Source organism: Falsochrobactrum tianjinense (assembly GCF_019100495.1).
Classification (GTDB): domain Bacteria; phylum Pseudomonadota; class Alphaproteobacteria; order Rhizobiales; family Rhizobiaceae; genus Brucella; species Brucella tianjinense.
This window is the reverse complement of the sequence record NZ_JAHRVA010000003.1, coordinates 230,686-461,371: the sequence shown is the minus strand read 5'-3', so window position 1 is coordinate 461,371 and position 230,686 is coordinate 230,686. Positions and strand designations below refer to the sequence as shown.

Below are 230,686 nucleotides of genomic sequence, written 5' to 3'. Positions count from 1 at the left end.
TTTCCGACTTCGTCAACGCCATCGCCCTTCCCTTCAGACGATGTCAGAGTGGATGTAGACCTGTGTCGTCTCAATCGATTCATGGCCCAGCCAAAGGGCTATGATTGTTCGGCCCACACCGCTCTGGAGAAGCTGCATTGCAGCAGTGTAGCGCAAGACATGCGGTGTGGCGCGCTTCAATCTAAACGTCGAACTGTTCGAGGCCGCCGTGGCGCATGTTTCCGAACAATTTGTTCAACCGTATTTCGGCTTAGAGGCGTGCCACGGATTGTTGCGAACAGGGGATCGTTGGGGCCAGCTCCGATGCCCGCAAGCCTGTCTGCTGCATTGTGGGGAGCAGCATCCGATCGCACCGGCCGAACCAGCTCGACTGATCGAGTGCTTTCAGCAACGCCTCCATCTCGTCGCGGGGCAGGAACTGCCCGATGATGCCGGCGTCTACATGAGCCACATGCAACTCAGTCGGCAGTAGCCTGGTTTGCGTTTCCGGGTATTGCAACAGAAGCCGGAAAGTGTCGCGATAGCTGGCAATCGTGTTTGGGCTTCGCCGTGTGATCTGATCGTGTGTCATTTTCCATAAGTATTCCCTTCCGTTGGTTGAAGGGATTACTTATGACAGATCACGAAAGCGGACGCTCTTCGCGCGGCCTCGCAGGTTCACACTGCGGACTGAGCGGGCATTTGCAGCGCGAAGCCCGAAGATCTGTTTCGACCGGGCATGACTGACGGAATACCGCGGATATGTCGGTTCCGGTAAGTCCACTTGCTATACATACCGACTGTATGGTATATATTTCACATGCCCCGCCCCACCAAAATATCCCCCGAGCGCGGCGATGCCCGCACCCGCCTGCTGGACGCGGCCCTTGACGTGATCCGGCGCAAAGGGTTTGCGGCCACCACCGTGGAAGACCTCTGCCAGGAGGCGGGAGTGACGAAGGGGGCATTCTTTCATCACTTCCGGGGCAAGGACGCGCTCGGCGTGGCAGTGGCCGAACATTGGTCGGAAACGACAGACGCCCTCTTCGAGGGTGCCCCCTATCACACGGCGGATGATCCGCTGGATCGGGTACTTGCCTACCTCGCCTTCCGCCGGGCTATCGTGTCCGACGAAATCCCCGCCTTCACCTGCCTTGTCGGCACTCTGGCGCAGGAGGTCCACCAGACTGCGCCTGCGATCCGCGATGCCGCCGCTTCCAGCATCTTCGGCCATGCCGAGACACTGGAGGCCGACATCCAGGCCGCTATCGATGCGCACGGGATCGCACCAGACGGTTGGGGCGCGGCCTCGCTCGCCCGCCACTTCCAAGCCGTGCTGCAGGGCGGTTTCATCCTCGCCAAGGCGGGGAACGACCCCGACCTCGCGCGCGAGGCCATCGACCATCTCGACCGCTACGTGCGCCGGCTATTCGGCGCATCTCAACCACAAGAGGACTGACCATGACCGATCCCATCGCCATTGAAGCCCATGTACCCGCTGAACCCGAAGCTGCGTGGAGCGCCTATACCGACCCGGACGCGATCACGCAATGGAACTTCGCCACACCCGAATGGTGCTGCCCCCGCGCAGAGGTGGATCTGCGTCCCGGCGGGCGGCACATGGCCCGCATGGAGGCGCGAGACGGCTCTATAGGCTTCGATTTCGAGGGCACTTACGAGGAGGTGGACGCGCCCTGCACTCTTGTCCTCAAGCTCGATGACGGGCGGATGTCCCGCACCACCTTTGAGGCCGAAGGCGACGGCACCCGCGTGAGAACAGTGTTCGATCCGGAGGCAAGCAATCCCGCCGAGATGCAACGCAGCGGCTGGCAGGCGATCTTAGACAACTACGCGGGATACCTACGAGGGAAGGCGTCGGCATAGGATGCGCTCTCGGCTGAGCCTATGCCCAGATGAAATACCACGTTGTATCCGCAGCGCGGTCCGCCAAAGCCGCCGTTCCTGACCACTACAGCCTTATGCCGATAGAAGTTGCCGACATCCCAGCAAAGTATGTGCATTCAGATATGAGAGCGGCATAATCCGAAGCTCGGCATTATGCGTAATCCCAGCGGGCATTAGAAATAATGTAGAAACCGGCTAGCTCAGATTTTCGATCATATGGTGTTGACGTTCAGGCCAGATGCAACCTGCGGCAAAACCTTTGGCCAGTTCGTCTATGAATGCACCATAAGCCAGTGCATCTGCCACTTGTGTGGCATCTATTAACTTTACTTGAGTCATGACAGCATTTTTCATCGCGGGTTATTTATGAGCCGAGGTTTGCATATTGAACATTTGCTGAATGGTGCGCCCGTTGCGAATACCATCCATCCAGGCTTTTTCCTTGGTCAAATGGTCTTGAGCAGCCGCAAGAACTTCCTGCGCACGCTCCAAAGGCACAATCACGACGCCATCATCATTACCTAGAACGATGTCTCCGGGACGCACCACCGCACCGGCCATGGAAATCGTACCATCTATGATACCGCCAAAACCGTGATGAGGGCCGCGCGGGACCACAGATTTACAAAACATATTGAAACGCAGCTGACGCACCTCATCTACGTCGCGGATAGCACCGAACACCACGGCACCGCCAAGTTTTCTATATGCGGATTCGGCAGTCATGATGCCGCCCCATACGGCCGTGTCATCAACGCCACCGGCATCAACAACAATGACTTCGCCGGCTTCAGCAATGCCAATTAGTTCGCAAATACTGCCGCAATCACCGGCCATGGATGTGACTGTTCGCGCCTGCCCGCACAGTGTAAGGCCAATTGAAACCGGCTTGATTATTGCACTCATTGCCTGCGTGCGATTCAGACAGTCCGAGGCCACTGCAGGCGGGATTGCACGCCATACGTTCAGAGCTTCGTCAGACAGTTTAGTGAATGGGGCGTTTAATTTTTGAAATGCCATTGTGGCATACTCCTTGACACATGGGATTTCAGCGGCTGTGTTTTTCCCAGCCGGGATTTACATTATTGCGGACTTTGTCACGCAGGAGAAAATCAAGCATAATCTCCACTGAGAAGGTTCGCATATCGACATAGCCAGCTTCGGAATAAAACGCGGCGTGCGGTGAGACTATAAACCGGCCAGCGATCCACTCTTCCTCATTACGCCATGCCTCAATCAAGGAGGGGACTGATAAAGGCGGCTCGGCTGGCAAAACATCCAGTCCGGCAGCGGCCAGTTTTCCAGATTTCAACGCTCTGAAAAGCGCATCAATATCGACCAGACCGCCTCGTGCAATATTGATGAAGATGCTGTTATCCTGGAATTTCGACAGCAGATCGTCATTGATCATGGCGCGAGTTTCGTTGGAAAGCGGTACATGCAGGCTCACGACATCGGATGCCGCAAGCAGCTCTTCCAGTGAATGTTTGCGCTCGAAACCTATACCTAATTCATGGCCTTCAGATAGATAAGGATCATAATAGACAACATTCATATCAAATGCTGCGGCACGCCGCGCAACTGCGGTACCGATACGGCCAAGACCAATAGCCCCGAATGTCAACCCGCGCAGCCGCCGCACAACCGGCGCACCTTCCGCAACAAAGCCTTTGACCGGATCTGTCTTGAGACGCTTTTCGTAGGTGCCAAGGCCGCGCGCGAGATAAAGCAGCATTGCTAATGCGTGATCTGCGACCTCTGTGGTTCCGTAATTAGGTACGTTGGAAACCGCGATTCCTGCTTGACGGCAAGCATCAACATTCACATTATCAAAGCCGACACCAACACGGACGATCAGTTTGCAATTGTCGAGTATGGCGACTGTTTCTGGCGTAATACGCATGCGGTGCCAGACCAGAATGCCGTCGCACTCTCTCCAATGCTTCTCCGGGATGCCTGCTGGATCGGTCTCATCATAAATGAGATATTCAAACTGGTTTCCGGAAATCGCGCTTTCAACAGCAAGATCACGCAGGTGTGCATCCGGCACGAGTATTTTATAAGTTTGCATAAATCCCTCCCGTTAAGGAAATTCCAAATAAAATCAAAGAACCTTGGACAAGAACGATTTGAGACGCGGATCATTCGGTTCACCGAAGAACGACTCCGGTGCCGCATGTTCAACCATCACGCCGCCATCGGTGAAAAACACCTGATCCGCAACCTCCTGCGCAAAGCGCATTTCATGGGTCACGAGAACACAGGTCATGCCTTCACCGGCCAGATCGCGGATAACATTCAGCACTTCCTGCACCATTTCCGGATCAAGGGCGGCTGTCACCTCATCAAACAGGATGATTTCCGGCTGCATCGCCAGTGCGCGGGCAATCGCTACACGCTGCTGTTGTCCACCGGACAGTTCGCCCGGATAGGCGTTTTCCTTGCCTGATAGCTGTACTTTGGCGAGAAGTTTTACAGCGCGTTCACGCACATCTTCCTTGTTGTGCCGCAACACCTGTATCGGTGCCATCATGATATTTTGCAGCACGGTTTTATGAGGGAACAAGTTGTATTGCTGGAACACCATTGAAACTTTATGGCGCAGCGGAACGCGCTCTTTCTCCGAACGCAACCGCTCCACTTGAAAGTTTTCGACTCGAATTGTGCCGCGTTCAACTGACACAAGACCGTTCAAACAGCGCAGTAATGTCGATTTTCCGGAGCCGGAAGGTCCGATGATGCAGGCAACATCACCTTTCTTAATGTCCATTGAAATACCTTTCAGTACTGCAACAGAACCGAAATTCTTATAAATATCTGCAACTTCAATGATCGGTTTTTCGGGTATTGTGTTCATATCATTTGCCTTTAATCAGGCGGCGCTCAAGGGCACGCGTCCAGGTCGCCAGTGGGTAGGCGAAAAGAAAAAACAGCAGGAGGATGTAGAGATAGATTGCGGTCGCATATTCGTCGCCATCACTGGCAATAACTGTTTTGCCAATGGAGAGCACATCGGATGTCCCTGTAACCACCACAAGGCTTGTGCCAATAAACAGCATCGCATAGGTCGTCATCAGGTTTGGCAACATCATTGGCAATGCCTGAGGCAGGATAATCAGACGCAAAATCTGGCCGCGGCGATAGCCAAGTGCGCGGGCAGATTCCCACTGACCATCAGGCACGGCGCGGATGCCATTTCTGAAACCCTCCGCAATATAAGCAGTCACCGGAAAAGACAGACCAATAACGGCCTTAAGAAAGGGCGATATGAAGATACTGGTACCGAGGATTGTCATCCGGAATGGCAGCAAATACAGCATAGCATAGAGCACAACCAGCCAAGGCGAACTGCGCAACAGGTTCATGATTAGCACAGCGGCATTTCGGAGCAGGCTATTGGGTGAGACCATGGCACCGCCGAGAAAAAAACCGGCGATGAGAGAAATCACCATAGAGAATATGCTGATAATGACATTCGCAGAAAACCCGCCGCCAAAACTGGAAAAACCTGAACTGCCTGTAAGAAGCTGAGATGAGCGGCTGATAAGGACGTCGATAGCATTGCCGCTGGCTTGACCGTAGGTGATGAAGAGAATGGTGAACAAAGCTGCGATAACGCCAAAAAAGCCAAGTAAAGCTGAAGTGGTGTCTTTATTCATTTCATTGTTCCTGCACCAAATCCCGGGATAGTCAGAGCCTTCGCAATTTGCTTGGCGAGCAAAACCACTGCGGTGGTAATGACCAGATAAATCAGCCACAACACGATCATCACTTCGAGATTACGGAATGTCTCCAGAGTGATCTGCGTCGCGAAGAACATGATGTCAGTTACCGCGACAAGTGCAGCCTGTGCTGATGTTTTGATCAGGCTAACCACATTGCTGGTCATGTTCGGAATAGTCAGGCGCAAGGCAATCGGCAGCTCTATCCAGCGGAAAATCTGCAAGCGACTGTAACCCATACTCTGAGCACCTTCGACAGTCTGACGCGGCACAGAGTTGATACCTGAGCGGATAATCTCAATGGCTATCGAGCCATTATACAGGGCCAGCGATAACACCACACAGGCAAAACCTGACAGCAACGGAATGCGCTCTCCGGTCGTTGCATCCGTATAGGTCATGCCTAAATCAGACAGCATGAAATACAGGAAAAACAGCTGCACCAAAGGCGGTGTATTTCTGAATAGATCGATCATGATGATCGTAAACGGCTTGGCAACAGCTATGTTAAAATGGATAATCGCAGCACCGGCAATGCCAATAACCAGCATCAGTACTGTGCCCAGCGCAGCGATTGCCAGTGTCGTTCCAAGCCCATCCAGCAACCAGCGTTGATATAGCGGGTCTGACAGCCATTCAAAGTCAAGGCCGAATAACATCGTTTACTTACCGTATATTACGCACACTCTATGCATAGGCAGAAAGGCGTATCTGAGAGGGGCATTACCGATTGCCAGTGGGGCTGTTATGCGCGGGCACCACTAACAACCAGTGTTTTTCTATTTGCGGATCAGTGTCCCGCAGCTTTTGCTTCTGCTGCGCGCTTGGCGACATAGTCGCTCTCGCCCATATTGTAGGCTTTTTCTGCATTGATCAGCAGACCTGTGGCTTCGGCAGCAAGAATGGCCTTGTTCACTTCTTCCAGAAAGCGCGGCTCATCTTTACGCACGCCGCCTGCAATCGGAATATAGTTAAAAGTCTCAAGGGCGATTTTGTATTTTTCAGCCCATTCAGGGTCAGTCAGTTTCTGCTGAAGAATAGGGCCATCAAAGGCGACAGCAGCACAGCGGCCATTCTGGAAGGCTTTGAACATATCTGCGGTTCCGGTGAGCAGAACTGTTTGTGCGCCATAGGTTTCGGTCAATGTGCGGTTATAAAGATTACCCTGCATGCCACACAGTTTTTGGCCGCGGACTTCTTCCCATGTGGAAATGGCCATATCCTTTGGCGCGAGCAGCACAATGCCTGCCATATTGTAATATTCTTCGGTGAAATCGATGACTTTAGCGCGCTTTTTATTGACGCCGAGCGTTGCCAGGATCAGATCAATGCGTCCGGCATTCAGCAATTCGATACGGTTGGAAGCCACAACCGGCACCAGCTCGATTTCCGTTTCCGAGCCGACAATTTTGCTGGCAACAAATTTCGCGAGATCAATTTCAAAGCCTTTCAGCTCATCATCCTTGGACAGGAATCCAAAAGGCACATAATCATTTTTGATGCCGACGATTAGCTTGCCTCTGGCTTTCACATCATCCAGCAGGTCAGCCTGAGCCACCGCGCAAAGTGTCATGCTGGAAAAAACAGTTGCCAGCGAGAGTTTTACAAGTGAATGCGCGATCATACAATTTCCCCTTTTTGTTATAGGAGAAAACCTATAGACAAATTTCATATAATTAATAATACTATTTTCTTACAAAATTATAAGTTAACCTTATAAGCGGAATTCATAATGTACGTAAGACAGCTTGAAGCATTTAAGGCCGTTATGGCGATGGGAAGCGTCAGCCGGGCGGCGGAATTGTTGTGCGTTTCGCAGCCGGCTGTGAGCCAGTTGATTAATCAGTTGGAGCTTTACTGCGGCTTCTCACTCTTCGAGCGCAAGGGCAAGCGTTTACATCACACAAGAGAGGCTGAAGCTCTGCTTGTTGAGGTTGAGGCGATGTTTGCAGGCGTCAACCGGGTGGCTCGCGTGGCAACAGCCTTGAGGGAGCAAAAATGGGGGGCCCTAACAATCGGTGCATTTCCGGCGATCGCGCGGCGTTTACTCCCACAGATTGTTTCGCAATTCGCTGTTGAACGCCCCAATGTAGTGTTTCACTTGCAAAGCATGCGCTCCCGAAGCCTGATTGATGCTGTTGCTAGTCATCAATTGGATTTTGGAATCAGCTTCATTCCGGGCGACCGAGATGAAATTGAAAGCATTCCATTGCAGACTTTAAAAGCCGTTTGCATTCTTCCTGTCGGCCATCACTTGTCAGAAAAACAGATTATCACAGCGCAAGATCTTGCCAATGAAGCTTTCATTTCTCTGGGGCCGCAGGACCAATCCCGCATACTGATTGATAAGATTTTTGATGATCTTCAGGTGCCGCGCAAAATGCAGATTGAAACAGGGCAATCTGAAACGGCTTGCTCCTTCGTTGCACTGGATGCAGGAGTGTCTGTTGTCGATCCGATCAGCGCTGCCGGTTGCCATGAGGGGGATTTGGTTGTCAGAGCATTTGAGCCGGATATCACTTTCAGGATTTGGCTGATACGACCGCGAATGACTGTAAAGTCTGGCGTCGTTGATAGTTTCATTGAATTTATGCAAAGTGAACTATCCGTTCACTTATTTGAGCCGTAAGCATTGGACATCACCAAAGGACTGGACACCCGACCCGCCCAGAACCATAGGCCGCAAAATCCTTCAGCCGCCTCCCCCTAGAAACCCCACTGATCCTCGCTCTTGACGTTTCCCAAGTCACTTTTCTTCAATCTGTAAAAATTTGAAGATGGTCAGCCTCTCAGTTTAAGCTGGTTCTTTTCGGTCAATAAATGACTAGCCGATAAATCGAAAAGCGCGCATCACTTCAAAAAAATCCCTGTGCCGAAAGCCTATCCTACAATCAGACAGCAACTCGGCCCCGGGATACCAGCTGCACCGATATGCTTCTGTCGGATTGGCATATTCAATTTGCATGTCAATTTCATCCGGCAGACTAAATAAAAGCGCGCTTAAATCTCCGGTCAATGCCTCCTCAACACCCGTTCGTATTTGAGTGCGAGCGCGAACCGGAGACATCGATACGGATGCAGGGCCAATCCCTTGTGAAACGGCAACCGTTTTAATTCCGGGCACGGCCTGCGCCGCATCCCCGCAGATCCCCGCATCGCCTGAAATGAAGACGCACGGCACTTTATGATAGGCTGCAATATGCGAATTGTGCGTAAACTCGGATGACAATACACCGTTAAAGTAGAAGCGCGATATACGGTTATTAAAACTGTGTGCCAGTGGATTAGCGGAGCTGCCAGCCTTGGCGTGATATCCCGTAAAAACCACAGCATCAAAACTATCATCCAGGCCGCACATCATCGAATGTGGGTTACCTGGCCATCCATGAATAACCGTTACATATTCAGGCAAGCGACCTGAAATGATATTGCGTGCAGTCTCATGACCATCTTTGACGACAACTTCTTGCGCCCCGGCATTCCTGGCACCTTCACAGGCTGCGACTACTTCCGCAGTCATATATTCACGGAACTCTGCATAATCAGGCCCCGATTTTCGGGCTTCATCCCAACTGGCAATTCCCGCAGTTCCTTCGATATCAGCGCTAATGAAGACTTTCATGGCTCTCCCTTCCCATCATTTCCCCAGACGTCACTGTGCTTCACCCGCACGGAGCACAATTAATGGAATTGTGCTGTTTTCAAATTCAATGCTGAGCTGATCAATGTTTTGGTATAGTCATGCTGGGGCTGCCGAAAGACCATTTCGGTATCGCCTTGCTCGACGACCTGCCCTTGCTTCATGACCATCACATAATCCGCTAAAGCCCTGATGACGGTCAAATCGTGGCTGATAAAAATATACGACAAATTATGCTCGCACTGTATTCGCCGTAACAGATCGATCACCTGTCTTTGCACTGTGCGATCAAGCGCTGACGTTGGCTCATCCAGTATAACAACGCTTGGTTTTATGATGATGGCTCTGGCAATGGCGATGCGCTGTCGCTGCCCGCCTGAAAACTCGTGAGGGTAGCGATTAATCAGCGTTTCATCCATACCGACCTCACGCAGCGCCTCGCCAACACGCGCATAGCGGGCCGCCTTGGTTAATGCCGGGTCATGTATTTTCAAACCTTCACCGATAATCTCTCCAATTGTCAGGCGCGGTGAAAGTGAGCCATACGGATCTTGAAATACCATCTGCAAGTTTTTTCTCACCGGTAACATCGCGCATTTATTCAGTTGGGATATATCCTGGCCATTGAACAGGATTTCTCCTTCACTTCGTATCAAGCGTGCCAATGCGCGGGCGATTGTCGACTTCCCCGATCCTGACTCTCCGACAATGCCAATGGTTTGCCCTTGCCGCAATTGTATGGACACATCATCCACTGCACGAAATATTTTATTAAACCCGCCCAGAAAGCTTTTTTGACGGCTTCCGTAATCGACAAAAATATTACGGGCATCCACGATAACAGGTGAAGACAAAGGCTGCGGTTCTTTGTGACCACTGGGCTCAGAGTCCACAAGCATTTTCGTATAGGCAGTCTGCGGCCTGACAAAAACCTCCTCGGTCGCCCCCTCCTCTACAATCTTGCCGCTTTTCATAACCACAACCCGTTCAGCAAAATGGCGCACAACCGCTAAATCATGGGTTATCAAAATAATTGCCATCCCAAAGCGACGTTGCAGCGACAACAACAATTCTAGAATTGCGGCCTGTACGGTAACATCCAGTGCAGTTGTCGGTTCGTCCGCAATCAAAATGTCCGGGTTATTTGCCAGTGCCATGGCGATCATCACCCGCTGCCTCTGCCCGCCAGAAAGCTCGTGGGGATAGCTGTCAATACGGCGCTCCGGTTCAGGAATGCCAACCATCTCGAGTAAATCCAAGACCTGACGGTGTGTATTCTTGATTTTGCTGCCCTTATGATAGGCGATCACTTCTGCAATCTGATAGCCTATCCTATAAAGCGGATCCAAAGACGTCATTGGCTCCTGAAAGATCATTGATATCTTGGCGCCTCTTATTTTGTTGAGCTGAAGATCGCTTGCTCCGATCAATTCATCCCCTCTATATATCGCCGAGCCTGTGATGCGGCCATTACTGGCAAGCAGCCCCATAATTCCCATCATGGTCTGGCTTTTGCCGGAGCCGGATTCACCAACGATTGCCAGTGTTTCCCCCTGCTGAACGCTGATATTTATCCCCCTGACAGCCTGCACAACACCATCATGTGTTTGAAAATTAATATTGAGATCTTTGACATCCAATATCTTTTCCAGAACGTCCGCGGCCTGTGCAGCCGTTATCGTGTTGCGCATCGCCATGTCATTTCTCCTTCGGATCCAAAGCATCACGCAAACCGTCGCCAATGAAGTTCAAGGAATAGAGGGCCAGAACAAAAAAGATTGCAGGAAATAGCAGCAGCCATGGTGATGACTGCATTGCAGCAGCACCGTCAGCAATCAGCGCACCCCAGCTCGTCAGCGGCGCCTGAACCCCCAACCCCAAGAAAGATAGAAAACTTTCCAACAGTATGACTTTAGGGACAACGACTGTCAGGAAAATGATGACAGCGCTAAGGGTATTGGGGATGATATGCACCCGGATAATTTGCCAGTCCGTCAAACCGAGCGATTCAGCGGCGCTTATAAAGTCCCTGCGCTTCAAGGCAAGTGTCTGACCACGCACGATACGCGCCATATCGAGCCATTCAACCGCTCCGATCACCAAGAAGATCAAAATAAAACTGCGGCCAAAAAAGACAACCAGTACCACAACCAGAAAGACAAATGGCAAAGAATAGAGAACCTCGATAACTCGCATCATTATTTCATCTGTCCGCCCCCCCAGATAGCCGGCTGTCGCACCATAAAGCACACCAATCCCCAGCGAGACCAGACTGGCCAACAGTCCCACGGTCAGCGACACCTGCCCGCCTAACATGATCCGTGTCATGAGATCACGACCATTGGCATCGGTGCCAAAAAGGAAATAATATGACGGCACGCTGCCTGATAGGTTTACTGTTTTGCCATCGTCACTTCTACTGACGATCTTTGTGTCAATGAACTCACTGGCACGATCAAAGTAGCGCGTAATATTCTCTGATACCGGTTGGTCAGAGCTGAGCTGAGCATGAAAGCTTCTTCCCTCGGTCGTGAAGTCTGTAAGCTGGATGCGGGCACGCTTTGCTATTTTTTCTGCCACTTGCGGCAGTGACCCGACTTTGGGGTGAGCCTCCACACTTGGCGGCAAGCTCACAAATGATGTGTAAATCTGATCATATTTATGCTGCGTCAACAGCGGTCCAAAGAAAGAGAACAGCGTAATTGCCAGGAGAATAAAAGAGCCGACCATTGCAGTTTTATTCTTGCGAAACCGGAGAATAGCCAACTGAAACAAGCTACGACCGGTATACTCGCGTGGAGTGATTTTTATAAACTCAGTCATAACGCACTCTCGGGTCCAGAACGCCGTACAAAACATCAATCAACAGATTGAAAATGATGACCAATGTGGCGATCAGTATGACTGTCCCCATCACCAGTGTATAATCCCGGTTCAATGCGCCGATAACGAAATAACGACCAATACCCGGCACTGAATAAATCGTTTCCACCACGACGGACCCGGTTAATAATGCAGCCGCACTTGGCCCCATATAAGAGACAGCGGGTAACATCGCACCACGCAGCGCATGCACCACGACAATAATGAATTTGGGTAGCCCATAGGCTTTGAGCGTGCGGATATGATCTGAATGCAGCGCTTCAATCATTGCCCCGCGTACCAGCCGCGCATAAATTGCAATCTGCGGCAAAGCCAAAGTAATTATCGGTAGAAGAAGATTGGCTGCGCCACCTGACCCCCATCCGCCTGCCGGCAGCCAACCAAGGTAAATACTGAATAGTAATATTAATAACGGGCCAATAACAAAATTAGGTATAGTGATACCAATAGTTGACACGGTCATCGCCCCGTAATCCGGTAGCTTGTTATGGTTTAAGGCAGCAACTATTCCAATGGCAACGCCCGCCAAAACGCCTATGAGCAATGCCCATATGCCCAGTATAAAAGAATAGAACAGACCACTGGTGAGCAACTCGAAGACACTCTGCCCTTTATATACAAAGCTTGGACCAAAATCTCCCTTCAGTGCATTGCCGACATAATGGATATACTGATGCCATAGAGGCTGATCGAGATTATAGGTCTTCATAAGATTTGCCATGACCTCTGGAGGTAATGGACGTTCAAGAGAAAATGGCCCGCCAGGCGCAAAGCGCATTAAGAAAAAAGACGCTGTGACAACTACAAATAATGTCGGTGCCGCGCTTATCAATCGACGCAAAACAAAATACACCATACAATAACCCCTTGCAGTTATTACTTAATCTATACATATTTAACGGGCCATATAACCAACAGCTATTTAACACTCAAATATTTGCTGGGGTGTTCATTCAGTGCATTGCTATGAAAACCATCAACCTTAGGCGATACCAGCCAGATATGTGTAGTGTTCACGAGTGGCATGATAGTTTGGCTTTCCATCAGTATAGATTCCGCATCATGCAGCAACTTTGATCGGGCTTGGGGATTAAGCTCTTTGTAGGAGCGAGCCAATAAATCATCATATTCAGGACTATTGAAGCGCCCGTAATTATAAGTTTTCTGGGTGCTGAGATCGAGCGACAGCGTTGCAACTGCATCGGCATATTCAGGCGTTCTGGAAGCACGCGCCACCTGGAATTCTCCGCCCTGCTGCAAATAACCATAATGGGAAGCAAGATCGAGATTATGTAGCTTTACATTAATTCCGAACGCTTCCTTCCACATATTCGCGATGGCCGTTGCAACCTGTTCATTTGCAACATTGGTATTGTATCGTATGGTGATTTCTAATGGTTTTCCTTCAGGGCCATAACCGGCCTCTTTCATCAGAAGCTGAGCCTTATCTTCCCTGTCAATCATCGACAGATTTGCGAAATCCACATCCGAGGGCTTGCCATAGGATGGTATTCCCGGTGCCATCATTGAATAAGACGGTGTAGCGGCTCCTGAAAAAATCTCATCGGCGATGAAATCGCGGTCGACAACCATCGACAAGGCGCGCCGGAGATTTTTGTCATCAAAAGGCTTTTGCCGCGTATCGAAGACATAATATTCGACAGTAAGGCTGGGGAAAACATTGACCTGTTCCTTGAATATATCTTTCAGACGCTGCAACTCTGATGTTGGAACACCGCTGAGCATATCCAGCTCACCTGCCTCATAACGCCTGACAGAAGCCGCTTGATCAAGCGTGGGGATGAACTCAACCTTGTCTAGCTTGACATTGTTCGCATCCCAGTAATTTTCATTTTTTATCAGCGTGATATGATCATTAGGCACATGTTCCTGCAATATGAACGGGCCATTTGATACCATCACACCGGGACGGGCGAACTGATCCCCAAGAGCATCGATATTCGCTTTATTGACCGGCAACATTGTGCCATGCGCCGCCAGCTCAAGAAAATATGGCGCTGGCCCTTCGAGGGTCACTTCTAATGTCTGATCATCCAAAGCAGCAACACCGAGCTGATCAGGCTTCATCTCGCCCTTATTAATAGGCTTGGCGTTTTTAATTGGATACAGCAAACGTGGATCCATTGCCGCCGTTGCCGGATTGACTTCACGCTGCCATGAGTAAACAAAATCATGCGCGGTTACCGGCGTGCCGTCAGACCATTTTGCAGTGTCACGTAGCTTGAATGTATAGACAGTACCATCAGCATTAACCTCCCACGATTGTGCAACACCGGGCGCAATTTCTCCCTTGTCGTTATAAGTGACCAGACCTTCAAACATGTCCTTCATCAGATAGTATTCGTGCCAGAGCGATGCCTTGACCGGGTCGAATGCATTCGGCTCCCCGATGATACCTCTGCGTATTAAGGTTTCCGCGTAACTGGCAGAATTTGCAGATATTGCCAATGATGTACCAAGCATAAGCAAACCAAACAACGCAGGCTTTCTTAGTGATTTCATAAACATAGCTATCCCTCCTCATTTATTTTTATGTCACCGCGATCTGTTCGTTATTTTTATTCTTAGTATGTTGGTGTCAGAGAAAATCTGTCTATCTTGAAAGGCGTATTATTCATCACAGGCTCCCGTCCCCCTGCTAATGCACTAATGATCGCCCCACTGAGACCTGCCTGCGTCAAACCCAGATGGCTATGACCGAAAGCATAGAATACCCCTTTATGAACCGGGGATTCATCGATGACAGGCAACCCGTCAGGCACAGTTGAGCGCCAACCCGACCAGCGCGTGACTGTCTTGCCCACCAGTTCAGGATACAAATCCTGTGCGATTGAAATTAGTCTATCCTGATGCCGTTCATCCGGCTGTGTATCAATTGGCGCAAATTCACCACTTGAGATCACATGCAGGCCGGCCTCCATAGGCGCAATCACACATTTATTCTGCGCCAAGGTTACTGGCGTGTTCAGTCCGACGTCTGCATTCTCAAAGGTAACGCCATAGCCACGCTCAGCGCAATGCAGGACAGGACTGCCAAGTTCAGCAGCCAATTTGGCAGAATATGCCCCCGCAGCGATCACAACAACATCTACATGCACAATCTCACCACCCGCATGCACGTGGAATGTCCCGTCGTCCTGCGGCTCAATGTGATCAACAGATCGTTGTTTTAAAACTGCACCGTTGCGCAACGCCACATCACCAATTGCAGCGATAAACTTGTTCACGTTGGCAGTATGATATTCGCGCGGAAACAGGGTGGCGAATTTCAACTTTTCTGGCAAGGACGGCTCAATGGATTTAAGCTGTTTCTCATCGAGTTCCTCTACCGCAATGCCGTGCTGTTTACGCACGTCCCGGTCAGCTTTCCCAGCCTTAAAACTCGCCTCGCTTTCATAGGCAGATATCCATCCCCGCTCCTTCACATGCTCATCAAAAACATCCTTATCAAGAATTGCCCGTAAAGCAGGGATCGACAATCTTTGCGCTTCTTTCAGCGCCTCTCTGCCCAATGCAAATGACAGGGGGCCGGAAGTCGCGACAAATGACGCCATCCATGGAAGAAACTCTGACAAGAATTCCTTGTTAATCATCAGCGTATCCAGATCCGGATTTTGCGCGGCGGTCAGCATTGCCTTTACGCCTCCAGCAGAACTGGCCGGTGCGATGATATTTGTGGCAAATATCCCTACCGTTCCTTCTGAACACCCACGCCCGAAACCATCTGGATCTAGCACAACCACGTCATGACCGTCGCGTTGAAGATAAGCCGCACAACAAGCCCCGACTGCCCCAGCCCCAACAACAGCTGCCCGTTTTTTATCTATTTTTGAACCCGACATTCCCATTTTCTCCACCTGCTCAATTTAGATATTCGTTTTCAAACACCGAGAGGATAACAACCACTGTAAGCAGTGCTTATTTTGCCAATCGTCTTTCCACTAATCTTGAAAAAATACTTGCGCCGACTGGGATGATATCTTCGTCGAGTATGAAGCCCGAATTGTGCACCGGCGTGGTTCCGCCATGACCCAAATGGAGGTAAACACCCCGTTTGATCCTCAACATATCGGCAAAATCTTCACTGCCCATGACAGGCTCATCACGCATGGCAACATTCTCTCGCCCGACCACATCGGCAGCCGCCAGCGCGCACTCTTCGATTAAATCTGCATCATTGATTAAAACATCAAAAACATTACGCAAATCAACCGTGACTTCGACACCAAAACTCGCTTCAATACCGGCCGCTATAGCGGTCATGCGCTGCCGGATAGTCTGTGCAACATTACGGTCCAGATATCTGATTGTGCCAGATATTTTACAATCTTCAGGGATGATATTATAGGCTGTGCCTGCCTGTATCTGCGTGACAGAGAGAACCGCAGCTTTCATCGGATCAATGTTGCGACTAACGATCGAATGAAGCATTTGCACTATATTGGACGCAATCAGGATCGGATCCTTCGAAGCCTCGGGTTTGGCAGCATGGCTGCCCTGACCTTTAATATGAATATCAAAAAAATCCGCCCCGGCCATTGTGGGACCAGCTTTCAGCAACACCCGGTTGGGCATCCCGTTAGGCGAGTTATGCAGGCCATAAATTTCATCACAAGGAAATCGCGTAAACAATTCGTCCTTGATCATTGCCCGCGCACCACCCAGCCCTTCTTCAGCTGGCTGGAAGATAAAAACAGCTGTGCCGGCAAAATTACGTGTCTCAGCCAGATATCGCGCCGCACCCAATAAAATCGCCGTATGGCCATCATGACCGCAACCATGAAACTGACCTGGAATGGCCGAGGCATAAGGTAAATTTGTTTTCTCCTCCATAGGCAACGCATCCATATCTGCACGCAACCCGACCATTTTCTTTCCCGGGTAATTACCCTGTAGAACCCCCACAACACCGGTTTTTCCAATGCCGGTATGAACAGTGACACCCCAGCTGGTTAAACTATCGACGACCAGCTTAGATGTTCGTTTTTCTTCAAACCCAATTTCTGGATAGCGATGTATTTCCCTGCGAATAGATACAAGATCATCCTTAAACTCAAAAATTCGACACAATACATTCACCACGCACCTCCAATACAGCACGTTTGCATTCAACCAAAAACAAGGTGGATTATTTACTGAATAAACTCAGATTACCTGTAACTATGTACAGGTAATACTTATTGATTAGATGATCACACACCGTATAACCAACATCAATCGTTTTTATGTAACCGTACATTTATAATATGCTGCCATACTCACCAGCACGCCAAAACTGACGACTGCATCAATCGTAAAAGAATCAAATCAATTGATTTTCAGCGTCCTGAGTGCCGGAACGAACGTTCCGATATTGAGCTATATTCAAGCCAGTGCGATTGATGCCCGTCAGTAAGGCACCTGTGCAAATGATACACAGCGCACGACTTCGCATCACACGCGACCCATATGCCAAGTCGCGATTGCAGTTCGCCATAACGCCCGACATTCCAGCAAATCAGTGGAAACCAAAACAGCGGCAAACCGGCGGCTGTATAATATCAACCCCAACTTATTTATTGAGAAATAATACGTAGCATTCCAGGACAAAGCTTATAAGCTACAAGATCCATATCATGGAGAGCGGGGATGCACGTAAGCGGCGTGAATATTCACTCGGACGAACAATGTTCAGCAAAATGGTTGGCAGAACAATTAACAACGCGAACCAAAAGAGGGATCACGGTTGAGACAAGCACGCTCATTCGATCAGGCGTCTTGGAAATTGGCGTTCGTCTCCCCGCCATACGCGACTTAGCCTATATCCTTGGCGTCAGCCCAACAACAGTTGCAGACGCATGGCGAGAACTGCGCAAACAAAAACTCATTACCGGCCTTGGAAGAAATGGAAGCTGGGTCAGTGGCGATTATATAGCCACACAGCCCAAACGCCTGATCGGAATAGATGTCGTTGATAAAAGCAGTTTAAATTTATCAAAGGCAGTTCCCGATCCGCTTTTATTTCCACCTTTAAAACAGGCACTGATTTATGCTTCATCCACAGAAGGCCTGAATAGCTATGACCGCATCAATATTATACCCGAGTTAAAATCCGTCATTCAACAGACTTGGCCTTATGATGCAGAGGCGTTCATTGCAACAAATGGCGGTTATGATGCGATTTATTCTATACTTCAAGCATTTATAACGCCGGGCTCATATATTGCGATTGAAGACCCAACGTCGGTTCGCTTTATTGATATGTTTGAAACGTTAAATGTACAGCCATTACCGGTTTCTTGCGACCTCATGGGGCCCCTGCCAGATGCACTGTCCGAAGCTATAAAACTAAAACCTGCTATTTTTCTCTTCCAACCGCGCCTTCATGCCATTACGGGTCAAACAATTCCTCCAGGCCGACTGAAAGAGCTTGCAGGCGTCCTAGAAAATAGCCACACTCTGATTATTGAAGACGATGGGATGAATGACATCTCCTCATCCCCCTCCATGTCTTTGGGACAATATTTGCCTGATCGAGTTATGCACATTCGCTCGTTCTCAAAAACGATGGGTCCTGATTTGCGGACTGCCGTGCTTTCAGGCACAGCTAAAATGATTGAGCAGATACATTCTTCCCGCAGTTTCGGCTCGGGCTGGACAAGCCGCCTTTTACAATCAGCAACAGCGTGGTTGCTGAAACAGCCCGATACTGCAAATTATATTGAGAACGCTCGAAATATATATGAGGCAAGACGAAACAAGCTTTCTGACTACATGGCCGATTATGGCGTTCACTTACCGCAAGGCAATGGTCTATGCCTATGGATTCCAGTACAATGCGACGTAACAGCAACCAAGGTACTTGCATCAAATGGCATTACGGTTCAGCCTGGCTCAAAATTCAGCGTTCAAAATAAAAAACATATACGAGTAGCAACTAGCAACATCAAAAGTAACTATCAGTACATCGCCAAACACCTTAATCATGCTCTAAATTCAAGCCCTGATTAAACCTGATAGCACTGCCCCCATTCACTCGAATTTTTTTCAACTGGAGTTTTGATCTTTACGCCCCGGAATGCCCACCCAACCGTTACACTAATTAACTTCAAGCAATGGTCATTCCTGGTATGGTAGACTAAGAATAGCAGTCAACTTATGGAAGTTATGCGGATATGTGCATACGAACCAAACATCTTAAAATGTCGCCCCGTTAAATCGGACTATTCTCTGCTAAAATCTTCAATTTACGGCTCCTGGGATGCCTGGATTCCCAGCCAAGCCAAATTCCTCAATGATTTCAATAAATCATTTTTTCGCATTCGCCAAATGTGTCATAGGTTTGTGCTACAGTTAGCGCACGGCGTCAAGGGGCAGGCAGAGGCGAAAATTATTTCCGCTCGACACAAAAACGTGGCACCGCCCGTTGAGCGATGCCACCTTTGCCATAACTGTTCGATGCCGTAAGATTGACGGCTATTCCACCGTCACAGACTTCGCGAGATTACGTGGTTGATCAACGTCTGTACCCATAAGAATAGCGGTGTGATACGCGAACATCTGGATCGGCAATGCATAAACAAGCGGCGTGATGAATTCCGGCACGTCCGGCATCACAATGGTCGCCATCGTGTCGATGCTTGCAGACGCTGCGCCCTTTTCATCGGTAATCAGGATGATGCGTCCGCCGCGTGCCGCCACTTCCTGCATATTGGAAACAGTCTTTTCATAAAGACGGTCCGATGGTGCGATCACGATAACCGGCATGGCTTCATCGATCAGCGCAATCGGGCCATGCTTGAGTTCACCAGCCGCATAGCCTTCGGCATGGATGTAGGAGATTTCCTTGAGCTTGAGTGCCCCTTCCATCGCAAGCGGGAAAGACGTGCCGCGACCCAGATAAAGCACATGATTGACCTTCGCCAGTTCATGACAAACAGCCGCGATTTCCTCTTCCAGCTTGAGCACCTGATTGATGAAACGCGGTGCTTCGGAAAGCTCGCGCACCAGTTCCTGTTCACGCTTGTCGTCAATGACGCCACGCGCCTTGGCAGCAGCGATAGCAAGCGAAGCCAGCGCCGAAAGCTGGCAGGTGAAAGCCTTGGTCGATGCAACACCGATTTCAGGCCCCGCCAGTGTCGGGAAGACGGCATCGGATTCGCGCGCAATGGTCGAGCCGGTGACATTGACCACCGAGGCGATCTTCAGCCCTTGCGATTTGCAATAGCGCAATGAGGCCAGCGTATCGGCCGTTTCACCCGATTGCGAGATGAACATGGCCAGCGTATCTTTCGACAGCGGCATTTCGCGGTAGCGGAATTCGGAAGCAATGTCGCAATCGACGGGCAGGCGTGCGATCTGCTCAAACCAGTATTTACCGACCGAAGCCGCATAAAAAGCCGTGCCGCAGGAGGCAATCGTCAGGCGGTCGATTGTGCTGAAATCAATACTAACCGCTTCCTGACGCACCGTGCCTTTGGTGAAATCAAGATAATTGGCGAGCGTGTGGGAGATGACTTCCGGCTGCTCGAACATCTCTTTCTGCATGAAGTGGCGATGATTGCCCTTCGAGACCAGCATATTGGCGGCCTGCGACCTCTGCACCGGACGTTCGACTTGGCTGTTGGTCTCGTCATAAACGGTGACGCCCTTGCGCGTCAGCACCGCCCAGTCGCCATCTTCCAGATAGGCGATGGAATCGGTAAAGGGCNCGGTGACGCCCTTGCGCGTCAGCACCGCCCAGTCGCCATCTTCCAGATAGGCGATGGAATCGGTAAAGGGCGCCAGCGCAATCGCGTCGGAACCAAGATACATTTCGCCTTCGCCATAACCGACCGCGAGCGGTGGCCCCTGACGCGCGCCGATCAGCAGTTCTTCGTCGCCATCGAAGAGAAAGGCGAGCGCAAAAGCACCGCGCAATTGCGGCAGGCAATCGCGCACGGCTTCAATCGGCGACTTGCCCTTGTCGAGTTCGCGCGTCACCAGATGCGCAACGGCTTCCGTGTCGGTTTCGGTCTCGAATGTGTAACCATCGGCTTCCAGCGCAGAGCGCAATTCGGCAAAATTTTCGATAATGCCATTGTGAACAACCGCAAGGCGCTTGGTGAGATGCGGATGGGCGTTGCGCTCCACCGGCTTGCCGTGCGTCGCCCAGCGCGTATGACCAATGCCGATGGTGCCGGGCAACGGCTCTCCGCCAAGACGCTTCTCGAGGTTCACAAGCTTGCCTTCGGCGCGGCGGCGGTCCAGCCTGCCATTTTGCAGCGTGGCGATACCGGCGGAATCATAGCCGCGATATTCGAGCCTCTTCAGGGCATCCACCAGAAGCGGCGCTACTTCGTCTTTTCCGATGATGCCAATGATTCCACACATGGACTGCTCCGATAAATGCAACCGTTTTTAATTATTTGACTGGGTTTAGTTCCAATCACTCATAGTTGCAATTAGTTGTCGTGCGCATCATCGAATTCTTACGTTCAAAGCGCCTTTTTTGGGCATCAACATAATCCTAAAACGCAAGCAAAACTGACCATCTTCGCGTTAAGAAATTAGTCTAGCCAACACATCCCGTAATGACGTTTGCCAATGTGGTGCCGACCAGTTGAACATCTGTTGGAATTTGGCAGTCGACAGGCGCGAATTCGCAGGACGTGCAGCCTTGGTCGGATAATCGGCCGTCGCAATATCCGTGACAGTCACAGTTGGTCCACCAAGCTTGGCACTTTCACCGAATATGGCGCGTGCAAAGCCGCTCCAGTTTGTATCGCCCGTACCGACCAGATGATAAATACCATAAGCGGAGAAGTCTGGCGTTGCCGCTAAATGATCCGCCACCTGGATGACTGCATCAGCGATATCTAGCGCACTGGTCGGGTTGCCCCATTGGTCAGAAACGACAGAGAGTGCATCGCGCGTCTCTGCAAGCCTCAGCATCGTCTTGACGAAATTCTTGCCAAACGGGCTATAGACCCACGCCGTTCGCAAAATGATGTGTCGTGGATTGGCTAGCGCAACCAGACGCTCGCCTTCAAGCTTGGAACTCCCATAGATACTACGAGGTCCAGTGACATTCGTTTCATCATAGGGTTCATCAGCGTCGCCCGCAAAAACATAATCGGTCGACAAATGAATGACAGGAACGCCACAGATTTTCGCCGCTTCGGCAACTGCTTGCGCACCAGTGGCATTCACTGCAAAGGCAAGTTCCTGCTCATCCTCGGCCATATCCACCGCCGTGTAGGCGGCGGCGGAGACAACGAGGTCTGGCTTGACTGCCTCAATGGCACTGCGCACAGTGTCCGGCTTTTTCAAATCCAACTCCGGGCGACCCAGTGCAATCACCTCCAGGTCGGGGCGTTGATCTGCCTTCTCAAGAAGGCTCTGGACAACCTGCCCTTCCCGCCCGGTGACGAGGATTTTCATACCTTAACCTCTTTTGCTGACGCACTGCCCAGACGCTCACCGGCATAGGTTCCGCTGCGGATCGGTTCCCACCACCATGCGTTATCGAGATACCATTGAATGGTTTTTTCCAATCCCGTCTCGAAGGTTTCCTGCGGCTTCCAGCCCAATTCGCGCTCGATCTTCGAAGCGTCAATCGCATAGCGGCGGTCGTGGCCGGGACGATCTGTCACGAAAGTTATCAGATCGGCGTAGCTCTTGCCGTTTGCGCGAGGTCGCTTCTTGTCGAGAATGGAGCAGATCGTTTCTACGACATTCAGATTGGTGCGCTCTGCACGCCCGCCGATATTGTAGCTTTCGCCCAGCTTGCCCGTGGTCGCGACCAATGTCAGAGCGCGCGCATGATCCTCGACATAGAGCCAGTCTCGCACATTTGCCCCCGCCCCATAAACCGGCAGTGGTTTTTCATCGAGCGCATTGAGAATGACGAGCGGGATCAACTTCTCTGGGAAATGGAATGGTCCATAATTGTTCGAGCAATTGGACAGCACAACTGGCAGTCCATAGGTCTCATGCCAGGCACGCACCAGATGATCGGACGCTGCTTTCGAAGCCGAATATGGCGACGACGGTTTATAAGAAGTTTCTTCAGTGAAAATACCGCTATCGAACGGCAAATCGCCAAACACTTCATCCGTCGAAATATGATGGAAACGGAAGCTCGATTTGCGAGGCTCCGGTAGTTCCCGCCAGTAAGCCAGCGCCGCATTAAGCAAACGGAACGTTCCGACGATATTCGTTTCGATGAATGCACCCGGACCATCGATTGAACGGTCGACGTGGCTTTCCGCCGCCAAATGCATGATCACATCGATTTCGTGGGCACGTAAAGCATCCAGAACGCTGGTGTCGTTACAAATATCAGCTTGGAGAAAGCTGTAATTCTGACGGTTTTCAATCTGGCGCAGTGAGGCCAGATTCCCCGCATAGGTCAGCTTGTCGAGATTGATTACATTGACCTTGGGATCAGTAGCCAGATGGCGGCAGACAGCTGAACCAATGAACCCTGCTCCACCTGTAACAAGAATATTCATATCATTTCCTCAAGCAAAAACTTCTGCGTCAGCAAAAAGCGGGGCCTTCTGATCCTTATCCGAAAGCTGAACGCCTGAAGATGCCATTGGCCAATCAATACCAATGGTCGGATCGTCAAACCGGATCGAGCGGTCATGCTCAGGAGAATAATAATTCGTTACCTTGTAGATAACTTCAGTGTTCTCCACCAGCGTCATGAAGCCATGTGCGAAGCCCTTCGGCACCAGAATCTGGTTCCATTTTTCAGCGGAGACTTCCAACGCAACCCACTTCCCGAACGTAGGCGAGCTTTTGCGGATATCGACCGCAACATCCAGAATTGCCCCGCGCGTAACGCGCACCAGCTTATCCTGCGCAAATGGTGGTAACTGGTAATGAAGCCCGCGCACAACGCCCTTTGCGGCCGAAAAAGAATGATTGTCCTGAACGAAAGTCAGGTCGATACCGGCTTCAGTGAATGAGTTCGCATTATAGGTTTCGGAGAAAAAGCCACGGTCATCGCCGAATTTACGCGGGCTAATTTCAAAAACACCATCTAAACCTAACGGACGAACCTGCATCAATCTTTTCCTAATTCGGCAACACGGCGACGAAGATACGCAGCATATTCTGTTTTTCCAAGCTTGGCCGCGCGTTCGAGAACTGCTTCACTGCTCAGCCAACCTTTATCCAAGCCAATTTCTTCTGGGCAGGCAATCTTGATGCCCTGACGCTTTTCAATGGTTTGGACAAAAGAGGACGCTTCGTGAAGGCTGTCATGCGTTCCCGTATCGAGCCACGCGTATCCCCGCCCGAAACGCTGAACATTCAATTCACCACGCTCGAGATAGACATTATTGACTGTGGTAATTTCAAGCTCACCACGGGCCGACGGCTTGATCGAGCGTGCAATATCGACAACTTGGTTGTCGTAAAAATATAGGCCTGTGACAGCCCAATGCGACTTCGGCTTTTCCGGCTTCTCTTCAATGGAAATCGCCTGACCTGTCTCTGTATCAAACTCCACAACGCCATAGCGCTGCGGATCATCCACGCGATAGGCAAAAACAGTTCCGCCTTTCATCGGCTGCGAAGAGAGTTGCGACAGATTGGAAAGGCCGTCACCAAAATAGATGTTGTCACCGAGAATCATGGCCACACTATCGTTGCCGATGAACTCTCTGCCGATAATGAAAGCTTCGGCGAGACCATTGGGATGCGCTTGTTCAGCATATGAGAAATTCACTCCAAACTCGTGGCCATCACCAAGCAACTTCTGAAATAGAGGTAAGTCATGCGGAGTCGAAATGATTAGGACATCCTGAATACCTGCGAGCATGAGCACGCTCAAGGGATAATAGATCATTGGCTTATCATAGATTGGTAGAATCTGTTTTGAGACCGCGATTGTTAAAGGGTACAATCTCGTTCCACTGCCACCTGCAAGAATAATCCCCTTCATACGGTTTCACATCCTATCATCTTACTTCTTCCGTTTCGTTCATATATGCACGTAATATGGCTAAGTTGATGGCCTCGATTTGACAACGACCGGGCCTGCCTGAGAACCGAGAATTCAAAGAATGACCTATAGTGTTTCACTTGCCGATCCTCAAATCAATAAGCAGCTATTGCTAACGATTTCAATCGTTACATTTAATCCTGATTTTGATGAACTTAGAAAAACGTTGGACAGCCTGAAAAATGCGCTCAAGACATTTGGGCCCAGAACTTTCTTAATAACGATTGTAGACAACTCCTCTAGTAAAGAAGTTGCTTCTTTTTTGCTACGTTTCTATCCCAAATTGCCAATTAAGCTAATTAAAGGTCAAGGAAATATCGGCTTTGGCCGGGCACATAACCTCGCAATGCAGCAAATGGGAGAATTTCATCTCATTCTCAATCCAGACGTTCAATTACATTCTAACGCGCTCACAACAGCTATCGCTTTTATGGAAACCAATCCGGAATGCGGCCTAATTAGCCCCTATGCTGAATGGCCAAACGGCGAACGTCAGTACCTATGCAAAAGATACCCAGCACTCCTAGATCTTCTCTTAAGAGGCTTCGCCTCAGATACAATCCGTATGTGGTTCAAGGGGCGGTTGCAACGTTACGAAATGCGAGCAGAAACTCAACACAACGTTTGGTGGAACCCTCCGATTGTGAGTGGTTGCCTAATGTTCTTCAGAACCACAATTTTGTTAAAGGCGGGAGGCTTCTCCGAAGATTACTTTCTATATTTCGAAGATTTTGATCTATCACTAAGAGTAGCAAAGTTCTCTACCGTCGCATATGTGCCGACAGTTCGTATAATTCACTCCGGTGGACACACATCAAAGAAGGGGCTATGGCATATTCGCACCTTTATTCACTCTTCCATAATCTTCTATAGAAATCACGGTTTAAAAATCATGTAAACACACGCATTCAGGATGTCCGCTATGCTGCTTTCATCCTGAATGCTCGACGCTCTAAAAAAAGTTTATTATTATAATTCCTATAACAACCAGAAACATGCCAATAAAGAAAGATATGCTGAGAGATTCCCCTAAGACAAAATAGGATAGAATCGGTACAAAGGCTGCCCCTAGCAAGGCAAATGGATAAGCTTTGCTAAGTTCAGACTGAGACAGAACCCATATCCATAACAATGTTGTCAAGCTATATAAAAGAAGAGCTGATATGAGCCAAGGTGATACCAAAGCATGCAGCCAAGAAACGGAAAGGCGAAGCTTTATATCTTCTGCAGCGAACTTAAAGAAAAGCTGTCCAACTCCAAGCGATACGGCAAAAATCATGCTTGCGAATAGAACAAGCGGGTTCACTGGTTTTGTGTCCTGTTAGGCTTTTGTACATCCATGAGAGCAATTTTTCGCACCAACTCAGTATGTATTTCTTGTGCTTTACGCATTTTAAGATGTAAATTGAATATCCCCGCAAGTGAAATGAGAGATATAATATAAATAACTAAGTCAGCTCCTCGGCCGACGCCCACCATGTTTGCCGCTTTGGTACTTAAGTTCGGTGAAATAACAAAAATCATGCCAATTATGCAACAAAAGGATATAAAAGTAGCGACAATTCTGGATTTATTAAATTGAGAGAATGAATAAAAAAGCATTATTGATAATATAATTATGAGTATTGGCTTGATCATTTGTATAGCTTTCCAATAGACAGATCATAGACGATTTTAAATGCACCGGACAGGCGCTGGCCCTTAGCTTTAGAATAATCGGTATATGTAATAACGCACGGACACTCCGTATATTTAAGCTGCAGACTTCCGATCTGGTTTAATAATTCTGAAGCGTGTGCCATTCTGTTTTGCCTTATTTTTATTTTTCTAGCGGCTTTAGCTGAAAAACATCTCAGGCCATTGTGAGTATCTGTCACAGTCAAGCCAGAGGTAATACGAGTAAAATACGTTGCCGCAGCTAGAAGAATTCTTTTGCTTCGAGTCATGCCTATAGCCTTATTCCCAAGAAAACGAGAGCCTAAGACAACGTCAACATTCTCCCTATCCAGCACCTCAACCATTTCCAATGCGTCGCGTATGGAGTGCTGACCATCTGCATCGAAGGTAACGAGATGTGTCGCGCCTTTCGATAAGGAATAGGTAATACCCGTTTGAAGAGCGGCTCCTTGACCTAAGTTAATAGGGTGCCGACATACATGCGCTCCTGCTGCCTTGGCAATTCCGGCGCTTTCATCGGAAGAGCAATCGTCGACCACGATAATATTAGAAAAAACACTAAGTGCATCTATGACCGTGGAATGTATAACAGTGCCTTCGTTATAAGCCGGAATGATAATCCAAACGCTCCTGTTTGTCATCTATTTTACCTTAGAGAGAGTAGGAGTTTTCTTTTTGTTCAGTTTTTTCATTATTAGGTAAGAAAATTACAAGTAATAATGAAAGGACTGTTGTAGTGATCATCCAAATTGCATACCGATAATCCGCAGCGGGAGATAAGAAAAATAATGATATCGTCATCATTATGCCACTAGAAGACATTGTACAGGTGGCAAACCACTTGAAACTTCTAACGTCTCTTGCCAATTTAAACGCCGAATAAATTGCGAGAATGCAAGATAATGCAAGATATAGAATAGGTTTATATATAAATAAATGAGAAAGTGTGTCAAAAAACCACCGCCAGTCCCATGATTTTTCTTGCTCCAGATAGCTAAATTTTATTCCATATTCGTTTTGATCAATGCCTGGGTGGTAGGGGTAATAAGGATCAGGACCTCTAATCCACATCATTTTTGAGAAAACATAATACCGATGCTGCAAGTATGTTTGTAAATTATTCCTTATTGTATGAAGCCAATATACTGGCAGCGATTCACCGAAGTCGATATTACTCAAAACAGGTCCTACAGGAGAGTTTACTTCTGGCTTGAAGGCACCTTTTAAACGCTGAAAAAAATCAGTTCCTGAGCGAGATTCACTGTTTGGAAACATATCCGCATTTTTCGAAACAGAGATTGCGGCCAAATCGAAAAGAATTATTGAGTTGAGACCGCCATTACTTGAAGGGCCGTCAATCCATTTTGTTAAACCATATATTGAGAGTGTGAAGACGGGTGCTATTAAGCATAGTGCGATAACCTGTTTCTTAGCTGTGGGATATCTGCTTGCAAGTCTGTGTGCCCATAGAAGTGCCAAAAATGGCACTCCAATGATGGCATTGTGACGCACTGCCAAAGCATAAAAAATTGCTACTGCGGATACTACCATCCAGATCCAAGAAGGACGTCGATAGTCTGCCAACAGTGTCGCACCAGCCAATAAAACAGTGACAAACATGCCCACGTCTTTCCACAAATGAACAGAATTTACTAAAAGAGGTGGCCACAAACCCACTATAAAAAATATCCCCAGTCGTAAAATTGTATTTGATGCAAGTGACCAAGCTAAGATAGCTACCGCTGACCAATATATTGCCTGATGGAATAATAATAATGATCCAGGAGATGGTATAATTTCATAAAGTATCTTCCATAAATAAACCATTATTGGTGGGTGCGCACTGTTAACGGGTATTAAACCTAAAACCTGTGAATACTGATTAAAGGAATCATATGACATTAAACCAGGAAAAAATAATATCGTTATGGCTGAAGCCATAACAAGGGCAAGGGAGCCATACCATAACCCCGAGAATTTTTCTGAGCTCAACACACTCTCCACTATATTATGTAAACACGAAATAGCTGATCATTCAATGATGTGCAATGGTTGGTTAGTGGAGTGCTCCCCATTTCACCGGGCAAGTCCACTCTAATCCATTCTGGAGGAAATTCTCAGTGGCAGGTCAAGACAAACCAAGCCACTTCTCCCTGACGGACGACGACCTCGATGAACTCAGACAGATGCTGGCCGACGCACGTCAATCGTAACGGCCCGATTGTTACCGTGGGGAATATGTCTTGACACGTTCGACGACTTCTTGGTCATCGACAAAGCAGTCGAGGAATTCTTGCCATTTTGCGGCTGATTTGCGCGCGTCGGCGAGCATCTGTCTGAGCTCATCAATGCCGTCGTCCGTCAGGGCGCTTGTAGTCTGATCGTCGCCGGTTACGATGGTGATGATATTGCCATAGGTCAGGTTGTCGTCATTGTAGATGATCGCTTGAAGAAGATCGACATCCTCTTCGAGCATTTCGGCGACATATTCGAGCGTGTAGACAAACGTGACCGTGGCCATCAGGCTGCCTCAGCATGTTCTGCTGCGAGAAGCTTCCAGTTCCAAGGGAGCAACTCATCGAGCCGATTGATTTTGTGATCATGAATGCGGTCGAGCACATCGGCCAGATAGGCTTGCGGGTTGATGCCGTTCATCTTCGCCGTTTCAATGATCGTCATCGCGCGTGCCAGAGTTTCCGCGCCGGTGTCAGCGCCTGCGAATAACCAATTCCGGCGTCCTACTCCTATTGGCCTCAGGGCTCGCTCCGCAGCATTGTTGTCCATGGCCACACGCCCGTCCTCCAGGAACAGGCAGAGTGACGGCCATCTGCTCAGCCCATAGCGCAAAGCCTTCGCCAATTCGCTTTTACCCGGAATGCGAAGCAACTGCTTTTCTGCCCATGCGCGCAGTTCCTCGACCTTCGGCTTGCTGTGCTTTTGACGCGCGGCAAACCGCACATCGGCGGGGTGGCCTGCAATACCCCGTTCGATATCATACAGCGCACCGATCCGATCAAGCGCCTCGCGCGCAATCCCGGATTTGTTCGCGGTCCAGATGTCATGAAAGTCACGCCGCCAATGCGCCCAGCAGGAAGCCTCGCGGAAGCGGCAGTTCCCGTCCGATCCCGGCTCATATAACTTCGCGTAGCCTTTATAACCATCGGCCTGGAGGATGCCGCTCGCTTCTCGCAGATGATGGTGGACGTGCTCTTCCTTCCAGTCGGGAGCGAAGTAATAAACCGCACCCGGCGGTGCGCCGCCTGCCCATGGACGCTGATCGCGGACATATGTCCAGATCCTGCCCTTCTTCACACCTTTGCCCAGTCCCTTGTCGCGCAGCGACCGATCCAGCACCCGGATCGGCGTATCATCAGCATGGAGGAGATCGCTTTTCATGATCTCCTTCTCAATGCGCTCGATCAGCGGACGGAGCACCTGCATGGCACGACCGCACCAGTCCACCAGTGTGCTGTCAGGTATATCGGCCCCCATCCGCGCGAAGATCTCGTTGAGGCGATAGAGCGGCAGATGATCGTCGAACTTCGAGACCAGAATATAGGCCAGAAGACCGGCACCAGCCATACTGCCGGGTATTGGGCGGCTGGGCGCAGGAACCTGCACCATCTTCTCGCAACAACGGCACGACTTCTTTGGTCGGGCAATCTCGATGACCTTCATCGTCGCTGCGATCATGTCGAGGATTTCGCTGACATCCTCTCCGACAAGGCGCAATTCTCCGCCGCAGGCAGGACAACAATGACCGGGATCCAGTTCCCGGTGTTCGCGAACGGCATTTTCCGACACGCGCGGACGCCGACGCAGTGGCCGGGACTGTGAAGTTTCCTCCGAAACGCAAGCCGTCTCGTCTTCAAGCTCTTCGACGGGCGCGGTCTCGTGTTCGGCACTGGCAATCAACAGATCCTCCAGCGCCAGTTCCAGTTGCGCGATTTCCCGCTCGATCTTTTCAGAAGACTTGCCGAAGACCTGTTTCTTCAGCCGGGCAATGCGTAGCCTCAGACCCTGAATGAGGTGGTCATGCGCCTTCAACGCCGCCAACATCTTCGCATTCTCCGCCTGCAAGGCGGTGATCATCGCCTTCAGAAAGGCTGGATCATCAGAAAGAGTTGAGCGCGCATTCGACATGATCCTGACTAGCATAAGTCAGGACAGAACGCCATAAAAACAAGTAGTTTCAGTAGGATAAAATCAACCGACACGTGCCGGCGGAGCACCCCAGTCCGGACGTCTCCAGTCTATTCCTTCCCATAGCATCGCCAGTTGCGCTGCTGTCAGTCGAGCCGTCCCATCGGCCGCTGAAGGCCAGGGGAAACGACCTTTCTGCAGAATTTTATAGTAAAGGCAAAATCCCTGGCCATCAAAATACAGCAGCTTCACCCGATCGCCACGTCGCCCGCGAAAGGCGAAGACAGCTCCACCTGTCGGCTTCTGGCGCAAGACATCCTGCGCCAACATCGAAAGGCCCTCAATGCCCTTCCTCATATCTGTGACGCCGCAGGCAAGGTAAACCCGAACGCCGGTGCCCGGTCCAATCATGCCTGTTCCACCGCCCGGATGAGCCGCGTCAGCACTGCGCCTTCCACTCGGCTGCCAAAACAAAGACGGCGGCCGCAGCGCAAGTGCAATTCAATCATGGAGGGCGAAGCATCAAGGGTATCGTTCCCCGCGCCACCGATCTGCTCGCTACTCATCTCAATAGGAAGAAATACGGCTTCCTGTGAGGAGAGCAGAAGCCCCTTCTTCTTCAGTTCCCGTCGCCAGGAGTAAATCTGCTGGCGGGTCACATCGTACTTCTGCGCCACATCCGTCACTGTCGCGCCGTCGATCCCAATCGACATCACGATGTCCAGTTTCTTCTGATCTCCCCAGCGACGACGCCGTTCCGCGCCAAGAACTTCAACTCGCATCCAATCCTCGCATAAGACACGTCGCTAACGACGTCGTTAAACACGTGTCTTATGCCAAAATCACGAACTCAGGCAGGCGGTAGCAATCGGGCCGTTACCGTCAATCAGCCGAAAAATGCAAGAATTCCTCGAATGCCTTGTCGAAGACCAAGAAGCCGTCGAACAGGTCAAGCAATACTCCCTACGGTAACAATCGGGACGCTACGGTAAATATCATAGCAGCGGGCGACATCCCCAATATGCACTCCTAGCTGATCCGCTTCGGCCAATATCTCCAGCTTGACTGCTTTAGATCACCGCCGCCTTCGTTCAATGCCCGGTAGTATCTCCATGCGAGCCATGCCAACCTCTAAATTCTGATATTAATGCCAGCACTAATGCTGGTTCTAATGTCAGAATATCGTCAAAAGAGGCTCTATCTGCAAAATCCGTTCATTTATCAATTTGATATCTTAACTCATGAATGCGTTGTTCGCATACCAAATATTCTTCACTCTTTGATATCCTTGATTTTTCATCATCTCCTAATACAGCCAACGTATGCTCTCGATCAATCGCATGTATGTAATCACCTACATAATGATTTAACTTCAACCCCTCCCAATCCGCATTGTCCTTAGTGACTAATTGCAGCATAAGATAATAATCCTCCATATATTTATGATCATCAAAATACTTTGTATTTTCGACGTTCAAAAAACTTAAATCGAGTAAAAAACTATGAATTGGCGCATGATTATTGCTTACAAATTCCTCATAGGAATAACCATATTCATAAACCTTTGATCTATCGACCAAAATATTTTTCCCAGAAAAATAATGAGCTACAAAGGTACGACCAAATGATATTGCTGTATTGGTGACCTTTAAACGGCTGACAAGCCATTCATAAGCTGTCGGCAATAAAAGGTCATCGTAATCAAGAAACCCAGCATATCTGGTTTTAACGGCGCGAAGAGCCTCATTAAGCATCTTGGAGCGGATATCGTTTTTTCTATCAGACGATACAAAATGCATTATATGCGGTCGAAAATATTCGCTTGTTCCAAACTCAGCGAGTAGATGATCTAACTCAGACTTCTTTTTCTCGCTCAAATCCTGTGCTGCGATAAGCGGAACTATATTACAGCCAATCATTGCAAATAGTGAATAAAGGGCATTCCGCAGTTCGGTAAAATCAGCCGCATCATGAATTCGAATAACCGTGGTGATGAATGGGCGATCAGCAGGCTTAACAATACTGGGATTTGAAAGAAAACACCGTGCATCCGTACGCATTCGGACGTTAGCGAAACCATCCATTTTGGCTTCATGTGAAAAAACAATGACAGGACTTGTATATAAGGAACTTGCTTCCACAGATCCATTTTCCGTCACATTTAAAAATGACTTATCATGTCCGTAAAAATTTGGAATTACTGCCGCACCCGTTCTGGCGGCAGTCCGCACCATCTGCTCTAAGACCGTCGGCGTGAATACGCATGGAGAATGAAATTCAATTGTGAAATCCGTTGGTTCAGTATCCTGTGGCACGCTATCCGTTAGCCGTTCGGCCAAACGAGAGGATGAAACTGAAACCCGGGCTTTCTTGAATATCGTAGAATTTTTCAGGCACCAGACGAATTTTTCAGACAATACCGGGTCGCCCTTTAATCCATCTATAATAAAATCAGGCACCGATAGCAGAACTGTGGTTTCGGGAGCGATCTCCATTTCATCATTCAATGCGCATGCATATTCCTTGCCGGTTAATGCCCTCCCAATGGAGTTTAGATAAGCATAGCCATGCCGCGTATCAGGCTCCAGATGTGCACCTTCAGCCCATTCATTCCATGCGTTGACCACGATAAATCGTTCTGATTCAGATAGGTGCTTACGGCTATAATCTATTGAGTTTTCCAACCACTCTTGGAAGACTTGAGGCGTACCACCGTGAAGCATAATCCCGGCATCGTTATAGCGCGGGGTATTGTCCCACATCGGCACAACGGAGCGCAGATAAGTAAAGTCTTTCGGCTCCGTTTGTGAACCATAAAATTCAGCCACTTTTGGATAAGAGAGAACGCTCCCCTGCATAGGAACATATTGTTTCAATTCATCCTTCATCTCAGGGACAGCTCCAGCTGTCCAGTCATGAAGCACCCGTTCGACACCCGCATCCATATCGAATTCTTGCGGGTTAGCCGCACCACGTGTCAGAACCGCAACAATATAAGGCTCCTGTAACCCTTCTTCTTTACAAACCTCACGCCATACAGCGACATATTCACGGGCCGTCACAATGTGGGACGGCCGATATACAAACAATACCGGACGTCCATCAACTTTGATATATCGTTCATCCTTGAAGAAGGGGATCAGGTAGCGAATAAAGGCTTGTGCATCTTCGGCAGAGTATTTTTGGCCAAGAAGAACTTCACTTTCATTCCCGTCCCAGCGCTTTGTCCAGTTCTCATTGGCCCAGCAAAAGCAGAATGGCATAGGAATGTCTTTATTTGCCAGTAGCATTTGTGCTGGCTCTTCCAGAATTAGCCGCCCACCAAACCAGTAATGATAGAAAACCTGGCCATAAACACCAGATTTTTTCATCTGATCTGCCTGCAAACGCAGTACGTTTGGACTATCGAGCAAATAATATCCGGTATCACTATGTGGAATGTGTTGTTGATAGTGACCTTCAAAAAGCGGATTAGTCGCGCGTACTTTAGTCCACTCTGTAAACCCCTTGCCATGCCACTCGTCGTTCTCTGGAGTAGGATGAAATTGAGGCAAATAATAAGACAATATTTTTACATCGGAATTTTTCGTGTCTGACGAAAAATCCTCCTGATTTTCGTAATAACGATAATCCTTTATGGAATCGGTTATATACAGCCTAAATATCTCTCCCTCAGACCGGTCTGCGAACAAAAGGATAAGACGCTCCAAAGCGTGAGCTATTGTTCCATCGCTGGCAATTGGCTCCAACGGAAAATCATTAACTGTGAGTGGAAGCTTTAAGAACTCAGTTAGTGCATTTCCCCGCGCCCAAAACATAGAGCCTTCTGGAAAATCTACATCTATATCTTTATCAATCGAATACTTTGTATAGCGCTCAACAATTTCACGAGCCAATTCAAAATTTTCGCTCCAGCCTTTTGGATCTCTTATAATATGTGTCAATTCCTGTGGAACAATAACCTTAGCGCGATTTTGTAAAAGTTCAAAAATCTGATCTACGGTTTGTGTATCATCACCTTTTTTCCCTAAAAGTATGTCGAATATCTCAGAGGACCATTGAGAGAGTGATGCATTATGAGGGCTCTTCTTCGTGTGGAAGTGACCGAAGATATCGTACTTCGCCAATTTCGCACCGAATTGAACGATCATCGGTGCAATATCTCGGCCCCGATTTGGAACGTCTTGAACATAAACTTTGGAGACGCGTGAGAGCGCCTCCATACAGCGCTTGCGGATATCCGATTTGTTCGCATCCAAATTAACAGAAACGAACAGATCGAATTTCACCGGAATGTTCTTCAATCGTTCAAGAATACCATCAAGCATATCTTCATAATGTAAATGAAGATGAACTGCGACGCTAAAATCGCCCCTCAATATTGGCAGGTTTTTTTTAAAGGGATTAGGGTCCAAATAATGTGGGATTATACGTAACTTCGAACCGGTAGTAAGCAGCCTTTGCGATCCATTAGCCGCATTAAGAAAGGCTCTTCTTGCACGTAATCGCGCTGGCAATTGCCCAGTAAGCGTCCACCATGTTCCTTTTATCGCTACACGTCCCAACCGGGCAAGCTTAGGAAAACGCAACAATCCCTTGCGAACTGGGGCCGTTAGTATCCACGAAGTACTACCGGTCACCTCTGAAAGTGCGCGCTCGACATTTATACGAGCGTCGCTCTCGCGGGCGATGTGTTGTCTTAATTCTTCGATTTCCCTACGCTGAGACTCTATATTTTTATTTTGAAGATCAATCTTGTTTGCCTGCAACTGAGCATCACTTAGCAAACTGCTGTTATTTTTTGACAGTTCTTCGCTTGCATTCCTTAGCTCTATCAAACTCGAGTGAACTTCATGCAATTCATTTTTCAATGAACCAATATGGTCTTCCAATGCAGTCTTGGTCCTGAACAATACCAACTGGTTAACCAGAGCTGCGCCTCTGCTGGAAAAGAGCGTTCGTATTCTCGCCTTTTTGGCTGGATCTTTTGCTAGTTCAAAAAGTGCAGCAACCTCTGGCGGTTGATCTGCTCCGACAGCAATTACACCCAAGCCATGACTATGTTTGAAGCCGATGGAAGGGTATTGATCTCGCAACTCTTCCCATAGTTTCCATACTCCGAAATCGTCTCTACGCACCTCAATATCATGGAATAACACTATCCCACGATCGGACATCGCTGACTTCCAGGTTTCGAAGTCGTGCCGAACCGCCTCATATGTGTGCGTTCCGTCGATATGCAGCAAATCTATAGAACGATCTGAAAAGTAAGGGCGAGCCTGATCAAAAATCGCCCGCAACAATGTAGAAAAGGCGGAATATTTCGGATCGTGGTATGCGCTGACTTCTTCAAATAAGCCACCCTCGCGCTCCATGTGAACATCGCCCTGCCAAGTATCCACTGCCGTCCCGGTCGAGCCAAGTTGCAGGGTTGCCACCGCCTGGCACATCGCGCAGTAAGAATTTCCTCGATGGGTCCCCAACTCCACAAAACGTACAGGCTTGGAAACCTTCATCAACCAGAAAATGAACGGGATATGTCCAACCCAGTGCTCAAAAGGGACCAGCCGATCCGGCATCCAGAAAAATTCATCTCCAATATTCAGTTCGGAGATGATGTCCAGAAGAATTTTTGTGTCGTCATTTTGGCGCATAATTGGACCCGTCATGATATCGCGATTGGCATATGAAACTGTTCTAAAGTCTGGAATTTTCCGAAACCTCTTACGCACACATTCCATCAAGCGAAGCTTCTAAACTCACGTTTTAACCATAGCCTACTATGAGGCTATGATTCATCCTAGTAGTCGAATAACGGCAGCAGGATCGAATCCAGGAACTTCGACTGGTATATCTTCGATTTTATTTCTGATCGGTGTTATCCGACCGATCATTTCTTTCTCAGCACGATTGACCTCATCCTCCAGCGCCTGTGCAATTAACTCAGGCGTAGGCAAATCGATGCTTGTTATGAAACTGCTTCTGCGGGAAAGATCTTTATTCATATATTTGTTGGTTATTGTCCTGATGCCAGAATAGGCCATTTCCAGAGGAGGATAACTTGGATGAGGCGAGATCATAAGCGAGAGGCCAATAGAGGCCTGGCTTAACAGACGGGCATATTCATCAAGCGACATTTTACCAGTGACAGTGCAATTTGGTACTGATCGCGCAAGAGAGGAATCAAATTCTTCGCCAATGCAGTATACCTTCCATTTGTTAGCCAGAACAGGGTTCCTTCGTGCCCAAAGGGCTAAGCCGTCAACTCCCGATTCAAAACAATTCCGCAACGCAGCAGGCCTCGAATAGAACAGAATAATTCTTTCCCGCAGCAAGCGAATGAGCGTGGCATCAACCTTTGCATTCGGCGTATAGCTTATGAGCATCTTGGTAGGGTGATTATATTTCGTTTCAAAATAGTGCAGAAGTTCCTCCGTATTGATGAGCGCTATAGTATCATCGCCTCGCATATAGGTCGATTCCGCCAAGGCATAACGGGTTGACCAGCCATAAAAATCGGGTTCAAAGTCCTGTATCAGGTAGACAACTTTTGGCGCATTGCCAAACAAGCTTTTCTGAAGGTCGTGCAACCGAAATGCGTTCAATGCGGTCCACCAAGCCGTAGCGATAAAAACGTCATCGGGACGGATATCCAGATATTTCTGTCTTCTCTGCGTCGCATCAACAATAACCCGTTTTGCGGGAGCCTCATCGCCTATCTGCTGAACAATATAGTCTTTCAAATTATCTGGGACATCTCCCACACGAGCTTCTGTTACGATAACGCGGACATCTACATCTTCGCCAGCTGTAGCCACTATCTGATCAAATATTTTAAGCGCAGTATCGATCCCCCCGAAGATCGAAGCTGGATCAACGATGGGCAACATGAGATTTAATCGCCGCCTCTCAATCCGCTGGGGAGCAGCGAGTATGCGGAGTGTTTCTCCTATTTTCATAGAAGCCACTCCAACCGCACCCTGCTCCGAACCCAAGAGCGGTATGAATTTACGATTGACGCCAAGTCGGTTTTTCTTGGGTGCCTGCGTATTTATGCGCGCCCAACTATGCCCTGATCTCTCGACAAAAAGTAATAATGACCTCTCTATTGCGTGTGCGAGAGTGCCATCGATTTGAGCATTTTCTTCTGGAAAATCGTCAAAAGATAAATCGAGATCGAGAAGCTGTTTAATAGCCGCCGAACGCCCCCAGAACATCGATCCCGAAGGAAACTCAAGGATCGTATTCGAATCCAGAACGACGCCAATTCTTGCCAACAGCTCTTTGGCAATTGGGAAATCAAAACCCCAATTTATATGCTGTTTTACTGGCTTGGCATGCTCTGGGTAAACGACGCCAATATTTTCAGACGAAAGTATCTCTAAATTGGATCTAGCGATGTCTTTGCTACCTGCCAAATTGTCGAACAAATAGCTGCGCCAGACGTTTCCAAGCCCATCGGCGTGCAAGGATTTTTTTGAATGAACATGTAAAAATGCTTCATACCGCTCATAAACATCACGAAAAGCAATATATTTAGGTGCAATATCGCGACCCTTGTTTGGTGTCACACGAATTTCAATCTCAATCGCCTCGACATCTGCCCGGTCGATTGTTTCACGAATCCTGTTTTTCTTTTCTTCTGTATCTGTCGTAATAAAAAACCCGAAAGGCAGAGGAATATTTTTAATATAACCGATCATTTCCTCTGTTAATTCAGGATAAAAAATATGTGCGACGACAGCTACCCTGTCGAAGACAATTTCATTTTCCGATTGTTTAAAAGGAATATTTAAAGATGGGTTGACATCATCAGGCAATGTTCGTGCCGTGACAGCACCAATGTTATTCAACTTCCCACCTTGGAGTTTTTGGTCAGTAATGTAGGAGGAAATTTCGTACGTACCCAATTTAAAATTAATAAACTTCAAACTGTGCGCTACTAAGCCCTTTACGCCTCTCGTTTTTAAAACATGGCTAGCTCGACGTACGTAATACATATAAATGTTCCAAAAATTCACAAGTTGAGGCAGTTTCACATCGTTCGAGCGTTATACGGATATCAGGCACATCGGACGATTTTTCGATCTGGCAACCATATCCATTATTTTGCACTATCAATAAATAAGGGATAGCTGAAACAGAGCTGCAAAAACAGCCTTATAAGAGCAATTCTAGAAATAGGCGTTAACCATTTTTTATCTGCCAAGCGCGAGCCATCGCCTCAATTTTTTTCTCCGCTTTTGCGATCATCGGCGTATAACGGCTATTGTCAAAACCCCACAGAGTGGAAGTGACGTCTTCATTATATCCAACCACAAATGGGATACAAACAACCACCCGGAGTCCTTTCTGCCTTTCCAAATATCTATCCACCGTGTTCGTGACTGCATCCGTATCAAGCGGATTCCATTTTGATAATAATTCCAAAGCACTCCGATTATATATGTTGAATACCATACTGGTCATTTTATCGATTATGACGTAGGTGCGATTACCAACCGTCTCTACGGACAGCACTTCCGCTTCAGGATTAATATCAGCCATTAAACCCGAAAAAATATCCCAGTTATTTCTTCTGGTATCTAGATATTGGTTAACCTGTTGCAGAACTTCATCAAAATTTTGTGGAAGAAGGGCATCATCTTCCATAACTGTCAGTCTCTCAATCTTATTGGAGAGTGCATATCGTGACAGAGCATTGAAGCTGCTACCGCATCCAATCCAGCCGATCCTGTGGCGAATTCCATCGAACAATTGGCAAGTTTCAGGCCGCGTACGGGCTATTGTTTTTCGCCGTTCAATTGTCTCAGGCAACGAGAGAGCAAAAAAATTGCTACTATCGGCAATGCAGACAGAATTCTCGAGAATAGCATTCGCGGGAATTGCCCCTAAGACCACTAGGAAGCGATCCAACATAAATTCGAAACGTTTGGAACTCGTAGAAACGGCATGTTGAACAGCTTGTTTCAGGGAACTTATATCGTCAAGCATCTGGGCGGCGGCGCTCATCATGCCCTCTACTGACCCCTCGTCGAAAAAGCGTACGGCCCCTTCAATTTCTGGATATTCGCTCTGATCTTGCGCTCCCTCGGAAAGGACCGGTACGCCCAAAGAGATGCACTCACAAATACGCGGCGTTTCCAGCAAAGCGCCATCATAATAATGAATATTTATAACAACCCGTGCCTGACGAATGATCTTATACATTTCATCGCCGAATACATCGTTGCATATTTTAACTTTATATTTTTGCTGAAGACGCGATAGGAATTTTCGCCTGCGTTCAGAACTCAGATTATCCCCGTAGAAAACAAAATCGTATTTTTTGAGCACTTCATCATCAATACCGCCCTGAACAGCGCCAATTGGCAAATAATGTACCTTAGGATACCCAACCCCTTTCCGAGCAAGAAAATCTATATTGCTAAGAGAATAATCAAGGACGCCAAGTGAATCCTTGAGGATCTTTATATATTCAGGCGTAAACCAACGAGAACTCACCGACTGCTCTAATTGAAATACGACACGTTTGTCGGTAGGGGGAAGTTGCGCAAACATCTGGGGGCAGAGAACGATGTAAAACTCATGGCTGAAATCCTCCAGAGGACCTGTCAGAACTTCACTTGAGATACCATGTGTGGACAAACGACGGGATATTGCATTTGCTATAAAAAGAGTATGCTGCGTGCACATAATTCCCCATGCACGTGTATTCCCGCTCGTCAGTCGACGATGCAACTTCACTTGTGTCTGTTCATCCCGATACCATCTTAGCCGACGTGCCAGACCGGAAAAATCTCCGCGAGCCAGATAACGTAACCCATTAGTTAATTGGCGAAAACGGCTTCGCAACTGTTTCATGGTGGTAAGCCCTCACTATCGCGCCAAGTGGCTTATCCCAATATCTTGTAGCTTAAGCCTTGAAATTGGGCGCACAAGTTGGGATCCAAAACCACTACCAAGTTTATGTATCGATTGGATATTTCAAATCTAGCATTTAAACGTATATGGCGTGGCACATGATACAAATATCAGATTTTTTCCTCTGGAACATTTCCTGCATAAGCGCATAACAGCGTTATGCCGGACACAGCCACAAAATGAAGAGCTAAAGTTGCTCATCAACTTTGTTGAGTGGAACAATTCTTGCGTGTCAGGCTCCAAAATAAGCTGGCAGAATGTCCGCAGGATTACCGTCCATCTTCACACGCCCATGTTCAAGCCAGATTACTCTGTTGCAATTTTTTTCCATCAATTCTTTCGAATGGCTGGCAAGAACCAGAATTTTCGTAGAATCTACCAATTCACGCATACGAGTGTTGGCCCGATCCTTGAAATCTTCATCCCCGGTCGAAAGCCACTCATCCATAATCAATATTTCCGGCCGAACAGCCGTCGATGTGGCGAAAGCCAACCGCAACTGCATACCTGATGAATAGGTACGGAAGGGCACATCGAGAAACTCTCCAAGTCCCGAAAAATCGGCAATTTGATCGAATTTCTCTGCAATTTCTTCTGGCGGCATTCCCATCATCGCCGAACGAAGGCGAATATTCTCACGCCCCGTTGCATCCGGATCGATACCCAAGTTGATGTTAATCAACGAGACACAATGTCCATCAATAACAGCACTTCCATGCGTTGGCGTGTAAATACCCGATAGCACTCGTAATAAGGTGGTTTTACCGGAGCCATTATGCCCAATCAGCCCTACCCGATCCCCATCCCTAAAGGTCAGAGACACATTATCAAGACCACGCACAATCACAAGGCGGTCTGTACGTCTTTCAATCTTTCCGCCTGTTGCGATACTGAGAACACGATTTTTTAGCGAACGGCTCGATGAATTATAAATAGGAAATTCAACGCTTACATTTTGAAGCTTAATTGCACTCATTGCCTACAACCAATACGCTACACGCCAACGATACCGCCCGAAAAACACGATTGCGACAATCCAACCGACAATCGCAAGAGCAATTGTAAAGCTCCAGTCGAGCATTGTTGGAGCCGCCCCGAGCAGAGGAGCTCTGACAAGTTCTATCAAGTGAAAGAATGGATTCCATTCTATAAAGGCGCGCGAAACATGATCGGGAAGAATTTTCACCATCCACATGATAGGCGTCGCATAAAACATCACTTGCAACACGTTTGTCACGACCTGCGTCATATCGCGAAATCTGGCGCACAAAACCGCCAAGATCAGTGTCATCCACGCAAGATTGACACATATCACCAAAAACCCAGGAAGCGCCCACAGCACATTGAAACTCAGCATTCTGCCAAGGATGATGAACAAAATGGGAAAAATAACGATGTTATGAGCAAATATTACAACGTTACGCCAGATTGTACGCAATATATGCGTAAACAATGGCATACGGACTTGCAGAATTATACCTTCAGACGAGGTAAAAGTTGTGCAGCCCTCGCCAATAACCGTTGAGATAAATCCCCAAGTAATGATTCCTGCGCAGAGATACGGCAGAAACTCGCGCATTTCGCTTTGGAAAAGTGTGCCAAAAATCAAACCAAGCGCACCAATAAAAACCGCCATGTTGAGCGTGAGCCAAAAAGCCCCCACTCTAGAGCGACGATATCGTTGAGCGACATCCTGCCATCCGAAAATTAACGCTAAGCGATATTTCGATAAAGCCTCCGAAATGTCCCCTATGGCCACCTTAGCTCCTTTGGTTGGCTCTGCCATTCCAACCTCATGAGGCACTTCCGCTCTAGATATCTCGATACTCATGATTTTTCCGGGCCAATCTGCTATTTGTCACGACAGCCATCTTCTCGAATAAATTTACTCAGTCCGCCGTAGCGTAATTGAAGAAATGTAACTGTAAAGTCAACTCCGTCGTTGCTGGCGAATGCGGCACATTTAGGACTCTGAACTGCACCCATTTCGACGGGACAGTCGGCATAAGCAGAAAGGCTCAAGCACAGGTGTGAGTGAAACAATTTGTAGCGGTTTGCTGGACCGAAACATTATCGATTGAAATCTGTGCTAACAGAAAACCGCAACTGCATAAATTCATGCGGAATTTACAGCCGATTAGAAAATAGACAAGATTATTATGCGGCGATGCACAGCCCTTTTGAGGGAGCCTCATCTACAGACGAGGGCCTTGCGGAACTTCGAAGCCGTGGACTTCGCAACATTGGAATGGGAAGATTGGTTCAACAGCCGCCGCCTTCTGGAGCCCATCCGCAACATACTGCCAGCCGACGCAGAAGAACGATACTAAACCATGCTGACCGCGCCAGCCTTAACTGGCCAACTTGAACGTGTTAACGCTTGTCGCCTCGAAACCGGGCCGATTTACCGAGCCTGTAGAAGCGGCTGAATGTACGGGCATATCCTGCGTCCGGGTTTATGTACCAAAGTTCGGAGGTCATGCCGTTAGGAACGATACGCCCCAGACGCGGATGACCCAGGAATGTGCCGACAAGGCATACGGCGTCCCGACGATCAAAATCCCAGTTGTCGATCAATGGCGCATCCGCCAGCTCCTTGGGATCTGGATGCTCACCATTGAGCAGGCGTTCGAGATCATGAACAAGCGCTTTCAGGGTCTTGATTTCTGCTGCAAGTCTTTCCCGGTTGAATGCGCCATCGTTTGCGATAATTGCCATGAGATATTCCTTTCATTGAATATGCGGGATCGTTCGCGTTCGAGCAGACGAGCACGTTTTGGAATGAACCCGGATTGTTGGTTGAGTTGGGCGCCAGCCGGGGCGACCGCTCAGGTCGGGCCGGGTGTGTTCGTCTCCTGAGACCTGCTATCCACTGCGCTCACCGAAGCATGACTGCCTTGCTGATCCTGTCGCTGGACGGCATCGTTGAGAATAGCGGTGACGGTTTCACCCTCCAGAACGCCATGTTCGAGCAATGCCTCGGCAAGCGTTCTGTGTGCTGCCGCGTAACGGACAAGTCCGTGACGGGCGGCGTCATAGGCTTTTTGCAGCCGCTCATTGACACGGTTCGTTACAGGATGGTCCGCATGGAGCAGTTCCCCTCGTGCCACGCCGTCGCAAAACAGCAATGGCCGCTCTCTGGCAAAGCCGTATGTCGTTTCCATTGCCAGCGTCAGATCAGTTGCATTGGCGAGATCACTTCCCGGTCGCATCCCGGAGCCGACAGAGACATCTCCAAGAACAAGCTCTTCCGCCGCCCTTCCCGCCAGCATCACGGCAAGATTGTCTTCGCAATCCTTTTCCAGCGGAATAAGCTTGCGACGCTCCATTGCAAAACCGAACCCCACCTGTTCTTCAATGCTGAGCGTCAGCGGATGGCCGACTTGTAGCACATGACGGATGAGAGCATGGCCTGCCATGCGCCAGCGCTCTTCCGGCAGGATCGCCCGGCGATTGCCGGTAATGCCGTTTTCAATATCCTTCCATGTAAGCTGGCGCTTCTTTCGGCGTGCCTGCTGGCGGGCCTGACGCACAATCCGCTCAATATCGGCCCCGGTCATGCCCTGTGCCTTTAACGCCAGAGGGCGCAGATCGTGCAAACGCCTGAGACGTTCATCTGATTTGCAAGCCGTCATCGCTGTTGCTCCGCTTGTCGTGTTTCCAGCACAGCATCGAGATCAGCGCCCAGATGATGCGCGAGAATGCCGACCAATGCATCCGTGTCAGGTTTTGGTATCCGGACATGGGTTTCCAGCCGTCCTGACCGTAACAATGCTTCATCAATATCGTCAGGCCGGTTGGTCGCACCCACAATGACGATGCCTTCCTGTCTAACTGCGCCATCCATCAATTCCAGCAGTTGATTGACGACAGCGTTCCAGTAATCCGCATAATCGCGCGACGGATCCTGTCGCCGCCCGATGCTGTCGATCTCATCAATAAACAGAATGACCGGGGCATGAGACGCCGCTTCTTCAAAAGCACTCTTCATGCGTAGCAACACATCACCAAGATGGCTCATCCGAAGCCATGTTGCGATAGACGTTGCAAGGACAGGAATGCACAGGCTGTTACACAGCGCCCGTGCAAAAGTGGTCTTGCCGGTGCCAGGCGGGCCGGACAGAAGCAGCCGTGTGCTCATGTCAGACCAGACGAGCGATCCTGATGTCCACAATGCAAGGTCTTCCTTGAGCGCCAGCGCCCAATCCACCGCCTCGCCATAGCCTGACAGGTTTTCCACGCACAGAGTTGGTGTTCGACGCATGGCGCTCTCTGCGGAACCGACGTCACTGAAGCCATCATCGAGCAGTTCTGGTTCAATCAATCGGCTGTCGGAAACAATCTTTCTGCCATGCCGACCGCGTTCTCCTGTCGAGAACGGGTTTTTGTCATCGGTGTTATCCTTCTTTTTATCTGCCTCTTTCTGCTTTTGCTTCTCTACCGGGCATGCCTGCTTTCTTCCCTCCAGTTCCCATTGGGCCAGCAAATAGGCAAAAGTTTCCTGGCGTGTGTCTGCGTCCCGGAACGAGTGTCTCAACTCTCGTAATGAACCGAGCGTGAACTCCTCGGGAAAAACGGTGTCGGCATCGTGTGCAGTCACCGCATCGAGCAGCCGGTTGAGAAGAGCACCGTCAAGCACACCGGTATCAAGGACAATATCTGCTACCACCTTGAGTTTGGCTGGAATCTCGTATCGCATATCAACGATACCGAGAAGCCATTCGCCGCGTGACAGTGCATCTCCAATGCTGTCTTCATCGATCAGCGCCAGTTTCTCAAATCCATCAGCATCGATAGTATTGATAATGACATCAGCCGGACGGAGGCGGCCCCTTGTGCGCTTTAACTGCCGGATCGTTGTCGTTCCCCAATGTTCAAGGGGTCGCACCACAACGTGCCCGCGATAAAGCCGCTGTTCATTCAACATCCGGAGCAGGATATCTTCGAAGCCTTCGATATTGGTGCGTATAATGACAAGTCCGGATCGTCTGCGTGAAAGCTCCATCAAGCGGTTTTGCCCGAAACTCCCCTCCTCCAGAGCGCGTGCCAGCAGATGACACACTGCGATATCGCCAATATCCGGCTCGACATGAAAGCAGCGCAGGAATTTCAAAAGATATGTTCGCTCGACGGGAGCGTGGGGCATGTCGCTCAGGAACATTGGAAATGGCAGCGAAAGGGCAAACTGATCTTGCACGCTGGAAGCACTCAGATTGAAGCTGGCACCGAGATAAGCGTTCAAGGCGCGCAGGTCATGAACCGGATGACCGGTCAGAAGCATGGCCGGTCTATATTCGTCACCGGGGTCGGACGCCGGGTCCGGCATATCGAAGCGCATCGCGAAAAATCCGTCGATGTCGACTTCAGTGTGAGACAATAGATCGAGTTCACAAAACACCTGTCGCACGTCGCGATACAAAGCATGTTTCAGGCGGGCAAGCAGATGCCGCCCAAGCCGGCTTGCGCCGGGTGGTGAAATGGTCATGAAGCGACCTCATGGATAGAAGAGTGAATTCCTAAGCATATCCCGAAAAGCGGCAACCGGTTCTGGGATCGAGACATGCATACAGCAAGGAAACAGTGCGGCTTCAGCGACTCCGTTTTAGCCAGAACCGCTCCAGCGGCATCTCGTCAACGCGACGCGTGATCAGGCATCAGGATTTGAACTTGCGGTAAAGACGCACTATCGATGGCTTCGACCGCAATCTTCGCAATCTCTTTATTGATCAGCCGTGCTTGCTCTGCTTCCGTTTTTGCAAATGTGTCGCCAATCCAGATGATAAGCTCTTCCCTAAGCGCTTCCTGTACATTGAGGGCTTTCTTTGCGACCCCCGGTACGCCGATCAGCCGATCAAGATCAGCCAGTGCCCAGATCCCTTCCTCGGCCTGGCTTTCATTGAGCAACGGATCAATCAGCGCGAATTCATATTGTTCGATGTCGATGCCATAATATTGTGACGCCAGACGTCCCCACATGGATGGTGTGTTCGATGCTGCAGTGCGCCACTGACACAAGGTGTCTTTGTGCACACTGACGCCGTAAACCATGCTCAATACGCGGAGTTGTTTCTGTTTCGCATCATAATGCAGCAAATCAAAAGCATAGGGTCTTGCCGGAAGCGCTGAAGCGGCAATCTCGATGTCAGTTTTGGCCGGAGCTGATTTGGACGCAACAGACTCGATCACATGATTAAGCGTATCACGCGTAATCGGCATTGAGCGTGTCGGTGCCGTATCACCAGAAACCTTTGCCCGCGCTGATGCTTCTTCGATCAATCCCAGCAGCTTCTCGCCCTCGTTCCAGATCGCCCATCGTAGCAGTGTATCGCGAGCCGCAAGCTTCTGGCTTTGCCGGTCATCGGCACGGTCAATCCCATGAAAAAGCCAGGACAAGTATAGTGAGGCGTTTAATTCGCGTCTGAAGTTGCGAACAGGCATCTTGTGTTCGATAAGATCGATATAACCGACGACCGTTTCTGCAAACATAGTTTCTCCTTCCCCGAAGCGATGCAATCGCCGGAGCAAAATGGGTGTGAAAGGACGGCCGCGCTTGCCCATGCAAGCAGCGTCAGATTTTGAAGACAGCAAAGACCGTGACGTTGCGCGCGAACGCACACGACCAGAGCGCCAGAATGAAAGTTGGGAGTTCGGGCTTTAAAGAGCGCCGAACGCGTTAGGGGTGGAAATTATTTCCGCTGTCGAGCCGCCATGCCGACGAGGAATTCAGGCCATAGATCTTTTAATCCGGGACAAATGTCGATAATAACCAGCATAAGCTTGGCTCCTGTTCTTGGCAGGCTAAGTTAGTCTCCATTCTGGTGTTCCAGCACCGGAATGGAGGCGTCTGATCAATCAGACAAAGTGACTATTGCAGGATCTCAAACGCGCCGCAAGGATCCAAATGAAAAAAGATCCCAAGACAGCATTTTTACCTAAGTCCCGGATATCACCGGCTTTTTCGTTTTTGTGCCTACGGTTTAAAAAGCCAGTGGCTGCAAGGCTTTTGTGTCTGTCAACGACAAATCAGCACAATTAAATAAGGTGAAAGTTATCCACAGGCAGGGTCCAGAAGAGGTGGTTCGGGAAATCTGGACAGCGGAGATAAGTGGAATTTCTGCCTGACTTCGGCTTAGATGCCGAGAACAGGAGATACCATGACGAGACGACCACGCCGGAACCACAGCCCGGCTTTCAAGGCAAAGGTGGCGCTTGCCGCCATTCGAGGCGAGCAGACACTGGTGGAATTGTCCCAGCAGTTCGACGTGCATGCCAACCAGATTAAGCAGTGGAAAGACCAGCTCCTTGAGGGGGCGACCGGCGTTTTCGGTGATGAGAACAAGGCGGAACCGACAGGGCCAACCGTTGATGTCAAAACGCTTCATGCCAAAATCGGCGAACTGACGCTGGAGAACGATTTTTTGTCCGGTGCGCTCGGCAAGGCGGGATTGCTGGGCGGAAAAAAATGATTGACCGCGCGCACAAGCTGTCGGTTGCAAGGCAGGCCCGGCTTCTCGGCTTCAGCCGTAGCAGCGTCTACTATTCTCCACGATCAGTGTCGGACAGCGATCTGGCTTTGATGCGGCGGATCGACGAACTGCATCTCGACTACCCTTTTGCCGGAAGTCGGATGTTGCAAGGGCTTTTGAGAGGAGAAGGGCTGGAAACTGGGCGGCTTCATATCGCAACGCTGATGAAAAAGATGGGCATTGAGGCAATCTATCGCCGCCCGAACACCTCGAAGCCAGCGCCAGGTCACAAAATCTATCCCTATCTCCTGCGCAAGCTGGCGGTCACCCGGCCCAACCAGGTGTGGGCAATGGATCTGACCTATATCCCCATGGCGCGTGGTTTTGTCTATCTCTGCGCCGTCGTGGACTGGTTCAGCCGCAAGGTTTTATCGTGGCGACTGTCGATCACGATGGAAGCGGCCTTCTGCATCGAAGCGGTTGAGGAAGCGCTGGCCCGCTATGGCAAGCCGGATATCTTCAACACAGATAGTCAGAAGATGATAGCCAGTTCCCGGGCGGTTTGTCTCAAACACCGATCGATCGCTTGGTAGGCTGGCGCTGCAAGGCGTCCAGGTGTGGCTTGACCCACACTCCGATCGACCAGCGTGTCTTTCCCTGGACCTGTCAGCCGCCGGATCAGGTCTACTTCAACGCGCTGACACCAATGATGGTGGCGGCATAATCGCGGCGGAAATCCACTTAGCGAAACGCCCGAAACTGTTCAGACAAACCGAGCCACCTCTAACTAAAAATGCCGCCCCGTTTATGGCAGGGCGGCATGATTAAGTGCGAAGTTATCTCAAACTATTCATAGAGATCGCATATTTGGGCGCAATTTCTATATCAATTAGAACTTCACGTTAAACGAAGCATTGAAGCCATTCTGGGTGGTTCCATTGCCGAACTGACCAACATAGCTCACACCCAAGGTCGAAGCTTTGGTAATGGCAACATCAAAGCCTGCCTCCAGAAGGGCTGCATCCTTGGCGATTGGCGCGCCCTGCACGGTGAATGCACTGCCTCCAATAAAGGCTTGCGTGGATTCTGGCGTGATATCGCCGTATGCGTGCCTCCAGCCGATAGTGCCTTTTAGATTGGCAGTGGTTGCGCCGAGCTGGAGAGGCGTAGACGCACGCACACCCAGAGTCGTGAATGTCGTATTGGTCGTTTCGCTTTCAACCGTAAGTGCGGACGCCCCACCCTTTTCGGTATAGCCATCTGTGCGCAGTCTGATGTGCGACAGGTTCGCGAATGGTTCAAGTGAAGCGGGAGCGACATCGATTCGATAGCCGACTTCGCCAAATGCCTGAAGTGTCCGGGCATCATAATCCGCAGCCAGACTATCGCCATAGCCCACATAGGACGTCGAACGGGAAGAATCCACGCCATGCCATGTGTGAATAAGTCCAGCCCTCAGGCCGAGCGCCCCCCATTGGTTGCCGCCATAGACACCCAGATGCCAATTGTCGCTTGTAGCCGAAGCATAACGGCCCTTGGCATCAATATCCGTCTCACTGTAGCCTCCGACAAACCCGACGCGCCAGCCTGATGCAAACCCGACATCCAGACCAGATAGGAAGCCACCTGTCGAGGTCTTAAGACCACCTGCATTCGAGTTCCCGTCATGGTCGATCCACGAACCGAACCCAGTTGCCCAAAATGCGTAATTATAAGAAGGCTGGGCAATGCTAGCATCATCAATGGCAGCACCCGCACCCGTTTTCGCTGATTGAGCGAATGAAAGCACAGGCATTGCTTTCGCGCCAACACCTTCAAATGCCGACCGCAAGCGGTTGTTGACCGCATCCGCTGTAAGATGGGCAGTTTCAATCAGACCGGTCTTGACCGATGCGTTCGCATCGCCGGAAAGATGATGGAAGGCTTCACGTGCATCTTCAACCGAAGACAGTGCAATAGCCCCTGCAACGCCATGAGAAAGCGGCAGTTGGTCGATTGCATTGGCGACGGCCACCTGGTTGGCAGTCTGAGCAATCGAACTGAAACTGGTGCTGTTCCGTTCAACCGTAAGGGTAACGTCTGTTGCACTTTGAGCAAGACTGGTATCAAGGAATGCGCTTGGCTCGGCCAAACTTGCGGACTGGAACTGCCCGTCAATAGCGCCTGCGGTAAGGATCGTATAAGGCGAAGCCAGCTTGAAACCGTCCATCGGACTTACGGTAACAATACCATCGAGATAAGCGGTTCCAGCCACCGTTACCAGATCGGCGTCACCACTGAGATCGACGTCTACCTGATAGACTGACGAAGGCGTCAGATTAAGATCGCCACCTATATCGACGCGACCAATGGAATTGCCCGGCGCCAAGGTGCCGCCGTTATTAAGATCGCCGCCAACACGCCAGTTACCGCCAAGAATGGATGTATCATCTACATTCACATCGCCGCCGACGACGATACGATTGTCAATCGAACCACCCGTGGTCGATGAACCATCAGCGAGATTGACATTGCCGCCAATCGTACCGCCCTGGCTACTGAAAGAATAGCTGGTGCCAGTACCATTAAGATTACCAGCAACATTGGCCTCACCCTCAAAGTCGACGCTACCGCCCTGAAAGCCGAAGAAGTTGCGAACGCCATGCAGAAGACCTGCCCAGTTTGCACCTTCTTCCAGCGTCACATCCGTGCCACCGGTGGTTTTGGCGTCCTCATCGATAATATCGCCCTGGGATGTGGAGCCAGCTCCGAGAGTCAGCTGAACAACACCATCAGCACCATTCGTGCTTCTATTGACACGCAGGAGCGTACCATTGTTCTGCGTGGCAACGGTTCCTTGACCAAGCGTGATGCTCTGGGTTTGTCCTGCTTTATTCAAAGAGGCTACGAACGTTTCTTGGGCTGTAGCTATTGTCGTGTTGTCAAGCGTGACAACCGCATTGTCCGTCAACCCAATACCATGGCCTTTCTCCGAGGTGAGAATAGAATCTGTGGCGGAAAATACACTGCCATACTGGACCCAACCTATATGAGAATTTTCGCCAGAAACTGCGATTGAGCTATTAACCAAGCTGATCTCACCTGACGTATGCCCGTAGGTCGCCCCCTCATCGGCACCGGCCTGAAAACCGACGCTGTTATCACCGTAAGTGACGACAGTCAGATTTTCCGCATTAATGCGACCAGAAGCTAAACCAAAGTTTCCGCCGCCACCAACAGCAACCAGTCCGGTTGGCGCTTCATGTGGACTATTTTCATTCGCCCCACCGTGAACGCTGAATGTTCCACCCTTGATATTTAGCGTACCACCTTCTACGGCCCACGCAGCATTACCTACATCGCCATATGTGGTAATATTGACATTCTCGGCATTCAGTACCGATCCAGCACTCAACGCATAAACACCATAGGCCATGAAGCCTTCCGTGGTGATTGCCAGATCGTTCAATGAAACCGTACCGCCGTCAATTGCGTAAGCACCATAAGCTCGCTGTCCGACGGTATGGATTGTGGTTCCTGTTGCTGAAACACTTGCTCCTGCTCCCTCTGAAAGGATCGCATATCCCCGCGACCCGTCACCGTCCTGCGTGCCCTGTCCTTTGGCACTTGCAGTCGTAATGGAGCCACCAATAAGAGAAATATTAGCAGTTTCCGGTCCAGCGGCTTTGGCATAGACACCATATGCATGCTTATCGCTATGCGTGGTGATATTAACATCAGTAGCGATAACCGAGGTATTCGCTTGATCGGCAACGATGCCCCAAGCCCGATCTCCGGAAGTGCCGATGGTAGTTCCGGTCAGTATAATATTGGTATCTTGACCCGCAACAACACCATGCCCTTTCTCACCAATTGTCGTTATAGAACTGCCAACCAGTTCAAGAAAGCTGTTATTACCATAGGTGAAAACACCAAAACCGTTGACCCCACTAGTTGCAATCGTGACATCGTGGGCTGTCAGGCTGGAACCCTTCTGTGAATAAAGAGCGAAGGAATCGTTGCCCTGTGTGGAAATGAGGCCGCCCTGAATGCTGGCTGTCGCGTTAGTTTCGACATGCACACCGTGAGAGTTGTTGCCAGTTGTAGAAATATCGGTGCCAATAGTGGCGATATGCGCGCCGCTACTACCCAATATACCGCGTGTATATTGTGAACCAGTCGCGCTAACCGAACCACCCGTAAGATTTACGATTGAGTTTGCGCCAGCACGAATGCCTGCAGCGAGGCTGTGTCCTGCAGGACCAACACCATTTGACGAAATAGTGGCATTGGTGCCTGTCAGGCTACCGCCCGCTCCGACAGTAATCGCACTAACTCCCGATCCGCCACCAATATAGTTAACCACCTGACCATCCGGCAATTCTAGATTCCCGTTCGGCGCTACCGTTATAGGTGGAACAAGAGGATCGTCCGCAGCTATCCCGTGACTGATTGCAACAAACGACATCCCTGTTGCCAGCGATAGAGAAAGTGCCGTGGAACCCAAAACGCGAGCCAGATCTCTGGATATTATAGACATAGGCTATCCTTCAGTACTTGTCCGCGTTGCGGACACATATGATTGCATGATTACAGGTTGAGATAAGAGAAAGCCCTGTGCGTGCGTGGCACGGGACATCACAGCAGCGACAAGCTGCGGACTGGTTTCGACCCCTTCCACCACGACTATTGGAGCTGCGCATCTTGCGAGCCCAACCATATGATGGAGACTGGTCCCAGCCTCTTTGGATTCCTTGATGTTCTGAACAAACAGAGCATCAATTTTGACAATATCGACCTCTAGGCTCAGCAATTGTCCCGGCGTAATATGCCCCCGCCCGAAATCATCTATTGCAATTCGACAGCCAAGCTGGCGCGCTTGACGAAATGCCTTGTTTGCACTTGTCACATCACGCAGAGGGCGAGTTTCTGTGACCTCGAGAATTAACCGGTCGGCGAGATAAGAACGATTTTTGAGCTGAACTTCGATTGGAAGCCACGCGGCTTCATCCGCAACACTATCAGCGGAAATATTGCACCCCAGAACCGCTCGGGAATCTGCGGCAAGCTCATCCAAGACAAGCTTGACCATGTGGCGATCCAAGACAGGCGTACTACCGCGACTATCCAGTACAGGAATAAAATCGCCTGCATTATGGACACACCCATCACGCGCCAACAAGCGCGCGAGACATTCGCCATATAACATATGGTCAACATTTGTGACCGAATGAACGCCCTGAATAGCGACACAGATGCGATTATCACAAATCGCATCTATTACCGCTGATTCTAAGCAATCACAAAGTATTCCATGCTGATCAATCAATAACGCCCCCCTACAATGGGACGTTGAACAATAATGAATCCAGAGGAAGCGGCACCCGTGAAAAGGGAACCCTTATTCGGAGAGACTCCATCTATTAAATTGCGCATGCGAATGCCCCCATCGCCCCCAAATTCACCACATTTTGGTAGGTGAATCTGCCAAGAACAGCGCTCACAGATATTCAACTAACTCCTACAATAAGGGTTCCCTTTCTGTCAACCCAATAAAGAAAGCTCTAAGCCAAATAAAATAAATAAAAGCAAGGAATACCGATTAACTCCACGGACAGACGGCAGCTTTCTTGGCGTTACGCAAGAAGAGAACCAAGCCAGCGAGAGAATAAAAATAGGGTATGCTCGCGTGTCTACCGATGACCAGAAGATGGACATGCAAATTAATGCCCTGAAAAGAGCAGGATGTAGGCATATATATACCGATCAGGGGATTTCCGGCGCTACACCTGAAAGACCAGGCTTGCAGCAGGCACTAAAAAGTTTGACTGATGGTAACATGCTGGTCGTGTGGAGACTTGATCGACTCGGGCGGTCACTGATCCAGCTCGTTGAACTTGTAAACTCTTTGGGGAATCGCGGAGTTGAGTTTCGATCACTTTCTGAAAGTATCGATACCAGTTCGTCGGGCGGGAGACTTGTTTTTCACATAATGGCAGCTCTCGCAGAGTTTGAACGCACATTAATAAGCGAGCGCACGCGCGCTGGTATGGAGGCAGCCAGACTTAAAGGAATACATGTCGGTCGCCCACGCAAGATTAAACAAAAAGACAATAATATGATAATTGAACCCTGAAATGAGATTACAAATGGCGTCATCTAATCGAGAACTTCTTCTGCAAGCTCAAGGAGTTCAAGCGCATTGCCATGTGTGCCGACAAAACCGACCAGAGCTTCAACGCAATCATCCAGATTAGCTTGCGGTCTTCCTGTGATTTTGCTTAGTGCAAATACGATTGAGTGTGGAATATTGAATTCGTGGATACCGGAAAATGACAATTCTCGTGACAGGCGGAGCTGGCTATATCGGCTCGCATACTTGTGTTCAGCTGATTGAAGCTGGTTATAGCATCGTGATCGTTGATAATTTTGCCAATAGCCATCCGGAATCCTTGCATCGCATAGAAAAAATCACCGGACGCGCACCACGCCGCGAGACGGGCGATATTCGTGATCGCGCATTTCTGGAACAGGTTATACGACAGAATAAATGCACCGCAGTTATTCACTTTGCGGGTCTCAAGGCCGTCGGCGAGTCGACCGAGAAGCCATTGTTTTACTACGACTGTAATGTCGTGGGTACCTTACGCCTGTTGCAGGCCATGGAAGCCACTGGTGTCAAGACATTGGTGTTCAGTTCGTCGGCAACGGTATACGGCGATCCGCAAAGGTTACCGATTGTCGAAAACGAACCCCTTACTGCAACCAATCCGTATGGCCGAACCAAGCTGGTCATCGAAGACATGCTGCGCGATCTCTATAATAGCGACAATAGCTGGAAAATTGCCATTCTGCGCTATTTTAATCCGGTCGGTGCGCATGAAAGCGGCTTGATTGGCGAAGATCCCAAAGGTATTCCGAACAATCTCATGCCCATTATTGCGCAGGTTGCGACCGGACGCCGCGAAAAGCTCAGTGTATGGGGCAACGATTACGCGACGCCCGACGGTACCGGGATTCGCGACTATATTCATGTGGTCGATCTGGCGGCGGGCCATCTCAAGGCGCTTGAAAAACTTGATGAACCACAATGTTTTTCGGTCAATCTGGGTACCGGGCAAGGCCATAGTGTTCTGGAAGTCATTAAGGCGTTCGAACATGCCTCAAATCGTGAAATAAAATATGAGATAGCCCCTCGCCGTCCCGGTGACGTGGCTACATGCTATGCGGACCCAGGTTTCGCGCGCAATTTCTTGGGCTGGTCAGCTGAAAAGAACCTGCGCGAGATGTGTCAGGATATGTGGAACTGGCAATCAAAGAATCCGAACGGGTATGAGTGAGCCCCCTTTAAGATCGCATCCGTCGTCCCGGCTTCTCTTTTTCTTTTTTAAACCAGGGCGCAGGTTCTTTTGCCTCGACATACGGCAGCAAGCGTAAGGGCTGCGGTTGCAGATGGCCCGTAATGACCGGATACACGGAGATTGCTTTTTTCATCACCTGCAAGCTGGCAATATTCGTATAACGTGTCTCTCCCTCCGTTCGGCCCAGATGCCCGGTAATGTCTTCCATGATCGACATTTCTATCCCCTTCTGTTTCAGCGTGTTGCTGAAACCATGCCGCAACGCATGGATTGCGCTACCCCAAAGCTGATCACCAAGCCCCGTTTCCGCTTTCAGCAAAGGGACAAAGCTCTTGTAGAAACGATCACCGGTATCGTTTTTGCGTCTTGGAGCGACCAATTCCGGAAATAAATATCTGTGTCCGAGTTCCTTCAAACGCTTTGCGTAGTCGATAAAACCCAGTCGGATAAGCTCATCTGGTACGGGGAGATCGCGGACTGATTGGAGGTTCTTCAGTCCTCGGAGCTCATTTTCCTGAATTTTGATGGACCAGATACCTTCATCCTTTGCATAAACCACCTCATCGACCATGAGGCCCGTAAATTCGGCGCGTCTTGCGCCCAGATATGCGTAAAGCATTGGCACATAATAAAGGGACGAATGATATACGGCCTGCCCAAACTCCCGCATTTCCTGCGACATGGGCCCGGCACAACCGGCGAACACCGGAATCTGGAAGATCGGTTCAACCTGCTCAGGACCGGGTTTAGCAGTCAGCGCCCGAACGGATGCGAGGCTGCGTTTCTTCGGCTTGATTCCTTTGAACGTAAATGCCCGTAACATGAAACCTGAGGCGACAAGATGGTTCAGGAACTGTTCGAGATTACCGAGGTGGCGTCTGATGGTCCCGCTAGACAAGCCGACCTTGGGTGCTGGCAAATTAAGTTTTTGTGCGCGGATTACTTCCCGTTCTGTCGCCTCACGTAATTGCACGGTCGTCATTGCCACGTAACGCGAACTGCTTCCCCATCTCGCAAGGATGTTATTGAAATGCTGACGCAACGCCGCCAAGTGGGTCTGATTAATGGCACTGCTCGTGAGAACATTGTGCTCGCCCAGAATACCACAAAAAATGCGAACAACTGTCTTGACGTCCTTTGCCGTGCCTTCGTTCCAGTTCTCACGGTTGTTGGCGATCAGAAGATCGCACTGCTTCATGAATTGCTTCACTGGCAGGTCCTCCCCAGCAAGCCCCAGCATGTCAGATGCTGATACAGGAACAGGATTTTCCACGACCGGCTGTGGCTGTGGCTGTGGCTGTGGCTGTGGCTGTGGCTGTGGCTGTGGAATGAAATCCGGCACAGGTTCCACATTTACAACCGGAACAATTGGTGCTGGCCGGGCAGGTTCTGGTTCAGCCTGCTCGTCAGGATAATCAATGAGATAGCGATCATCGGTATCGAGAAGAACGTCTGCACGCGCTTTGAAATATTCAGCCTTGGCCTTTTCGAAATTAAGGATCGAATAAGACAGACCATGCTCTTGCATGAGCGCACGCATTTCGTCGACGAAGCGCGAAGATTCTGCGTCCTCGCGCTCGCCGCGATAGGTTGCGGCGATCCCCTGATACAGGCTCTGCGGGACCTTCGATTGCTCCAGAAAGCGCCAACCCTGGCAGCTTTCCTCTTCAAACAAGACACGACGGGTGCCAAATTTTTCCAGAAGCCTGTATGCCCACCCGACTTCCAGATCGGCGGCCAGATTATCGATCTGATGGAAACCTGTCGGGGTGCGCTGGCCTGCAAATTGCAGGTTCTCCATATGATCATTCATCCGCGCGATTTCGGACTGAAACAATCGTTCGAGGGCTTCTTTCGACATCAATGCACTTCGCGGATTTTCTGCTATTTCAAACAGCATCAGATTAAGCTTGCGGGCCATACGACCCGCCTGGCGATGATCTGATTGTTTAAGGCTGAATGCAAGATGACGCGCGCCGATATGCGCGCTCATCCGTGCTGGAAGACGCGGACGCCAGTAAAAAATATTTCCGCGCCGCTGAAGGTTTTGGACCTGATGTCTGACTGCCATAAGAAGCTCGCCGTTTGGAGCCACGAGACAAGCCGACCAAGGCGAATCGGCATGTGTCATAGCTCTGTGTCACAGTTTCGTGCACATTCGGCGAAATGGAGAAAAGCTTGAGGATTCCCAGCCGGGAAACATTAAGTAAAATCAATAAGTCATTGATTTTACGCATGATTCATGGCTGGGGCGCCTGGATTCGAACCAGGGAATGCCGGTACCAAAAACCGGTGCCTTACCGCTTGGCTACGCCCCAAGAATCAGTGGCTTATGAAGCAACCGCCTTATATCCACTTCACAAACAGAGCGCAATCGCCAAACTTAGTCGAAAATCGGGACCAATGACCACAATAACTTTGACTGCCCTCTCCGCGATCATTCAAAAAAGCAAGAGAGCCATCAATTATACCGTCAACTCAAATCGACCTCCCTAAACGGAAATTTTTTCTTTGTTCTCAACGGAATAATGTCAAAAAAATACCGCCACAAGTCCTCTTGCCCATGACGACATATCTGGTCTTCTGACGTGACAAGAGTCGCCATGCTGTCATTCCCACGGCTCATCGAGCAGGCTCGGGCAAGCGACACGAAAGCGCCGGAGAAAGGCCAAGAAGGTAGCCCGTCGCGCATCTTAGGATTTACGCGACATCTCATTGATATATCGACATCATGATGTCATAATGATTGATATGAACATCAATCATGACTATAGGCCCCTTTATGCAAAAATCGAAGCGGCGCTGGCTTCCGACATTTCGGACGGCATCCTCCTTCCCGGTAGCCAGCTTCCGCCGGAAGACCGCCTAATCGAGCGGTTTAGTGCCAGCCGCACAACAGTGCGCAAGGCGGTTGAGAATCTTGTATTGCGCGGACAGGTCGAAATCCGACGCGGCAAAGGCACCTTTGTCACGAAGCCCAGGATCAGTCAGGAACTGACCGAGTTGACCGGTTTCGTCGAGGACATGCAGGCACTCGGCCGCACTCCAACCGCCCGGCTATTGGACAAGCAAATTGTGCCCGCGGATACGAACGTTGCTCGGCAACTGGCAGTGCCACCAGGCAGCTTGGTGATGCGGATTCAGCGCGTCCGTCTTGCCGATGGCGTCGCCATATCGTTCGATGAAACCTATCTGCCTCGCAAGATCGGAGAAAAGATTGTCACGCACGATCTGGATGCGGAGCCGATCTTTTCGTTGCTCGAAGGCAAATACGATTTGCCGTTGACTGAAGCGGAATATCGACTTGAAGCCGTTACCGCCACTCCCAATGTAGCACAGGCTCTCGCCGTCGATTCCGGCAGCGCCGTCTTTCTGATCGAGCGCACGTCCTACACCGAAGGCCATCGGCCAATCGATTATGAAAAGCTTCACTATCGCGGCGATCTGATTAGCTTCGTCACTCGCTTGGCCCGTCGCTCACATGACCGTCCGTGACCCGGAGTCCAAGAAATGACCCCCCTATTGCTGTTCGTGGCCGCTTTCGGTGCAAGTGCTCTTGGCGGAGTGCTCGGCATGGCGAGTGGCATCTTCATCGTGCCGATCCTCACGCTGCTTTTTGGTGTGGACATCCATATCGCCATTGGAGCGAGCATCGTTTCGGTCATTGCCTGCTCATGCGGCAGCGCGGCCCCGTTCCTCAAAAGTCGCCTGACCAATGTGCGTCTTGCCATCGTCCTTGAGACAGCCACCACATTCGGCGCGCTAACAGGGGTGCTTCTCATTGGGATCATCTCCACGTCAGTTCTGTATGGCCTCTTTGCGGCCATCCTCGCAGTTTCGGCTAAACAGATGCTCGCACGGCGGCACGAGGTGATCGACGCGAGCACCCCGAACGTGAAGAGCTGGGCCACGATTCTACGCCTGCATTCCAGCTTTCCTGACCGCGTGTCTGAACAGGAAGTGTCCTATCAAGTCGGTCGTATTCCGCTCGGCATGGTGCTGATGTATGGAGCAGGCTTGATTTCCGCATTGCTGGGAATCGGCTCCGGCGTCCTGAAAATTCCAGCGATGGACACCGCCTTGCGGCTTCCCATCAAGGTCTCAACCGCCACGTCAAATTTCATGATCGGGGTGACGGCTACCGCCAGCGCGGGTGCCTACTTCGTGCGGGGCGATATAGACATTGGCATTGCGGGCCCAATCGCCCTCGGTTCGGTTGTCGGCGCGCTCGTCGGCGCACGCCTGCTGATGGGGCTACCTACCGACAAGCTGCGCGTCTTCTTCGTGATTATTCTGGCGCTGCTGGCGGTTCAGATGCTCATGAGCGCCTTTGGCATACAAATTTTCGGAGGGGTAGCATGAAACCTGGGGCAGACAATTTTGAACAGCGGAATCAGGTCATCGCTGGGCTACTCTGGTACGGAACATGGTTCGCGACCGCACTGATTGCCGCCGGTGTTCTCTTGTCCGCTGCCGAGCCATTCCTAGGCTCACTCGCGCTTCCGCTAAGCGGTTATGACGCTGTGAAGGCTGGCGTTGCAGTGTTTATTCTCTTGCCAGTAGCACGGGTCATGCTAATGCTGACCATCTTCTTACGAGAGCGTGACTACGCCTACACTGCGATTGCGGCGCTTGTACTGGCGATCGTCGCGACCAGCGTCCTCATTGAGCTGTGAACGGTTCTTGAGACGTGACGGCCTAGGACTTATGCGTGACCTTGCCCCGTTGAAATAATCCATGCTGAAGTAAGCTCTGGCCCATTGTGAGGACGAGTGAATGAAGCGCAACCGTTTACGGACCGAACAGATCATCGGCATTCTGAAAGAACACGAGACGGGCATTCGTGAGGCTTCCTCCACAATAGACGACGATAGGCTCCGGAGACGACGATAGGCTCCGGCAGTATTTTGTTTTTTCAGCAATTGATGTCGGGGTATGGTGTAAGGTCGGCGGCGTTCGGCGGCACCAAAATCATTCCCACTCGATTATCAACAAAAGAAATTAATCGTTTAAAAACAATTGATTATAATATCAACCTCGTACGATGCCATGAGAAATACCACATGCCACTCAATGACACGCAGGGAACCTCTTGCACCTCGTTAAGTCACGCATTGTCTCCCACTAGACCCTATAAGAAGTGCTGGAGCAGCTCAAAGCAACCGCGTTCCGATGCTTGCGCAAGCTTGAGACCGCCTGCATCTCGATGCGCTCCAGCCGGAGCCGGATATCATTCCGATCCCGCTTGATGGGGCAACGCGCCCAGCCTCAATTGGGCCTCGGTGATCTGCACCCGCACGGGAACTCCTAGAAGCCGCTCGGCTTCCTTCTGGTGTTCCATCACATCGCCTTCGACTGGCAGGCTGGTTAGAACCACCTCGCCGGTTCGTTCGTCCGCATGCGTACCCTGTAGGCCAGGAAAGAGGCCGGCCAGCTCAGCGGAGTTGTCTGTCAACGCCTGGCGCAGCTCGGCCTGGGTGTAGGGCACGCCGGTAATGAAGTTCACCACCAGGGTTTCTCCGCACACATCGTCGAAAACCTGCGATTCAACCGGGTCCACGCTGGTCAGCCGCACAACAATACGGTGTTCTGGGGTGTTGTCCCGATAGATGCCGGCGAGGTGCTCTCGGTGTGTGGTGCGCAGTTCCTCGATCAGGCCATCCGTGGCGAGCTGCACCCGGAGACGATCCCGCTCGGCCTCGGTGTCACCGTCCAGAAAATCGGCGCTGCAATCGAATGCCTGCCGGGCCTCGGCATGGGCCTCGATGGCCAGCGTTGAGAGAAGGGCGGTAAAAATAACGACGATTCTGCTTTTCATCATGTCTCCTCATCGGCAATGTATTGGCCAGAATTTTGACATCAAGGGCCCTTCTTTTGAGTGTTGTTGCCACATCCAGTTCGCCACGGCCAGGCTTCGGCCCGGTCCTCGTCGCTCTAGGGGCCATGCTGTGGGGCACGGTCGGCATCGCGTCCAAAACGCTCTACGGCATCGAGGACGTGCCACCGCTGGTGGTTGGGTTCTTCCGCCTGGCTCTGGCCGTGCCGCTGCTGGCCGCCTGGTGCTGGTGGCGGCTCGGGCCGGCCACCTTCCATTTTCCCGGCCGCGATCTGTTCCGCATCGCCACCCTGGGTGTGGCCATGGCGCTCTACCAGGTGTTCTATTTCCAGGCCGTCGCCCTGATTGGCGTGGCCTTGGCCACCCTCATCACCATTTGCTCGGCCCCGGTCTTGGTCGGCGCGGCCGCCGTGATCCTCCTGGACGAGCCGGTGACACGCCGGATCGTGACGGCGTTGCTGATCGGTCTGGTAGGGGCGGGCCTCTTGGTAGGCGTGCCGTCGGACGCCGGCGACCCGGTCGGCGTGCTGCTGGCCCTGGGGTCGGCGCTCTCCTATGCGGTGTTCGTGCTGTGCAGCCGGTCCCTGGCACACCATGACCCTGGCAAGATCATCGTCGTGGGGTTCGGGGCGGGGGCTTTGTTCCTAGCTCCGTTCGCTCTCACTACCGATGTCCCGTTCGGTACCTGGTCGGTGTCGGCATGGGCGGCGCTGCTGTATGTGGGCCTGGTGCCCACTGCCCTGGCGTACCTGCTGTATTTTCGAGGGATGCGGGACACGCCGGCAACGCCGGCCAGCATCCTGGCCCTGGCGGAACCGCTGACGGCCACCGTGCTGGCCTTCGTGCTGTTCGATGAACGTTTGAGCCTGCCGGCGATTATCGGGGCGGCGCTGCTCATGCTGACGATGGTTATCCTGCTGCGGGGATCTAGGCGGGGGAAGGGGACGCCAGAGGGGAATTGAAAAGGGCGGCTCTTGGCCGCCCTGGGTGTTACTGCTTTTCACGCTTCTCGCGCCTCCGGAGCCCTGCAAGGCGCTCTGCTTGAGATTGCCCCCACTTCCCGGCAGAAAAAAAATAGCGATCTCTGAAAGCGTCCAGACGCTCCCGCAGGCGTTCCATCTGAGGTCCGTAGCCTTTCGCGTCAAGCATTTGACCCAAGGCCCAGAACGCAAAAATTATGCAACACACCAAAGCCAGCACTAGCATCCATTCCGAGATGGTTTGCGGGGGAATGTTGAAGTCCATAACAACTCCTGGGTGATTAGTTTCGCAGTGCCCGCCGAATCTCGGCGCGGGCCTGTAGAAAATCCTCGCGGGTCGCGAGGCCCGTTTCGGCCTGGTAGAACAGGACCATGAACATGTTAGCCGTTGCCTCGGCCAGCGGCCCCAGCTCGCGGGCCGCGGCCTGGTCCAGCCAGTCGATGGTGTTCAGCCCCGCGGCCGCGTGCTGAATTGCTTGTGAAACATCAGTAGTATATTGCGTTGCCATGTCGATCACCTCTCGCACAGGTGGTCAATGGAAGTGCCGGCCGTGCACACCTGCCGCCGGCCGGCGCGTTTTCAGGTCCTAGAACCCTTCCTCACAAACTGAGCGACTTCGGATTTTGTATCGACGCTGGCGTCCGTGTTTTGCATCATGTCCATCGCCGCTTCTGCAAAGCCGGACTGTTCTTCCTGCATTCGCGTACCGCTGCCCACTCCTCCCGTAAGGCTATTGCCATCAAACCTGGGCGCGTCGTTGGCTCCCATAGCATTATCGACCTTCGCCGCCAGGCCTTCGGGACTTCCTGGTGTTGGAATTGGAGCCTGCTTTGTTTTGCCCGTTGCTAAGTTCGCCATGGTGTCAGCACCGAACCGAGTCATCTTAGCCGCTGCACCTGCAATGCCTCCCTGAACGCCGCCGAGAGGGCGAGCAAGCAGATCGCTGCCAGCGTTGATGTTCTGACCTGCCATAGAGGCGGCGGCCACGATCTTTCCGGCACCGGCCGTGGCAAGGCTTCCGACAGTCATTGCAGCAGCACCCGCCGTGGTGGCCGCACCGAACATGGCGCCGGCACCAAAGCTGCCCGCAGCACCCACACTGCCAACGGCGCTGCCCGTGACAATGCCGGCGAGCATTGGGGGAATCTTATTCACGAGGAACAGCAACATCACCCCAACCACTAGAATCACACTCAGATCGTGTTTCGACAAACCATCACTGATCTGCGCGTAATAGCCGTCGATAAAATCCTTGCCGATGGCGACGATAAGGACCATCCCCATTAACTGCGCCGCGATCCCGAGGATCGCGCGGTAGTAACCGATGGCCAGCTCGGAGGTCCAACGGCTGCCCCCCATACCCAAGAAGAACACTCCGCCATAGAGCAAAACCCAAGCGGACACCTGAACAATCAGCAGATTCACCGCGATAATGGCCATGATAATCAGCATCACGAGACCAAGAACTTGCATGATGAGCGAATCCGCCCAGCCACCCAATCCAATCCCCCTGACCGATTCGCGCGCCTTCTCATCCAGCTCGAAGCCCATATCCAGGATGGCGGAAGGGCCGAGTTTGGTGGACCCGAGACCTCCCGCCTCCCCGGCAAGCTGTTTCAACGAATCCACAATGGTGCCGGCGATGTTGTAGCCGGAAACCGCATTGGACAGGAAAAACCAAAAAATGCCGATGAACATGATAAAGCGGAAGAACTCGGCGAAGAACTCGCCAATATCGGCCTTCCGCAAAATCATGGTTCCGGCAGTCCAGACTAAAGAGATCGTCGCTAGGGACCAAAATAGCCGGGTTGCCGCACTGACGATGGTGCTGCTCCATTGCGAGGACGCACTTTCGAACCGGCTCAGTGCATCATCCATGACGTTGGCACCTTGAACGTCAGCAAGCGCCGGTTCGGCAACGAGCAGGATCACCGCGAGAGTCAATAACCCTTTCCAAACGTTGGATTTCATCAGTTCCACCACTTAGCGATTAATATTTGGATGGAGCGCTTGGCTTGAAACCAGGCCTGTTCAAAGCCTCGATCCTCTTGATCGTTTCGCACTCGTCGAGGAACGCGATCCGATCCGCTTCCCGGCTCATTTGGTCCAAAGCCTTCTGGATGTAATCGTCCGCGCAGGTGCTTGCTGTCGCCTCTACCTTGGAGTCGCCGCAGCCGGCCAAGCCGACCGCGATGACCAGTGCCGCGATGAAACGCATCGTTTTCATACGCCCTCCTCAATATTTTGACGGAGCACTGGGCTTGAACCCGGGCTCGTTTAGTGTCTCGATTATCGCGTCCGTCCTGGCTTTCTCGTTGGCCTCATCCTGCATTTTGGCGGTGACGGCCGCTTGTTGCGCTACGAGCGCCGTGCGCATCTGAAGGAGCTGATAGGCTTGTTGACCTGCGAGCTGATTGGCGTAGCCGATGGCTTCCATCTGACCGCGCGCGCCCTTCGCGGCGCCCTGAAGCCGTTTGAGCTGCCGGGCGTCATCCTTTAGGTCTTCGAGCTGACCGGCGGCAATTTCCGCGCTGGCTTTGTTGGCCTCGGTGCGCGCTTCTGATGCCACCGCCTTCGCCTCGTCCAGCTTGGCGCGTTCCGCTGCGGTACAGTTGCCGCCGTTGAAGCACGGACTGTTCCGGTAGAAATCCAGGTCCTGGAATTTCTCCAGGTAGCTATCCAGGCTGCCGAACTGGTTTTGCAGTTGGCTGAGCCGGTCGGTGGCGGCCACCAGGCCGTCGATGGTGCCCTGGGCCTGGTCCCAAATCTGCTGGGCCGGGGCGAGCGAGTTTTGCAGTTGGTTTTCATACTGCTGCAACTGCGTCTGGTACTGCTCGATCTGCTTGAGCGTCTGAGACGCGCTCTCGATCGCGGTCATGATGTTTTGCGTCAGGTTGGTGCCGTCCATTACAGGGATGCCGGCATGAGCTGGCGAAAACGGAATGGCGACCAAGCTCAGAACGGCGGCCGCACTGATGGCGATGATGGTTTTACGCATCGTCGGATTCCTCCGGTTTGATTGAATTTTTAGCGGCTAAATTGGCCGGGCCAGGAACGGGCTGGCTTAGCAGGTTGCCAGCCAGGAGATCAGCGACAGCCTCGGTCGGGTAATAGAATTTGCGCCCGACTTTAACGCGTCGTGCATGAAGAACTTTGGCCCACTCTTCCACACGAATTGATAACGCCGCCTTGACCGTGGCAGGGCGCCTGTTCAGAACTTCGCCTAATTCGTCCGAGTCAAGCGTGGGGCCATATTTCTCCAGAAGAAACTCAAGTGTTCGGCTCACAAAAAAGCACCTCGTAGAAATGAATCACAAGGTGCATATTGCCGAAACTTCGGCCATTATTTAGTGTATGTTTTGGGATTTTTTTCTACACCATATAGAACCAGGTATTATTTAGCTAAACACTTATGAAAAACCGCACTGAACTCGCACGGGAAATCACCCAATCAGTAGCCCTTTTGTATGAATTAGCACGGCGGGTAGCGATTCCAGAAAAGCCGGAAACGGCTTATAGCTGCTACCATTTTTCCAGCGTTTACGATGGCTATTCGCAGGAGGCCACGCAAACGAACACAACAAAAAAATGGCACCCGTTTTTCCGGGGTGATCGACCGCTAACAAAGCGGGCGTTGGATATGCTGGAATCGGTTCCAATGTGGGCGGATGCACGACAGGTCTACCACAGCGGCCCCGCTGGCCTCTGGCGGGCGCTGTGGGGCGATATGTGCGATCAAGTTGCCTGTGTTCGGACTCATCCGAACTGCACTCCTAAAACCTCCTTGCACGAAGCATGCCGTTTAGTTGAAATGTCAGTGCTGTGTGCCGGGAAAGGGGAGATCAGCCTCGTCGACCTTGTGCGGTCCGTGGCGCTCTACCGGTTGCGCTTGGAGATTGAACCAGCGGCTCGAATCGATGGCATCGGTTTGAACATGGCCGGTTGCGCATGGAGCCTGATACAAAGCTGTCTCGACGAAAGCGCCGTTTTGGGTGAGCTGGATGCACTCAGGGTCAAGGAACCGATCCACCGGGAGCTAGCCGCTCTTGAAACAACGCGGGCGGCCACCACCCCTCGATTAGCCCTTTGATTGAGGATGTCGTAGCTGGGGGTAAACAGAATCCATCGGAGTGTAGCTGGCAATCAATCAACAACATGCCACACCGTGGCCACGCTGAACGAGGTCGTTGATGAAGATGGCTTTTTCTCCACCTGATGAACGACAGGCACAGCATGACAATCATTCTCGTTGCGGGGAACGATACCAGTTGAGCGCCAGTCCATCTCGACAAGTAGGTGCTAGCAACCTAAGCACTGGTCAACCATTGGGCCTTGGCCGCTCCGCCACGCTGTGCGTAGTCCAATCCATAAACCATCAGGTCGGCGAGGTGCGCATCCACAGCCCCCTTCGATATACCCGGTTGCACACCAAAGATTTCAAACACCAGTCCCGTTGGCGGGGTGTTTTCAAGCGCCTGTTTCAGGATGTCGAGATTTCCTCGAATAAACTGCGACGGATTACGGTGACGACCTGGGTTGATCCGATGCTCAACGTGCTGAACAAGCACTGTAGCATCGCAATAGGCGATGGATTTCAACATTTGCCCCGACACTTCATAGACATCGCCTACGCGCCCACCTGAAGGTGCGCCACCCGCGCCTTTGCAGTGGTAAAGCCTGACCACGAGGGAGCCATCCGGATTTTGTACAACTGCTATATAGTCGGCCGCCTCTCCGCTACGGTGGTCATAAACTAGCACAATAAGGTCAGCCAGTTCACACAGATGCTTCTCCAACCACCCATGAACACTGAGCCTTCCATCTGGTTGGTTAGGCCCGAATTCCAGGTCAATCTTGCAGTTATCCCAGGCAAGAACTTCGGCATCGCCATCACGAAGCTGCGTGACGACATTGGCTGCTGCGGCAGTAAGATTGACACCTATGAATGACGACTTGTCCGCTGCGTAAAAGACCGGAGGATGGTAGGATAGCCATGATGCCAGGTCCGTCCATTCATCATATCCTGAGACGATCTCTATGTCGTTTGCCCCGACCTTTGTGAACAAAGCTCCGCCCCCAAGGTCGAAGCAAAAGCTACTGCTGAAAGTATCGGAGACGACATCGAAGGCCATGGCCGAACGCGCTGCGTTTACCTGGAAATTGGCGAGATCGAGGTCGGTGATAATCCCATAGGTCCAAGGAGCTTCAAGTCCGGCCCGCCACCGGACGCGTAGCGCCAGGCGATAAGCTTGCTTGTGCCAGCCGGCGGCGATGATATGTTCCGGAATTTGGCGCAAGGTGCGCGCGTGCTGAATGATGTCGAGTTGCGATGCCGAAATCCCGCCGCCACCACCAAGTCTTCCGTTCAGCACAGTAATCCACTCGATGTATTCGGCGACCGTAAGACGTTGGTTAGACCAGATGCGCGAACTGCTGCTGGCACCTATCGTCTCACGTACCTCATCACCACCCACGCCGCTTCCGAAAAAGTGGCCCTGCGAATAGGCGCGGGCATCTCCAGTTGTAATTGCGCGCTCCGCCGCCGGACCTGTCATAACACGGTAAGACTCAGCCTGGGAATTCACTGCCGTGTTCCTCAAGCCGACATTGTAGAACCTAAGGCTGTTAAGCCCACTCAAGGCACGGCGCGTGCGCTCGTAGCTGATCGGTCTATGCTGATCAGGCAGCGACGCCTGTATGAGATCCTGATAGATGCGAGCGGTACGACGGGTCGAGCCGATATAGCACAAGTGCGATGCTTGATTGTAAGCCAGTAGAAATGCATCATGCCGCACGTTCAACAGCACATCGGAAGTCGCCCAGTTGGGTGGCGATGTGTCTACGGTCAGAAGCAACGTCACCAGCCCGTCTTCTGATGTCCATTGCTTAGCCACCCTCAAGTTGCGGCCAATAATGGCTCCAAATTGTGAGAAATCCGGCTGAGCTTGGCACTCGAATATTTGAGCGTGCGCGTAGAGCTCCAGTAAGAGAGGAGTCACGGAATCGTAGTCAGAGTCGGCCTGCTTGCTTATTTTGAGGAAATCCAGGACCTCACGGTCAGCTTCCGCCTCCGCAATCTGTGCACGCGCAACCTCGTCTATCATCTCTGCGATGTCGACGCCTTCCTTGAACAGCTTGACCGAAGCGTCTTTAAGTCGTGAGAGCGGTGCAACGAGCGTTGCATCGCCAGTCGCGGCATCGTTCGTACGTGCGAAGCGGCCAATGAACTGCAAAGTAGGGACTAGGGAGCGGTGCGGAGCGTGCAGCGCCGCGATCTTCAGCTTGGGGAAGTCATAGCCCTCACCGAACATGTCGACGCAGACGACACCATCGATCTCACCCGCGAGCAGTTCAGCTTCAGCCTTGTCCTGGGTGCGCTTCGATGCATGACTGTTGATAGTTCTCACACGTGCCCCCGCCTCTTCGTAGAGCCCTACCAGCTGCCGCGCTGACGCTATCGTCGCGGCACGGGCAAAAATGCGATGATCATAGCCGTTTGCTTGGTCAGCGCGCAGCCGCGCGACTGCCGTTCGCGCAACTGACCGGTCAATTTCGTCATCATCGTTGGCATTCCGCACTGGTGCCGGCGTGAACGTGACGCGCCCGAAAGCAGATTCTTTCGCAGCTTTTGAAACCGGATACCAATAGGCCATTCTGCCTGGGATTACCTTTCTATCCCGACGGAAGGGTGTAGCGGTCAAGAATATAAACTTTGCTCTGGGGTAATGTGCGAGGAAAGCTACCCATGTTTCTGCAGGGGCATGATGTGCCTCATCGAAGATGATCAGGTCAAAAAGGTTCTTTGCAGCCTCTGGCGCAACAACCGGAGAGAAACTCTGCGGTGTCGAGATAACGACGTCTTGTTCTTCAATTTTTGTCCATGCCAAGGCGTCGGCGGGGGCACCCTTTTGACCGAGCACTGCGGGGTCAGGAGTAGTGGCGGCGATGACGCCGAGACGACGAAGGACAGAGAGCTCCTTAAAATGGCTAGTCGTTTGCTGCCGCAAAGCGTCAGATGGCTCTACGACCAGCATCCGACGAGCCCGCAACAAAAAGGGTAGGGCCATTAAGAGCGCCGTCTTCCCATAACCTGTCGGTAGGGACAGTATCGCTGGCTCATCATAAACCGAAAAATGCGCTAGCACGGAGTGCAATGCGCCCAATTGACCTGGACGAAAGCCCGTATTTGGCGCACCGATCAGATTTAATGCAAGATCATTGTCAGTAAAGTATGTCATATTGCCCCCCCTCCTTGATTGGACAAGATTCCGATACAATTCTCAAGTGCCGACGACTAGGTATCGTTTATGCTGTCGAGACAACCTTAGAGCAGCAAGGTTTTTCATTTAGGCTTGAGCTTGCTATCCAAGGAATTGATCGAAAATTTCAGCGACATCTTCCCGACGAAACGCCCACCATCGTGATCCAGACAGCCGAAATCAGCCGATCAACTCATGCCTCCACAGGAGAATCTCAGTGCAGCGATGGGTCGGTTTAAGCCATCTGGCCCGCTTCAGAACTTTACACTCTCTTCGGCTACCCTTGCAGAGCCCGGCTTTCTACAACACTGACCGCATCTAGGGACAACATGAGTTGCCGGCCGACCGCTCCTGTGTGCGCTTCGGCATCTCAAAAGATGCTTCGCTATTACTGGCACCACTCCGCAATTTTAGCCGCTAAAAAGGTTACTACTCAGCCCTCGGCCGAACCACGCCCGTCATCACCTCGCCAAGCTCGTCTTGCGTTTCTTCAATCTTCGAGAGGAGGGCGTAGATCGTCCCTTCACCAAACCGGGCAGCCCGGATGTCATCTGTGAGCCACAGCTTGAGCAAGCCGCCGAGCCGCCCAAGGTCGCCATTGATGCGGGCCATCTCGCGGACGTGCTCGTAGTCCACGATGTCGGTGATTTTGTATCCCATGCCGACTGTCAGCAGGAACGAAGACAGGCTCATTCCGGCCACAGCAGCATTCTGCTCAATCGCAACCCGCTCGTTGGGCAGACAGTAGACCTTGATAGGCGTGCTGCCTTTTCTCGTCGGCTTTTCGTCTTCCATCATCAGTTGTCCTCATCTGATATGCCGGCGGTAGCCGGCCAGCCTCGCAGAGCAGGATTCCCGTTGAGCACCCCCGGTGCGAATAAGGGAAAGTGAAGAAGGAACGCCCGCTTGCGGGTGGGCCTACTTCACCTATCCTGCCCGGCTTTAGCCGTTGAAAACTCCAAGGAAAGTCTATGCTAGAATCTCGGTAATTTCTTGCATCTCACTTGTAAAAACGGTGGCGCCTCAAGGGGCGCTAGGACCCGTGACAAATGCAGGTATTTCCCTGAGTTTTCATTGCCTAATACAGGCAAAAACAGAGAAATCCCAACTGGCAGATGATCGCCTTTCCTGGAGCGACTCCATGAAGTATTAGAGGCTGGAAGATGGTTTGCGGCCTATCCGGCCCTCATCTGTCACAACACGCCAAGATCGACACAAAAAAGCGAAACTCCGGAGCAGATCGGCGCATTTTCGCGGCTCATTTGACACTTGAAGGGCAGAATGGACGTTCTGATTGTTCTCTTTCTGGTTTTCGTGGCGGCGCCGTTCGCGCTGCTGATGTGGATGCCCGGCTGGAAGTCGTTCACGGTCGCGGCCGTGGTGATGCTCGGCCTGTGGATCAATTTTGCGCTCTCGCCGTCTCACACGATTGGGTTCGGGCAGGGCATGGCCAGGGCGTTTTCCGATCTGCTGACCTATGCCCTGGGGGCGTCGGTCCTGGGCGGGATTGGGATCAAGGCCGCCCTACTCTCTCGCCGGAAGCGCGGATGATGAATACGGCGGTCATGGTAGTGGGCTTATGGATGATGATCGGAATGATCGCCTTTCCTGCCATGGCAGAAACGACGTTGAATGATCCACGCCATCACTTTGAAATCCGCTTCCGCCACATGGTCGCAAGAGCGACACCAAGGTTGCAGGCTCAGTTTCCCGAGCTGACGCATGTCTCGCCGAACCTGTCCACCTTGGCCGAGGTCGGGCTGGTTATGAACACGACGGATTGGACGCCAGACAGGAAGCGAGAGGCGGTAGAAGCCGGCCAGGCTATCCTGGCAATGCCAGTGCGCATGTTTTTCCCCGACAGCAGCACTGTTTATGCTTCCGGCGGCAAAGGAGGCCGAACCATGTATTTCCCCAATCCCGATATTTTTGCGAAGGCCATCGGCAAACCGCATACATCCCGCGAAGGACAAATGCTCTTTGATGCTCTGGGGATCACTGAGGTGGATTTGGAGAAGCACCCCATGGGATTGGACGACCTACGCATATGGGACGATATGGACATGGGCCTTCAACTCGGGTTCGAAGATGCGGGCACCAGAGAGGAAATTAATAGCGACCCCAACCGGCAAGGCCCCTGGCTGGTCACTGAGGTGATCTTCTGGAATGTGCCAACCAGCGAGCGGCCCTATGCAGGGGCAAAGCCCTTCGGCCTTCAGTTCAGCATGACAAGGCAGGAAGTCCGGGAGCACGTGACTGCAAAGATGACGTTTGAAGATGCTTCGGCCGATGCCTGGGAACTGGAGGGCCTCGAACTGGTGGTCAACTACATTGAGGGCACGCAGGCTATACGGTGTGTCAGCTACAACACGCTACAAGAGATGGATTAGCGGCGGGGATCCCATGACGCTCAACATCGACAACGCCATCAAGCTGATCGGGCATTCATCGGACCAGCCGGACCTGGACACGCTACTGGACGACGCCGGCATCGTTCAGCGGCCGCACTACGATGGCCACGACGTGACCGCGACGCAGATCGAGGCGGACAACGGCGCGGTGGTGCTCCAGTTCACCGCTGTCTATCAGGACAGTTATGGCCTGCCCCGGAGTGAGGGGCCACTGATCCTGGAAGACGTGACGATTCAGAACCGGCGTTTTGAAGAGGGGATCGGCCCGTTTACCGGCACCCTCCCCCTAGGGCTTCGACTCGATATGACGCAACCCGAGATCATTGAGCGGTTGGGCGAGCCAACATCCAGCATGGAATTCCTGGGCGGGTTCTTCCTGACCTATGACGGGCTGTTTCCGGAGCTGACGGTGAATATCCGGTTGGACCTGGCAACCCGGATCATGCATTTCGTCCGCTTCATGCCGGTGGAACTACAGGAGGCTTGACGATGGCGGCCATCATCGGATTCGGAGCAGGGTATCTGGTTCCCCTTGGCGTTTTGATCTGGGCAATCGCGCGGACAGTATTGACCAGGCCGAGGGCACGCTATGCCTATTTAGTGGCGATCGTCGGGATGGTACTGCTCCTTCTGTTGCTGCTCGGGTTTGCCGGCGGCGGTGGATTGGTGGGATTGTTCGGCTTGGCCGCCACCATCATCGGCCTTGGCTTGGGTGGCTTGTGGGACCGGGCCGGCGCCCGGGTGGTAAGCTGGGGGTTTGTTCTATTGGTTGGAATGGTCGCTCTTGGCGGCATTGTCGCCTGAGTTGCCGGAGCGGTCCGGCCGCAATGCGGTCGCTCGCCGTTTGGCAAAATGAGTTTCTACTTGATCATGCGGAATGGCAGGGCGCGGATCGTCTAGCGCCTCCTGGACCTTGGAGCGAAACCAAGCGTCGTGTGTCAGTTTCTCAGCCATCGCCCTGCCCCAAGATTCGCAACTCAACACGCAGGCCGGCCGAGGCAGCCATGCTCACCAGCTCGTCGAGTTGAAAGCGGTCGATTTGATCGCGCAGCAGCTCGCGACCGCGAGGCAGTGTCACCCCGAATTGCCGGGCGGTTTCAGCCTCCGTCCAGCCCTTGCGGGCGGCATGGTCCTTTAGGGCCGCAACGAGCCGGCCGGCGTGCTGTTGCACTGCGGTGTCCATCACGAAGCGCCGCCCTCCCTGTTGAGCCTGTCCGCCAGTCGCGTCATGAGGTCCATGCGCTCATGCAGGATCGCCACGACCAACGCAGGTGCGCTCTCACGCGGCAGGCAAAAGACGTAATGATGTTCACAGCGCCCCATTCGCAGCGCCGGATAGAGTTCGCTCATATCCTTGAAAGAACCCCGGCCGGTCGCGAGGCTGGCAATTCCTTCCTCCAGCTTGGCGATATAGCGACGTACCTGCGCCGCGCCCCATTCCTTGCGCGTGTAACGGATGATGCCGCGCACATCGGCTTCTGCCTCCGCAGTGAGGACGAAAGCCGTCAAGCGCGGTCCCCGGCAAGTTCTTCATTCAGAATTTCGTTGATGCTCTTCGTGGACACCTTCCCCGCAAGCCCATCGTTGATGCGGTTTCCCAGCAGGGTTTTCAGTTCCTGCCATGCCTGGTCGGCATCAGCGTCGCCGGGGAACAAGCGTTCGAGGGCGTATTGCTTGATGGTCTTACCCTGCAAGGCGGCCAGCGCCTTCAGGCTTTGGTGCTGCTGGTCCGTTATATCGATTGTCAGGCGGCTCATTAGATAAGCTCCGTAGAATTACACAAACCCACATTAGCACATATGTAGGCGCTCGGTCACCTCCCTGCCGGCACCGTCGCAAAACTCCTACTTTGTGCAACATGGCTGGAAGCACCTGTTTCCTTAGCGTTCATACGTTGCAAAAGTTAGTCGCAATAGGTCTATAATCTGCGACGCAATTTGCAACATGATTGTGACGCCATGAGAGACAAACGCGACCCTGGCACGCTTGACCTAGAAACCAGCCGCTTGCTGATCGGCTATGCCAGGGTATCAACCGATGACCAGGATTTGAGAAATCAGCGCGACGAGCTGCAAGCGGCCGGCTGTTTGCGCATCTTTGCAGAGAAGATCACTGGCACCCATGCGAAGCGGCCGGAGTTGGCCCGGATGCTCGATCATCTGCGCGCGGGCGACGTGGTGATGGTCACACGCCTGGACAGGTTGGCCCGGAGCACCCGCGATTTGCTGGATATAGCCGAGCAGTTGCAGGCCAAGGGCGCGGGCCTTCGCAGCCTGGCCGAACCGTGGGCGGACACAACCAGCCCCGCCGGCCGCATGGTGTTGACCGTGTTTGCCGGCATTGCCGAGTTCGAGCGGAGCTTGATCGTTGACCGCACCCGGCGTGGCCGTGAGGCGGCGCGAAAGCGCGGTGTGCAATTCGGCCGCCGCCCTGCCCTCACGCCCGGCCAGGTTAAACATGCCCGTGAATTGCTGTCCAATGGCCGCACGGCGAACGAAACGGCCGAACTGCTAGGCGTGCACCGGGCAACGCTTTATCGCGCCCTGCGCAGCCAGGAGATGAGCCAGAGGGCCGCAACCAAACACGGTGCTTTCCACGAGGACACCTTGACCGAAAGCGCCGCCCTAGCGGCAGCAGGACAGGAGCACGACCAGTGACGGAGAGCAGCGAACCCCGCGTGCGCGAGCTGACGTCGGCCGAGATCGAAGCGCTACGCAAGGAGATGCATGAGGCTATCGAGTGGGCGCAGGCCGAACTGGCCCGCCAGAGGCGGCATATGGAAAACAAAGTAGTGAAAGCCTGACGCTTGTGTCAAAACAGAAAGTCAAATGCAGTGCGGCACACCACCTTTTGAAATATTGTTTTCAATTTAGTTTTGAAAATTTGAATTAATTCCATCTCGGCCTATTTCTAATGAGTGCAGCGGGGGGTCAAATGAAAAACTATTTCAACGATAGTCCAATCGAAAGCAGTGAAGACGACCAATACGGTGTTGCTCCGTTTGCCACTGCACTGGCAAAAAGCATCTTGAATATTGAAGAGCCGATCGGCACCACAATTGCCTTAAATGGACCGTGGGGCTCTGGGAAAAGTAGCGCGGTCAATCTGATACGATCAGCGCTGAACGATGCCAATGATCCTCGACTCGTTGTCGCCGAGTTCAAGTGTTGGTGGTACAGAGGCGAGGAGGCACTGGCCCTCGCATTCCTTCAAAACCTTAACGCCGTGTTGGGCTCAACGCTCAAAAACAAGGTCAAAGATCTAGTTCCGAGGCTGGGGCGTGGGATCTTGCAGGCAGGCCCCATAATCGGGCCAGCAATCGCTCTCACTCCAGCGGGACCGTTGGCCGGGTTGATCGGCGGCGCGTTCGATTTCGCAAAGCGTTTCTTTCCTGGGGGGGACACCTTAGAAACAACCTTTCAAAAGCTGGCCGAAGTGCTAGCTGAACAAGATCGGCGGTTTCTCGTCGTTATTGATGATTTGGATCGGTTGAGTCCGGACGAGGCCCTCGCAATTTTTCGACTGATCAAGTCGGTGGGTCGGTTACCCAACGTGATGTACCTTGTAGTGTTTGACAGGCAACTCGCCGAGAAGGCGGTTAGCGAGAGCTACCCGTCGGAAGGCCCTCACTTTCTCGAAAAGATCATACAAGCAGGATTTGAGCTTCCGGCCCCACTTCCTACGGACCTCAACAATGCCGTGCTGGCATCGATTTCCGAGATTTGTGGATCGCCCGACGAGGACCAGATCGTTCGCTTCATGAATGTCTTTTACGACGTCATTGCGCCGTTCGTCACTTCTCCTCGTCACGTAAGCCGCCTCCAAAATGCTATGAGCGTGACGTGGCCCGCAATTGCCGGCGATGTAAACTCGGCCGACTTTGTGGCTCTGGAAACTCTCAGACTTTATGAACCAGGTCTCTTCTCAGCTATAAAATCAAACAAGCAATTAGTATGCGGTACGCAAGGTCAGGGCGATGTAAACGGAAACGACCAAAGCCGATTTGATGTCTTCCTTAGGGTTGTGCCGGAAGATCGGCATGAGCTCGCAAGAACGGCTCTTCAGCGGCTTTTCCCTCGGCTAGAAAATATAGGCTACACCGGCGAATGGGTAAGCGAGTGGAGTTCAGAACGCCGAGTCTGCGTCGAAGCACATTTCGATACCTACTTTCGTCTTTCCCTCAGTGATGAGGTTTTGTCGGCGGCACAAATTGATGAAATCATCGATAAGGCTGAGGATCAGAACTTCATACAGTCAGCGTTTAGAGAGGCATCCAAAGTTGAACGCCGGACAGGGCAGTCAATGGTCCCAGTGTATCTCGACGAACTTACGACGAATGGGAGGCGGGTCGAAAAGGCAAAGGTTGAGCCCCTACTGAGTGCCCTGTTTGAAATCCATGACGAAATTGATCAGCAAAAGGATGACGAAAGAGGCTTCATGGCGATGGTGAACACGAGCCTTCGTTACCATTGGCTCATAAGGCGTCTTACGCGAGATCGTTTTACGATCCAAGAGCGAACGGAAGTCTACTTGGAGGCAACAAAAAATGCGGCACTGGGGTGGCTCGTGGATTTTGTCTCTTCTGCCAGAGGGGATTACCAGGAACGTGAAGGCCGGCAGCCCACAAGGGAGGAAGATTGCCTCACAACGGAAGCCGCCTTGCCCGAGCTTTCAGATCGTGCATTGAACGCAATTCGTTCTGCAGCCGGTGAAGGAACGCTCCTAGGTCATCCAGATTTGCTTTACATCCTTCATCGGTGGGTGGATTTTCTGGACAATGACCCATCTGAAGTTCGAGCTTGGACGGATGCTTTGCTAGCCGAGCCCAAGGGCCTAGTCACGCTCGCGCAAGCGATGACAGGGGAGTCGTGGTCCATGGGCATGGGTGGCTTCGGTTCACTCGGTGATCGTGTGTCGAAGCGTTCCGTTACCGCACAAATCAGGGATGACACGGACATTATTGACACCACGTCTTTTCATGAAGCGCTTGAAGCTGTTCGAGACAATGAGGCGCTTAACGATGAAGAGAGAGAAATTGTACGTGTTTTTCTTGAAGCATGGGATCGTCAAAGACGTGGAGGTGACGATTAATTTTCACCACGAACCACTTGCACGGAATAACTTCTCTGTCCGTCTAATGGAGACATTCATTCAAATCGCCGCAAAGTCCGCCCTCCAGTCTTTACAGACCTTCGCACATCGCGCAGCCAACGACTGCTTTCAGGAACGGCTTGAGAGCCAACGAACGTCCGAAATGGAGCCACGTTGCTAGCCAGAGTGCGGTCTTGGCCTGAATGTAGTGGTCAGCCGAAACCTGTCTGCCCTCTTTCCACCCCGACCAAGACCTTCCCACGGCCTACACTATACTTGTCTTCTGAGCGCTGCACTTCTCTGCTGAAATTGGCCGCTTGGCTCTGTAATTCTCAATAACGGATTCCATAGCGCCCGTTTTCCTCCAAACTTCGCCAGAGGATTTTAGCCGCTAAAATTTGGGCTTCAGCTTTCTGGCAATGACCACGGCCACGTCGAGGGCTGACACCATCTTCCTCCTGGCGTTCAACCATCGGCCTATGGCCGATCGATGAAGCCCGACAGGGCCTTATCGACCAATGTGCAAGCGCCCGCCTCAAGCGGGCGGTTACACCGCCTGGATATCCTAAAATATCCTGGACATCCTGCCAAAACCGCAAAAATTCGGGCCGCTGTGAGTTGTCGCCGGGCCGGTGTGAGATGCCATCGGGCCGCTGTGAGTCGCTACCGGGCCGCTGTGAGACGTTTCACCCGGTTTTCGGTATCTATCTCAATGCCCATCTCGCGCAAACGCTCGGCATCCTCCTTGAGCCTGTAGCGACAATTGCACATCATCTTGCTGCTGGCAGCAGCGCCGCATACAGCACGAATCAATGTATCCAGATACCATCCGCCGGCCGGATCATGTTTGTGTGTGAGCACATGCCGGGCGACCGCTTGGCTGATCCCATGCTGCAACCTGGCTATGGGTGCAGGCGGGTAGTACAGGGACAAGTCCCTTTCCAGCAGCATCACCAGGGCGACGCCCAGCCGGACGCGCCACAAATGACGCACGCCGCCAGTGAGCGGGTCGTGGCGTGTCATAGGTGATGGGATAACGTGGTCGATCAGGCCACCGATGATGCAGTCACCACTCCTCTCCAGTTCTGGCGTCACGATCTCTACTGTGGCGGCTCGCAGGTCGATCAGCAGCTTCTTGATGCGGCCGTGGCTGTACTGATGATCCGATAGCGTCCGGCGCAGATTTGCCGGGTCAACTAGCAGTTCGACGCCACCGTCTGAGATTTCGCGGCGCCGTTCGGCCACATACAGCATGGACTCCACGATATCGGCGTGACGCTGGCCAAGCCTGCCCGTTACTCGGCATCGACCAAATCCGGTTTCCATCCACTGTCCCATACGTTCTTGTGGACGCTGGCTAGGCTGATAGATCATCACTCGGGCCTGCAATGCCGTGCTGGTCGGGGCGACCTGGTTACCAGTTATCATTGCCGCCCCTCGCTACGGATTTCAGCTTGTTAGGCGACTGGCGTTTCTGCCGCTCAAGTACGGCCGGCTTGAGGACGCCGCCTTCGTGTCGCCTGAACCAACATTCCTGGAAAGGCGCACCGTAGTTTGCTTTGCTGACACCATAGCGAACGAAGTACCCACGCTGGCTTCCATCAACGCCCCACTCCTCGGCCTCGGCCTGCGTCATGCCGGACAGATACGATTGCCACCGGATATTGTCGACCAGTACAGATGACCCACGACTGGCCTGCTGTTGGTCGCCGCCTCCCATCATGCTCGCGCCCTTGTTGGCATGGTGCAAAAACACGATAGAGCAGCCAGTATCGGCAGCTATAGCCTCCATGCGGCCAACGACTTGCGCCATAGGCCCGCTGGCGTTCTCCTCCTCGATGTGGAAGCGGCGTAAGGTATCCAAGACCATCAGACGACGACCCTCAGCGACCCGCCTGAGAGCATCGAACCAGTCAAGGGCCATGAGGTTGGGGCATTTGCCAATCAGCGGTTCAATCAGCAGGCCATTAGCCACGGCTTGCCGCTGCTCAGCTGTGAGGTGTGCGCCAAGGGCATGCAATCGGTGATAGATAGCGATGGGAGGGTCTTCAGCAGGTAGGTAGACCACCGGGCCGGTGGGCAGCTCGCCGACTTCCAGCAGATCAGCGCCGCCCGCAATCTGTGCAGCCAATTGCAGGGCAAGCATGGATTTACCGGCCCCACCGGGCGATACAAGCGCGCCTACAGTGCCCACAACCATATTGGGTAAAACGTAATCAAGCGGCGGCGGCAATTCAGTGAAGGCCGCCATAAGGTCAAGGGCCATGCTAGCCCCTCACGTCGCCGGGTCGAGTAGCTTGGACACCCGACGACTTACGCGCCTCAATCCATTCCTCGACCTCTGACAAATCCCACGCGATGTTCCTACTGGTGAGAGCAATACGGCGAGGGAATTCCCCCCGCTGTTCCAAGTTATAAATCGTTCGCGCCGAGAGCGGGATCATCTTCAGGAGTTTCTTCCTGTTGATTAACGTCTTGCTTTGCGTTGCTTGCATGTCCTGGTCTCCAATTACTAACGAATGCCTTATGATGCCCAGTAATGCCTCTTGATTAAGCTTATTAATTGTATAAAATAGTTGACATGAAAAATGAGCCAACCATCGTTATCTGGGAAGGCTGTGACCCATCCGTCTCAAAAGCCATCCGGCAATTTGAGGAGCGCTGGCGGCCATACTCTGTGTCCTCGCGGCGCTACCCCATCATGCGATTGATACAGGAAGTGATTGATCCGGCCGTGGCCGCTTACATGGCGACCCTTCCAGAAAGCTATAGGGGCTATGTTCCTGGTGCTGGTCCAGGAGTGGGTTGCAGCGCTATCATTCGATTGGTGGGGCTTGAGGCGAGCGTTCGTATGCAGCGCCAGTTGCTACGCCAGTTCATCAAGACGGAGGACAGGCAGACCCCTAGAGACCAGAGTTTTGTCGCTACTCTGGAATCTTTAATCGGATTGGTTTGGGATTGCGCGTGCAAGCGCCCTAGAAGGTCAGCCCTCACAAAGGGTGTCAACCTAAACGCGCAACGAAAACATGGATTCTGCGAGCTATGCGGAGACCTGACGGAGTTCGCAGCCTTTATGGCGACGGTGACTGAAGAGCAGGTCAATAGTGTAGAGCTGGAAGATCATAAAAAACTCGAACTCAGTCACCAATACTGCACTCGGCATAGACCTAAACTGGCAAATGGCGAGTGGAACCCAGCATATAGGCAAGCAAAACGTTCCCTCGCGCAATTCGATCTCGAACTTGCCAGGCTCAGCCGTCAATGCGCGAAGCGATCTGCGCCGCAGGCAGCGTCCGGCGACTCGCTGATAGATAGCTATTTCTATCACTACTTGCTGGACCGAACCGTACAGCCGGCGGATAAAGCGGAGTTGCGCCATCAAGCGCGCTTGATGGTGGACTCGAAGCTGTCAGACCGTAAAAAGCAGATGCTGATGCTCCAGTGCTCTGGATTCAATCAGTCAGAGATTGCGCGGAGGCTAGGCATTCGACGCCAAGCCGTATCGAAGGCGCTAGCGTCAATCCCCGAAATATTCCATTTGAAGAAGCGAAAGCGCCAAGGATAATTTTAGCGGCTAAAAAAATCAGCGGGCGTTTCCCGCAGTCCATTCGTCAATCATGTCCGCCCAGTCCTGCAACATCGCCGCCCGCTGCTCACGGTACTCAGCCTTGTTATATACGGCCCTCACTCCCCTTTGCTCGTGCGCCAGGCACTTCTCAATCCAGTCGGTGTTATATCCAGCCTCATGCAGCAACGTGCTGGCTGTACGCCGCAAGTCGTGCGGCCCAAACTTGGCAAGTGACTTCCCATCTTTCTGCGCCGCTTTGTATGTCAGCGTTAGCACTTGGTTGATTGTGGCACTACTCATCGGCACGTCCGAGTCGTACCGCGAGGGCAGAATAAACTCAGAACCACCAGCAAAGGTTTTTAGCGCAATGAAAATATCTAGCGCCTGCCTGGACAGAAATACCAGGTGCGGATTGCGCCGCTTCATCCGCTCCTTCGGAATCGTCCAAAGCGCCTCACTGAAGTTGATCTCGCTCCAGGTCGCGTTGGTCAGTTCGCTTTTGCGTACCATCGTCAGAAGCAGCAGTTTGGCTGCCGCCCGATTTGTAGGGCTTGTACCAACCCTCTCCATGTACTGGTACATCAGCCCAATTTCTTCTGGCGTTAACGCTCGATCACGGGGCTCGAACCTCGCAATACTCGTTGGCCGCACCAGTTCCGCAGGATTCTCGACCTTCTGGCCACGCTCAGTTGCCCAGCGAAAAACCTGCAGCACGATTTCACGCACATGAACGGCGGTAGCCGGTGCGCCCCGTTCAACGATGGCATCAGTCAGTGCTCGCAAGTCCTCGTGGGTAATCTCTGTCAGCTTCCAAGTACCGAATTTTGGCTTCAGGTCGCGCTCGTAAACGGAACGGCGCATGTCGCGGGTTGAGTCCGCCATCTGATAGCCGCGCAACCATTTTTCAGCCCAAGCGCCAAAGGTCTCGGCGTCTTTGACCCGTGCCTTATCACGAGCCTTTTCCTTGGCGGGCGACTTGCCTGCCGCCACCATCTTCTTCGCTTCGTGAAGTCGCTCACGAGCTTCGGCCAGCGTGATACCACCAACGCCATAGCGGCCAAAGGTGATGGTCTCCTGCCGTCCGTTGATAGCGTAGTTGTAGCGGAATGAGATGGAACCGGCAGGTGTCACGGCCACATAGAGGCCATCTCGGTCATTCACCTTGTAGAGCTTGTCCCTGGGCTTGAGGTTGCGCAGCTTGGTATCGGTCAACACGAGTCTCGTCCTTCATCGGTCCTGATACCATACTGAAAATACAGGCGAAAATTGATAAATTAACCTTTGAAAACAATAGATTAATAAAATCTGATACCATGGACATCAACGGTAGCGTTGCATGGTATCGGGCACCTGACATGGCATCGCTGATTGATAGTACCAACATTGATGCCACGAAAAAACCTTGCTTGGAACCCCCAGCAGTTGCCAGACAGTGCCAGACAGAAATACAAAAAAGCCCGCACTTACGCGGGCTTAGGTGTTTCTTCGTGCCAATTGGTGCCTGCCTATGCCGGACGCGGGATCATTCCCACTCGATGGTGCCGGGCGGCTTCGAGGTCACGTCATAAACGACACGGTTGATGCCGCGCACTTCATTAATAATGCGAGTGGCGGCATTGCCGAGGAAGTTCATGTCATAGTGATAGAAATCCGCAGTCATGCCGTCAACAGACGTCACCGCGCGCAGCGCACAGACGAATTCATAGGTGCGGCCATCGCCCATTACGCCAACCGTCTGCACCGGCAGAAGCACCGCGAAAGCCTGCCAGATCGCGTCGTAAAGGCCCGCCTTGCGGATTTCATCAAGGTAGATCGCATCGGCCTCGCGCAGGATTTCCAGCTTCTCGCGCGTAATCCCGCCGGGACAGCGAATCGCAAGGCCCGGCCCTGGGAACGGATGACGGCCGATAAAGCTGTCAGGAAGCCCCAATTCCTTGCCCAGAACGCGAACCTCATCCTTGAAAAGTTCGCGCAGCGGCTCGACAAGCTGCATCTTCATGCGCTCCGGCAGGCCACCGACATTATGATGCGACTTGATCGTGGCGGAAGGCCCGCCGGTGAAGGAAACGCTTTCGATCACATCAGGATAAAGCGTACCCTGCACGAGGAAATCCGCGCCACCAAGTTTTTTTGCTTCTTCCTCGAACACTTCGATGAAGAGACGGCCAATCGTCTTGCGCTTCTTTTCGGGATCGCCCTCGCCTTCAAGCTGCGAGATAAAGCGGTCGGATGCATCAACGAGAATCAGCGGCAGATTATAATGTTCGCGGAACATTTCCACGACTTGGCTGGCCTCGTCCTTGCGCATCAGCCCATGGTCAACAAGAATGCAGGTAAGCTGATCGCCGATGGCTTCATGCGCCAGAAGAGCCGCGACCGAAGAATCGACGCCGCCCGAAAGCGCGCAGATGACCTTGCCCTTGCCGACCTGCTTGCGGATGGCTTCCACGGCTTGCTCGCGATAGGCGGACATGGTCCAGTCCGGCTTGATGCCCACAATATTATGAACAAAATTCTGCAACAGCTTCGCGCCATCCGGCGTATGCACTACTTCGGGGTGGAATTGCACCGCGAAATATTTGCGCTTCTCGTCCGAGATCGCAGCGAAAGGCGCATTGGGCGACGTGCCGATAACCTTGAAACCCTCCGGCAGAGCGGTAACGCGGTCGCCATGGCTCATCCAGACCTGATGGCGCGTACCCTTGGCCCAGACTCCGGCAAATAGTGCGCTCTCTTCCTCGACTTCAAGGAAAGCGCGCCCGAATTCGCGATCGTGACCGCTCTCGACCCTGCCACCAAGCTGCTCGCACATGGTCTGCTCGCCATAGCAGATGCCCAGCACCGGAATTTTGGCCTCGAAAATTGCCTGCGGTGCGCGCGGACTGCCAATATCGGTCGTCGAATGCGGACTGCCCGAAAGGATCACAGCCCTAGGATTGATGCGCTTGAAAGCATCTTCCGCAGACTGGAAAGGAACGATTTCAGAATAGACCCCAGCCTCGCGTACGCGGCGTGCAATCAGCTGCGTAACCTGGCTGCCAAAGTCGATGATAAGGATGGTGTCGGGATGTGCCGTGGTGCTCATGCGCAGCATCTAGATAAAAAGCACCGAAAAAGCAATGGAAGAAGTGTCGCGTTTCAACAATCGAACAGAAAATGCGATACCGGTTAAATCACCCCTGCAATCCCTCGCGGTCCTGAACCACCATCATGGTGCCGGTCATGGTGGCGATCAGGCGCACATTGGTATCGGTGACGGCAAAAGCCTGCCCGTCGCTGACCATGATGGTGCGCCCCGGTTTGGTGACTTCACCGCGAAACAGAAAGCGGTCGCCCTTGCCGGGCGCCAGCAGATTGACCTTGAATTCGATGGTCAACACGGCAGCTTCGGGCGGCATCAGGGTGAGCGCCGCATAACCGCAGGCGGAATCAAGCGCTGCGGAAATCATACCTGCATGAAGAATGCCATGTTGCTGGGTCAGCTCTTCGCGAAACGGCATTTCAATTTCGACAATGCCCGGTTCGCAGCGCGTCAGGTCCGCACCGATCAGCTTCATTGCAGCCTGTCGGCCAAAACTTTCCTCGACACGTTCCCTGAAGTCAGGCTCAGCTACTCTGTTTGCTGGCATAAATTTCCCCGGCTTAACTTTGCTTGCGCAAGATACTCACATAAAATCCGTCCGTCCCGGTGGACAGGGGCGACAATACGCTGCCATGGGACGGATAGACCGGCGCAAAAGGCCCGGCATCTGAAACCACGCCATTCCACAGTGTTTCCGGCGCGATTTCGGCGAAGTCCGCATTGTCCGCCAGAAAGCGCTTGATCTGCTGCGTATTTTCCTCGGCAAACAGCGAACAGGTCACATAGGCCAGCCTGCCGCCGGGCTTCACATAATGTCTGGCGGCTCGCAGCACCTCGTGCTGATCCTGCATACGGCGTTCAAGCTGCTGCTCATTGAGCCGCCATTTGGCGTCGGGCCTGCGCCGCCATGTGCCCGAGCCGGTGCATGGCGCATCGGTCAGCACAAGGTCCATCCGCCCGACAAGCGGTGCCAGTGCATCAAGATTTCCGTGTACCTGCGTATTGCGAACGCCTGCGCGCTGCAATCTTTCATGCATGGGAGAAAGCCGTGCACGCTCTGCATCATAGGCATGAATCTGGCCGCTATTGCCCATGGATGCGGCCAGCGCCAGGGTCTTGCCCCCCGCGCCCGCGCAATAATCGAGCACCTGTTCGCCCGGCTGTGCTGCCGCCATTCTTGCCGCAAGCTGCGACCCCAGATCCTGCACCTCGAACCCGCCATCAAGAAAAGCCTGATCGGTCTGGACATTGGGATGACGGCCAAGCGCCTCGATCGGCGCGATGCGCAAGGCCTGTTCGAGGAGCGCAACCCTGGCAGCTCCCGCCTTTTCAAGCGCAGCCAGAACGGCCTGCGGAGTGGATTTCAAGGCATTGACGCGCAGATCGACCGGCGGGCGCGTGGCGAGCGCTGCCGCCTCCTCTACCCAGCGCGTGCCGAACAAGGCCTCAAGCGAAGCCGCGCACCATTGCGGCACATCGGCCCGGATATGGGGCGGCGCCTGCTCAAGATCGCGGCCTTCCCACGCGGCGCGCCTTGGCTGCTCCAGCAAGGCGGGGGCAAAGCGGTCGCCGTCAAAAGCCGCATCGATTGCGGCAATGTCCATGCCGCCATCCGAGAGCAGCGCGCCATAGGCCAGCGCGCGCGCATCATCTGCATCCATGCGCCAGGCAATGGAGAGTTTGCGCCGCAAGGCATCATAGACGATATTGCCAATGACCGCGCGGTCGCCCGCTCCGGCAAAGCGGTGCGCAGCACCCCAATCCTTCAACGCATCGGAAGCCGGGCGCTTGCCCGTTTCAATATCGTCCAGAACTTCGATTGCCGCCTGTAGGCGTCCGCCAAGCCGCATTGTCACTCCTTTGCATCTGCTGTGTCGGGCATAGCCTTCCTTGCAGGGGAAAGGCAATCGCGAAAACGACAAAAGCCGGGGTGCGACACACGCACCCCGGCTTTGATCCGGTCAGAAATCGGGCTTATTCAGCCGCTTCTTCGCTCAGCGCCACCGTATCGGCTTCATAGCCATAGGCATCTTTGAGCGCCTTGCGCACACCGGCTTCATAGTCGGGATGGGCAAGCTTGAAATGGCCAAGCTGGCGCTCGATAATGAAGCCCGGCACACCCTTCATGGCAGCGGCGATATTGGCGAACAGGCGCTGCTTCTGCCCATCGTCGAACAGGTTGAACAAAGCGCGCGGCTGCACATAATCATCATTGCCGATGCGGTGATCATAACGGTCAGCATTGCCGCTGATGCGCAATGGCGGCTCCTTGGCCGAGGGCTGCTCAACCGGGCCGCCGAAGGAATTCGGCTCGTAATAGGCATCCGGATTACCGGTGGCGATGCCCCCATAGACATTCATCTGGCCATCGCGGTGATAGTGATGCACCGGGCATTTCGGGCGGTTGACCGGAATGCTTTCATAATGGGTGCCCAGGCGATGACGATGCGCGTCCGCATAGGAGAATATGCGCGCCTGCAACATCTTGTCGGGCGAAAAACCGATGCCCGGCACGATATTGGACGGCGAGAAAGCCGCATTTTCGATTTCCGCAAAGTAGTTTTCCGCGTTGCGGTTCAGCTCCATGATGCCGATATCGATCGGCGGATAATCCGCATGCGGCCAGACCTTGGTCAGGTCGAACGGATTATAAGGCGTCTTGTCCGCGTCCAGTTCAGGCATGATCTGCACCTGAACCTTCCACTTGGGGAATTCGCCCTTTTCAATGGCCGAGAACAGGTCTTCCTGCGTGGATTCGCGTGTCGCGCCAATCACCTTTTCAGCCTCTTCATTGGTCCAGTGGCGATGGCCCTGCATGGTCTTGAAATGGAACTTGACCCAATAGCGTTCGCCCGCATCGTTCCAGAGGGAGTAGGTGTGCGAGCCATAGCCATTGATATGGCGCACATCGGTCGGCAGGCCGCGATCCGACATCAGGATTGTCACCTGATGCAGGCTTTCGGGCGAAAGCGACCAGAAGTCCCACATGGCCGTGGCGGAGCGAAGGTTCGTCTTGGGATGACGCTTCTGCGTATGGATGAAATCGGGGAATTTAAGCGGATCGCGTACGAAAAAGACCGGCGTATTATTGCCGACCAGATCCCAATTGCCTTCTTCAGTGTAGAATTTGAGCGAAAAACCGCGCACGTCGCGTTCGGCATCGGCTGCGCCCAGTTCACCGGCAACGGTCGAAAAACGCGCCAGCATCGGGGTCGTCGCGCCGGGCTGCAAAGCCTTGGCCCTGGTATATCTGGAAATATCGCCGGTAATGGTCAGTGTGCCGTGAGCACCCCAGCCCTTGGCATGAACTGCGCGCTCGGGGATGCGCTCGCGGTTCTGATGGGTGAGCTTTTCGATCAACTGATAATCCTGCATCAGGATCGGACCGCGCTCGCCAGCGGTAATGGAATTCTGGTTATCCGAAATCGGCGCGCCTGCGCTCGTGGTCATGATCGGACGGTCTGTCATGAAATCTCCTTCCTGAAAAATGTCGAAACCCGCAGTTAACCGCTCCTGCAACGAGTTGCAGCGATGGGCATGGCAGGGCAATGGCCGCAGTTTAGACCGATTCTAATAATAATCTCCAATTGCTTTTATAATCATTATTGATAAGATAATCTTATCATGTTCACCACCCGCCAAATGCGTTATTTCGATGCGCTCGCCACCGCCCTTCATTTTCGCAAGGCTGCGGAAATGGTTCATATTTCACAGCCTGCGCTTTCCGCGCAGATCGCCGAGATGGAAACGCTTGCGGGCGGGCCGCTGTTTGAGCGCTCGCAGCGCCGGGTCATCATGACGGAGCTTGGGAAAAGCCTGCTTCCGGGCATCAAAACCATTCTGGATGAATTGCAGGCGCTGGAGGAGACAGCCGCGCAAAGCCGCGGTCTGTTGCAGTCGCAGCTTCGGCTGGGCATCATCCCCACCGTCGCACCCTATCTGGTGCCGGTGCTGCTGCCGCTACTGCGCGAGCGGCACCCTTCGCTGCATCTGCATTTACGCGAAAGCGTGACAGCAAAACTGATCGAGGAACTGCTGGAAGGCGATATAGACGCGGTGGTGGCCGCCATTCCCATCGAGGATAACCGGCTGGCTTCGCTCAAGCTTTTTGATGATCGCTTCCTCATCGCCACCTCCAGCAATGATCACACCGTGCTGGCATCCCCGATGACGCAGGATGATGTCGCGCTCGACCGTCTCCTGTTGCTCGAAGAAGGTCATTGCATGCGCGATCAGGCGCTGGAAATCTGCTCGCTGCCCTCAGAGCGCCAGCTTGTCAAATATGGCGCCACCAGCATGACCACTCTTTTGCAGATGGTCAGCCATGGGATGGGATTGACGCTGATCCCCGAAATCGCCGTGCGTGCCGAGGCCGGGCGCACCCAAATGCGCATCGTGCCGTTTGAAGGCAACCAGCCGCAGCGGGAGATCGGGCTGTTCTGGCGGCGGCAAAGCAGGCGCCGCAAGGATTTTCAGGCCCTTGCAGACTGCATTATCGAAAGTGCGGCAAGCTGGAAGCTCGATGGCCGCGAAATCGCAGCCCTTTCGACCGGTCAGACAGTGCCCGGATAATTCGGGCTTTCGCGGGTGATGGTCACGCCATGCGAATGGCTTTCGCGCAGGCCAGCATTGGAAATGCGCACGAAGGTCGCCTTCTGGCGGAATTCTTCGAGCGTTTTGGCACCGACATAGCCCATGGAGGCGCGCAGTCCGCCTGCAAGCTGATGCAGCACCGCCGCAATCGGTCCCTTGTAAGCCACCTGCCCTTCAATGCCTTCCGGCACAAGCTTGAGTTCGTCGCGTACCTCGGCCTGGAAATAACGATCCGCCGAGCCGCGCGCCATGGCGCCCACCGATCCCATGCCGCGATAGGATTTGAAAGAGCGTCCCTGATGCAGATAGACCTCGCCAGGGCTTTCTTCCGTCCCTGCCAGCAACGAGCCGACCATGGCGGCAACCGCACCGGCAGCTAGCGCCTTGGCGAAATCGCCGGAGAACTTGATGCCGCCATCGGCGATCACCGGAATATCGTTTTTATGCGCCGCTTCCACCGCCGCCATGATGGCCGAAAGCTGCGGCACGCCGACACCCGCAACAATGCGCGTAGTACAGATTGATCCGGGCCCGATACCGACCTTGACGGCATCTGCGCCCGAATCGATCAAGGCCTGCGTCCCGTCAGAGGTTGCCACATTGCCCGCGAGGATCGCCACATTGGGATAGGCTTTCTTGATGCGCGCAACCGCATCGAGCACGCGCTGCGAATGGCCATGCGCCGTATCGACGACCAGAAGATCAACGCCTGCATCGATCAGATGTTCGGCGCGCTCATAACCGTCATCACCGACACTGGTTGCCGCCGCTGCGCGCAAACTGCCCTGCGCATCCTTGGCGGCATTCGGGTTGAGCTGCGATTTTTCAATATCCTTGACAGTAATGAGGCCGACGCAGCGGCCCTTGTCGTCGGTCACCAGCAATTTTTCGATGCGATGGCGATGCAGAAGCAGCTTGGCTTCATCCTGATTGACATTCTCGCGCACCGTAATGAGGTTTTCGCGTGTCATCAGCTCATAAATGCGCTGCTTGGGATCGGATGCAAAGCGCACGTCACGATTGGTCAGGATGCCGACCAGACGCCCCGGTCCCTTGCCCGCATTCTCGACCACCGGAATGCCGGAAATGCCATGCACCTGCATGAGCGCCTGTGCATCGGCGAGCGTCGCATCCGGGCCGATCGTGACCGGATTGACCACCATGCCGGATTCAAATTTCTTCACCTGCCGCACTTCTTCGGCCTGACGCTCCGGCGTGAGATTGCGGTGAATGACGCCAATACCGCCCGCCTGTGCCATGGCGATGGCAACGCGCGATTCCGTCACCGTATCCATGGCGGCGGAGAGCAGGGGCAGATTGAGTTCAATATCTCTGGCAATACGGGTGCGCAGATCGACCTGGCCGGGCATCACCTCGGAATGGCCCGGCTGCAACAGCACATCGTCGAAAGTGAGAGCGAGAGCGCCGGTGGGAGATTCGACGATTTTAGCCATAGCCAATTCCTTTGAATGGGAAAAGCCGCTTCTCGGCACAGGATCCGGGAGCAGCGACTTGTCTTGGTTGCTTGGTTGAATTGGCACTGGCTGGTAACACGGTTATGACGGCTTGAAAAGCCTTTTACCGACAAGTTTCAGTTACCGGGCAGAGATTTACGTGATACACGCCGAAAACCAGCAGAGGATTATGAAATGCCTGAACTGATCGGCGGCAGCATAACCGATGTGCCGGGCATCAAGCTCGGTCATCACACGCTGACCAGGCGCCCCACCGGCTGTACGGTCCTGCTTTGCGAAGAAGGCGCGAGCGCTGGCGTCGATGTGCGCGGCTCCGCCCCCGGCACGCGAGAGACTGATCTTCTCGATCCCGTCAATCTGGTGGAAAAGGTACAGGCGGTCATGCTTTCGGGCGGCAGCGCCTATGGCCTTGCCGCCGCCACCGGTGTCATGCGCTATCTGGAAGAAAACCGGCTCGGCTTTGCGATCGGCAACGGGGTGGTGCCCATCGTGCCTGCTGCCGTTCTGATGGATCTGGGCGTTGGCGATTTCTCGATCCGCCCCGACGAGGAAGCGGGCTATCTCGCCTGCAAGGCGGCAACAACGCAGCCCTCAGCGCAAGGCAATATCGGCGCGGGCGCAGGCGCAAGTGTGGGCAAGATGTTCGGCATGGAATATGCGATGAAGGGCGGACTCGGCACGGCCAGCCACCGGATACCGGGAACGGAAATCGTGATCGGCGCAATCGTGGCCGTCAATGCGGTGGGCGATGTCTATGCTCCCGATTCGCGCCGGATTCTGGCGGGCGCTCGAACGCCCGACGGCAAGGGCTTGCGCAATAGCATGACCTCGCTCATGCAGGGCCATACGGTGGTCAAATCGGCCGGGGCCAACACCACGATTGGCGCAATCGCCACCAATGCAGACTTCAACAAGGTCCAGCTCAAAAAGATCGCGAGCATGGCGCATGATGGCTTTGCCCGCTCCATCAATCCGGTCCATACTATGTGGGACGGCGACACGATCTTCGCGCTTTCGACCGGCAAGGCCACAGGCGTTAGAGCCGATGTCACCGCCATCGGTGCAATCGCCGCCACCGTCATGGCGCATGCGGTCGCCCGCGCCGTGATCAAGGCGCAAAGCCTGCCCGATTTCGACCTGCCTGCACATTGCGATTATGCGGTTTCGGAAAGTTCTCGATAACCACGAGGGCAAGCAACGATTGAAACCAGCGTCGATATAGGCAATAGAGGATCCGCTTCTAATCCTTTTGTATTAGAGCATTTCGGCGCAAATCGTATAAAAATTCTGCGCCCGGATATGCATAGAACGAAAGAAACAGCACCGGCGGTTGCGGGAAACTGAAATCGCGCCAGCAAGAACATGATCTTCAGTCGGAAGATGACCAGAAGGCAGATTGGGACAAGGCATGGCAGGCAATTCCCTCAAATTCGGCACGAGTGGCCTGCGCGGGCTGGCGACCGAACTCAATGGACGACCAGCCTATGCCTATTCGCTGGCTTTCGTTCATATGCTGGCCCAAAAAGGCCAGATTGATGCAGGCGATCCGGTTTTTATCGGCCAGGACCTGCGCCCTTCCAGTCCCGATATCGCAGCGCTTGCCATGGCGGCAATAGAGGATGCGGGCTATGAGCCGGTCAATTGCGGCGTAGTGCCCACTCCGGCGCTGAGTTATTTCGCTATGGCACGGAACGCGCCTTGCATCATGGTCACTGGGAGCCACATCCCCGATGACCGCAACGGGCTGAAATTCTATCGAGGCACCGGCGAAATCGACAAGGCCGATGAAACCGCCATCAATATATCCTATGCGGCATTGCCCGGCGATCTCTCCGCGCGAAAGGCAGCCAGTCTGCCTGTAAACAGTGAAGCCGCCGACGCCTATGTCAACCGCTATACGAGCTTTCTGGGGGCAGACAGTCTTTCGGGACTGAAAGTCGGCGTCTATCAGCATTCCTCCGTGGCGCGCGACATTCTGATGAAGGTGCTTTCCGCTCTTGGCGCGCAAGTGACCGCCCTTGGCCGTTCCGATATATTCGTCCCCGTCGACACAGAGGCGCTGCGCGCGGAAGATATCCGTCTTCTTGCCGCATGGGCGAGGCAGGACAGGTTCGATGCTATCGTCTCCACCGATGGCGATGCCGATCGCCCGCTGATCGCGGACGAGCGAGGACAATTCGTGCGCGGCGATCTGGTGGGCGCCATTACGGCTGCATGGGCCGGGGCGGATACAGTCGTCACGCCGGTAACGTCGAATGCCGCGCTGGAAGAATGCGGAAAATTCGCACGCGTTCTGCGCACGCGGGTCGGTTCGCCCTACGTCATTGCCGGCATGGAACAGGCTTTGCGCGAGAACGCCAAGACCGTTGTCGGCTTCGAGGCCAATGGCGGCGTGCTGCTCGGCAGCGCGATCGAGAGAAATAGCCGCACGCTTTCTGCCCTGCCGACACGCGATGCGCTTTTGCCCATTCTCGCCTGCCTGGCCAGCGACAGGCAGATGGGCCGCCCGCTTTCGGCAATTGCGGACAGTTATGGTTTCCGGGTTGCATTGAGCGACCGACTACAAGATATTCCGCAGGATGCAAGCGCAGCCTTTCTCGCCGTGCTTGCGGATCGAGAGACGCAAGCGCAGTTTTTCCCGGCCAGCGATCCGGTTATGCGGATGGAGAACATCGACGGGGTCAAGCTGTTTTTTGCATCCGGCAATGCGTTGCATTACCGGGCATCGGGCAATGCGCCAGAGCTTCGCTGCTACGTGGAAGCAGCAACGCAAGAGCAGGCCCGCCAGTTTTTGACCATGGGCCTTGAAATTGCCCGCAACGCGACAGGGGACGCCGCGATAAAATGAGCTTCATTCCGGTTATCATCAGTGGCGGCTCCGGCTCCAGACTCTGGCCGCTTTCGCGCGACGCCCATCCCAAACCCTTCATCGAACTCCCCGATGGCGACACGCTGATCGGCAAGACCTATGCGCGCGCCTCGCGCCTTGAAGGGGCGGAACAGATACTCACGGTCACCAACCGCGATTTCCTGTTTCTCACGCTCGACGCCTATGCGGATGTGGATGCGCGCCCGATCGACAACACCTTTCTTCTCGAACCGCTGGGCCGCGACACCGCGCCCGCAATCGCCCTTGCCGCCCTGCAAGCGGCCTCGCTCTATGGCATGGAAGCCATACTGCTCATCATGCCCGCCGATCATCTGATCGAGAACGAAGCGGCTTTTGCACAAGCGGTCTCCCAGGCGCGCGCGCTCGCACAGACCGACCGCATCGTAACCTTTGGCATTCTGCCTGATCGCCCCGAAACCGGCTTCGGCTATATTGAGGTCGAGGGCAACGATGTTCTGCGTTTTGTGGAAAAACCTGATGCCGCAACGGCGCAGTCCTATATGCAAAGTGGGCATTATTATTGGAATTCGGGCATGTTCTGCTTCAAGGCAGGTACGATGATCGACGCGATGCAGACCCATGCGCCGAACGTTCTGGCAGGTGCGAAATCCGCGCTCGAACATTCACGGCGCGGCGTCAATGGCGAGACACGCACGCTTGAAATACCACGCGACCAGTTTGCGGCAACGCCTGCCATTTCCATCGACTATGCCGTCATGGAAAAGGCGCCGAACATTGCCTGCATCCCGGTTGCCTGCGGCTGGTCGGATATCGGTTCCTGGGCGGCTATGGCCGATCTGATCGAACCCGATGCCGATGGCAACCAGCTGCGCGGCGAAACCGTGATCGAGGACACCACCAACAGTTTCGTCCTGTCCGAAGACCGGCTGGTCAGCCTCGTCGGCGTGCACGATCTTCTGGTGGTGGATACGCCCGACGCGCTGCTCGTCGCCCATCGCGACAGGGCGCAGGATGTGCGCAAGGTCTTCAACCGGCTGCGCGATCAGGGGCATGAAGCGGCAAAGCTGCATCGAACCGCTCATCGCCCTTGGGGTACCTATACCGTGCTTGAGGAAGGCGACGGATTCAAGATCAAGCGTATCGAGGTCAAGCCCGGACGGCGGCTGAGCCTGCAAGCCCATCATCATCGTTCCGAACACTGGATCGTCGTTTCGGGTACCGCCAAGGTGACGAATGGCGAGCGCGAGATTTTGCTGACCAATAACCAGTCCACCTATATTCCCTGCGGCTTCAAGCATCGTCTGGAAAATCCCGGCATTCTGCCGCTTGTGCTCATCGAGGTACAGAGCGGGGAATATCTGGGCGAGGACGACATCGTGCGTTATGATGATATTTACGGGCGCGCCTGAAGCGGCAAATAGCCGGTTCTTTGCGTCCGCGAGTCCGCCTAAAACGCATCGCATTTAACGGCAATCATGCGATGCGCTTTAAATCTTTGTTTTCCGCATGTCTTTAACCCAAAACCGGTTCCCACTTTTGGGAGACATGCTTTATAGTCGCGCCATGACGATCCGGCACCTCAGCGAAACCATCATCAACCAGATTGCCGCCGGCGAGGTGATTGAACGCCCCGCCAGCGTGGTCAAGGAACTTGTCGAAAACGCCATCGATGCCGGGGCCACCCGCATTGAGGTGGTGACGGCAGGCGGCGGCAAGACGCTGTTGCGCGTCACCGATAATGGTTCGGGCATTCCCGCAGACGAATTGCCGCTGGCCGTTTCGCGCCATTGCACCTCCAAGCTTTCCGATGATGTGCATGATATCCGTGCGCTGGGCTTTCGCGGCGAGGCCCTGCCTTCCATCGGCTCGGTATCGAAGCTGACCCTCAAATCGCGGCCGCAGAATGCAGAATCGGGCTTCGAGGTTTCTGTCTCGGCGGGCCATATCGATGGCCCTCGTCCGGCAGCGCTCAATCGCGGCACCATCGTCGAGGTGCGCGATCTTTTCTATGCAACGCCCGCGCGGCTGAAATTCATGAAGACCGATCGCGCCGAAGCCACCGCCATTACCGATGTCGTCAAACGCATCGCCGTTGCTTTTCCGCATATCCGCTTTTCGCTGGCAGGCACCGATCGCACACCGCTCGAACTGCCCATAACCGGAACCGGCGCGGACGCCACGCTGGAGCGCATCGGGCAAATTCTGGGCCGTGAATTTTGCGATAATGCGCTGCATATTGATGCGGAACGCGACGGCGTGCGGCTGGCCGGTTTTGCCGGGATTCCCTCCTTCAATCGTGGCAACAGCCTGCATCAGTTCGCCTATGTGAATGGCCGGCCGGTGCGCGACAAGCAGATTTTCGGCGCGCTGCGCGGGGCATATTCCGATGTCATCGCCCGTGATCGCCATCCGGTGGCGGTGCTGTTTCTCACGCTCGACCCCGCCCTTGTCGATGTCAATGTGCACCCGGCCAAGGCCGATGTGCGCTTTCGCGATCCGGGTCTGGTGCGCGGCCTCATCGTGGGCGCGATCAAGCAGGCGCTGGCAGGCTCCGGCATCCGCCCCGCCACCAGCGGCGCGCAGGCCATGTTGCAGGCTTTCCGCGCGCAGGGGTTGCAACCGCGCCCTGCCCCGCGGAGCGAATGGTCGCCGCAGACCGCCCATCCTGCACATAGACCGCTTGATCTCGACAGCCTGCACGCCTTCCGCGAAGACGGACAGGCAACCATTGAAGCGGTCGCCGCTCCTGCGGCCGATGCGCGCGCAACCATTGCGCAAGCGCCTGCCGAACTGATGGAAAAGCCGCTGGGAGCCGCCCGCGCGCAAATCCACGAAAATTACATCGTCGCCCAGACCGATGACAGTCTGGTCATCGTCGACCAGCACGCCGCCCATGAACGTCTGGTCTATGAAGCACTTAAAAATGCGCTCCATTCGCGGCCCATAGCCGGGCAGATGCTGCTCATCCCCGAAATCGTCGACCTGCCGGAAGAAGACGCGCAGCGGCTGGCCGCGCATTCGCAGACGCTTGCACGCTTTGGCCTCGGCCTCGAACAATTCGGCCCCGGCGCCATCGCCGTGCGCGAAACGCCCGCCATGCTGGGCGAAATGAATGTGCAGCAGCTCATTCGCGACCTTGCCGACGAAGTGGCCGAACATGACACATCCGACGGCCTCAAGGCGATGCTCAACCATGTCGCCGCGACCATGGCCTGCCACGGGTCGGTGCGCTCCGGCCGCAGGCTCAAACCAGAAGAAATGAACGCCCTGCTGCGCGAAATGGAAGCCACGCCCGGCTCAGGCACATGCAATCACGGACGCCCGACCTATATTGAATTGAAACTTACCGATATTGAACGGCTGTTCGGAAGGCGTTAATTACCTATGTCGCGATGGACGGAACCGCTCCGACTTGATATGCTTTGAAATCAAGGATTTATACAATGAACAGATTTGAATCACCCCGCTCCTCCCAGGCCGTATTGCGCTATCTCGACGGCGATTTCGAGATCGTCAAGCATGGCTCCTATGTCGTCTGCGCGGTCAGCGCCGTACAGATACCGCTCGACGAACTCAAGTACTGGAGCGTGGCGCGGCAGGAACCCTATGCGACGGGCCTGATTTCTTTCGAGCGCGAGCTTGAGTCCAACCCGGAACTGCGCAGCCGCAAGAAAGGCTGATCCGGACTCAAACGACTTGCCCCGCGCACCAGCCTGACGACCAGGCCCACTGGAAATTATAGCCGCCGAGCCAGCCGGTCACATCAACGACCTCGCCGATGAAATAAAGTCCCGGCACGTTTCGGGCTTCCATGGTTTTTGAATCAAGATCACGTGTATCGATCCCGCCCAATGTTACCTCGGCAGTGCGATATCCCTCGGAACCGGCGGGTTTGACGTGCCATTCGTTGACTGAAACCGCCACGCGCCGCAATGCGGCATCGGAGAAATCGGCAAGGTTCTGTGCTGTGGAAATATCGGCGGCGATCAGTTGCGCGAGCTTTTTGGGCAGATGCAGCGAAAGTGCTGTTTGCAAGGCCTGCCGCCCGTTGCGGGCACGCTCCTCGCGCAGCGTCTCAAACAGGTCCGTTCCGGGCAGCATGGAAATGACAATTTCATCCCCCTCGCGCCAATAAGATGAAATCTGGAGAATCGACGGCCCGCTGATGCCGCGATGCGTGAACAGCATGGCTTCCGCAAAGCGAGTTTTGCGGCACGCCACAACCGCATCGACCGCCACGCCCGCGAGCGGCTTCAAACGCTCCAGAAGGTTCGGCTCAAAAGTCAACGGCACCAGTCCCGGACGGGTTTCCACCAGCCGCAGGCCAAACCGCACGGCAATATCATAACCAAAGCCGGTCGCGCCCATTTTGGGGATCGACTTGCCGCCGGTGGCGATCACCAGCGAGCGGCAGGAGACCGTGCCGCCCGAATGGCGCACCATGAAACCGTCGGCGTTTTTCTCGACGCTTTCGACCGTTGCCGATACATGCAATTGCGCGCCATGGCGCTGCATCAGCCCAAGCAGCATATCGATGATCTGCGTGGCGGAGCCGTCGCAAAACAATTGCCCCAGCGTCTTTTCGTGCCAAGCAATGCTGTGACGCTCGACCAGAGCGAGAAAATCGCGCTGCGTATAGCGGCTTAGTGCCGAGATGCAGAAATGCGGATTGCGCGAGAGGAAATTCTTCGGGCTGGCATGGGTATTGGTGAAGTTGCAGCGACCGCCGCCGGAGATGCGGATTTTGTCGCCCGGCCTTTTGGCATGATCGAGCACCAGCACCGAACGACCGCGTTTAGCTGCCTCGATCGCGCACATCATGCCAGCCGCGCCAGCCCCAATCACCAAAACATCGATGCTCTGCAAAGCGCGCTCCGATCAGATCGTATAACCGCCATCGACGGCAAGCGCGGTTCCCGTCACCATGGACGCCTGATCCGAAGCAAGCCAGAGGGCTGCCTCCGCTATATCCTCGGGTCGCGAGAAACGGCCCATCGGAATGGATGCCTTCAGTTCCTTGCGTGCCTGCGGCGTGTCTTCCTCCAGAAACAGGCCCATCCCCTCACCATCGCTTTCCGCCGGGCAAATGCAGTTCACGCGGATTTTCTTCTCGGCCAGTTCCAGCGCCATTGCCTTGGTGGCGCTCACCACCCAGCCCTTGGACGCGCAATACCATGTCAGGCCCTTGCGCGGGCGCATCGCCGTCGCAGAGGCCGTATTGATGATGATGCCCCCGCCCTGATGCTCCATGATCGGCACGACGATCAGTGTGGAGTGGTAGATCGCCTTCATGTTAACGGCGTTGATGAGATCGAAATTGTCCTCGTCAACTTCGGTCAGCGCCATGTTGCGATGAGTAAAGCCGGCATTGTTGACCATGATGTCGATACGGCCGAAAGCTTCGAAAGCCTGGCGCGCAAGATCTTCCATGTCGTCCTTGCGCGAAACATCGGCCTGAACGGCAATGGCATCGGCCCCGATATCGGCAAGCTCATCATCCACGCGCTTTATATTGACATCCGCCAGAACAACCTTCGCGCCTTCGGCCGCAAAACGGCGCGCTATCGCGGAGCCGAATCCCGATCCGGCGCCAGTGATGATTGCAACCTTGCCCTCCAGCCTCTTCATGCCATTCTCCTTTAATTTTATTCCGTTCAGCTTGTCCTGGGTGAAATCACCTGTATGACGCGGCGCGCGGAATCTGTCTGCTGTCGCAATATTGCGTTATGATGAACATGTCACGCATGGATATGCGGTTAACGAGACGCGAAGATGGCGCAGTTTGTGAGATTTATGAGAATGTTACCGGGCGATGGTTGAATTTAAATCGATTAGATTATAGACACTACTCGCGCAAAAAAGAAAATTGCCGTTAAACTGTGCCGCGGCAGACTGATTTGCGTCAAAATGGAAGAGAGCGATAGATGACCAGCCAGATAATACCGGTAGAGCCCTTCGATTACATTGTTTTCGGCGGCTCGGGTGATCTTGCGGAACGCAAACTGATCCCCGCGCTTTATCAGCGCCAGCGCGCCGGTCAGCTCACCGACCCCACACGTATCATCGGCGCTTCGCGCAGTGCCATGACTGACGCGGAATATCGCAAATTCGCATATGACGCCATTCATGAGCACGTCAAGCCGGAGGAAGTCGATGCGAAGGAAGTGGAGATATTCCTCGACCGGCTGAGCTATGTCGCCGTCGACGCCAAATCCGATACCGGCTGGGACACGCTCAAGGCCGTGATTGGCAAGAAGCCCGAAAAAATCCGTGCTTTCTATCTGGCGGTCAGCCCCAGCCTGTTCGGCGATATCGCCACCCGCCTCAAGAGTAACGGCCTGATTACGCGCGACACGCGCATTATCGTTGAAAAGCCCATCGGCCGCGACCTGGAATCGGCCATGGAACTCAATGACACGCTGGGCAGCGTTTTCCGCGAAGACCAGATTTTCCGCATCGATCATTATCTGGGCAAGGAAACCGTACAAAACCTGATGGCGCTGCGGTTCGCCAATGCACTTTACGAGCCGCTGTGGAATTCCGCCCATATCGACCATGTGCAAATCACGGTTGCCGAATCCGTCGGCCTCGAAGGCCGCGCGGGTTATTACGACACCGCAGGCGCGCTGCGCGACATGGTGCAAAACCACATTCTCCAGCTTCTCTGCCTTGTGGCCATGGAGCCGCCTTCCTCGCTGGAAGCCAATGCCGTGCATGACGAAAAAGTCAAGGTTCTGCGTTCGCTCCAGCCTATCACCACCGCCAATGTCGAGGAGCTCACCGTGCGCGGGCAGTATCGCGCGGGGGCTTCGGCGGGTGGTCCGGTCAAGGGCTATCTGGAAGATCTCGGCAACGATATCAGCAACACTGAAACCTTCGTGGCCCTCAAGGCCGAAATCGCCAATTGGCGCTGGGCGGGCGTGCCGTTTTATCTGCGTACCGGCAAACGCCTTGCCACCCGCGTTTCGGAAATCGTCGTCACTTTCAAGCCGATCCCGCATTCGATCTTCGGCGAGGGCACGGGCAAGGTCATGGCCAATACGCTCGTCATTCGCCTGCAACCCGATGAGGGCGTGAAGCAATGGCTGATGATCAAGGACCCTGGTCCGGGCGGCATGCGCCTGCGCCATGTTCCGCTCGATATGAGCTTTGCCGAATCCTTCAGCGAGCGCAATCCAGATGCCTATGAACGCCTCATCATGGATGTTGTTCGCGGCAACCAGACCCTGTTCATGCGCCGCGACGAAGTTGAGGCGGCATGGCGCTGGGTTGATCCCATCCTTCAGGGATGGGAGTTGAACAACCAGCAGGTTCAGGGCTACACATCGGGAACATGGGGGCCTTCGTCATCCATTGCGCTTATCGAACGCGATGGGCGAACATGGCACGAACCCCCTGTGACGGAACGAATTTGAAAGGTATGGCATGAACATCGAACGGCATGATTTCACCAGCGGAACGGAACTGGCGCAGGCGCTTTCGGCAGCGATCGCAAGCAAGCTGGCTGCGGCTATCGCTGAGCGGGGACAGGCCACGCTTGCAGTTTCCGGCGGCATGACGCCGCTCAGGCTATTCGAGGTTCTCTCGCGCCAGATGATCGACTGGACGGCGGTGACGATCACGCTCGTCGATGAGCGTTTTGTCCCCACCACCAGCGAGCGCTCAAACGAAAAAATGGTGCGCGATCATCTTTTACGCGATCATGCGGGCGTGGCCCGGTTTGTCGGTCTTTTCAACCCGACCACCACGGCTGAAACCGCAGCACTTGCTGCCGCCAACCGCATCGACGCGCTGCGCCGCCCATTCGATGTGGTGGTGCTGGGTATGGGCAATGACGGGCATACCGCCTCGTTCTTCCCCAATGCCGACCGGCTCGATCAGGCTATTGATCCGGCGACGCGCGCCGTCGTCCTGCCGATCCATGCGGAAGGGGTTGGCGAAAAGCGCCTCACCCTTACTCTGCCGCTCATTGTGGAGGCAGAGATGCTGGTTCTGCACATTGAAGGCGCTGCCAAGCAAGAAACGCTCGAAAAAGCACTTGCCGGCAATGACGAAAATGAAATGCCCGTACGCGCGGTCTTCCACAATGCCCGCACTCCGGTGCACATCTACTGGTCCAGCTAGAGCATAATCCGACCGGAGTGAAACGAGGATCGATAAGATTATGCTTCAAATAGAAGACTTTAGAGCGCTGATCTGATTCCATCAGATCGAAACGCGCTCTAATATCAGGCGCAGGTGATACCCATGCCCACGCAGACTGCACATAAACGCATACAGGAAATCACCGGGCGCATTCGCGAACGCTCCAGGCCAACCCGCGAAACCTATCTCGACCGCGTGCGCGAGGCTGCTTCCAGCAAGCCGAAACGCGCGGTTCTGGGGTGTGCCAATCTCGCGCACGGGTTTGCAGCCTGCGGGCCGAACGACAAGGCGGCGCTCGCCGGCGACGAAGTGCCGAACCTGGGTATCATCACCGCCTATAACGATATGCTGTCGGCGCATCAGCCGTTCGAAACCTTTCCGCAGCTCATCAAGCAGGCCGCGCGCGAGGCGGGCGGCGTGGCGCAGGTGGCAGGCGGCGTGCCCGCCATGTGCGATGGCGTCACGCAGGGTTTTGCAGGTATGGAGCTTTCGCTCTTCTCGCGTGAAGTGATCGCCATGGCCACCGCCGTCGGCCTTTCGCACGATATGTTCGATGCTGCCGTCTATCTCGGCGTCTGCGACAAGATCGTACCCGGCCTGATTACCGGCGCGCTGACCTTCGGACACCTGCCTGCCGTGTTCATTCCCGCCGGACCAATGACCAGCGGCCTGCCGAACGACGAAAAAGTCCGAACCCGCCAGCTTTATGCGGAAGGCAAGGTTGGGCGCGCCGAACTGCTGGAGTCGGAATCGAAGTCCTATCACGGTCCCGGCACCTGCACCTTTTACGGGACCGCCAATTCCAACCAGATGCTGATGGAAATCATGGGCCTGCATCTGCCGGGCGCATCATTCGTCAATCCGGGTACGCCGCTGCGCGATGCACTGACGCGCGAAGCCGCAAAGCGTGCGCTGGCGATCACCGCCTGCGGCAATGAATATACGCCGGTCGGCGAGATGCTGGACGAACGGTCTTTCGTCAATGGCGTCATCGGTCTTAACGCCACCGGCGGCTCGACCAATCATACCATTCATCTCATAGCCATGGCCGCTGCCGCCGGTATCAAATTGACATGGCACGATATTTCCGAGATTTCGGACGTCGTGCCCCTGCTTGCACGCGTCTATCCGAACGGCCTTGCCGATGTGAACCATTTCCATGCAGCAGGCGGCATGGGCTTTCTGATCCGCGAGCTTCTCGACGGCGGCATTCTGCATGAAGATGTCCGTACTGTCTGGGGCGAAGGCTTGCGGCCCTACGCCATCGAGCCGAAGCTCGGACCAGACGGCAATGTCGTGCGCGAGCCGGTGCCGGAGAAAAGCGGCGACGACAAGGTTCTGGCGAAGGTCCACGCGCCCTTCCAGCCGACCGGCGGCCTCAAGGTGCTGGCCGGCAATATCGGCAATGCCATCATCAAGGTTTCCGCCGTGAAGCCCGAGCGCCATGTGATCGAAGCGCCTGCGAAAACATTCAACGACCAGTCCGAATTGCAGGCGGCCTTCAAGGCAGGCGACCTGACCGGCGATTTTATCGCAGTGGTCCGCTATCAGGGGCCGAAAGCCAACGGCATGCCGGAACTGCACAAGCTGATGACCGTACTCGGCATTTTGCAGGATCGCGGCCAACGCGTTGCCCTTGTAACCGATGGTCGCCTCTCGGGCGCTTCAGGCAAGGTTCCGTCCGCAATCCACGTCACCCCGGAAGCCCTCGACGGCGGCATGATCGGTAAAATCCACGATGGCGACATCGTTCGTCTCGATGCAGTGAACGGAACTCTGGAAGTTCTCGTCAACGATGCGCTGCTGCACGAACGCGATGACGTCCGGCCTGACCTTTCCGGCAATGAACACGGCATGGGACGTGAACTTTTCCGCGCCTTCCGCCAGATCGCCGGACGGGCCGATGAAGGCGCTTCGGTTTTCTAGAAAACCACGAAAAAACAAGGGCAAAATAGCGCAATTTTTGCGGCTTTACCCTCGATTTTTTGAATTTTAAGCGCATTTTGCGCAAATCGCCGCGCTCAATTGCGGCGAAACCATGGCTTTACCAATCAGAAGACCGGCTTCTTAAAACCGGCGCTACGGCAAGCCGCCGTCAATGTATTTGCCATCAGCATGGCAATCGTCATCGGGCCGACGCCGCCGGGAACCGGCGTAATGGCACTTGCAACCTTTTCGGCTTCGGCAAAATCGACATCGCCAATCAGCCGTGTCTTGCCTTCACCGCGTTCCGGCGCGGGAATGCGATTGATGCCCACATCGATGACGGTTGCGCCAGGCTTGATCCAGTCGCCCTTGACTATTTGCGCACGACCGACAGCCGCGACCAGAATATCCGCATTGCGGGCGATGGCTGGCAAATCCTTGGTGCGGCTATGCGCCACCGTCACCGTTGCATTGGCCGCAAGCAGCAGATTGAACATCGGTTTGCCGACAATATTGGATCGCCCGATCACCACTGCATTGAGGCCGGAGAGATCACGTCCATGAACCCGGTCGATCATGATCATCGCGCCGGCTGGCGTGCACGGAACGAATGCGGTTTCGACCTCGCCGGTGCCCAGCTTGCCGACATTGATGAAATGAAAGCCATCGACATCCTTGTCGGGCGAAATGGTCTGGATCACGCGGCCCTCATCGATATGTCTGGGCAGCGGAAGCTGCACCAGAATACCATGGATCGCCGGATCGTTATTGAGGCTTTCGATCAAGTCCAGCAGTTCCTTCTCGGATGCGTTTTCCGGCAGGTCATGCTGGACGGAATGAAAACCGCATTCCTTGGCCTTCCTGCTTTTCGATGCGACATAGACCTGACTTGCCGGGTCTTCGCCCACGATCACCACGGCAATTCCGGGTATGGTGCCGGTGGCGGCTACAAGCTTTTCGGTTTGGGTCTTCACCGTGGAAACGACATCCTCGGCGAGCTTCTTGCCATCGATCAATTGGGCCATTGCGCATGCTCCGTTTTCAGTCAGCGACGTATCAGATACATCGTGCTTTTTCCGCATACATGCCCATAAGCGTCATAAAGCGATATGACAATCGCCGAAAATGCAAGATCCGGGTTTTTCTACGCTGTCATGTCAGCGTTGCAAAATGCCGCAAGGTGAAAACGACTTCATAAATCAATGCCAACGTAACGAAGAGCGCATGAAAGCGCCGGTTATCGGTAAACATCGCAATCAGGCTGACGATAATGAAAACGGCGACGCGGATGGGATATTCGTTTCCATAAAGATGATAGCGCTCCATGCCTTTGATGAGCGTATCGACCACATCGGCCATGTAAACCACCGCCAGAATCCCGAAAAACCATTTGCGCCGCGACATGAAATAATCGCGATAGCCGGTATAGCCATCAAGCTTGTCAGGAAACAGCAATGTGCAAAGCAGAAAATAAAGTCCCGCATAGAAGATGATGAACAGATAGATCTCGAAACTCCACAGCGATATGGCGCGGAGATTGAATTCAAACCACCAGAAATGAATGACCGACAGCAGGATGAAGGCCACCCAGCCCAGATGCACCGGGTAGAGAAGCTGCTTTTCGGGATGCTGGATAAAACGGGCGACCCCGGTCAAAAGCCGCGACACGCACAGGCCGAGAATAATACCGATAATAATGCGCACATGGGTGAACGCTTCAGCCGGAGGCACGCCTGTCGTCAAAACCGGATTCATTCGCTCCCCCATTTCAGCAACGTGCCTGTCCTGAGGCGCATAGTGGTTCAATTTGAATGAGTGATCAATAATATACCGGCAATTATCTGGAGGGGGTTGCGGACTTGTTCATGATCGCTACGCTTGCGAATACATCGTGGGCAAGGCTATATCCGAGATCAAACCCCTCACAGACATAAGGTGGAACAGTTACATGCAAGATACGGTTATTCTGGTCGGTTGCGGAAATATGGGCTTTGCGATGCTCAAGGGCTGGCTCGAAAGCGGCAGCTTGCAGGCTGTGAACGTGCATGTCGTCGAACCGACGGAACCCCTGCTGGAACGCGCGGCAGGCGCAGGCGTCAACGCCTATGCGACGGCGCAATCGCTGGCGCCCGATCTCAAGCCGCGCATGGTCGTGTTTGCCGTCAAGCCGCAGGTGATGGCCGATGTGCTGCCGACCTATCGGCGCTTTGCCTCTGATGCGGCCCCCGGCACAACATTTGTGAGCGTTGCAGCCGGAACGCCTGTTTCGCTGTTCGAGGAACATCTGGGCAAGGACGCTGCCATTATCCGCTGCATGCCCAACACCCCCGCAGCCATCGGCAAGGGCATGTTGGTAACCTACAAGAACGCCAATGTTTCGGAAGAGAACGCGGCTTTTGTCAACCGCCTGCTCAAAACATCGGGCAAGGTCGCAAGCGTAGACGATGAAGCACTCATGGATGCCGTGACCGCCGTTTCCGGCTCCGGCCCGGCCTATGTTTTCCACTTCATCGAAGCGCTGACCGATGCCGGTGTCAGCGCCGGTCTGCCACAGGAAACCGCAGCACTTCTGGCCATGCAAACCGTGATGGGTGCAGGCGCGCTGGCGGCGTCCAGCTCTGACAGCCCCTCTCAACTGCGCGAGCAAGTAACCAGCCCGAACGGCACAACAGCGGCAGCGCTCAATGTACTGATGGGCGAAAACCGCCTCAAGATTCTTGTGGCAGAAGCAGTCGAAGCTGCCCGCAATCGTTCGGTAGAACTGGGGAAAGCCTAAACAATAAGCCGCGGCACCGCATCGATCAGCGCCTTTGTGACGAGCGCTTGCGGTGCCGCGATTAATTCGCGCGTCGGACGGCATTCGACAATCCGCCCGCCTTCCATAACGGCGATGCGTCCAGCAAGCTGGCTTGCCACGGCGAGATCATGGGTGATGAACAGATAGGCCGTATTCTCGCGTTTCTGGATATCACGCAGCAGATCGAGAATGGCCGCGCGCACCGTCGCATCGAGCGATGACACCGCTTCATCGAGCACGATCAGAGATGGCCGCGTGGCCAATGCGCGCGCAATGGCCACGCGCTGACGCTGCCCGCCGGAAATCTCATGCACCCCGCGCGATGCCAGTACCGGATCAAGCCCGACTTTTTGCAGAAGCTCATGAACATCGCGCCTGCGGCGATGAATGCGCAGCGGCTCGTCAACAAGCTCGCCCACGCGGCTGCGCGGATTGAAAGCCGATAGCGGGTCCTGAAACACCGTCTGCATTTTTGCGCGGCGCTGTCGCAGCGCCTTCCCCGTAAGAGACAGCCAGTCATGGCCCTCAAAGCGGATCGTGCCGGATGCAAGCGGGTGAAGGCGTAAAAGCGCCCGCGCAAGAGTGGACTTGCCGCTGCCCGACGGCCCCACCAGCGCCAGTGTCTCGCCGGGCATGATGTCGAGGCTCACGCCATCAAGCGCCAGCGTGGATCCATAATGCGTAATGATGTTTTGCGCCTGCAAAAGCGGTTCAGCCACAGCTTTACCCATAGGTTCAGCCATGGGCCGTCTCCAGCCTTGGCACCGCTGCAATCAGCGCTCTCGTATAATCGCTTTCGGGGCGAGCGAGCACGGTTTCTGTGCGGCCTGTTTCCACCAGCCTACCCTGCCTGAACACCGCGATACGGTCTGCCAGACCAGAGGCCAGCGCAATATCATGGGTGATGAAAAGCAGCGTCATGCCGTCTTCGCGCACCAGCTTTTGCAGCAAGGCGGCAATCTGCTTTTGCACGATCGTATCGAGCGCGCTTGTCGGCTCGTCGGCAATCAGCAGGCGCGGCGCGGCGGCAATCGCCAGCGCTATGGCAATGCGCTGTTTCTGCCCGCCGGAAAACTGATGCGGATAGCGCGCAAAGCTTTGCTGCGGCTGGGGGATATGAACCCGCTCAAGCAGTGCTGTCGCACGCTTTCGGGCGAGATCACGGTCGATCTTTTCATGGGTTCGGATGGTTTCGACAAGCTGCGCGCCGATGCTCATCAACGGATCGAAGCTCGACGCAGGATCCTGGAACACAAATCCGATATCGCATCCCGGCTTTGGAAGGCGGTCAAATCCCGGCCAGTCGATATGACCGGAAATGCGCGCATTGGCGGGCAAAAGCCGCCCCATAGCCTGCGCCAGCGTGGTTTTGCCCGAGCCGCTTTCGCCGATTATGGCAAGGGTTTCACCCGTCATCAGGTCGAGATCGACATGATCAAGCGCAAATGCTGCGCTATAACGCACGGACAGGCCACGGATTTGCGCAAGCCGCTTCATAATTGCACCACGCGCGGATTGGCGGCGCTGGTTGCGCCTTCGCCGACGAGATAGGTTGCAACAACCGTGAGCGCCAGCGCCAGACCGGGCAGGATGGACAGGAACGGCGCGGAGCGCAACACCGTGCGCCCTTCGGCGATCATGCCGCCCCATGTGACGCGATTGGGATCGCCAAGGCCGAGAAAAGACAGGGCCGCTTCGATCAATATGGCGGAAGCGACGATCACCGGAGCCAGCGCCAGCACCGGCGGCAGCGCATTGGGCAAAATCTGGCGAAAAGCGATTTCGAGCGGATGCATCCCGATTGCGCGCGCCGAGGCCACATAATCACGCTCGCGGATGGAAAGCACCTGTGCACGTGTCAGGCGCGCGGCCTGTGTCCAGCTTGAAAGCGCGATTGCCGCAATCAGCACCGGCAGCGAAGCCCCGGCAATGCTGACCAGCGCCAGTGCCAGCAGAAAGCCCGGCACCGTCTGGAAAGCTTCGGTGACGCGCATGAGCGTCTCATCAATCACACCCCCGGCAAAGCCCGCCAATGTGCCGATGATGCTGCCTGCAAGCAGAGACGCCAGCGCCGCCGCAAGCCCGACCAGCAGCGAGGTTCGCGCACCGTAAAATATCCCGGCAAGAACGTCGCGGCCCAAACGGTCGGTGCCAAATGGCAGGCCCGCTTCCTGAAAGGGCGCAATGAGGGGGGCTGCAACAATGCGCTGCGGATCGCCGGGAAACAGCGCCGGCGCGAAAAATGCGGCCAGCACAAGCAGTGCAAGAAGGAGCGTGCCTGTTATACCTTCACCCGTTCTGAAATAACGTCGCATGTGGCTCATGCTTCCCTCCCCGTAGCGATACGCGGGTCGAGCCACAGATAGACCAGATCCACAAGGAAATTGACGAGAATGACCATGATAGCGCTGGTCAGGATCACGCCGAGCAGCAGCGGCGTATCACGCGCAGCGACCGCCTCCTGCGCCAGCCGTCCCAGCCCCGGCACGGCAAAGACGCTCTCGATAACCACGCTGCCGCCGAGCATAGACGCCGCCTGTAGCCCCAGCATGGTGACAAGCGGCAAAAGCGCATTGCGCGCTACATGGCGCAGCGCGATACGGGGCCGCGAAATGCCGCGCGCGCGCAGCGCGCGTACGAAATCCATATGCCATATCTCGGCCATGGAAGCGCGCATCACCCGCAGGTAAAGCGCCAGATAGATCAGCGATAATGACACCACCGGCAGGACAAGATGGGCGGCAATATCGGCTGCGCGTGCAAGGCCATGTCTGCCCGAGGCGATTGTTTCGATACCGCTTGAGGGCAACCAGCGCAGCTTGATCGAAAAGGCGATGACGAGCACCAGCGCCAGCCAGAAACCTGGAATGGCATAGAGAACCAGCGAGGTGACGGACAGGAAACGGTCGCGAAAACTGCCCGGCCTTGCGCCTGCGACAATGCCCATGAGCGAACCGGCGGCAAAGGACAGTGCCGTGGCTGCGCCCATCAACAGCAGCGTATTGGGCAGGCGCTCCAGCACCACGCCGAGAATGGGCCGCGAAAAGCTGACCGACCAGCCCAGACTGCCCTGCGCCAATGCCGCCAGATAGGCGAAAAGCCGGTGCCAGATGGATTGATCCAGCCCCCAGCGCGCACGCAATTCTGCGATCTGTCCCGCATCACCGCCAAAACTCACCGCATAGGCATCGACTGCATCGCCCGGTGCTGTTTCCAGCATCAGGAAACAGCCAATGATGACGATCAGCAGCACCAGCAGGCTGCCGGTCAATCTTTTGCGCAAAAGGGTCAGAATCTGTTTCACATCAGAACGATACAATCAAATGCGATGGTTCGTCACTGCTCTATCCAGGTATCGGCCCAGTTGGAAACCGCCCAGCGCGGATTGTTCGCGACATTTTTCACCCGCTCGCTTGCAACCGTGATGAAACCCCATTCCGCGACATTGATGAGCGGCAGGTCGGCTTCTACCTCTTGCTGGAACTGACGGTAAAGCGCGCTGCGCTCCTGCTCGTCGATTGTGTGCGCGGCCTTTGCGATCAGCGCGTCGAGTTGCGCATTCGCATAACCGCCCTGATTGGAAAAAGGCACGCCTGCCGGAATGCCGCTTTCGACAAGAATGGTGGTCGAAATCGCCGGGTCGCCGCGATAGACAGTCGGGGCGATGGCAAGGTCGAAATCATGATCCGTATAGACCGCCTTCTGATGCGCCGCCGCATCATTGTTGACGAGACGCGCATCGATGCCGATCGCCGCCAGCGCCTGACGCAGATAATCGCCAAACTGCTTCGTCTCGTTGAAATAGGGCGCAGGCAGCAGTTTTAGGGCAAAGCGCGTGCCGTCGCTGCCGCGCTTGTAACCGGCCTCGTCCAGCAGCGCATTGGCTTTTTCGACATCGAAAGGATAGGCGGGAACATCGCCGGTATAAAACTGGCTGTCATAGCGCGGCACCGGGCCGGTCGAGGTCTTGGCATAGCCAAGAAAGATCGTCTTCACCACGAAATCGCGGTCGATGGCGTGGGCTATCGCCTGCCGCACTTTCAGATCGGCCAGTTCCTTGCGGCGGTGGTTGATCTCGACCACGAGCTGATAGGTCAGTGCCTCATAGCCTTTGGAAATCACTTTCAGCCCCGGCACTTTGGAAATACGGTCGAGATCGGCCAGAGGCACAGCGGAAAATGCTGCAAGATCAACCTCTTCCGCCTCCAGCGCACCGGCTGCGGCAGCGCGATCAGGCAGCACGCGATAGATGATTTCATCCAGATAAGGCTCGCCCTCGCCCCAATAATCCGCGTTTTTCACCAGCCGATAATATTCGCCATTCTTATGTTCGGCATATTTGAACGGGCCGGTGCCGATGAGTGTTTCATTGGCCGGATTGGCGGCAATATCGCTGCCTGCAAAAACATGCTCCGGCAGAACGGCGGTCAGCGCTGGCAGCGCGTTACGAATTAGCTGGAACGGGGTCGGCTCCGAAAAATGGAAAATCGCCGTGTGATCGTCGGGCGTCTCGACCTTTGCAAGCGCCTTGAACACCACGCGGCCAAGATTTTGCAGCGGTTTCCACACTTCCATCGCCGAGAAGGCCACATCGGCCGAGGTGAACGGCGTGCCGTCATGCCATTTGACGCCCTCACGCAGGCGGAACGTCACGGCAAGGCCGTCGCTTGCGCCTTCCCACGCAATGGCAAGGCGCGGCGCAAGCCCGTTCTCACCCTCAAAGGATGCTTCGGCCAAAGGCTCGATCACCTTGCTGGCGACGAAAAAAACGCCGTTCGAGGCGACAATGGCCGGATTGAGATTGCGCGGCTCGGAATCGGCTGCCACGATGAGACGTCCACCCTTTGAAGGGGGCGTACCTTGCGCCTCTGCCCATCGAGGCAGCGTGAAGGCCACAAGGGTACTTGAACCAGCCAGAAATGCCCTGCGCGATATAAGAATCCCGGCCATGTTCCTCCCCCATTTCCGCTTTACGGGTGCAAACCGATTTTCAGAGCTTGCGGAAACGCACGCGCGCGCTGCGCTCGATCGCTGCCACCGTCAACTCGTCCAGCGTCCAGCGGTCGCGCATCATTTGCAGGAATTCAAGTTCCTCCTGCTCAACATGCAGATCGGCTGCGGCAACCTCGACCGCCAGCGCATAGGCCGTATTATAAAGTCGGTCGGGCAATGCCTCATGGGCAAGATCGAGGATTTTCTCCAGCCCGTCCTCATCCGCCAGAAGCGCATAACACTCGCTGGCAAGTTTTGGCAGACGCTCCCGGTCGAAGCCCTGAAATACCGGCAGGCGCGACACCACATTGCCTATAGAGGCCAGTTCCGCATCGGTCATGGTCGTATCGGCTGCGGATATCGTCACCATGATGTAGACGAGCGCGTCCTGCGGCGAAATCTGTTTCATCAAATGCTCCTGCGCATGTACCCGGAATCAGGGCGGACAGTCGGTTGGCACGAAAAGTAGGAAGCCTGTTGCGCCAGCGCAAGGGAATTCGGCACCCTTGCCCCATGCAGAGATTGACGCGCGCATCAGAGCGCGCCATAGAGCAGGGGTGCATAGAAAATGCTGTTTTACCGAAAAAATCTCCACAGGATATCAAAACCATGACTTCGCATCGTCTTCCCGAAATTACGCTGACCCCGGAACTGACCGCGGCGGCTGCGGAGGCGAAATCATGGCCCTTTGAAGAAGCGCGGAAAATCCTCAAGCGCTATGCGAAGACCGGCCTGCCCGATACAGTGATTTTCGAGACCGGCTATGGCCCTTCCGGTCTGCCGCATATCGGCACTTTCGGCGAAGTGGCGCGCACGACCATGGTGCGCCAGGCCTTTCGCGTGCTGACCGAAGACAAGGTGAAGACGCGCCTCATCTGCTTCTCGGACGATCTTGACGGTATGCGCAAGATCCCCGACAGCGTGCCGGACAGGGCAGCACTTGAGCCTTATCTGCACATGCCGCTCTCTTCCGTGCCCAACCCGTTCGAGGGCAGCTACAAAAGCTTTGCCGAGCACAATAATGCAATGCTCTGCCGCTTCCTCGACACTTTCGGCTTCGACTATGAATTCGCCAGTGCGACCGAATATTACCAGTCGGGCAAGTTCGATGCGGTGCTGCTGCGCGCTGCCGAGCGCTATGACGACATCATGAAAGTGATGCTGCCCACCCTTGGCGAAGAGCGTCAGGCGACCTACAGCCCCTTTTTGCCGATTTCGCCCAAGTCCGGTCGCGTGCTTTATGTGCCGATGAAAAAGGTGGACGCCAAGGCCGGCACCATTACTTTCGATGATGAGGACGGCGTTGAAATGACCCTGCCCGTCACCGGCGGACATGTGAAGCTGCAATGGAAGCCCGATTTCGGCATGCGCTGGGCCGCTCTTGGCGTCGATTTTGAAATGTTTGGCAAGGACCACCAGACCAATGCGGGCATTTATGACCGCATCTGCGAAATCCTCGGAGGCCGCGCGCCGGAACATTTCGTCTATGAACTGTTCCTTGATCAGTTGGGCCAGAAGATTTCCAAGTCGAAGGGCAATGGCATTTCCATCGATGAATGGCTGGCCTATGCGCCGACCGAAAGCCTTGCGCTCTATAATTTCCAGAAGCCCAAGACTGCAAAGAAGCTTTATTTCGATGTGATCCCCAAGGCGGTGGATGAATATTTCACCTATCTTTCCGCTTATGAACGTCAGGAATGGAAGGATCGACTCAACAATCCGGTCTGGCACATCCATTATGGCAACCCGCCAAAGGTCAATCTGCCGGTGCCGTTCGCGCTGCTGCTCAATCTGGTCAGCGCATCGAATGCGGAAAATCCCGCCGTTCTTTGGGGCTTTATCACCCGCCATGCGCCGGGTGTTACGCCGGAAAACAACCCCGAACTCGACGCGCTGGTGGGCTATGCGATCCGTTACTTCAACGATTTCGTCAAGCCGACCAAGACCTTCCGCGCGCCCGACGATATTGAACGTGCAGCCCTTGAGGGGCTGGATGCCAAGCTTGCCACCCTGCCCGAAGGCACGGATGGCAACGCGATCCAGAACGCGATTCTCGACGTTGCGCGCGCTATTGAGCGCTATCAGGACCATAACAAGAAAAGCCCGGAAGGCGGCCCCGGCGTGTCGGTCTCCTTCTTCCAGATGCTTTATCAGGTGCTGATCGGGCAGGAACGCGGACCACGTTTTGGCTCCTTCGTTGCCCTTTATGGCATCGACGAAACCCGCGCCCTCATCAGACAGGCGCTGGCAGGCGAATTGTCCTGAACAGAACCCGCCAGATCATCATCTGGCGGATTTCATCATTGTGCCGGTGAAGGCGCTGGCGGGAAATCGCCGTCTGACGGCGCGGCGTCCGGTATCGGCTCCGGCTCCGGCTCAAGTTCCGGCAAATCCGTGTCAGGCTTGTCGCCATAAATGCCAAGCCTTGCAGCTTCTGCCTTTTGCCCCGCTTCTTCATAGGGACCGCCGGGTGCAGCCTTTGCCCAGCCATTGGTGACAAGCCAGAGTGCTGCATCATCAGCGCCGACATTGCATTGCGTTGCAACCGCGCCGCCACTGTCATTCTGCGGCAGGCGGCACATGATCGCGCGCGAACGCAGCCACTGGCGGAAAGCGGTGCGCGCCTGCATGCCGCAAGGCCAGCTTTCGCCCGATGCGGACTGGCATTTTTCTTCGGGTGGCATGGTGTCTATGCCCTGCAATTCGACAATACGGCCCTGGCTTTCCAGCTTTCCGGCAGCAATGGCTATGGGACGCTGGAGCAATTGCATCGGTTCGCCCTCATCGACGGGCGCGGCAGGCGTTGCAGGCTCCGGTGCAGAGGCGAGGCCAGAATCGCTCAATGGTGGACGCGGCGGTTCGCGCTCCAATGCGTCCTCGCTGGACGAAAGCGCAGCACCCTGCCCGGTCGTCCCGCTATCGGCCTCAGGTTCGGGCTTGGGTTCGGTATAATCGAACTGCTCGACCACAATGCCATTGCCGGAATTCTGGCTCGATTCATTTTGCGCCGCACCGCCTTCGATCACCGTCACCGGACGATCGAGCGCACCATAAAAGGGCGCGATAAAAGCCACCAGCAATACAGCGCCCGTCAGCCCGGCGAGAACACCGAAAACCGGGCGCGCATGGCTTTTATTCCGGGGCTGGGCCATTACTGGCTCGCCCAGAGAATACGGGCGATCCACTCGACATCTTTGGACTCAAAGATACGGTTCGGATGGTCCGGATTGAGCGAATGCAGTTCGATTGTTCGCGGTGTCTGGCGATGGAGTATCTTTGCCATGACTTCTCCGTCCTTGGTGCGCACCACCACACGGTCGCCGCGACGCACAGGCGCGTTGGGCGCAACGACCAGCGTATCGCCGTCGCGGTAAAGTGGCAACATGGACTCACCGGAAACTTCCAGTGCATAGACCCCTTCTCCCGGACCTGCGGGAAATTCCACAATGTCCCAGCCCTGACCGGCCGGAAAACCGGCATCGTCGAAAAAGCCGCCCGCTCCTGCCTCGGCCAGGCCAAGCAGCGGAATGGAATGGGACTCCTGCGTATATTCGCCAAATTGCGGCAGGAGGTCTTCGCCGCGAATGAGGCGGGTAAATTCGTCAAAACTTGCACCCGTCGCCTCCATCACCTTGGCAAGCGATTCCGTCGACGGCCAGCGCGCGCGCCCGTCAGCCGCGTAACGCTTGGACTTGTTGAAAGTCGTGGGATCAAGGCCAGCGCGCCGCGCAAGGCCGGACGCACTCAAGGAGTTGCGTTCAGCCAGAGCATCGATTGCAGCCCAGACGCTATCATGAGAAAACATTGTAACGATCCGCCAAAGAGGATTTTAAACCTAATTTTATCCCATCTTTTGCCATAACTTAGCGAAAAGTGCGGTTCTGTGCAAGGTGCACGATATTACAGGGAAAATTTTCTTATATCAATTGGCGCCATACAGGAAGACGGGCGCGGCATAAGACATACCGCGCCTCTCAAATGGCGGCAGGCCGCTTAGGCTGCTTTCTTCGTTTCGCCCTTGTACGGGTTGAAACGCTGATAGAAGCTTTCGCCGTTCTCTGCCATATCGAGCAACAGTTTCGGCGCCTTGAACTGCTGGCCGTATTTCTTCTGCATGCCCTTGGCGAGCTTGACGAATTTGCTTGCCCCCATGCCGTCGATATAGGACAGCGTGCCGCCCGTATAAGGTGCAAAGCCAAAGGCAAGGATTGAGCCGACATCCGCCTCACGCGGATCGGTCACTATGCCCTCTTCCATTACCCGGGCGGCTTCCAGAGCGATGGTGACAAGGAAACGTTCTTTCAACTCACCAACGTCGATCTTGTCGGGATTCTGCTGCGGGTAGAGGTCTTTTAGGCCCGGCCACAGGTGCTTCTTGGCAGGCTTTGCCGGATAATCGTAGAAGCCCTTCCCGTTCTTGCGGCCCTTGCGGTCGAATTCGTTGACGAGCCTGTCCACCAGTTCCACATGACGCGGATCGACAGCCTTCTCACCCAGATCAGCCAGTGTGGCTTTGAGAATTTTCTGCGACAGGTCGATCGCCGTTTCGTCGTTGAGCGCGAGCGGGCCGACCGGCATACCGGCCATGCGGGCAGCGTTTTCGATCATCGCCGCCGGGACGCCCTCGATGAGCATATTATAGGCTTCCGACATATAGCGCAGCACGCAGCGATTGACGTAGAAGCCGCGTGTGTCGTTGACGACGATCGGCGTCTTCTTGATCGCCCGGACATAATCAAGGGCTACGGCCAGAGCCTTGTCGGAGGTCTTCTTGCCCAGAATCACTTCCACCAGCATCATCTTGTCGACGGGCGAGAAGAAATGAATGCCGATGAAGTTCTTCGGGCGTTTCGACACTTTCGCAAGTCCGGTGATCGGCAGGGTCGAGGTGTTGGAAGCGAAAATGGCAGAAGTCTTGAGCACTTCCTCAGCCTTTTCGGTCGCGACGCGCTTGACGTCGCGGTCCTCAAACACGGCTTCAATCACCAGATCAGCGCCCTCAAGCAAAGCGTAATCAGGCGTTGCGGTGATGAGTGACAGCAGCTTTTCCTTGTCAGCTTCGGTGGCGCGTCCCTTCTGGATTTCCCTGGTCACCAGATCGGCGGTATGCGCCTTGCCCTTGTCGGCAGATTCCTGATCGCGGTCGATCAGCACCACCGGAATGCCGGCCTTCGCCGTCACATAGGCAATGCCCGCACCCATGAAGCCTGCGCCGATGACGCCGATCTTCCTGAATTTGTTTGGTTTTTCTTCCGCCGGGCGGCGTGCACCCTTGTTGAGTTCCTGCAACGACACGAACAACGAACGGATCATCATAGCCGCTTCGGTGGTTTGCAGGATTTCGGTGAAATAGCGCTGCTCGATCTTCAGCGCCGTATCGAAGGGCACCAGCAGCCCCTCATAAACCGATTTGAGAATGGCAAGAGCTGCCGGATAATTGCCCGATGTTTCGCGGCGCAGGATCGCAGTCGCCGCAGGCCAGAGATTGGCGCCCGCAGCGGAATAGATCGCGCCGCCCGGAAGCTTGAAGCCCTTTTCATCCCATGGCTGCACCGGCTTGAGGCCACCCTTGATGAGCTTCTTCGCCGTTTCGACCAGTTTTTTGGCCGGAGCAATCTCAGTGACGAGGCCCATCGCCCTGGCGCGTTGCGCCGTCAGGCTGGAGCCGGTCGTCATCATCTGAAGCGCGTCCTGCTGGTTGGCAAGGCGCGGAACGCGCTGCGTGCCGCCAGCACCGGGGAACAGGCCGACCTTCACTTCCGGCAAGGCCATTTTCACGCCCGGCGCATCCGACGCCACACGGGCATGGCAAGCGAGCGACATTTCAAACGCGCCGCCCATGCAGGTGCCATTGATGGCCGAGACCCAGGGCTTGCCGCAGGTCTCAAGCTTGCGGAACAGACCGCTCATCTTGCCGACATTATCAAACAGTGCCTGAACCGCGCCCTGCGCATCCTTGGCCTTGCCTTTGTGAAACTCCTTCAACATACCTTCAAGCATGGTCAGGTCCGCGCCGCCGGAGAAGCTTTCCTTGCCGGATGTTATAACAATACCCTTGACCTTCTCATCGGCTGTCGTCGCATCGATGATCGCGTCGAGTTCCTGCATCGCCTCGACGGTGAAGACATTCATCGACCTGTCGGGCATATCCCATGTTACGAGCGCGATGCCATCATTATCGGTTTCAACTTTGAAATTCTTGTAAGCCATTGATAATGTCTCCTTACACGCGCTCGATGATCGTGGCCGTTCCCATGCCGGCGCCAATGCATAAAGTCACCAGCGCCACATTGAGATCGCGGCGCTCCAGTTCATCCAGCACCGTACCGAGGATCATCGCGCCCGTCGCACCCAACGGATGGCCCATCGCGATAGCGCCGCCATTGACATTGATTTTGTCGTGCGGAATGTCGAAGGCCTGCATGTAACGCAGAACTACTGCGGCGAAGGCTTCGTTCAACTCGAACAGATCGATGTCCGAAAGCTTCATCCTGGCCTGTTTCAGAAGCTTTTGCGTCACATCGACCGGGCCGGTCAGCATCAGCGCCGGTTCCGAGCCGATATTGGCAAAAGCGCGAATGCGCGCGCGCGGCTTGATGCCGAACGTCTTGCCCGCCTTTTTGGACCCCACCAGCACGCCAGCCGCGCCATCAACGATGCCCGACGAATTGCCTGCGTGATGAACGTGGTCGATGGCTTCCACTTCCGGATGGGCCTGAATGCCGACAGCATTGAAGCCGCCCATCTCGCCCGGCATGACAAAGGATGGATTCAATTGCCCCAGCGCCTGCATGTCGGTGCCGGGACGCATATGTTCGTCACGGTCGAGAATGGTGAGGCCGTTCTGATCCTTGACCGGAATGACCGAGTTCTTGAAATAGCCCTTTTCCCACGATTTGGCGGCACGCTTCTGGCTTTCGACCGCATAGGCATCCACATCATCGCGGGAAAAGCCGTATTTGGTGGCGATCAGATCGGCGGAAACGCCCTGCGGCATGAAATAGCCAGGAAAGCCGACCGACGGATCCATGTACCAGGCCCCGCCCGACATGCCCATGCCGACGCGTGACATGCTTTCCACACCGCCCGCGATCACCAGATCATCCGCGCCGAAAGCAACCTTGGCCGCGGCCAGATTGACAGCATCCAGACCGGAAGCGCAAAAGCGCGAAATCTGTATGCCCGGAGCCTTGAAATCGTAACCCGCTTCAAACGCAGCCGAGCGCGGAATCACGGCTCCCGCCTCGCCGACCGGATCGACGCAGCCGAAAATAATATCATCGACCTTTGCCGTGTCGATGCCATTGCGATCACGCAAGGATTCCAGCACCTTCGCGCCCAGACGAACGGCAGGCACTTCGTGCAGGCTCCCGTCTTTCTTGCCGCGTCCGCGCGGCGTGCGGACATGATCGTAAATATAGGCTTCGGCCATTTTTTCCTCCGTCAAAATCAGAATGCGTCTGCAGGCAGCGCCAGCATCGAATCCGCGCCCGACTGGATGCGTGCGAGATGTGCAGCGCTTTCCGGCATGATACGCTCGAAATAGTAACGCGCGGTGACAATTTTAGCTTCAAGGAAATCCTTGTTGCCCCTGCCCGCGGCCAGCTTTTCTTCCGCCGCTTTCACCATCCGCCCCCACATATAGCCCAGCGCCACCAGACCGAAGAGATGCATGTAGTCGTTGGACGCGGCACCGGCATTGTCGGGTTTTGCCATTGCATTCTCCATCAGCCACATGGTTGCAGCCTGAAGGTCGCTGAGGCCCTTTTTGAGATGTTTGGTGAAGAAGGAAAGCTTTTCATTCTCGCGATTTTCTTCGCAGAATTCGCCCACTTCATTGAAAAAAGCCGTAACCGCACGACCGCCATTGAGCGCCAGCTTGCGCCCCACCAGATCGAGCGCCTGAATGCCGTTGGCACCTTCATAGATCATGGCGATACGAGCATCGCGCACATATTGGCTCATGCCGCTTTCTTCGATATAGCCGTGACCGCCGAAGACCTGCTGCGCCATGACAGCATGTTCAAATCCCTTGTCGGTCAGAACACCCTTGAGCACCGGCGTCAGCAGACCGACCAGATCGTCCGCCGCCTGCCGTTCGACCTCATCGCTTGAACGATGCGCGATGTCGGAATGAAGCGCGACCCATAAAAGCAGCGCCCGGCCAGCCTCATTGAAAGCGCGGATATTCATCAGATTGCGGCGGATATCCGGATGCACAATGATCGGATCGGCCTTCCTGTCAGGAGCTGCGGCTCCGGAAAGCGCACGGCCCTGAATGCGTTCGCGCGCATAGATTGCGGCATTCTGGTAGGCAGTTTCCGCAATCGAAAGTCCCTGCAAGGCAACGCCCAGCCGTGCTTCATTCATCATGGTGAACATGGCGCGCAGGCCCTTATGCGCCTCACCGATCAGATAGCCTGTCGCATCGTCATAATTCATGACGCAGGTGGCGTTGCCGTGAATACCCATCTTTTCTTCAATGGAGCCGCAGGAAACGCCGTTGCGTTCGCCGGGATTTCCATCGGCATCAAGAATGAATTTCGGCACGATGAAAAGCGAAATGCCTTTCACGCCTTCCGGCGCGCCGTCGATACGGGCCAGCACCAGATGGATGATGTTTTCCGCCATGTCATGTTCGCCAGCCGAGATAAAAATCTTCTGGCCGGAAATCCTGTAGCTGCCATCTTCCTGCGGTGTGGCACTGGTGCGCAACAGCCCAAGATCGGTACCGCAATGCGGTTCGGTCAGGTTCATCGTCCCGGTCCAGACACCCTCGACCATCTTCGGCAGATAAGTATCTTTCTGCTCATCGGTGCCATGCGCAAGCAATGCGGCAATCGCGCCCTGCGTCAGCCCCGGATACATAATGAGCGCCATATTGGCCGACGACATATATTCACCGACAGCGGTGTGCAGCAGATAGGGAAGCCCCTGCCCGCCATACTGTTCCAGAACGGCGAGGCCGATCCAGCCGCTTTCGCAGTAAAGATCATAGGCTTCCTTGAAACCTTCCGGCGTTTTCACCGAGCCGTCGGGCGCACGGATGCAGCCTTGCCTGTCGCCTGTGTGATTGATCGGGAACAGAGTGCCTTCGGCAAGCTTTGCACCTTCCGCGAGGATCGCCTCGACGACATCGGGCGACGCGTCGGCAAAGCCCGGCAGATTGTTGTAACGCTGATAATTCAGAACGTCGTTGAGAACGAAATTCGTATCTTCAACTGGCGCGCGATAGCTCGGCATCGATATCCTCCAATTCATCACCTGAGTATTTCCGCGTAAAACGAAATGCTGCCCAACACATCCCAAGCAGGCTACCACACCCCTCTCGGTGAAAATCGCAACGGCCTGCACGCAGCAACACAAGGCCATTCTTGTGCGAAACCTGTCATTTTTGCTGCTGTTTAGCCAATCATTTCCCCGGCTTGGGCCGTGATTGCCAGACTTCGGTATCAAGCTAATACATTTTGACGTTTCCGTAAACGTCAAAACTACAGTGCTTTAGATGTGGCTGAAAAACGGAATAGTGTGATCGCCGCACCGGTTTTGCGCCAAGCGGGATCGAAGCTTTATAGGGGGAATCGCCCAATCCAGCCAGTTACGGTGCCATCCGGAAACAGTGCACCCATGCCCGTTCAAGAAATCTATGTGGAATTGCCGCCTCCACGGCGGCTGCGCCAAACTGTACGATGTGCTACAATTGCGGCGCCTCAACAGTCTTGCGATATAAATGCCACGTAGCATGACCAAGCACAGGTATCACAATTGCCAGCCCGACCAGGAATGTCGCAAATCCCACCGCCAGCAATGCAACGACGATCGCTGCCCACAACAAGCATTCTGCGGGGTTGCGGAAGAATACCTTGACCGACGTGCAGACCGCAGCAACGGCTCCCACATCCCGGTCGAGTAATAATGGGAAAGCGACAATCGTCGTGCAAAGCGTGAACAACGCAAAACCTAAGCCGATGGCATTGCCTATCCAGAACAGACTATGCCCCTGCGGTGTGTTCAGGACTTGATCCATCAACGCCAACAGTGAGGCTGGCGCGAACGGGCCAAACATCTCAACATAAAGGGCTTGCGCCACGATCAGCCAAGCAATGAAAACCGCAACCAGCAATGCGCCAATTGCCAGAATGGCAGGAACGGACGGTGAGCGCCACACTTCAAGCGCATGACGCCAAGATGCGTCTTCATTCAACTCACGTCGGCGACTGATTTCATATAGACCAATAGCGGCAAATGGGCCGAGCAGTGCAAAGCCGGACATAAGTGGAAACAGTAAAGGCAGCGCATTCGCGTTAGCGCTCCAATAGGTAATAAACAAGCCAGCCAGCGGATAGATCAGGCAGAGAAACACATAATGCGATGGCTTTGCCCAAAAATCCTGAAATCCCTTACTCAATGCGGAGAACACATCACGATAGTGAATTCTCCTTACATGCGGATATTCAACCGCCGGCTTACTTCCAGCGAATACATGAAATTGGCTCATGACAATCCTCTCCATTGCATCGCGGCTATCATCAGGCCTGACAATAAAGAGGCGGTCAGGGTGATGACCGGAAATTTATTAAACTATACGCCCATTGAGCCAAATTGACCAGATTTGAGCCTCCAGCGTTTCCGGGGACCCGTGGATCAAGGATAAAGTGCGGCTTGCGAATAGCACCAACGGGTTATCAATCGCAGGGAAGCCCATTCAGCGGCCGCCGCAGCTTCGCCACTGACGACCAATCGGGGACGCGCCGCAGATATCGATGTCTGCTTTCGGCCCCAGCTCTGCCGCTTGGCGGAACAAAGCGAATGGCAAGTTTCGGGCAGCGGCGGCAGCACTCCGAACGGCGGCAATTGAAGTCGCGAGCGAGCGTCCGACACTACTCACCTCGATGGAGTGAATCAGCCGATGATGAACATGATCATGCTCATAGAGGGGCTGGACCTGCGTCTTGTTGGCTAAGCGGAGAAAAGGTGCCGAGAAGACAATCCGGTCGTGATCTTGAACAAAGATAGATCGACTAGTTCCCGGCTGGTAGTTTTTGTCACCTAGCCGCTCACTGCACAGCAGTTCGTTCCAGTTCATTAACGCCCTCCCCGAGATGATCCGGCACGCTTATTATGGCAAAGGCGATAGATCAAGCTTGTGCATGCGCTTGGAGGGTAATCGACGGTATTTGGCGCGCCCAGCAGAATTCGAACTATCCGATGGCTGCGGGCCTATCAGAGTAACATTCGTCCGCTTTTGGGGAGCGTTGATTAGGGCAGGAATGACCGATTTGGGGCGCGTAGCTGCTTAAAACTTGCCAGTCCGTTTCCCACCCCTTCACGGACGTTGAAAGCATGATAAGCAAAACGACCGCTTTGGAAGCGCGTGAATGCTACGCTAATGTCTGGAATAAAGCAAAGCGGACATCTGATGCCTGCGCGGCAGCGCCGCCACCCCTTGCCTGTTTTGTCGGGATATAGTTCTCATCACCATCCCACATGTCCCGCCAAACTCCGCCGATTGCCGCACAAATATTGCTGATCTATCTTTTATTATCGATAGATAGATTTTTGCTGAGCAGTTGCGCTTTGGGCCGAGGTCCTCGCACGCCCTGCCATGCAGGATAGCCCTTCATTACAACCGCCGGTCATTCTCCACTCGGTCGCGAATGAGGGGGCCAGAGTTTCGGCGGTTTGTGAACCCCAACCCCGACCATAACCAGGAGCACACCGATGACGTCCACAGAGCTCGGTATCTGCCTCAGGATGATCACTCCAATGGTGGTCGCCATGGCTGGCAGCAGTGCCAGCAGGAAGGCGAAACTGGCGCGCGGCAGCCGTGACATGGCGAACTGGTCGCACACGTAAGGAACCACAGAGGAACAGATACCGACGCCGATGCCAGCGAGAACCAAGAGTGGTGCACCGAATGCATCCAGGGCTTGCAGGAATCCGATTGGCATGACGAACAGAAAGGCCGCCGCCATCGCCGCGCCGAGCCGTTCCACCCCGCCTGAGGCGCCGCCTTCCGAAATCTTGTGCCCAAGGATGATGTAGAGGACGAAAAGCCCTCCGTTGAGAACCGCCCAGAGGAGGCCCAGCAGGTCCGATGCCAGCTCCGGTCCGCCTGCCGCGAGGAGCGACGGCACATCGACCAGCAACGCCACGCCGAGACTGGCCAGAACGAAGGCGAGATAATTGCGGCCGGTTCGCAGACCACAAAGCGCGATGCCAATGGTGCCGACGAACTCGATGGCGGCCACAAGCGCAATTGGCAGCCGGTCGAGCGCGAGGTAGAACGAGCTGTTCATCACCGCGAGACATCCGCCAAGGGCAAGCAGCAGCATACGCTCGCGCGGAGAGGAATTGCGGAACGTGTGCCAGGGCTGGGTGATCGGCGCGAGAATAAGCGCGGCCGAGGCGATCCGAAACCATGCCACCCCCAGAACCCCGACCACAGGAAACAGCAGCACCGCGAAGGACGGGCCGAGATAGTGGAACACCGCCGAAACGCCGAACCAGGCGTGCGGCGGAACGCTTTCGGCGACGCTTGACATCGTACCGGATGAAGGCGGAGGCGAGACAGCCGGGGTTTGTTTTGTCATGCTATGATGATGCAAGATCCAGGACACCTTTCATATGGATGATAGATATGCCAAATATAAAATCTTATGAAACATCAAAGGCTGGGGAGCCCGTCGGCCTTCGATCAGAAAAAACAGGTCTCGACCGGATAGATACAGCGATCGTGAAAGAGCTCTGCGCGGATTCGCGCATTTCGCGCGCTGAACTGGCACGCCGCGTCGGGCTTTCAGCGCCGAGCGTCGCGGATCGGGTGAGGCGTTTGGAAGATGTGGGCATCATCACCGGCTACGGCGCACGAATCGATCCTTCGCGCCTCGGCTTCGGCCTGACGATCCTGATCCGGGCACGGCCTTTGCCGGGCGAGATGAAGAACATGATCGAGGCGATCCGCAACACACCTCAGATTGTGGCTTGCGACAGGGTCTCCGGTGACGATTGCTTCGTAGCGCGGGCTCATGTGCGCGACGTGGCTGAAATGGAAGCCCTTGTCGATCGGATCGTGCCGTTCGGCGCGACCAATTCTTCGGTCGTGCAATCGACACCCGTAACAGATCGGCTGGTGGAACTCTGAGAGACAGCGCTGCATCATCACCGTAATGCACGGTGGACATTCAGCCAGCGGCTGCTTTGTTCGCGAAACGACCATAGCGGCTTTCCCAGCGCGAAAGTCCTGAGCGACAGACGCCATTGTTCAATAATGTCGGGCAATGTGAGCGATAGAAAAGAGTACTATCGCTCATGCCCTGGAACCGGACGCAACGGGACTGGCCAAACTTCCGCCAAGACGCTTCCGCGCTTGCGGCGCTGGAGCAGCAGTTCCTGCTGTCTTCCGGCGAGGTGATTGGTGCGGTGCGCCATATCAACCCGGAACAGCGCGATCAGTTACGCATCGAACTGCTGAGCGATCAAGACGAGCGGATCGAAGGGGAAACACTGGACCGGTTGAGTGTGCAATCAGCGCAGGTACCGGGCGAAATGCACCGGTTCATATCGTGGTTCAACAGAAGCGCTCCGACCGGTAATAGGCGTCTCGGCCGTGCGCTGGCCGAAAAATCACTCGCCCAATCACTAGGACAACCCAGTCTGACCCTGCTGAGTTTTGCCATCGAACAGAGCCGCAAAACCTATTACGCGCAGCTGGAACAGCATCAGGGGGTCGGTTCCGGCTGGGGGCGAAATGACACTCTAAGGTAACATCCACACGCTGAGTTTGGACCAAACGTCCGTCGGCACTTGCGACGAATCATACTGCTCGCTAATCTCTGGTTTACAGGCTTGGCCCACGCCTCCCCCTCCTTTCGGGAAGTATCGCACATGCAGGGTGACATCATCATTATCGAACCATCCATTCGAGCGTCGCATAAGGAGGGATTGCGGTCTTGGCTCGGAGTGGAGGTCCTTTGATGAAACTTTCTGCACCCTTATTTCAGTTGAAACGCCGGGCTAAGCTGATGGCTCGGAATAATAATGTCGCTTTGCACGAAGCATTGGACCAAATTGCGCGTGAAGAAGGATTTGCGAGATGGAGTTTACTCTCGTCACACGTCGCAGCGGTATCACTGTCCGAAACAATACTATCCCGGCTAAACGACGGTGACCTGCTGTTGGTGGCCGGTCGCCCCGGGCGTGGCAAGACCACACTTGGACTTCAACTTTTACTTGACGCAATTCGAGAGGCTCTGTTGCAAAAATTTTTCTCATGCCTGAAGGAAGGTGAGTAGTTTTCAGCGAGACCTGTCATGAACGATTTCAAGTGGCGCCATTTTAAAGGTGAGATTATCGGTGGTATTGTCGCTATGGTGTCAGCTACCGTAATCTCGAGCAGATGATGAGCGAACGGGGCGTGGCAGTCGATCATTCCACGATTTATCGCTGAGTTCAAAGGTACGCGCCCGAAATCGAAAAGCGGCAGCGGTGGCACTGGCGTCGGCCACAATCCACGAGCTGGCGCGTCGATGAAACCTACGTGAAGGTGAGAGGGCAATGGTCCTATTTGTATAGGGCGGTCGACAAATTCGGTAATACGATCGACTTCTATTTGTCCCCGACGCGCAATGCCAAGGTGGCAAAGCCCTTTCTGGGCAAGGCTCCGACCTACGGTATTGCGATTGCCCAGCTCAAGGCCGAAGGCAAATGCCCGGGGACCTTGCACACCGGTAGATCAAGTATTTGAATAATGTCGTAGAAGCCGATCATGGCAAGTTGAAGCAGTTGATTAGGCCGGCACGAAGGTTCAAGACGCTGAAAACCGCCTACGCTACAATCAAAAGTTTTGAAGTTATGCGGGCGCTACGTAAAGGGCAGGCAGCAATTTTCAACATGACCGGCGACGTCCGTGGAGAGGCACGTATTGTCGAACGAGCCTTCGGCATTGGGCCGAGCGCACTGACGGAAGCGGTAGCCTTGCTCGCCAAGAATATCCAAGGTCAGACCGCTTGACGTCCGCGGAACCAGCCTCTTTCTAACCAACCCGATTTTTTGCAACAGAGCCGAGGAAGTCGCCGACGAACTGCATCACCGCGAGCAGTGCTGAGAAGAATCACCCGGGATAAAGACCAAGGCTCTCGACGAAACCTGTCTGTGCGAAGGGGGCGATAATCTCCGGCCAACCTTCGACCATCAGCAGCCCACCAATGACAACGCGGAACACCAGCCAGCCGAAAGGTTGGGCGACCTGATAATAGAAAGGTGCCATGAACGGCAGGATCAACCGTTCAGCCCGCGACAGGCGCTGTCACTGAGCTGCATGAACAGCGCTACGCTGCCTTCAAGGCTTTGCAATCGCTCTATCGCGACATACGCGCCTGCTGAACGGGGGTGCCTCGGCATCCGCTTACGTTTTACAATTGGCCTTCAGACAAGACGTGGCGCCGAAGCTGTCGCGCTTTGAGGCAATGCTTCAGATTCGCGCCTCGATGAGGAACGGCCCTTTCCTTGTCAGCGCTGTCCCGAACAAATCGATAAACTGCTCGATCGTGTCGGCACGGGCAGCTTCCACACCCATACCGCGCGCTATCAGGCACCAGTCGAGGTCGGGGGAGTCCAGATCGAGCATGCGCCGCGCGTTGCGTCCAAAAGTGTTGACGCCGACATTGCGCATTTCGCCCTGCAGAATGGCATAGGCGCGGTTCGACAGGATGACGGTCACCACATCGAGATTTTCGCGTGCCTGCGTCCACAGGCCCTGCACGGTGTACATGCCGCTGCCGTCAGCCTGCATAGCAACGACCTTGCGCTCGGGACAGGCAATGGCCGCGCCAACCGCCAGCGGAATGCCTTCGCCAATCGCACCGCCGGTCAGCGGCACATGATCATGCGGAACGAGCCCCGGCGACAGCGCCGTCAGTCGCCCGCCCGAGGTGATCGCCTCATCGATCAAGATTGCGTCTTCGGGCAGAGCGCGCGCCACCGCAATCGAAATGCTGTCTGCATCGAGCACGCCATTTGGTGAAGCGATCTCGCGCTGGGTAAAGCGGTCGGCCACGAATGGAGCATCGTCACGCACGCCGATTTCGGCGGCAAGCGCCTCAAGCGCACCGGCCAGATCGTGCTCATGCTCTGCAAGCTGAATGACCTCGCAGTCGGGCGACAGCATCGTACCGGGCTTGCCAGGATAGGCAAAGAACCCGACCGGGGCATGTCCGCCCAGACAGATCGCCACTTCGAACTCGCGCAGTGTCTGCACCGCCTGATCGACGTTGTAAGGCACCGGACGGGCGGCAACCCTGCCAGCGCCCCGGGCAGTGCGATCGGAGGTCTGCGAGAACAGCGCCGCACCGGTGGCAGCCGCTATGCGGCCGGCGGTTTCGAGGGCACCGGCGCGCAGGGCACGGCCGGCCAGGATGATGGCCACGCGCCTGCCGCTACGCAGCGCCGCTCCGGCAGCGGAAAGCACATCTGCGGAAACGGAGGGCGGTTGCGGCAGGCTTACGGGGCCGAGCGTTTCGGGCTGAACCTCGCCCCATGCCGCATCCGCCGGAAGGATGAGCGTAGAGACACCCCGGCGCATCTGCGCCTCGCGATAAGCTTCTTCCGTGCGGGTCCGAACCTCTCCGGAGCTTTCGATACGGCCAACCCAGTGCGACATCGGACGGGCAAGGCCTTCGATATCACTGGTCAGCGGAGCGTCATGCTGAAGATGATAGGTAGCATGATCGCCCACCACATTGACCATGGGTGTGCGGGCGCGGCGGGCATTGTGCAGATTGGCCAGACCGTTGGCGAGCCCCGGCCCTGTGTGTAGCAGGGTGGCGGCAGGCCTGTCGGCCATGCGCGCGTAACCGTCGGCGGCGCCCGTCACCACCCCCTCGGCAAGCCCCAGTACACAGCGCATCTGCGGCTTGCGATCAAGCGCAGCCACGAAGTGCATTTCCGAGGTTCCGGGATTAGCGAAGCAAACGTCGATGTCATTTACCAGAAGCACATCGCAAAGCATGTCGGCGCCGTTCATATCTTCCCTTTCATCATTCATTTCGTCGGACGGGATTTCAGCCGAAGCAGACCCTCGTCGTTCCGCTGCCTCTCAGCTGTGGCTGACCGCATCGGCAAGCGCGTTCTTCATGAACGCTTCCATATCGGCAAGGAACAGCTCCGTCGCAGCAACTGCGCCAGCCTCATCACCACGGCTGATCGCCTCGATCGCCACCGCATGAGCACGGCCGATGGGCACGTTCGTTGTCTTCAGATGGGAGAAATAGAACCGCCGCGCATTGGCATGGATTGGCGTGAGCGCGGCCGCCAGATATTTGTTGCGCACCACCCTCAGCGACAGGTCCTTGAACTCACGGTCCACCTTCATCAGGCCGACCTTGTCACCGGCTTCAGCCACCGCCCGCATGCTGCGGGCAATTTCCGCGAAAGCTTCCCGATCCTGCGGGGTGGCCATACGCGCGGCCCGGCGCGCGACCATGCATTCCAGCGGCCAGCGCACTTCCATGACCAGAAACTGATCCCGGAAATTGACCTCGGTAACGAACACGCCCGAGCGGGCACGGATTTCCATAAGATGGTTCTCACGCAGCTTCTGCAGAGCTTCCCGGATAGGGGTGCGCCCCAGCGATAAAGCCTGTGAAAGCATGTGCTCGGAAAGACGCGTGCGTGGCTCAAGCTGGCCGAGAATGATCATCTCCTCAAGCCGCTCATAGGCAATGCGCGCCATAGTGGTGCCAGCATTTCCAGCTGCCGCCCCCATGTCCGCGAATTCGGCCACCTCTGCGCCTTCCATTGCCCCGTGCTCCATCCAGCCCTCTGTTTCCGGACAATTTGCAAGCATGCTTGCAATGTCAGTAACTCCAACTAACATATCAGATAATATCGCTATAGCCAGCATAAAATCCCTGAAATCAGCGCTATCTATGAATCTGAATTGACATGAGAGCTATTTTCTGAGAGCGTTTTAATAACTGACATATTAGTTTTGACGATCACATATCGGCTTTTGCAAACATAGGGAGGAGATTCGCATGAACGGACACGGCTATCTGACAGACACATTGCTGGTTGCGATGGAGCGTGCCCGCACGGGCGCTCTGAACCGTCGCCAGATGCTGAAGCTGGGCGCGCTCATCGGCGCTGCCGGCTTGCTGCCGGGTGCCGTCACAGCGCAGGCCAGGGAGATCGTCTTCGCCATGTGGGGCGGAGATGCGGAAGAAGGCTACAGCAAGGTCTGGGGTGAACCCTTCACCGCCAGGACGGGCATTCCCGTCGTCATGGATGGCACCGGCCCCTCTCCGGGGCGCGTCCGGGCCATGGTGGATGCCGGCAATGTCACCTGGGACATCATCGACGGCGGCGTAGGAACTCAGGCGTCTCTCGGCGCGCTCGATGCCGTCGAGGAGACCGACTACGCTATTTTCGACCGCGAAAAGGTCCTGCCCGGCATGGATTACCGCTGGGGCTCCACCGTGTTCGTCTACGGCTCGGTGATGACCTATGACAGCGCCGCCTTCAAGGGCGAGGAGCCGCAGAACTGGGCCGATTTCTGGGACGTCAAGCGCTTCCCCGGAAAGCGCGTCTTCTACAAATACATGGCGGGAGCTCTGGAGGCCGCCCTGCTGGCCGACGGCGTTCCGCTCGATCAGCTTTATCCGCTGGATGTCGACCGGGCACTCGCCAAGATCGAAGAAATCAAGGATCACATCGTTCTGTGGGATACCGGTGCGAGCAGCCAGCAGCTGTTCCGCGACGGTGAGGTCACCATGGGCCAGCTGTGGCATACGCGCGCAAACCTGCTTGCCGATGAATCCGCTGGTCGGTTCAGATACACCTTCAATCAGGGCATGTTGCAACCGGGCGTCATGTCGGTGGCGAAGAACAATCCGGCCGGTAAGCAGCTGGCGATGGAGTTCCTGGCCTCGATGCAGGACCCGAAATCGCAGCTTGAACTGTTCGATCTGCTTGGCAACGGCCCGGCAAATCCAGAAGCGGTTGCAATGCTGAGCGCCGAGCGGAACAAGGGCAATCCGGGTTCTCCGGAAAACATGAAGTCGATGGTGCTTCAGAACGCTGACTGGTATGGCGAGAACATCGTCCCCGTCACCAAGCGTTTCCTCGACCTTCTGTCGTCGTAATGCGGTAGCCCATATCGACGGATGGCGTGCGCGGCGAAGCGCGCGCCCTCTCGCCCCGCGCCCTTTCGTATCGGGCGTTATCCGGCGAAACCTCGCAAACACCTACCTCAACAGGATGAAAGCCTCATGCCTCTGTTTGCCGATACCGTGATCCGCAATTCCAAAATAGCAACCATGGACGAGCAGATGCCGTTCTGCGAGGCGGTCGCTGTTCGCGAAGGCCACATTATCGCCACCGGAACGGCAGCCGACATGGAGCCGTTTACCGGGCCCTCCACCGAAATGCTGGATGCCGGTGGTCGCACCATGTTGCCGGGTTTCATCGATTCACACTGCCATGCCGACGTCTATGGCGCGCGGGTGCATAAATGGGCCGATTTCAGCTGGCCGAATGTCGGCTCGAAAGAGGAGGTTCTGGACCGCATTGCAAAAGCCACGGCGCATCTGAGCGAAGGCGAATGGTTCGTCGGCTTCCGTTATGACGACAACAAGCTGGGCGGTTATCCCACGCTGGAGGAGCTGGACCTTGCTGGCAACGGCCATCCGGTCTTCGTGTATCGGACCGACTGCCATCTGGGTATAGTCAACACCATAGCCCTTCAGCGCGCCGGCCTGTGGACGATGACCGAGGACCCTCCCTTCGGCCGCATCGAGCGCGATCCGGCAACCGGTCTTCCAACCGGTCTGCTGAAAGAGAACGCTGCCTATATCGTCGTCGATGAGATCAGCAAGGATTACACCGCCACCGACTTTGCCGAGGGTCTCAAGGCGGTATTCTCCGAGTTTCTCGGCTACGGCATCACTTCGATTCACAATTCGCTCACCACCTCAAACGGCATCCGCGCTTTTCAGGATCTGCACCGCGCCGGCGAACTTCCCATACGCGTCGGCATCATGGTCAGCGGCAAAGAAAACGGCCTTGTCGAATCCTGCATCCGTGCTGGCATACGTTCCGGTTTCGGGGACGAATGGGTGCGCATCATCGGCGTTGAATGGTGCCCCGATTGCAGTACGGCGGGACGCACCGCCGCCTATTACGAACCCTATATCGGTGAAAAGGTTCTGGGTGAACCGGACCACAATACGGGCATGGTGCTTTACAGCGCAGACGATTTTCGCGAGCGCGTGACGTCTGCCCTTTCAGCAGGCCTCACCGTATTCGCCGACGGCATCGGCGATCGCGGCATCGACTTTGTCCTCGATGCCTTTGAGGCAGCCCTGAAGGCCTGCCCGCAGGACGACCATCGCCTGCGTGTCGAGCACACCTGCTATGCCACTCCTGCGATCCGCGAGCGCATGAAAAGGCTGGGCGTGATCCCCTCTTCCGCCAGCGCTTTCCTCTACGAATTCGGCGACGCTTACATTCGTGTGCGGGGGCAGGATGCGATGGATCACATGATGCCGCACCGCAGCTGGATCGAAATGGGCATGGTCGCGCCCGGCCATTCCGATGCACCTATCTGTCATCCGAACCCACTGCGCGGCATTTATTCGCTGGTCACCCGCAAGTCAGACAGCGGCCAGTCCGTTGGTCTCAACCAAGCGATCAGTGTGTGGGAAGCCGTGAAGGCCTATACGCTGCACGGCGCCTATGTCGGACGTGAGGAAGCGATCAAGGGCTCCATAGCCGCCGGTAAACTGGCCGATTTCGTCATCCTTGAAGAAGACATCTTCACGGTCGATCCCGAGCGCATCCCGCATATCGAGGTCAACCGCACCATCGTCCATGGAAAGACGGTTTATCAGTCATGACTTTGCCAAGTCATCGCACGCGCGTCGCTCTTATCATGATCGCTCCGGCGGTCCTGCTGATCGCGTTTTTGTACCTTCTGCCGCTCATCCGTATTCTGGCGCTGAGCGTAACCGAACAGCCCGGCGCGCTGGCCAATTACGGACAGCTGGTGACGTCTGACGTGATCGGCCGGGTGATATGGACCACGGTGAGGATCTGCATTCTCACCACCGCGATCACTTTAGCCGTTTCCTATGTGATGGCGGCAGCCCTCACACTAGCCGCCCCGAGAACCCGCAACCTCATGTTCGTGCTGATCCTGCTGCCCCTGTGGCTGTCGGTGCTCATCCGCGCCTTCGCCTGGGTAACGGTGCTCAGAGGCAATGGCGTGCTTAACAGTGCTCTGATGTCGACCGGGCTAATCGACACGCCGTTCAGCCTCGTCCGAAATGAGATCGGCGTCGTCATCGGCATGGTGCACTACATGCTGCCTTTTGGCATTCTGCCGCTTTATGCCAGCATGCGCTCGATCGATGCGCGTATCCTCAACGCCGCGCGCAGCCTTGGCGCGCCCGCCTTCACCGTATTCAGGCGCGTGTTCCTGCCGCTGACCATGCCCGGGCTGTTCTCGTCCTTCATTCTGATCTTCGTGTTCTCGCTCGGCTTCTACGTCACCCCGGCAATCCTCGGTGGCGGACGAGTGATGATGGTTGCCGAATATATCAGCGTGCAGGTTCACGAGACGCTGGAATGGGGCACAGCGACCATGCTTGCTTCGGTTCTGCTTGCCTCGGTGTTCGCGGTGATCGCGGCCCTCGGGCGCTTCGCCGACTGGGAAAGTATTTTCGGCAAGGGAGGCGAATGATGGAAGTTGCTGCCACCTCACGCCTTTCGAGAACGCTGATCCTCGCCTGCGGCTGGATCGGGCTTCTTTTCTTGCTCGCCCCTCTTTTGGTCACCTTCCCGGTTTCCGTCACCACGCAGCGCTATCTGTCGATGCCGGATGACGGGATTTCCTTCCAGCACTATGTCAAGCTGCTGACGGATGTGCGCTGGTCGCAAAGCATCATCACCAGCCTCATCATCGCGGGGCTGACGACACTTTGCGCCACGGTTCTCGGAACCGTCTGCGCCATCGGCCTGTGGCGGCTGAACTCAAGGTTCACACATTATCTGCGCATCATGATCCTGGCACCGCTGATTGTGCCGCCGATCGTCAATGCGCTGGCTTTCTACCGAAGCTGGATCGACCTCAAGTGGCTCGATTCCATCGGCGGCGTCGTGGTTGCCCACACCATTGTGTGCCTGCCGCTGGTTCTGATCACCGTATCCACCTCGCTCAGCGGTTTCGACCGCCGCATCGAGCAGGCCGCGCGCAGCCTCGGCGCCTCGCCGCTGACGGTGCTGCGACGCATCGTTGTTCCAAACGCCTTGCCCGGCATTTTGTCCGGTGCCGCGTTTTCCTTCGTCACGTCATGGGATGAAGTGGTTGTCGTGCTGTTCATCACCAGCCGCAAGGTCACCACCCTTCCCGTCATTATCTGGAAGACCCTGACCGAGCGGGTCGATCCGGCGGTGGCCGCGATTTCCGTGGTGATGATCGTAGCGACACTGGCTGCCGTTCTGGTGCGCCTCGCTTCATCGAGAAGCTGAACAGGAAAGAGATCATGACCGCAAGCCAAACCTCCGCTCCTTTCCTCTCCATCGACCGGCTGTCGAGACACTATGGCGATCTCAAAGCCATAGACAACATCTCGCTCGACCTGCCGCGCGGCGAGTTCCTGACGCTGCTTGGTCCCTCCGGTTCCGGCAAGACGACGCTGTTGATGGCAATTGCCGGTTTCGTCACCCCCACTTCGGGAGAAATCCGGCTAGAGGGACGCAATCTCGTCTCGTTTCCCCCTGAAAAGCGCGACCTCGGTGTCGTCTTTCAGGGCTATGCGCTGTTCCCTCACATGACCGTGGCCGAAAATGTCGCCTTTCCGCTTGAGGTCCGCGGCATGAGCCGGGCCGAAATCGGCAAGCGTGTCGCCACCGCGCTCGAAACAGTGCAGCTGAGCGCGCTGGGAGAACGCAAGCCATCACAGCTTTCCGGCGGCCAGCAACAGCGCGTGGCGCTGGCGCGCGCACTGGTGTTCTCGCCGCCCGTGATCCTTCTCGATGAACCGCTGAGCGCGCTCGACCGCCAGCTGCGCGCCGATCTTCAGGAGGAACTTAAAACCCTGCATCGCAAACTGGGTTCAACCTTCATCAACGTCACGCACGATCAGGACGAGGCGCTGTCCATGTCGACGCTGATCGCGGTGATCAATAATGGTCGCGTGGCTCAGTGCGGAACACCTGCGCAGATTTACGAGAAGCCGGAATCGACTTTCGTCGCCCATTTCGTGGGGCGCAGCAATGTGATCGATGCACAGGTTTTGAGCAGGGAAAGTGACGGTCGCATCCGCTTCACTGCTGGCGGGCATGAGATTGTCGGCCACAGCGACCTCGGGGAGGGCGCAGAAACAGAGATTGCCCTTTCTATTCGCCCGGAAAAACTTGAGCTTTCAAAAACACAGCGCGATGGCGTAAATTCCATATCCGGAACCGTTTCCGGTTGCGGCTATCATGGCAACAACTTGCAGATTTCCGTCGAAACCACCGCCGGTGTCATCCGGGTCGAGGCTCAGGCCTGGCGACTGGGCTTCACGCCGGCTCCCGGTGATGCCATCTATGTAACCTTCCCGGACGATGTGCCGGTCATGCTCCGGCGCGACGACTGAACCGCAAAGGCCATCCACTTCCCTTTACGGCGACGGCAGCAATACTGGAACTTTCCTGTGCAGACTTTCTTCCATCCGGGCCAGCGCCTCCATGATCCGCAGTAATTCATGCGGGTCGGTGGATTGCTCGTCCGACGGATGTCCCGTCTCGTTGCGACAAGCTGCTGTCTATACTGGAAGCAAGGAATCTGACGCCAAAACCTCCCGCTGCCGCAGGCACCGCGGCAGCCCTCGCCGTGCATTGTCCGAGCTACATCGAATTTCTGTGGGCCTGCTACGAGAAATGGAGCGCGTTGCCCGATGCCGGGATTGGCCCATTGCTGGGCGCATGCTAAAGGAGGTCTTCGACCGAGACGGCTCCGAAATAGCCGCCGAAGGCTTGCGCCGGATTGCCGAATTCTATGCCGCCGAGGCTGACATACGCGGCATCCCACCCGGCCAGCGCCTGTCCGCACGCCAGACCCGCACCACGCCTTTGGTAGCCGCCTTCGGTGAATGGCTTCAGACACAGCGTTGCAAGGTATCCGCCAAATCCCGTCTGGGAGAAAAGCTCACCTATATCCATAATCAATGGGACGGCCTGCAAACCTTCCTGACGGATGGTCGCGTAGAGATCGACTCCAACAGGGTTGAAAATCTCATCCGGCCTATCGCTCACAATCGCAAGAATGCGCTCTTTGCAGGTCACGACGAAGGCGGCATCGCTTGGGGCGGATCGCTTCGCTGATCGAAACCTGCAAAATTAACGATGTCGAACCCTTCGCCTATCTCAAGGCAACACTCACTGCTATCGCACTTGGACATCCCCAAAGCCGCCTCGATGACCTGCTGCCATGGAACTTCAAGACATCAAGCTAGGAAACAGGTGCTCTCCAGCGAACGCTTACGCAAGTGCGCGGGACTGATCTTATGCTACCCTAGGAAATACGCCAGCCTGACGAGAAAAAAATGGTTCTTTTCGTGGAAGGACAACGACCGATCTTCGGCGACAAAATCCGGTTCTTTGAAAGGGAACCTTTCAAATCTGCCGAAGCTTTTTCAAAAAGAAATAAACCGGTTATTCCTGCCATAGATTATCCGAAACCAAGACCTATTCCAGTCTTAACAGAGCGCTACTAATATACAAAGTAGCTCTATTTCAAAGCGCGTATAAATAAGCTATTGGAGCGCCGATCCGATTTAACCACATCGGCGCTCGCCATGGATTGAAAATGCTGGCTACGAAAAACTCACAAGTGAAGATACGGTAATCTCCAGTTCGTCCTCATTCCGGATTGGATTGCGCGGAGAGAACCCCGCGAAGTAGCAGCACCTTTCCACCTTCCAGAATATCTTTACGAATTGCGCCGCGCGCCGCCGTGCCGTCTGCGTTTTTTATTGCCTCGACGACCGAATAATGATGCTCGATCATCGTGCGTCCGCCTTCCCTGTATCCAGAAGAGATCAAAGGCCCCATTTGCAGCCAGAGGTTCTCAAGCAATTCCCTTAGTATCGGCATATTGCCGATTTCACAGAGCGCGAAATGAAACCGTTGGTTCATACGCAGGCATTGCTGATAATCACTCGCTTCCAGAGCCTTTTCATTCTCCTGTAGCAGAGCTTCAAGGAAGGCAATATCTTCTGTCGTCGCGTATATGGCTGCTTGTTCGGCAGCCAACCCCTCAAGCTCCATCCGGATAGAGCGAATTTCAAGATAACGCGCACGCTCAAGAACAGGCACACGAATATCACGCGGACTTTGAAAAAGAAGCCCGCCATTATTGACCAGACGCAAAACCGCATCTCGCACCGGCGTTACGCTTACGCCCATCTGATCCGCAAGATCACGGATTTTCAGCCTGCTACCCGGAGACAAAGCTCCGGACATCAGTGAATTTGCAAGCTGATTATATACGTCGACGGCGAGCCCGATTTTATCTCTTCCTGATCCAGTCAACAAAGCTGCCTCCTTAATCAGTTGAGCTCTGTCCGCCCACTTGTAATTCTCTCAGGAAACCTTCCAGACAATCGCCGATCACCGATATCTGATAGCCGCCCTCCTGAATGACGACAACGGGAATATCAAGCGACGCGACTATCTTCCCGGCTGCGCCAAATGCCTCTGTCGTCACCGCAACGAGGCTCAAAGGGTCCTCAATATGCGTGTCGTAGCCAAGGGCCAGTACCAGAACCTCGGCGCCATGGGCCTTGACGGCCTCAATGCCACGCTCGACGCCAGCCAGGAACGCGTCATTGCCGCTATGCGGAGCAAGCGGGATGTTGAGGTTGAACCCCTCTCCTTCGCCATAGCCGGTCTCGTGCGGGCGACCCGTAAAGAACGGGTTATAGAAATCGGTATCGACATGAACTGAAACAGTCATGACGTCCTTGCGGCGATAGAAAATCTCCTGCGTCCCATCGCCGTGATGGGCATCGATGTCCAGAACCGCTACCTTGCCGAATTTGCTACGAAGGCGCTGCGCTGTAATCGCTGCGTTGTTCATGTAGCAAAAGCCGGTCGCCCGGTCCGCCCGGCAGTGATGCCCCGAAGGACGGCACAGCGCATAGGCGATCTTTTCACCGTCGATGACGGCATCAGCTGCCGCCGCAGCGGTGTGAGTCGAGCGCAGGGCCGACTGATAGGTAAATTCGCTGATCGGAACCGCAAGGTCACCCAGATAGTAGCCCGTTTGCGCCAGCAACTGATCCGTCGGACACGGCGGGCGCCTGTCTTTCGATGGATCTCCGTTCCAGTAAGGGAACGTATTGGGCAAGACTTCCGGGCCATGTTCCGGCAACTCAAGCCAGCGCTGGTAGGCCGTTTCCAGATAGTCGAGATAATAGGTCGGATGAATCGCTTCGGCTGGCGCCCGCCCGAAATCGGACGGAGTTTCCACATTCACGCCGAGGCGCTCCAGCGCGCCCAGAAGCTTCTCAGTACGAACCGGAATATCGGTCGGGTCCGCAAGACGTCCATAACGCATGAACTGCTGCGGCGAATGGAGAGCCTGATCCGGATGATAAAATGCGCGCATGGGCTAATCCTCAATTAAGTTTAATGTCACAATTATGCGTTTGCGGCCTGCGCGGCGGCAGTGATTTCGCTCAAACGGGTATCGGGCGTTATATATTCCACATCGTAGCGCAATTCGATCAAAGCTGGGCGCTGGTTCTCCTTGGCAAATTGACGTGCTCGCTGGAACGCGGCGGCGAATTCTTCCGTCTTTTCGACGATTTCGCCCGAAGCACCATAGCTGCGGGCCAGCGCTGCAAAATCGGGGTTTTCCAAGGTCAGTGCGAATGGCCGCGCTGGATAATCTCGTGCCTGATGCGCGCGAATCGTACCCCACGCCTGATTGTTACATACCAGAATGACGATGCCCAGCCTGTGCTGGACGGCTGTGCCGATTTCCTGGATCGTCATCTGGAAACAGCCGTCACCGGCAAAAGCGATGGCCTCACGTTCCGGGAAGGCCAGCTTTGCAGCAATCGCCGCTGGCAATCCATAGCCCATTGAGCCACAGATTGGCGATGCTTGCGTGCCCAGATGTGAAAACTGCATGAAGCGATGCGGAAACAGGGCAAAATTACCTGCACCCACTGAAACGAAGGCATCATCGGGCAACACATCTGCCATATGCAGGCACACGCGCGACATATCGAGTGCGGAATCTGAACCGGGCGCTATGCGCGAGCGCTGATAATCCTCATTGGCCGACTTGGCCAGACCGGACCAGTTGAGAGGAGCTGCGGGGCGCATTTCGGCCAGAGCGGCGGCTGCACCCACGGGATCTGCATTGACCGCAAGCGCGGGACGATAGACGCGTCCCAACTCATTGCCATCGGGGTGGATATGAACCAGCGTCTGGCGCGGCAGCGGGCTTTCCACCAGTGTATAGCCTTCGGTAGTGGGTTCATCCAGACGCGAGCAGACAGAAATCAGCAAATCCGCCTCAGCTATACGCGCCGCCAGAGCGCGATCGGTGCCATAGCCTACATGACCTGCAAAATTCGGATGCCGATTGTCGAAAACTTCCTGACGGCGCCATGAGACGCCAACCGGCAAATCGAAACGTTCGGCAAAAGCGGCCAGATCGGCACGCGCGGCGTTAGTCCAGCCGGTCCCGCCTGCGATCACGAAGGGGCGTTTGGCTTTACCGAGCAAATCCGCCAGCCGATCCAATTCGTCCACAGCCGGACGCGGATGAGCGCGCTCGAACGGATGCACATCCGCAACCGCCGCATTGCCCCACAACGTATCTTCCGGGAGCGCCAGAACAACAGGTCCCGGACGACCGCTGCGGCTTTCCGCGAAAGCGCGCGCCACGAATTCAGGAATACGGTCCGTGCGGTCAATCTGGGCCACCCATTTTGCAACAGGGCCGAACATCTGCCGGTAATCCACTTCCTGAAAGCAAGCCCGCTCGGTCGTATCGGAGCCGATCTGCCCTACGAAAAGGATCATGGGCGTGCCGTCCTGATGCGCCACATGCAAGCCAATGGATGCGTTGGTGGCGCCCGGCCCACGGGTGACGAAGCAAACACCCGGCTTGCCGGTCAGTTTGCCATAGGCTTCAGCCGCATAAGCCGCGCCGCCTTCCTGCCGGCAGGTGACGGTGCGCACGCGCTCCTGACGGATGCCAAGTGCATCGATGCACGGCAAGAAGCTTTCGCCGGGAACCATGAATACGGTATCCACGCCATGCAGTTCGAGCTGACGGACGAGAATTTCGCCGCCACCGGCTTCGGCGGGAGTGGCACTGGCGTTGACATTGGCTGTCGGCATTATCGTACTTCCTCGTAAAATCCCTTGATGACTGCCTGCGGATCCCAGTCCAGACCGGGAATAGCCGCTATGAGGCGCTGGGTGTATTCATGCTGTGGTGAATCGAAAATTTGCGCCGGCGGCCCCATCTCCACCACTTCGCCCCGACGCATGACTGCAACCGTGTCGCAGATTTGCGTCGCGACACGCAGATCATGGGTGATGAAGATCATTCCGATTTTCAACTGCTCCTGAATTTCCTTCAAAAGCCGCAGCACCTGCTCCTGCACCGAAACATCCAGCGCTGAAACGCTTTCATCTGCGATCAGGATTTCCGGGTCCAGCATCAGCGCACGCGCGATACCGACGCGCTGGCGCTGACCACCGGAAAATTCGTGCGGAAAGCGACGATAGGCGGACTTGTCCAGCCCTACCCGGTCCAGCAACTCCTCGGCGCGCCGCCGCGCGGTATCATGCGCCACACCGTTGGCCAGCGGCCCGTCGATGAGGATGCGACCGATGGTCTGGCGCGGATTGAGCGAGGCGAACGGGTCCTGGAATATCATCTGGATTTTTCGCCGCATCGGGCGAAATGCTGCGGGAGAGAGCGGCGCAATATCCTTGCCGCGATATAATATCTGGCCGCCGTCATTGGGTGTCAGCTTCATGATGACACGGCCAAGCGTCGATTTTCCAGAACCGGATTCACCAACCACACCCAGCGTTTCGCCCTGATGCAAGGTGAGACTGATATCCTGCACTGCCGGTACAACACGCTGCTTGCTGAAAAGTCCGCCCTTGCTGCGATAGGTCTTGTTGAGATTACGCACTTCCAGCAGAACCTCACCGGAGGTGTCTGCTTCCGTCGCAAGCTGGTCCTCGGCCTTGCGGTGAGGAACTGCTGCAATCAGCCTGCGCGTATAAGGATGTTTCGGCGCATTCAGCACTTCCTTCGCAGGACCCGCCTCGACCACCAGCCCTTTTTCCATCACGACGACACGATCGGCAATATCCGCGACGACGCCGAAATCATGCGTGACGAAAATCACACCCATGCCCTTGGCGCGCTGGATGCGCTTGATGAGTTCGAGGATCTGTGCCTGCGTCGTCACATCCAGAGCAGTTGTCGGCTCATCCGCGATGAGGATAGAGGGTTCGAGTGCGAGCGCCATGGCGATCACGACGCGCTGGCGCTGGCCGCCCGACAAACGGAAAGGATAGGAATCCTTCAATGTGGCAGGGTCCGGCAGACCCACATATTCCAGAAGTTCCAGAACGCGTTTCGCACGCGCGGCGGCGCTGGTTTCACCATGGACCAGCATTACCTCGTCGATCTGCTCGCCTACCGTCATTAACGGATTGAGGGCCGAGAGCGGTTCCTGAAAAATCATCGCAATCTCGCGACCACGTAAATTACGCAAGACTTCTTCCGGCTGCGTCAGGAGATCAAGGCCCTTATATTCTATGCTGCCATTCGTGGGAATGAGATAGGAGGGCAGCAGCCCCATGATCGCATTCGCGGTCATAGATTTGCCAGAGCCGGATTCGCCCACGACGCAAAGGATTTCATCTGGGTGCAATTCATAGGTAATATCCTGAATTGCGTATTCGCGGTCGAAACCGGAGGGCAACGCAACGGAAACACCCTTTACGTTCAGGAGCGGTACATTGATGGAGCTCATTGTTTTCTCCCGCGCAGATGCGGATTCATTAGATCGTTAATGCCTTCGCCAATCAGGTTGATCGCCAGCACGGAGAGCAGAATGGCAAGGCCAGGGAAAAAGCTCATCCACCAGGCCTCGCGCAGCATGGTTCGCGCAGCCCCGATCATAAAGCCCCAGCTCATCATATTGCGGTCGCCAAGACCAAGAAACGACAAGGCGCTTTCGGTCAGGATGGCGGTAGCGACCATCAGCGAGGCCGTAACGATGATTGGTGAAATGGCGTTCGGCAGAACCTGCGTCAGAATGATGCGCGGCGCGCTCTGTCCGATCACCACAGCGGCCTGAACAAATTCACGTTCCCGCAGGCTAAGAAACTCCGCCCGTACCAGACGAGCAACGCCGGGCCATGACACGACCGCGATGGCAAGGGTGATCGACACGATGTTTGGGCTAAAGATGGCGACCAGAACGACGGCCATGGCAAAAGCGGGAATGATCTGGAAGAATTCAGTGAAGCGCATCAGAAGATCATCAACCCGCCCGCCATAGAAGCCGGCCAACGCCCCGATACTTACACCGATCAGCACAGCGACCACTGTCGAAACCACGCCGATCAGCAGGGAGACCTTTGCGCCATGGGCGATACCGGCGGCGATATCGCGCCCCAGCATATCTGTACCCAGAAGATATTGAGGATTTTCCATCGGACGCAGCAGCGGCATGGCGACCGTCCGCCATGGGTTCTCGGGAAAGAAAATCGGCGCGGTCAAAGCCATGGCGATAATAAGGCCGAGAATAATCACGCCGAAAACGGCACCATAATTCTGGGAGAATTGTTTCAAAGTTTGCATGGTCACACCTCAGGCGATGCCGATACGCGGATCAACAACGCGGTAGAGCAGATCGGCGATGAAATTGACGACGACAACGACGATAGCCGTGACGAGGAACACGCCCAGCAGCACGGGATAGTCACGCTGCATCAATGCATCGAACATCAATCTTCCAATGCCTGGCCATGCAAAGACGGTCTCGGTAAGGATCGCGCCACCGACCAATTGCCCCGCCTGCATACTGGCAAAAGTGAAGACCGGCAGAATGGCGTTGCGCAACACATGGCGGCGGATGATGCGCTTGTGCGGTACGCCCTTGGCGCGCGCGGTCTTGACGAAATCCAGCCCGGTGACTTCGAGCATGGATGCACGAGTGAGGCGCGTATAGATCGCGGTATAGAACAGGCCCAGCGTGATAGCAGGCAAAATGAGGTGGTGGGCGATATCGGCCATGCGCCGCCAGCCGGTATAATCCGCGCCGATCGTTTCCATGTCGAATGGCGGCAGCCATCCCAGATTGATGGAGAACAGCAGCACCGACATCAGTGCGATCCAGAACAGCGGCGTCGCGTAGAAAAGAAGTGCCAGCGTAGTTATGACGCTATCGAGCAGCTTGCCGCGATGGGTCGCGGCCAGAACACCGAACAGGATGCCCGTCGCAAGCGAAAACAGGAATGCAGCGCCCGTCAGAAGAAGTGTAGCCGGAAGACGGTCGAGTATCAGGTCGAGAACCGGCACCTGATTACGGTAGGAATACCCCAGATCGCCGGTCGCGACACTGGAAAGGTAATTCCAAAGCTGCACAAGAAGTGGGCGGTCCAGCCCAAACTGCGCACGCAGGGTTTCAACATATTTCGGATCGCCGGAGCCAGCTTCACCGGCAAGGATGGCAGCAGGGTCGCCGGGAGCGAGTTTGATGAGCAGAAAATTGAGAATGATGACCCCTATGATCACCATCAGCGCCTTCCCGATCCGCTGCAAGGTAAAAGCTAGCATAAATTCCGGGCTCCGTTTTCACAGGGTATTTCAAGAGGGGTTCATCCCGGAAGGTTTGACCTGCCGGGATGAAAAAGGTTGATTACTTTGCAATCCAGACATCATCCATCGGCTCATTCAATCCGATGGCCGTGCGGACGAGGTTCTTCACCTTGTCGCGATAGACGGTCGTGTTCTGCATGTCGAATGTCCACAGAAGCGGAACATCGTCAGCGAGAATCTTCTGGACTTCCGAATAGGCCGCAGCGGCATCCTTCTGGTCAACGGCGTCCGCCGCCTTGTTAAACAGTTCATCGACCTTCGGATTTTCATAGGCTTCATTATTGCCCGCATGCGTACCCTTGACGATGTTGTCGCTGTAGTAGATGCGTGCAACGCCCTGAGCCGGATGGCCAAACTGGTAAAGGTAATTAAAGGCAAGATCGAAATCGAAATTGCCCATATTCTGCAACCAGCCGCCAGCGTCAACGGCCTGAATGCTGACCGTGAAGCCCAGTTCTTCAAGTTGCTGCCTCACATACTCCGCCAGGCGATCCCAAGTCGCACCATAGGGCAGGCCCATGAGACGGATGGGATGCTTGCTCAGATCAATACCGGATTCGGCAACGAGCTTCTTCGCAAGTTCCATATCGAAGCCATATTGCGGAAGCTCCGGGTCGTGGAAAAGCGTTGTTGCAGCGAACGGTCCGCGTGCGACCTTGCCTTCACCAAAGAAGATCGCATTGACGATGAAATCACGATCAAGCGCATGATACATGGCCTTGCGGATATTCTTGTCCTTAAAAACTTCAAGGCGCAGATTCGGCTGGATGAACATCTGCGGCGAGAAATATTCCCAGCCTGCCGTCGTCGTTTCCACACCAGGCAGTGCCGCCAGCGAGCGAATGCTGAAGCCTTCGACGTCGCCGCCACGCAACACATCAACAGTCCCCTGCTCGAAAGCTACGCTACGGGAAGCAGCATCTGGAATGACGCGAAAATAAAGATCGTCCAGATAGGGCTTTCCGTCCTTCCAGTAATCCTCGTTGCGCACGAGGTGAATGTAGCTTCCGCGCTGCCATTCCTTGAACTTGAAAGGACCCGTGCCGATCGGCGTGCTGTTGGCCGGATTGGTACGATAATCGGTGCCTTCATAAATATGCTTGGGCATAATTGGGAATGAGCTCAGTTCGAAGCCATAGAGAAAGGCCGAAAACGGCTTTTTCAGCTTGAAGACAACCGTCAGATCGTCAGGTGCGTTCACCTCTTCGACATAGGATTCGGCAATCAGGCGCCAGCGCGGATGAGCGTTGATCAGAAATTCATTGGCGGTGAAGACTACGTCAGCGGCGCTGAAGGGCTCGCCGTCATGCCATTTCACACCTTCCTGAAGCTTGAAAGTATAGGTCAAGCCGTCGGAAGACATTTCCCAGCTCTTTGCGAGCTGTGGCAACGGGTTGAGGTTTGTGTCATAGGTCAGCAGGCTCTGATAGATCTGACCCGCCACATAAAGCGTCGGGCCTTGCGTATTGAGGCCGACCACCAGCATGGGCGGTTCGGGCTGAACGATCATGTTCAACGTGCCGCCCTTCGTCACTTCAGCGTCGGAAGCGCTCTGGGCCATGGCCGCGCCGCTTACGCAGGCACAGCTCAGGAATGCGGCTGTCGCCAGCCGGACCAAGGATTTTAGCATATAGGACTTCCCCTTTTATTTCACACGATTCTGAGTTTTAAGATCAGTAATATCTGTTTTCTGACAGTATGATGCATCTTAATTTCCTGTCAACAGACTATCTATTTATTTTTTAACTATTTGATATTAATCACTTATTTTAAGTATATTGATTGCCATCCTATAAACATAAGCACAATTTTTATATTTGAATATGTTTTGATGTATCATTTTTTCATAGCACAAGCGCAGAGAGCAGGCATAAGATAAAATCAGCCTGCTCATCCTCACGGAGCGGATTGAATATTTTGCGGGTATAGCTTCCAAGAATGCCTTTGAGCGGCTCACAGTGCACGCTGGCACCTTGCGGCAGAAGGGTGATGCCCCTTATTATCTGCCGCAAGTTCCATTGCATCAGTAGCAGACGCTCAGGCTTCGCGGCTCCAGCCGGAAATCTGTTTGGAGTCCATGAACTCCTCCAGTCCCATCAGTCCACCTTCGCGCGCGCGACCAGATGCTTTCACGCCGCCGAACGCCGATCCCGCGCCGCGAGATTCGCCATTCATCTCAATCATCCCCGCACGTAGCTGGCGCGCAAGCCGGTTGCGACGTGCACCGTCCTGCGACTGCACATAGTTCGTCAGTCCGTAAATCGTATCATTTGCGATCCCGACGGCCTCTTCCTCGCTATCAAAAGGAATGATCGACAAGACAGGACCAAAAATTTCCTGCCGGGCAATCGACATTTCATTGTTCACGTCCGCGAAAACGGTCGGGCGAACGAAATATCCGCGATTGACGCCCTCGGGAAGCCCAGGACCGCCAGCGACCAGACGCGCACCTTCATCTATGCCCTGCTGGATCAGGTCCTGAATCTTGTCCCACTGCAATTTGCTTACGACTGGACCGATATGCTTGCCGGACTGATGACCCGACGCAACGGCCGTTTCCTTCGCCACACGCGCAGCCGTATCAACAGCCTGGTCATATATCGAACGCTCGACCAGCATACGGGTCGGGGCGTTACAGGACTGGCCGCTATTGTTGAAGCAATGGCGTGCACCACGCGCGACCGCATCGGGATCGGCGTCGGCGAAAACCAGATTGGCACCCTTCCCGCCCAGTTCCAGCGTGACTTTTTTCAGACTGTCAGCCGCAGCTTTGGTGATCGCAATGCCGGCGCGTGTCGATCCGGTGAAGCTGATCATGTCAACGTCCGGATGGGTGGAAAGCTGGGTGCCTACACCGGTTCCGTCGCCGTTCACCAGATTGAGCACGCCCTTGGGAACACCTGCTTCATGTACGATTTCCATGAACAGCATGGAGGAAAGCGGCGCAATTTCAGAAGGCTTGAGAACTGCCGTATTACCTCCGAGCAGAGCTGGAAGCACCTTGAGCGTGACCTGATTCATCGGCCAGTTCCAGGGCGTGATCAGGCCGACGACGCCAATCGGCTCCCAGGCCACCATCGTGGTCGGGGCATGATCGCCCAGGGGAGCGATAAACTTGAAATTGCGGAATGCATTGAGGAAGTTTTCAATGTGATAGCTGCCAGCGCCGGTCTGGTCAGACAGTGCCATATCCTGCGGTGCGCCCATCTCCAGAGTAATGGCTTCGGCCATTTCCTTCGCGCGGCGCTTGTAGATTTCAAGGATTTTCTCGGCATAGGCCAGACGTTCAGCAGGTGAGGTCTGCGACCAGCTGGCAAAAGCGGCTTTCGCAGCGGCTACCGCACGGTTTGTATCCGCTTCGCTGCCGATGGTTATGACAGCGACTGCTTCTTCAATCGAGGGATCGATCACTTCCAGATCGTTCGGCTTGGCGGGGTCCACCCAAGCACCGTCAATGTAAAACTTACGCTTATCCAATATTGCGGCCATAATGTCCTCCTTCTGGTCGCTGCAAGCACCCGTGCGGGCCGGTCGTCATCGACAACCGGCCCTGTACAAGCGCACATGTATCATACGTCTCTGCCAGGAATATGTGAAACCTCTGCGTTTCTTATGCCCTGTCAAATGGGATTCGTATAGGCCGTCTTCGATACGGTGTAGAATTCCCGCGCAGCGCGGCCCTGTTCACGCGGGCCGTAGCTGGAGCCTTTCCGCCCGCCAAACGGAACATGGTAGTCAACGCCGGCAGTCGGCAGATTAACGAATACCATGCCCGAATTCGACCGGGTTTTGAAATCCTCGGAATATTTGAGCGAAGTCGTACAGATGCCCGAGGAAAGTCCAAGATCAGAATCATTGGCGATGGAAAGGGCTTCCTCATAATCCGCCGCTTTCAGCACGCTGACCACCGGACCGAAAATCTCCTCACGGACATGCACCATGCTGTTGGTGCAATTGGCGTAAACGGCAGGCGACATGTAGAACCCGCGCTCCGGTCTCTCGAGCACTTCACCGCCGCAAAGCCGCTGCGCGCCTTCGCCATCGGCGATACCGATATAGCGCAGATTGGTGTCGAGCTGGCGCTGATCCACTACCGGTCCGATCTGGGTGGATGGATCAAGTGCGTTGCCGACAACCAGACTACGCGCCCGTTCGGCCATCCCCTCGGCCAGTGCATCGTAAATGCCCGGCGTAGCGATGATACGGGTATTCGACGTGCAGCGCTGTCCGGTCGAGATGACCGAGCCGCCAATCGCGCAATCGATTGCATTGGCGAGGTTGGCGTCGTCGAGCACCACCAGTGGGCTTTTACCGCCCATTTCCTGCTGGATCTTTCCGCCGCGTTCCGCAACGATGGTGCGAATGCCGCGTCCCGTCGCTTCGGAGCCCGTGAAGGAAACCGCGTTCACATCCGGCGAGCGCGTTATGATTTCGCCCACCACGCTGCCGCGCCCCATCACGAGATTGAACACCCCGGACGGAAGCCCCGCACGCGCGAGGATGTCGGCAAGCGCCCAGCCACAACCCGGCGTGAGGTCGGCAGGCTTGAAGACAATCGTATTGCCGAAAGCGAGCGCCGGGGCGGCCTTCCATGCGGGAATGGCGATGGGAAAATTCCATGGCGTAATCAATCCGACGACGCCTACCGGTTCATGCCGCACTTCGACCCGCACGCCGGGACGGATGGAAGCAATGGAAAGTCCTTCTACGCGCAGAGCTTCCTGTGCATAGAACTTGAACAACTGGCCTGCGCGCGTGACTTCACCGATACCTTCGGAGAGGATCTTGCCTTCCTCGCGTGACAAAAGCTTGCCGAGTTCTTCGCGGCGCGCCAGCAATTCGACGCCGACCCGTTCCAGAATTTCGGCCCTTACCTGCGGCGAGGTTGCGGCCCATGACGGCAGGGCGGCTTTTGCCGCCGCAATGGCGTCTTGCGTCTGCTGGGCGGATGCGCGTGCGTAAAGACCGACCAGATCATCGAGATCGGAAGGGTTACGGTTTTCGCTGAAGTCATCGCTGCCGACCCATTCGCCATTGATGAAATTCGCTTTTTCAAGCTTTGTCATACCGATATCCTCTTTCGTCACGCCACACCTGCTTCTGCTTCGACTTCGCGAAGCGATTTTGCCACGATTTCAAACATGTCATCTGCCTGCTCACGAGTGATAATCATCGGCGGGCAGAAAGCAACCGCATCCATCATATTGCGCGAAATGAGGCCGTGGCGCTGCATTGCCGCGTTCATCAGCGTGCCAAGCGCACCCGGCTTTTCGACGGATTTGGCTTCCTTGTCATTAACCAGTTCTATCGCCGCGATAAGTCCCACGCCGCGCACTTCGCCGACCAGCGGACTGGACTTCAGCCCTTCCAGGCGTCCAAGGAAGTGATTGCCCACATCACGCGCGTTTTCAACCAGATTGCGCTCCTTGATGATCGCAAGATTTTCAAGAGCGACAGCCGCGCCAAGCGGATGACCGCCTGCCGTGAACCCGTGGCCGAACGTACCGATCTTGTTGCTCTCGTCGGCAATCGGACCAAATACGCGCTCATTCACCATCAGGGCAGAGAACGGAACATAGCTCGACGTAATCTGCTTCGACATGACGATGATGTCAGGGCGGATATCATAGGTGATCGAGCCGAACATATTGCCGGTGCGGCCAAAACCGCAGATCACTTCGTCAGCCACGAACAAAATATCGTATTTGGCAAGCACCGCCTGGATCTTTTCAAAATAGGTGGCGGGCGGCGTTATCACGCCACCGGCACCCATTACCGGCTCTGCAAAGAAAGCGGCGATCGTATCCGGTCCCTCGCTCTGGATCAGCGCATCGAGTTCCTCAGCGCAACGGGTCGCGAAATCCTCTTCGCTTTCGCCGGGGCGAGCATCCTTCCAGTAATGAGGCGAAGATGTATGCAGAACGCGGTCGATAGGCAGATCAAAGGAGCGATGATTGTTGGGAAGTCCGGTCAGGCTTGCGGAGGCGATCGTCACACCATGATAGCCACGCTGGCGGGCGATAACCTTCTTCTTTTCCGGCTTGCCCATCGCGTTGGAGCGATACCAGATCATCTTGAGCACGGTGTCGTTCGCTTCCGAACCGGAATTCGTATAGAAAACCTTGCTCATCGGAACCGGTGCCAGAGCGATAAGCTGTTCTGCGAGATCGATGGCAGGGCCGTGGCTCTTGTGTCCGAAATTGTGATAGAATGGCAGCTTGCTCATCTGCCTGGTGACAGCATCGACCAGCCGCTGTTCATTGAAACCGACACCCACGCTCCAGAGTCCGGCAAGACCCTCAATGTAGCGGTTACCCTCATTGTCGAAAACATAGATGCCATCACCATTCTCGATGACCATCGGCCCTACTTCGGCATGACGCCGGGCGTTGGTATAGCCATGAAAATGAAATTCGATATCTCTCGCTTCCGGAGTGTTCGTGAAGTTTGGGATCGTATTCATGAAGAGCTTCCTTGAGTAAAGGCGGTCGCCCGCCGAGATGCCTTATCGTGGAAACAGCGCGGCTCCCCGCGCCGAAAATGGTTCAGACAGCGATTTTCTCCAGAATCTTCGAGCCTATTTCAGCTCCGATCGGGAATGCTGATGTTGCAGCAGGAGACGGAGCGTTGCAAACATGAATGGTTCGCGCTGTCTGCCGCAACAGGAAATCGTCGATCATCTTGCCGTCCCGATCGACCGCCTGCGCCCGGATTCCCGGTTCATACGGCTTGAGATCGGCAAGCGTGAGCGCCGGGCAATAGCGACGGCAGCGATCAAGATAGACCTGCCGCGACAGCGTACCCCGCAATTCGTGAATTCCGGGCTTGACGGAACGCGCCATCAGCTTCCAGAACCCCGGAAAGACAGCGCTGCGCAGGGCATCGGCCAGAACGAGACCATTGCCCTTGTAAGTTTCGCGACCCAGAGAGAAAACGGCATTCGGACCGACAGTCGTGTAGCCGCCGATCATTTTGGTCAGATGAACACCCAGAAACGGCAAGGACGGATCGGGAACCGGATAAATCAGGTGGCTGACCAGATTGCCGGCCTGTTCCGACAGACGAAAATACTCGCCGCGAAACGGGATAATGCGGAAATCGTCGGCCAGTCCAGACATTTCCGCCAGACGGTCGGCCTGAAGTCCGGCACAGGCGACAAGCATGGAAGCGGAAAAATCCCCCGTCGAGGTTTGTATCGCTACTTCATCCGCCGTTTCCCGCAGCCCGAGAACCTGTGTGCCAAAACGGAATTCAACCCCTTCCGCCATCAATCGGTCCCGCAGAACCCGGCAGATGCGGCCATAGTCCACAATGCCGCTGGCGGGACTTAGAATGGCGCGAACGCCGGTTATGTTCGGCTCGATTTCAGCCATTTCCGCCGCTTCGACAACACGAATACCAAGACCGTTGCTTTCAGCTCTCGTACGAAGATTTTCCAGTGCCGCAAGCTCACTCTCGTCGGTTGCGACGATCAGTTTGCCGCATTCGTCGAAAGGAACATTGTTTTCTTCGCAGAAAATTTTCGTCTGCTCGGCACCGGCCTTGCAAAGCCGCGCCTTAAGGCTACCGGGCGCATAATAGATGCCAGCATGAATGACTCCGGAATTATGCCCCGTCTGATGCAGGCCGGGAGCATCTTCCTTCTCGATCACCATGACGCTCAGGCCCGGACGCGAACGTCTCAGGTGATATGTAGTCGCAAGACCCACAATGCCTGCGCCTATCACAATGATGTCGTGTTTTGCCATGGAGTTATTCACATCAATCCGGATTCATTGCCTCTGCCTTCCTAACTAGAGGAATGTGAAGCAGAGTTCGATACAAGATTGCTTAACGTAAGTTTGAAGGTTAGATAACCAAACCATGCCGGAGACGATCGTGACAAAGCATTCAACGCCTTTTCGAGGCAATCTCTCAAATGCCGATATCGCCCGTTTGCGGGAATTCGTGGAAATCGTTTCCGCAGGCGGCATCACCGCCGCACAGGCCCGTCTTGGAAAAGGAAAATCCGCCATCAGCCTGGGCCTGACCCGTCTGGAAGAAAGGCTGGGACTGCATTTATGCGAACGCGGGCGTGGGGGCTTCCGCCTTACCCAGCAGGGATTGCTGGTGCATTCCGCCGCAGTGCAATTGCTCTTCGAGATTGGCCGCTTCAGCGATTTCATAGGTGCAACGACGCAGAAACTAGAAGACGAAATAACCCTGTTCGCCGATGACAGTTTCGTATTCGAGTTTGCCGAATCGCTCGCGCGCGCAGTCGCGAAGGTCAACGACCATTATCCGGATATCAAACTGAATATCCGCATGACCTCGCCCGATCATATCTATGCCTCGGTTCTGGAAGGCTCTGCCGATATCGGCTTTACAGCACTCATACGTCATGACCCCGCCCTTAACGCTACCCCCATTCGCACCGAAATGATGGGAATTTTTTGCGGAAAGGACCATCCGCTGTTCCATGCAGACGATACCAAGCTCACTTATGACGATCTGCGCCAGCATGGTTTCGTGGCGTCCGAAGTCATGCAGGAAGAGGGTTTTTCGGAGTTCTTTCGCGGCCTCACCGTAAAGGCGGTCGCCCCCACGATTCTGTCGCGGATGATCATGGTACTCTCCTCCCGCTATCTGGGCGTGGTCCCCATCGAATTTGCCCGCCATTGGGTCGAAAAAGGCGCAATAAGAGAATTGCAGATAGATCGGGGTCGGACGGCAAATATGTGTTATCTCATTCACCGCAGAGCCCGCCCGCTGGGCCTTGGCAGCGCAATCTTTCGTGACATGATCGTCAAGGAATTGCGTGTAAGCTGACGCCGAAACGGCTACGCGCCCAAATGGATGTTTTCATCGCCGCGCGTACGGATATGGACTGAAAAGCCGGACAATTTCCCAAGCGCGGTCTTTATTTCCGAAACATCCATGAGATTGAAAGCCGTGGCCCACGCGTCGGCTGTTGCGGCACTGGGCGCAATAACGCTTACGCGCCGATATAATGCACTCGAATAGCCGGTTTTGGGGTTCAGCAGGTGGTTGAAGCGGCCTTTTTCATCGAACTGAAAACCGGAAAAGCTCGAAGTTGCCAGCGCCTGATCCCTTATATCGAGAGTTTCCACCGGTCGCGGATCGGTTTCAAGATTGGCTATTCCGATGCGCCATGGCTTGCCGCCCGGTTGGGTTCCGATGACGCGATATTCGCCCATATCCACCAACCCGTGTCTGACGCCCCCCTTTTCAAGCACAGACACTATACGATCCGTTATATAGCCCTGCGCAATACCGTTGAGAGTCAATGCCATCGAAGGTTGCGTAAAGGCGATGCGCGTTTCATTGAACAGCACATGGCTGAACCCGACCTTCTCTAGCGCCGCATCCCATTGTGCGCGTGTCGGGCCGAAAGGATCAGGATCAGCCTGCGAAAAATGTTTGTACAGGCATTGCCAGAGCGGCTGTACGGTTGGATCGAACATGCCATCGCTCAATTCCCAACATTCACGGCAAATGGCGAGCAGTTCCATCAGTTCCGGCGAGGGCATCGCCAATGCACCCACGCGGTTGAGACGCATCAGTTCGGAATCCGCACGGTAAAGGCTGAAAATATTCTCAAGCCGCTCAGCTTCCCGCACCGCGTCGTGCAAAAGGCGCTGCGCTGTCCCCCTATCGCGATGGTGAAGCATGATCTTCGCGGGAGCGCCGAGCGCCTGCCCTTTCCAGATCAGCGGCTCTGTTTGCCCAGAGGCAGACGCGAAACGCGGTATCGCCAAAAATGCCATCGCGCAGGCGCTTCCGGCAAGAACCAAGCGACGGTTAATGTGCATGACTTTCCTCGATCGATGATCCATCCTGTGAGGCAGCTTGATCGCCCAATACATACTCTCGTGGCATTTCATCGAAACCGACGATCCGCCCGCCCTTGCCGGCGGCAAATTGTTCGGCTGCCTCGCGGGTGGAAAAAGGTACCGCCTCCTGCGCACCCATGCCGCCCACGGCGTCGCTTTCAATGACGAAATACGCTTTGCGCGCATCGACCCAGTTTTCCGCGCCTGGCTCTTCCCAGTTTGCTGCTTTGGCCATATCGGAAACATAGACGGCGGCGATGCCTTTTGGCTCTTCCGGCAGCATCGTGAAAGCAATTGCGTCGCGCGCCGAAGAGAACCAGACCGGCTCATTGGCGGGTTGAAGAATGATCTGTCCTTTCGGGCCCGGATGTTCGAGCACGTTCATGCCGCAATAGCGTCCCATCGCCGAATCCGTCAGCGCGAAAGGCACGACGATTTCCTGTTTTTGCTCCTGCGAACAGCCGGCAAGAGTAAGGACCAGAAAGGCAGAAGCGAAAAACAGAGACCCTTTCATAGTTCTTTCCTTGAAAAAATAAACATGGATAGCGTAAGCGGCAGAAGCGTCCAGATGCCAAGGGCAGTTGTGAGCGCCAGTGGCCCCAGCGTCGCATTACCGGCCATGCCGGTAAGCGCGCCCGCCTGTGCAGTACCGAAATTAAGCAGGCGATAGGAACCTGCCGGATTGAGCAGCAGGAAACTGTTGAGCGCATTGACGCCGATCATACGGCCCTGATCGAAAACCAGTAGCGCCAGCAGCGCCGCATCGTAAATCAGTACGAAGAACAGCCAGACTCCAATCGCGACACCCGCCGCCGTGCTGCGCTCGCGCACCAGCGTACTAGCCAGAAAGCCGATGGCGATAAAGACCGCGCCAAGCAGCACCGAAGAGCCCACCAGCGTTGCAAAGCCATGCCAGCTTCCGCTCCCGGCTTCACCAGCCAGAACCAGCGCGAGAGCGGCAATCCCATAGCCGGAGAATGTTGCAAAAGCGAGAATGGCCAGATGGCCGAGAAACTTGCCGAGTACAACCTGCGTACGGCTGAGCGGGTAGCTCAAAAGCAGCAGCATGGTGCCGCGTTCCATCTCACCCACGATTGCATCGTGAGAAATCAGTAGTGCGATCAACGGAATGAGAAAGATGGTGAGGCTGGAAAGGCTGACGATCACTATGTCGAGACGACTTGCGGCAACCGAGCTGCCCGTGGGCGCGCTGCCCAGAAAAGTCATGCTGAGCGCCAGTGCGGCCAGCAGCAGTGTGGTCGCCAGCACCCAGCGATTGCGCAGGCCTTCCTGAATTTCCTTGCGCGCAATGATAGCCATGTTTTTCATTCTGCCGCATCCTTTGCAACGGCATTTCCGACATTGAGAAAATGCGCATAGAGTTCATCGAGCGTCGGCGGGATGACATCAAGTTCGCAAAGGTTGTCATTGGAAGCGATGATGCGCCGAATAAGCTCCATCTTGCCTTCCACCGGGGCTTCGGTTTCAAAGATGTCCGCACCCAGCCGCTGCCAGTACAGGCTTTTCCGATCCGCCTCGGCGGGCAGTTGAGGGGTACCATCTATCTGTACGCGGATATGCAATGGCAAGCGCGAAATCCGGCGCAGGGCTTCGATGGAGCCATCGGCAATGATCCGGCCTTTATTTGCGATAATGACGCGCCCGACCTTGCTTTCAAGCTCTGTCAGCGCATGCGACGACATGAGAATGGTGGTTCCTTCCTGCCGCAAACGTTCCAGAATATCATAAAAGCTCTGGCGCAATGCGGGGTCCAGCCCGGTCGTCGGCTCATCGAGCAGCAGCACGGCGGGCTTGCCCAGAAGCGCCTGCGCAAGCCCCAGCCGCTGGCGCATGCCTTTGGAATAGGTGCCAACCCGGCGCTGCGCGGCATGAGACAAGCCGACGCGGCCGAGCAACTCGCCGGTCTGGTCCAGCGGCACATTTTTCAGGCGTGCGTAAAAGCCAAGCGTTTCAATTCCGGTCAGCGCCATATTGAAGGAGACGTGTTCGGGTAGGTAGCCGAGCCGCAGCCGCGCCGCAAAAGCACCTGCTGCCGGGTCTTCGCCTAACACACGGATATTGCCCTGTGTCGGGCGGATCAGGCCAAGCATGAGCTTAATCATCGTAGTCTTGCCAGCACCATTATGGCCGACCAGCGCGATGAATTCCCCGGCATTGAGCCGGAAACTGGCATCGCTGATTGCATGAAAGCCGTCATAGGATTTCGTAACCTGATCGAGAACCACAGTTTCAGTCATTGTTTTTAATCTCCGCTAGAGGCGGCTTCATGAGAGGATGGCTATCCACGACACCGCCGGGCAAAAGAGCGGGAAATTGCGTCTGCGCCCACCGGATCGTTTCAACAGCAGGACTGTTGATAAGAATTTTTGCCTGCGGTGCGGTCCATAAGACCTTGTCGATCAGATCATTGGGCCGGTAGGGATTATCCGCGATACCATCGCCATTGAGATCGAAAGCGGGGTTGTCGCTCCAATAATTGCCACGCCCGTCTACCGACCAGTCAAGGTCGCGCGTGCCGACATATTTGACCTGATTGCGGTTGTTGATGAAGGCATTGCCGCTCATGGCATTGCCTTCCGATCCGGCAGTGAAATGAATGCCGATACTGCAATTCTCAAAGCTGTTACCAGTGAATTTGTTCTTGTTGGCATTGTAGATGAAAACGCATTTTTCCGGCCCAAGACGCGTGGCTTCGCCTGCCGGAGCTGCTGCCTCGTCATCAGCGGGCAGGCCGTGCTCGCCCCTCTGCAAACCCGCATCGAGCCAGCGGTCGATAGACTGCATCCGCCCGATGACGCGATTGCCCGAAATAACGGAACTGTTGGCGTAGTTGAACAGCAATCCATGATCGCGATCGCCATCGGATAAGTTATTCATCACCTTGAGGCGATTGGTGTACATAATCGCGAAGCCAACCGAATTGTTGCGCGATACATTGTCGATCACTTCGCTATTGTTGGTGTACATATAATGGACGGCGAAACGCACATTCTCCATCAGATTGCCGCGAAAGACGTTCTTGCGGCTGGCATTGGTATAGATGCCATCGCGCCCGTAGCGGATGACGTTGCCGATGACCTTTGCACCCGGCGCATTCCAGATCGAAATGCCGCTGCCGGTCTGCGTCATGCGGACATTACGCCGTCCGATCACCTCATTACCGCTGGCAATGGAATCGGCAGCTCCATGCAGATAAATTCCGTAGAGATTATCGATGAGACGATTGTCTTCAACGCGCGCGCCGGTGGCCGTTCGGGAAACGAAAATACCGGCATTGAGTTCGGGCATGTTCTCGCCCGAACCCCGTACTTCAAGACCGCGAACGGTGGCGCTAGGCGAATTGATCGTAATGGCATTGCCCACGCCAAACCCATCGAGAACCGCTCCCGGTTCGCCTGTTAGTTCGATGGCCTGATCAATGACGACGGAGCCTTCGTGACGGCCTGCGGCCAGCCGGACGATATCGCCCGGCTCGGCCTTATCTATAGCCGCCTGCACGCTTTCGCCCTTGGCCACGTCAATCTGTTTTGCCTCTACCCCACCGCAAACGGCGATAGCGAGAACAGCACCCAGACAAAGGGAAAGCGGCAGGCGGAGGATCATCATGGCGTCAGGCTTTCTTCGGTTCCACGAGCATACGGCCCTTCATTTCCATGTGCATGGCGTGGCAGAACCACGAGCAGTAATACCACCACACACCCGGCTTGTTGGCCTTGAAGGTGACGGAGGCTGTCGCCTGCGGCGCGACTTCCATGTTGATGCCGTAATTGATAATCGAGAAGCCGTGGGTAAGATCTTCGATCTCATCGATATTGGTGACATAGACCGTCACTTCGTCGCCCTGCCGGACCGTGAATTCCTCAAGGCCGAAAGCGGGGGCTGCGGAGGTCATGTAGACGCGCACCTTGTTGCCGTCGCGGATGATCTCGTTAGCATCCATCAGATCTAATCCATCGGCCTTTGCCTGCTCGACGGCATCGGCGAAAAATGGATCCTCACGATCCCAGAAGTTGACGGGATTGATCTTGGAGCGATGAACGATCGTGGCGTCATGCGGTTCTGCAAAGCTCGGTCCGTCATGGACAATCTCCATTTTCTCGCCAGAAATATCGATAAGCTGGTCATTTTCGGGCTTGAGCGGCCCGACATTGAGATAGCGATCCTTCGAGAACTTATTGAGCGATATCAACCATTTGCCGTCTGCTTCCTTGGTCTGCCCCATGGAAGTGTGGTTGTGACCGGGCTGATAATGCACATCGAGCTTTTGGCGGATCGGATCTACCTTCTCACCCTGGAACGCGCGCTTTGCATCCTCGATGTTCCATTTGCAGATCTGGCTGTCGATGAACAGCGTCGTATAAGCGTTTCCTGCGCCGTCATAAGCCGTATGCAAAGGCCCAAGGCCAAGTTCCGGCTCGGCGACGACCGCATCGCGCGGCTTGATCTTGTCGTCGAACAAGTCATCGAACTTGCGCACGTCGAAGACTGTGACGGTGGGCGAGAGCTTGCCGTTGGCGACCACATGAATGCCATCAGGCGCGGTATTAATGCCGTGCGGGCTATTGGGAACCGGAATGTAGCGGGTGAAGGGAGAACCGCCACGTCCGTCAAGAACCGGCACGCCATTGATCTCCTTGAAATCACCCTTTGCAACCGCCTCCTCGATGCGCTTGAGATTGAAAACGACGATCCAGTCCTGCTCATTGCTCATCATTTCGGGAAGCGTCAAACCTTCTTCCGAATTATAGCAGGTGGCATAGGCATATTTGCCCTGATAGTCGCAGTCGACATTATCCAGATTGCCGTCGACCATGATCTGCCACGCGATTTTCATCGTTTCGCCATCGACGGCGGTGAAGATTGCGCGATACTGGTCAGTATCGTTCATATTGGTGCCGTTATTGGGGATCGGCACGCGGTCCTCGCCATTGCAGAAGACATAGCCGGTTTTTGGGTATTTCTGCACGCGCAGGCCATGGACCGTATGCTGGTTCGGCAACTGAATGATCTTGTCACATTTCATCACGTCAAGACGAATGCGGCAGACGCGCGTATTGGCCTTGTCGTTGGCATAGAGGTAACGGCCGTCATAGGTACCATCCGTGAAAGACAGATGCGGGTGGTGCAAGTCACCATTGTGGAATATTCCGCCGCGATCCTTCATGAATTCGCGGTCTTCCGGCAACATGCCCTCTGTCAGAATCTTCAGGCTTTCATTAGTCTGTCCCCAGCCTGTCGCACTGTCGCGGTTGAAGACGGGAACACGCATAAGTTCGCGCATGGAAGGCAGCCCCATGATGCGGACCTCGCCCGTCTGGCCGCTGGAAAAAAAGACGTAGTATTCGTCGAGCTCACCAGGCGCCACAACGGCATGCGCACCACCTTGCGAGCTACTGGCGGCCAAAGCCTGCGTGCTCGCCCCTGCAAACAGCGTACCACCGATGCCGCTTGCCCCGGCTGCTGCGACAACGGCGGAGGTCCCGAGTAATTGTCGCCTGCTGAACTGGGTTTTTCTGGTTTCTTCTGTCATGCTTCTCTCCTTTGGAAGGTTCAGGCGGCTGGACCGGAGCCTGTCTGTGCTCCGATCGGCTGGCCCTTGACTGAAATAACGGGTTTGGCAGGCCCGCCGCCGCGTTCGGCTGCTGCCGAAAGAGGCGCATTGCGGGCGGCAAATTTCTCGCGCTTGACGCGCACCTGGATCATGTGTGGACAGCGCTGGTCGTCGTGATAAAGTTCCTGGCAATGCATGCAGTAGATGCACTCATTGACGTTGATCTGGCCTTCAGGATGGATCGCTTCGACCGGGCATTCCTTGGCGCAACGCTGGCAGGGCGAACCGCACTCGGGCCAACGTTTGAGCCATTCGAACATACGAATGCGTCCGGGAATGGCGAGCGCAGCACCCAGCGGGCACATATAGCGGCAGTAGAAGCGTTCTATGAAAAGCCCCAAAGACAACAGCGTCAGCGCATAGATTACAAACGGCCATTCACGCGAGAATTTGAGAATGATCGACGTCTTGAACGGCTCGACTTCTGCAAAGACTTCCGCCAGCGCCACCGAATAGAGCGACAGGCCAAACAGACCGAGGAAGATCATGTATTTGATCGGCCACAAGCGTTCATGCAGGCCCCATGGCAGGATGACTTGCGGCACTTTGAGCCATTTGGCGAGATTGTTGCTTAGTTCCTGCAAGGCGCCGAAGGGGCAGAGCCAGCCGCAAAAGGGTCCACGTCCCCAGAACAGCAGACCCGCTGCAACCGAGGCCCACAGGATGAAGATCAATGGCGACGTGAGGAAGAATTCCCAGTTGAAGCCGGTAATCAGCGAATTGACGAAAGTGAGAACATTGACCACCGACAATTGCGCATTGTTGTAGAATCCCAGCCACAAGAGCACGAACAAAAGATAGCCGCGCCGAACCCAGACGAAGATGCGCGGGCGTTTCACGAGACTGTTCTGGAAGAAGAAGATGCCAACAAGGACGAGGATCGCGATGCTGGTAATGACCACATTGATGCGGTTCATCTCCCACATTTTCACCCAGAGCGGATTGTCCTCGCCGAATATATCCATTGCCATGCCTTCGCCGACAGGATGCGGCTGGCGAGGAGCGTCCGCAGCGGTAGCGGAAGCAGGCTGCGATGGCGCGGGCTCAGGTTTAGGCTGCGCGAGCAGATATTGCTCGGGCAGATTATAGCCCAGATCGTAGCTCACATTGGCCTTGTCGCGTGCACCGAAACCGCGCTGTACGAGAAGCTGCAATTCCCACGGCTGGGCTACATCGAAGTCAAAGCCTTGGGGAACACGAAACAGAGAAATCTCGCGTAAACGCGGTGCACCTTCCGCCATGATATCGCCGATACGAGTATGTCCCTTATCGCGAAAGCGTACGCCCTGACCGTTCTGCAACAGCTCGATACGGTCGAAAATACCGCCGCGCACGTAACCCGACCCCTTGAAGGAATACGCGCCGTCACCTGCCACCAAAATGGCCTGTTGGCCCGACTTGAGCTGCTTCTCCAGCCGTTTGTAACCATCTTTTCCAAGCAGGCTGATGCCAATCGAAGGCACAGAAACAGGGGCCACATAAAGCTCGATGAAATCATCTTCGGGATTGGCGGTTTCAGGATTGGCCGCAGCCTCTTCCTGCTTCGCATCGCGGAAGACTTGCGTGACTTCGCCCACCGTCAGCTTGAGGCTGCGCACTGATCCATCGCCGATAAGCGTCTGCCAATCCTGCACCTCACGTATATCCGGGTTGATCTCGCGCGCCTGCGCGGCTCCAGCCGCCTGTATCGGCGCATTGCCGAGTCTCCCGCTACGAATGAGGCCAACCGCCGAACGCACGATGCTATCACCCATCACGAGAACCGTAACGGTCGCACCACTGACGATCTCGACCTGCGGCGGACGCGCACTCCCTGCTGCAACAGCACTCAGATCGCTATTGACCAGCGAATTCAATGCGGCAACGACCTTGGCCTCCGGAATGCCGATCAGCACGATCGGTTCTTTATGGTCCACCAGCTTGATGCCGCGAATGATGCCTTTGGTGTCGATGCCAACGACGATGTGAATTGGTTTGCCGGAATAGCCGATCGAACTGGTGAAATCTGAATTGAGATAAAGGTAGCCTAGAAGCTTATCGCCCTTCATAACCGGTGCAATGGGCGGCTCGCCCTGCGGCGCGCCGACACTATCCGCACCTTCGAAAATCGACTGTACCTCCAGCTCGGGCAGGTATTTTGGCAGTTCTCCCGCCCCTGCTGGAAGAAGGCAGGCAATGGCGAGCAGCAGGGCGATCGCCAATGAAACTGCAAGTTCGCAGGTCTTCTTGATGAAGAACCGACCCAGTCCGGCAATGTACCGGCTAATGGCTGCCCCGACAGGGGGGTGGCGTGAGAAAAGGGGCAGATAGCCAGAGAGCTTGCTAGTCACTTTCAACCTACTATGCCTTGCCATGTGAGGCAGGCTTATCTTTCGGCTGGAAACCTAGCTGAATGGCGCAAGTGTTCTTTGCTTTGGAGCAAGCTAATGCACATTCATATTGCGAAGAGGGCCTGCACTTCCACAGTTGCCATTTCCGGCTTCCATTCAGGCTCATAGGTCAGTTCGACATTTGCCTGTCGCACACCAGCGACGCTCTCCGCGCAGGCCCGAACAGCCTGCGTCAAGAATCCTGCGGCGGGACATCCGCGCGTGGTCGTCGTCATCTTAATATCCGCCGCACCGTTCTCGCGCACCGCGACCGTATAGATCATGCCGAGATCGACGAGATTGACGCCCAGTTCCGGGTCCAGCACGATGCGCAACGCTTTCCTGATGGCATGTATAAGATCTTCCCGTTCATCCGATCGCATGATCTGTTCCTCACGCTTCGCCAACACGGATCATGATGCGATAGCTCTTTCCGGTCTCATCAAAGTTTCCGACCCATTGATGTCCGCGCATTTCGAGTTCGGGGAAAAGAAACAGCGGCTCGCGATGCAACAGTGCAAACAGCACTTCGCCCGGCGACATGTTTTCAATTTCGCCCAGAATGCAGACCATCGGCTCCGGCGGCTCCATTTCAGAACAATCGAGATATTGAGAAGGCTCGGGCCATATGTCGGGAGAACCGACATTGTCGGAAACCTGAATTTGCGGCACAGCCTTATTGATGGGCGAAAACAGCACCTGCCAATCGCCGTCGCCAATCGGTTCGGGTTTCGCGGCAAAACCCTTACGCTCCATCACTGCAAACAACGGCATTGGTTTGAAAGGCGCGACAAGCAGCAGGCTCTGCCCCGGAGCGAGATTTTCCACCGCGCTCATAATTGCCTGAAAAGGCTCTATGCCGTCCTTCAGCAATGGGCGAACATCAAGCTCATGAGGGATGAGCGGGTGGACTGATGATATCATTTGCTTCTCCTCGGTGCTGGCGTAGCAGCATAAATCAGATACGGGACGCTGACGGCATCCGGCAGGCGCGCACCGTCAGGTACATCCATCAATCGCCGTGCGCGAATAAACTGGACAATGAGAGCCATAATCGCGACCAGATTGACGGCGGAGGCCAGCCGGAAAGCCGCAGGATAATTGGCAAGAAGCGCCAATGTCGCAAATGTCACGCCACAATAATAGACGACAAACCAGCGGCGGGCGCGGACTTCATCGACAAAATCCTGTACGTGCGGCGTCTGCATCCGCCCCATGACCGGGCCATAGCATTCTAGCCATGTCAGAAAAGGCACGATTTTATAGAGTTGCGCTAGGCCAAGACCCGTAAGCCAGCCAAACGCGACCAGATAGACAAAAGCCGAAACCATAGCATCCGTCGCTCCCGTCCATGGCATCAGGATGGCCAGCAGCAAAGACAGAAAAAGAGCAGCGAAAGCCGGTATGCTCGCCTTGCTGTTGAGCTCAATTGCCTTGCGCTTTCGCTGTCGATAAATCCTGTGCACGTCATGGGTGTAAAGGCCGATGCTCGCCACTCCCGGCAGGAGTGCTATCAGCAGCCACAGTTCCATCTGCCCATGACCGAATGCAACAAAAACGAGAGCCACAACGAGCAAGAGGAACGCTGCCACCCCCGTCCACCATACTAGATGGGTGGTCGGCTTTTGGGTATCCGGCGAAAGCATGAACATAGTCAGTAGTCGATAGCTGACGCCCATCGCCGTAAAGCTCATCCAGCCGCCCAGTCCCAAAGCCGCATGAACCGAAACCCCGCTTGCGGCGATTTCAAGCCAGGCTGCTTCTTCCGCCATCCCCGAAAAACCCAATGTGAAAAGACCACCCAAAGCTGCCGCTCCGATTAGGCAGGCAAGGCCAATACTGACGAAACGGGCAGGCAGCGCCAGAGGTCTGGCGCTCCAGGTGGTCATGCCAAGCATCAGCGCAATGATTACAAATCCGGCAATTAGCAGGAAGGCGGATAACGGCAAGAGCCAGAGGGGCGCAGGCACAAGCCCGGCCAATCCGGCAAAGCCACAAAGCAGGCCCACCAAACCAGCCAGAAGAAGCAGAAGCGCAGGCAATGCCGCGCTGCTGCCCCGCAGGGGTTTGGTGATCAGCACAGGGACAAACTGCAACAGCGCGCCGCACATAAGCAATACAAGCCAACCGATGGCGACAACATGGACCACAATCAGCGTTTCGGCTGCTCTTATCTCAGCAAACGGATAACCAAAGCCCCACGCCATCAAACCCGTTCCCATCAACAGGAAAAGGAGAGAAGCCGCAAAATAGGACAAGGTCCAACGGGAAAGCGTAGCGCCGAACATTTCAGACCTTCAAACCGGATTGCTCAGCGTTTGCACGTCAACGGCCAAAGTTATTGAAACAGCTAGTCTTGATACCATACCATCCATAGCCGTTCGCTCCCATAAGCTGTTTATACCAGCCAATTCATTATGACCGCCATCCTATAATGGATTGTGCCGGAGACATTTGCTGCATCTCAAATAAAATGACAATAATAGATAACAAACCAGTATTCACCGCACCCGAAGCAGCGGCGGTGAAAATGAAGACCTTTGTTCTGGAGCGAACGTGATGCTTTTAGGTGTTATTGCAGATGATTTTACAGGTGCCAGCGACATCGCCAATACTTTGGCCAAAGGGCAAAGCGGTGAAGGCGGGCTGGTAACATCGCAATTCATGGGCATTCCCGATCAGGATGCCGCTCCGCAGGTCGAAGCAGGCGTCATTTCATTGAAATCCCGTTCAGTAGCCCCGGAAGCTGCAATCAACGATTCACTTGCAGCCCTTGCCTGGCTTCAAGCACAGGGGTGCCGGCAGTTTGTTTTCAAATACTGCTCCACATTCGATTCGACCGAACAAGGCAATATCGGCCCGGTCGGCGAAGCGCTGGCTGCAGCCCTTGGTGTAAAAGGCGTTGTCGCCTGCCCCGCTTTCCCCGCCATGGGACGAACGGTTTATCAAGGACATCTCTTCGTCAATGACAGATTGCTCAACCAGTCGGGGATGGAAAATCATCCCCTGACCCCGATGCGGGATGCCAACATCCGGCGCTGGCTCCGTTTGCAGAGCCAAACGGACGTTGGCCTCGTATCGACCCCGACGGTGCATATGGGAGCGGAGGCAATACAATCCGCATTAAAAGCCAATGCGGACGAAGGCAATACTCTCGTAATCGTGGACGCTGTCAGCAACAACGATCTGGTACTGATCGGCAAGGCCTGCGCCGAAGCTCCCCTTCTGACAGGTGGTTCGGGAATAGCCCTCGGATTGGCCAGCAATTTTATTGCAAAAGGGCTTGCAACCGGAAAGACTGGGGCTTTCAGTGGCAAGCAAGGCCCTGAAGCCATCCTCGCGGGAAGCTGTTCGGGTGCAACGCGCGAGCAGATCGACAACCATGCACGCGAGCATCCCGTACTCGCCATATCAGTAGACGACGTCATGGCTGGCCGGACGACTGCATCCGATGTCGTTGCTTTTATCTCGGCAAATCATGGGAAGGCACCGCTTGCCTATTCATCGGGAACCCCCGAGCAGGTAAATATTGCACAACAGCGCTATGGCCGCGACACGGTTTCGGAAAAACTCGACGGGTTATTCGCACAAACCGCAAAAGATCTGGTGAGCCATGGCGTCCAGCGGCTGGTCGTCGCTGGCGGAGAAACATCCGGGGCAGTTGCGCTCGCACTTGGCCTCGGTGAACTTGCGATCGGGCCTGAAGTGAGTCCCGGCGTCCCTGTTCTTTTCAGCCGGCAAAAAGAGATTACGCTCGCCCTGAAATCAGGCAATTTCGGTGGCCCAATGTTCTTCACGGATGCGCTTTCCGCCCTAGCTGGAGGAAACCACCCATGAATGAAGAACAGAACTTACGCGAAAAACTCGTCCGCATGGGAGCGCTTTTATATAATCGGCAATTGGCGCATGGCAGCGCGGGAAACCTTTCGGTACGCCTTAAAGACGGCTCGATTCTCATTACGCCAACGAATTCAAGCCTCGGTTTTCTGGAAGCCGAACGCATATCAAAGCTTACGCCCGGCGGCGAGCTGATCAGCGGTGATCCACCCTCCAAGGAATATTTTTTTCATCTGGCAGTTTATGATGAGCGCCCGACCGCAAAAGCGGTTGTCCACCTTCATTCAACATATTCGGTAGCTGTTTCCTGCTTATGTCACGAACAAACCCAGGATGTCTTGCCGCCTCTTACAGCCTATCATGTGATGCGCGTGGGGAAGCTCCCGCTTGTGCGCTACTACAGGCCCGGTGATCGTGCGCTCGCTGATGAGGTGCGCGCAGTGTCCCGAAAACATCGCTCGATGTTGCTCGCCAACCATGGCCCGATTGTTTCTGGCGCAACCATAGAAGAGGCAGTTTATGCTTATGAAGAACTGGAAGAAACAGCCAAGCTATTTTTCATAATCGGAGACCGCAAGGCTTCGCCATTGTGCGCAGAACAGATCGCAGACATCAATCGCGTATTTCCCAATTGAGCCATATAGTTAGCGCTGGAGGCGAATACCGCTTTTCTCCTCCAGCGCCCGCTGGTAAACGATTGCGGCAACAGCTAGGTCAGCCGAAGCTATTCCCTTGAAGAAAAAAGCTTTTTTTCCGGTGCTTTCTAGTGGGTGCTTTACAAGAGTCTCCAGATCCACCTGCGCTTTTGCTGCTCGCACCTCATTACCCTGATTGTCGTAAGGGTACATACTCTGATGCAGGCTATCCGTAGCAATGTGTTCGAAAGCCCTAAATCCTTCCGGGAGCCAACTGCGACCCAAATCCACCATAATTGCCAGCGCGTTGTCCTTCATCATCTCTGCATCGAGAAACGGTGCGAATCCGGGAGCGGAGGGAACCGTACTGATAACTATATCGCAGTTTTGCAGCAAATCTTCTGGAGTTGGAGTGATATGCGGTTTTAAAGAAAGTGCCAAAGCCGAATTCGCAAGTTTTTGTGCTGACCCTTGGCTGCGACTAAAACAAGCTACATTTTTCAATGAAGGATAAAGATCACAAAATGCCAGCAGATGTTCCGCAGCCTGCTGACCGCAGCCGATAAAGCCAATCGATATTGGCTCAATAGCAAGCATATGTTCTGCTGCAAGTGCGGAAAGCGCTGCCGTTCTAACCAGAGTTATGTAATTACCATCCATTATGGCCAATGGCCGTCCTGTACCCAGATCATTGACGCATATTATCGAATGTACATTGTCGATGCTGGACTGCGCCATGGCTGGCACTACCGAAACCCATTTAATGGTGGCGACCCCTTTGCCCTCTCGATCACTGACTAGTGCCGGCATTGACTGGAAACTATGGCCAGTTGCATAAGCCAGGGTGGATTTTGGCAGAAATTTCAGTTGCCCGGATGCAGTGTTTCGCACAGCTTCAGCCACAGCAACACGCAATGCGCTTCTGCTGGGAACAAGATGTTCAACTTCCATACGTGAAAGATAGAGAAGATCATTTATCATTAAAATCTCTTTGCAGAAAAAGCTCGGGCCAGTTCGTCACCCATAGGGTCCTGGTTCAGCAATTGCCCCACCAGTCTGGCAGTAGCCGGCGCCATGGAAACACCCGTGTGGCCGTGACCAAAAGCATAGACTACATCAGGCGAAGCGCTGGAGCGGCCTATTACTGGCAAACTGTCAGGCGTGGATGGACGATGTCCCATCCATAAATCGTGCTCGGCACGGTCAATTTTCTGCTGAAGATGGGGAAACGATCGCTTTGCATATTGCAGCAGAATGCGTGCTCGTTCCCACCGCGGCGGGGCGTCCAGGCTGGCTAATTCAACTTGCCCGGCAAATCTGAGCCCTGTCGATGTCATGACGATTGCCATCTTGCCCTCGGCATGCATCATTCCACGGTTTATCCGAAGGCCCGGATCACGAATTGTTATATGATAACCTCGCTCCGAGACGAGTGGCACATGATCGCCAAGTTTCCCTGCAAGCGTTTTCGACCACGCTCCTGCTGAAATGACAGCCTGAGTACAGCGTATCTCCCCTTTGCTTGACCGAATAGCGGTGAGTTTCTGACCATTGAAAATAAAACCGTTCGCCTCAGCCCGAACTATTTCACCACCGCGCGCGATGAGCAATTGTCCCAATGCCCGGCAGAATGCGGACGGATCGGCTACTGTTGCTGCTTCTTCGATGAGCATGCCATATTGATATATGGATGAAAGTTCCGGTTCACTTTTTCTCAGTTCATCCGCTTCAAGGCAGCGAACCTTAATGCCGTGCTTTTTTCGTAGCTCCCAGCTGCGACCATCGGCGTCCAATTCTTTGCGATCACGATAAACATACATTGTACCCGTCGGCAAAATAAGATGTTCAACACCAGCTTGCTTCGCGCACGCCTGATACCGGGCGACCGGATCATCCAGCAGAGGAAGGCGTTGCACGATCTGTTGTTCCACCTGCTTCCAGCTACGCCCCGCCCAGAGAAAGCGCAGCAGCCATTCTGCCAATGCAGGAAGGTGCCTCCATCGAATAGTAAAAGGTCCATTCGGGCTGAGCAGAAAGCCGGGCACTTGTCGCCAGAGGCCGGGAAGCGACATAGGCATAATAGCACCGGGGTTGATCCAGCAACCATTACCAAATGAAGCTCCTTGCCGCCCTCCAATCTCTTCCCGTTCGAGCAGAATGACTTGTTTACCCTGACCCTGAAGAGTAAGTGCTGTGAAAAGGCCAACCAGCCCTCCCCCAATCACGCATACTGCTTGCCCGCTTTTGGTTGCATCGTGCTGTGCCATACTCATCCATCTCCCGCTTAAAGATGTTGGGCCTTGGATTGAACATTATCGAATTCCAGATTCAGTTTATCGCTGGCCTTGATTTCAGATTTGAAGCGGCAAATGCTGTACGGCTCCATGGCTACATCGTTAGGACGCCCCAGGATCATGTTGCTGAGGCAAAACCCTACAGCCGGGCCGATTTGAAACCCTCCGCCGCTGCCGCCAAAAGCGTGAAACAAGCCGGGAGTGGTTTCCGATGCGCTAACGATAGGTAGCATATCCGGCAAATAACCCTCCACTCCAGACCAGACACGGATAACTTCGGCGTTCTTCAATGCGGGGATATACTGGCCGATCGCCTGCATGCCATTGCGTGTTTTGGCAGGAGGAACGAATGTATGCTTGCCATCCTCATTGGACATAGTGCGAGGATATCCGGCAAAGATAAAATTCCCGCGCGAAATCTGCCGGATGATCAAGTCTCCCTCGATGGTATAGACGGAAGGCTTCAGAACATAAGGGAGCGGCTCGGTAACAAATTGCGGCGGCCCGGCACGAAATAACGGAACCGTTTCACCGAATGCTTCGGCAATATTGCCGGCCCAGCCGCCAGCAGCATTGACTAGAACTGGGGCGGAAAATTTTTGCCCATCGGCGCTGCTCAGCTCAAAACTATTCCCATCTTTTCTGGCTTGCTCGATCCTACAGTTTTCAACGATAGTACCGCCCATCTTTTTAAACGAACGAGCGATTGCCGGGGTTGCCAGGCGGGGGTTGGCGACTGCACAGGCTGATGAATAAGATGCGATAATGCCCTCCCTGCTGAGCCAAGGCAGGTTCCTGCGCAACTCCCCACCTTCCCAAACCTTGATCGTCAGGCCGCATTGGCGCGAATTCTCTGCGTAATGCAGCAGCTTCTCCCGCCCTTTATCGCTATGTGCGATGTAAATCATGCCATTGCGCTCATACTCGCAAGGCGAACCAAACTCCTGCTCGAAATTTTCCCAGTAATCCTGCGCCAGCAACGAAAGCGGGTACTGTTCCAAAGCACGCCCCTGAAGCCGCAATCCGCCAAAATTTGCACCGCTTGAAGCTGCGCCAACGAAACCGCGCTCAATGAGCTGTACGCTCCAGCCTGCTTTTGCCAGAAAATAAGCAGTCGAGACGCCAAACAGTCCTCCGCCGATGATAATCGCATCTTGTTTCCTACACACAGTCTTGCTCCTGCCGGCCAAGAACATCATCTGCATGCCCTACTGGAATAGGGCGGAACGGTGCCTGAGCCCGCAACCGTCCTACTGCGCGCGGCTCCTTGCCCGAGGCAAAGATTGCAATCTCCTGCAAAGTCTGATTGCAAAAACGTCCCTGGCAACGTCCCATGCCGCAGCGTGTGATTGCCTTAATTCTGTTCACTTCAGTATGAGCGACATCGGAATAGACGGCTTGCCGGATCTCCCCCGCTGTGACGCGCTCACATCGGCAAACATAAGTTTCATCCGTGATTAACGGTGCATCACCATATGGCCAGCGGAAGGCATTTGTCATGGCCTGCTGGAAATTCCGCAGTTTTTTAATCTTGGCCCGGAGGCGCGCAATCTCATTGCGGTCCTGCGCTCTGCCTTGCTGCGCCAGCATGGCCAATGCCGCCAAACGACCCGACATTGCTGCTGCGTCCGCACCGCCTACAGCTACACTATCTCCCGCAAGCCAAAAGTCCGAGCCAGCCTGCCCATCATCATCGATCAACGGAAGCCATTGACGAAAATGTTCATTAAAACCAAGCTGGGCGCCAGCCAGTTCGGCAAGCTGTGTTTCAGGCTTTAGCCCAAATCCGAAAGCAACAGCATCACATTCAATCTTTTGATCTTTATTTCTGCGTTCTGAATAAACCACTGAACGAACGCGCTGATCGCCTTCAAAACGCACCAGACGAACTCCATTCTTAATTTTAACGCCGTAAGCGCGAAGTTCGCGGATGAGGCTTATGCCTTCAAAGAGTGTTTTCAGAGAATAGCGGGCCATGGCAATTGCTGCCCGATATTTTTCGGATTTGGGTGTCGTGTCGAGGATGGTGATATCCCGAAAACCCAAGCGGGCATATTGCGCGGCGGCCAGATAAAGTAGCGGGGATGAGCCGGCAAATATAATTTTGCGGCCAATGGCGCTCCCGTGGGTCTTGAGTGCCACTTGCGCGCCCCCCAGCGTATAAACACCGCTCAATTGCCACCCTTCGACGGCTAATATCCGATCGGTCGCACCAATTGCTATAAGCAGTTGCCCATAAGGAATTTCATCATAGCCATCATCCGATAAGGTGGAGATGACGTTGTTGTATATTGCCCACGCCAGCGTGTTGCGGCGATAATCACATTGAGCAAGAACTAGATCTTCCTGCCGTTCACGTTCCACAGATCGTTTATAGATCCTGTGGCCGAAAATTTTATTGCCGAGATTCTCGACCGCGGGGCTAAGCCGCCGTGTGCCTTGACCTCCGGGAGAATTTGTTTCTTCCAGGACGATAGGCCGAACGCCAGCCTCGACAAAGGCTCTGGCAGCAGCCAGCCCGGCGGGGCCCGCACCAATGATAACAGGACGCAAATCGCAACCAGTTTGGTTTTTCATATCTGGAACCCGTGCATTGGCGCTCGACTCACCAGGCGTTGATCATCTTCTACCAGTGCGCGACAGGCTCGCAGACGCTTGCCTTCTTCCGTCCACACGGAACAGTCCTGGCAAGCGCCCATAAGGCAAAAACCGGCACGCGGCGTGCCATCGAACTCGGAATATGACAGATGCTGCTGCTGCCGCAGCAAGGCCGAGATCACAGTTTCTCCACGAAACGCGCGAATAGGTGAGTTATCAAAGTAAATTAAAACGTCCGGCTCCCGACCGGGCCGTAAAGGGAGAAACTGATACTCACCCATAGATCCACTCCCCTTTTATTGCATTACAATAACATCTATGGGATAATGGTAAAAGCAAGATTTTGCTCTTGTCAATTGAAATGAACGCGATGGTATCGCTTTAGCTCACGGACATCGAATGTGCCGCAGCAATAACCAGATTGGCAAAGCGCGCAGGCACGTCTTCACGCTTGTAGCGCGCAAGAGTTACGGCGACGCTGACAGCACCTATGACATCGCCATTGGGCCTCATGACCGGAGCGGCGATTGATGCATCCGCATGATAAATTTCTTCGTAAGCGGTGGCAAAACCGGCAGCGCGCGCTTCCGCAATCATCGCCATGATCCGCTCTGGGTCGGTAGGAGTATCGCGTGTGAAGCTACGCAGCTCCGACGCTGCAAGTATTTCAGTAACTTGTTCTCTGGGCAATCGTGAAAGAATTGCCCGTCCGGGTGCGGTGCAAAATGCAGGCAATCGCGAACCAATAATAACGTCAGTATTAAGAAGATGCCGACTTAGAAAGCGCGTCACAAAAACAATTTCATGCCCATCCAGCACAGTAAGATTGACGGTTTCTTCGGTTTGCTTGCTAAGATGCTGCAAAATAGGCATCGCACGATCAACCAGCCGCGAGCTGCCAATAAAATGGTGCGCCAGATCCAGCGCCTTGATTGATAATTCATACTGGCGGTTAAGCGGGTTTTTATTCAGATAACCAAGCTGGTGCAATGTATGAGCGAAACGCTGCGCAGTGCTGATATCAATATTGGCTTTTTGTGCGAGTTGCGAAAGGGTCATAGACGGATTGTAACGATCAAACGAACACAGAATGTTGAAGGCCTTAGCAACAGACTGCACCATCAGAGGATCCGACTTTTTCTTGGTAGTACTCATTCCTGTCATCCTATCACCAACCATCCATCGTCAGGATTACACAAGCTAAATATCCAATTTGGGTTCCTGCTTGCTGCACAAAGCCAGCTTCTCAAAGCTGAGACGCGCCTGAGTCACATACACCATCACTATTGCCCGGCTAAGAACCAATTCTGCCCACCATGCATCTCATTCTATGTCGGAAAATCGGAGAGGCTTTAACTTTTCCTTGACGTCACCCACTTTCCTTGTTTCTATATAATAAGAATTATTACATTGCAATAATGGAGACGCAAGTGAGCACGTACATTCTCACCGAAACGATTGGGGCTGTCCGCCGAATTACCCTCAACCGTCCCGAAAAGCTCAACGCATGGAACAAAGCCATGCGCGATCAGCTCATTGACGCTCTCAAGGATGCGAATCGGGACGCCTCCATTCGCGCGATAATATTAACCGGCGCGGGCGATCGCGCCTTTGGCGCCGGTCAGGATCTAAGCGAAAGTAAATCCTTCGATGCTTCCAGCGCCGAAGGCTGGATGGGCGAATGGAAAGCTCTTTATTCGTTGTTTCGCGATTCCTCCAAGCCAATTGTTGCGGCATTAAATGGCGTTGCCGCTGGTTCGGCGTTCCAGATTGCTTTGCTTTGTGACCTGCGTATCGCTCATTCAGGTGTTACAATGGGCCAACCGGAAATCAATTCAGGCATTCCAACCGTCACTGGAAACTGGATCATGCGCGAGATCATCGGCCTTTCTCGTGCTATCGACTTGACCCTGACTGGTCGCATGCTGGATGCAGAGGAAGCTTATTCCTTTGGTCTGATTTCGCGACTGGTCGACAAAGAAAAGGTTCAGGAAGAAGCGCTCGCCCTGGCCAATCTTTTAGCATCCAAGCCTCCGGTTGCCATGCGCCTCAATCGCCAGCGGATTGCCGAAGTGACCCAGCAGTCTTTTGACGAGGCCATGCAAGCCGGCGTCCGCATACAGACCGAAGCCTACGCGACGGGTGAGCCGCAAGCTATGATGGAAAAATTCTTTGCGGAGCGCGCGGCCCGAAAAGTGGAAGCTTAGTTTCCACGACTTAAAGTGCTCGGATGGCATCTTCTACGAGGTAATCCGGGCAACTTCCGCTCTAACTATAAACAAGGGGATAAAATGAAACATTCTTCTTTTGAAATCAGTCGTCGTACCTTGCTGCTTGGTGGGGCAGCAGCAGTGGCACTGCCGATGATCAACCGCAAGGCATGGGCCGACCAAAGCCTGGTAGTTGCTGATCCGGGCGGCCCTTTCACGCAAGGCTACCGTGCAGCGTTCTATGATGATTTCACTGCCGAAACCGGCATTGAAATTCAGAGTGTGGCTCGCGATGCAGAGCCGACAGCGCAGTTCAAGTCGATTGTCGAAACAGGTTCCTACATCTGGGATGTCTGCACCGTCACTCTTTCTGCGCGCCTTATCCTAGAGAGAGATGGTCTGCTCGAACCATTGAACTTGCCAGCCGATGCCGTCACGGATGTAATGCCGGAGGCTGTTCACCCGAATATGCTTGGCACCGATGTGTACTCCACAGTCCTTGCATATAATAAGGAAACCTGCCCGAACGCACCCAAAAGCTGGGCGGACTTCTGGAATATCAAGGATTTCCCCGGTCGCCGTTCGCTACGCAAAAACCCGCTCGACACTCTGGAGATTGCCTTGATGGCTGACGGTGTCGAACCAAAGGATATCTATCCACTCGACCTCGACCGTGCATTCCGCAAGCTGGATGAAATCAAGAATCACATCGATGTCTGGTGGACAGGTGGCGCGCAATCCACCCAGTTGCTTGAAAGCGGTGAAGTGGACATGATTGCCGGCTGGAATGCTCGTTTTCAGGCTGCAATCGACAATGGCACACCAGCGGAGCTCGTCTGGAATCAGGGCCTTTACTCGATAGAAGGCTGGGGCGTTCCAAAAGGCAGTCCCAAGGCGGACCTTGCACGCAAGTTCGTCAGTTTCTGCGCGCAGGCAAAACAGCAGGCTAAGTTTACCGAATATCTCGCCTACGGGCCAACCAACCTGAAGGCTTATGATTTCATTGAGCAAGACCGTGCGGTTATTTTGCCGACTTCTCCTGACAACCTGAAGAAAATGTCACTGGCCTCCGATCCTTACTGGCTCGAACACCGCGCCGCAGCGACAGAACGTTTCAACGGCTGGCTGCTGCGATAATTCGTTCTTGAGATGGGAGGGCGACAATTTGCTCTCCCATTAAACACCACCAAAACAATGCTCGAACCACGTCGATGTTTCGAGAAGATATACTGTACTACGGAGTAGTAATGACTGAGGACGTCCGCTCTGAGAAACTATTGCTTGATGGCATCTCCAAGAAATATGGTGACTTCACCGCGCTGAAGCCGACACAGCTCGCCATTATGGATGGAGAGTTTCTCACATTACTTGGGCCATCGGGATCAGGAAAGACAACTCTCCTGCAAATGATTGCCGGCCTGGTTGAGCCAACCGCCGGCAAGATGTTTTTCGAAGGTGAGGACTGGACGAACCGCCCCGTCAATGCGCGCGGCATGGGTATGGTCTTTCAGCATTATGCCCTGTTCCCGCATATGACGGTTTCTGAAAACATCGCCTTTCCTTTGAAAATGCGCGGTATAACCCAGGCGGAAATCGGTCGCCAGGTGTCAGAGACGTTGGCGAAAGTACAATTGGGAGAATTCGGCCACCGCTTCCCCCGTGAACTCTCGGGCGGCCAGCAGCAGCGCGTGGCGTTGGCCCGCTGTTTTGTCTACCGCCCTAAAATCATTCTTATGGATGAGCCGCTCGGCGCTTTGGATAAATCGCTGCGTGAAAACATGCAGCTAGAAATAAGACGGCTGCATCAGGAGTTCGGAACAACGGTGATTTATGTCACCCACGACCAGGAAGAAGCCCTGGTCATGTCCGACCGTATCTGCGTGATGAATCATGCCCAGATCGAGCAGATCGCATCCCCTCGGGAAATCTATCTCAATCCTGAAACTGTATTCTCAGCATCCTTCATCGGGCAATCCAATATCATCAAGGGCAAACGCGTTTCTTCTGACGAAAACAGCGCTACGATTGAAACGCCCGTTGGACGCCTTATGGGTCAGCTTACTGCACGTGATAAACATGCACAGGAACTCGCATTGGTTATCCGACCGGAACAGATTTTCGTTGGCAACCCTGAATCTCCCGCACACGAGAGTGTAGAGGGATTGCTTGAGGACACCGTATATATTGGATCAGACGTGCGGCTTCTGGTCAGGCTCTCTGACGGCAGCCAGTTTAGCGTCCGCCATGACCCGCTATCGACTGACCTTCCATCGGCAGGCGATAGAATCCGGCTTTATTGGAACCGGTCTGTTGCGAGGATCGTATCATGACGAGCTTGTCAGTAAAAAACTGGAAGCCGGACCCGATATGGCTCGCTGTGCCGGCACTTCTGCTTCTTGCCGTATTCTTCCTTTTCCCAATGCTCCGCCTTTTGGGCCTCAGCTTTACAGATGAAGCCGTAGACAGTTTCACTCTCTCAAACTACCGGCGACTTGGCGACAGCTTTCTTTATTGGAAAATACTAGGCATCACGCTCGAAATTTCCGCGCTGACAGCATTTTTCTCGGTTTTGTTCGGTTACCCCATTGCCATGTGGCTTTCTGGGCTGGAGGATCGCCAGCGCAGCAATATGTTGATGCTCGTGCTTTTGCCATTCTGGACATCCTACCTTGTGAAGACCTTTGCCTGGATGATCCTTCTGGGCAAGAATGGGCTATTTAACAGTTTGCTGGTAGGGTCAGGACTGGCCGAGCGACCTGCCAACTTGATGTATAACGAGTTCGGTGTTCTGGTAGGCATGGTCCACGCCATGATCCCGTTGGCCGTTCTTTCAATGCTGCCCGTTATGTCCGGCATAGACAATCGACTAACGCTTGCAGCATCGACGATGGGTGCAAGCCGCTCAGACCGGTTCTGGCTTGTTTATTTTCCACTTTCCATGCCAGGTGTCGTCGCTGCCGGACTGCTGACCTTCATAACGTCGCTCGGCTTTTTTATTGTTCCGGCATTTCTTGGCGGACGCCAGCAAACCATGCTGGCCCAGACAATCATTACGCAGGTCCAGGAAATCGTAAACTGGCCTTTTGCGGCAGTATTGGCGACCATGCTTGTCGCAGCAGCACTACTGGTCATCGGGATTTACAACAAGCTATTCGGCCTTTCCTCCCTGTCAGCAGGCAATGGTGTCAAAAGCAAAAAGGCCTTGTCACCCGACAGTGCGTTGCGAAAGCTCGGCTACGGAATTCTGGCGCTGGTGGCAAAAATCTTTCGGCCGCTCGACCGCCTTTTCCCACCCAAGGAAAGTGGCAGCCCGGTTAGAACACTCTATGTCGTGTTGCTCATTGCATTCCTGATGCTACCCGGCCTGATCGTCATACCACTCAGCTTCACCTCCAGCCGAAACCTGGCTTTTCCACCGCCCGGTTTCTCCCTGCGCTGGTTTGAGCAGTACTTCAATTCAGCCATCTGGATGAGCGCGACCATGCGTTCTTTCGGGGTAGCATTTGCTACTGCATTTTTCGCTACCATTTTAGGCGGACTGGCAGCGCTTGCACTTTCCCGCAGCACCTCTCGTCTGAATGGCCTTATCTTTGGGCTTATTCTTGCCCCTATGATCGTTCCCAGAATCGTGATTGCGGTCGGTTTGTTCTACCTGATGGCGCAAATCGGCCTTGTCGCGACAAACACCGGGCTGGTGATCGGCCATACATTGCTGGCGCTACCTTATGCTTTCATCACCATCGGATCGGTTCTGAAAAATTACGACTGGCGCCTCAATCAGGCGGCAGAAACCATGGGAGCAAGCAAGCTCACTGTGCTGCGGCTGATCACCATTCCGCTGTTGCGTGGTGGCCTGCTCTCTGCTGCGCTATTTGCTTTCGTGACATCGCTGGACGAACTAACGATCGCGATTTTCGTATCAGGCGGGCTGAAAACAACGCTGCCAAAACAGATGTGGGACGACATGTTCCTGCAACTCAATCCCACGCTTGCGGCGGTGTCAGTCATCGTGCTGCTGATTGTGACAGTTCTCCTGCTAATGGCGCGCAAACTCGAAAGATAGCTCAAAGACAACCTCCCTCTTTGTTTTGAATACTAAGGATGCAAAATGCATATCCATGGACTGGTGCGGTCTTTTTTGAACCGCGCGCAAAACAATGCGCAAACTACTTACGCGACATTGAATGGCCAGTTGTGCAGTTTCGGGGACCTTTACAAGGCATCTGAGGCTCTCGGATGCCTCCTCGCAGAAGCTGGCACCCAACCAGGCGATCGCATCGTCGTAATGATGCCCAACAGCCCTTATTCTCTGGCTCTTGTCTTTGCTTTGTTGCGCCGCGGGCTGGTGTGGGTTCCAGTCAACCCCGCGCTAGTTGGCAGTGCGTTGGACAACGTGTTCCGCACGACGGAACCCAAACTTGCATTCTGTGAGGAAGATGTCGTTGGTAACGTTCAGGAAAGTGCTAAAACAACCGGCACGGCGATACATATCGTAACGGAAACCGCCTTTCCGGAATATAAGGGCGAAGCACCTGCGACCGATCTACCTCGACCTGAAGATCTCGCGGCCATCATGTTCACCTCTGGCACTACAGGGCCGGCAAAAGGTGTGATGGTTACTCATATGATGCTGGAACTCGCATGCCAGTCTGTAGCGCTTTGCACAGATATTAAGCCGGGCGACAGATTTTTCATGTGGGAGCCATTCTATCACATTGGTGGTGCGCAGGTGATCCTGCTGCCTCTATTCAAAGATATTACCCTGACAGTGGCCGAGCGGTTCAGCGCTTCGCAGTTCTGGAAAAAAGTAAGTGAAACGGGCTGCACTCATATCCACCATCTCGGCGGCATAGTTCAAATTTTGCTCAAGCAACCTGAGAGTCCCTACGACAGAAACCATAAAGTAAGAGTCGCATGGGGAGGCGGTTGCGCGCCTTCAGTCTGGCGCGCTTTCGAAGAGCGCTTCGGGGTCCAAATTCGCGAATGCTATGGCATGACCGAATGTTCCTCACTGACAACCTACAACGATGAAAATATCGTTGGTTCCGTCGGACGCCCATTGCCCTATTTCAATGTCCGGCTCGTGGATGAAAGCGGTAGGGTCCTCGGACCAGACGGAGGGAAGGGCGAAATCGTTGTTAGCACAACACTGCCCGGCGCAATCACAGCCGGATATTACCGGAACGAGCAGGCGACAGCAAAAGCTGTTCGCCCGGATGGCTTTTACACCGGCGATCTCGGTTCCTGGGATAAGGAAGGCCACCTCTTTTTTCATGGCCGCATTGGCGACTCCATTCGTTGTAAAGGCGAAAACGTCTCAGCTTACGAAGTGGAAAGCGTGGCCAACCGCCACCCCGACATCGAAGAAGCAGCTCTGGTCGGCGTGAAAGCTGAAATTGGCGAATATGATATCCATCTTTTTGTAGAGCCCCGTTCTGGCACAACGCCTGATCCGCACGAAATATGGAGCTGGCTCTCGGACCATTTAGCGCCTTATCAGCGGCCAAGATATATCTCGGTCGTAGATCGGTTTCCAAGGACGCCAAGTCAGAGAATTCAAAAGCATCTGCTAGAAATCAACCCTGAAACGCGGTGGGAGGCACCCCAATTGGTGAAAGGTAAAGCGTCATGAGCTGTGATATTCTGATTACAGGTACGGGGATGTTTGCAGGGCGGATAGCCCTGGACATTGCTTCGACTGCGAAAAGCCCGGTCAATATTGTCATTGCGGGCAGAAATAAAATGCGGCTGAACTGGCTGAAAACTGCTGGCAACGCGCGCGCAGCCATGTTTGCCACCCCTGCCCGTTTCTCTACTATCGAAGTAGACATGGTTGCTGATGGGGCCAGCGATAAGCTGTTGGAAGCGTGCGATCCCCGCATCGTAGTGCAGGCAGCATCCATTCAGACCTCAACCGTTATTTCAGACAAAGGCAATCGCTGGACCCAGCTGGTTGCAGACGGTGGCCTAAGTGCTACCGCAGTTTTTCAGTCCCTGATTTCCACACGCATGGCTGCGGCTATTTCCCGTCGTAAAAACCGGCCTTTACTGATCAATTGCCCATTTCCTGACGTGGTCAACGGCATCATCAAGGCAATGGGGCATGATGTGCTTTGCGGCACCGGTAATGTTGCAATTCTTTCCAACGTATTTGCCGGCGCATACAAAGGTGGAAAATCAGAGCCCTTGCGCGTGATTGCACACTATCAATGCTTGTCCGCTTGGCGCAAACCCCCAGAAGAACGCTCAGGTGCCATTGCGCCTCTGGTTTATGTTGGCGACCAGCAACTGGACAATGTTTTCACAACCTTCGAGCAATGCCAGCTGACGCCAGAACCAGCAATTGAAATCTCCGGGGCATCGGGCGTGACCCTCATACTCGCTTTAGCGGCGGGAACGAGCTGGAGCGGACACGCACCCGGGCCAGATGGTTTGCCCGGCGGTTATCCGGTACGCCTCGAAAACAATCGGCTTGTGCTGGATTTGCCAAACTCAATCAGTAAAGAAGAAGCTATCGCCTGGAACTCGCGCTTTGAACAAACCGGTGGTCTTGTTGTTGAGGATCAAGCGGTGCAATACAAAGGCAGGCTCAAAGATCTGCTCGAAGATGAAAAATTTCAGTATTCAGGCGGATTTGATGTCAAGGATCTGGAAACGGTATGCGCAGATATGATCAGACTGCGGGATCGTCTGATGAGAGAAAACACCTAAAGCGTGTGTCGCGTTTAGACATACTCATACGGGGCGGAAACAACCACTGGATTGATTTCTATTCCCGCACCGTCACGCCCGGAAATGCGTAAAAATGGATGGGGCGATTCCAATGGTTCAATTAAAATTGGAATCGCCTCAGATCAATATCCAAGTAATGCGCACTGATAACAAAACTTATTCTTATTAAACCATATCTCAGCGTACAGAATTGAACTATAAGTACAGGATTATTATTTTCTGCTTTATGGAATAAATCCCAGTAACCGCATGGTAGAAACTTCCTGACTCAATGAATACAGAATATGAAGCCAGATCATCGCAATGGAGCCTGTCCGTCGTTTACGCCATTATGGTGCTGGCACGAACTTCGGTTGTAGCAGTGATCCCTATACTCGCTCTCAAGTTTTTCGGGCAAGCCAGCCATGTGAGCACCTTATACCTTGCATCAAGCATAATTTGCCTTGTTTTTAGTATTTTCTTACCAAAAATTATTTCCAAGCTTGGGTTGTGGCATTCAATAATCCTGGCCGCTGCATTTGGTGTATTGTCATCTGCAACTTTTATTACACACGAACCTTACTTATTATTTCCAGGACTTCTTTTCCAATTCTTGATGTTTACGCTTTTTGAAAGTGCTATCAATATTTACACAACTCAGATCATACAAAGGCGAGATTTATCATTCTTCGAGTCACGGCGTATACTATTCGCCGGTTTCACGTATTTGCTGGGGCCTTTGATAGGAGGCTGGGCCATATATGTGGATGGCACCTGGATACCAATTGCACTCAGTGGAATCTGTGCCATTTCCGTTCCCATCGCCATGGCCTTGTTGATACCCTCGGCCAGGAAGATCACACCTTCGATCAAGCTGGCTTTACCAAGCTACAAGGATGTATTTTTATTTGCATCGCAACCTCGGCTGAGGCTGGCTTGGCTTCTAGCCGTGGTTCGCTCCTGGTGGTGGCAAGTTTATGTCGTATATACACCGATCTTTGCGGTAAAAGCCGGATATGGTTATTCAGCAGGAGGAGTTATTATTGCACTCGGCTCAGCGACATTAATATTAGCGCCGTTTTGGCAAATATTCTCGCGAAGATATGGACTCCGGCTTACTTTTTTCTATGGATATATGATATGTGGAATTTTGGCGGCCTTATCCAGCTTTCTGGATGAGGAACATGCCCTTTTATCGGTAGGGCTACTTATCGGAGCATCCTTGGCAATCAGTGCAGTCGACAGCGGCGGCAATGCAGCCTTCTTACGGGCTGTCCGCCCCCACCAAAGAATACGATTGGTGCCAATATATAATACGTATCGCGACTTGGCGCAGGTCGCACCGTCGGCATTATTCTCCATTACTCTGCTTTATTTCGATGTTTCTTCTGTTTTTACTATTACTGGCCTAATATTGATTATATGCTCATATTATTGTTTAAATTTGAACAAAAGGCTTTAGGTCGTATGGACAGCTATTTTTCGGACGCAGTGTGAAACATGATGCCATATTAAGCTTGAGCACGCAGTTTACTGCCGTGTGCGGTGTATCCATCCATTAATCACCAAGTACCTGTCGGTTATCGCCATCGCGGGAGCGCACAAGTTCTTGCTTTATTTGCCTTAGAATATGAACCGCGCGATTACGATCCGCATAGGCGACCATGTTTGCCAGAATATCGATAGTCGCCAGATAGGCGAAACGCGTGGAGGTAGGGCGGAAGATGTTCTTCCCTTCCTCCAGATCGATTGCAATCACGATATCGGAAGCCTGTGCTACCGGTGAATTGCTCTGGGTAATTGCAATGGTGGGGATTGCGCGTGCACGCAGAAGATTCATGCAGTGGACCAGATCGCGGTCACGCCCGGTAATCGATGAGCCTATCACGACAGTGCCAGGCTGGGCCGCCGCCGAGAGCATATGATTCATGCTATGATCGGTCGATGCATTGATGCGGCAACCCAGACGAAACAGCCGGTTATGCAACTCATTCGCGACCATGGCGGAATTGCCCGTCGCGCCGAACGCCTGAATGAATTCCGCGCCCCGCAGTAGTTGTGCAGCCTGCTCTAATGCTTTCAGGTCAAGCTGACGATGCAGTTGGAAAAGCGCATTCTGAGCTTTGGTAATTATGTCTTCTGCGACTTCCTCGACAGTATTGGTCTGGGTTTCCGGCATAAGATACCGCAAGCCCACATAAGTGATTTTTGCGAGTTGTACTTTAAAGTCAGAATAGCCTTGGCAACCCAGGCGTCTGCAAAAACGCGTAACCGTCGGAGGCGAAACGCCCGCTTGCTCAGCCAGTTCGCCAATCGAGGAATTGACGACAAAATCGACATTTTCGAGCACGAAGGCGGCAAGTTTTTTCTCCAGTCCAGAAAGTTTGACTTCCTTGTCTGATAAGGCGTGTATAACGTCCATCTGGGCTCCGGTTTTGAACAGAACAAAGCATGACAACCCTCCGCGCGTGAAAAAAAGTTTCACTTCTCTAAAGATTTCATGCATTTGAACGAATAGTAGCTTTAAAAAAACGCTGATCAAGGAATTAATAAACACATTGATCGGCTGTTGGGTTTTTATGCAGAAAGGCGTCCAAATGCAGTTTCCCTGGCCAGAAGTCGGCACACCGGTTGAAGATATTCCCACGCCAATGCCGGTAATAGACGAAAACCGGCTCGCTTCAAATATTGCTCGCGCACAAGCCTATTTCGATGAGCATGGCAAAGCCTTTCGCCCTCACATCAAGACACATAAAATTCCGCCTATCGCACATCAGCAGATAAAGGCAGGTGCCACGGGCATCAACTGTCAGAAAGTCACAGAAGCCGAGGTTTTCGCAGACGCCGGTTTCGAGGATATTCTGATTACCTATAATATCCTCGGCTCCGTCAAGCTGGCACGACTGAAAGCGCTGAACGACAGAATTGGCGGGCTGAAAGTCACTGTCGATAATGAAACGGTGATAGAAGGTCTTGGTCAGACCTTCGACGAGACGCGGCCATTGTCGATTCTCGTCGAGTGCGACACCGGCGGCAAGCGCTGCGGCGTTCAGACACCGGATGCGACTGTAAAACTGGCTGAACAGATTACATCGCAGCCAGGGCTGCGTTTTGCCGGGATATTGACTTATCCCGCTGCTGGAGGTGCTACCCAGGTCGAGAACTTCATCACTGATACGATGAGCAAGCTGGCCGCGAAAGAGATTAAATGTCCAATTCGATCCAATGGCGGCTCGCCGGATCTCTATCGAGCGCATCTGGTGCCTTCCGCAACGGAACACCGGGCGGGTACTTATGTCTATAATGATCGCAGCATGGTGCGTGCCGGGCATTGCACCATTAATGACGTCGCCATGCATATCCTCGCAACGGTAGTGTCCAAACCGGCCCCAAACCGGGCAGTACTGGACTGCGGTTCAAAAGCGCTCACCTCCGATTTGCTGGGTTTTGAGGATCACGGTCTTATTGAAGGGTATGAAGGCGCGCGCATCGTTTCGCTGTCGGAAGAGCATGCGGTGGTCGACCTTTCGCAATGCGAAGCGGAGTTTGCGCCCGTGGGCACGGTGGTCCGGGTCATTCCGAACCATACCTGTGTTGTGAGCAATCTGTTCGATCATATGGTTTTCCATCGCAACGGCAGGGTGACGCGCGTAGAAAAAGTCGCCGCACGCGGAACAGTATGGTGAACGTGCGCGGGATTTTCCCTCCCGCGTGTCGAAATGGTTTGTAAAAACCGTGAAAAAAAGAGCCCGATATTCGGGCTCTTTTTTCATTTGCACGGATGCCGCCTTCGGCAAGCATCCCACACCGCCACCGGGAAGCCTTTGCGTAGGCTCATGATTTTGCGCCTGCTCAGACAGAGTCTTCAGGCAGTTTATGAAAATCAATTTCATAAATTTTCATAAAAATACACTTGTTTCGCAAATTTCCCTGATAATAGTTGACAAAGCCGCTTTAGATCGCATTATTCGGAAAATAAATTACAATGAATAATGACAGGGCGAACATAGAAACAGACTGCTCCTTGCTTCTTTTATGATCCGCCGCATCAGATGATCGGAATATGCCGGCCATCTACCGACAATGCGGCATAGACCCCTGGAAATTGCGCAGCAATTTTCGCCCACTTTCGCGGACTTCCGGATTTGAACCATGCGCATTTTCACGGCTTCCCTGGCGACCGAAACCAACACTTTCTCCCCTGTTCCCACGGATATGGATTCGTTCAAGGCTGCTTTTTATGCCGGACCGGGACAGCATCCGGATACGCCGACACTATGCTCTTCCGTTGTGCCGATCCTGCGCCGGCGCGGTAAAACTGAAGGCTTCACGGTCATCGAAGGCATTTCCTGCTGGGCCGAGCCTGCGGGTCTCATTCAGCGCCAGGCATACGAGACATTGCGCGATACGATCCTTGACGATCTCAGAGCAGCCCTGCCGGTCGATGGTGTTGTGCTCGGCCTCCATGGTGCGATGGTTGCGCAGGGTTACGATGATCCCGAAGGGGATCTGCTTAGCCGGGTTCGTGAAATTGTCGGGCCGGACGTCCTCATCGCTGCCGAATTCGACCCGCATAGCCATCTGACGGCAAAGCGGCTAGCTAATCTGGATATCATGGCTTCGTTCCTCGAATTTCCGCATACGGACTTCGAGGAACGTGGCGAGCATGTGGTCGAACTGGCCTTGAGGACGCTGCGCGGGGAAATCAAGCCGGTAATATCGACCTTCGATTGTCGCATGATCACGATTTATCCGACCAACCGCGAACCAATGCGTTCTTTTGTCGACCGCCTTGCGGCCATGCAGGGCAAGAACGGCATTTTATCGATCTCTGTAATCCATGGTTTCATGGCCGGAGATGCACCGGAAATGGGCTCCCGGATCGTTGTCGTGAGCGATAACGACAAGGCCAAAGGGGATCGGCTCGCACAAGAACTGGGCCATGAACTTTATCGTATGCGCAAACTGACGGCCATGCCGATGTTCGATACGGAAACGGGGCTGGACCATGTTCTCGCCGTGCGAGAGAGCAACCCGTCGCGCCCGGTGGTCATTTCCGATATATGGGACAATCCAGGCGGCGGCGTCGCCGGTGACGCCACCTATATTTTGCGCCGTATGCTGGAGCGCGAAATGGATAACTTTGCCGTCGCCACCATCTGGGATCCGGTCGCCGTTTCCTTCTGTCACGCTGCTGGTGAAGGCGCGGAACTGGAAATCCGCATCGGCGGAAAATCTTCATGGCAGGGCGGCGAGCCGCTCGATATGCGGATAACCATCCACAAGGTGATGGATGCAGGCTGGCAAAGTTTTCGCAACAGCCGCGTCAACCTTGGCCGCGTAGCGGTCATACGCCCGATTGGCACGCAGATCGACATCATCCTTATCACGAGCCGGTCGCAGACCTACGAGCCGGATATTTTTTCCAATCTCGGCATTGATTTTACGAGCAAAGATGTCCTGCTTGTCAAATCAACCAATCATTTCCAGGCGGGTTTTCAACCGATCGCATCGGAGATCGTTTATATAGCCGCACCAACATCTTATCCGACAAATCCAGCGGTCACACCTTATCGAAAGGCTAGTCTTGAGCTTTGGCCGCGCGTTGCCGACCCACTGGGACTGGACTAACAACGCAGACCATTGGAGGGTCTGCTCAAAAAGGGGATTTGAAATGAAAAAAAGGTTCTTACTTGCAGCGACGGGAGCAGCACTGCTTTATTCGAGCGCATTGGCGATGGCTCAGGCTCCCGATGGCGTCCTGACCATTGCAACTATTGGCGAGCCGCCCTCGCTCGACGTGATGCAAACGCCGACCGATATTGTCCTGACCATTGATCAGCATATTTTCGAGACGCTTTACACCTATGATCAGCAATGGAAGTCAGTGCCGCTACTTGCGGCCGACATGCCAAAAATATCCGAAGACGGTCTAGAATACCGGATTCCCCTTCGCGAAGGAATAAAATTCCACGATGGCAGCGATTTTGATGCAAAGGATGTGGTTGCCTCACTCAAGCGCTGGATGGAGATCAACTCCAAAGGCAAGCAGGTCGCCGGGATCGTCGACAGCCTGAGCGAGGATGGCGACCATGCGGTGGTCATCAAGCTCAAATCGCGTTATGCGCCGCTTCTCGCTACGCTTTCGCAAGCCTCGGTCATCATTCCATCGGAAACGGTGGCCGATACACTAACCCAGTTTATCGGAACGGGCCCTTATGCGCTTAAAGAGCGCAAGCCAGATCAGTATACCCAGCTTGTGCGTTTCGATGATTATAAATCGCCGGAAGGCGAACCGAGCAATTATGCGGGCAAGCGTGAAGCCATTGCAAAAGAACTGCATTTCATTCCGGTGCCGGATGCCAATACCCGTGTGGAGGGCCTGATTTCCGGCCAGTTCGATTTTGCGGACTCGCTCCCTGTGAGCGCCTATGAGCGCATCGAAGAAAGCGGCAACGCAAAGCCCGTCATCTTCGAGAATTCGGGCTGGGCCTCGCTGAATATGAACATGAAGGAAGGCGTTCTGGTCAAAAAGGAGTTGCGTCAGGCAGTTCAGGCCGCGCTCAACGCCTCCGACATGATGCTCGCGGCATTCTCGGATGATCGCTTCTATAGTGTCGACGGATCGATCTTCCCGGAAGGCTCCTTCTGGCATACGGAAGCAGGAGTTGTGCGTTACGGCGATGGCGATCCGGAAACTGCGGCAAAGCTTCTTGAGGATGCCGGCTATGACGGCACCCCGATCCGTTTGCTGACCAGCCGCCAGTATGAGTTCCATTACAAGATTGGTGAAGTGGCGAAAGCCTATCTGGAAGCTGCTGGCTTCAAGGTGGATTTGCAGGTGGTGGATTGGGCCACACTCACAACACGCCGCGCGGATTCAAAGCAATGGGATATTTTCATTACCCACTCCAACTTCCCCGGCGATCCGACGACAATCAATACCATCACCGATTCCTATCCCGGCTGGTATGTCTCGGATCAGAAGGCCAAAGCTATTGCCGACTATATGGACGCGACGACTGACGAAGCCAAGCAGAAAGCATGGGACGGTATCCAGACCGCTATCTATGATGACGCGCCGCTTTATAAGGTTGGCAACTTCAATTCGCTGTCCGGACTTGCGAACACCATTTCGGACTATACGCCAACCTATTGGCCGCATTTCTGGAATGTAACCCCGGCAAAGTGAGGCACTGATTATGCTCAGGATCGCTCGGGCACTCTTACACCGTCTGATGGGTATGGTTGTCGTACTTGCCCTGGTCGTAACAGTCGTATTCGTCATTGTCCGGGTCACACCGGGCGATCCGGCAGCGGTGATGCTGGGGTCGGATGCGACCCCGCAGGACATCGCGGATCTGCGCGCGCGAATGGGATTGGACGCGCCGCTTCTTATGCAATATGGTCAGTTTGTTCTGGGCATATTTCAGGGTGATCTGGGTCAGTCCATATTTCTCAACCAGCCTGTAACGCAGGCACTGGCTTCCCGTGCAGAACCGACGTTTTTCCTGACACTTTTCTCCATCCTGATTGCAGTACTGATCGCTCTGCCGGTAGGGGTGCTGTCGGCAGTGAAACGCGGTACTTTCTTTGATCAGTCGGTTGTCACTCTGACAATGATTGCAGCAAGCGTTCCCAGCTTCTGGCTTGGACTGATCCTCATTCAGGTTTTTGCCGTCCAGTATGGCTGGCTGCCTGCTTCCGGTTATGGCGGTCCTGATACAGGCTTTCTAATCAGGCTTCAGCATCTCATATTGCCTGCCGTCGCGCTGGGCGTGGTCAACTCCGCCCTCATCACACGTTTTACGCGCGCTGCCATGCTGGATGTTCTGGGCGACGATTATGTACGGACCGCGCGCGCCAAAGGAGCCAGTGAGCGTCGTGTCATTCTAAAGCACGCTTTCAAGAATGCGCTCGTACCGATCATTACCGTTATCGGTCTTTCTATCGCCATGCTTGTTGCAGGTGCGGTGGTAACCGAGACCGTCTTTGGCCTACCGGGCATCGGCAATCTGGTAGTCTCTGCCGTGCTGCGCCGCGATTACCCCGTTATTCAGGGTACCTTGCTTGTCGTAGCCGCCATCTATGTGCTGATCAATTTTCTGGTCGACATGCTTTACATTCTTGTAGATCCGAGGGTACGCCTGTGACACTCGCTTCCCTGACCATGCCATTTGCGAGCGGCATGCGCCGCCTGGTTGGCAATCGTGCAATTCTTCTTGGCGCGCTCATCCTGCTGACGGTGGTGTTGGCCGCGCTGCTTGCGCCGTGGGTCGCGCCCTATGCACCCAACAAGCTTTCCATCGCCAACAAGCTACAGGAACCTTCCTGGTCGCACTTCTTCGGCACCGATGAATTCGGACGCGATATCTTTTCGCGGGCAATCTATGCAGGGCGCGTATCCTTGCTGGTCAGCCTCGGTGTCGTTGCCATCTCGACAGTCCTTGGTGTCATTCTCGGTGTTATGGCTGGATATTTCCGTAAACTCGATGCACCAATTTCACGGCTGCTTGATGCGATGATGTCCTTTCCCGATATTCTGCTGGCCATCGCACTGGTCGCTGCCCTTGGGCCGTCGGTCATGACCGTGATCATTGCGCTTGGGATAACCTATGCGCCGCGTCTGGCGCGTATCGTGCGCGGTTCGACACTGGTAATACGCGAAATGCCATATATCGAAGCGGCAATCGGGCTTGGCTTACCGACATGGCAGATATTGCTGCGCCATGTGCTTCTCAATCTGGCATCTCCCATTCTGGTGCAGGCGACATTCGTTTTCGCGTCCGCGATGCTGGCTGAGGCAAGTCTGTCATTCCTCGGTGTCGGTGTTTCTGTCGACATGCCGACCTGGGGTACGATGCTCGCATCGGGCCGCGAATATATGAACAATGCACCATGGCTGATGCTATTTCCGGGCTTGGCAATCGTCTTTTCCGTTCTCTCGCTGCAACTTGTCGGCGACGGCCTGCGCGATCTTGTCGATCCGCGACTTGCGAAAGAAAACTGATCATGACTGACACCAATAATGCCGCTCAGCCAGTATTGTCGGTTGAAAACCTTACAACCTCGTTCAAGATGGGAGATGGCTGGCGCTCCGTTATCCGTAATATCGGTTTCCACGTCGATGCAGGAGAGACGGTCGCTATTGTCGGCGAAAGCGGATCGGGTAAAAGCGTAACGGCCCTCTCCACCATGCGCCTTCTACCGAAGGAGAAGTCCAAATCCGAAGGGCGCATTCTGCTGAGTGGACGCGACCTTCTCCAGATTTCGGAAAAAGAAATGCGCTCCGTGCGCGGCGGCTCCATAGGCATGATCTTTCAAGAGCCGATGACTTCGCTTAATCCGGTTTTCACCGTCGGCAATCAGTTAGCGGAAGCTCTGGTTCTTCATCAGAAATTAAGCTGGAAACAGGCCGAATCCGAAGCCCTGCGCCTTATGGAGCGCGTGCGCATTCCTGCCGCCAGAACGCGGCTGAAAGAATATCCGCATAAATTTTCCGGCGGAATGCGCCAGCGGGTAATGATCGCCATGGCATTGGCCTGCCGGCCCAAGCTCCTGATTGCCGACGAGCCTACGACTGCGCTGGATGTGACCATTCAGGCCGAAATCCTGCATCTCATTCGGGATTTGCAGCGCGAAGAGAATATGGCGGTCCTGTTCATCACCCACGATATGGGTGTCGTTGCGGAGGTGGCTGACCGCACTGTCGTCATGTTCCGCGGTGACATGATTGAAACCGGGCGTACGGAAGAGATTTTTGCAGCGCCCAAAGCTGCCTATACAAAATCGCTTCTCGCCTCCATTCCCCGACTTGGGACGATGGGCGACGCGAGAGCGCCAAAGCGTTTTCCGCAAGTCGACCCTGATACAGGCCATGCTACCGATGGCACTGAAACAAAGCCCGTACCCGTGGAGCGCACACCCATACTACAGGCTTCCGATCTCGCTGTTCGGTTTGATCTGCCTCATGGCCGCATTCACGCCGTGGAAAATGTTTCCTTCAATCTCCGACCGGGTGAAACACTTGCACTGGTCGGGGAATCCGGATGCGGGAAGTCTACAACCGGTCGTGCGATCATGCGGCTGCTCCAGCCCACTTCCGGCAGCATCACTATCGACGGTCAGGATGTAACTAAACTGGGCGCATCCGGGTTGCGAACGATGCGCCGCAACGCGCAGATGATTTTTCAGGACCCTTTCGCCTCTCTCAATCCGCGAATAAGAATTGGCGCGGCGATTGCCGAACCTATCTTCTCCCACAAATTGATGGGCAAGGTGGAAGCAAAAGCCCGTGTGGCGGAGCTGCTTGAGCAGGTCGGTCTTTCGGCATCAATGGCAGACCGCTTCCCGCATGAGTTTTCGGGCGGACAGCGTCAGCGCATTTCCATTGCGCGCGCTCTGGCCCTCAATCCAAAACTGATCGTGGCGGACGAAGCCGTTTCAGCACTCGACGTCTCCGTCAAGGCGCAGGTTGCCAATCTTTTGCTGGATTTGCAGGAGCAACGAGATCTCGCCTATCTTTTCATCAGCCATGATATGGCAGTGGTGGAACGGATAAGCCACCGGGTGGCGGTCATGTATCTGGGCGAAATTGTTGAGATTGGTCCACGGGAGGCGGTCTTCAACAATCCACAGCATCCTTATACGCGACGTTTGATTTCTGCCGTTCCTATTCCTGATCCATCGACCCGCGATCTGGCACGGCCCAGATTAAGCGAGGAAATAAAGAGCCCGCTGCGTCCACTCGATTATGTACCGCCAAAACGCAACTATATCGAAGTTTCGCCGGGGCATCTCGTCCACGACCTTTCAGACAGAGACGAACGGCTTTCTGCAGCGTGAACGAAGATTCTATGCTATCGACGTCGCAGATTGAATTAAGGAGATACCCATGAGCAATGAAAAACTGGTTCGTTACGAAACCGCCGACAGTCAGGCAGGCGGTCAGCGCCGTCCGTTTGCAAAGGCAGTGCGCGCAGGCGATTTCGTCTATGTTTCCGGTCAGGTTCCGACAGTTGATGGCGAGGTCATAGCCGGAAATATTATCGCCCAAACTGAACAGGTTATTGCCAACATCAAGGATGTTCTGGCTCTGGCCGATTGCACGCTCGCCGATGTTGTGAAGGTCAATGCATGGCTTGACGATGCGCGGGATTTTTCCAGCTTCAATGCAGTGTTTCAAAAACACTTCATCGATCATCCGCCAGCGCGCTCCACAGTCCAGTCACCCTTGATGGTCGACGCGAAAGTAGAAATGGACGTCATTGCATATAAGCCTTTATCATGAATGCTGCCGCCCGGGCCGCGAACAAAACGCGCCGGCGCGGGAACTGACATCAGGCGACAACGATACTCAGAATGGAAGCCGTTTCTGAGGCGGAGGCATCGAATGGCGATAGAAAACCCGAAATTGTTACGCATCCTGCGCACGGTGGTCGAAACCATCAGGCCACAATTCACCGTAGAACTGTGGGATGGCACGCAAATCGGGGCATTCGACGGACCCGTTCTATTAATCAATGATCCGTCTGTGGTTCGGCAGTTGATGTTGAAGCCCAATTACGATTCGCTCATAGACATCTGGACCTCTGGGCGGATCGATATCAGGAATGGCACCATATTCGATCTGGTGGCCCAGAAGTTCGACGGGCACCTTAAAGAGCGGATCAAGGCTTTGCCCAAATGGCAGCTTTTGAAAGATATTCCTTCAATCCTCCTTTCGGGCAAACAGTCGGCCGATTTTCATGCCGCTGGCAAAACTCCCTTTGTGAGCGGGTCGAACAAGGAAGCCATTACGCATCACTACGATGTATCGAATGAATTCTATCAGCTCTTTCTCGACAAACGCATGGTTTACACCTGCGGTTACTTTACGGACTGGTCCAACAGCATCGACCAGGCCCAGGAGGACAAGCTCGAACTGATCTGCCGCAAGCTGCGTCTCCAGCCCGGCGACCGGCTTCTCGACATTGGCTGCGGCTGGGGCGCATTCCTCATCTATGCCGCCCAGAAATATGGGGTCACCGGCACCGGTGTTTCGCTGTCAGAAGCCCAGACCGAACTCGCCCGCCAGCGCATCAAGGCTGCGGGGCTGGAGGACAGGATCACGATCCACGTCAAATCCTATACGGAACTCGATGGTGAATTCGACAAGATTTCCTCCATCGGCATGTTCGAGCATGTAGGCATTGCCAATTACGATACATATTTCGATTCTGTCAGGCGGCTGATGCGACCGGGCGGGCTTTATCTGCATCATGCAATCACGCGCCGGATGAAGAAAAACAAAAAAGCATTCCGGCGAAAAAGCGCCGAGCATCTTGCACTTGTGAAATATATTTTCCCCGGCGGCGAACTTGATCACCTGGGCATGACCATCGGGAATCTCGAAGGGCACGGTTTCGAGGTCCATGATGTGGAAAATCTGCGGGAACATTACGGTCGGACCTGCCGCCTCTGGGCGGAGCAACTCAATGCGAATTTCGATCAGGCGGTCGCAGAAGTCGGCTACAGGAAAGCGCGCCTCTGGATACTTTATCTTTCCGGCTGTGCGCTGGCTTTTGAACGCGGCACCGTGCAGATCAATCAAACGCTGGCATCAAAACGCAAACGCGGCCTTTCCCCCGTCCCCCAAACACGCAATGATATTTACCGCACAGCGATTTGAGCGGCACAGGAAATTCGCCAAGGGACGCAAAGCTCTCTGGTGCAGAGTTACGGACCAGTTTCGGGTTGAAATTCATCACACTCGTGGATTGAATTTGACGTTTGAGCCCCGGCTGACACATGGTGTTTCAAACGTCAAATTCGAAAAATCCAGCAGATACATATAAATGCCAGCGGTCTTGTTGATGCCAACATTTGCTCAACGCTTGAACCGAGGGATGCAAATGTTGGTATCAGACCACTAGGGATATTGTGCGCCAGTTACCGTGAGATAAACCGCATAAAGTGATTTGGTCGCCGCAATGAACAGGCGATTGCGGCGTGCGCCTCCGAAGGTCAAATTAGCGACTGTTTGCGGCGTTCTGATCTTTCCGAGTAATGTGCCTTCCGGTGAAAAGCAGTGCACTCCGTCGGCCGCGCTGGTCCACAGATTACCGTCCGTATCGAAGCGGAAACCGTCAGGCAAGCCTTTGTCGATGGTGCAGAATATATCTCCACCGCTAACGCTTCTCCCGTCATCCACCACGTTAAAGACGCGAATATGGCGCGGCGCGGCTTCATCATGGCTATAGGCGCTGTCGGCAACAAACAGCCTTGTTTCATCAGGTGAGAAAGCAAGACCGTTTGGTTGCTGGAAATCAGTAATGATTGCTACCAGTTCACCCGTGCCCGGATCGAGGCGATAGACATTGCGTGTCGGCTGCTCCGGTTCGGCCTTGTAACCCTCATAGTCGGCTAGAATGCCGTAAGTCGGGTCAGTAAACCAGACCGAACCATCGGAACGCACAATGACATCATTGGGTGCGTTGAGCTTTTTGCCCCGATAACTATCCGCAAGCACGGTTATGCTGCCATCGACTTCGGTGCGAGTAACGCGCCGTCCGCCATGCTCGCAGGTGATAAGACGGCCTTCGCGATCACGGGTATTGCCATTGGCAAAATTCGAGGGATCACGAAAAACAGAGACCCCTCCTTCCGGCACCCAGCGCAGAATACGCTGGTTTGGAATATCGCTCCACAGGAGACAGTCCTGGTCGTTGAACCAGACGGGGCCTTCTGCCCAGCGGCAGCCGGTATAAAGTTCATCCAGGTCAGCACTTGGCACGATCATCTGCCGGAAACGCTCATGGTGAATTTCGTAGATCGAATTATTCTGGAACAAGGAATTAACTCCGGGAAGAAATGCCTAACGCTCACGCCTGCGACTACTGGCGAGTAAAATTACCGCGATGATGGTGAAGCCGGTCAGAACGAGGCGAACGCCAGCACCAAAACCATAGGTATTGAGCATTGAAACGATGAGGAACATGAAGAGAGCCGCACCCCATATGCCGGGGACATTGGAATCACCACCGGCCACGGCTGTGCCGCCAATGATAACCACAGCAATCGACATCAGCAGATATTCCGTACCCATATTGAGTGCTGCTCCCCCCGAGAAGCAGGCGAGCAAAAACCCGCAAAGCGAGGCCAGAACGGCACAGAGCAGATAGGTTACAAAGCGCGCGCCATCGACCGGAACACCTGCCATACGTGCTGCGAACGGGTTTTGGCCGACCGCGGAAATCCAGCGTCCGTAAATGCTCTTTTTAAGCAAAACCCAGCCAATGACCGACAGGAGCAGCGCTATGATAGCAACATTGGGCACGCCAAGCGTCGATGAGGTGGTGAATTGAGCAAGACTTTCCGGCGGTTTTACGCGCAGGCCGCGATTGCTCCAGATTGCCGTGGATTGCACGAGGAAGCTCAGTGACAGGGTGGCTATGATCGGAGGAATGCGCAGAAGCTTTATCAGCGCATAATTGCATATGCCCACAGCAAGACCGATCAGGATGGCGGCTGCCAGCCCTGCAAGGATCATGCTTTCCTGTGAGTCCATGAGCTTGAGCGCGATCGTTGCGGCAAGTGTCATGGTGGCAGGCACGGAAAGGTCGATATTGCCCGGCCCCAATGTGATCACGAACATCTGCCCGAGACCCACAATCACCGAGAAGGAAGCGAAGGTGAATGCCGCATGCGACAGGCCATGGACCCCAGCGCTACCGGTAAAAACAATCGTGATAACCCAGACGGCAATTGTCGCAACGAAAGACCATATCCACGGACGATGTGAGAGAAGGAAAAGAGCGTTCATCACTTTTTCTCCCGCTTTTCGAGGCGATTGAGGAAGAGACGCAATGCCAAGACTGCAATCAGGATCGCACCTTGCGCACCGATCTGCCAGTCGGGCGAAATACGCATGAATGAAAGGAACGAGCCGGCAAGCGTCAAGGTCAGTGCGCCGACGACGGCCCCGATGGGCGATATGCGCCCACCAACGAATTCACCGCCACCAAGAATAACGCCGGCAATGGAAAGCAGCGTGTAGCGAAGCGCGATATTGGCATCGGCAGATGTAGTCAGGCCGACAAGAGCGATACCGGCCAATATGGCAAAGAAAGCCGCGAGCGCATAGGTCGCAGCCCGTATGGCGACGATTGACCAACCGGCACGTTCGATGGAGCGCGCGTTACCGCCAGCCCCGCGTATCAGCACACCAAATGTAGTACGCATGATGATGAAATGAGTGACAAGTGCGATCAGAACGCTGGCAACAATGGCCATCGGAACGAAAGGTGGCTTGGTTGTCATTACCCAGCGCGCCCATTCAGGCGCGTGGCCCCCCGGAGACGGCAGCAAAAGGACCGCCAGACCGCCCCAGACAAAGCTCATGCCCAATGTCACGACGATGGAAGGCAAGTTACGCAGGTGGATAATGGCGCCAAGCGCCGCATAGGCGGCAATGGCGGCAACCAGAATGAGAACCCCGACCAAGGGGGTAGTATTCAGATAGGTCGCGGCCACACAGACCGCGAAACTCACGAAAGTTCCCATCGAAAGATCAAGATCGTTGACCGCCATGATGAGCATTTGCGCGATGGTCGCAAGCGCGATTGGAACGGCCAGATTGAACAGCAGGTTCAGCCCAGTATAGCTCATGGCGCGCGGCTGCATATAGAAAACAGCAGCCAGAAGCAAAGCCAGCGAGAAAATCGGAGTCAGCAGGCGAATGGAAGAAGAAGAGAAGCGCATTAATCGTGCCCTCCCTCAAAAGATGCAGCAAGCACGTTCTTTTCCGTGATTTCATCACCGATAAGTTCAGTCACAATCGCACCGTCACGGAAGACATAGACGCGATCGCAAAGCTCGATTTCGTCCATTTCGGTAGAATACCAAACAAAGGTTCGGCCATTTTCAGCCTCATTGCGCAGGATTTCATAGACTTCCTGCTTGGTTCCCACATCGACGCCGCGCATGGGATCATCCATCAGGATAGTATTGGCGCTTGTGGCAAGCGCTCGGGCAAACAGCACTTTCTGCTGATTGCCGCCAGAAAGCGAAAGGATACGATTGTTCATATCGGGTGTGCGAATGTGAATTTTGTCTTTCCATTGCGCACCAAGCTTATTTTCACGCGCCTGATCGGTAAGCTTCAGTGATGAAAGTCGATCAAGCGAGTTGATGGTTAGATTGTGCAGGATGCTCCAGAGCGGGAACGTGCCGTTGAGACTGCGATCACCTGCAACAAAAGCTATTTCGCAATTGCGAGCAGGTAGCCAGTTGGACCTGTGTGCATAGTAAAGGTCGAGAAGCATCCTGGTCTGGCCATGCCCTGCAAGTCCGGCAAGCCCGATAACTTCGCCTTTGAAGGCTTCAAATGACTTCAAATCTTCGTTGAGCGCGGAGCGAGCCAGAACAGGACTACCTTTGGCTTCAGTCGAAGCAGGGCGGCGTGCAGCTTTCTCGCGTTCGACGCTGCCCATAGCCTCAACAAGACTGCGGTTGGTGAATTCCTCTGCTGGCCGATTGGCAACGACCTTGCCATCCTTCATGACGACGATGCGGTCGGATGTGGAGAGAATTTCTCCAAGCATATGTGAAATCAGGATCACTGCCCCGCCGGTTGCCACGAACCGCCGGACATAAGCCATAAGCTGCGCTGCAATGCCTGCATCGAGCGAGGAAGTCGGCTCATCCAGAATGACTAGTTTGGGGGCGTTGCGCGGAGCAGTGAAGTTGATGGCGATCTCAACCATTTGCCGTTCCGCAATGGAAAGCTCGTCAATGGTAGCTCCGCAATCGATCTTGTGGTCGGGGAAAATTTCATCAAGCTTGCCGGAAATGAGGCTGAGCGCCTTGCTCCGCCAGTTCGAACCATCAAGATCGCGCTGCATGATGCGGACATTTTCAGCAATTGTCAGATTGGGAAACAGCGATAATTCCTGAAAAACACAGCGAATGCCATGTTTGTGCGCCGCCGTGACTCCGTGCTCCGCCTCTCCCTGATAGGAGATGCTACCCTCATGCGGTTTTAATCCGCCGTTGATCACATTGACGATAGTGGATTTGCCAGCGCCATTATGGCCCACAAGCCCGACGCACTCGCCTTCACGGATCACAAGTTCCGCGCCATCCAGTGCTTTTACGGCGCCAAACTGCACGCGGATATTGCGGGCTGCGACGACCTCTTGTTTCACGACTGGTTCTGACATGCTCGAACTATATCTGGAGATAAGGAGGGACGGGTAAATGAGCCCGCCCCTGTTTGATGGGCTGCGATTATTTCGCGCCGATGACCTTTTGCGCATCCTCGAGCGTGTACTCGACATTTGCCACGCTACCCTTCGGGGTGTTGGCGAGGTCGTCTTCGAGGGAATCCTGGCTTATGCTGAGAAATGGAACCACGAGTTCCTTCTCAACGTCCTTGCCGTCAAGAATCTGCTGGGCGACCCAGAAAGCAAGAGTGGAGACACCCGGCGCAATCGAAACCGACATGGTTTCATAGCCGTTTTCATCTTTCTGCTGCTTCCACCATTGCAGTTCGTCTTCACGATTGCCCATGATGATGATCGGCGTTTCACGTTTGGCGGCAGCAAAAGCCTGTGCGGCGCCATAGCCGTCGCCACCCTGCGTTACAACCGCATCGACTTTCGGCAGGCTCGGAAGGATTCCGGCCACAGCGCGTTGGGCAACATCAGCGGCCCAATCTCCATTGACCGACCCCACGATTTTGAAGTTCGGATGCTTGCTCACGCCCTCTTGGATACCTGCATGTATATTATCATCAACGGAAACACCGGCGAGACCGCGGATTTCCAGCAGGTTGCCGCCGTCCGGCAAGCGTTTGGCCAGATAGTCGATCTGACCTTCGCCCATGGCCTTGAAGTCAACCGCAATGCGCCACGCGCATGGCTCGGTCACTATCCCATCGAAGGAAACGACCGTGATACCCGCGTCGCAGGCTTCCTTGACCGCGCCATTAAGCGCCGTCGGAGAGGCGGCATTGATGACAATGGCGTCGTAGCCTTGAAGAATCATGTTCTGGATTTGCGCGGCCTGCTCGGTCGCCTGGTTTTCGGCGGTCGTAAAAGCATCGGCAGCGGACACGATGCCAGCGCTGACGGCTTCCTTCGTCACCTTGTCCCAGCTTTCCAGCATCGCCTGCCGCCATGAATTGCCAGCATAATTATTGGAGAACGCAATTTTCTTCGATGATGTATCGGCGAAAGCGCCGCCTGCGGCCATAACGCTGGCAAGCGCGACAGACGCGAACAGAGTTTTTCCAAGCTGCATTTAAACCTCCCAGTTGCAACATGCAGTTCCGATGCATCCTGGACGCCCCGGACCAATTGAATTTTGTGCGAAGCCTCCCGCACGACCGTTCCTCGACGGCCCCAGCATACTTTATCGTCTCGTTGACAATTCTCTGGTGACAAGAGAATGAAATAAATATGCTATCTATGGAAGACCGATCGAAGCAACCATGATGCGGCTTCCCGCAGCATAATTGCGGGAAGCCGCAAGACGTGTGGGAGGGAGAGCGGCCTAATATTATAGTATGAGAACAGTTCGCGTTTGGGAGGAAAGACGCTTGCTTGAACGCGCGCCAGAATACAGAACCAAACTGGCCGCCGAGCGGCTCCTTGAGCACTATCTCAATATTTCGAGATTGCTGGCTGGCCAGCTTGATTTTGATTCCATCATTCAGGCCGTTGCCGCTGAGATACACCATATCCTGCCTTATGACCATCTGGATGTGTGCATCAAGATGGTGGATGGCAAGTTTCATATTGCCTATGAAAGCGGGATTGAAACGGCATGGAGCAAACACCCGCCCGCACTTTTATCCGGCAGCCCCATCCGATCGGCCTTGTCCGGCGAAGTGGATTATCTGCTCACCGACGATGCCTGCTCCGATCCGCGTTTTCACTTTGAAGGCTCGTTTTCCACGCCCATTATCGCGCATGGACTCAAGGCCCGCCTGCACGTTCCCCTCAAAGCACAGGGCAATATTATCGGCGCATTGAGCTGTTCCAGCCTGAAACCCGCATGTTATACGATGCATGACGTGAGGAACGCGCAATCTATCGCTGATCTGTTAGCGCCTTATTTCTATGCCATACGCGCAACTGAACAGGCGAAGCAATCCGCAATAATCGAGGCCGAGGCCAGTGCGCGCGAAGAGGGCTTGCGTTTCGGGGCCTTGAAGCTGACTGAAGCCCTTGAAATGGAGCGGCATCGTATCGGCATGGATTTGCATGATCAAACATTAGCCGATCTGACGCGACTTGCCCGCCATGTCGAGCGCCTGGCCCGCATACCAGACCTTTCAGGCGAGCAGTTGGAACCACTGTTTCGTGGGTTGCAACATTGTATGCACGATCTGCGCCAGATTATCGAAGAGGCGAAGCCTTCTGTCCTGCAACTTTTTGGCTTTGCTCAAGCGACAGAGAACCATCTTGTCCGATCTGTCCAGGATAGCGGCTCAGTCGTTGAATGGATTCTGGAAGATTGGAGCGAGGGCATAGCCGACCTGCTTGAGGAAACAGTCGGGACTTCTCTTTTCCGCATCGTGCAGGAAGCGATCAACAATGCCATTCGTCACGCTCATGCCAACGTGGTTCGCGTCCAGTTACGCGACAATGACGGACGGTTGCTGGTCGAAGTCATGGATGACGGAATAGGCATGGACAACCAAATCGAGCAAAGAGGTCATGGCATCGATAATATGCGCACCCGCGCACGGCTTATTTCGGCGAATTTCGCAATCAGGAATAATGTCGAAGGCCAGGGCACATGTGTGACAATTCACCTGCCGCAGGCAATTCATAACAATTCTTCCGGAGGATAATGTGCAGGTTCTAATTGTTGAGGATGACCCGTTGCATCGCGCCTATCTTGGCGAGGCTGTGCAGGCTGCACTTCCAGAATGTAATGAAGTTGTGGAAGCTGAAAATGGGCTTGAAGGTGAAAAACTCGCCCGGCAGCACAGGGCCGCTCATATTGTAATGGATCTACAGATGAACGGGCGCAATGGTATTGAGGCTGCGCGCATTATCTGGAAAGAAAACCCGGAAACGCGTATATTGTTCTGGTCGAATTATGCCGACGAAGCTTATGTGCGCGGCGTCTCCCGGATCGTGCCGGAAGGTGCTGCCTATGGCTATATATTAAAATCAGCCTCTGACGACAAACTCAGATTGGCTCTGCGCAGCATATTCGTGGAAGCGCAATGCGTCATCGATCGTGAAGTGCGCGGGCTTCAACAACAAAGCTACGGGCATGTTCGCGGCTTCAGTGAAAGTGAATATGAAATTCTTGTCGATGTTGCACTTGGCCTGACGGATCGTGTTATTGCGCGCCGCCGTAATCTTTCCTTGCGGAGCGTACAAAACCGCTTGCAGCAACTCTATGACAAACTTGGCGTCTATCAGGAGAAGGGCGATCCTGAAGAAGGGTATTTCAACCTGCGTACCCGTGCCGTTACGATCGCGCTGCTACGTAAACTTCTTAATTATAACGCTCTGGAACGAGCGGACGCCGAACTGAAGGAGTGGTTAAACCGTTAACCGGCGCACTTGAAGAGATTCAAGAATGATGGCATCTTGCCGCGATGTTAGAGCCTTGGCGTCTTATCGGACGACATATCTCCCTTTCCGCGAGACTTCTGCTCAACTACGGCGCGCCATTGTCTGCTGTTTGGGCAGGCGGGATGCTGCTTAACCTGTTGCTGACGATGGCAGCGGTGGAAATCGGGCTGGTAAGCCGCATTTCCGGGCTGATCGCGTTGGTGCCGGTAATCCTGTTACAGTTGCTGATTTTCGTCGCAATGTTCCTGATCCTGCGGAACGGATTGCCAACTATTCGCCTGCATCGCCGCCGCAGGCTGATCCAGGAGGCTGCGGCAGAAGACACTCCGACAACGACCACAGAAGATGAAGGCAATAGCGGGCGGGTCTTTGCCGGAGCATTGCTGGCGGTGCTAATCCCTTTTTACGCTTATTATGCCGGGTGGGGCCTGCTGGGCGATACGCTGCGTAAATATTCACAAGCATTTCTGAATACGCAGATGCAACAAATCGATTTCTCAAATCCCGATTTAGGTCCGACAGCGCTTGAGGTTGGCAGCACTATTTGGGTCGTCGCCGCCGTCATTGTGATTTGGGCCATCCGCCGCATCGCCAAGGCCCTGCAAAAAAGTACCCAGTCAGCATTCTGGCCGCTTCTTGTCGTTGCCTGCGAGGCAAGCTGGGTTCTGTTGGTTCTTTATGTGATCCGTGGGTGGGAAGGACAATTGGCAGCCTGGCTGGCGGAGTTGCCGCCGCCAAATGAATGGCTAAACTGGATATTCACGCCCGCCTCCGCCCAGATCACCGAAGCTTCGATCAGGCCGGTCAACTGGGCGCCTGAATTTCAACTCTGGCCGTGGTTGAAATCGCTATTCTGGTATGCGGTCCTTCCACTGATCTGGTTCAATCTGGGTGCCATTGTTTATGGTCACGATCTTAACATGCTTAACGACCGCACACAGCATTTTGCCGGAACTGCACTGAACCGCTGGAAAACCCTGCCCAAGCCTTTGACCGATTTTATCGGCCATTTCTGGGCCGGACTGGTCAAGCGCTGGCATGCCGTGGCAAACGGTGTTCTTCTGGCTGCCTCGGCAGGGCTTGCGCTGTCGGTTTCCGTAATTGTTCTCTGGCGACTGGCCGATTGGCTGAGCCGTTGGACATGGGTTGGTGTCGCGCAACTGATCGGCCCGCAGGATCATCTGACATGGGGTATTCTGACTACCCCGCTAAACCTGTTGTTTGGTACACCGGGGCAGCCCCAGACGGGACTGATCGTCAGTGTGGTTCAGTTCTGCATCCTTGCCGCAGGCCTTGAACTGGCGGGTAGAGAAAAACCCGCTCAGGCAAGCTGAAACACTATGGCCAAAACCATTAGTTCAGCACCGTCAAGTCCGGCTCAATCCGAATAGCTAGTGCCCGTGGCCGAGTTCCATATCCCGAAACATGCAGCGTCAGTTGTCCTAACGTATCAACCGGCACCAAAAACACCTGATCCGACAAGATCGCACTGCCATCCCGAGGAGCATCATATGGCACCGGATTACATCTGCCGTTGTTCATGCGATCCGCTGCAACGGCTTTGATCGCACCATCGGTATTTTCAGTTTCCATCGGAAGCCACTTCCGGTTCTGATCATCATGCAGCGTCAGGCGGCAATCGACCCAGGCCTGACGAGCATCTTCGGCCCCTTGTAGCGACAGCCGTACGTGAACCAATGCTCGATCAGCCCTTTGGGGCGTTGCTACTGCTCGTGTCCTTTCAACCTGCACTGTTACCCTATCCAGTTCGGCACCTGCGGTATCGACTTCTTTGAGCTGCCATTCGCTCTCTTTGCGCAGATCAAGGATTGCCACTTCTGCCGAAATCAGCGAGCTTGCGACAAGAAACAAAATGCTCAGTACAATCCAGCCCAAATGTTTCAGCTGCTTCATGGATCGAGCCTCACAACGGCCACTGGTGGAGCAATCCTGGCTGTTTCCAGATGCAATGCGCTATCGAGAATCGTTACCCCACGGCGGGACAGGATCAGCTTGCCTCCCAGCACTTCATCTTCGGGTACTTCGAAGATGACAAAGCCCTTACTGGTGAGACCTGGCTGGAAAAAAAGAGATTGTAGTATCTTCGGCGCTTTCTCGAAACGGGCGGATGCTGCATAGTCGCGACCGCTGGCGCCTTTCCATTTGGCAGCAAGCTGGGTCGAGGCAGTCACACCGGACACTTCAAAATTCGCGATTAGAAAGATGCCCTCAGTATCACGGCTGACCTGCCGTCCATAATATTCAAAATCTATCCGGTGCGTCAGGCGCCCCCCTAGAAAACGCGCATCGAACATACGGCCATTGGCGATTTCACCGATTGAAGCGTGCGAAGGAAAGGCTTGAAAAACACTATTATAGTCGGGGGCGGTGATCATTATTGCACCGAGCAGGACTGCTCCGGTCAGCAAGACAGCACCATTGGCGACATAACGTATCATGGCACTTTATCCACCGACGCTACCAGCAGCGCGGTAGGTGCGAATGTCAGCCAGTTGGCTTGACCATAGAGATTGTCACGCAATTTGAAGTTTTGCTGAAAAAATGTCATCGATAATTGATCTGGCTCCCATTCCACCGGAACTTTCCAAATGACGGAGATTTCTTCAGGCATACGAGGCTGCAGCTGAACCAGTTGCTCTCCGTCACGGTTGAGGAGTATTTCTGGTGGTCCCAACTGGACCTCTCCAGACTGAATTTGCGGGGGCTTTGGCGGAAAGCCGAAGATCGCGCCTTGCGTTTCTCCGGTATGGTTTTCAGCCCGCGCCTTGAGGATGAGTTGGCGCTGGCCATCACTTCCCTCAGAAAACAACAGCGAAAGAGGCGTAAGCATAGTCCGGCCAAGATCAATATGATCACCAAAAGCCACGACCGGAAGTTCATGCTTCTCGCGGGCATTTTCCACGCGCATCCACCAGCTTACAGTCAATGCCGCCACTATTCCAAGAGTGGCGGCGATACGAAGCACAATGCGCCGGGCAAGGGATCGGGAGCTATCGATCTTCATAGGGAGAGTAGACCTTTTTCTTGGTCCCAGATCAAGGTTAAGTGAAGTGAAAGCAAACGGCGATTGACGCATGAAGAAGCTTGTTTCTATTGCTTTGGAAGCCTTTTCAAGAAAAGTGAGGCGGCGCATGGCCACAGCCACTACATTGATTTTCTTTAATGTTTGGCTGGTTTTCGTTCATTGGGCGTTCAGAGCCTGAAAGGTAGGGTCAGCTCCATCAGAAGGAGAACACAATGTTCAAGAAAGTCGTCCTGGCCGCCATCGCTATTTCCTTTATCGGCGCACCACTTGCACAAGCGCGTGACCATAATCCGCCGCGCAAGCCCGGTCATCATCGCGTCGAACCCGCGCGGCCAGCACCGGGCAAGGAATTCAAGCGCCATGATCGCCGCAACCAGATTCAGAAGAAGCGCTGGTCCAAAGGTCAGCGTTACAGCAACTGGCGCCGCCATCAGGAAGTACGTGACTATCGGCGTCATGGCCTTCGCAAGCCGGGCCGTGGCCAGCATTGGGTCAAGGTAGACAACCAGTATCTGCTGATAACAGCGGCAAGCGGTCTGATCGCGGGGATTCTCGCCGCACGCTAAACACCGCTTCAGAATATTAAAAAAGGCGGCCCATGGCCGCCTTTTTCAATGATGGATCAACCTGCCGTCAGGCAGAGGCCACATCGCGCACGCGTATCCACGCCTGCGTGAGATGACGGCCGATAACGTCTTTTAAACGCTGCGCGTCCCGCGCCTCCAGCGCCTCGATCATCTCGACATGCTCGCTAACCGCTGCGGCCCATTTTACCGGCCCTTCATGGCCGACGAAACGGATCCTCTTGAGCCGGGTCTGCAACACAGTGTGCACATCCGACAAGGCCGAATTATCGGCAAGCGCAACAATCGAAACATGGATCGTTTGATTGAGCTTGTAATAGGTCAGCCGGTCGCCCCGTTCATAAGCTGCAACCATTTCGTCATGCAAATTGCGGATATGGGCAATTCCGGCGTCAGAAGCTGTTTCACAGGCCTTTTCCGCCGCGATCTGCTCAAGCGACTTGATGACATCAAGCATGTCGCGGGTTTCCTTGGCCGTGAATTTCTTGACGACCGCGCCGCGCCGCGGGACAAGTTCAACCAGACCTTCGCTGGCGAGGAATTTGATGGCTTCCCGCAATGGCGTGCGGGAAACACCCAGCCGCGCGCAAATCTGCGCCTCATTGATCTTGCTGCCCGGCATCAACTCGCCGGTGATGATCAAATCACGCAGCCGGTTCAGGATAGCATCGTGAAGGGAATACCTTTCGATCTTATCAGCCGGCAGCGGTTCCTCTGTTTTTTCGAGACCTGTGGCTGTCAAGAGCGCACTCCTTTTCTCCCTCTTTTGGCTAAGCAGTTACAAAACATATGTCAATTCCAACAATATTATTTTGCATACAAAATTATTGATACAAAATTGCAAAAACGATAAGGTTTCTAATACAGGCTCGATTCGGGAGGAATATGAGTACGATGTGGGATGCGAAAAGCTGGCCGATCGCTGCTGCGATGATTCCTTTTCCCGCCATGCGTTCCGATGGTACACTGGTTCAGGAAGCAGCCCCGGAAATATGGGCCGAGAGCCTGCGTGAAGTGGCGCAGGCCGGATTTACCTCTGTCGATCCAACGGATTCCTGGCTGCGCATCGCTGATCTTGACGCCAGCCGCCGCGCGGATTTCATGGCATTGTGCAATGAACTGGGTCTTGCGGTCCCCGCCATTTCGACTTCCCGCCGCAGCGTGATTGATCCCGAACATGGCAACGAGTTTCTTGCCTATAACCACCGCGTCATCGACTGCGCTGCCGATATCGGCGCGAAATATGTCAGTTTCGGCCTGTTCGGACCGCTCACGCCCGAGCAACGCAAGGCGACCTGGTTCTGGACCCGGCCCGGCATTAAAAATCCCGATGATAAGGCCACCTATCGGCTGGCGCTTGAGCGTATTCGTGAGCTTGCCCGCCATGCGGATGAGCTGGGCATCCAGCTTTCGCTGGAAATGTATGAGGATACCTATATCGGCTCGGCGCGGGATGCCGTGCGGTTCGTAACCGATCTGGACATGCCGTCGGTCAAACTCAATCTCGATATAGGCAACCTGATCCGGCTGCACCGCCCGGTCGAGCCATGGCAGGAGATGATAGCGCTCTGCGCTCCATTTGCTGGTTACTGGCATGTGAAGAACTATTTCCGGATGGAAGACAGCACCACCGGCCAGATATTGACGCATCCCGCCCCGCTTCTGGGCGGCACGATCAATTGGCGCAGCGCCATCGCGACGGCTCTGGAGCACGGCTATGACAGCCCGTTCCTTCTCGAACATTACGGCGGCGACGGATTGGGCATCTGTGCCCAGAACCGCGAATATCTCCGCCAGATACTGACCAGTGAGTTGAGCAAAAAATAGTCCATATTTTTGATGCACTCGAAAAGGCATAAGGATAGATTGATATGCGGACTGCACTAGCGATTGGCGACGCCAGCGGCGTTGGCCCGGAACTGGCCGCCAAACTTCTGGCTCATCCGGATATGGCCGAGCGCGATTTTATCGTTGTTGGTGACGCACGCATCCTTGAGATGGGTAAAGCCCATGCCCGCGTTTCGCTCGATATTCCTGTCATCCGGCCCGATGATCTGTTGAATGGCATCCCTTCCGGGAAAGTCTTTATCGATCTGGCCAACTGTCCGGTGGATGGGCTGGTTCTGGGTCGGTCAGATGCCGGGCCGGGCAAAGCTTCACTGCAAAACTTCGCTGCTGTATTGCGGCTGGCCCATGCCGGTCTGGCGGATATTGCGATGTTTACCCCATTCAACAAACATTCAATGCGCCTCGCAAGACCGTCCTATATCGACGAAATCGGGTTTATCGATTCCGCAATACAGGCTCCGCGGAGCGGCCGCGAGTTCAACGTACTCGATGAAGTCTGGAATGCGCGTGTCACGTCACATATTCCCTTACGCGAAGTCGCCTCAAAATTGAGCATCGAGCGTATCCTCGACAGTTTGCGGCTGACGAATGAAGTTCTCACCGGCGCCGGAAAGCCAAACCCGCGCATTGGCGTTGCCGCTCTTAATCCCCATGCGGGCGACGGGCGCAACTTTGGCCATGAGGATGATGATATTATTGCGCCTGCCGTGGAACAGGCAGCGGCGGAAGGGATGAACGTCAAGGGGCCGATCCCCTCCGACACAGTCTTTGTGCGCGCCATCCGTGGTGAATTCGATGCTGTCATGACCATGTACCATGATCAGGGCCAGATCGCGATGAAGCTGATTGGTTTTGATCGCGGCGTAACGCTGATTGCGGGTTATGGGTTTCCCCTGGTGACCCCGGCACATGGCACAGCCTTCGATATTGCCGGTCAGGGAAAGGCCGACCTGGGTGCAACCCTTGCCGCCCAAAATCTTGGCATTTCGCTGGCAAAGCTTAATCCGGCGAGGGAAAAACGTGCTTTGCAAGCCGGTTGGGCATTGGAAACAGTGGCCTGAGCGACGGCATATGCTCGTAAAACTGGCATGTCATCCGTGACGTGCCGTTAATACCGTTCGTCAGGGAGAGGCGAACGTTTCACAGGAGGAGGAAACCATGTCCAAACTAAAGACAATTCTTTATGCAGCCACAGCGTCAATCCTGGCCGTTATGCCCGCAGCAGCGGCAGAATGGGCTCCAGAGAGGCCACTGGAATTCATTGTGGCTTCAGGCGCGGGCGGGGGAACTGATAATTTTACTCGCACCATCCAATCGAGTATTAGCCGTGAAAAATTGATCGATACGTCGGTCGTTGTTCTCAATAAGGGGGCAGGCTCGGGTGCGGAAGCATTTCTTTATGCCAAACAGCATTCTGGCGATCCACACAAGGTAATCTTCGGCACAAATAACGTCTATCTGCTGCCATATGTGGCCAAGCTGGCTTATAGTACTGAAGATCTTGAGCCCGTCGCAGCGCTGGCGCTTGACGAATTCATTGTCTGGGTCAAGGCAGATTCGCCCTATCAGACTATCAAGGATTTGATCGATGCGGGTAAAGCCGAACCCGGCACCCTGGTTTTCGGCGGCAGCCAATCCAAGGATACCGACGAAACACTCGTTGCGCTAATCGAACAGACCTCCGGTGCGGACTTCAAATATGTGCCATTTAATGGCGGTGCCGAAGTCGGCGTTCAACTGGCGGGCGGTCACATTGTCGCCAATGTGAACAATCCGAATGAAAACCTTGGCCAGTGGCAAGCCGGTGCGGTGCGCCCGCTTTGTGTCTTCTCACCGAAGCGCATGGACAAGAGCGAGCCGATCAATGACGGCAAGGGATGGCACGATATTCCAACCTGCATGGAAGAAGGTCTCGACATTGAGACGTACCAGATGCCGCGTACGGTCTGGCTTCCTGCCGGAACCGAGCCGGGTGTAAAGGCTTTCTATGAGACCGCGCTTAAAGGCGTCTCTGAAACGCCTGAATGGCAGGACTATCTGAAGAAAACTTCGCAGACTGCCACCTTCCTTACTGGAGATGAGCTGAAGTCCTTCATCAAGAAGAATGAAGACGCCACGGTCGGCGTGTTCAAAACCGAAGGTTGGACTGTCGAATGACTCTGGCAATGACGTTGAGGCTTTAAAACCTGAACGGGCGGAAGGCTTATTCCGGCCTTCCGCTTCTTCAGACAGAGGAGGAGGCCCATGGCCGTCAAACGTTTCCATGTCGAGATCGCAACTGCGATCGGAACAGGCATGCTCGGCATTGCAGGATTAATCGGCGCTACAGAGCTTGGGTTTAGCTGGGAGAAGTCAGGCCCTGAAGCTGGTTACTTTCCATTTTATATCAGTCTGATTTTGATCACAGCCAGCCTGTGGAATCTTGGTGCCGCTATTTTCAGGCTTAATGCTGGCAGGGAAGCTGCGCGAGAACTTGCCGAAACCTTTCTTGATAGGGAGCAATTCCGGCGCGTCGCGGTCTTTTTGTGCGAGATGGTCGCCTTCGTCACCCTGACCTTGCTTATGGGCCTTTATTTTAGCAGTGCTTTATATATCGGATGGACCGCTTGGCGACATGGGGGATATCGGCTGCTCACCGCGATCGGAATCAGCGTGAGTTTCACTGCTGCACAATACGTATTATTCGAGATCGCTTTTTTGGTGCCGCTCAAAAAAGGGCCGATTGAATCCTGGCTCGGAATCTACTGAGGGGGTGCGTGCAATGGAAAATGTTGATCTTTTAATGCACGGTTTTGGTGTCGCTTTGACACCCATGCATATTGGCCTGATGATCGCGGGCGTCCTGTTCGGGCTGGTCGTTGGGGTGCTGCCCGGACTGGGCGCGCCCAATGGCGTGTCCCTGCTCATTCCGCTCACCTTCACGCTGGACCCGACATCAGCGATCATTCTTTTGACGTCGATGTATTGGGGTGCGCTTTTTGGCGGATCGACCACATCGATCCTGTTTAATATTCCCGGCGAGCCAAGTTCGGTTGCCACGACATTCGATGGCTATCCAATGGCTCGAAAAGGCGAGTCCACCCGCGCACTGACGCTGGCCTTCCTGTCGGCTGGTTTTGGTGCGCTTCTTGGCGTCGTCGTCATCACGCTGCTGGCCAGTTGGGCCTCACGATTCGCGCTCCGCTTTGGTGCACCTGAATATTTTGCCGTCTATTTCCTCGCCTTTTCAGCATTTGTCGGTATGGGCAGCGCTCGTCCGGTCAAGACAGTGGTGGCTTTGACAACCGGACTTCTACTCTCATCTGTAGGCATGGATAATGTCACCGGCGAGGTACGCCTGACATTCGGCTATTCCGAATTGCTGGGTGGCATCAGTTTTCTCGTAGTCGTCATCGGCCTGTTCGGCATCGGCGAGTTGCTGTCCACAGTGCAGGAGGGTCTGCGTTTTCGCGGCGTCGCCTCGAAAATCAATTTGCGCGACGTGCTGAAGACAATAGTGGAAATGCCTCGCTACTGGGCCACTATGCTGCGCTCCGGTCTCGTTGGCATATGGATGGGAATCACCCCCGGCGGCCCGACGGCAGCTTCGTTCATGAGCTATGGCATCGCAAACCAAGCATCCAAGAAAGGCGAACCATTCGGCACCGGACGGCCTGAAGGTATCATTGCTCCGGAAACCGCCGATCATAGTGCCGGGTCCTGCGCGATGCTGCCAATGCTTGCTCTTGGCGTCCCCTCTTCCGCCACCGCAGCCGTTCTCATGGGCGGCCTGATGATATGGGGGCTGACCCCGGGACCAATGCTTTTTGCGACCAAGCCCGATTTCGTTTGGGGCCTGATCGCCTCGATGTATGTCTCAAACCTTATCGGCGTGATTTTGGTGCTCGCAACCGTGCCCATGTTCGCAGCCTTGCTACGCATCCCGTTCTCCATCATTGGGCCAATGATTGTCGTCATCTGCTTCGTCGGCGCCTATACGGTGTCGAATGCCAGCTTCGATCTCTGGGTCGTGGTGCTTTTCGGTATCGTCGGCTACCTCTTTACCAGACTCAACTATCCGCTTGCGCCTTTGGTTCTCGCAATGGTCCTGGGGGATAAGGCCGAGAACGCATTCTACCAATCCATGGTCATTGCCGATGGCTCGCTGTCGATATTTTTCTCCAACAGCTTGGTTGGAACCATTATGGCAATCGCTCTTGCGATGCTGATCCTGCCAAAGACCATCAGCTATGTCCGTCGCGCGATGCGCAGGAAGCTGACTGCTTAAAGGAGGCGGTATTGAATCATCTGCGTTATTTTTCTGGTCGCAACAGCCGAAACGTGGAATGCGCTATCGTAGGAAGTGGCGGTTTTGGCCGTAGCTTCCTGGCACAGGCCCGTCATGTCCTCGGCTTGAATTGCCGCGTTGCCTTCGACCGCGAAACAGGCATTGCCGCACAGGCGCTCGCATCGGTGGGGATTGATCCGGCGAGCATCGTCGAATGCCACGATGCCGACACCGTGCGCGCGGTATGGGCAGCAGGCAAGGCGCTTGCCTGTGCTGACCCGGAACTCATCCGTGCCCTTCCGGTCGAAGTCGTCCTTGAAGCAACCGGCAATCCAGAGGCCGGGGCGCGCCATGCGCGTATTGCCATCGAAGCCGACAAGCATGTCATCATGGTCACGAAAGAGACCGAAAGTGTCATAGGCCCGATTCTGGCCCGGTTGGCGGCGGCTCGCGGAAAGGTCGTCAGCCCCGTCGATGGCGACCAGCCAAGCCTCCTGATCGGTCTGGCAAGCTGGGCGCAGGTGATTGGACTTGAGATCATCGCCGCCGGAAAATCAAGCGAATATGACTTCGTTTTCAATCCGGCAAACGAGACCATTACCAGCAATGGAGTGACGATTACCGCACAGGGATTTGGCGAGTGGATCGACGCAGGCGACCGCGATTGGGCGGAAGTGGCGAAAATGCGCGCAACGCTTGCGTCCCATCTGCCGCAGCGGGCAGTTCCTGATCTTTGCGAAATGACAGTGGTCGCGAATAATCTCGGCCTGATTGCTGACCGAGCCGATTTTCATGCGCCGATTGCCCGGATTACGGAAATCGCCGATTTCATGACGCGCAAATCCGATGGCGGACTGCTGGCATCCAGCGGTATACTCGACGTGTTTCATTGCCTGCGCCTGCCCGGCGAGCCGAGCTTTGCTGGCGGCGTCTTCGTAACCGTATCATGCAAGGACGATGAAACCTGGGAAATGCTGCGCGAAAAAGGTCATGTCGTGGCCCGCAACAGGCGCGCCGCCATGCTGGGCCTGCCGCGCCATCTGCTCGGGCTGGAGGCAGCAACATCGGTGTTTGAAGCCGCCCTGCTCGGGGTTTCTTCGGGCATGGAACATCCGCGTCCGGTGATGGATCTCACGGCCTATGCCGATGCGAACTTGCCTGCCGGAAGCCTGCTGGTTGCTCAAGGCCATCATCATACCATTCGCGATGTTTCAGCCCGGCTGACGCCGGCATCAGTTCTAATGAACGATGCGCCAGTACCCTATTATCTATTGTCCGGGCGTAGACTAAAGCGGGATGTTAAAGCAGGAAAGACGATCCTGTGCGGAGATGTCGAATTAGACGAGAGTTCAGAACTGCTGAAACTTCGTCGCCAACAGGATGCTATACCGCCTGGCTCCTGGCAAGAATGAGCGAATTTCGTATTTAAAGGCCTCCTGTGCTGAGGACCTTTCGAAGCCCTGTCCAGATTTACTGGCCGCTGCGGCGCAATACTACGCCACGACAAGCTACTTGCCAGTTTCATGCGCTTCGTCAGGTTTTTGCGGCATCATGCTCGACGTGTCCACCAAGGAACAATTGCCCTACACGAGGATCGGCGAGAAGTTTAGAGGCTTCATCATGCATGCGCGTTTGGCCAAGTTCGAGAACAAGGCCATAGTCGGACACGGCAAGGGCTGCTTTTGCGTTCTGCTCCACCATGAGAATCGTCACACCCTGGTCCCGCAGGCGAGTGAGTGTCTGAAAAACTTCCTGCACGAGATTGGGGGACAAACCGATGGATGGTTCGTCGATCAAGATCAGCTTTGGATCAAGTAGTAGAGCGCGCGCCACTTCAAGCTGCTTCTGCTGTCCGCCGGATAGCTCAATAGCTTTGCGATCACGGAACTGACGCAGCATTGGAAACTGGTCCATCACCAGTTCGATACGCTCGCGCACTTTGGCCTGATCGGGCGAGGTGATGCCCCCGAGTTCAAGGTTGTGGTAGACTGAGAGCTGTGGAACGACATTACGCCCCTGCGGCACATAGGTTACGCCATTGGCAATCATATGGCGCGGTGCGCTGCGCGTGACATCCTGTCCGTTGAGCAAAATCTGCCCGGACTGAATGCTCAAGAGGCCGAAAATTGCTTTGAAAACTGTTGATTTACCTGCACCATTGGGACCGATAACAGTCGTGATTGAGGCTTTCGGAATGGAAAACGACACGCCATTGAGAATGGTGATCTTGCCATACCCGCCGTAAATATCTTTAAGCTCAAGCATATTTCACCCTCCCAGATAAGCGTCGATGACCATCTGGTTTGACCGGATTTCCTCAGGCGATCCTTCAGCAATGACGCGCCCTTCCGCCAATACGATGATGCGCGTACAAAGGCTCATGACAAATTCCATATTATGTTCGATCACGACGAAGGTCGTTCCGTGTTCGGCATTGTATGCAATGAGCCTGTCTTTGAGATTGCCCAGCATCGTCAGATTGACGCCGCCAGCTGGCTCATCGAGAAGAACGAGGCTGGGACCCGCCATGAACGCCATGGCAGCATCCACGAGCTTTTGCTGGCCATAGGAAAGCGAACCGGCCAGTTCATCACGCAGATGATCAAGACGAAAGAACGAAATCATCTGTTCTGCTTCATCAGTCAAGCCGGCATCGCCCTGCCCGAAGAGCCGCGATGCCATTGTGCCTTTATGCTCCTGTCCGGCAAGAATGATGTTCTCAATCACCGACATTTTCGGGAAAACTGAAAGCTGCTGGAAGGTGCGTCCGACACCAAGCTTGTTGAGATCGGATGCGCGCATTCCGGAAACATCCTTGCCGTTAACGCGCACTTCACCGCCATTCGGCTGAAGCTGACCGAGAATACAATTGAAAAGCGTCGATTTACCGGATCCGTTCGGCCCGATCAGGCCGAGTATTTCCCCTTGATTGACATCAAAGGATACATCCTGGACGGCGTGAATACCGCCGAAACGCTTGTAGATACTGCGCACGGAAAGTACTGGGCTATTCATTTCAGCCGCGCTCCTTCGCTCATATCACCGCGAACCTGATGCTTCGGCCAGAGTTTCTCACGAACCTTGCCCCATATTCCAATCAAACCGGAAGGGACAAAGACCAGCATGATGATAACCAACCCCGAATAGATAATCAGATAGTAGCCTTCGGTGAAACGCAACATTTCCGGCAGCAAGATCACAACTGCCGCACCAATAAACGGGCCGAAAAAGAAGCCGGCTCCGCCGACAACGACCATAAGCAGAATGCGCAACGAATGTGCGATATTGAATGATCCCGGCTCGATAAACTGGACAAGCGGCGTTATCAATGATCCGGCGAGACCGCCGTAAACCGAGCCGATAGCGAAGGCCAGCAAAGTAATACGGCGCGTATCGACACCGAGACTTTCCGCCCGTATCGGGTTTTCGCGCAAGGCCTTGAACGCACGCCCCCACGGCGAACGAACGATGCCCCAAAGGATCAGCGCCGCAATCACTGTTACTCCAAGAGTGAAGTAGTAAAACGGCAAACCCTTGGCGGTCGAGAACAGCCCAAGATCAGGACGCGGCATTCCAACCAGGCCGTAATTGCCGCCTGTCAGCCATTCTTCATTCCGCAGAACCAGAAAGACCAGTGTATTGAATGCCAGCGTGACAAAAGCCAGAAAGTGACCTTTGACGCGCAAGGCCGGATAACCAAGAATCAGACCTATTATGAAGCACAGGAAGAGGCCTACAGGCATGGCTAGAAGCCAATGCCATCCGGCAAGGGTCAGAAGGGCAGTGGCATAGGCGCCAATTGCCATAAAAGATGCCTGCGCGAGCGAAATCTGCCCTGCATAACCGAGCGTCAGATTGAGTCCCATCGCGGCTATCGAAAAGATCAGCCAGGATGTGAGGACATAAATAATATAATTGCCCTGCCCCAATGGGGCCAGACCCGCAAGAAACAGAAGAACGGCGATCGATATATTACGCTTCTGCGCGATCATCATACCGCCCTTCCTTCCGACGTTCCCATAATGCCTTGCGGACGGGCAAGAATAATCACGATCAGCAACACGAGAGGTACAGCCGCACGGTATTGCGCTGTAACATAGGCTGCCGTCAGATTGTCGAGAACACCAATCAGCAAACCACCGACAAGCGCCCCGCGTATCTGGTTGAAGCCGCCGACGATGGCCGCAATAAAGGCGATAAGGCCAAGCGTTTCGCCGTTGGAGAACTTTGCCAGATAGACCGGGCTGATCAAATAGGAGGCAACGGTCGCCAAGGCCGCATTAATCAGGAATGTATAGAGGATCATCCGTTTGACATTGACGCCGAGAATTTCTGCCACTGCCGGATTCTGCGCCGTTGCCTGCATACAGCGCCCCGTGCGCGTCCGATTGAGAAACAGCGTCAGCAAAATAACGATTGCGAGCGACAACCCGAGATTCAGCATGTCTCTCAGGGACAAAACAGCACCAAACAGGTCAATCGGATCATTTGGAAACATGGACGGGAAAGGCTGCGCTTCCGCTGAATAGAATTCTTTCACGCTTTCTTTCAGAAAGATACCCAGGGCCATGGTCGCAATAATCAGTGTGATGCCGCCGTGAGGAAGAATGGGTTCCACGATCAGCTTCTTGAACAGGAGGCCAAGAACGATCAGCGCAGCGACCAGCCCGATCAGCATAGCTGGCAAGAATGGCATCCCGAAGATGCCCATCGCTGCCAGCACAAAAAAGGCTGGCAGCATTACAAATTCGCCTTGCGCAAAGTTTACAGTCTGAGCAGCCTGCCAGACCAGCGTAAAACCTATCGCGGCAAGCGCATAGATAGAACCGGTAGCAAGACCGGACAACAAAACCTGTAAAAACTGGGACATTACGCTGCCTATCCGAGGCGGCGGCTAAGCCGCCGCGCTGCTGAAAGGATTAGTTAGTTAGCCGGAACAGTGCCGATAACAGTAGGCACACCGTCCTTCACCTGTACCATGAAGCTTGGACGTGACATTTCCCCATGATCATCCCAGCATGTGTCGAGGGCGATTTTAGGATAATCGTCCGTTTTCAGGCAAAGGCCGTGCATCTTTTCCGCAAATGCCTCGCCGTCAAGTTCGCCAACCATTTCCGTGACATATTTGGTTGTCCAAACACCCACATAGCCCTTGAGCGCGTCATGTGTCGGTTTGCGCTTGAAGGTTTCTTCAAATTTCTCAGCGAACTCGCCAATGGCTGGAATATCAGTTGCCGCAGCAGTAATACCAACATGTGCAATCGCACCGTCTGCGGCAGGTCCGGCAAGTTCAACCACTTTCGCCTCAGTCAAAGTCACTTCACCCACCAGCGGCATGCTTAGCCCCTGTTTTTTGGCTTCGATTAGAAAACGTGCTGATTCTTCCTGATTCATATAGACAAAAATTGCTTCTGGATCTGCCTGCTTCAACTTGGCAACGTCAGCAGCATAGTCAGTCTGGGCCTGTTCGGAGGCAACATCGATGATGACATCAATGCCCGCTTTTTTCATTTCCTCAACAAAAACGTCATGGCCGCCTTTGCCGAATTCATTGTTCAGCCAAGCGACGCCAACTTTCTTGGCCTTCAGCGTGTCCGTGAAATAAGAAGTCAGTGCGGGAATACCCTTTTGGGCACCGGTGGATGTGCGAAAAACAAACGGGTTTCCCTTCTCGACGATACTTGGAGCCTCCGATCCCACAAACTGCGGGATGCTGTTTTGCTGGGCGACCAACATATTCACCATTGTCGAACCGGAATAGATTGTGCCCAGAATAGCATAAGCGCCATCATCGATAGCTTTTTGGACCAATGCGCGGGATACAAGCGGATCAGTCTGAGTATCGTACTCACTCAGTTCCACTTTCTTACCTAGAATACCGCCATCGGCGTTAACTTCGTCAATGGCAATTTTAATACCATCACGCCAATTCGTGCCCGCTGGAGCACCTGGCCCCGAAAGCTCAACGACCATGCCGAGCTTGACCACGTCTTCCGCCTGCGCCTGAGTGACCGTCGCGAAAACCGCAGCAGACAAAGCCATAAGATATTTACGATACATTTCAGTTCCTCCCCTGAACACGTAGTAGATCAACAAGTCGAGGTCGTTACATTCTCGTCGGACGGGAGGTCATACAATGCATCGGTCTGTGTATCGATCATTCCATTTCCAATCATCGTTGGACATCCACGATTTTCTAGCTCCCTCGATTAATGGCGATACGTGCGGTTTTGTTATCATGCAAGCCGCAAACTGCTCTACACGCAACTTTGTTATGTTTACAGGTTTGTCAGCTATTCATCTTGCATCGAAGAGGAGGGCTTTTGCCGCACTAGAGATTTGTTATTGCGCATCAGCGCCTTCTTAAACCAACCAGAATATAACAGCGCTGCCACTCATGACGAGCAAGTATCTTCTTTGAGCTTTAATGCAATATCTCTAGCGCGCCGCGCGGTTTCTTCGTCGCAGAGGAGCACGCTGCCAATACCCGCTAAAAGCACCGCTGCTATGGCATTAGCCTTGTTTAACCCGCCTGATGTGAAAACAACACGGGGAACCTTTCTGAGTGCCTCAAATGAAGGAGCAATAGCGCGTTTGTTGAGGGGGTGTTTGATGGGCTTTCCATAACAGTCCATGAATTGCGCAACAACGTCGCCGCATGCACCAGCCGCCAGAAGCTCGTCTATTGTCACATCGGTGGGGAGGCCATAGCGCATCAAAAGCGAACGATCCGTCATATCTCCTATACTGAGGATTATGATATCATTCGCCCCGATGCGCCGAAATGCTTCCTCGAAGACGTCCTGTCTTATAATCGCGTCACGCGACTTTGGACTTCCAGCATAAATTGGGGCGGCAAGATATGCGCATTGAGCGCTCAGTTGGCGCGCCATATCGCTCGCTATATCGAATGTGTTGATTTCAATACCATGAGTAAGCCCGCCCATAACAGAATTAACGCATATGTCCGGCCGTTTTAATGCTGGCATGCACCGGACCGTTTCCCGAAGCGTCGCGCCCCAGCCAACGCCGATACCGGTAATTTTTGTCGTATTGATCTGCTGCACAAGATAATCGGCAGTTGCCTGTCCTAGAAGGGCAGGAATCAATTCTGGATTTTCCGGAGTGGGGATTATCGTTACATGGCTGAGAGAAAAATCAGCCATAAGCTGTTGTTCGAGCTCAACACACGATGTCAGTTTTGAATTCAGAGTTATCGTTACCAACCCTGATTTGCGAGCTTCGGCAATAATTTTGTTTACGCGCAGACGGTTTGTAGAAAGAGTATCTGCAATTTCTAATTGAGTACGCCCCTCCATATAATAAAGCCAAACCACCCGCACCTGCATTTGCTCATCAGAGGATGTAGCCATAATTTGAGGAACAACTCTGTCGTTTGTCATTCAGCCCTCACAAAGGATGCCGCGCTCTAATGAACCGCGAGAGCGGTTTTGTTCATTTTCCAGCGAGTATCACGAAATTCATTTTCGTGCATCTGCTCACCGTCACCCTTTCATGTGTAAATGGCTGTTTACATATGAAAGAGCCGTGGCTACTATACGGCAACAGTGAGGGAGGAGCCTCGAAATGTTTTTAAGACTCGCCAAGCGGGGATCAGGGATTTTGTTTGCCTATCATTGGCGAACTGGGTGCAGTACGCCACAGGAAACCAGCTATGCGTGATACGAACTTGGCTGATATATTGAATGCAGGCACCGGGAATATTGGCTTGCTGGACAATATCGATCTCGTGATTTTTGATTGCGACGGCGTTCTTATCAACAGCGAGCCGATTGCAAGCCGGACTCTGGCAGAAATGCTTCAGGAAGCGGGCGTTCCTATTTCCGCTGAAGAGGCGCATGTGAGATTTACCGGTAGCTCGGAATCAATCATACGCGCGGTATGTGAGAAGGAATACAATATTACTGATATCGCCGCACGGTTTGAAAATTGGCATGCGCGGCTTTTCGACGAATTTGCCCGCTCGCTAGAACCAATGCCCGGTATTATCGATGTCGTCACCAGTATCGACCGACCCAAATGTGTCGCATCGAACAGTACGCTGGAGAGATTACGTAAAAGCCTGGGTAGGTTAACGCTGTGGAATCAGTTCAACCCCGATATTTTCAGTGCCGAAATGGTGGCGAGACCCAAGCCCGCCCCCGACTTGCTTCAGCTATGTGCGGAAAAATTCGGTGCCCGCCCCGAACACTGCGTAATGATCGACGATAGCCCCCACGGCGTATCGGCGGCCGTGGCCGCCGGTATGGTCGCGGTGGGCTTTGTCGATCCATTCGACCCTCGCCCCGGTCGGGCATCCTTGTTGTCTGCCGACGGCGCCCTGCATGTTGTCGAGGGAGCAACCGAATTACCCGCCGCACTACAATCGATAAATGACTTGCTGGGTAAAGGATGACGTCATGTAGCCCGACCGCTAGCGCTTTGGTGAAAACAAGAAGGCCGAACTGTAAGGTCCGACATGGAATATAAACATCGAAATAACCTGCTGCATTTGCAAAGCCTAATAGACAAATGTAAATTAGCGTATGGCACAATAGCCGCCAGCGGGGTCGCAATCCTATGGTTCGCCTGATACAAATCACAGATACGCATCTGGGTCGCGGTAAAGCTCATTTTAACGAGAACTGGGAGCCCTTGGCTGCCTGGATTGCTGCTGAAACAGCTGATCTCATCATTCATTCGGGTGATATCAGCGTCGACGGTGCCGATGTGGAAGATGATTTCCTGTTTTGCCGTGAGCTTATGGGGGATATTGCGGCCCCTATGCTGGTGATCCCCGGCAATCACGACGTTGGCGAACCGAAAAATCCGCATCAGCCTGTCAATGCAGAGAGGCTGGCCCGATGGAACCGATATTTCGGCGCAGATCACTGGGTGAAGGACATTGAAGACTGGCGCTTGCTGGGCTTCGATTCAATGATCTTCAGCTCGGGCCTTCCGGAAGAAGAAGCGCAGTTTCGCTGGCTTGAAAAACAGATGGCCGAAGCCGCTGGCCGCCGCATCGCATGGTTTTCCCATCAACCCCTGTTTATCAATAGCTGGAATGATGCGGATAATGGCTACTGGTCGGTGAAGGTAGAACCTCGCGCCCGTTTACACGCGCTGGTCGAGCACTTCGACGTGGGCCTGATCGCCAGCGGCCATTTACATCTTTCACATGATTTCACATTGGATGACATACAGTTCGTCTGGTGCCCTTCAGCAGCCTTCGTCGTTGGCCCGGAAATGCAACCGCCACTTGGCGGGGAAAAACTACTTGGCGCAGTGAGTTATATGTTTTCTGGCCGGGACGTTACCTTCGAACGCATACATTTGCCTCAGCTCAAAGAGATGTGGATCGATGATGTCGTGGCCGAAGTATACCCGCCCCGGTAAATATAAGCCACGCTCAGAACCGTAAAGGTTGTAAGTGTGGATAAGGCAATTGGAGGAAAGCCTTTGTCCCAGGTTGATATTCATAATATCACCAAGTCGTTCGGCAACCAGCGGGTTCTCGAGGACATAAATATTTCTATTCGCGACGGCGAATTTCTGACCCTCGTAGGTCCTTCGGGCTGCGGTAAATCCACGCTGATCCGCATCATTGCCGGACTTGAACGCCAGACATCCGGAACCATAGCCGTAGAGGGTCGGACAGTAGACCATTTACGCCCGCACGAACGGCAGCTTTCGATGGTATTCCAGAGCTATGCCCTGTACCCGCATATGACGGTCTTCGACAATATTGCTGTCCCGCTGACCGTGCAGAAGCTCAGCCTGTTCGAGCGATTACCACTAATAAAACATCTGTCGCCACGCCGGCGAAGCGTAATGCGCGAAATCACGGACCAGGTGGTATCAGTTGCCGAGTTGCTGAAAATCGACTCTCTGCTGCATCGCAAGCCAGCCCAGCTCTCAGGCGGGCAGCGACAACGCGTTGCGCTTGGCCGTGCAATGGTGCGGGATCCTTACGCCTTCCTCATGGACGAGCCTTTGTCCAATCTGGATGCGAAATTGCGTGTCCATATGCGTACGGAACTAACTGATCTGCATCGGCGAATGGGCGCCACGTTCATTTATGTTACGCATGATCAGGTTGAGGCCATGACCATGTCGGATCGGGTGGCCATGATGGACGGCGGAAAAATACAACAGCTTGGCACCCCTTCCGAACTATATGAAACGCCCGCCAATCTGGAAGTCGCCCGTTTTATTGGCAGTCCCGTGATCAACACCATGCCCGCAAACATCGGCTCGAATGGCCGTGTTGAAATACAGGGACATGATGCAGGTATAGCGGTTGATTTACCCGAGGGTAGCCAGGTAACGATTGGTATACGACCAGAAAACTTGAGCATCCATCCCGCAACAAGGGGGCCAGAAATGGGAGCCGCACTCGATGCTCGCCTACGCCGGATCGAGAATCTTGGAGCGGAGCTGCTCTACCATTTTGATGTTATCGGCCTGGAAGAGACCGGGTTCGTGACGCGAGTGCAGGCTCGTTATGAGGGCCTGACTGAGGGAGACGCTGCAAGACTTACATTTGATCCAGTTTTTTGCCACATCTTCGGAACAGACGGCCAGCGGGTTCGGCAAAAAGGCTCGCTCAAGAAAGGCGCCATAGCCGGGAGAGCAAGCTATGGCTGAAACCACTGTCATGCCTCGTAAAAACGATGTGCCTTTTCGAGAATTCCTCGACAAGATAAGAGGATTCGGATTTGCCGCTCCGGCATTTCTACTCTTGTTGTTACTTCATATTATTCCTTTGCTCGTGCTGGCAGTGCTAAGCTTTACCGACTACCAGTTCGGTAATTTGTCTTTGCATTTTATCGGATTAAAGAATTTCTCCAACGCCTTACAGGACGACGCCTTCCGGCGATCTTTGGTAAACACTTTTATTTATGTAGCAATTGTCGTTCCAGGGTCCGTCGGGTTTGGGTTGCTTTTTGCCCTGCTCGTGCACGGACGCAAGCATAGCCGGTCAATTTATGAAGTGATATTCTTTCTGCCCGTCACCGCAACGTTGATTGCGATGGCCTCGGTGTGGAAGTTCCTTCTCCATCCTTCTTTGGGTCCCATCAATGCGATCATCGTCATGATGGGCTTCCAACCTGTCAACTTTCTGAGCGACCCGGCCTATGCGCTGCCCACTCTGGCGATCATCGGCATATGGCAGCTGGTCGGCTTTAACATGGTGCTGTTCCTTGCAGGGCTTTCCACTATCCCAAAGGATCTTTACGAGGCGGCAGAGATAGACGGCGTTGCGGGTCCGGTAGACCGTTTTCTCACCGTAACCTGGCCGATGCTGGGACCGACGACAATGTTCGTGCTGATCACCACTTCCATCACTGCTTTCAAGGTCTTCGATACGGTCGTTGCAATGACGCGCGGAGGCCCGCAAGGATCGACGGAAGTTATTCTCTACGCGATCTATCTCGAAGGCTTTCAATATTTCTCGACCGCCTATGCGGCGGCGCTGACATTGGTTTTTCTGATATTCGTCCTGATCTTCTCGGGAATGCAGACCTTCCTCATTGATAAGAAAGTGCATTACTGATGGTAGTTCAAGGAACATCTAGACGCGCTTACACCACACGCTCGAAAGGAGCGACCCTGCTGCGGAGCCTGTTATCGCTTCTTATCGTCCATAGCGTTTTGATCATCGGTGCGATTTTCGTAGTAGCGCCATTCGTCTGGATGCTGGTTACATCGATCAAACCACCCAATGAAATTTTCAGCGCGCAATTGCGGTTGTGGCCTGCGCAGTTCTATGGAGTTGAGAATTACAGTTTCGCGCTCAATAGCGCGCCCCTGATCCGTTTTGCCCTGAACGGCGTGATTGTATGCGCCGGTATCCTTCTGGTGCAATTGCTTGTGGCCATTCCCTGCGCCTATGCGCTCGCCAAGTTGAAATTTGCCGGTCGCAACCTTCTTTTCATATTGATTTTGCTGGCACTGGCAATTCCAATCCAGGTTCCCGCTCTGCCGCTTTATATTGCTCTTGCGTGGCTAGGGCAGTTGAACAGTTACTTCTCGCTAATGGTGCCTTTCTTCCTGTCCGCCTTCGCGATTTTTCTGTTTCGGCAGTTTTTCCGCAGTTTCCCCGACGACATCATCAATGCGGCGCGTCTGGACGGCATGGGCGAGTTCGAAATTATCTGGCGCATCGTGACACCCAGCGCGTTACCGGCTATCGCCGCCTTCGCGGTCTTTTCCGTTGTCGCCCACTGGAACGATCTGTATTGGCCGCTGATTGTTATTTCAGACAGCCAATTGGCAACCCCGCCATTGGGTATGCTGTTTTTCGCCGATGCCGAAACAGGATCGAATTATGGTGCCCTCACTGCCGCTGCTACCATTCTCACGGCACCACTGGTCGCTTGTTTCATGCTGGCCAGGCGGCGGTTCATTCAGGGCATCACTATGACAGGCGTTAAATAAAACAGGCGGATGAACCGCTTTTTCAAAGGAGGAACAGATGAAACATTTTGCAACCATGGTCGCTGCGGCTGCGATGACGATGCAGCTGGCGAGCGGCGCTTTGGCCGAGGACGTTACGCTCGATATTTTGTATGCCCAGCCGGGCTTCGCCAAATTTCATGATCCTATTGCACAGGCTTTCATGAAAGAGCATCCGGATATCAAGATACATTTCCGTGCACCGGCCAAGGATTACGACGAAGGCCATCTGCTGATGCAGCGGCTTGCCGTTACAAATCAGCTGCCGGATATGTATTTTCCCGGCTATCACCTATTGGGGGAGCTTGCCCGCACGCTCGCCAAGCGCGACCAGATCATAGACCTGAAGCCGCTGCTCGACGCTGAACCGGAAGAGTGGAAAAAGGAAAATTACTCGGAGTCGATGCTGCAACTGGGGATTGTCGATGGCGTCAAATATGGCATGGCCTTTAATGCCTCGTTGCCCATTCTCTACGTGAATGAAACTGCGGTGGAGAAGGCTGGCCTCGACCCCAAGGAAATCCCCGGAGATTGGAATGAACTGCTGGAGCGCGCCAGTAAAATTCATACAGCCGACCCAAAGGTCACGGGGATTGGTTACACGATCTATGATTGGCCCGACGACTGGCTCTGGCAGACTATTTTGCGCCAACAGGGTGCACAGCTCGTTGACCCGGACACCGGAAAAGCAGGCTTTGATAATGAAAAAGGCCTTGAAGCCCTTAAAATCCTGCGCCGCATCGTGACCGAGGGTGGCGAGACCTTGCTCGAATTTGAACAAGCGCGCCAGCAGTTCGCGGCCGGGCAGACGGCATATTTCATCGACACGCCCGCACGTCTGGCCCAGATCATAGATCTCGTAGGAGATCGGTTCGCGTTAAATACGGCCAAGGTCCCGCTTAACGATGAGGAAACGGGCGGTCTTCCGACCGGCGGCAGCGCTGGCATCATTCTGACGGCTGACGCGGCCAAGCAGAAAGCCGCATGGGAATATCTGAAGTTCGCGACCGGTCCGCAGGGTCAGACGATCGTGGTTGAAACCACAGGTTATCTGCCGACAAACAAGCTCGCGCAAGGTCCCGATTATTTGGCGCCCTTTTATGAAAAGGAACCACGTTTCGCGACAGTCGCGTCCCAAATGGACCTCGCGCGGCCTTGGGAAGGCTATCCCAAGGGATCTTCAGTCCGCATATGGCGTGCACAACGCGATATCATTAGCAAGGTGATGCGCGGAGATGTGACGCCAGAAGATGGCCTGGCTTCACTTGTGCAAACCACCAACGAAATGATTAAGTAGAGCCACTCAAACTAAATCACACTGCGTTGAAAAGGGTTCAGGCAATGTGATTTAGGAAGCCTTTGTGAAAAGCAGAAAAATAGAAGGCATCCAGATAACTGGATGCCTTCTATTCTATTTAAATAGCACCATTTCCCAAAGGATGAATGATTAGCAATCGCGGATTCTACGCATTGTCGCTTGCAACATCGTGAAGGCTTCAAACCGTCGCTCATGCCAATTGGCGCATTCTAGATTAGGCCTGATTACTTCCCCTAGTTCCGACATGGCTTCCATTGCCGCGCCAAGATCAGAAAAAGCATTGGCGGCAACTGCACCCAACATGGCCGAGCCAAGCAAAACCGGCTCCGGCGACGTTGAGGCCGCAACCGTCAAGCCGGTCGAATCCGCCAGAATCTGCCGGACCAGAGCAGAGCGCGCCGCACCGCCGCTGACGACAATCATTTCCGTCACAACGCCCTTGGCCTTTTGCGCCTCAACAATCTGCCGCGCGCCATAGCCCAGCCCGCACAGGCCAGCGAGATAAAGCCCGATCAGGCCGTCGATACCCGCATCAAGATCGAGCCCCGCAATGATTGCCCGCGCATCGGGATCCGCAAAAGGCGCGCGGTTGCCAAGAAACTCCGGAACGACATGGATGCTGCCGACTATAGCGGCGATACTCGCCGCGCCGCCGCGCGCCTGCGTTTCTGCCGCAAGACTATCCGCAAGCCCCGTTCCCTTTTCGGTGGCCTGTTTTTCGGCAACCGCTGAATAAGGATGCATATGGATCAGATGATCTATGGCCGCTCCGGCAGCGGATTGGCCCCCTTCATTGAGCCACAGGACCGGAACCATAGCCGAATGGTAAGGCCCCCATACACCATCGACAAATACCGGCTCTTTCGTCGTGGTCATCGTACAGGCTGATGTGCCAAAGACATAAGCCATGCGCGAGAGCACGTCACCGGCTGCGCCACGAGCGCCAACTGTACCGATCCCGCCCGCATGGGCGTCTATCAGCCCCGACGCAACCGCGATACCGGGGCGAAGCCCCAGATCAGAAGCCGCCATATCGCTCAGCCCGCCCAGATATTCGCCTGCGGGACGAATATCTGTCCCTATACGGTCAAAGCCTTCATCGGCCAGTTCACCCAGCCCGATTTCATGAAAATATCCCGCATCCCAGCGGTTTTCATGGCTGAGATAAGTCCATTTGCAGGTCACCGTGCAGGCGGAACGCGCCAGGCTCCCACATGACTTGAAGGTAAGAAAATCCGCCAGATCGAAAAACTGCCATGCCAGACCGAACGTATCGGGCTTGTTTTCCTTCAGCCACAAAAGTTTGGGGGTCTGCATTTCCGGCGAGATCGTTCCCCCCACATAGGTCAGAACCCCGGCTTGCGTGGCGTTGATACGATCGGCCTGCTCAACGGCACGGTGATCCATCCATACGATGATATTGCGCTCGGGATCACCGGAGGGGCCAACCGCTAGCGGCCTCCCCCCCTCCCCCAGCACCACCAGAGAGCATGTCGCGTCATAGCCGATACCAGCCACAGCTTCGGGCGGAATACCGGCCTTTGCGACTGCCTCACGCACACTCTCACAAACGGCTTGCCAGATATCATTGCTTGATTGCTCAACGATATTGTCAGCCTCGTGCCAGATTTTGATGTCGCGTTTGGCCGAGGACAGCATATCCCCTGCCGCATCGAACAGACCGGCCCTGGCGCTCCCGGTGCCAACGTCCACGCCGAGAAAATATTGTGTCATTGTTTCGACCGATCCGATGATGCGCGGTTTAAAGATCCAGGCTCTGCGGCAGAATCACAAGATCGCGGATTGTGATATTGCGGGGGCGCGAGAGCATGAACATCACGCATTCCGCAACTTCTTTTGCCTCCATCAGGCTACCGGCAGCCAGCGCTTCCTCAAGCTTTGCTTTTGGCCAGTCATCGATCAAGGCTGTGACCACAGGACCGGGCAAAACACCCCCCACCCGAATGCCATGCGAAGCCACCTGACGGCGTACCGTGTGGATAAACGCCTGCACGGCATGTTTTGAAGCGGTGTAGATCGGCTCCCAGATAACGGGAACAACACCAGCGACCGAACTGGTCATAAGGATGTCACCGGACTTGCGCTCCATCATATGCGGCAACACTGCATGGACCGTGCGGAAAGCCGCGTTGATATTGAGATTCAGCATTCGATCCCAAGCGTTGGGATCGCCTTCCCATACCGGCCCGCCAATGTATGAACCCGCATTGGCGTAAAAAATATCGAGATGCCCGGCCTGCTCCAGAATTTGCGGCATCATCGTGGCGACGGATTCAGGTTTCAGCAGGTTGACAACCAATGGCTTGGCATTGCCGCCCAGTTGGGCGCATTTTTCCTTAAGCGCCTTCTCGTCATAATCCACGAGAAAAACCGTCATGCCCGCTTCGATCATATGTTTTGCGCATTCGAAACCAATGCCGGACGCAGCACCTGTTACCGCTGCAACTTTTCCGCTGAGCTCTTGAGCCATTTCAATCAGTATCCTTTACTATTCATATCAGGCGCGGCCATGCGATTGGCGCGAGCGCCGGGCAAGCGAATCCACTATTACGGCGATGGCAAGCACAGCGCCGGTGATCATATAGCGAAGCGCCGATGACAAATCGAGCAGGGTCAGCCCACTTGCAATGGACTGTATGACGATAATCCCCAACAAGGCCGACCACGCGCTGCCGCGCCCTCCGAACAGGCTGGTTCCGCCGATAACGGCTGCGGCAATCGCATTAAGATTGACGTCACCCGTTCCTGCCTGCTGGCTGGAGGATGCCAGCCGCGCCGCGGCCAGAACCCCTCCGGTAGCAGCCAGCACCGAACAGGTCATGAAGGCCGAAATATAGATGAAATTGATATTGATACCGGCACGGCGCGCGGCCTCCCGGTTACCGCCAACCGCCTGCATTGCGCGCCCCCATCGGGTGCGGGTCAGGGCATAATTCATCCCGATGACGAGCGCCACGAACAGGCCAAACATCCAAGGCACGCCGCGCGACGTATTAAGATAATAGACCACCCCCAGCAGAAGGACGGTGATGACAATCGCCTTGAGCAGAAGGCCAGCCGTGGAAGAGGCAGACAGACCGGCCACGCGGCGGCGGTTCGCCGCACGAAAGCCCGTGAAGAACATAGCCGCGCCAGCCAGAACAACCAGACCGTAGGATATAGATTGCGGCATCACCTGAAGCTGGCCGAAGCTGACCAGCCAGGAACCGTAAGGCAGGTTGATCGAGCCTGTATTGCCCAGCAGATAGAGCTGAAGGCCGAGCGCAGCCAGAAGCCCGGCGAGCGTTGAAACGAAGCTTGGCATGCTGAAGCGATTATACAAAAACGCATAAAGCAGGCCGACCAACGCTCCGGTGCACAGCGCCGCCAGAATCGCAGCCGCAACTGGCCAGCCATTATTGACCCAAAGAACGCCGACAACCGCCGATGCCAGCCCGCTCACAGAACCGACAGAGAGATCGATTTCCCCCAGCATCAGCACGCAGACGACACCGAGCGAAATGACGCCGATCGTGGAGCAGTCGAAGAGCAGATTGACGAGATTATTGCTCGACAGGAAGACCGGATTGAGCGTCTGGAAAACCGTCCAGATAATCGCAAGACCGATGATAACGGGCAGCGAACCCAGATCGCCGGTGCGAACCCGATCAAAAAAGCCGCGCAACGCACCCGACGCCCCTTCATCATTGCGCATCCGGGCATCCTGCCGGTCTAATGGCGTGTTTCCGGTGGCGTTGCTCATTGCCCATCTCCCCGATGTAGATCGGTATCTTTTGTCTGCCGCCGCTCCGCACGACGGGAAACGGAATTGCTGGTGGCGCCGGTAATGGCCGCGACAAGTTCCTCGTTGGACGAATCCGGATAAAGGACGCCATTATTGCGGCCAAGGCGCAATACGACAATGCGATCCGCAACAGCGCGCACATCTTCCATATTGTGGCTGATCATGATCACGCCCAGGCCCCGGTCCCGGACGCGTTCTATCAGATCGAGAACCTCAGCCGTTTGCGCAACACCCAGTGCCGCAGTCGGTTCATCCAGCATGATGAGTTTCGGATCAAGCAGAAGCGAACGCGAAATCGCCACCGTCTGACGTTGTCCGCCCGAGAGCGACGCTACAGGCTCACGCACGCTGGGGATACGGGCGGAAAGTTCGTTTAAAAGCTTCCAGGCCTTGATCTCCATCGACACTTCATCGAGCCGGTAAGGAGCTAGTTCCCGCCCCAGAAAAATATTGGCCACGACATCGAGATTCTCGCACAGCGCCAGATCCTGAAAGACCGTCGCAATACCCAGATCAAGCGCCACGCCGGGCGAAGCGAGCGTAACAGGCTCGCCATTGAATTCGATTGTACCCGCAGTCGGCTCATGAACGCCGGCGAGTATTTTGACGAGTGTGGATTTTCCCGCACCATTATCGCCGACAAGCGCCACGACTTCGCCGGGATAAACTTCCAGCTCAATATCCGTCAGTGCGGAAACTGCACCAAAATTTTTCGATATACCGCTCAGACGCAGCACAGGCTTTTTATCGTCAGCCATCATATCTTTAACCTGAGACATAAGTTAAATATTTCCAAAGACTACAACATATAGCTTAGAGCGCGTTTCGATCTGACCAGATCAGACCGGCGCTCTAACTATTTGTTTTTACCGCGCATCTTGTCCGAAAACCGTTTCACACTTTTCGGGATGCGCTCTAAAAGAAAGCCCGGCCGTTTCCGACCGGGCTTTCCAAACATGCTAGTTCATGATTCCAAGCTTCTTGCAGCCTTCTACATAGCTGGCGACACAAAGCATTTCCGCTTTTGCTATGCCCTTGTCGATAATTTCTTCCTTGAGGTTTTCGGCGGTCACGACAACCGGAACGAAGAGCTTCGACGGGGTGTTATAAAGGGTGGTTTCCGCTTTGGGCGTCTCGCCGTTCAGCAGTTGCATGGCAACGCGCGCTGCCTCTGCGGCTACGATTTCCGACGGCTTGTTGATCGTATTATACTGATCGCCGGAAATGATGAGCTGCAATGCAGCGATGGTAGCGTCATTGCCCGTCACCGGTGGCTGCGGCTGCAATCCTGCCGCTTTCATAGCAGCGATGGCTCCGCCCGCAGTGCCATCATTGGCCGCGACGATGCCAACGATTTGGTCGTTGAAGCGCGTGATCTGGCCGCTGGTCCATTGCTGGGCCTTGCTTGGCACCCAATCGGGTGTGTCGTATTCAGCAAGGGTCTTGTAACCGCTATCTTTCAGCCCTGCATGAATGCCGTTCTTGATCAGTCCGGCAGCGGCATCGGTCGGCGATCCGTTGATCTGGAGAACCCCGCCCTTATCGGTCGGAACCTTGTTGGCCTTCAGATGTTCGACCAGCGATTCAGCAATCGACTTGCCAATGGCTTCATTGTCGAACGACACATAGAAATCGGATACCGCATCTGGAATAGGCCGGTCATAGGCGATGACCTTCACGTCCTGTCCCTGGGCCATTTTCACCAGAGATGCCGCAGCTGCGGTGTCGACCGCGTCAAGCACAACCACTTTTGCACCCTGCGCCAGAACAGAATTAAACTGCTGTTGCTGCTTCGTGGCATCGCCGTCTGCATTGAGGTAGATCACCTTGCAGCTTTCGCACAGCTTTTTCATTTCCGCAGCAAAACCCGGATAATCGTGTTCTTCATACCGGGTCGATCCCTGATCAGGCATCAGAAACGCAATCGTTGCGTCTTTTACTTCTGCCTGCGCCAGACCACCTGCCAGCATCGACAGCGCGACGGCTGCGATACTAACGGTTCCAAATTTACGAATTGTCATATCTCTCACTCCCCTGGGAAACGGTCTTCTAAAGTTCGACAGTCCAGCTCCACCGAATAGTCGGCGAAAATCCATATGGTTGATTTTCAGGTCATCGCCTCGATAAAAGCGATTCTCGACGTGCTTTCGATTTTTAGAATGCGCTACATCGCGCTCAGCCTCCTATGAGCACATGGTCCCGACACGCTCCTCCAGCACCATCGATTGCGCAACTATTTTGCCATGAATCCTACGGCTGTCAATAGCTATCAGATCAAACCATACTGCTTTGCTTTATTGCGCAGGAACGGCAGGCCGTTATTCATCACCTCCGCCTCATCGCGGGCGACGGGCCGCCAGACTGCAAGGCCATAAGCCACTTCCGGCGGCATATTGACGAAGCTTTCCATCGCCAGACCACCCTTGAATTCAATAGCGGCGAGCGCCGCGTAGATTTCGTCCCAGGGCACATTTCCTGCCCCCGGCACGCCACGGTCGCTTTCCGAAAGATGAATATATTTCAGGTGCTCACGGGCATCGATAATCCCGTTTGCCACACCTTTTTCCTCAATATTCATATGATAGGTATCGAGATGGACGAAGACATTCCCGGCTCCCACCCGCTCAATCATCTCAACGGCTTGTCTGGCGGTGTTGATCAGGTGATTTTCATAGCGGTTGATCGCTTCGACACCAAGTTCGACGCCGCGCTCTCTGGCGTATTTTGCTGCCGCCGTCAGCACCCGTGCAATATTGTCGTATTCTTTTTCCGTGGGAGGCACCCCGGTGCGCTCGCCAATCCCACCAAAAATAACACCCGAAAGCGCCAATGCGCCTATTTGCGCTGTTTTATCGATGGCGAGTTTGAGAAAATCGATCGCGGCATCCGGGCGGATTGATGCCCACGCCTCTTCCGGCAGGCCCAGCGAACACACGGCGGGCAGATTATGCTTTTCAAGCAATGCGCGGGAATGCGCAGCATCAACAGCCGATGGATTGAGCAACGCAATTTCAATGAAGTCCATCTTGTATGAAATCGCCGCCGCAATGGCTTTTTCTGCACCTTCCTCATCCCAGTTCATCGTCCACATGCTGGTATGAACACCAAAACCTTTCATGGTTTTCTCCTCTCAGGCTCATTCAAATCAGACAGTTCCAGCGCCCTGCTTACTGCCGCCAGCAAGCCGTGCGAAAGCAGACAGATGCGCGACCGCAAATTTGCCGGTTCAGTATCCCCCGCTTGCAAAATGACGGCCCATATCGAATGGATTGACTTCGAAACTTATCGCGACGATGATGGTTGCACCATCGATGGTGTCAGCATCCCGCAACGTCGCGTTGCCGTCAAGCAAAAAGGACGCTAACTAAACACAGATTGAATTTGGATGATCGTTACAGCCTCTCTGTCTCGTTAGCACGGCATTCGCAAGTCAGGTGACCTCCTTGATGAAGACCCCACGAAAAAAGACGATCTACGATATATCGGCACTTGCAGGAGTGTCGGCTTCAACTGTTGCGTCGGTCTTGAATGGCTCGTGGAAACGGCGGCGCATTACCGAAAAGACAGCCGAAAAAGTGCGCAAGCTGGCCGATGAGTTGGGCTATACCACCAATCTTCAAGCGCGAGGGTTGAGAATATCCAGTTCGGGACTGGTCGGTATGATTTTGCCCATGCTCGATAACCGCTATTTCAGTTCTCTGGCCGCTTCATTTGAAACCATCGCCCGCTCACGCAATCTGGTGCCCGCCGTGGTCAGCACTTTGCGCGAGCCCGAAGAAGAGCGTAATACGGTAGAGGCGCTGATTGCACACAATGTAGATGCCTTGTTTATTGCCGGGGCAACGGATCCAGACAGCGTAGCCAAGCTTTGCGAAGCGGCGCAGCTTAAATATATCAATGTCGATCTTCCGGGGAAACATGGCATTTCAGTAATCAGTGACAGTTATGAGGGCGCGCGGGGCATGACCGCTGAAATAATCCACCGCTCCCATACCCAGAATCGGGGTTATTATTTTATCGGCGGTGTCGAGACTGATTATAATACATCTGCGCGTATCGC

At 54.2% G+C, this 230,686-nt stretch carries 206 protein-coding genes, 1 tRNA gene and 7 pseudogenes (1 of these 214 cut by a window edge); 80 read left to right on the top strand and 134 right to left on the bottom strand.

Annotated elements, in window-relative coordinates; genetic code table 11:
- Positions 1–33: 33 nt before the first annotated feature.
- On the bottom strand, positions 34–180 hold the full coding sequence (locus KUG47_RS16870; protein ID WP_217677779.1) for a tyrosine-type recombinase/integrase: 147 nt from the start codon (positions 178–180) through the stop codon (positions 34–36).
- A gap of 70 nt (positions 181–250) precedes the next feature.
- Positions 251–571 (bottom strand): site-specific integrase, encoded by a 321-nt coding sequence (locus tag KUG47_RS09885; RefSeq protein WP_217677778.1) that lies wholly within the window; start codon positions 569–571, stop codon positions 251–253.
- Positions 572–799: 228 nt separating this feature from the next.
- On the opposite strand from KUG47_RS09885, the gene KUG47_RS09880 reads away from it, so the two are divergent.
- Both KUG47_RS09880 and KUG47_RS09875 read left to right on the top strand, forming a co-directional pair.
- Positions 800–1,438 (top strand): TetR/AcrR family transcriptional regulator, encoded by a 639-nt coding sequence (locus KUG47_RS09880; RefSeq protein ID WP_217677777.1) that lies wholly within the window; start codon positions 800–802, stop codon positions 1,436–1,438.
- A 2-nt stretch (positions 1,439–1,440) separates the two neighbouring features.
- The gene (locus KUG47_RS09875) at positions 1,441–1,863 is read left to right on the top strand and encodes an SRPBCC domain-containing protein (protein ID WP_217677776.1); all 423 of its coding nucleotides are present in this window, start codon (positions 1,441–1,443) and stop codon (positions 1,861–1,863) included.
- 216 nt (positions 1,864–2,079) lie between these two features.
- Here the strand turns inward: KUG47_RS09875 and KUG47_RS09870 are convergent, their stop codons facing one another.
- The 7 genes from KUG47_RS09870 to KUG47_RS09840 all read right to left on the bottom strand — a co-directional run bounded on the left by KUG47_RS09870 (position 2,080) and on the right by KUG47_RS09840 (position 7,230).
- A complete protein-coding gene (locus tag KUG47_RS09870; RefSeq protein ID WP_217677775.1) occupies positions 2,080–2,223 on the bottom strand; it encodes a hypothetical protein in 144 nt (47 codons plus the stop codon).
- A gap of 21 nt (positions 2,224–2,244) precedes the next feature.
- Positions 2,245–2,904, bottom strand: coding sequence for an RraA family protein (locus KUG47_RS09865; RefSeq protein WP_217677774.1), 660 nt, complete (start codon positions 2,902–2,904; stop codon positions 2,245–2,247).
- Between the two features lie 28 nt (positions 2,905–2,932).
- A complete protein-coding gene (locus KUG47_RS09860; RefSeq protein ID WP_217677773.1) occupies positions 2,933–3,955 on the bottom strand; it encodes a C-terminal binding protein in 1,023 nt (340 codons plus the stop codon).
- Positions 3,956–3,988: 33 nt separating this feature from the next.
- Complete coding sequence (locus KUG47_RS09855) at positions 3,989–4,741, bottom strand: amino acid ABC transporter ATP-binding protein (RefSeq protein WP_254799470.1); 753 nt, start codon at positions 4,739–4,741, stop codon at positions 3,989–3,991.
- 1 nt (position 4,742) lies between these two features.
- On the bottom strand, positions 4,743–5,543 hold the full coding sequence (locus tag KUG47_RS09850; protein WP_217677772.1) for an ABC transporter permease subunit: 801 nt from the start codon (positions 5,541–5,543) through the stop codon (positions 4,743–4,745).
- Complete coding sequence (locus tag KUG47_RS09845) at positions 5,540–6,265, bottom strand: amino acid ABC transporter permease (protein WP_217677771.1); 726 nt, start codon at positions 6,263–6,265, stop codon at positions 5,540–5,542. Before KUG47_RS09845 ends, KUG47_RS09850 begins: the two co-directional genes overlap by 4 nt.
- A gap of 131 nt (positions 6,266–6,396) precedes the next feature.
- Positions 6,397–7,230 carry a transporter substrate-binding domain-containing protein gene (locus KUG47_RS09840; RefSeq protein WP_217677770.1) on the bottom strand — a complete coding sequence of 278 codons (834 nt, stop codon included), beginning with the start codon at positions 7,228–7,230 and terminating at the stop codon, positions 6,397–6,399.
- A gap of 108 nt (positions 7,231–7,338) precedes the next feature.
- On the opposite strand from KUG47_RS09840, the gene KUG47_RS09835 reads away from it, so the two are divergent.
- Positions 7,339–8,235 carry a LysR substrate-binding domain-containing protein gene (locus KUG47_RS09835; protein ID WP_217677769.1) on the top strand — a complete coding sequence of 299 codons (897 nt, stop codon included), beginning with the start codon at positions 7,339–7,341 and terminating at the stop codon, positions 8,233–8,235.
- Between the two features lie 195 nt (positions 8,236–8,430).
- On the opposite strand, the gene KUG47_RS09830 is transcribed toward KUG47_RS09835, so the two are convergent.
- The 7 genes from KUG47_RS09830 to KUG47_RS09800 form a co-directional block, all read right to left on the bottom strand.
- Positions 8,431–9,228 carry a M55 family metallopeptidase gene (locus tag KUG47_RS09830; RefSeq protein WP_217677768.1) on the bottom strand — a complete coding sequence of 266 codons (798 nt, stop codon included), beginning with the start codon at positions 9,226–9,228 and terminating at the stop codon, positions 8,431–8,433.
- A 59-nt stretch (positions 9,229–9,287) separates the two neighbouring features.
- Positions 9,288–10,937 carry an ABC transporter ATP-binding protein gene (locus KUG47_RS09825; protein WP_217677817.1) on the bottom strand — a complete coding sequence of 550 codons (1,650 nt, stop codon included), beginning with the start codon at positions 10,935–10,937 and terminating at the stop codon, positions 9,288–9,290.
- A gap of 7 nt (positions 10,938–10,944) precedes the next feature.
- Positions 10,945–12,069 carry an ABC transporter permease gene (locus KUG47_RS09820; protein WP_217677767.1) on the bottom strand — a complete coding sequence of 375 codons (1,125 nt, stop codon included), beginning with the start codon at positions 12,067–12,069 and terminating at the stop codon, positions 10,945–10,947.
- Positions 12,062–12,985, bottom strand: coding sequence for an ABC transporter permease (locus KUG47_RS09815; RefSeq protein ID WP_217677766.1), 924 nt, complete (start codon positions 12,983–12,985; stop codon positions 12,062–12,064). The genes KUG47_RS09820 and KUG47_RS09815 overlap by 8 nt, the downstream gene beginning before the upstream one ends.
- Positions 12,986–13,047: 62 nt before the next feature.
- Positions 13,048–14,658 (bottom strand): peptide ABC transporter substrate-binding protein, encoded by a 1,611-nt coding sequence (locus KUG47_RS09810; RefSeq protein ID WP_217677765.1) that lies wholly within the window; start codon positions 14,656–14,658, stop codon positions 13,048–13,050.
- A 56-nt stretch (positions 14,659–14,714) separates the two neighbouring features.
- Positions 14,715–15,992: an NAD(P)/FAD-dependent oxidoreductase gene (locus KUG47_RS09805; protein WP_217677764.1), complete on the bottom strand. Its 1,278-nt coding sequence runs from the start codon at positions 15,990–15,992 to the stop codon at positions 14,715–14,717.
- Positions 15,993–16,068: 76 nt separating this feature from the next.
- Positions 16,069–17,229 (bottom strand): M20 aminoacylase family protein, encoded by a 1,161-nt coding sequence (locus tag KUG47_RS09800; protein ID WP_217677816.1) that lies wholly within the window; start codon positions 17,227–17,229, stop codon positions 16,069–16,071.
- Between the two features lie 549 nt (positions 17,230–17,778).
- Between KUG47_RS09800 and KUG47_RS09795 the strand changes: the two genes are divergently transcribed.
- Complete coding sequence (locus tag KUG47_RS09795; RefSeq protein ID WP_217677763.1) at positions 17,779–19,140, top strand: aminotransferase-like domain-containing protein; 1,362 nt, start codon at positions 17,779–17,781, stop codon at positions 19,138–19,140.
- A 465-nt stretch (positions 19,141–19,605) separates the two neighbouring features.
- Here KUG47_RS09795 and glmS read toward each other — a convergent pair whose 3' ends face one another.
- From glmS to rfbA, 5 genes are all read right to left on the bottom strand, one after another.
- Positions 19,606–21,501, bottom strand: a complete 1,896-nt coding sequence (gene glmS / locus KUG47_RS09790) for a glutamine--fructose-6-phosphate transaminase (isomerizing) (protein WP_217677762.1) — start codon at positions 21,499–21,501, stop codon at positions 19,606–19,608.
- 168 nt (positions 21,502–21,669) lie between these two features.
- Complete coding sequence (gene rfbD / locus KUG47_RS09785; RefSeq protein ID WP_217677761.1) at positions 21,670–22,551, bottom strand: dTDP-4-dehydrorhamnose reductase; 882 nt, start codon at positions 22,549–22,551, stop codon at positions 21,670–21,672.
- Positions 22,548–23,624 (bottom strand): dTDP-glucose 4,6-dehydratase, encoded by a 1,077-nt coding sequence (rfbB, locus tag KUG47_RS09780; RefSeq protein ID WP_217677760.1) that lies wholly within the window; start codon positions 23,622–23,624, stop codon positions 22,548–22,550. The genes rfbD and rfbB overlap by 4 nt, the downstream gene beginning before the upstream one ends.
- Positions 23,625–23,633: 9 nt before the next feature.
- On the bottom strand, positions 23,634–24,185 hold the full coding sequence (gene rfbC / locus KUG47_RS09775; RefSeq protein ID WP_217677759.1) for a dTDP-4-dehydrorhamnose 3,5-epimerase: 552 nt from the start codon (positions 24,183–24,185) through the stop codon (positions 23,634–23,636).
- Positions 24,185–25,066, bottom strand: coding sequence for a glucose-1-phosphate thymidylyltransferase RfbA (gene rfbA / locus KUG47_RS09770; RefSeq protein ID WP_217677758.1), 882 nt, complete (start codon positions 25,064–25,066; stop codon positions 24,185–24,187). The genes rfbC and rfbA overlap by 1 nt, the downstream gene beginning before the upstream one ends.
- A gap of 121 nt (positions 25,067–25,187) precedes the next feature.
- On the opposite strand from rfbA, the gene KUG47_RS09765 reads away from it, so the two are divergent.
- On the top strand, positions 25,188–26,024 hold the full coding sequence (locus KUG47_RS09765) for a glycosyltransferase family 2 protein (protein WP_217677757.1): 837 nt from the start codon (positions 25,188–25,190) through the stop codon (positions 26,022–26,024).
- Positions 26,025–26,078: 54 nt separating this feature from the next.
- Here the strand turns inward: KUG47_RS09765 and KUG47_RS09760 are convergent, their stop codons facing one another.
- The 13 genes from KUG47_RS09760 to KUG47_RS09700 all read right to left on the bottom strand — a co-directional run bounded on the left by KUG47_RS09760 (position 26,079) and on the right by KUG47_RS09700 (position 42,701).
- Complete coding sequence (locus tag KUG47_RS09760) at positions 26,079–26,432, bottom strand: EamA family transporter (protein WP_217677756.1); 354 nt, start codon at positions 26,430–26,432, stop codon at positions 26,079–26,081.
- Positions 26,429–26,764: a DUF2304 family protein gene (locus KUG47_RS16865; protein ID WP_217677755.1), complete on the bottom strand. Its 336-nt coding sequence runs from the start codon at positions 26,762–26,764 to the stop codon at positions 26,429–26,431. The genes KUG47_RS09760 and KUG47_RS16865 overlap by 4 nt, the downstream gene beginning before the upstream one ends.
- Positions 26,761–27,444: a glycosyltransferase family 2 protein gene (locus KUG47_RS09750; RefSeq protein ID WP_217677754.1), complete on the bottom strand. Its 684-nt coding sequence runs from the start codon at positions 27,442–27,444 to the stop codon at positions 26,761–26,763. The genes KUG47_RS16865 and KUG47_RS09750 overlap by 4 nt, the downstream gene beginning before the upstream one ends.
- A gap of 10 nt (positions 27,445–27,454) precedes the next feature.
- The gene (locus KUG47_RS09745) at positions 27,455–28,795 is read right to left on the bottom strand and encodes a hypothetical protein (RefSeq protein ID WP_217677753.1); all 1,341 of its coding nucleotides are present in this window, start codon (positions 28,793–28,795) and stop codon (positions 27,455–27,457) included.
- Positions 28,796–29,027: 232 nt separating this feature from the next.
- Positions 29,028–29,324 (bottom strand): hypothetical protein, encoded by a 297-nt coding sequence (locus tag KUG47_RS09740; RefSeq protein WP_217677752.1) that lies wholly within the window; start codon positions 29,322–29,324, stop codon positions 29,028–29,030.
- The gene (tnpC, locus tag KUG47_RS09735) at positions 29,324–30,946 is read right to left on the bottom strand and encodes an IS66 family transposase (protein ID WP_217677751.1); all 1,623 of its coding nucleotides are present in this window, start codon (positions 30,944–30,946) and stop codon (positions 29,324–29,326) included. The genes KUG47_RS09740 and tnpC overlap by 1 nt, the downstream gene beginning before the upstream one ends.
- Positions 30,947–31,009: 63 nt before the next feature.
- The gene (gene tnpB, locus KUG47_RS09730) at positions 31,010–31,357 is read right to left on the bottom strand and encodes an IS66 family insertion sequence element accessory protein TnpB (protein ID WP_011982990.1); all 348 of its coding nucleotides are present in this window, start codon (positions 31,355–31,357) and stop codon (positions 31,010–31,012) included.
- A complete protein-coding gene (tnpA, locus tag KUG47_RS09725; RefSeq protein WP_167522168.1) occupies positions 31,354–31,728 on the bottom strand; it encodes an IS66-like element accessory protein TnpA in 375 nt (124 codons plus the stop codon). The genes tnpB and tnpA overlap by 4 nt, the downstream gene beginning before the upstream one ends.
- 432 nt (positions 31,729–32,160) lie before the next feature.
- Positions 32,161–36,615, bottom strand: a complete 4,455-nt coding sequence (locus KUG47_RS09720) for a glycoside hydrolase family 99-like domain-containing protein (RefSeq protein ID WP_217677750.1) — start codon at positions 36,613–36,615, stop codon at positions 32,161–32,163.
- Positions 36,616–36,741: 126 nt separating this feature from the next.
- Positions 36,742–38,946 (bottom strand): rhamnan synthesis F family protein, encoded by a 2,205-nt coding sequence (locus KUG47_RS09715; protein ID WP_217677749.1) that lies wholly within the window; start codon positions 38,944–38,946, stop codon positions 36,742–36,744.
- A gap of 187 nt (positions 38,947–39,133) precedes the next feature.
- The gene (locus KUG47_RS09710; RefSeq protein ID WP_217677748.1) at positions 39,134–40,810 is read right to left on the bottom strand and encodes a glycosyltransferase family protein; all 1,677 of its coding nucleotides are present in this window, start codon (positions 40,808–40,810) and stop codon (positions 39,134–39,136) included.
- Between the two features lie 292 nt (positions 40,811–41,102).
- Positions 41,103–41,846 (bottom strand): ABC transporter ATP-binding protein, encoded by a 744-nt coding sequence (locus KUG47_RS09705; RefSeq protein WP_217677747.1) that lies wholly within the window; start codon positions 41,844–41,846, stop codon positions 41,103–41,105.
- A gap of 3 nt (positions 41,847–41,849) precedes the next feature.
- Complete coding sequence (locus tag KUG47_RS09700; protein ID WP_217677746.1) at positions 41,850–42,701, bottom strand: ABC transporter permease; 852 nt, start codon at positions 42,699–42,701, stop codon at positions 41,850–41,852.
- 359 nt (positions 42,702–43,060) lie between these two features.
- On the opposite strand from KUG47_RS09700, the pseudogene KUG47_RS16860 reads away from it, so the two are divergent.
- Positions 43,061–43,200, top strand: a pseudogene (locus KUG47_RS16860) (IS3 family transposase); the annotation flags it as partial.
- Positions 43,201–43,243: 43 nt separating this feature from the next.
- Here the strand turns inward: KUG47_RS16860 and KUG47_RS09695 are convergent.
- The 4 genes from KUG47_RS09695 to KUG47_RS09680 all read right to left on the bottom strand — a co-directional run bounded on the left by KUG47_RS09695 (position 43,244) and on the right by KUG47_RS09680 (position 47,428).
- Positions 43,244–43,588, bottom strand: a complete 345-nt coding sequence (locus KUG47_RS09695) for a DUF6634 family protein (protein ID WP_217677745.1) — start codon at positions 43,586–43,588, stop codon at positions 43,244–43,246.
- Positions 43,589–43,698: 110 nt separating this feature from the next.
- On the bottom strand, positions 43,699–44,505 hold the full coding sequence (locus tag KUG47_RS09690) for an ATP-dependent metallopeptidase FtsH/Yme1/Tma family protein (RefSeq protein ID WP_217677744.1): 807 nt from the start codon (positions 44,503–44,505) through the stop codon (positions 43,699–43,701).
- Entirely contained in the window at positions 44,502–46,355 is a 1,854-nt protein-coding gene (locus tag KUG47_RS09685) for an AAA family ATPase (RefSeq protein ID WP_217677743.1), read from the bottom strand. Before KUG47_RS09685 ends, KUG47_RS09690 begins: the two co-directional genes overlap by 4 nt.
- Positions 46,356–46,501: 146 nt before the next feature.
- Positions 46,502–47,428 (bottom strand): hypothetical protein, encoded by a 927-nt coding sequence (locus tag KUG47_RS09680; RefSeq protein WP_217677742.1) that lies wholly within the window; start codon positions 47,426–47,428, stop codon positions 46,502–46,504.
- 596 nt (positions 47,429–48,024) lie between these two features.
- Here KUG47_RS09680 and KUG47_RS09675 point away from each other — a divergent pair.
- Positions 48,025–48,866: pseudogene (locus tag KUG47_RS09675) on the top strand (IS3 family transposase); the annotation flags it as partial.
- Positions 48,867–49,225: 359 nt separating this feature from the next.
- Here the strand turns inward: KUG47_RS09675 and KUG47_RS09670 are convergent.
- Together KUG47_RS09670 and KUG47_RS09665 are read right to left on the bottom strand one after the other, a co-directional pair.
- Positions 49,226–52,681, bottom strand: coding sequence for an autotransporter domain-containing protein (locus KUG47_RS09670; protein ID WP_217677741.1), 3,456 nt, complete (start codon positions 52,679–52,681; stop codon positions 49,226–49,228).
- 177 nt (positions 52,682–52,858) lie between these two features.
- Positions 52,859–53,644, bottom strand: coding sequence for an EAL domain-containing protein (locus KUG47_RS09665; RefSeq protein ID WP_217677740.1), 786 nt, complete (start codon positions 53,642–53,644; stop codon positions 52,859–52,861).
- A 339-nt stretch (positions 53,645–53,983) separates the two neighbouring features.
- On the opposite strand from KUG47_RS09665, the pseudogene KUG47_RS09660 reads away from it, so the two are divergent.
- Positions 53,984–54,403, top strand: a pseudogene (locus KUG47_RS09660) (recombinase family protein); the annotation flags it as partial.
- 244 nt (positions 54,404–54,647) lie between these two features.
- Complete coding sequence (galE, locus tag KUG47_RS09655; RefSeq protein WP_217677739.1) at positions 54,648–55,655, top strand: UDP-glucose 4-epimerase GalE; 1,008 nt, start codon at positions 54,648–54,650, stop codon at positions 55,653–55,655.
- Between the two features lie 7 nt (positions 55,656–55,662).
- Here the strand turns inward: galE and KUG47_RS09650 are convergent, their stop codons facing one another.
- Positions 55,663–57,747 (bottom strand): DUF6538 domain-containing protein, encoded by a 2,085-nt coding sequence (locus KUG47_RS09650; protein WP_340162799.1) that lies wholly within the window; start codon positions 57,745–57,747, stop codon positions 55,663–55,665.
- A gap of 172 nt (positions 57,748–57,919) precedes the next feature.
- Positions 57,920–57,994, bottom strand: a tRNA-Gln gene (locus tag KUG47_RS09645).
- A 433-nt stretch (positions 57,995–58,427) separates the two neighbouring features.
- On the opposite strand from KUG47_RS09645, the gene KUG47_RS09640 reads away from it, so the two are divergent.
- From KUG47_RS09640 to KUG47_RS09630, 3 genes are read left to right on the top strand one after another with little or no spacing between them, the layout of a single operon-like run.
- Positions 58,428–59,171, top strand: coding sequence for a GntR family transcriptional regulator (locus tag KUG47_RS09640; protein ID WP_217677814.1), 744 nt, complete (start codon positions 58,428–58,430; stop codon positions 59,169–59,171).
- Between the two features lie 15 nt (positions 59,172–59,186).
- Positions 59,187–60,038, top strand: a complete 852-nt coding sequence (locus tag KUG47_RS09635; protein ID WP_217677737.1) for a sulfite exporter TauE/SafE family protein — start codon at positions 59,187–59,189, stop codon at positions 60,036–60,038.
- On the top strand, positions 60,035–60,352 hold the full coding sequence (locus tag KUG47_RS09630; protein ID WP_217677736.1) for a DUF1634 domain-containing protein: 318 nt from the start codon (positions 60,035–60,037) through the stop codon (positions 60,350–60,352). Before KUG47_RS09635 ends, KUG47_RS09630 begins: the two co-directional genes overlap by 4 nt.
- A gap of 554 nt (positions 60,353–60,906) precedes the next feature.
- Here KUG47_RS09630 and KUG47_RS09625 read toward each other — a convergent pair.
- Positions 60,907–61,497 (bottom strand): hypothetical protein, encoded by a 591-nt coding sequence (locus tag KUG47_RS09625; protein ID WP_217677735.1) that lies wholly within the window; start codon positions 61,495–61,497, stop codon positions 60,907–60,909.
- 20 nt (positions 61,498–61,517) lie between these two features.
- Here KUG47_RS09625 and KUG47_RS09620 point away from each other — a divergent pair, with 20 nt between their 5' ends.
- Positions 61,518–62,474, top strand: a complete 957-nt coding sequence (locus KUG47_RS09620) for a DMT family transporter (RefSeq protein ID WP_340162796.1) — start codon at positions 61,518–61,520, stop codon at positions 62,472–62,474.
- 28 nt (positions 62,475–62,502) lie between these two features.
- On the opposite strand, the gene KUG47_RS09615 is transcribed toward KUG47_RS09620, so the two are convergent.
- The 6 genes from KUG47_RS09615 to KUG47_RS09590 all read right to left on the bottom strand — a co-directional run bounded on the left by KUG47_RS09615 (position 62,503) and on the right by KUG47_RS09590 (position 65,780).
- Positions 62,503–62,757: a hypothetical protein gene (locus tag KUG47_RS09615; RefSeq protein WP_217677733.1), complete on the bottom strand. Its 255-nt coding sequence runs from the start codon at positions 62,755–62,757 to the stop codon at positions 62,503–62,505.
- Between the two features lie 16 nt (positions 62,758–62,773).
- Positions 62,774–63,001 (bottom strand): type I toxin-antitoxin system ptaRNA1 family toxin, encoded by a 228-nt coding sequence (locus KUG47_RS09610; protein ID WP_217677732.1) that lies wholly within the window; start codon positions 62,999–63,001, stop codon positions 62,774–62,776.
- A gap of 71 nt (positions 63,002–63,072) precedes the next feature.
- Positions 63,073–64,464 (bottom strand): P-type conjugative transfer protein TrbL, encoded by a 1,392-nt coding sequence (trbL, locus tag KUG47_RS09605; RefSeq protein ID WP_217677731.1) that lies wholly within the window; start codon positions 64,462–64,464, stop codon positions 63,073–63,075.
- A 19-nt stretch (positions 64,465–64,483) separates the two neighbouring features.
- The gene (trbK, locus tag KUG47_RS09600; RefSeq protein WP_217677730.1) at positions 64,484–64,720 is read right to left on the bottom strand and encodes an entry exclusion lipoprotein TrbK; all 237 of its coding nucleotides are present in this window, start codon (positions 64,718–64,720) and stop codon (positions 64,484–64,486) included.
- Between the two features lie 9 nt (positions 64,721–64,729).
- Positions 64,730–65,491, bottom strand: a complete 762-nt coding sequence (gene trbJ / locus KUG47_RS09595) for a P-type conjugative transfer protein TrbJ (protein WP_217677729.1) — start codon at positions 65,489–65,491, stop codon at positions 64,730–64,732.
- A complete protein-coding gene (locus tag KUG47_RS09590; RefSeq protein WP_217677728.1) occupies positions 65,484–65,780 on the bottom strand; it encodes a hypothetical protein in 297 nt (98 codons plus the stop codon). The genes trbJ and KUG47_RS09590 overlap by 8 nt, the downstream gene beginning before the upstream one ends.
- 125 nt (positions 65,781–65,905) lie before the next feature.
- Here KUG47_RS09590 and KUG47_RS09585 point away from each other — a divergent pair, with 125 nt between their 5' ends.
- Positions 65,906–66,583 carry a hypothetical protein gene (locus tag KUG47_RS09585; protein ID WP_217677727.1) on the top strand — a complete coding sequence of 226 codons (678 nt, stop codon included), beginning with the start codon at positions 65,906–65,908 and terminating at the stop codon, positions 66,581–66,583.
- A 217-nt stretch (positions 66,584–66,800) separates the two neighbouring features.
- On the opposite strand, the gene KUG47_RS09580 is transcribed toward KUG47_RS09585, so the two are convergent.
- Both KUG47_RS09580 and traJ read right to left on the bottom strand, forming a co-directional pair.
- The gene (locus tag KUG47_RS09580; RefSeq protein ID WP_217677726.1) at positions 66,801–69,731 is read right to left on the bottom strand and encodes a DEAD/DEAH box helicase; all 2,931 of its coding nucleotides are present in this window, start codon (positions 69,729–69,731) and stop codon (positions 66,801–66,803) included.
- Between the two features lie 450 nt (positions 69,732–70,181).
- Complete coding sequence (gene traJ, locus KUG47_RS09575) at positions 70,182–70,550, bottom strand: conjugal transfer transcriptional regulator TraJ (protein ID WP_217677725.1); 369 nt, start codon at positions 70,548–70,550, stop codon at positions 70,182–70,184.
- Between the two features lie 483 nt (positions 70,551–71,033).
- Between traJ and KUG47_RS09570 the strand changes: the two genes are divergently transcribed.
- The 4 genes from KUG47_RS09570 to KUG47_RS09555 are packed head-to-tail and all read left to right on the top strand — an operon-like array spanning position 71,034 to position 72,967.
- Entirely contained in the window at positions 71,034–71,303 is a 270-nt protein-coding gene (locus KUG47_RS09570) for a hypothetical protein (protein WP_217677724.1), read from the top strand.
- Positions 71,300–72,142 carry a hypothetical protein gene (locus KUG47_RS09565; protein WP_217677723.1) on the top strand — a complete coding sequence of 281 codons (843 nt, stop codon included), beginning with the start codon at positions 71,300–71,302 and terminating at the stop codon, positions 72,140–72,142. The genes KUG47_RS09570 and KUG47_RS09565 overlap by 4 nt, the downstream gene beginning before the upstream one ends.
- A gap of 13 nt (positions 72,143–72,155) precedes the next feature.
- Positions 72,156–72,650 carry a hypothetical protein gene (locus tag KUG47_RS09560; protein ID WP_217677722.1) on the top strand — a complete coding sequence of 165 codons (495 nt, stop codon included), beginning with the start codon at positions 72,156–72,158 and terminating at the stop codon, positions 72,648–72,650.
- A 2-nt stretch (positions 72,651–72,652) separates the two neighbouring features.
- A complete protein-coding gene (locus KUG47_RS09555) occupies positions 72,653–72,967 on the top strand; it encodes a hypothetical protein (RefSeq protein ID WP_217677721.1) in 315 nt (104 codons plus the stop codon).
- Here KUG47_RS09555 and relB read toward each other — a convergent pair.
- The 4 genes and pseudogenes from relB to KUG47_RS09540 all read right to left on the bottom strand — a co-directional run.
- A pseudogene (relB, locus tag KUG47_RS16835) lies at positions 72,926–73,099 on the bottom strand (type II toxin-antitoxin system RelB family antitoxin); the annotation flags it as partial. The gene KUG47_RS09555 and the pseudogene relB sit on opposite strands and share 42 nt — an antisense overlap.
- A gap of 10 nt (positions 73,100–73,109) precedes the next feature.
- Positions 73,110–73,346, bottom strand: coding sequence for an XRE family transcriptional regulator (locus KUG47_RS09550; protein ID WP_217677813.1), 237 nt, complete (start codon positions 73,344–73,346; stop codon positions 73,110–73,112).
- Positions 73,346–73,672: a type II toxin-antitoxin system RelE/ParE family toxin gene (locus KUG47_RS09545; RefSeq protein WP_217677720.1), complete on the bottom strand. Its 327-nt coding sequence runs from the start codon at positions 73,670–73,672 to the stop codon at positions 73,346–73,348. Before KUG47_RS09545 ends, KUG47_RS09550 begins: the two co-directional genes overlap by 1 nt.
- Positions 73,669–73,920 (bottom strand): antitoxin, encoded by a 252-nt coding sequence (locus tag KUG47_RS09540; RefSeq protein WP_217677719.1) that lies wholly within the window; start codon positions 73,918–73,920, stop codon positions 73,669–73,671. Before KUG47_RS09540 ends, KUG47_RS09545 begins: the two co-directional genes overlap by 4 nt.
- A 201-nt stretch (positions 73,921–74,121) precedes the next feature.
- Here KUG47_RS09540 and KUG47_RS09535 point away from each other — a divergent pair, with 201 nt between their 5' ends.
- The 3 genes from KUG47_RS09535 (at position 74,122) to KUG47_RS09525 (ending at position 77,254) form a co-directional block, all read left to right on the top strand.
- On the top strand, positions 74,122–74,820 hold the full coding sequence (locus KUG47_RS09535; protein ID WP_254799468.1) for a recombinase family protein: 699 nt from the start codon (positions 74,122–74,124) through the stop codon (positions 74,818–74,820).
- On the top strand, positions 74,817–74,966 hold the full coding sequence (locus KUG47_RS09530) for a hypothetical protein (RefSeq protein ID WP_217677718.1): 150 nt from the start codon (positions 74,817–74,819) through the stop codon (positions 74,964–74,966). The genes KUG47_RS09535 and KUG47_RS09530 overlap by 4 nt, the downstream gene beginning before the upstream one ends.
- A 131-nt stretch (positions 74,967–75,097) precedes the next feature.
- Positions 75,098–77,254, top strand: coding sequence for a KAP family P-loop NTPase fold protein (locus KUG47_RS09525; RefSeq protein WP_217677717.1), 2,157 nt, complete (start codon positions 75,098–75,100; stop codon positions 77,252–77,254).
- Between the two features lie 663 nt (positions 77,255–77,917).
- On the opposite strand, the gene KUG47_RS09520 is transcribed toward KUG47_RS09525, so the two are convergent.
- The 3 genes from KUG47_RS09520 to KUG47_RS09510 are packed head-to-tail and all read right to left on the bottom strand — an operon-like array spanning position 77,918 to position 79,749.
- A complete protein-coding gene (locus tag KUG47_RS09520) occupies positions 77,918–78,682 on the bottom strand; it encodes an ABC transporter ATPase (protein ID WP_217677716.1) in 765 nt (254 codons plus the stop codon).
- A complete protein-coding gene (locus tag KUG47_RS09515; RefSeq protein ID WP_217677715.1) occupies positions 78,669–79,520 on the bottom strand; it encodes a helicase RepA family protein in 852 nt (283 codons plus the stop codon). Before KUG47_RS09515 ends, KUG47_RS09520 begins: the two co-directional genes overlap by 14 nt.
- Before the next feature lies 1 nt (position 79,521).
- On the bottom strand, positions 79,522–79,749 hold the full coding sequence (locus KUG47_RS09510) for a helix-turn-helix transcriptional regulator (protein WP_217677714.1): 228 nt from the start codon (positions 79,747–79,749) through the stop codon (positions 79,522–79,524).
- Positions 79,750–79,835: 86 nt separating this feature from the next.
- Between KUG47_RS09510 and KUG47_RS09505 the strand changes: the two genes are divergently transcribed.
- Positions 79,836–80,819: a LuxR family transcriptional regulator gene (locus KUG47_RS09505; protein WP_254799467.1), complete on the top strand. Its 984-nt coding sequence runs from the start codon at positions 79,836–79,838 to the stop codon at positions 80,817–80,819.
- A gap of 18 nt (positions 80,820–80,837) precedes the next feature.
- Here KUG47_RS09505 and KUG47_RS09500 read toward each other — a convergent pair whose 3' ends face one another.
- The 5 genes from KUG47_RS09500 to katA all read right to left on the bottom strand — a co-directional run bounded on the left by KUG47_RS09500 (position 80,838) and on the right by katA (position 87,372).
- Positions 80,838–82,037, bottom strand: coding sequence for a tyrosine-type recombinase/integrase (locus KUG47_RS09500; protein WP_217677713.1), 1,200 nt, complete (start codon positions 82,035–82,037; stop codon positions 80,838–80,840).
- 307 nt (positions 82,038–82,344) lie between these two features.
- A complete protein-coding gene (gene guaA / locus KUG47_RS09495) occupies positions 82,345–83,907 on the bottom strand; it encodes a glutamine-hydrolyzing GMP synthase (RefSeq protein ID WP_217677712.1) in 1,563 nt (520 codons plus the stop codon).
- 88 nt (positions 83,908–83,995) lie between these two features.
- A complete protein-coding gene (locus tag KUG47_RS09490) occupies positions 83,996–84,451 on the bottom strand; it encodes a PaaI family thioesterase (protein ID WP_217677711.1) in 456 nt (151 codons plus the stop codon).
- A gap of 13 nt (positions 84,452–84,464) precedes the next feature.
- Positions 84,465–85,754, bottom strand: a complete 1,290-nt coding sequence (locus KUG47_RS09485) for an RsmB/NOP family class I SAM-dependent RNA methyltransferase (protein WP_217677710.1) — start codon at positions 85,752–85,754, stop codon at positions 84,465–84,467.
- A 124-nt stretch (positions 85,755–85,878) separates the two neighbouring features.
- Positions 85,879–87,372 carry a catalase KatA gene (katA, locus tag KUG47_RS09480; protein ID WP_217677709.1) on the bottom strand — a complete coding sequence of 498 codons (1,494 nt, stop codon included), beginning with the start codon at positions 87,370–87,372 and terminating at the stop codon, positions 85,879–85,881.
- Between the two features lie 156 nt (positions 87,373–87,528).
- Here katA and KUG47_RS09475 point away from each other — a divergent pair, with 156 nt between their 5' ends.
- A complete protein-coding gene (locus KUG47_RS09475) occupies positions 87,529–88,476 on the top strand; it encodes a hydrogen peroxide-inducible genes activator (protein ID WP_217677708.1) in 948 nt (315 codons plus the stop codon).
- On the opposite strand, the gene guaB is transcribed toward KUG47_RS09475, so the two are convergent.
- Entirely contained in the window at positions 88,458–89,951 is a 1,494-nt protein-coding gene (gene guaB / locus KUG47_RS09470) for an IMP dehydrogenase (protein WP_217677707.1), read from the bottom strand. The two genes, KUG47_RS09475 and guaB, sit on opposite strands and share 19 nt — an antisense overlap.
- A gap of 183 nt (positions 89,952–90,134) precedes the next feature.
- On the opposite strand from guaB, the pseudogene KUG47_RS09465 reads away from it, so the two are divergent.
- The 5 genes and pseudogenes from KUG47_RS09465 to KUG47_RS09445 all read left to right on the top strand — a co-directional run.
- Positions 90,135–91,154, top strand: a pseudogene (locus KUG47_RS09465) (P1 family peptidase); the annotation flags it as partial.
- A gap of 226 nt (positions 91,155–91,380) precedes the next feature.
- Positions 91,381–92,820 (top strand): phosphomannomutase, encoded by a 1,440-nt coding sequence (locus KUG47_RS09460; RefSeq protein WP_217677705.1) that lies wholly within the window; start codon positions 91,381–91,383, stop codon positions 92,818–92,820.
- On the top strand, positions 92,817–94,232 hold the full coding sequence (locus KUG47_RS09455; protein ID WP_217677704.1) for a mannose-1-phosphate guanylyltransferase/mannose-6-phosphate isomerase: 1,416 nt from the start codon (positions 92,817–92,819) through the stop codon (positions 94,230–94,232). Before KUG47_RS09460 ends, KUG47_RS09455 begins: the two co-directional genes overlap by 4 nt.
- A gap of 154 nt (positions 94,233–94,386) precedes the next feature.
- Positions 94,387–96,201 (top strand): DNA mismatch repair endonuclease MutL, encoded by a 1,815-nt coding sequence (mutL, locus tag KUG47_RS09450; RefSeq protein ID WP_217677810.1) that lies wholly within the window; start codon positions 94,387–94,389, stop codon positions 96,199–96,201.
- 65 nt (positions 96,202–96,266) lie between these two features.
- Entirely contained in the window at positions 96,267–96,503 is a 237-nt protein-coding gene (locus KUG47_RS09445) for a DUF2093 domain-containing protein (RefSeq protein ID WP_217677703.1), read from the top strand.
- A 7-nt stretch (positions 96,504–96,510) separates the two neighbouring features.
- Here the strand turns inward: KUG47_RS09445 and KUG47_RS09440 are convergent, their stop codons facing one another.
- Both KUG47_RS09440 and KUG47_RS09435 read right to left on the bottom strand, forming a co-directional pair.
- Positions 96,511–97,644, bottom strand: coding sequence for a BaiN/RdsA family NAD(P)/FAD-dependent oxidoreductase (locus KUG47_RS09440; protein WP_422718077.1), 1,134 nt, complete (start codon positions 97,642–97,644; stop codon positions 96,511–96,513).
- A gap of 57 nt (positions 97,645–97,701) precedes the next feature.
- The gene (locus tag KUG47_RS09435; RefSeq protein ID WP_217677701.1) at positions 97,702–98,451 is read right to left on the bottom strand and encodes an SDR family oxidoreductase; all 750 of its coding nucleotides are present in this window, start codon (positions 98,449–98,451) and stop codon (positions 97,702–97,704) included.
- Positions 98,452–98,747: 296 nt separating this feature from the next.
- Here KUG47_RS09435 and zwf point away from each other — a divergent pair, with 296 nt between their 5' ends.
- The 3 genes from zwf (at position 98,748) to edd (ending at position 102,894) form a co-directional block, all read left to right on the top strand.
- On the top strand, positions 98,748–100,238 hold the full coding sequence (gene zwf / locus KUG47_RS09430) for a glucose-6-phosphate dehydrogenase (protein WP_217677700.1): 1,491 nt from the start codon (positions 98,748–98,750) through the stop codon (positions 100,236–100,238).
- 10 nt (positions 100,239–100,248) lie between these two features.
- A complete protein-coding gene (pgl, locus tag KUG47_RS09425; RefSeq protein WP_217677699.1) occupies positions 100,249–100,947 on the top strand; it encodes a 6-phosphogluconolactonase in 699 nt (232 codons plus the stop codon).
- 123 nt (positions 100,948–101,070) lie between these two features.
- Positions 101,071–102,894: a phosphogluconate dehydratase gene (edd, locus tag KUG47_RS09420; RefSeq protein WP_217677698.1), complete on the top strand. Its 1,824-nt coding sequence runs from the start codon at positions 101,071–101,073 to the stop codon at positions 102,892–102,894.
- 125 nt (positions 102,895–103,019) lie between these two features.
- Here the strand turns inward: edd and folD are convergent, their stop codons facing one another.
- Together folD and KUG47_RS09410 are read right to left on the bottom strand one after the other, a co-directional pair.
- Positions 103,020–103,919: a bifunctional methylenetetrahydrofolate dehydrogenase/methenyltetrahydrofolate cyclohydrolase FolD gene (gene folD / locus KUG47_RS09415; RefSeq protein ID WP_217677697.1), complete on the bottom strand. Its 900-nt coding sequence runs from the start codon at positions 103,917–103,919 to the stop codon at positions 103,020–103,022.
- Positions 103,920–104,046: 127 nt separating this feature from the next.
- Entirely contained in the window at positions 104,047–104,649 is a 603-nt protein-coding gene (locus KUG47_RS09410; protein ID WP_217677696.1) for a hypothetical protein, read from the bottom strand.
- A 193-nt stretch (positions 104,650–104,842) separates the two neighbouring features.
- Here KUG47_RS09410 and proC point away from each other — a divergent pair, with 193 nt between their 5' ends.
- Positions 104,843–105,670 (top strand): pyrroline-5-carboxylate reductase, encoded by an 828-nt coding sequence (gene proC / locus KUG47_RS09405; protein ID WP_217677695.1) that lies wholly within the window; start codon positions 104,843–104,845, stop codon positions 105,668–105,670.
- Here proC and KUG47_RS09400 read toward each other — a convergent pair.
- The 6 genes from KUG47_RS09400 to KUG47_RS09375 are packed head-to-tail and all read right to left on the bottom strand — an operon-like array spanning position 105,667 to position 111,092.
- The gene (locus tag KUG47_RS09400; RefSeq protein WP_217677809.1) at positions 105,667–106,410 is read right to left on the bottom strand and encodes an ABC transporter ATP-binding protein; all 744 of its coding nucleotides are present in this window, start codon (positions 106,408–106,410) and stop codon (positions 105,667–105,669) included. The two genes, proC and KUG47_RS09400, sit on opposite strands and share 4 nt — an antisense overlap.
- A 16-nt stretch (positions 106,411–106,426) precedes the next feature.
- Positions 106,427–107,188, bottom strand: a complete 762-nt coding sequence (locus tag KUG47_RS09395; RefSeq protein ID WP_217677694.1) for an ABC transporter ATP-binding protein — start codon at positions 107,186–107,188, stop codon at positions 106,427–106,429.
- Entirely contained in the window at positions 107,185–108,015 is an 831-nt protein-coding gene (locus KUG47_RS09390) for an ABC transporter permease (RefSeq protein WP_217677693.1), read from the bottom strand. Before KUG47_RS09390 ends, KUG47_RS09395 begins: the two co-directional genes overlap by 4 nt.
- Complete coding sequence (locus tag KUG47_RS09385) at positions 108,012–109,010, bottom strand: ABC transporter permease (protein ID WP_217677692.1); 999 nt, start codon at positions 109,008–109,010, stop codon at positions 108,012–108,014. Before KUG47_RS09385 ends, KUG47_RS09390 begins: the two co-directional genes overlap by 4 nt.
- A gap of 17 nt (positions 109,011–109,027) precedes the next feature.
- Complete coding sequence (locus KUG47_RS09380) at positions 109,028–110,641, bottom strand: ABC transporter substrate-binding protein (RefSeq protein WP_217677691.1); 1,614 nt, start codon at positions 110,639–110,641, stop codon at positions 109,028–109,030.
- A gap of 40 nt (positions 110,642–110,681) precedes the next feature.
- Positions 110,682–111,092, bottom strand: a complete 411-nt coding sequence (locus KUG47_RS09375; protein WP_217677690.1) for a tellurite resistance TerB family protein — start codon at positions 111,090–111,092, stop codon at positions 110,682–110,684.
- Positions 111,093–111,292: 200 nt separating this feature from the next.
- Between KUG47_RS09375 and KUG47_RS09370 the strand changes: the two genes are divergently transcribed.
- Positions 111,293–112,948: a lysine--tRNA ligase gene (locus tag KUG47_RS09370; protein ID WP_217677689.1), complete on the top strand. Its 1,656-nt coding sequence runs from the start codon at positions 111,293–111,295 to the stop codon at positions 112,946–112,948.
- Positions 112,949–112,983: 35 nt separating this feature from the next.
- Here KUG47_RS09370 and KUG47_RS09365 read toward each other — a convergent pair whose 3' ends face one another.
- The 8 genes from KUG47_RS09365 to KUG47_RS09330 form a co-directional block, all read right to left on the bottom strand.
- Positions 112,984–113,835: a thermonuclease family protein gene (locus KUG47_RS09365; RefSeq protein WP_217677688.1), complete on the bottom strand. Its 852-nt coding sequence runs from the start codon at positions 113,833–113,835 to the stop codon at positions 112,984–112,986.
- Entirely contained in the window at positions 113,835–114,488 is a 654-nt protein-coding gene (locus KUG47_RS09360) for a S24 family peptidase (protein ID WP_217677687.1), read from the bottom strand. The genes KUG47_RS09365 and KUG47_RS09360 overlap by 1 nt, the downstream gene beginning before the upstream one ends.
- 188 nt (positions 114,489–114,676) lie before the next feature.
- Complete coding sequence (locus KUG47_RS09355; RefSeq protein ID WP_217677686.1) at positions 114,677–116,893, bottom strand: 3-hydroxyacyl-CoA dehydrogenase NAD-binding domain-containing protein; 2,217 nt, start codon at positions 116,891–116,893, stop codon at positions 114,677–114,679.
- A 13-nt stretch (positions 116,894–116,906) separates the two neighbouring features.
- Complete coding sequence (locus KUG47_RS09350; RefSeq protein WP_217677685.1) at positions 116,907–118,115, bottom strand: acetyl-CoA C-acetyltransferase; 1,209 nt, start codon at positions 118,113–118,115, stop codon at positions 116,907–116,909.
- A gap of 17 nt (positions 118,116–118,132) precedes the next feature.
- A complete protein-coding gene (locus KUG47_RS09345) occupies positions 118,133–119,926 on the bottom strand; it encodes an acyl-CoA dehydrogenase C-terminal domain-containing protein (RefSeq protein ID WP_217677684.1) in 1,794 nt (597 codons plus the stop codon).
- 451 nt (positions 119,927–120,377) lie between these two features.
- Entirely contained in the window at positions 120,378–121,181 is an 804-nt protein-coding gene (locus KUG47_RS09340) for a DUF2189 domain-containing protein (RefSeq protein ID WP_217677683.1), read from the bottom strand.
- A gap of 207 nt (positions 121,182–121,388) precedes the next feature.
- On the bottom strand, positions 121,389–121,769 hold the full coding sequence (locus KUG47_RS16755; protein ID WP_254799463.1) for a hypothetical protein: 381 nt from the start codon (positions 121,767–121,769) through the stop codon (positions 121,389–121,391).
- 550 nt (positions 121,770–122,319) lie between these two features.
- The gene (locus KUG47_RS09330; RefSeq protein ID WP_217677682.1) at positions 122,320–123,276 is read right to left on the bottom strand and encodes an EamA family transporter; all 957 of its coding nucleotides are present in this window, start codon (positions 123,274–123,276) and stop codon (positions 122,320–122,322) included.
- A 47-nt stretch (positions 123,277–123,323) separates the two neighbouring features.
- Between KUG47_RS09330 and KUG47_RS09325 the strand changes: the two genes are divergently transcribed.
- The 4 genes and pseudogenes from KUG47_RS09325 to KUG47_RS09310 all read left to right on the top strand — a co-directional run bounded on the left by KUG47_RS09325 (position 123,324) and on the right by KUG47_RS09310 (position 125,695).
- Positions 123,324–123,827 (top strand): Lrp/AsnC family transcriptional regulator, encoded by a 504-nt coding sequence (locus KUG47_RS09325; RefSeq protein WP_217677681.1) that lies wholly within the window; start codon positions 123,324–123,326, stop codon positions 123,825–123,827.
- A gap of 167 nt (positions 123,828–123,994) precedes the next feature.
- A pseudogene (locus KUG47_RS09320) lies at positions 123,995–124,408 on the top strand (DUF4172 domain-containing protein); the annotation flags it as partial.
- 251 nt (positions 124,409–124,659) lie between these two features.
- Complete coding sequence (locus tag KUG47_RS09315; RefSeq protein WP_254799462.1) at positions 124,660–124,977, top strand: P-loop NTPase family protein; 318 nt, start codon at positions 124,660–124,662, stop codon at positions 124,975–124,977.
- An 18-nt stretch (positions 124,978–124,995) separates the two neighbouring features.
- A pseudogene (locus KUG47_RS09310) lies at positions 124,996–125,695 on the top strand (IS6 family transposase).
- 100 nt (positions 125,696–125,795) lie between these two features.
- On the opposite strand, the gene KUG47_RS09305 reads toward KUG47_RS09310, so the two are convergent.
- The 3 genes from KUG47_RS09305 to KUG47_RS09295 all read right to left on the bottom strand — a co-directional run bounded on the left by KUG47_RS09305 (position 125,796) and on the right by KUG47_RS09295 (position 128,480).
- The gene (locus tag KUG47_RS09305) at positions 125,796–125,951 is read right to left on the bottom strand and encodes a hypothetical protein (RefSeq protein ID WP_217677679.1); all 156 of its coding nucleotides are present in this window, start codon (positions 125,949–125,951) and stop codon (positions 125,796–125,798) included.
- 204 nt (positions 125,952–126,155) lie between these two features.
- Positions 126,156–127,706, bottom strand: coding sequence for an acetolactate synthase large subunit (locus KUG47_RS09300; RefSeq protein WP_217677678.1), 1,551 nt, complete (start codon positions 127,704–127,706; stop codon positions 126,156–126,158).
- 72 nt (positions 127,707–127,778) lie between these two features.
- Positions 127,779–128,480: a GntR family transcriptional regulator gene (locus KUG47_RS09295; protein WP_217677677.1), complete on the bottom strand. Its 702-nt coding sequence runs from the start codon at positions 128,478–128,480 to the stop codon at positions 127,779–127,781.
- 238 nt (positions 128,481–128,718) lie between these two features.
- Here KUG47_RS09295 and KUG47_RS09290 point away from each other — a divergent pair, with 238 nt between their 5' ends.
- The 7 genes from KUG47_RS09290 (at position 128,719) to KUG47_RS09260 (ending at position 135,180) form a co-directional block, all read left to right on the top strand.
- Positions 128,719–129,825 (top strand): ABC transporter substrate-binding protein, encoded by a 1,107-nt coding sequence (locus KUG47_RS09290; RefSeq protein ID WP_217677676.1) that lies wholly within the window; start codon positions 128,719–128,721, stop codon positions 129,823–129,825.
- 126 nt (positions 129,826–129,951) lie between these two features.
- Positions 129,952–131,577 (top strand): amidohydrolase, encoded by a 1,626-nt coding sequence (locus tag KUG47_RS09285; RefSeq protein WP_217677675.1) that lies wholly within the window; start codon positions 129,952–129,954, stop codon positions 131,575–131,577.
- On the top strand, positions 131,574–132,422 hold the full coding sequence (locus KUG47_RS09280) for an ABC transporter permease (protein WP_217677674.1): 849 nt from the start codon (positions 131,574–131,576) through the stop codon (positions 132,420–132,422). The genes KUG47_RS09285 and KUG47_RS09280 overlap by 4 nt, the downstream gene beginning before the upstream one ends.
- Positions 132,419–133,210 carry an ABC transporter permease gene (locus tag KUG47_RS09275; RefSeq protein ID WP_217677673.1) on the top strand — a complete coding sequence of 264 codons (792 nt, stop codon included), beginning with the start codon at positions 132,419–132,421 and terminating at the stop codon, positions 133,208–133,210. Before KUG47_RS09280 ends, KUG47_RS09275 begins: the two co-directional genes overlap by 4 nt.
- A gap of 14 nt (positions 133,211–133,224) precedes the next feature.
- A complete protein-coding gene (locus tag KUG47_RS09270) occupies positions 133,225–134,322 on the top strand; it encodes an ABC transporter ATP-binding protein (protein ID WP_217677672.1) in 1,098 nt (365 codons plus the stop codon).
- A 328-nt stretch (positions 134,323–134,650) separates the two neighbouring features.
- Positions 134,651–135,049 carry an IS66 family transposase gene (locus KUG47_RS09265; protein WP_217677671.1) on the top strand — a complete coding sequence of 133 codons (399 nt, stop codon included), beginning with the start codon at positions 134,651–134,653 and terminating at the stop codon, positions 135,047–135,049.
- A complete protein-coding gene (locus tag KUG47_RS09260; protein ID WP_217677670.1) occupies positions 135,028–135,180 on the top strand; it encodes a transposase domain-containing protein in 153 nt (50 codons plus the stop codon). The genes KUG47_RS09265 and KUG47_RS09260 overlap by 22 nt, the downstream gene beginning before the upstream one ends.
- Positions 135,181–135,586: 406 nt before the next feature.
- Here KUG47_RS09260 and KUG47_RS09255 read toward each other — a convergent pair whose 3' ends face one another.
- The 11 genes from KUG47_RS09255 to lhgO all read right to left on the bottom strand — a co-directional run bounded on the left by KUG47_RS09255 (position 135,587) and on the right by lhgO (position 150,349).
- Positions 135,587–136,261, bottom strand: coding sequence for a GntR family transcriptional regulator (locus KUG47_RS09255; protein ID WP_422718073.1), 675 nt, complete (start codon positions 136,259–136,261; stop codon positions 135,587–135,589).
- Positions 136,262–136,271: 10 nt separating this feature from the next.
- On the bottom strand, positions 136,272–137,336 hold the full coding sequence (locus KUG47_RS09250; protein WP_217677668.1) for a histone deacetylase family protein: 1,065 nt from the start codon (positions 137,334–137,336) through the stop codon (positions 136,272–136,274).
- Between the two features lie 32 nt (positions 137,337–137,368).
- Positions 137,369–139,087, bottom strand: coding sequence for a thiamine pyrophosphate-binding protein (locus KUG47_RS09245; RefSeq protein WP_217677667.1), 1,719 nt, complete (start codon positions 139,085–139,087; stop codon positions 137,369–137,371).
- Complete coding sequence (locus KUG47_RS09240; protein ID WP_217677666.1) at positions 139,087–140,748, bottom strand: ABC transporter ATP-binding protein; 1,662 nt, start codon at positions 140,746–140,748, stop codon at positions 139,087–139,089. The genes KUG47_RS09245 and KUG47_RS09240 overlap by 1 nt, the downstream gene beginning before the upstream one ends.
- Positions 140,745–141,581, bottom strand: coding sequence for an ABC transporter permease (locus KUG47_RS09235; RefSeq protein ID WP_217677665.1), 837 nt, complete (start codon positions 141,579–141,581; stop codon positions 140,745–140,747). Before KUG47_RS09235 ends, KUG47_RS09240 begins: the two co-directional genes overlap by 4 nt.
- A gap of 9 nt (positions 141,582–141,590) precedes the next feature.
- Positions 141,591–142,559 carry an ABC transporter permease gene (locus KUG47_RS09230; RefSeq protein WP_217677664.1) on the bottom strand — a complete coding sequence of 323 codons (969 nt, stop codon included), beginning with the start codon at positions 142,557–142,559 and terminating at the stop codon, positions 141,591–141,593.
- A gap of 82 nt (positions 142,560–142,641) precedes the next feature.
- Positions 142,642–144,231 (bottom strand): ABC transporter substrate-binding protein, encoded by a 1,590-nt coding sequence (locus tag KUG47_RS09225; RefSeq protein WP_217677663.1) that lies wholly within the window; start codon positions 144,229–144,231, stop codon positions 142,642–142,644.
- Between the two features lie 407 nt (positions 144,232–144,638).
- Positions 144,639–146,081 (bottom strand): aldehyde dehydrogenase family protein, encoded by a 1,443-nt coding sequence (locus KUG47_RS09220; RefSeq protein WP_217677808.1) that lies wholly within the window; start codon positions 146,079–146,081, stop codon positions 144,639–144,641.
- 140 nt (positions 146,082–146,221) lie between these two features.
- Positions 146,222–147,667: an aldehyde dehydrogenase family protein gene (locus tag KUG47_RS09215; protein ID WP_217677662.1), complete on the bottom strand. Its 1,446-nt coding sequence runs from the start codon at positions 147,665–147,667 to the stop codon at positions 146,222–146,224.
- A gap of 17 nt (positions 147,668–147,684) precedes the next feature.
- The gene (locus KUG47_RS09210; RefSeq protein WP_217677661.1) at positions 147,685–149,064 is read right to left on the bottom strand and encodes an aspartate aminotransferase family protein; all 1,380 of its coding nucleotides are present in this window, start codon (positions 149,062–149,064) and stop codon (positions 147,685–147,687) included.
- An 82-nt stretch (positions 149,065–149,146) separates the two neighbouring features.
- The gene (lhgO, locus tag KUG47_RS09205) at positions 149,147–150,349 is read right to left on the bottom strand and encodes an L-2-hydroxyglutarate oxidase (protein WP_217677660.1); all 1,203 of its coding nucleotides are present in this window, start codon (positions 150,347–150,349) and stop codon (positions 149,147–149,149) included.
- Between the two features lie 130 nt (positions 150,350–150,479).
- Between lhgO and KUG47_RS09200 the strand changes: the two genes are divergently transcribed.
- A complete protein-coding gene (locus tag KUG47_RS09200) occupies positions 150,480–151,409 on the top strand; it encodes a LysR family transcriptional regulator (protein ID WP_217677659.1) in 930 nt (309 codons plus the stop codon).
- A gap of 11 nt (positions 151,410–151,420) precedes the next feature.
- Here the strand turns inward: KUG47_RS09200 and KUG47_RS09195 are convergent, their stop codons facing one another.
- From KUG47_RS09195 to KUG47_RS09150, 10 genes are all read right to left on the bottom strand, one after another.
- A complete protein-coding gene (locus KUG47_RS09195; RefSeq protein WP_217677658.1) occupies positions 151,421–152,413 on the bottom strand; it encodes an FAD:protein FMN transferase in 993 nt (330 codons plus the stop codon).
- Positions 152,403–152,948, bottom strand: coding sequence for a nitrous oxide reductase accessory protein NosL (locus tag KUG47_RS09190; RefSeq protein ID WP_217677657.1), 546 nt, complete (start codon positions 152,946–152,948; stop codon positions 152,403–152,405). The genes KUG47_RS09195 and KUG47_RS09190 overlap by 11 nt, the downstream gene beginning before the upstream one ends.
- Positions 152,945–153,763, bottom strand: coding sequence for an ABC transporter permease subunit (locus tag KUG47_RS09185; RefSeq protein WP_217677656.1), 819 nt, complete (start codon positions 153,761–153,763; stop codon positions 152,945–152,947). Before KUG47_RS09185 ends, KUG47_RS09190 begins: the two co-directional genes overlap by 4 nt.
- Complete coding sequence (locus tag KUG47_RS09180) at positions 153,760–154,692, bottom strand: ABC transporter ATP-binding protein (protein ID WP_217677655.1); 933 nt, start codon at positions 154,690–154,692, stop codon at positions 153,760–153,762. The genes KUG47_RS09185 and KUG47_RS09180 overlap by 4 nt, the downstream gene beginning before the upstream one ends.
- The gene (locus KUG47_RS09175; RefSeq protein WP_217677654.1) at positions 154,685–156,061 is read right to left on the bottom strand and encodes a nitrous oxide reductase family maturation protein NosD; all 1,377 of its coding nucleotides are present in this window, start codon (positions 156,059–156,061) and stop codon (positions 154,685–154,687) included. The genes KUG47_RS09180 and KUG47_RS09175 overlap by 8 nt, the downstream gene beginning before the upstream one ends.
- Before the next feature lie 4 nt (positions 156,062–156,065).
- On the bottom strand, positions 156,066–157,985 hold the full coding sequence (nosZ, locus tag KUG47_RS09170; protein ID WP_217677653.1) for a TAT-dependent nitrous-oxide reductase: 1,920 nt from the start codon (positions 157,983–157,985) through the stop codon (positions 156,066–156,068).
- Between the two features lie 20 nt (positions 157,986–158,005).
- On the bottom strand, positions 158,006–160,267 hold the full coding sequence (locus tag KUG47_RS09165) for a 4Fe-4S binding protein (protein ID WP_422718076.1): 2,262 nt from the start codon (positions 160,265–160,267) through the stop codon (positions 158,006–158,008).
- A gap of 233 nt (positions 160,268–160,500) precedes the next feature.
- Complete coding sequence (locus KUG47_RS09160) at positions 160,501–160,818, bottom strand: metal-sulfur cluster assembly factor (protein WP_217677651.1); 318 nt, start codon at positions 160,816–160,818, stop codon at positions 160,501–160,503.
- A gap of 10 nt (positions 160,819–160,828) precedes the next feature.
- A complete protein-coding gene (locus tag KUG47_RS09155) occupies positions 160,829–161,359 on the bottom strand; it encodes a DUF2249 domain-containing protein (protein WP_217677650.1) in 531 nt (176 codons plus the stop codon).
- On the bottom strand, positions 161,356–162,723 hold the full coding sequence (locus KUG47_RS09150) for a hypothetical protein (protein ID WP_217677649.1): 1,368 nt from the start codon (positions 162,721–162,723) through the stop codon (positions 161,356–161,358). Before KUG47_RS09150 ends, KUG47_RS09155 begins: the two co-directional genes overlap by 4 nt.
- 271 nt (positions 162,724–162,994) lie before the next feature.
- Here KUG47_RS09150 and otnK point away from each other — a divergent pair, with 271 nt between their 5' ends.
- Together otnK and otnC are read left to right on the top strand one after the other, a co-directional pair.
- Complete coding sequence (gene otnK / locus KUG47_RS09145; protein ID WP_217677648.1) at positions 162,995–164,272, top strand: 3-oxo-tetronate kinase; 1,278 nt, start codon at positions 162,995–162,997, stop codon at positions 164,270–164,272.
- On the top strand, positions 164,269–164,907 hold the full coding sequence (gene otnC / locus KUG47_RS09140; RefSeq protein ID WP_217677647.1) for a 3-oxo-tetronate 4-phosphate decarboxylase: 639 nt from the start codon (positions 164,269–164,271) through the stop codon (positions 164,905–164,907). The genes otnK and otnC overlap by 4 nt, the downstream gene beginning before the upstream one ends.
- 9 nt (positions 164,908–164,916) lie before the next feature.
- On the opposite strand, the gene KUG47_RS09135 is transcribed toward otnC, so the two are convergent.
- The 6 genes from KUG47_RS09135 to KUG47_RS09110 all read right to left on the bottom strand — a co-directional run bounded on the left by KUG47_RS09135 (position 164,917) and on the right by KUG47_RS09110 (position 170,954).
- On the bottom strand, positions 164,917–165,888 hold the full coding sequence (locus KUG47_RS09135; protein WP_217677646.1) for an ornithine cyclodeaminase family protein: 972 nt from the start codon (positions 165,886–165,888) through the stop codon (positions 164,917–164,919).
- Positions 165,888–167,174, bottom strand: coding sequence for an NAD(P)/FAD-dependent oxidoreductase (locus KUG47_RS09130; RefSeq protein WP_217677645.1), 1,287 nt, complete (start codon positions 167,172–167,174; stop codon positions 165,888–165,890). The genes KUG47_RS09135 and KUG47_RS09130 overlap by 1 nt, the downstream gene beginning before the upstream one ends.
- Before the next feature lie 17 nt (positions 167,175–167,191).
- On the bottom strand, positions 167,192–168,406 hold the full coding sequence (locus tag KUG47_RS09125) for an NAD(P)/FAD-dependent oxidoreductase (protein ID WP_254799459.1): 1,215 nt from the start codon (positions 168,404–168,406) through the stop codon (positions 167,192–167,194).
- Positions 168,363–169,778, bottom strand: a complete 1,416-nt coding sequence (locus tag KUG47_RS09120; RefSeq protein ID WP_217677644.1) for an FAD/NAD(P)-dependent oxidoreductase — start codon at positions 169,776–169,778, stop codon at positions 168,363–168,365. Before KUG47_RS09120 ends, KUG47_RS09125 begins: the two co-directional genes overlap by 44 nt.
- A complete protein-coding gene (locus tag KUG47_RS09115; RefSeq protein WP_217677643.1) occupies positions 169,775–170,080 on the bottom strand; it encodes a (2Fe-2S)-binding protein in 306 nt (101 codons plus the stop codon). The genes KUG47_RS09120 and KUG47_RS09115 overlap by 4 nt, the downstream gene beginning before the upstream one ends.
- A 100-nt stretch (positions 170,081–170,180) precedes the next feature.
- Positions 170,181–170,954: an IclR family transcriptional regulator gene (locus KUG47_RS09110; RefSeq protein ID WP_254799456.1), complete on the bottom strand. Its 774-nt coding sequence runs from the start codon at positions 170,952–170,954 to the stop codon at positions 170,181–170,183.
- Positions 170,955–171,229: 275 nt separating this feature from the next.
- Here KUG47_RS09110 and KUG47_RS09105 point away from each other — a divergent pair, with 275 nt between their 5' ends.
- The 7 genes from KUG47_RS09105 (at position 171,230) to KUG47_RS09075 (ending at position 180,182) form a co-directional block, all read left to right on the top strand.
- Complete coding sequence (locus KUG47_RS09105; RefSeq protein WP_217677642.1) at positions 171,230–172,006, top strand: enoyl-CoA hydratase/isomerase family protein; 777 nt, start codon at positions 171,230–171,232, stop codon at positions 172,004–172,006.
- Positions 172,007–172,090: 84 nt separating this feature from the next.
- Complete coding sequence (locus KUG47_RS09100) at positions 172,091–173,146, top strand: ABC transporter substrate-binding protein (protein ID WP_217677641.1); 1,056 nt, start codon at positions 172,091–172,093, stop codon at positions 173,144–173,146.
- 74 nt (positions 173,147–173,220) lie between these two features.
- Positions 173,221–174,339 carry an ABC transporter ATP-binding protein gene (locus KUG47_RS09095; protein ID WP_254799455.1) on the top strand — a complete coding sequence of 373 codons (1,119 nt, stop codon included), beginning with the start codon at positions 173,221–173,223 and terminating at the stop codon, positions 174,337–174,339.
- Positions 174,336–176,072, top strand: coding sequence for an ABC transporter permease subunit (locus KUG47_RS09090; RefSeq protein ID WP_217677640.1), 1,737 nt, complete (start codon positions 174,336–174,338; stop codon positions 176,070–176,072). The genes KUG47_RS09095 and KUG47_RS09090 overlap by 4 nt, the downstream gene beginning before the upstream one ends.
- Positions 176,073–176,117: 45 nt before the next feature.
- Positions 176,118–177,641 carry a class I adenylate-forming enzyme family protein gene (locus KUG47_RS09085; RefSeq protein ID WP_217677639.1) on the top strand — a complete coding sequence of 508 codons (1,524 nt, stop codon included), beginning with the start codon at positions 176,118–176,120 and terminating at the stop codon, positions 177,639–177,641.
- A complete protein-coding gene (locus KUG47_RS09080; protein ID WP_217677638.1) occupies positions 177,638–178,720 on the top strand; it encodes a hypothetical protein in 1,083 nt (360 codons plus the stop codon). The genes KUG47_RS09085 and KUG47_RS09080 overlap by 4 nt, the downstream gene beginning before the upstream one ends.
- Before the next feature lie 292 nt (positions 178,721–179,012).
- Positions 179,013–180,182: an MFS transporter gene (locus KUG47_RS09075; RefSeq protein WP_217677637.1), complete on the top strand. Its 1,170-nt coding sequence runs from the start codon at positions 179,013–179,015 to the stop codon at positions 180,180–180,182.
- Positions 180,183–180,278: 96 nt separating this feature from the next.
- Here the strand turns inward: KUG47_RS09075 and KUG47_RS09070 are convergent, their stop codons facing one another.
- Positions 180,279–181,142, bottom strand: coding sequence for a MurR/RpiR family transcriptional regulator (locus KUG47_RS09070; protein WP_217677804.1), 864 nt, complete (start codon positions 181,140–181,142; stop codon positions 180,279–180,281).
- 175 nt (positions 181,143–181,317) lie between these two features.
- Here KUG47_RS09070 and KUG47_RS09065 point away from each other — a divergent pair, with 175 nt between their 5' ends.
- The 8 genes from KUG47_RS09065 to KUG47_RS09030 all read left to right on the top strand — a co-directional run bounded on the left by KUG47_RS09065 (position 181,318) and on the right by KUG47_RS09030 (position 191,390).
- Positions 181,318–182,406 (top strand): D-TA family PLP-dependent enzyme, encoded by a 1,089-nt coding sequence (locus KUG47_RS09065; RefSeq protein WP_217677636.1) that lies wholly within the window; start codon positions 181,318–181,320, stop codon positions 182,404–182,406.
- Between the two features lie 466 nt (positions 182,407–182,872).
- A complete protein-coding gene (locus tag KUG47_RS09060; protein WP_217677635.1) occupies positions 182,873–184,351 on the top strand; it encodes a M81 family metallopeptidase in 1,479 nt (492 codons plus the stop codon).
- A gap of 43 nt (positions 184,352–184,394) precedes the next feature.
- Entirely contained in the window at positions 184,395–185,912 is a 1,518-nt protein-coding gene (locus KUG47_RS09055; RefSeq protein WP_217677634.1) for an ABC transporter substrate-binding protein, read from the top strand.
- Between the two features lie 10 nt (positions 185,913–185,922).
- A complete protein-coding gene (locus KUG47_RS09050; protein ID WP_254799454.1) occupies positions 185,923–186,873 on the top strand; it encodes an ABC transporter permease in 951 nt (316 codons plus the stop codon).
- A gap of 35 nt (positions 186,874–186,908) precedes the next feature.
- The gene (locus KUG47_RS09045; protein WP_422718075.1) at positions 186,909–187,730 is read left to right on the top strand and encodes an ABC transporter permease; all 822 of its coding nucleotides are present in this window, start codon (positions 186,909–186,911) and stop codon (positions 187,728–187,730) included.
- A gap of 2 nt (positions 187,731–187,732) precedes the next feature.
- Positions 187,733–189,565, top strand: a complete 1,833-nt coding sequence (locus KUG47_RS09040; RefSeq protein WP_217677633.1) for an ABC transporter ATP-binding protein — start codon at positions 187,733–187,735, stop codon at positions 189,563–189,565.
- A gap of 49 nt (positions 189,566–189,614) precedes the next feature.
- Positions 189,615–190,010, top strand: coding sequence for a RidA family protein (locus KUG47_RS09035; RefSeq protein WP_217677632.1), 396 nt, complete (start codon positions 189,615–189,617; stop codon positions 190,008–190,010).
- Positions 190,011–190,112: 102 nt separating this feature from the next.
- Positions 190,113–191,390, top strand: a complete 1,278-nt coding sequence (locus KUG47_RS09030) for an SAM-dependent methyltransferase (protein WP_217677631.1) — start codon at positions 190,113–190,115, stop codon at positions 191,388–191,390.
- Between the two features lie 240 nt (positions 191,391–191,630).
- Here KUG47_RS09030 and KUG47_RS09025 read toward each other — a convergent pair whose 3' ends face one another.
- The 5 genes from KUG47_RS09025 to KUG47_RS09005 form a co-directional block, all read right to left on the bottom strand.
- Positions 191,631–192,500, bottom strand: coding sequence for an SMP-30/gluconolactonase/LRE family protein (locus KUG47_RS09025; RefSeq protein ID WP_217677801.1), 870 nt, complete (start codon positions 192,498–192,500; stop codon positions 191,631–191,633).
- Positions 192,501–192,575: 75 nt separating this feature from the next.
- Entirely contained in the window at positions 192,576–193,523 is a 948-nt protein-coding gene (locus KUG47_RS09020; protein ID WP_217677630.1) for an ABC transporter permease, read from the bottom strand.
- Positions 193,523–194,461, bottom strand: coding sequence for an ABC transporter permease (locus tag KUG47_RS09015; protein ID WP_217677629.1), 939 nt, complete (start codon positions 194,459–194,461; stop codon positions 193,523–193,525). Before KUG47_RS09015 ends, KUG47_RS09020 begins: the two co-directional genes overlap by 1 nt.
- Entirely contained in the window at positions 194,461–195,921 is a 1,461-nt protein-coding gene (locus tag KUG47_RS09010; RefSeq protein WP_217677628.1) for a sugar ABC transporter ATP-binding protein, read from the bottom strand. The genes KUG47_RS09015 and KUG47_RS09010 overlap by 1 nt, the downstream gene beginning before the upstream one ends.
- A 67-nt stretch (positions 195,922–195,988) precedes the next feature.
- Positions 195,989–197,002: an ABC transporter substrate-binding protein gene (locus KUG47_RS09005; RefSeq protein WP_217677627.1), complete on the bottom strand. Its 1,014-nt coding sequence runs from the start codon at positions 197,000–197,002 to the stop codon at positions 195,989–195,991.
- A 298-nt stretch (positions 197,003–197,300) separates the two neighbouring features.
- On the opposite strand from KUG47_RS09005, the gene KUG47_RS09000 reads away from it, so the two are divergent.
- From KUG47_RS09000 to KUG47_RS08990, 3 genes are read left to right on the top strand one after another with little or no spacing between them, the layout of a single operon-like run.
- On the top strand, positions 197,301–198,560 hold the full coding sequence (locus KUG47_RS09000; RefSeq protein ID WP_254799445.1) for a GAF domain-containing sensor histidine kinase: 1,260 nt from the start codon (positions 197,301–197,303) through the stop codon (positions 198,558–198,560).
- A 1-nt stretch (position 198,561) separates the two neighbouring features.
- Positions 198,562–199,278 carry a response regulator gene (locus tag KUG47_RS08995; protein ID WP_217677625.1) on the top strand — a complete coding sequence of 239 codons (717 nt, stop codon included), beginning with the start codon at positions 198,562–198,564 and terminating at the stop codon, positions 199,276–199,278.
- A 44-nt stretch (positions 199,279–199,322) separates the two neighbouring features.
- Positions 199,323–200,633 (top strand): hypothetical protein, encoded by a 1,311-nt coding sequence (locus KUG47_RS08990; RefSeq protein WP_217677624.1) that lies wholly within the window; start codon positions 199,323–199,325, stop codon positions 200,631–200,633.
- Between the two features lie 19 nt (positions 200,634–200,652).
- Here KUG47_RS08990 and KUG47_RS08985 read toward each other — a convergent pair whose 3' ends face one another.
- Genes KUG47_RS08985 through KUG47_RS08975 form a run of 3 tightly spaced genes read right to left on the bottom strand, consistent with a single transcriptional unit; the run spans position 200,653 to position 202,453 of the window.
- Positions 200,653–201,213, bottom strand: a complete 561-nt coding sequence (locus KUG47_RS08985) for a hypothetical protein (RefSeq protein ID WP_217677623.1) — start codon at positions 201,211–201,213, stop codon at positions 200,653–200,655.
- Entirely contained in the window at positions 201,210–201,758 is a 549-nt protein-coding gene (locus KUG47_RS08980) for a hypothetical protein (RefSeq protein WP_217677622.1), read from the bottom strand. Before KUG47_RS08980 ends, KUG47_RS08985 begins: the two co-directional genes overlap by 4 nt.
- Positions 201,755–202,453, bottom strand: coding sequence for a hypothetical protein (locus KUG47_RS08975; protein ID WP_217677621.1), 699 nt, complete (start codon positions 202,451–202,453; stop codon positions 201,755–201,757). The genes KUG47_RS08980 and KUG47_RS08975 overlap by 4 nt, the downstream gene beginning before the upstream one ends.
- A 104-nt stretch (positions 202,454–202,557) precedes the next feature.
- Between KUG47_RS08975 and KUG47_RS08970 the strand changes: the two genes are divergently transcribed.
- Complete coding sequence (locus KUG47_RS08970) at positions 202,558–202,911, top strand: RcnB family protein (protein WP_217677620.1); 354 nt, start codon at positions 202,558–202,560, stop codon at positions 202,909–202,911.
- A gap of 67 nt (positions 202,912–202,978) precedes the next feature.
- Here the strand turns inward: KUG47_RS08970 and KUG47_RS08965 are convergent, their stop codons facing one another.
- On the bottom strand, positions 202,979–203,671 hold the full coding sequence (locus KUG47_RS08965) for a GntR family transcriptional regulator (protein ID WP_254799442.1): 693 nt from the start codon (positions 203,669–203,671) through the stop codon (positions 202,979–202,981).
- Between the two features lie 143 nt (positions 203,672–203,814).
- Here KUG47_RS08965 and KUG47_RS08960 point away from each other — a divergent pair, with 143 nt between their 5' ends.
- The 6 genes from KUG47_RS08960 (at position 203,815) to KUG47_RS08935 (ending at position 210,456) form a co-directional block, all read left to right on the top strand.
- Positions 203,815–204,756 (top strand): sugar phosphate isomerase/epimerase family protein, encoded by a 942-nt coding sequence (locus tag KUG47_RS08960; protein WP_217677619.1) that lies wholly within the window; start codon positions 203,815–203,817, stop codon positions 204,754–204,756.
- Positions 204,757–204,800: 44 nt separating this feature from the next.
- Complete coding sequence (locus KUG47_RS08955) at positions 204,801–205,838, top strand: 4-hydroxythreonine-4-phosphate dehydrogenase PdxA (protein ID WP_217677618.1); 1,038 nt, start codon at positions 204,801–204,803, stop codon at positions 205,836–205,838.
- A gap of 97 nt (positions 205,839–205,935) precedes the next feature.
- Positions 205,936–206,934, top strand: a complete 999-nt coding sequence (locus tag KUG47_RS08950; protein WP_217677617.1) for a tripartite tricarboxylate transporter substrate binding protein — start codon at positions 205,936–205,938, stop codon at positions 206,932–206,934.
- An 87-nt stretch (positions 206,935–207,021) separates the two neighbouring features.
- Positions 207,022–207,525 carry a tripartite tricarboxylate transporter TctB family protein gene (locus KUG47_RS08945; RefSeq protein WP_217677616.1) on the top strand — a complete coding sequence of 168 codons (504 nt, stop codon included), beginning with the start codon at positions 207,022–207,024 and terminating at the stop codon, positions 207,523–207,525.
- A 13-nt stretch (positions 207,526–207,538) separates the two neighbouring features.
- Positions 207,539–209,044: a tripartite tricarboxylate transporter permease gene (locus KUG47_RS08940; protein ID WP_217677615.1), complete on the top strand. Its 1,506-nt coding sequence runs from the start codon at positions 207,539–207,541 to the stop codon at positions 209,042–209,044.
- Positions 209,045–209,055: 11 nt separating this feature from the next.
- On the top strand, positions 209,056–210,456 hold the full coding sequence (locus tag KUG47_RS08935) for an NAD(P)H-dependent oxidoreductase (RefSeq protein WP_217677614.1): 1,401 nt from the start codon (positions 209,056–209,058) through the stop codon (positions 210,454–210,456).
- A gap of 121 nt (positions 210,457–210,577) precedes the next feature.
- On the opposite strand, the gene KUG47_RS08930 is transcribed toward KUG47_RS08935, so the two are convergent.
- The 6 genes from KUG47_RS08930 to KUG47_RS08905 all read right to left on the bottom strand — a co-directional run bounded on the left by KUG47_RS08930 (position 210,578) and on the right by KUG47_RS08905 (position 216,447).
- Positions 210,578–211,309: an ABC transporter ATP-binding protein gene (locus tag KUG47_RS08930; RefSeq protein WP_217677613.1), complete on the bottom strand. Its 732-nt coding sequence runs from the start codon at positions 211,307–211,309 to the stop codon at positions 210,578–210,580.
- Between the two features lie 3 nt (positions 211,310–211,312).
- On the bottom strand, positions 211,313–212,059 hold the full coding sequence (locus KUG47_RS08925; RefSeq protein WP_217677612.1) for an ABC transporter ATP-binding protein: 747 nt from the start codon (positions 212,057–212,059) through the stop codon (positions 211,313–211,315).
- A complete protein-coding gene (locus KUG47_RS08920) occupies positions 212,056–213,039 on the bottom strand; it encodes a branched-chain amino acid ABC transporter permease (RefSeq protein ID WP_422718072.1) in 984 nt (327 codons plus the stop codon). The genes KUG47_RS08925 and KUG47_RS08920 overlap by 4 nt, the downstream gene beginning before the upstream one ends.
- The gene (locus KUG47_RS08915; RefSeq protein ID WP_217677611.1) at positions 213,036–213,914 is read right to left on the bottom strand and encodes a branched-chain amino acid ABC transporter permease; all 879 of its coding nucleotides are present in this window, start codon (positions 213,912–213,914) and stop codon (positions 213,036–213,038) included. Before KUG47_RS08915 ends, KUG47_RS08920 begins: the two co-directional genes overlap by 4 nt.
- Positions 213,915–213,967: 53 nt before the next feature.
- Positions 213,968–215,104 (bottom strand): ABC transporter substrate-binding protein, encoded by a 1,137-nt coding sequence (locus KUG47_RS08910; protein ID WP_217677610.1) that lies wholly within the window; start codon positions 215,102–215,104, stop codon positions 213,968–213,970.
- Between the two features lie 335 nt (positions 215,105–215,439).
- On the bottom strand, positions 215,440–216,447 hold the full coding sequence (locus tag KUG47_RS08905) for a sugar-binding transcriptional regulator (RefSeq protein ID WP_217677609.1): 1,008 nt from the start codon (positions 216,445–216,447) through the stop codon (positions 215,440–215,442).
- A 272-nt stretch (positions 216,448–216,719) separates the two neighbouring features.
- Here KUG47_RS08905 and KUG47_RS08900 point away from each other — a divergent pair, with 272 nt between their 5' ends.
- The 6 genes from KUG47_RS08900 to KUG47_RS08875 all read left to right on the top strand — a co-directional run bounded on the left by KUG47_RS08900 (position 216,720) and on the right by KUG47_RS08875 (position 222,800).
- The gene (locus KUG47_RS08900; RefSeq protein ID WP_217677608.1) at positions 216,720–217,460 is read left to right on the top strand and encodes an HAD family hydrolase; all 741 of its coding nucleotides are present in this window, start codon (positions 216,720–216,722) and stop codon (positions 217,458–217,460) included.
- A gap of 164 nt (positions 217,461–217,624) precedes the next feature.
- Complete coding sequence (locus tag KUG47_RS08895) at positions 217,625–218,440, top strand: metallophosphoesterase family protein (protein ID WP_217677607.1); 816 nt, start codon at positions 217,625–217,627, stop codon at positions 218,438–218,440.
- A 63-nt stretch (positions 218,441–218,503) separates the two neighbouring features.
- On the top strand, positions 218,504–219,691 hold the full coding sequence (locus KUG47_RS08890) for an ABC transporter ATP-binding protein (RefSeq protein WP_217677606.1): 1,188 nt from the start codon (positions 218,504–218,506) through the stop codon (positions 219,689–219,691).
- 10 nt (positions 219,692–219,701) lie between these two features.
- Positions 219,702–220,601, top strand: a complete 900-nt coding sequence (locus tag KUG47_RS08885; protein ID WP_254799482.1) for a carbohydrate ABC transporter permease — start codon at positions 219,702–219,704, stop codon at positions 220,599–220,601.
- A complete protein-coding gene (locus KUG47_RS08880; RefSeq protein WP_217677604.1) occupies positions 220,601–221,485 on the top strand; it encodes a carbohydrate ABC transporter permease in 885 nt (294 codons plus the stop codon). The genes KUG47_RS08885 and KUG47_RS08880 overlap by 1 nt, the downstream gene beginning before the upstream one ends.
- Positions 221,486–221,522: 37 nt before the next feature.
- Positions 221,523–222,800 (top strand): ABC transporter substrate-binding protein, encoded by a 1,278-nt coding sequence (locus tag KUG47_RS08875; RefSeq protein WP_217677603.1) that lies wholly within the window; start codon positions 221,523–221,525, stop codon positions 222,798–222,800.
- A 150-nt stretch (positions 222,801–222,950) separates the two neighbouring features.
- Here the strand turns inward: KUG47_RS08875 and KUG47_RS08870 are convergent, their stop codons facing one another.
- The 6 genes from KUG47_RS08870 to KUG47_RS08845 all read right to left on the bottom strand — a co-directional run bounded on the left by KUG47_RS08870 (position 222,951) and on the right by KUG47_RS08845 (position 229,744).
- On the bottom strand, positions 222,951–224,555 hold the full coding sequence (locus KUG47_RS08870) for an FGGY-family carbohydrate kinase (protein WP_217677602.1): 1,605 nt from the start codon (positions 224,553–224,555) through the stop codon (positions 222,951–222,953).
- Between the two features lie 28 nt (positions 224,556–224,583).
- Positions 224,584–225,312 (bottom strand): SDR family oxidoreductase, encoded by a 729-nt coding sequence (locus tag KUG47_RS08865; RefSeq protein WP_217677601.1) that lies wholly within the window; start codon positions 225,310–225,312, stop codon positions 224,584–224,586.
- Between the two features lie 27 nt (positions 225,313–225,339).
- Positions 225,340–226,584: a sugar ABC transporter permease gene (locus KUG47_RS08860; protein ID WP_217677600.1), complete on the bottom strand. Its 1,245-nt coding sequence runs from the start codon at positions 226,582–226,584 to the stop codon at positions 225,340–225,342.
- The gene (locus KUG47_RS08855; protein WP_422718071.1) at positions 226,581–227,387 is read right to left on the bottom strand and encodes an ATP-binding cassette domain-containing protein; all 807 of its coding nucleotides are present in this window, start codon (positions 227,385–227,387) and stop codon (positions 226,581–226,583) included. Before KUG47_RS08855 ends, KUG47_RS08860 begins: the two co-directional genes overlap by 4 nt.
- Positions 227,388–227,585: 198 nt before the next feature.
- Positions 227,586–228,596: an ABC transporter substrate-binding protein gene (locus tag KUG47_RS08850; RefSeq protein WP_217677799.1), complete on the bottom strand. Its 1,011-nt coding sequence runs from the start codon at positions 228,594–228,596 to the stop codon at positions 227,586–227,588.
- 299 nt (positions 228,597–228,895) lie between these two features.
- The gene (locus KUG47_RS08845; protein ID WP_217677598.1) at positions 228,896–229,744 is read right to left on the bottom strand and encodes a sugar phosphate isomerase/epimerase family protein; all 849 of its coding nucleotides are present in this window, start codon (positions 229,742–229,744) and stop codon (positions 228,896–228,898) included.
- Here KUG47_RS08845 and KUG47_RS08840 point away from each other — a divergent pair.
- Together KUG47_RS08840 and KUG47_RS08835 are read left to right on the top strand one after the other, a co-directional pair.
- Positions 229,724–229,990 carry a hypothetical protein gene (locus tag KUG47_RS08840; protein WP_217677597.1) on the top strand — a complete coding sequence of 89 codons (267 nt, stop codon included), beginning with the start codon at positions 229,724–229,726 and terminating at the stop codon, positions 229,988–229,990. The two genes, KUG47_RS08845 and KUG47_RS08840, sit on opposite strands and share 21 nt — an antisense overlap.
- 82 nt (positions 229,991–230,072) lie before the next feature.
- A protein-coding gene (locus tag KUG47_RS08835; RefSeq protein WP_217677596.1) for a LacI family DNA-binding transcriptional regulator crosses the window boundary here: on the top strand, positions 230,073–230,686 show its 5' portion. It continues 400 nt past the right edge of the window; only the first 614 of its 1,014 coding nucleotides appear in the window; its start codon is at positions 230,073–230,075; the stop codon falls past the right edge of the window.

What these genes read in the sequence shown, in the direction of transcription:
- KUG47_RS08910 (WP_217677610.1), bottom strand. Translation starts at nt 215,104, where the DNA reads ATGTATCGTAAATATCTTATGGCTTTGTCTGCTGCGGTTTTCGCGACG.
- KUG47_RS09245 (WP_217677667.1), bottom strand. Translation starts at nt 139,087, where the DNA reads ATGCCGACAGCCAATGTCAACGCCAGTGCCACTCCCGCCGAAGCCGGT.
- KUG47_RS09120 (WP_217677644.1), bottom strand. Translation starts at nt 169,778, where the DNA reads ATGAAAAACCAAACTGGTTGCGATTTGCGTCCTGTTATCATTGGTGCG.
- KUG47_RS09045 (WP_422718075.1), top strand. Translation starts at nt 186,909, where the DNA reads ATGCGCCGCCTGGTTGGCAATCGTGCAATTCTTCTTGGCGCGCTCATC.
- folD (WP_217677697.1), bottom strand. Translation starts at nt 103,919, where the DNA reads ATGGCCCAATTGATCGATGGCAAGAAGCTCGCCGAGGATGTCGTTTCC.
- KUG47_RS09360 (WP_217677687.1), bottom strand. Translation starts at nt 114,488, where the DNA reads ATGTTTTCTCATGATAGCGTCTGGGCTGCAATCGATGCTCTGGCTGAA.
- KUG47_RS09835 (WP_217677769.1), top strand. Translation starts at nt 7,339, where the DNA reads ATGTACGTAAGACAGCTTGAAGCATTTAAGGCCGTTATGGCGATGGGA.
- KUG47_RS09160 (WP_217677651.1), bottom strand. Translation starts at nt 160,818, where the DNA reads ATGCGATCGGATGAACGGGAAGATCTTATACATGCCATCAGGAAAGCG.
- KUG47_RS09715 (WP_217677749.1), bottom strand. Translation starts at nt 38,946, where the DNA reads ATGTATTACGTACGTCGAGCTAGCCATGTTTTAAAAACGAGAGGCGTA.
- KUG47_RS09685 (WP_217677743.1), bottom strand. Translation starts at nt 46,355, where the DNA reads ATGACCATTTCACCACCCGGCGCAAGCCGGCTTGGGCGGCATCTGCTT.
- KUG47_RS09540 (WP_217677719.1), bottom strand. Translation starts at nt 73,920, where the DNA reads ATGAGCCGCCTGACAATCGATATAACGGACCAGCAGCACCAAAGCCTG.
- KUG47_RS08865 (WP_217677601.1), bottom strand. Translation starts at nt 225,312, where the DNA reads ATGGCTCAAGAGCTCAGCGGAAAAGTTGCAGCGGTAACAGGTGCTGCG.
- mutL (WP_217677810.1), top strand. Translation starts at nt 94,387, where the DNA reads ATGACGATCCGGCACCTCAGCGAAACCATCATCAACCAGATTGCCGCC.
- proC (WP_217677695.1), top strand. Translation starts at nt 104,843, where the DNA reads ATGCAAGATACGGTTATTCTGGTCGGTTGCGGAAATATGGGCTTTGCG.
- KUG47_RS09275 (WP_217677673.1), top strand. Translation starts at nt 132,419, where the DNA reads ATGATGGAAGTTGCTGCCACCTCACGCCTTTCGAGAACGCTGATCCTC.
- KUG47_RS08920 (WP_422718072.1), bottom strand. Translation starts at nt 213,039, where the DNA reads ATGATGATCGCGCAGAAGCGTAATATATCGATCGCCGTTCTTCTGTTT.
- KUG47_RS09015 (WP_217677629.1), bottom strand. Translation starts at nt 194,461, where the DNA reads ATGCGCTTCTCTTCTTCTTCCATTCGCCTGCTGACTCCGATTTTCTCG.
- trbJ (WP_217677729.1), bottom strand. Translation starts at nt 65,491, where the DNA reads ATGCGTAAAACCATCATCGCCATCAGTGCGGCCGCCGTTCTGAGCTTG.
- KUG47_RS09010 (WP_217677628.1), bottom strand. Translation starts at nt 195,921, where the DNA reads ATGTCAGAACCAGTCGTGAAACAAGAGGTCGTCGCAGCCCGCAATATC.
- KUG47_RS08880 (WP_217677604.1), top strand. Translation starts at nt 220,601, where the DNA reads ATGGTAGTTCAAGGAACATCTAGACGCGCTTACACCACACGCTCGAAA.
- KUG47_RS09090 (WP_217677640.1), top strand. Translation starts at nt 174,336, where the DNA reads ATGACGAGCTTGTCAGTAAAAAACTGGAAGCCGGACCCGATATGGCTC.
- rfbB (WP_217677760.1), bottom strand. Translation starts at nt 23,624, where the DNA reads ATGAATATTCTTGTTACAGGTGGAGCAGGGTTCATTGGTTCAGCTGTC.
- KUG47_RS08950 (WP_217677617.1), top strand. Translation starts at nt 205,936, where the DNA reads ATGTCCAAACTAAAGACAATTCTTTATGCAGCCACAGCGTCAATCCTG.
- KUG47_RS09555 (WP_217677721.1), top strand. Translation starts at nt 72,653, where the DNA reads ATGGCGGCCATCATCGGATTCGGAGCAGGGTATCTGGTTCCCCTTGGC.
- KUG47_RS09030 (WP_217677631.1), top strand. Translation starts at nt 190,113, where the DNA reads ATGGCGATAGAAAACCCGAAATTGTTACGCATCCTGCGCACGGTGGTC.
- KUG47_RS09860 (WP_217677773.1), bottom strand. Translation starts at nt 3,955, where the DNA reads ATGCAAACTTATAAAATACTCGTGCCGGATGCACACCTGCGTGATCTT.
- trbK (WP_217677730.1), bottom strand. Translation starts at nt 64,720, where the DNA reads ATGAAAACGATGCGTTTCATCGCGGCACTGGTCATCGCGGTCGGCTTG.
- KUG47_RS09410 (WP_217677696.1), bottom strand. Translation starts at nt 104,649, where the DNA reads ATGAATCCGGTTTTGACGACAGGCGTGCCTCCGGCTGAAGCGTTCACC.
- KUG47_RS09235 (WP_217677665.1), bottom strand. Translation starts at nt 141,581, where the DNA reads ATGCAAACTTTGAAACAATTCTCCCAGAATTATGGTGCCGTTTTCGGC.
- KUG47_RS09395 (WP_217677694.1), bottom strand. Translation starts at nt 107,188, where the DNA reads ATGAAGCGGCTTGCGCAAATCCGTGGCCTGTCCGTGCGTTATAGCGCA.
- KUG47_RS08875 (WP_217677603.1), top strand. Translation starts at nt 221,523, where the DNA reads ATGAAACATTTTGCAACCATGGTCGCTGCGGCTGCGATGACGATGCAG.
- KUG47_RS09300 (WP_217677678.1), bottom strand. Translation starts at nt 127,706, where the DNA reads ATGAACGGCGCCGACATGCTTTGCGATGTGCTTCTGGTAAATGACATC.
- edd (WP_217677698.1), top strand. Translation starts at nt 101,071, where the DNA reads ATGCCCACGCAGACTGCACATAAACGCATACAGGAAATCACCGGGCGC.
- KUG47_RS09070 (WP_217677804.1), bottom strand. Translation starts at nt 181,142, where the DNA reads ATGGACGTTATACACGCCTTATCAGACAAGGAAGTCAAACTTTCTGGA.
- KUG47_RS09850 (WP_217677772.1), bottom strand. Translation starts at nt 5,543, where the DNA reads ATGAATAAAGACACCACTTCAGCTTTACTTGGCTTTTTTGGCGTTATC.
- KUG47_RS09845 (WP_217677771.1), bottom strand. Translation starts at nt 6,265, where the DNA reads ATGTTATTCGGCCTTGACTTTGAATGGCTGTCAGACCCGCTATATCAA.
- KUG47_RS09375 (WP_217677690.1), bottom strand. Translation starts at nt 111,092, where the DNA reads ATGAAACAGATTTCGCCGCAGGACGCGCTCGTCTACATCATGGTGACG.
- KUG47_RS08940 (WP_217677615.1), top strand. Translation starts at nt 207,539, where the DNA reads ATGGAAAATGTTGATCTTTTAATGCACGGTTTTGGTGTCGCTTTGACA.
- KUG47_RS09185 (WP_217677656.1), bottom strand. Translation starts at nt 153,763, where the DNA reads ATGAAAAACATGGCTATCATTGCGCGCAAGGAAATTCAGGAAGGCCTG.
- zwf (WP_217677700.1), top strand. Translation starts at nt 98,748, where the DNA reads ATGACCAGCCAGATAATACCGGTAGAGCCCTTCGATTACATTGTTTTC.
- KUG47_RS09805 (WP_217677764.1), bottom strand. Translation starts at nt 15,992, where the DNA reads ATGTCGGGTTCAAAAATAGATAAAAAACGGGCAGCTGTTGTTGGGGCT.
- KUG47_RS09195 (WP_217677658.1), bottom strand. Translation starts at nt 152,413, where the DNA reads ATGCACATTAACCGTCGCTTGGTTCTTGCCGGAAGCGCCTGCGCGATG.
- rfbD (WP_217677761.1), bottom strand. Translation starts at nt 22,551, where the DNA reads ATGAAAATCCTCGTCACCGGGCGGGAAGGGCAGGTTGTCCAGAGCCTT.
- KUG47_RS09455 (WP_217677704.1), top strand. Translation starts at nt 92,817, where the DNA reads ATGAGCTTCATTCCGGTTATCATCAGTGGCGGCTCCGGCTCCAGACTC.
- KUG47_RS08895 (WP_217677607.1), top strand. Translation starts at nt 217,625, where the DNA reads ATGGTTCGCCTGATACAAATCACAGATACGCATCTGGGTCGCGGTAAA.
- KUG47_RS08850 (WP_217677799.1), bottom strand. Translation starts at nt 228,596, where the DNA reads ATGCTGGCAGGTGGTCTGGCGCAGGCAGAAGTAAAAGACGCAACGATT.
- KUG47_RS08840 (WP_217677597.1), top strand. Translation starts at nt 229,724, where the DNA reads ATGAACACCAAAACCTTTCATGGTTTTCTCCTCTCAGGCTCATTCAAA.
- KUG47_RS09270 (WP_217677672.1), top strand. Translation starts at nt 133,225, where the DNA reads ATGACCGCAAGCCAAACCTCCGCTCCTTTCCTCTCCATCGACCGGCTG.
- KUG47_RS08990 (WP_217677624.1), top strand. Translation starts at nt 199,323, where the DNA reads ATGTTAGAGCCTTGGCGTCTTATCGGACGACATATCTCCCTTTCCGCG.
- KUG47_RS09115 (WP_217677643.1), bottom strand. Translation starts at nt 170,080, where the DNA reads ATGGGTGAGTATCAGTTTCTCCCTTTACGGCCCGGTCGGGAGCCGGAC.
- KUG47_RS09485 (WP_217677710.1), bottom strand. Translation starts at nt 85,754, where the DNA reads ATGCGGCTTGGCGGACGCCTACAGGCGGCAATCGAAGTTCTGGACGAT.
- KUG47_RS09695 (WP_217677745.1), bottom strand. Translation starts at nt 43,588, where the DNA reads ATGGCAATTATCGCAAACGATGGCGCATTCAACCGGGAAAGACTTGCA.
- KUG47_RS09710 (WP_217677748.1), bottom strand. Translation starts at nt 40,810, where the DNA reads ATGAAACAGTTGCGAAGCCGTTTTCGCCAATTAACTAATGGGTTACGT.
- KUG47_RS09075 (WP_217677637.1), top strand. Translation starts at nt 179,013, where the DNA reads ATGAATACAGAATATGAAGCCAGATCATCGCAATGGAGCCTGTCCGTC.
- galE (WP_217677739.1), top strand. Translation starts at nt 54,648, where the DNA reads ATGACAATTCTCGTGACAGGCGGAGCTGGCTATATCGGCTCGCATACT.
- KUG47_RS08945 (WP_217677616.1), top strand. Translation starts at nt 207,022, where the DNA reads ATGGCCGTCAAACGTTTCCATGTCGAGATCGCAACTGCGATCGGAACA.
- rfbA (WP_217677758.1), bottom strand. Translation starts at nt 25,066, where the DNA reads ATGAAGGGGATTATTCTTGCAGGTGGCAGTGGAACGAGATTGTACCCT.
- KUG47_RS09640 (WP_217677814.1), top strand. Translation starts at nt 58,428, where the DNA reads ATGAACATCAATCATGACTATAGGCCCCTTTATGCAAAAATCGAAGCG.
- KUG47_RS16755 (WP_254799463.1), bottom strand. Translation starts at nt 121,769, where the DNA reads ATGAACTGGAACGAACTGCTGTGCAGTGAGCGGCTAGGTGACAAAAAC.
- KUG47_RS09515 (WP_217677715.1), bottom strand. Translation starts at nt 79,520, where the DNA reads ATGGCCCTTGACCTTATGGCGGCCTTCACTGAATTGCCGCCGCCGCTT.
- KUG47_RS09130 (WP_217677645.1), bottom strand. Translation starts at nt 167,174, where the DNA reads ATGGCACAGCACGATGCAACCAAAAGCGGGCAAGCAGTATGCGTGATT.
- KUG47_RS09880 (WP_217677777.1), top strand. Translation starts at nt 800, where the DNA reads ATGCCCCGCCCCACCAAAATATCCCCCGAGCGCGGCGATGCCCGCACC.
- KUG47_RS09100 (WP_217677641.1), top strand. Translation starts at nt 172,091, where the DNA reads ATGAAACATTCTTCTTTTGAAATCAGTCGTCGTACCTTGCTGCTTGGT.
- KUG47_RS09630 (WP_217677736.1), top strand. Translation starts at nt 60,035, where the DNA reads ATGAAACCTGGGGCAGACAATTTTGAACAGCGGAATCAGGTCATCGCT.
- KUG47_RS09810 (WP_217677765.1), bottom strand. Translation starts at nt 14,658, where the DNA reads ATGTTTATGAAATCACTAAGAAAGCCTGCGTTGTTTGGTTTGCTTATG.
- KUG47_RS09680 (WP_217677742.1), bottom strand. Translation starts at nt 47,428, where the DNA reads ATGGGCAAGCGCGGCCGTCCTTTCACACCCATTTTGCTCCGGCGATTG.
- KUG47_RS09535 (WP_254799468.1), top strand. Translation starts at nt 74,122, where the DNA reads ATGAGAGACAAACGCGACCCTGGCACGCTTGACCTAGAAACCAGCCGC.
- KUG47_RS09350 (WP_217677685.1), bottom strand. Translation starts at nt 118,115, where the DNA reads ATGGCCGAAGCCTATATTTACGATCATGTCCGCACGCCGCGCGGACGC.
- KUG47_RS09820 (WP_217677767.1), bottom strand. Translation starts at nt 12,069, where the DNA reads ATGACTGAGTTTATAAAAATCACTCCACGCGAGTATACCGGTCGTAGC.
- KUG47_RS08925 (WP_217677612.1), bottom strand. Translation starts at nt 212,059, where the DNA reads ATGAATAGCCCAGTACTTTCCGTGCGCAGTATCTACAAGCGTTTCGGC.
- KUG47_RS09570 (WP_217677724.1), top strand. Translation starts at nt 71,034, where the DNA reads ATGGACGTTCTGATTGTTCTCTTTCTGGTTTTCGTGGCGGCGCCGTTC.
- KUG47_RS09525 (WP_217677717.1), top strand. Translation starts at nt 75,098, where the DNA reads ATGAAAAACTATTTCAACGATAGTCCAATCGAAAGCAGTGAAGACGAC.
- KUG47_RS09700 (WP_217677746.1), bottom strand. Translation starts at nt 42,701, where the DNA reads ATGAGTATCGAGATATCTAGAGCGGAAGTGCCTCATGAGGTTGGAATG.
- KUG47_RS09285 (WP_217677675.1), top strand. Translation starts at nt 129,952, where the DNA reads ATGCCTCTGTTTGCCGATACCGTGATCCGCAATTCCAAAATAGCAACC.
- KUG47_RS09370 (WP_217677689.1), top strand. Translation starts at nt 111,293, where the DNA reads ATGACTTCGCATCGTCTTCCCGAAATTACGCTGACCCCGGAACTGACC.
- KUG47_RS09225 (WP_217677663.1), bottom strand. Translation starts at nt 144,231, where the DNA reads ATGCTAAAATCCTTGGTCCGGCTGGCGACAGCCGCATTCCTGAGCTGT.
- KUG47_RS09650 (WP_340162799.1), bottom strand. Translation starts at nt 57,747, where the DNA reads ATGGCAGTCAGACATCAGGTCCAAAACCTTCAGCGGCGCGGAAATATT.
- lhgO (WP_217677660.1), bottom strand. Translation starts at nt 150,349, where the DNA reads ATGGCAAAACACGACATCATTGTGATAGGCGCAGGCATTGTGGGTCTT.
- KUG47_RS09125 (WP_254799459.1), bottom strand. Translation starts at nt 168,406, where the DNA reads ATGCAGATGATGTTCTTGGCCGGCAGGAGCAAGACTGTGTGTAGGAAA.
- KUG47_RS09690 (WP_217677744.1), bottom strand. Translation starts at nt 44,505, where the DNA reads ATGACGGCTTGCAAATCAGATGAACGTCTCAGGCGTTTGCACGATCTG.
- KUG47_RS09510 (WP_217677714.1), bottom strand. Translation starts at nt 79,749, where the DNA reads ATGCAAGCAACGCAAAGCAAGACGTTAATCAACAGGAAGAAACTCCTG.
- KUG47_RS09025 (WP_217677801.1), bottom strand. Translation starts at nt 192,500, where the DNA reads ATGATCGTGCCAAGTGCTGACCTGGATGAACTTTATACCGGCTGCCGC.
- KUG47_RS09870 (WP_217677775.1), bottom strand. Translation starts at nt 2,223, where the DNA reads ATGACTCAAGTAAAGTTAATAGATGCCACACAAGTGGCAGATGCACTG.
- KUG47_RS09705 (WP_217677747.1), bottom strand. Translation starts at nt 41,846, where the DNA reads ATGAGTGCAATTAAGCTTCAAAATGTAAGCGTTGAATTTCCTATTTAT.
- KUG47_RS09330 (WP_217677682.1), bottom strand. Translation starts at nt 123,276, where the DNA reads ATGACAAAACAAACCCCGGCTGTCTCGCCTCCGCCTTCATCCGGTACG.
- KUG47_RS09305 (WP_217677679.1), bottom strand. Translation starts at nt 125,951, where the DNA reads ATGGCACCTTTCTATTATCAGGTCGCCCAACCTTTCGGCTGGCTGGTG.
- KUG47_RS09475 (WP_217677708.1), top strand. Translation starts at nt 87,529, where the DNA reads ATGTTCACCACCCGCCAAATGCGTTATTTCGATGCGCTCGCCACCGCC.
- KUG47_RS09190 (WP_217677657.1), bottom strand. Translation starts at nt 152,948, where the DNA reads ATGAAAGGGTCTCTGTTTTTCGCTTCTGCCTTTCTGGTCCTTACTCTT.
- KUG47_RS09020 (WP_217677630.1), bottom strand. Translation starts at nt 193,523, where the DNA reads ATGAACGCTCTTTTCCTTCTCTCACATCGTCCGTGGATATGGTCTTTC.
- KUG47_RS16865 (WP_217677755.1), bottom strand. Translation starts at nt 26,764, where the DNA reads ATGATCAAGCCAATACTCATAATTATATTATCAATAATGCTTTTTTAT.
- KUG47_RS08975 (WP_217677621.1), bottom strand. Translation starts at nt 202,453, where the DNA reads ATGCGCCGCCTCACTTTTCTTGAAAAGGCTTCCAAAGCAATAGAAACA.
- KUG47_RS09610 (WP_217677732.1), bottom strand. Translation starts at nt 63,001, where the DNA reads ATGGCAACGCAATATACTACTGATGTTTCACAAGCAATTCAGCACGCG.
- KUG47_RS09295 (WP_217677677.1), bottom strand. Translation starts at nt 128,480, where the DNA reads ATGGAAGGCGCAGAGGTGGCCGAATTCGCGGACATGGGGGCGGCAGCT.
- trbL (WP_217677731.1), bottom strand. Translation starts at nt 64,464, where the DNA reads ATGAAATCCAACGTTTGGAAAGGGTTATTGACTCTCGCGGTGATCCTG.
- KUG47_RS09840 (WP_217677770.1), bottom strand. Translation starts at nt 7,230, where the DNA reads ATGATCGCGCATTCACTTGTAAAACTCTCGCTGGCAACTGTTTTTTCC.
- KUG47_RS09885 (WP_217677778.1), bottom strand. Translation starts at nt 571, where the DNA reads ATGACACACGATCAGATCACACGGCGAAGCCCAAACACGATTGCCAGC.
- KUG47_RS09815 (WP_217677766.1), bottom strand. Translation starts at nt 12,985, where the DNA reads ATGGTGTATTTTGTTTTGCGTCGATTGATAAGCGCGGCACCGACATTA.
- KUG47_RS09055 (WP_217677634.1), top strand. Translation starts at nt 184,395, where the DNA reads ATGAAAAAAAGGTTCTTACTTGCAGCGACGGGAGCAGCACTGCTTTAT.
- tnpB (WP_011982990.1), bottom strand. Translation starts at nt 31,357, where the DNA reads ATGATTGGACCGGGCACCGGCGTTCGGGTTTACCTTGCCTGCGGCGTC.
- KUG47_RS09435 (WP_217677701.1), bottom strand. Translation starts at nt 98,451, where the DNA reads ATGAAGAGGCTGGAGGGCAAGGTTGCAATCATCACTGGCGCCGGATCG.
- KUG47_RS09795 (WP_217677763.1), top strand. Translation starts at nt 17,779, where the DNA reads ATGCACGTAAGCGGCGTGAATATTCACTCGGACGAACAATGTTCAGCA.
- KUG47_RS09365 (WP_217677688.1), bottom strand. Translation starts at nt 113,835, where the DNA reads ATGGCCCAGCCCCGGAATAAAAGCCATGCGCGCCCGGTTTTCGGTGTT.
- KUG47_RS09520 (WP_217677716.1), bottom strand. Translation starts at nt 78,682, where the DNA reads ATGATAACTGGTAACCAGGTCGCCCCGACCAGCACGGCATTGCAGGCC.
- KUG47_RS09150 (WP_217677649.1), bottom strand. Translation starts at nt 162,723, where the DNA reads ATGTTCGGCGCTACGCTTTCCCGTTGGACCTTGTCCTATTTTGCGGCT.
- KUG47_RS09095 (WP_254799455.1), top strand. Translation starts at nt 173,221, where the DNA reads ATGTTTCGAGAAGATATACTGTACTACGGAGTAGTAATGACTGAGGAC.
- KUG47_RS08885 (WP_254799482.1), top strand. Translation starts at nt 219,702, where the DNA reads ATGCCTCGTAAAAACGATGTGCCTTTTCGAGAATTCCTCGACAAGATA.
- KUG47_RS09440 (WP_422718077.1), bottom strand. Translation starts at nt 97,644, where the DNA reads ATGATGTGCGCGATCGAGGCAGCTAAACGCGGTCGTTCGGTGCTGGTG.
- KUG47_RS09505 (WP_254799467.1), top strand. Translation starts at nt 79,836, where the DNA reads ATGAAAAATGAGCCAACCATCGTTATCTGGGAAGGCTGTGACCCATCC.
- KUG47_RS09855 (WP_254799470.1), bottom strand. Translation starts at nt 4,741, where the DNA reads ATGAACACAATACCCGAAAAACCGATCATTGAAGTTGCAGATATTTAT.
- KUG47_RS09355 (WP_217677686.1), bottom strand. Translation starts at nt 116,893, where the DNA reads ATGGCTTACAAGAATTTCAAAGTTGAAACCGATAATGATGGCATCGCG.
- KUG47_RS09250 (WP_217677668.1), bottom strand. Translation starts at nt 137,336, where the DNA reads ATGCGCGCATTTTATCATCCGGATCAGGCTCTCCATTCGCCGCAGCAG.
- KUG47_RS09230 (WP_217677664.1), bottom strand. Translation starts at nt 142,559, where the DNA reads ATGCTAGCTTTTACCTTGCAGCGGATCGGGAAGGCGCTGATGGTGATC.
- KUG47_RS09740 (WP_217677752.1), bottom strand. Translation starts at nt 29,324, where the DNA reads ATGGCCACGGTCACGTTTGTCTACACGCTCGAATATGTCGCCGAAATG.
- KUG47_RS09765 (WP_217677757.1), top strand. Translation starts at nt 25,188, where the DNA reads ATGACCTATAGTGTTTCACTTGCCGATCCTCAAATCAATAAGCAGCTA.
- KUG47_RS09180 (WP_217677655.1), bottom strand. Translation starts at nt 154,692, where the DNA reads ATGACTGAAACTGTGGTTCTCGATCAGGTTACGAAATCCTATGACGGC.
- KUG47_RS09615 (WP_217677733.1), bottom strand. Translation starts at nt 62,757, where the DNA reads ATGGACTTCAACATTCCCCCGCAAACCATCTCGGAATGGATGCTAGTG.
- KUG47_RS08960 (WP_217677619.1), top strand. Translation starts at nt 203,815, where the DNA reads ATGAGTACGATGTGGGATGCGAAAAGCTGGCCGATCGCTGCTGCGATG.
- otnC (WP_217677647.1), top strand. Translation starts at nt 164,269, where the DNA reads ATGAATGAAGAACAGAACTTACGCGAAAAACTCGTCCGCATGGGAGCG.
- KUG47_RS08900 (WP_217677608.1), top strand. Translation starts at nt 216,720, where the DNA reads ATGCGTGATACGAACTTGGCTGATATATTGAATGCAGGCACCGGGAAT.
- KUG47_RS09580 (WP_217677726.1), bottom strand. Translation starts at nt 69,731, where the DNA reads ATGACATACTTTACTGACAATGATCTTGCATTAAATCTGATCGGTGCG.
- KUG47_RS09315 (WP_254799462.1), top strand. Translation starts at nt 124,660, where the DNA reads ATGAAACTTTCTGCACCCTTATTTCAGTTGAAACGCCGGGCTAAGCTG.
- KUG47_RS08970 (WP_217677620.1), top strand. Translation starts at nt 202,558, where the DNA reads ATGTTCAAGAAAGTCGTCCTGGCCGCCATCGCTATTTCCTTTATCGGC.
- KUG47_RS09345 (WP_217677684.1), bottom strand. Translation starts at nt 119,926, where the DNA reads ATGCCGAGCTATCGCGCGCCAGTTGAAGATACGAATTTCGTTCTCAAC.
- tnpC (WP_217677751.1), bottom strand. Translation starts at nt 30,946, where the DNA reads ATGTCGAATGCGCGCTCAACTCTTTCTGATGATCCAGCCTTTCTGAAG.
- otnK (WP_217677648.1), top strand. Translation starts at nt 162,995, where the DNA reads ATGCTTTTAGGTGTTATTGCAGATGATTTTACAGGTGCCAGCGACATC.
- KUG47_RS09625 (WP_217677735.1), bottom strand. Translation starts at nt 61,497, where the DNA reads ATGATGAAAAGCAGAATCGTCGTTATTTTTACCGCCCTTCTCTCAACG.
- KUG47_RS09585 (WP_217677727.1), top strand. Translation starts at nt 65,906, where the DNA reads ATGAAAAACCGCACTGAACTCGCACGGGAAATCACCCAATCAGTAGCC.
- KUG47_RS08905 (WP_217677609.1), bottom strand. Translation starts at nt 216,447, where the DNA reads ATGACAAACGACAGAGTTGTTCCTCAAATTATGGCTACATCCTCTGAT.
- rfbC (WP_217677759.1), bottom strand. Translation starts at nt 24,185, where the DNA reads ATGCAGGTTCGTCCGTTAGGTTTAGATGGTGTTTTTGAAATTAGCCCG.
- KUG47_RS09390 (WP_217677693.1), bottom strand. Translation starts at nt 108,015, where the DNA reads ATGAGCCACATGCGACGTTATTTCAGAACGGGTGAAGGTATAACAGGC.
- KUG47_RS09065 (WP_217677636.1), top strand. Translation starts at nt 181,318, where the DNA reads ATGCAGTTTCCCTGGCCAGAAGTCGGCACACCGGTTGAAGATATTCCC.
- KUG47_RS08980 (WP_217677622.1), bottom strand. Translation starts at nt 201,758, where the DNA reads ATGATACGTTATGTCGCCAATGGTGCTGTCTTGCTGACCGGAGCAGTC.
- KUG47_RS09460 (WP_217677705.1), top strand. Translation starts at nt 91,381, where the DNA reads ATGGCAGGCAATTCCCTCAAATTCGGCACGAGTGGCCTGCGCGGGCTG.
- KUG47_RS09325 (WP_217677681.1), top strand. Translation starts at nt 123,324, where the DNA reads ATGCCAAATATAAAATCTTATGAAACATCAAAGGCTGGGGAGCCCGTC.
- KUG47_RS09750 (WP_217677754.1), bottom strand. Translation starts at nt 27,444, where the DNA reads ATGACAAACAGGAGCGTTTGGATTATCATTCCGGCTTATAACGAAGGC.
- nosZ (WP_217677653.1), bottom strand. Translation starts at nt 157,985, where the DNA reads ATGACAGAAGAAACCAGAAAAACCCAGTTCAGCAGGCGACAATTACTC.
- KUG47_RS09085 (WP_217677639.1), top strand. Translation starts at nt 176,118, where the DNA reads ATGCATATCCATGGACTGGTGCGGTCTTTTTTGAACCGCGCGCAAAAC.
- KUG47_RS08915 (WP_217677611.1), bottom strand. Translation starts at nt 213,914, where the DNA reads ATGTCCCAGTTTTTACAGGTTTTGTTGTCCGGTCTTGCTACCGGTTCT.
- KUG47_RS09445 (WP_217677703.1), top strand. Translation starts at nt 96,267, where the DNA reads ATGAACAGATTTGAATCACCCCGCTCCTCCCAGGCCGTATTGCGCTAT.
- KUG47_RS09005 (WP_217677627.1), bottom strand. Translation starts at nt 197,002, where the DNA reads ATGCAGCTTGGAAAAACTCTGTTCGCGTCTGTCGCGCTTGCCAGCGTT.
- KUG47_RS09040 (WP_217677633.1), top strand. Translation starts at nt 187,733, where the DNA reads ATGACTGACACCAATAATGCCGCTCAGCCAGTATTGTCGGTTGAAAAC.
- KUG47_RS09240 (WP_217677666.1), bottom strand. Translation starts at nt 140,748, where the DNA reads ATGAGCTCCATCAATGTACCGCTCCTGAACGTAAAGGGTGTTTCCGTT.
- KUG47_RS08855 (WP_422718071.1), bottom strand. Translation starts at nt 227,387, where the DNA reads ATGATGGCTGACGATAAAAAGCCTGTGCTGCGTCTGAGCGGTATATCG.
- KUG47_RS09830 (WP_217677768.1), bottom strand. Translation starts at nt 9,228, where the DNA reads ATGAAAGTCTTCATTAGCGCTGATATCGAAGGAACTGCGGGAATTGCC.
- KUG47_RS09080 (WP_217677638.1), top strand. Translation starts at nt 177,638, where the DNA reads ATGAGCTGTGATATTCTGATTACAGGTACGGGGATGTTTGCAGGGCGG.
- KUG47_RS09340 (WP_217677683.1), bottom strand. Translation starts at nt 121,181, where the DNA reads ATGAGCCAATTTCATGTATTCGCTGGAAGTAAGCCGGCGGTTGAATAT.
- KUG47_RS08845 (WP_217677598.1), bottom strand. Translation starts at nt 229,744, where the DNA reads ATGAAAGGTTTTGGTGTTCATACCAGCATGTGGACGATGAACTGGGAT.
- KUG47_RS09380 (WP_217677691.1), bottom strand. Translation starts at nt 110,641, where the DNA reads ATGGCCGGGATTCTTATATCGCGCAGGGCATTTCTGGCTGGTTCAAGT.
- KUG47_RS08955 (WP_217677618.1), top strand. Translation starts at nt 204,801, where the DNA reads ATGCGGACTGCACTAGCGATTGGCGACGCCAGCGGCGTTGGCCCGGAA.
- KUG47_RS09060 (WP_217677635.1), top strand. Translation starts at nt 182,873, where the DNA reads ATGCGCATTTTCACGGCTTCCCTGGCGACCGAAACCAACACTTTCTCC.
- KUG47_RS09155 (WP_217677650.1), bottom strand. Translation starts at nt 161,359, where the DNA reads ATGATATCATCAGTCCACCCGCTCATCCCTCATGAGCTTGATGTTCGC.
- KUG47_RS09720 (WP_217677750.1), bottom strand. Translation starts at nt 36,615, where the DNA reads ATGACGGGTCCAATTATGCGCCAAAATGACGACACAAAAATTCTTCTG.
- KUG47_RS09135 (WP_217677646.1), bottom strand. Translation starts at nt 165,888, where the DNA reads ATGATAAATGATCTTCTCTATCTTTCACGTATGGAAGTTGAACATCTT.
- KUG47_RS08860 (WP_217677600.1), bottom strand. Translation starts at nt 226,584, where the DNA reads ATGAGCAACGCCACCGGAAACACGCCATTAGACCGGCAGGATGCCCGG.
- KUG47_RS09550 (WP_217677813.1), bottom strand. Translation starts at nt 73,346, where the DNA reads ATGGACACCGCAGTGCAACAGCACGCCGGCCGGCTCGTTGCGGCCCTA.
- KUG47_RS09565 (WP_217677723.1), top strand. Translation starts at nt 71,300, where the DNA reads ATGATGAATACGGCGGTCATGGTAGTGGGCTTATGGATGATGATCGGA.
- KUG47_RS09280 (WP_217677674.1), top strand. Translation starts at nt 131,574, where the DNA reads ATGACTTTGCCAAGTCATCGCACGCGCGTCGCTCTTATCATGATCGCT.
- KUG47_RS09635 (WP_217677737.1), top strand. Translation starts at nt 59,187, where the DNA reads ATGACCCCCCTATTGCTGTTCGTGGCCGCTTTCGGTGCAAGTGCTCTT.
- KUG47_RS09490 (WP_217677711.1), bottom strand. Translation starts at nt 84,451, where the DNA reads ATGCCAGCAAACAGAGTAGCTGAGCCTGACTTCAGGGAACGTGTCGAG.
- katA (WP_217677709.1), bottom strand. Translation starts at nt 87,372, where the DNA reads ATGACAGACCGTCCGATCATGACCACGAGCGCAGGCGCGCCGATTTCG.
- KUG47_RS09825 (WP_217677817.1), bottom strand. Translation starts at nt 10,937, where the DNA reads ATGCGCAACACGATAACGGCTGCACAGGCCGCGGACGTTCTGGAAAAG.
- KUG47_RS09290 (WP_217677676.1), top strand. Translation starts at nt 128,719, where the DNA reads ATGAACGGACACGGCTATCTGACAGACACATTGCTGGTTGCGATGGAG.
- tnpA (WP_167522168.1), bottom strand. Translation starts at nt 31,728, where the DNA reads ATGCGAGTTGAAGTTCTTGGCGCGGAACGGCGTCGTCGCTGGGGAGAT.
- pgl (WP_217677699.1), top strand. Translation starts at nt 100,249, where the DNA reads ATGAACATCGAACGGCATGATTTCACCAGCGGAACGGAACTGGCGCAG.
- KUG47_RS09175 (WP_217677654.1), bottom strand. Translation starts at nt 156,061, where the DNA reads ATGATGATCCTCCGCCTGCCGCTTTCCCTTTGTCTGGGTGCTGTTCTC.
- KUG47_RS09215 (WP_217677662.1), bottom strand. Translation starts at nt 147,667, where the DNA reads ATGACAAAGCTTGAAAAAGCGAATTTCATCAATGGCGAATGGGTCGGC.
- KUG47_RS09035 (WP_217677632.1), top strand. Translation starts at nt 189,615, where the DNA reads ATGAGCAATGAAAAACTGGTTCGTTACGAAACCGCCGACAGTCAGGCA.
- guaB (WP_217677707.1), bottom strand. Translation starts at nt 89,951, where the DNA reads ATGGCTAAAATCGTCGAATCTCCCACCGGCGCTCTCGCTCTCACTTTC.
- guaA (WP_217677712.1), bottom strand. Translation starts at nt 83,907, where the DNA reads ATGAGCACCACGGCACATCCCGACACCATCCTTATCATCGACTTTGGC.
- KUG47_RS08930 (WP_217677613.1), bottom strand. Translation starts at nt 211,309, where the DNA reads ATGCTTGAGCTTAAAGATATTTACGGCGGGTATGGCAAGATCACCATT.
- KUG47_RS09875 (WP_217677776.1), top strand. Translation starts at nt 1,441, where the DNA reads ATGACCGATCCCATCGCCATTGAAGCCCATGTACCCGCTGAACCCGAA.
- KUG47_RS09560 (WP_217677722.1), top strand. Translation starts at nt 72,156, where the DNA reads ATGACGCTCAACATCGACAACGCCATCAAGCTGATCGGGCATTCATCG.
- KUG47_RS09050 (WP_254799454.1), top strand. Translation starts at nt 185,923, where the DNA reads ATGCTCAGGATCGCTCGGGCACTCTTACACCGTCTGATGGGTATGGTT.
- KUG47_RS08985 (WP_217677623.1), bottom strand. Translation starts at nt 201,213, where the DNA reads ATGAAGCAGCTGAAACATTTGGGCTGGATTGTACTGAGCATTTTGTTT.
- KUG47_RS08870 (WP_217677602.1), bottom strand. Translation starts at nt 224,555, where the DNA reads ATGACACAATATTTTCTCGGCGTGGACGTTGGCACCGGGAGCGCCAGG.
- KUG47_RS09865 (WP_217677774.1), bottom strand. Translation starts at nt 2,904, where the DNA reads ATGGCATTTCAAAAATTAAACGCCCCATTCACTAAACTGTCTGACGAA.
- KUG47_RS09210 (WP_217677661.1), bottom strand. Translation starts at nt 149,064, where the DNA reads ATGAATACGATCCCAAACTTCACGAACACTCCGGAAGCGAGAGATATC.
- traJ (WP_217677725.1), bottom strand. Translation starts at nt 70,550, where the DNA reads ATGATGGAAGACGAAAAGCCGACGAGAAAAGGCAGCACGCCTATCAAG.
- KUG47_RS09110 (WP_254799456.1), bottom strand. Translation starts at nt 170,954, where the DNA reads ATGAGTACTACCAAGAAAAAGTCGGATCCTCTGATGGTGCAGTCTGTT.
- KUG47_RS09265 (WP_217677671.1), top strand. Translation starts at nt 134,651, where the DNA reads ATGCTAAAGGAGGTCTTCGACCGAGACGGCTCCGAAATAGCCGCCGAA.